The organism is Rhodococcus sp. NPDC059968, from assembly GCF_042738615.1.
Classification (GTDB): domain Bacteria; phylum Actinomycetota; class Actinomycetes; order Mycobacteriales; family Mycobacteriaceae; genus Rhodococcus_F.
Window position 1 is genome coordinate 1 of sequence record NZ_JBHWUE010000009.1, and the last position, 167043, is coordinate 167043.

Genomic DNA, 167043 nt, shown 5'->3' on the forward strand with positions numbered 1-167043 from the left:
CCCCTTCCAGGGTTTGTCGGGGGGGTTGGTTTTTTTTTATACGCCCCGGGGGTGGTGTGGGGGGGGGCGGTCCACTGCTGGCGGCCCCCGCGCGCGGTCGTGCTGCGCGCGGGGCACTCCGAGCAAGTGTGTGGTGCGGATCAGAGGTACTGTCCGCAGACCGGCCAGGCGCCGGGTCCCTGGGTCGCCAGGACACTCTCGGCCACGCGGATCTGCTCTTCGCGCGAGGCATTGGCCGGCGAGCCGGAGCCGCCGTTCGCGGCCCAGGTGCTGTCGGTGAACTGCAGACCGCCCGAGAAGCCGTTGCCGGTGTCGGCGCCCCAGTTGCCGCTGCTCTCACACGCTGCGACGGCGTCCCAGTCTCCGGAAGCAGCCGATGCGGTGCCGGCGCTCAGGCCGAGCGGCACTCCGATGACTGCTCCGGTGAGTGCGATTGCGCCCATGGTCCGCTTGACGATGCTGGAATTGGTCATGTGGTTGATTCCTCTCCGCGCCTGCTGACGAGGTGGTGGTGGTGCGGTAACGGCTGGTGTGCCGACCCGGTGGTCGATCTGTCCTCGTCCCTGCCCCTCGAGGTGTCGGGATTCCGAATTCCGCGGGGGCAGGTCGAGCTGCGGCGGGTCGGCGTTGCCCGGTGGTTTCGGGCTGGCAACGAACGTACGCGGTGATCACGGAATGGTCACGGGTCGATTTTCTGTGACGGGCGTCCAAATACTGGGACGAACGGACGGTGTTTTCCCAGGTCGTCCCGGAAATATCAGGTTTCGGCAGCGTTACAGATTTTCCCTAATATGTGACGAGCGTCATAACTTTTAGGTAACGGATGTGACTCGAGTGGTGCTGAAAAGGTTGCTAGTCGGACTCTTTCCGGGCGATTTGCAATCCGTTCGTTCGCTCGTGTAACTTTGTCCATGCAACGCGGGGTGGAGCAGCTCGGTAGCTCGCTGGGCTCATAACCCAGAGGTCGCAGGTTCAAATCCTGTCCCCGCTACCACTGAAGAACCGGTGTCCTGGAATCCAGGACACCGGTTCTTTTTTGTCTGCCTTGGTCGGTGTGGGCGGTTCTTACGTACGCGTCGTTCGCACCAGCAGTCCTGCCACGTGCGCGCACGCCGCGACGCGCGCTCCCACCGCATCGCCGGACTCGATGGCACCCACGATCCGCTCGTGCGCGGTCCGGCGAGCCTCCGATCGAGATCCGCACTCCACATGTCCGACCGGTACAGGTGCGATTGCCCGTCCAACCGCAGGAGAGCTTCGCTCACGTTGGGGCTGCACCATCCTCTTCAACTGCTGCACCGCCTCATCGGTGGCAGCGGCAGTCGCGTGAAATGAGGCCAGCCCGTCGAGTACCTCGCGGACCTCGAAGACGGCGCGGATCGAGTTCGCGTCGAGAGAATCGACCCTGGCGCCCGCATTGCGGGTGTAGACCGCGATGCCCTCGTAGATGAGTTGCTGCACGGCCTCGGACAGGGGTGCGGCTGACGTTCAGCTTCGCGGCCAGCGCGGAACGCACAGTGGCGTGCCGGGGGGCAGCGGGTCGTGACCTCGCCGCCCGGCCCGGCTCCTGCGTCGACCCAATTCGATCGCCGGCGGGAGGGCGTCCCACCGGCTGATCCCGCTAGCGGGCGGACAGTACCCGTGCGTTATTCACGAAGTGCCGCAGTCGGTTTGACGAATTCCTTCAACCCGGCCACCTTGGCCGCGATGTTCTCCGCGACCGTGATCGGCGGATGTCCTGGCTGGATCCGACACGCCGCGCCGACGGTCCGGCGATCGGCTTCCAGACGGTGACTTCGCAGATCTACGTGGATGATTCGATCGCACTCGGCGGGATCAGCTCTCCGTAACGTCCATCTCGATCAGGACGCGACGCAGCAACTTGCCCGTCGCGTTGCGGGGGAGTTCCTCGATGAAGATGATCTCGCGGGGCACCTTGTACCGCGCCAGGTTCGACTTGACGTGTGCTTTCAACTCGTCGGCGTCCTTCGCGGACTTCGGGCCGGGTACCACGAAAGCCCTGAGGCGATGGCCGAATTCGGAATCCTCGACACCGATCACGGCGGCTTCGAGCACGTCCTCGCGGTCGGCGAGCAGGTTCTCGACCTCGAGGGGGTAGACGTTCTCGCCGCCGGAGACGATCATGTCGTCGTCGCGGCCATCCACGAAGAGGAGGCCGTTGCGGTCGAAGTGGCCGACGTCGCCGGTGGACAGCAGACCGTTGATGCGCTCCTTGTCGCGACCGTCGGTGTATCCGGAGAAGCTGAGTCCGCTGGCGACGAAGATCCGTCCGACGGTCTCGGGTTCGGTGATCCGTTGACCCGACTCGTCGTAGAGTTCCACGTGGCAGGTGACGGGCGCCCGCCCCGCGGTGCCCGGCGCCAGCGCAAGGTCGGCCGGAGTCGCGACGGTGGCGACGGCGACCTCGGTGGAGCCGTACAGGTTGTGGAGCACCTCGCCGAAGGCGGCGGTGGTGCGCTTGCAGAGGTCGGGGGAGAGTGCGGACCCGGCCGCGAAGATGACCTTCAGGCTCGACGTGTCGTACTTGGCCAGGGTCTCCGGCCCGAGGTCGATGATGCGCTGCAGCATGGTGGGAACGACGACGAGTGTGTCGCAGCGGTGCTTCTCGACCAGACGGATCGTGTTCTCCGGATCGAACTTGCGATGCATCACCACGGTCTGGCCCAGTGCCAGCGCGAGTGCGAACTGGGAGACTCCCGTCCCGTGGAAGGCGGGGGCCGCCATCATCATCGTCTGCCCGCGTCGCAGCGGAACCCGGTCGAGGAACTGGGCCGACGCGAGCGGCGACGTGTGTCCGCGAGGAGCGCCCTTCGGTGTGCCCGTGGTGCCGCTGGTGAGGAGGACGAATCCGCCCTGCGTGGACGGCGCGGGAAGCGAACTGCGGTCTCTGCCCTCCATCACGTCGTCGAGTGTGCGGACCTGAGACGTCGAATCGTCCTCCGCCCACGAGCGATAGGCGATGACCTCGTCGGGGAGGGCCTCGGCGACCGCATGGAACTCGTCGTCGTATACGAAGGCCTGAACCTGCTCGCGGGCGGCGACGTCGACGAGCTGGGGCCGCGCGAACCCGGTGTTCATCAGCACCAGCTTGGTGCCGTTCTTGGCGGCGGCGAGCATCGTGAGGACCAGGCCGCGATGATTGCGGCACATACATCCCATGACGGAACCGGGAGTGATGCCGTCCGCCTGCCACGCCCGAACCAGGGCATTGGACAGTTCCTCGATGTCGGCGTAGGTGAGCGGGCCGCGCTCGTCGATCAGGGCCACCGCATCCAGCCCGGCCTCCGCGTTCGCGTGGACGGGCCCGGCGAACGGACCGTACTTCCGCACGGCCAGAATCGATCGGACGCCCTGGTCGACGCGGGGAAAGGGAACGAGGCCTGCGCGGTTCATCACCCGCACCGCTCCCACGGTGTCCGTGATCTTGGTGAGGAAGTGCTGAGCTGGCATGAAGAACCCCTCCGGCCGCAGTGACGGATTTCCCGTTCAGCGTAGAGGAAGAGAGCGGTCCAGCCGCGCCGTCCGGCGAAGCCGGACGCGATCACCCCGATGCTGCGAAGTTGCTGCGAGGTCCCCGGGCTTCGAGCACGAAGAAGCCCCCGCCGCAGATGAGCGCGGCGGGGGCTACACCCCTCGATGAAAGTCCCCCTCGAGCTGCTACTTCAGCTCGGCGGACGACTTTCCGAGCAGACGGCGGGCGACGATCAGCTGCTGGATCTGCTGCGTTCCCTCGAAGATGTCGAGGATCTTGGAATCGCGTGCCCACTTCTCGAGCAGCGGGCGCTCCGAGTAGCCCAAGGTGCCGGCGAGTTCGACGGCCTTGAGGGAGATGGCGGTTCCGGTGCGACCGGCCTTCGCCTTCGACATGGATGCTTCGAGTGAGTTCGGCTTCTTGTTGTCGGCCATCCACGTTGCGCGCAGAGCGAGCAGGTAGGCGGACTCCCAGTCGGCCTCGAGCTGCAGGAACTCGGCGGCGGCCGCGTGCTGGTTGTATGCGGGGGTGTCGTAGGAGATCTCCACACCGGCGTCGGAGAGGATGCTGCGCAGTTCCTCGAGCGCGGCGCGGCCGAGGCCGACCGCCATGCCGGCGACGATCGGACGGGTGTTGTCGAACGTCTGCATGACGCCGGCGAAGCCCTTCTCGACGTTGACCTCCGGCGTGCCGAGCAGGTTGTCCATGGGGATCCGGCAGTCCTGCAGCAGCAGCACTGCGGTGTCGGACGCCTTGATGCCCAGTTTGTGCTCGAGGCGGGCGACGCTCAGGCCCGGGGCGTCGCGCGGTACGACGAACGACTTGATCGCGGCGCGGCCCTTCGTCTTGTCGACGGTGGCCCACACGACGATGTGCGTGGAGCGCTCGCCGGCCGTGACGAAGATCTTCTCGCCGTTGAGCACGTATTCGTCGCCGTCGAGCACCGCGGTGGTGGTGACGGCGGCGGAGTCGGAACCGAAACCGGGTTCGGTGATGGCCATCGACGCCCACACCTTGCCGAAACGCTCGAGCTGCTCGTCGGTGGCGACGGCGGCGATGGCCGAGTTGCCGAGGCCCTGGTACGGGATCGCCAGTGTGAGACCCACGTCGCCCCAGCAGGTTTCGATGACGTTCATCAGCGACGACATGTTGCCGCCGTTGACGTTCCCGATGACCTTCGGCTCGTCGCCGCGGCCGAGGGCGGCGCCCGCCGCGCCCTTGCCGGAGTCGTTGAGTCCCTCCACCATGGCGGCCATGGTGTCGAGTTCCTTGGGGTAGGCGTGCTCGGCGATATCGTACTTGCGGGAGATCGGCCGGAAGATTTCCGCGGCGACCTGGTGCGCCTGGTTCGCGGAGGCTTTGAGCTTCTTGGGAAGTTCGAGGTTGATCATGACAGTTTCCTTAGTTCGAATCCGGCCGCTCAGATCAGGACGATGCCCTCGGCGACGCCGATGGCGCGCAGATCGCGGTACCAGCGCTCCACGGGATGTTCCCTGGTGTAACCGTGGCCACCGAGCAGCTGGACGCCGTCGAGACCGATCTGCATGCCCTTCTCGGACGCCAGCTTTCGGGCGAGGGCCGATTCGCGGGCGAAGGAGAGCCCCTGCTCGGCGCGCGAGGCGCCGCGCAACGTCACCAGACGCAGGCCGTCGAGCTCGATGCCGATGTTCGCGACCATGAACGCGACCGCTTGACGGTTGCTGATCGGTTCGCCGAACGCGACTCGCTCGTTGACATACGGGATCACGTAGTCGAGAACGGCCTGTCCGGTTCCGACCGCGAGCGACGCCCAGCCCAGGCGGGCGAGCCGGATGGCGTCGGCGTACTCGGCCTTCCGCACGTCGGCGTCGGTGTCGCCGAGCAGACCCGACTCGGGCACGGCGACGTCGGTGAGGTTGAGCCGGCCGAGGCCCGCGGCGCGCAGACCCATGCTCGGGTCCGCCTCGACGACGAGTCCCTTGGTGTCGGCCTCGACGATGAAGAAGGAGGGCTTGCCGTCGAGTTCGGCTGCCACGATGAACAGCTCCGACGAGGCGGCGGCGGGAACGAGGCTCTTGACGCCGTTGAGCTTGTAACCGCTGGGGGAGCGAACCGCCTTGGTCTGCAGCGCGAACGGATCGAACAGTGCGCGGGGCTCGTTGACGACCACGGCGGCGTTCGGAATCTGCTCGCCCGTGAACGAGGGCAGGTAGGTCTTCTGCTGGGAGTCGGTGCCCCACTGCGTGAGGGCGACGGCGACACCGCTCGGCGCGAGGATCGGCAACGCGAGTCCCATGTCGCCGTGGGCGAGAGCCTCGGCGACGAGAGAGTTGGTGACTGCCCCGCGCTCGCTGGCGGCCCCGTCGAGTTCCTCGGGAACGTTGATGAGGGTGATGCCGAGTTCGGCGGCGCGCTTCACGAGATCCGCGGGGGCGGCGGCGGCAGCGTCGGCGTCGTGGCCCGCGGGCCGCAGGATCTCGGCCGCGAACTCGCGCACGGTCTCGACGATCATCTGCTGCTCGTCGCTGGGGGTGAGGTCGAAGTAGCCGGCCTTGGCGGTCGGGTTGTCGGGGAGGCGCTTCGGCGCACCGCCGCCGGACACCTTCTGGAAGCCGCGGGTCGCGGCGCCGAGGGTTTTGAAGCCGGTCTTCGTGCCTTCGTAGGTCACCCGGTCGATCGTCTGGCGCAGGTTGTACTTCTCGGCCAAATCGGAACCGGTGATCTTGGTCAGCACGCGCATCGCGGCACCCATGGCGTCGCGCTTGACCGGATTCAGTCCGACGGCGGACGTGTCGCGGGGCTTCCGCTTCGCGCTGTCGTTGGGGGCAACAGTGTCTTGCTTGCTCATGATCACCAGCTGTTTCTCGGTGTTCGGGCGTGGACAGGATCTATCTTACTCAGCAGTAAGGTGGGTGTCTACTATCGAGTAAGTTCGAATGTCTGCGACCGTCCGCGAAAGCGCCCCGGCTCCTACCGTCGTGTCCACGGTCGCGTTCGTCGGACTGCCGCTGCTGCTCGGTCTTTATCTGCGCGCGCAGCGCGATCTCGCCGCGACGTACCGGCTGCGCGCCGCCGAAGCCGAATCACGCCGGCTGGAGTCGCAGTCCCGCGCCGTCGTCGCCAGCGCAACGCACTGGAGCGGGAACTGCACGATCTCGTCGCGCACCACATGGCGTCGATCGTGCTCCGGATCGGGGTGGCGCAGCACGTGCTGACGGAGGTGGACGGCCGCACGAGTTCGGTGCTCGAGGACGTGCACTGCATCGCATCCGATGCCCTCGCCGACATCCGGCGGCTGCTCGTTCGCGCTGCACGATCCCTCGATGGGCGACGTGGCGCTCGTGGAACCCGAGGCGCTGTCGATAGAGATCGCCGCTGCGGTCGACCGCACGCGGGCTGCGGGCTTCCCGGTGTCGGCGGGGATCGGCCCCGGCATCGCCCGGCTCGACGCGATCGGCCGGCTGACGCTCCTGCGTGTGGTGCAGGAATCGCTGACGAACGCGATGAGGCACACGCGGCGGGAATTGGCTCAGGAGAAATTCTTCGTGACGGACACCGGCGTTCCGTCCTCCTCGGGGCCGAGGATGGCGACGCCGGACTCCTCCGTCGGAGTCTTGTCGGGAACCGCTGTCTGTCTTACTGCCGGCGTCAGTTCGAGCGCAGGCGGGACAGCGCCTCGTCGTGGAGCAGCGTGTTGGTGGCCAGTGCGCTGCCTCCGTGCGGGCCGTCGGCGCCGGCGAGGTTGGTGAAGCGGCCGCCGGCCTCGCGCACCAGAACGTCGAGCGGCGCGAGGTCCCACAGCGACACCTCGGGTTCGGCGGCGATGTCGACGGCGCCCTCGGCGAGCAGGCAGTAAGAGAAGAAGTCGCCGAATCCGCGGACCCGCCACACGTCGTCGGTGAGGGAGAGGAACTGTTCGCGGATGCCCAGTTCCTTCCATCCCGACAGGCTCGAGAACGTGAGGCTGGCCGATCCCAGTCGGTCGACGGCGGAGACGGCGAGGCGAGCGGGCGCCGACCCGTCGAACGTCGACCAGGCACCCGCGCCCGAAGCGGCCCACCAGCGGCGTGCGAGTGCCGGGGCGCTCACCACGCCGACGGTGGGGACGCCGTCCTCGAGCAACGCGATCAGGGTGGCCCAGATGGGGACGCCGCGGACGAAGTTCTTGGTGCCGTCGATCGGGTCGACCACCCACTGGCGTCCCGAGAGCTGAGCGTCGCCGCCGAACTCCTCACCCAGCACGGCGTCGGCGGGCCGCTCGGCTTCCAACGACGCGCGCACAGCCCGTTCCACGGCCAGGTCGGCGTCGGTGACCGGCGTGAGGTCGGGCTTGTCGTCGACCGACAGGTCGAGCGCCCCGAATCGGGCCCTGGTGATCGCGTCCGCCTCGTCGGCGATTCGGAGGGCGAGCTGCAGGTCGGCGTGGAGGTCGGTCACGGTCGCACAGATTACTCGTACCGCGTGGTCGTACGGCCCCGCGCGAACTCAGTCGATCTTCACTTCGGCGAGCTTTCCGGTGGCGACGTCGAAGACGAACCCGCGAAGGGACGTGGTAGCCGTGATGAACGGGCTGGACTCGATGCGGCGCAGCGACTGCCGGACGTCCTCGTCGAGGTCGGAGAACGCCTCGGCCGACCAGGCCGGTTTGATGCCGACCTCGTCCTGGATGGATTTCTTGAAGTCGTCGTCCGTGAACGTGAGCATCCCGCAGTCCGTGTGGTGGATGAGGATGATCTCGGTGGTGCCGAGCAGTCGCTGGCTGATCGCGAGCGACCGGATCTCGTCGTCCGTCACCACACCGCCGGCATTGCGGATGACGTGCGATTCACCCTCCTGGATGCCGAGGATCCGGTAGATGTCCAGGCGCGCGTCCATGCAGGCGAGGACCGCGACGTGCTTGCTCGGGGGGAGGGAGAGCGGCCCGGTGAATCCGGCGGCGTACTCCTCGTTGTTCTTCAGGTACTGGTCGGTCACGGTCATCGTCGACTCCGTCCGGAATGGCGGCACAAACATGTGCGTACCCGTGCATGCAACAAGGTGTATCCGAGGTCCGCAAGGGTTTGACTCGATGTGATCGGAAGGGGTGACTTCGCCTGGGAAGCAGGGGTGAGAGGGCCCGCGCGCGGACCCGGTAACCTTGGGAACCGTGCATCCCGACGTATCCGCAGACCTGAGCGAGCTCGACACCACCCTCCGTACCGTCGAAGCGGTGCTGGACGTGGAGGAGTTGCGCCGCCGCATCGACGAGCTCGAACACCAGGCCGCCGATCCGGAGCTGTGGAACGACCAGGAGCACGCCCAGCAGGTCACCAGCCAGCTCTCGCATTCACAGGCCGAACTGCGGCGCGTCGAAGAACTGCGGTCGCGGCTCGACGACATGCCGGTGCTCTACGAACTCGCCGAGGACGAGGGCGCGGAGGCCATCGCGGACGCCGACGCCGAGCGACACGGCCTGCGCGAGGACATCGCCGCGATGGAAGTCAAGACGATGCTCTCCGGCGAATACGACGAGCGTGATGCGCTGGTCAACATCCGCTCCGGCGCCGGTGGCGTCGACGCCGCCGACTGGGCCGAGATGCTGATGCGCATGTACATCCGTTGGGCGGAGAAGCACGGTTACGGCGTCGAGGTCTACGACACGTCCTACGCCGAGGAGGCCGGCATCAAGAGCGCGACGTTCGCGGTCAAGGCGCCGTACAGCTACGGAACCCTGTCCGTCGAGATGGGCACGCACCGGCTGGTCCGGATCAGCCCGTTCGACAACCAGGGTCGTCGGCAGACGTCGTTCGCCGAGGTCGAGGTCCTGCCCGTGGTCGAGACGACCGACCACATCGACGTCAACGAGAACGACGTCCGCGTCGACGTGTACCGCTCGTCGGGCCCCGGTGGGCAGTCCGTCAACACCACCGACTCCGCGGTCCGGTTGACTCACATCCCGACCGGCATCGTCGTGACCTGTCAGAACGAGAAGTCGCAGCTGCAGAACAAGGTGTCGGCGATGCGCGTCCTGCAGGCCAAGCTGCTCGAGGTCAAGCGGAAGGAGGAGCGCGCCGAGATGGACGCGCTCAAGGGCGACGGTGGCAGCTCCTGGGGCAACCAGATGCGGTCGTACGTGCTGCACCCTTACCAGATGGTGAAGGATCTGCGCACCGAGTACGAGGTCAACAACCCGTCGGCGGTGCTCGACGGCGACATCGACGGATTCCTCGAATCGGGCATCCGGTGGCGGATGCGCGAGAATCAGGCGTCCTAATACCTATGGAAGCGACGGCGGCGATGTTCGCTCCCACCCGGAACCTGCTCGACTGGCTCTCGTCGACGGGGCTTGCGGTGTCGCTCACCGTCCTCGGAGCGATTCTGATGGCGCGATTCGTCAATTGGGGCGGCAGCAAGGTCACCGACCGGATCGACAGCAACTACATGCAGGGCGACGCCCTCGTGCGGTCGGAGGCGACCAAGCACCGGCACTCGGTGGCACAGGTGATCACCTGGGTGATCATCACCATCATCTATGTCATCGCGACGATGAAGGTGCTGGACCAGCTGAGCCTGCCGATCGGCAGCCTGGTGGCCCCGGCCACCGTGCTCGGTGCGGCACTCGGCTTCGGCGCGCAGCGCGTGGTGCAGGACATCCTCGCCGGCTTCTTCATCATCACCGAACGGCAGTACGGCTTCGGCGACACGGTGCAGCTCGCGGTGACGGGGTCGTCGGAAGACGCCGAGGGCGTGATCGAGGACGTCACACTCCGGGTCACCCGGATGCGGAACTCGGACGGTGAGGTCATCACCGTTCCCAACGGCCAGATCGTCAAGGCGATCAACCTGTCCAAGGACTGGGCGCGCGCCGTGATCGACGTTCCCGTCCCGGCCACATCGGACATCAACCGGGTCAACGAGGTGCTGCACCAGGTCGGTGTCGAGGCCTTCGCGGATCGCGGACTGAAGAAACTGCTGCTCGACGAACCGACAGTGATGGGAGTGGAGAGTCTGACTGTCGACGAGGTCAGCGTTCGCGTCGTGGCGCGAACCCTGCCGGGTAAGCAGTTCCAGGTGGGTCGCGCACTGCGCGTGCGCATCGCCACCGCGATGAGACGGCAGGGGATCACCGTCGAACCAGACCTCCAGACGGTCCGGGCAGCGGAGGGCGAGGGATGACCGACGAACCCCGGCGCGGACTGGACCGGATTCTGCACTCGTCGTTCCTTCCCGCGAAGATCTTCGGCGGACGGGTGCGGACGTCGACGCTGGTGCTGTGCATCCTCTGGGTGGTGCTGTACACGCTGTACACGTATCTGAACCCCGCTGAGGAGGTGGTCCAGGGGCCCGTCGCTCCGGCAGTCGTTCCCACCCGGGAGGCACCCCTTCAGGAGACCACGCTGCCGACGTCGGAGATCGAGACGACGACCGAGTCGACGTCGGAGACAGTCACGACCACCGAGACGACACCCGAGCCGACCCCGCAGGAGACGGCGCCCACCGGGACCAGTCAGGTGACGTCGACCCCGACGTTGCCGTTCGGGATTCCCAACCCGTTCCCACCTCCGCCGACGGGCACACCGCCGACCACCTCTTCCGTCCCGACGACGTCGGCGACACCGTCGAGTGGGCGATGACGTCCGCGCGTCGCTCCATTTGGTCACTGTTCGATAACGTCTAGACTGGCTCCTCGTGATCAGCGTCGAGAATGTGTCGAAGTCGTACAAGACCTCCACGAGGCCCGCCCTGGACAAGGTGAGCGTCGAGGTGGACAAGGGCGAGTTCGTCTTCCTCATCGGCCCGTCGGGCTCGGGAAAGTCGACCTTCATGCGCCTGCTCCTCAAGGAGGAGTCGCCGACGTCGGGTGACATCCACATCGCGGACTTCCACGTCAACAAGCTTTCCGCCCGGCGCGTGCCGAAGCTGCGGCAGAGCATGGGCGTCGTCTTCCAGGACTTCCGGCTCCTGCAGAAGAAGACCGTGTCCGAGAACGTCGCGTTCGCGCTCGAGGTGATCGGGAAGCCGCGCGCGATGATCTCCCGGACCGTTCCCGAGGTGCTCGAGATGGTCGGGCTGTCCGGGAAGGCGGACCGTCTCCCGACCGAACTGTCGGGCGGTGAGCAGCAGCGTGTCGCCATCGCGAGGGCGTTCGTGAACCGGCCGCTGGTGCTGCTGTGCGACGAGCCCACCGGAAACCTCGACCCGGAGACGAGCCAGGACATCATGCTGCTGCTCGAACGGATCAACCGCACCGGAACGACGGTGGTGATGGCCACCCACGACCACCACATCGTCGACTCGATGCGCCGTCGGGTGGTGGAACTCGACCTCGGCAGAGTGGTGCGCGACGAGGCTCGGGGTGTGTACGGCGTGGGGCGTTAGCCGCCCTCCCTGCACTCCAGCTTCAGTACGGTCCCCAAGTCTCCTACGAAGGACTCTGATTCCCCGATGCGTGCCAGTTTCATTTTCAGTGAGGTCCTGACCGGACTCCGTCGCAACGTCACCATGACCATCGCGATGATCCTCACCACCGCGATCTCGCTCGGCCTGTTCGGCAGCGGGTTGCTGGTGGTGCAGATGGCCGGCAAGACCCAGCAGATCTTCCTGGACCGCGTCGAGGTGCAGATCTTCCTCACCGACGACATCTCCACGTCGGACCCGGGTTGTGAGGGGCAGATCTGCAAGTCGCTGCGCACGGAATTGGAGGAGACGCCGTCGGTGGTGTCGGTGGAGTACCTCAACCGCGACGACGCCGTGAAGGACGCGACGGAGCGGGTGTTCAAGGATCAGCCCGAGCTCGCCGCACTCGTCAGCCCCGACAGTTTCCCGGCCTCGTTCAAGGTCAAGCTCAGCGACCCCGAGCGGTTCGGCGTGATCAACGAGAAGTTCGGCACCCGCCCGGGAGTCGAGAGCGTCCTCAACCAGCGCGAGCTGGTGGAGCGGCTCTTCAGCGTCCTCAACGGTGTGCGCAACGCCGCGTTCGCGATCGCGATCGTGCAGGCGGTGGCGGCAATCCTGCTGATCGCGAACATGGTTCAGATCGCGGCGTTCACCCGGCGCACCGAGGTCGGCATCATGAGGCTGGTCGGTGCCACCCGCTGGTACACGCAGTTGCCTTTCCTGCTCGAGGCGGTGGTCGCCGCGCTGGTGGGTGCCGTCCTCGCCATCGTCGGCCTGTTCACCGCGAAGAACATGTTCATCGACGACGTGCTCGCCGACGTGTACGAGGCCAACATCGTGGCCCGGATCTCCAACAGTGACGTGCTGTTCGTCTCACCGGTGCTGGTGCTCGTCGGCGTCGGAATGGCCGCGGTCACCGCGTACGTGACCCTGCGCCTGTACGTCCGCGAATAATTCGGCTTGCCTCTTCTTCTATGCTGGAGAGTACGAACTGTCCACCTCGGACATCGCGGACTGAAAGGCCCGGAACGTGAAGGAAAAGGGCCGCAAGGTCATTGCGACCAATCGCAAGGCGCGTCACAACTACACCATCCTCGACGTCTACGAGGCGGGGATCGCCCTCGTCGGGACCGAGGTGAAGAGTCTGCGCGAGGGTAAGGCGTCGCTGGTCGACGCGTTCGCCACCGTCGACGACGGTGAGGTCTGGCTGCGTTCCCTGCACATTCCCGAATACACGCAGGGCACGTGGACCAACCACTCGCCGCGCCGCACCCGGAAGTTGCTGCTGCACAAGCGCGAGATCGAGCACCTCGTCGGCAAGACGAGGGAGGGAAACCAGACCCTGGTTCCCCTGTCGATGTACTTCTCCGACGGCAAGGTCAAGGTGGAACTCGCGCTCGCGAAGGGTAAGCAGGACTACGACAAGCGCCAGGACCTGGCCAAGCGGACCGCCGAGCGTGAGGTGACCCGCGAACTCGGCCGCCGAGTCAAGGGCATGCGCTGACGTCCGTCCTGCTCGCGCTCGTGGCCGCGATCGGTTACGGCGTGAGCGATTTCATCGGGGGAGTCGCGTCCCGCAGGGTCGCGGCGCTTCGCGTCGTCATCGTGTCGTACCCGCTGTCGCTGCTGATCGTGCTCGTGATCGCCCCGTTCGCCGGGGGCACCCTCACCTCGTCCTCCCTCGTCTGGGGAGCCCTGGCGGGAGTGGCCGGTGGCGTGGCGGTCTGGTGGTTCTACCTCGCGCTGGCGTCGGGACCGATGTCGGTGGTGTCGCCACTGACGGCCGTGCTGGTCGCGGGTATTCCGGTACTGATCGGGCTCGCGTTCGGTGAGCGGCCCGGGTCCGTCGCGTACATCGGGATCGCAGTGGCCCTCGTTGCCGTCGTCCTCGTCAGCCGGGAGTCTCCCGACGAGACCGCGGGGGAGGTGGCCGGGGGCAGGGTGCTGCGCTTCACCCGGACCGTGGCGCTTCTCACCGTCGGATCCGGCATCGCATTCGCGCTTTCGTTCGTCTCGCTGCACCAGATCGGTGACGACGGCGGGATGTGGGCGCTCGCCGTGTCCCGTGCCGCGGCGACCGCGGTGGTGTGGCTCGTCGCGTTGTCCGCCGGCCACTTCGTGCTGCCGCACGGCGAACCCCTCAAGCTCGCCGTGTACGTGAGTTTCCTCGACGTCCTGGCCAACGCGGCCATGATGTACGCGTTCCAGGGCGGGCTGCTGTCGCTCGTCAGCGTGATCGGGTCGCTGTATCCCGCCGCCACCGTGTTGCTGGCAATGGTGATGCTCGGCGAACGGGTGAGCAGAATGCAGCAGGCGGGCATGCTCCTCGCTCTGGCGGCCGTCGGAATGATCGCCGTGGCCAGCTGAAATACGGCCGCCGGACACTCGGGAGGGAATCCGGGATGAATCCGGACCGGGTTCGCGTTACACTAGGTGGCCCCGCGAGACTCGTGGGGCACGTACGGGGCTGAACGGTTTCGACTGCGTACGTTGAGGTAGGGGAAGCGTGTCGGTGCAGGCAAGAGACCACCGTAAGCGTCGCTGCAAACATATAAGCGCCGATTCCAATCAGCGCGACTACGCACTCGCTGCCTAAGTAGCGACTGCGTGTCTGTCAGTCCGGGTTCGCCCTCGGTCCGGGTACTGGCATCAGCTAGAGGGCTTTACCGTTCGGCTCGGTCGCGGAGTCGAATGGGACAACCAACAGCGACTGGGATCGTCATCCTGGCTTGTTTGCGAGACTGGGAGATCCAAGTAGAGACATAGCAAACTGCACACGGAGAAGCCCTAGCTTTGCTGCGGAGGACCCGGGTTCAATTCCCGGCAGCTCCACCAGATCCGGGCCGGACACCACCAGGTGTCCGGCCCGGATTTTTTGTGCCCGGCGGAGTTCGGACGCCTCGACCGGCCATCGTGACACGATATGTGCCGTGTCCCTGACGAAACCGGTGGCCGTGGTCGCCTTCGGCGGTGCGCTCGGTGCGTCCGCGAGATTTCTGCTGGCCCAGCTGTGGCCGGGCATCTGGACCGTCCTCCTGATCAACGTGGTCGGGTCGCTGCTGCTCGGCTACCTCGCCGAGACGGTCGGACCGGACCGGTTGTGGCGACTGTTCCTGGGAGTCGGCGTTCTCGGCGGTTTCACCACGTTCTCGACGTTCGCCGTCGACGCGGTGCGGGAGGACGCCGTCACCGCGACGCTCTACGTGGTGGCCACCCTGATACCGGCCCTGCTCGCGGCGCGGCTGGGCATGCTCGTCGGTCACCGGCACCGGCTGGCGCGGCAGGCGGCGGCATGACCGTCCTGCTCGTAGCCCTCGGCGGCGCGCTCGGTGCGACGACGCGATACCTCACCGGCCGGTACGTCGACTCGTACCGCAGTTTTCCGGTGGCCACCTTCCTCGTGAACGTTTCCGGGTGCCTGATCCTCGGACTGTTGTCGGGGGCGTCGATGTCCGAGCAGACGTTCGCCTTGCTGGGCACGGGCTTCTGCGGCGGACTGACCACGTACTCGACGTTCGCGGTGGAATCGGTGGGACTGCTGCGGATCCGGCGGGAGCTCACGTCCGTCGTCTACGTGGTCGCGAGTGTCGCGGCCGGACTGGCCGCCGCCTGGCTGGGATTCCGATTGACGTCTTGAGGGCAGACTCCGGTGCGAGGGTGCAGGATGGATGGGTAGTCGAGTTCGATCCCGATGAGTTTCCAGGAGGTCTCGTGGCGCACGACAGAGCGGGTCAGGTGGCACTGCCGGAGGATCTCGTAGACATCGCGCACCTGGTGACCGCGTACTACAGCGGCGTGCCCGACCCCGAGAATCCTTTGCAGCAGGTGGTGTTCGGGACATCCGGGCACCGGGGATCGAGCCTCGACAACGCATTCAACGAGGCACACATCCTGGCCACCACGCAGGCCATCGTCGAGTACCGGGCGTCCCAGGGCATCGACGGACCGCTGTTCGTCGGGCGCGACACGCACGCTCTGTCGGAGCCGGCGTGGACGTCAGCTCTCGAGGTGCTGGCCGCGAACGACGTGACGGTGCTGATCGATTCGCGGAACCGGTACACCCCGACCCCCGCGGTCAGTCACGCGATTCTCCGCTACAACCGCAGCGGTCCGGAGTCGCAGGCCGACGGCATCGTCGTGACGCCGTCGCACAACCCGCCCCGCGACGGCGGCTTCAAGTACAACCCGCCGCACGGAGGCCCCGCCGGCTCCGAGGCGACGACGATCATCGCCGACCGTGCCAACGAGTTACTCCGCCGCGACCTCTCGGGTGTGCGGAGAGTCTCCGCGGACCGGGCGATCCAGCGGGCCGAGCGGTACGACTTCCTCCGCTTCTACATCGACGACCTGCCGAGCGTGCTCGATCTCGACGCCATCCGGAGCGCCGGAGTGCGGATCGGCGCCGATCCGCTGGGCGGCGCGAGCGTCGACTACTGGGGTGCGATCGCCGACACCCATCGGCTCGATCTCGAAGTCGTCAATCCGCTCGTCGATGCGACGTGGCGGTTCATGACCCTCGACACCGACGGCAAGATCCGCATGGACTGCTCGTCGCCGGACGCCATGGCCTCGCTGATCGGAGCCCGGGACCGGTTCGACATCTCCACCGGAAACGACGCGGACGCGGACCGGCACGGGATCGTCACTCCCGATGGGGGACTGATGAATCCCAATCACTACCTCGCGGTGGCCATCGACTACCTGTTCTCGCACCGCACGGGGTGGGGTTCGACGGTGAAGGTGGGCAAGACCCTCGTCAGTTCGTCGATGATCGACCGGGTGGTCGGGAGCCTCGGCCGTGAACTGCTGGAGGTGCCGGTGGGTTTCAAGTGGTTCGTCCCCGGACTTCTCGAGGGCTCGCTCGGTTTCGGCGGCGAGGAGAGTGCCGGTGCGTCGTTCCTGCGCCACGACGGCGGGGTGTGGACCACCGACAAGGACGGGATCATCCTGGCCCTGCTCGCCTCGGAGATGACGGCGGTGACCGGCAAGACACCGTCGGTCCGGTATCGGGAACTGGCGGAGCAGTTCGGCAGCCCCGCCTACGCGCGCATCGATGCCCCCGCCACGCGGGACCAGAAGGCGGTGCTGGCGAAACTGTCGCCCGAACAGGTGTCGGCCACCGAACTGGCGGGGGAGCCGATCACCGCGACGCTGACGAGCGCCCCGGGTAACGGGGCAGCCCTCGGCGGGCTGAAGGTCACCACCGAGTCGGCGTGGTTCGCGGCGCGGCCGTCGGGCACCGAGGACGTCTACAAGATCTACGCCGAATCCTTCAAAGGCCCGGACCATCTCGCGGAGGTGCAGGCGGCGGCCAAGGAACTGGTGGCCGACGTCCTGAAGTAGGTGTTCGGCCGGGGTAGGTGCTGCGGCAGAAGCGGGGGCACCTACCATCGGATTCAACTATGAACACTCGCGCAGCCGGGCTGCCCGCCGGGCTCAGCCCGCGGCTCCCTTCGGAAATCTGGGTGCTGGTCTCGGCCAGCTTCGTCATCGCACTCGGATTCGGGATCGTCGCACCCGCCCTCCCGCAGTTCGCCCGCAGCTTCGACGTCAGCGTGACGGCGGCCACCGTCGTGATCTCGTCGTTCGCGTTCATGCGCCTGATCTTCGCCCCGGTCAGCGGCCGGCTGGTGCAGAAACTGGGGGAGCGGCCGGTCTACATCACCGGACTCCTGATCGTCGCCGCCTCGACCGCCGCCTGCGCGGTCGCGGGGGACTACTGGCAATTGCTCGTCTTCCGCGCACTCGGTGGCATCGGCTCGACAATGTTCACGGTGTCGGCGATGGGGCTGGTGATCCGCATCGCCCCCGTGGACAGGCGCGGCCGAGTGTCCGGGCTCTACGCGACGAGCTTCCTGATGGGATCGATCTCCGGACCCCTCGTCGGCGGGCTGCTCGTCGGATTCGGACTCCGGGTTCCGTTCGTCATCTACGCGATCGCCCTCGTCATCGCGGCCGCGGTCGTCTTCGTGAGCCTGCGGGGTTCGCACCTGACGGCGCCCGACGCCACCGCCGCCGGTGCCACCATGACGCTCCGGGAGGCCCTCGGCCAGCCCGTCTACCGCGCCGCCCTCGGCTCGAATTTCGCGTTCGGCGGGGTGATCTTCGGAGTGCGGGTGGCGATGGTCCCCCTGTTCGTCGTCGAGGCACTGCACCGCGACGCCGCCCTCGCCGGCATCGCCCTCACCGTCTTCGCGGTCGGCAATGCGCTCGTCCTCATCGTGTCCGGGCGATTGTCCGACGTCTACGGCCGAAAGTTGTTCGTCCTGATCGGACTGCTGGTGTGTGGTGCCAGCACCGTCGGGATGGGCCTCAGCGAGAACCTGCTGGTGTTCCTGGTGCTGTCCGGCATCGCAGGCATCGGCTCCGGAGTGATGAGTCCCGCGCAGCAAGCCGCGGTCGCCGACGTCGTGGGCGCGAAGTCCCGTGGTGGTCCCGTGCTGGCCGCCTTCCAGATGGTCGCCGACGTCGGCGGAGTCCTCGGCCCGGTCGGGGCGGGTCTGCTCGCCCAGCACCTGTCGTACGCGGTCGCATTCGGCGTGACCGGCGGGGTCATGCTCCTCGCCGCAGTGGGCTGGCTGCTCGTGCCGAACAAGCCGGCGCCCAAGGTGTCCGTCGAGGCGGTCTGACCGGCGTCTTCGGTACGCTCGTCCGGGTGTGGATCAAGGTCGTCTCCCTTCTCGCCCGGCTGTCTCTCGCCACCGTCTGGCTGGTCTCCGGCGCACTCAAAGTCGCCGACCCCGCCCAGACGATCATCGCGGTCCGCGCCTACCAACTGCTTCCCGAGGACCTCGTCCGGCCGGTCGCGAACACGCTGCCGTTCTTCGAGATCGCCCTCGGGCTGCTCCTGCTGATCGGGCTCGCCGTCCGCGCCACGGCCGCGGTGTCCGCCGCGCTCCTGCTCGTGCTCATCGGCGTGATCGTCTCGGTGTGGGCCCGCGGGCTGTCCATCGACTGCGGATGCTTCGGCGGCGGCGGTACGGCCGATGTGAACGGCTGGGACTACACCAGGGAAATCCTCCGGGATGTGGGCTTCCTCGCACTGGCCGTGTGGCTGATCGTGTTTCCCCGTACCCCGTTCGCGCTGGGGCTCCGCTCCCGCACCACTTTCTCAGTGACCCCTCAGCAGACGGTGGCAGAGTAAGCATTCGGTAAATCGATCCGACGTCGAAGGACTGCATCCACGTGAGCTCGAAGAACAAGTACAACCCGCAGCCGGAATCCAGCCGGTCCACCTACATTCTCGGTGGGCTCGCCGTACTGGTCATCGCCGTACTGGTCATCGGTGGTGTGATCTGGCAGAGCAACCGCAGCAAGCCGCGCAACGACGGGTACGGCGGGGTCCAGAACTCCGAGGTCCAGGTTGCGCTGCAGGACGACGGCGTCGTGCGTCTCGGCCGTCCCGACGCGGCCACCACGGTCGACCTGTTCGAGGACCCCATGTGCCCGTACTGCGCCGAGCTCGAGAACAAGAACGGCCAGGAACTCGCGCAGGCCATCGACGACGGCAAGGTGGCCGTCCGCTACCACATCCTGAACTTCCTCGACCAGCTGTCGGCCAGCGGTGACTACTCCACCCGCGCTGTCGCGGCGTCCGAGTGCATCGCGGAATCCGGTGATGCCCTGGCGTATTCGGCGTTCCATGCGGCGCTGTTCTCCCCGTCGAACCAGCCGAAGGAGAACGGCAGCTCCGATCACACCAACGAGGAGCTCGCGCAGATCGCCGGCGACGCCGGAGCGTCCGACGCGGCCGCCCAGTGCATCACCACCGGTGCGAAGGTCGAGCAGGCCCGCACGCACGCCGAGGCGGGCCGTCAGGCCCTCGCCGCGAGCGGCGCTACCGGCACCCCAGCCGTGGTCGAGGACGGCACCGTCATCGATGCACTCTCCAACGAGAACTGGGTGTCGCAGCTGTAGGCGGCTCCGCCGCCCGTGCGCCTTTTTGGTAGCTGGAACAACCAGAAAGGCGCACGGGCGCGAAGCGCCTCTGACCAGGCGATTTGTTGGCCCGGTCGGCTATGGTGTAACTTTCTTCGAGCACGGAGGAAGTCATTCCGAGTGCGGAGAACAACCGAATACGGGGCTATGGCGCAGCTGGTAGCGCACCACACTGGCAGTGTGGGGGTCAGGGGTTCGAGTCCCCTTAGCTCCACTTTCGAGAGAAGCCTCTCATCCGCAGACAATGCGGGTGGGAGGTTTTCCTCATTCATCCCCCTTGTCCCGGTGGGACACTGGCGTCATGACATTCACTGTGACGCATCGATCATTCGACCAATTGGCGGAGTTCGCCGTCACCGACTTCGGCGACGACGACAGCTACAGCATCCACGAGTCCGGGGCGCTCGTCATCGTCCGTGCCTCCCGGGAGCTGATCTACGCCCCCGGGAGCTGGTTCCTGGTGGAGCGGGAGGACGGGCAGGAGGACGGTTCGCCCGGCAACTACATGTGACCGATCACCGCAGCGAGGGGGCTCGGGGCCGGACTCGCACATATGTTCGAACACCGGTAGGTTCGACGTGTGGCCGCCAGAACCGAAACTGCGCCGGGGCGCTGTCCGAACGGGCACACGCTGGCCGCCAACACGTGCCTGGTGGGGTGGGAGGTGTGCGGGTGCGCGACGTCGAACAACGGTGGGCACCGCACCCACTTCTGCCGGCGATGCGGCGCCACCGTCCGGACTCCGCCGTGCAGTGGCCCGGCTTCCGGCGACGCTCGGTGAGTGGGCGGTTACCGGATCGGTTGCCTCGCGGCCGTGGGGTCGCCCCAGATCGTGTCGGACTCGTCCTGGAGCACGAGGGCAACCAGCCTCTCGGTGCCTGCGGTGAACGTGGACGCCGCTACGCGCACCCAGATCCAGTGGCCTTCCCGGTGGCGGATGCGCAGATGTGCTGTCGCGCTGGGGTTTTCCGTGCTCAGGACCCGGGCGAGCATGGTGCCCCACAGTTCGGCGTCGTCGGGGTGGAACAGTTGCTCGTGTTCAAGGTCTGCGAATTCGTCGGCGCTGTAGCCGATCAGGGCCGCGCAGGCGGAGTTGCTGAACACGAGGTTTCGTTCCCGGTCGTGGACGCTGATCGCGTGGGGGATGGACTCCACCAGTGCAGCGAATCCGTCGCTATCCAGTTGTCTCACTGTCCCCCCTCGGGCATCTTCGATGGCGCCCACATAGTACGCCGCGCCTCGGATCTTCGGGCAGTGTCGCAGTTAATGGAGAGCAACTCCCGGTCGCGAACCTGCTCTGCGGGGATAGGGTGACGGGATGCGGTTCGTCACCATCGTCCAGGCCTCCGCGTTCGTCCCCGTGTGGCTGCGCGTTCTCCTGCTGACGGCGGCGGGCGCGAAAGTGTGGGGAGCCGGCATCTATTCCGGCTGCTATTTCGGCAGCAAGGACGTCACGATGGGGCTGGGGACGTTCGTCAACCGCGGAGTGCTGTTCGACGGTACCGCGCCCATCACGCTCGGCCGGCAGGTCGCTGTCGGGCACCGTGCCCAGTTCATCACGAGCACGCACGAGATCGGTCCGAGCTCCGGCCGGGGCGGGCGGGTGGTCGACCGTCCGATCGTGGTCGGCGACGGGTGCTGGATCGGCGCGGGCGCGATCATCCTGCCCGGAGTGACGGTAGGGGACGGGTGTGTCATCGGGGCGGGCACCGTGGTCACCCGCGACTGCGAGCCGAACGGGCTCTATGCGGGGTCGCCGGCGCGTCGTGTCCGCGACCTCGACTCCGCGCCGTCCGTGCGCTGAGCGGTCCGAAGAACGTCTGACTGAGCTCGACGGCGCGGGGTGTGACGGCGAGCAACGACCTGCGACGGTCGTCGGCGTCCCGGTTGCGGCGGATCAGGCCCGCCTTCTCCATGCGGTCGAGCAGGGCGGTGACCGAGGCGGAGTTGATGCCGAGCTGACTTCCGAGCCATCCGGGTGTGGCGGCGGGGCCCCGCGCGGTCGACGTCGACCGTGTGGATCGCGAACGTCGCGGCGCTCGCCCGCAGTCACCGGGTGCTCGCGGTGGACGTCATGGGCGACGTGGGGCGCAGAATGAACGACGGTGCACCGTTGCGCACGGTCGAGAACCTGTTCGAGTGGCTGGACGCGGTGCTCGACCACCTCGGGGTGAACGCGTCCGCGATGGTCGGTCATTCGTACGGCGCCATGATCGCCCTCGCGTACGCGCTGCACGATTTCCGCCGCTTCGACCGCCTGGAGCTGCTCGACCCGACGTCCTGCTTTGCGCGCATGAGCCCGAGATACCTGCTCCGTGCGGTGCCGGTGCTGATCAAGCCGACGGAGGCGCGGCAGCGGAGTCTGATCGGCTGGGAGACCGCAGGCGCGCCGCCGCGCCCGAAGCCTGACGCGCTGGCGAGGCTCACCGCCCACACCGCGGTGGTGCTGGCAGGAGGCAGCCGGGCGCACGATCCGGCCAAGGTGGCGGCGAACATCCGCCGGTTGCTCCCGTCGGCGACGGTCACGACCATTCCCGGAGCCACGCATCACGCGCTGCCGATGGCGCCCGCTGCCGATGGCGCCCGCTGCCGACGTCGACGCGGCGATCCTCGCCGCCGGGGCGGGGCGCTAGGATGGGCGCCCGGTAGCTCGTCGAGGTCCCATGGAGGTTGCAGCGTTGGCGAAGAAGCGGATTCCCGTCGTCATCGTCGCCGGATTCCTCGGTTCGGGAAAGACCACCCTGCTCAACCACGTGCTGCGTAACAACCGCGGGGTCCGGGTCGGCGTCATCGTCAACGACTTCGGCGCCGTGAACATCGATTCGATGATGGTGGCCGGTCAGGTCGATTCCATGGTGTCGCTGAGCAACGGCTGCATGTGCTGCGCCGTGGACGTCAGCGACATGGACGAGATGCTGGACCGACTCGCCCATCCCACGTCGCAGATCGACGTCATCATCGTCGAGGCGAGCGGACTTGCCGAGCCGCGCAACATGATTCGGCTCGTCCTCGGCAGCACCAACCCGCACGTCGTGTACGGCGGTCTCGTCGTGATGGTCGACGGCGAGCAGTTCGAGGACATGTCGGCGCAGCACCCGGACCTCGGCAAGCACGTCACGCTCGCCGACCTCGTGATTCTGAACAAGACGGACCGCATCGACGACGGCCGCCGCGCCGCCGTGCAGGCGATGGTCCGCGACTACAACGACCGCGCGCCGGTCCTGACGACCGCGCACGGCAGGATCGAGCCCACCCTGCTGTTCGATCGTGAACCCGGGCGCGAACCGGCGGCGGGGGAGCAGCTCACCCTCGACCGGCTCCTGCTGGACCAGCACGACCACTGCGAAGACCACGATCACCTGCACTCGTCCTACGAGGCAGTCGATTTCGCCTCCGACGCGCCGATCGATCCGCGGCGCCTCGTCGAGTTTCTCGAAAAGCGGCCGGTCGGGATCTACCGGATCAAGGGATTCGTGCACTTCGCGGTGCCCGGACAGTCGCGGAAGTTCGAAGTGCAGACGGTCGGTCCGCACATCAGATTCACGTCGACGCGCTGGGAACCCGGCGAGGAGCGGGCGACCCAGCTGGTGCTCATCGGCGCCGACATCGAGGCCGAGCATGTGCGGACCCGGCTCGCGGACTGCGTCGTGGCGGACGGGGAAGAGGCGGACCCCGGCGCGATGCTGGGCGTGCACCGCTATACCGTGACCGCGTGACCGAGTCTGCGTGTAGTCCTGAAACGAATCCCGAGCCCGCGCTGTCCGTGTACGACGCGATCCGTCGTCGCCGCGACGTGCGGGCCGAGTTCACCGGGGAGCCGATCGCGGCCGACGTGCTCGACCGCATCCTGGGCGCGGCGCACTGCGCCCCCAGCGTCGGCAACACGCAGCCATGGGACTTCGTCGTCGTACGCGACACCGGGACGCTGGCCACGTTCGCCGACCACGTGGCCGGCGCCCGCAGGCGTTTCGCGGACTCGTTGCCCGAAGACCGTAAGAAGACGTTCGATCCCATCAAGATCGAAGGGATCTGCGAGAGCGGCATGGGCGTCGTCGTCACCTACGACCGGAGCCGCGGCGGCGAACACATCCTCGGGAGGCATACGGTCGACGACACCGGTCTGTTCTCCGCGGTGCTCGCGATCCAGAATCTGTGGCTCGCCGCGGCCGCCGAGAACGTCGGCGTCGGCTGGGTGTCGTTCTACGACGAGCCCTATCTCACCGAACTGCTGGGCATCCCCGAGCCGGTGCGCCCCATCGCCTGGCTGTGCGTGGGGAAGGTCGCCGAGTTCCAGCAGGTGCCGGATCTCGAGCGCTTCGGGTGGCGGGGGCGCCGGCCACTGGCCGACGCCGTCCACCTCGAGAAGTTCTAGCCCTGACGGCGGCGTGAGCCACCGGCGGACGCCGTGTGAGTTCCGCCGCCCGTGGACGATGCGGCACGCGGGCGTCCGGCTCCCCCCGTGCGGGAGCGACGTGCCCCGCCGCCCTGACCGTGTGCGCGACCGCCCTGACCGCCGCGTCCACCCTGGGCGCCGCCCGGTCGCTGATTGCGTCCGCCGCCGTTCGACGCCGGTGCCGCCGCCTTGGGGGCGGGAGCGACATGCGGTGCGATGTCGCCGACCAGGTCGAGCACGTGTGCGGAATCCGCGGTGCTGCGAACGGGGGTCACCTTGATCGCGGCCTTGCGCATGAGGACGGCGAGGTCCTTGCGCTGCTCGGGCAGCACGACCGTCACGACGTCGCCGGCGCTGCCCGCGCGTGCGGTGCGACCGGAACGGTGCAGGTACGCCTTGTGCTCGGCGGGCGGATCGACGTGGACGACCAACTGCACGTCGTCGACGTGGACGCCGCGCGCTGCGACGTCGGTTGCCACCAGCACGCGTGCCTCACCGGCCGAGAACGACGCGAGGTTACGGTCACGGGCCGCCTGCGACAGGTTGCCGTGCAGGTCGACCGAGGGGATTCCCGCCTCGGTGAGCTGACGGGCCAGCTTGCGGGCCTGGTGCTTGGTGCGCATGAACAGGATCCGGCGGCCGGTTCCGGACGCCAGCCGCTCGACGAGCTTGCGCTTGGCTTCGACACCGTCCACGTCGAACACGTGGTGCGTCATGGCCGCGACGGGCGAGTTCGCCTCGTCGACCGAGTGCAGGACCTCGTTCTTCAGGAACCGCTTCACCAGTTTGTCGACGCCATTGTCCAGGGTGGCGGAGAACAGCAGCCGCTGCCCCTGCTGGGGGGTCGCGGAGAGGATGCGGGTGACGACGGGCAGGAAGCCGAGGTCGGCCATGTGATCGGCCTCGTCGAGCACGGTGATCTCGACGGCGTCGAGGCTCACGAACTTCTGCTTCATCAGGTCTTCGAGCCGTCCGGGGCACGCGACGACGATGTCGACGCCGGCCTTGAGCGCGCTCACCTGACGGTTCTGGGAGACACCACCGAAGATCGTGGTGACCCGCAGGTCGTAGGCGGCGGCGAGGGGCTCGAGGGCGGCGGTGATCTGCGTGGCGAGCTCGCGGGTGGGGGCCAGGATCAGGCCCACCGGGCGACCCGGGCGGCGCTTTCCGCCCGACAGCTCACCCGCGAGGCGGGACACCATCGGGATGGCGAAGGCGAGCGTCTTACCGCTGCCCGTCTTGCCCCGGCCGAGCACGTCGCGGCCCGACAGCGTGTCGGGGAGGGTGTCGACCTGGATGGGGAACGGGGAGGTGATCCCCTTGTCGGCGAGTGCTTTCACCAGCGGTTCGCGAACACCGAGAGCGGCGAACGTCGTGTCGGGAGTATGTGTATCAGACAAGTGGTCAGGCCTTTCGGGCACAGGGTTGTGCCCGGAGGGCCGATACGGAAGGTCTCCGTCGGAGCTCGAGCACAGGTTGGCGGCGTTGCCGGTCGGCAAGCTTCTTCGCCGTAAGAAGAGCGGATGCGGTGGTGCACATCCAACAGGATTCGGGTGACCGAACTGAATGCGTTCTACGACGCTGGATGACCGTCGTGGTCACCTAGTGATCGCCACTCTACCCGGTGGCAGCCGAACGGTCCGACCGAGGAGTCACAAACCGACCCATTCCGACGCCCCGTCGGCGAACTTCTGCCGCTTCCAGATGGGTACCTCGTGCTTGATCCGCTCCACCAGTTCGGCGCACGCGGCGAACGCCTCGGCACGGTGGGGAGCGGCGACCGCGGCGACCACCGCGAGGTCGCCGACGGTGAGGGATCCGACCCGGTGGATGGCCGCCACGGGCAATCCGGTGGACGCCGCGACCTCCTCGCAGACGGTACGGAGGAAGCGCTCTGCTTCCGGGTGCGACTGGTACTCGAGGGCCGAAACGGATTGTCCGCCATCGTGATTGCGGACTACGCCGGTGAAGACCACGACGGCGCCGTGCTCGGGCCCGGCCACGGCGGCGTCGACGACGGCGGGATCGAGGGGTTGATCCGAGATCTGGGCGAGGATGTCACTCATCGTGCGCACCTCCGCCGGCGACCTGAGCGAGAAGGTGGTCGACGATGGGATCGAGGACGGACAATCCGTCCTTGACACCGCCCGGCGAGCCGGGGAGATTCACCACGACTGTGCCGTTCGCCACACCGGCGAGTCCGCGGCTCAGCGAGGCGTGCGGCGTCACCTCCGTCCCGCGGTTCCGGATGGCGTCGGCCACACCGGGGAGTTCTCGGTCGAGCACTGCGCGGGTGGCCTCCGGGGTGGCATCCGTGGGGGAGACGCCGGTGCCGCCGGTACTGATGATCAGCGCCGGATTGCCGGACAGTGCGTCGGCGAGGCCGGCCGCGATGTCGGCGTCCGCATAGACCAGCGGACCCCGGGTGGCGAAACCACGGTCCTCGAGCCACGCGGCGATCACCGGGCCGGTGGTGTCTTCCCGTGTGCCCCTCGCGCCGCCGGTCGAGGCGACCAGGACGGCCGCGGATCGCGGTGTCACCGTGGGAGTTCCGGAATTCTGCTGCTCACGCGTCCAGTGTCCGCGTTTGCCGCCGTCCTTGGTGAGCAACCGGACACCGTCCAGTGTCGCGGCGGGGTCGACGGCTTTCACCATGTCGTGCAACGTCAATCCGGCCACCGCCACGGCGGTGAGGGCCTCCATCTCGACGCCGGTCGGGCCCTTCGTCTTCGCGGTGGCCTCGATCGTGATGGCAACGTCGGTGAACCCGAACTCCAGCTTCACCGACGACAGCGCGAGCTGATGGCACAGCGGAATAAGCTCGGACGTTTTCTTCGCCCCCGAGATCCCGGCGATCCTGGCCGTCGCGAGAACATCGGCCTTGGGCAGATCGTCGGCCCGCACCAGTTCGATCACCGCGGGCGTGGTGACCAATTGCCCGGCGGCCACCGCGATTCGGGTCGTGTCCGCTTTCGCGCTCACGTCGACCATGCGGGCGCGGCCCTCACTGTCGAGGTGCGTCAGGTCGCTCATAGGGGGATCACCTTCACGAGTTGGCCGGCGTCGAGCGCGGTGACGTCGGCGGGAACGTCCAGGAGGACGTCCGCCCATGCCATCGCGGCGACGAGATGGGAACCGGGGCCGGACACGAGTTCGACTCCGGCGTCGGTGCGGCGTGCGCGGAGGAACTGCCGCTTGCCGGGAATGGACGTAACGGCCGCGGCGAGCGGCAGTTCCTCGGGTTCCGTCGGGGGGAGCCCGGCTGCGCGCCGGATCTCGGGACGCGCGAACACCTCGAACGAGACGAGGGTGCTGACCGGGTTCCCGGGAAAGTTGAGGACGGGCGTGCCGTCCACGACGGCGGTGCCCTGCGGCCCACCCGGTTGCATCGCGACGTGACCGAACTGCGCGCCGAGCGGGGAGAGCGTTTCCTTGACCACCTCGAAGTCGCCCATGGACACCCCGCCGGAGGTGAGGACGAGATCGGCGGTGGTGGTCGCCTCCGCGAGCAGGGTGCGGAACTCGGCCGGGTCGTCGCCGCTGCGGGTGATCGAGACGACCTCGGCGCCGTTGGCCCTGGCGCTCGACGCGAGAGCGATTCCGTTGGAGTCGTAGATCTCTCCGGGATGCAGCGTGGTCCCGGCGTCCACCAGTTCGGCGCCCGTGGTGATCACGGCGACGCGGGGACGCGGACGCACCGGGACGCGCTGCAGGCCGACGGCGGCGAGGACGGCGATGTGCCGGGCGGCGAGAACACTGCCGACGGGCAGCAGGAGCGTGCCCTCCCGGACGTCGCTGCCGCGCTCGCGCACGAATTCGCCCGCGATGCGCGAGCGTTCGATGCGGACCTGTCCGTCCGTGGCCTCCGTGTCCTCCACCGGGACGACGGCGTCGGCGCCGTCGGGGATCGGTGCACCGGTCATGATCCGGTATGCGGTCCCGGGTGTGTGGGTGGTGGCGCCGGCCGGTCCCGCGGCGATCACGCCCAGCACCGGCAGCACGGCCGGGACCGACGTGACGGATGCGGCGTCGACCGCATAGCCGTCCATCTGCGAATTGCGGAACAACGGCAGGTCGACGGGGGAGTGGACGTCGGCGGCGAGGGTGCGCCCGAGTGCCTCGCCGAGCGGAATCTCCTCGGCCGGGCGCTCATGGAGCGTCGCGAGGAGTTCGGCGACGTGCTGGGCGTGCTGCTCCACAGAGCGTGCGGTCACGATGTTCCTCCGGCCATGGTCACCAATCCTAGGCATCCCTCCAGTGGAGCGACGAGTGCACCGGGCCGGACAGCGGTCACCCCCTCGCGGCATACTGGACAGATGCAGGGAAAGGCAACTCGATGACAGCGGTGGCGATGGGTATCCCGACCGTCCGGTCGTCGGTCTCGCTCGACGGGCGGCCGGACGTCGAGCAGCTGGTCGACCGGTTCGGCCGGGTCGCGCGTGACCTGAGGGTGTCCATCACCGAGAAGTGTTCGCTGCGCTGCACGTACTGCATGCCCGAGGAAGGCCTGCCCGCCATTCCGGCGGAGAACCTCCTCACCGCGAACGAGATCGTCCGGCTCGTCGACATCGCCGTCCACCGGCTCGGTGTGCGCGAGGTGCGGTTCACCGGGGGCGAGCCGCTGATGCGCGTGGATCTCGAGCAGATGATCGCCGGGTGCGCCGAGCGCGCGCCGGGGATTCCGCTCGCGATGACCACCAACGCGGTCGGTCTCGAGCACCGCGCGGCCGGGCTCGCCCGCGCCGGACTGACGCGGGTCAATGTCTCTCTCGATTCGGTCGATCGTGAGCACTTCGCGAGACTGACGCGGCGCGACCGTCTGCCGTCGGTGATCGCCGGTATCCGCGCCGCCGAACGAGCCGGACTGGCGCCGCTGAAGATCAACGCGGTGCTGATGCCCGAAACGCTCAGTGGAGCGGCCGATCTCCTGGCGTGGTGCCTCGACGAGGGCGTGGCGCTGCGGTTCATCGAGGAGATGCCGCTCGACGCCGATCACGAGTGGGCACGCGAGAACATGGTCGCCGCCGACCAGTTACTGGCCGTCCTCGGCGAGCGGTTCACCCTCACCGAACACGGGAGGGAAGATCCGTCGGCGCCCGCCGAGGAGTGGCTCGTCGACGGCGGACCGGCCACGGTCGGGATCATCGCGTCCGTCACGCGCTCGTTCTGCTCGGACTGCGACCGTACCCGTCTCACCGCCGAGGGAACGGTACGGTCGTGCCTGTTCAGCGATCAGGAGATCGACCTGCGAGCGGCACTGCGGTCGGGTGCGGGCGACGAGGAGCTGGCGCAGTTGTGGCGCGGCGCGATGTGGAACAAGTGGGCAGGCCACGGAATCAACGCGGACGGTTTCGCGCCGCCGCAGCGCAGCATGGGAGCAATCGGTGGTTGACGTGACGGGCATTTCGGTTCGATACTTCGCGGCCGCCGCCGACGCGGCGGGCTGCACCAAGGAAACGTTGGACCTCCCGGCCGGCGCCGACCTCGGCCAGGTGAAAGAACTTCTCCTCGCCAAGTACGGTCCCGCCATGCAGCAGGTGCTGTCGGTCTCCGCCTTCCTGGTGGACTCCGAGTTGACGCGCGATCTGACCCGGACTGCCGGTACCCAGGTGGACGTGCTGCCGCCGTTCGCCGGTGGCTAGCGGGCCGCGTTCACGGAGTCGGCCAGCCACCGGTCGAAGGTAATCGTTCCGAACCGATTGTCGGGCACCAGGTTCGATCCGTCCCGAAAGAACTGACCCATCGCGCCGGGAAGTGGCACGTTCACGACGAACCCGTGCGTCCCGGTGGCCTTCTTCCACGCCGCCGTCAGGTCGCGGGCGGTGCGAACCTCCGGGCCACCGATCGTGATCGGCCCCTCCGGCGCCGGTTCGGCGGCCAGGGCGGCGTCGACCAGCGCGGTCGCGACATCCCTGGTGTCGATGGTCTGGAAGCTCGTCTTGGAGAAGGCGGGGATCAACCCGGTTCGGCTCGCCGGCTTCGCGATCATAGGTATGAAGTCGTGGAACTGGGTCGCTCGCACAATCGACGTCTCCATCGCGGCGCTCTCGTAGACCCGTTCCTGCTTCCGCTTCGCCTGGTAATAGGGGAATTCGCTCCGGTCGACGTTGACGATGGAGAGCAGCACGGCGCGTCCGACTCCCGCGCCGTCCGCGGTTGCGAGGAGATTCTCGGCGCCCTTCTCGAGTACGGCCCGGGTGCCGCGGGTCTTGCCGTCGGTGGTGTCCACCACGACGTCGACACCGTCGAGTGCCTCCGCGAGACTCTCACCGGTGACGAGATCACCGTGGAAATGGGCGATCTCGCTGCCCGGCGCACCGCCGTGCCGGGTCAGGACCCGGACGGAGTGACCGCGCGCGAGGAACTCCTTGACCACCTGCCGGCCTGCAGTGCCGGTACCGCCCGCGACCAGCGCCTGGACCATCGGTCACCGCCACCACGTGTCGAGCGGGGTCACCGGGACCGTGCGCTTGTGGCGGGTGCTGCGGAACATTGTCTCGAGCTTCCGGGCGACGGCGTCCGGCACGTCCTTGCCTTCGAGATAGTCGTCGATCTGCGCGTATGTGACTCCCAGTGCTTCCTCGTCGGGGAGGGCGGGGCGATCGTCCTCGAGGTCGGCGGTGGGGACCTTCTTCCACGTGCTCTCGGGTGCGCCGAGTTCGCGCAGGAGTGCGGCGCCCTGACGCTTCGACAACCCGGTCAGCGGGGTGACGTCCACGCCGCCGTCGCCGAACTTGGTGAAGAAGCCGGTGATCGCCTCGGCGGCATGGTCGGTGCCGACCACGAGGTATCCGAGCTGGCCTGCGATCGAGTACTGGATCACCATGCGTTCGCGGGCCTTGATGTTTCCGCGGACGAAGTCGCGGAGTTCGCCGCCGTCGCCGATGATGTCGCGCAGCGCCTCGGACGACTCCTTCGCGGTGGCGTCCGCGCCGGGCTTCACGTTGACGACCACCGACCGGTCGGGCTTGATGAAGTCGAGGGAGATCTGCGCGTCGGACTCGTCGGCCTGGGTGCCGTAGGGCAGCCGCACGGCGACGAACTCGGCGTCGTGGCCCTCGTCGCGCAGCTCGCTCGCCGCGAGCTGGGCGAGGCGTCCGGTGAGGGTGCTGTCCTGGCCGCCGCTGATGCCCAGGACGAATCCCGTGGCCGGGGTCGACAGCAGGTAGTCCTTCAGGAACTGAACACGTTTGCGGATCTCGTCAGCCGCGTCGATGGTGGGCTGGGCACCGAGTTCCTCGAGGATCTGCGCACGTAGATTCGCCATGACAGAACTCTAGCGAGTGCCCCTGACGAGCGCAGGGTACGGTTCCGCGCATGAGTAGATCGGACGTTCTGGTGGTCAGCGCGACCAAGGCGGAGGCGGTGCACGTCCCGTCCGAGTTCGAGGTCCTGATCACCGGGATCGGCAAGGTGAGCGCCGCCGTGGCCGTGGCGTCCGCGCTCGCCGACTACTCGCGAACGGACAAACCGCTCGTCGTCAACATCGGTACCGCCGGTGCGTTGCACGAGCATCACAGCGGCCTGTTCACGCCGTCGACCGTCCTCAACCACGACATCAGCGGCGACGCCATTCGGGCGCTCGGGCACGAGGTGGCCGATCTCCTCGCCCTGCCGGACGGCGACGGTTCGGTGCTCGCGACCGGTGATCTGTTCGTGTCCGACGCCGGCGTGCGCGATGTGCTCGCCCGCAGAGCCGACCTCGTGGACATGGAGGGTTTCGCCGTCGCCTATGCCAGCGCTCGCGGCGGCGCCCGGTGCCGGCTGGTCAAGCACGTCAGTGACACGGCCGACGACTCTGCACTGGACTGGCCCGCCCGGATCGACGCGAGCGCGCGGGAACTCGGGCGCTGGCTGACGGCTCTCTAGCTCGCCCGCAGTTCCAGCCCGATCCCGTCGGTGTCGACCAGTCGCAGCGAGTCCGAATGGACGCTGTAGCCCGTCTCCCCGGTCAACGCCGCGAGTACGGCACGCTCGACCTCGGACACGTCCGGGGGACACGCCATCCGGGTGGTGGCCCAGGGCCCGAACGAGATCGAACTCCGCTGCACGTCCGCTGTCCCGGTCATGCGGTTGCAGCCGGTGAAGCCGGACGCCGAACCGTCGCCGGCGATCAGCAACTGGGGTGCCGTCCTCTCCAGTGCCGCTGTCGTCGTGACCGCGTCCGGACTGATCAGCGCGGTCACCGTCCAGGTGGTCCCGACGACGGGCCGATCCGGCCGGACGACCTTCTCGTCCGTCAGCGTCACCGAACCGGTGGGCGTGGTGAGGGTGAGCGTGTCGCCGCCGAGGGTCCAGTTCGGCTGCGCGTCCAGCAGTGCCGCCACCCAGGCGTCCGCGCCGGCGGCCTCTCCCGGACACGCCATCAGCGTCATCGCGAGCGGTCCTGCCACGACGTTCCCGCCGGACAGGTCGACGTCGGCGCTGCCCTGATTGCATCCTGCCTCGACGGAGAGGCGTCCGGTGTCGGTGAAGCCGAGCACGAGCGGCCCACCGCCGGGAATGGGATCGCCCTCGACGGAGGTGGAGACGAAGGTGCGGCCCGCCGGATCCGGGGGCGCGATCTGCGCGTCCCCGCCGCACGCGGTGAGCGAGGCGAACGTCAGGAGGCCGAGAACGGTGGCGGTGGTGCGCATTCCCCGAGGTTAGACACATTGTCCCGATTCGGGATCAACATCGGGTGACGCGCCGGATCAGGTCCTCCCAGGCGTTGTCGAGCCGTTCGACGGACATCCCGAGGTCGCGCAATTCGTGCAGTACCAGCGTGGCCTCGAGGGGTGCGAGCAGTGAACAGGCGAGCAGTTCGTGGTCGCCCTGCACCCCGGCCGCGCGGAGCAGGGACACGACGTGACGCACGGACACCGCCCGGGCGGGTGCGGCGAAACGGAACTCGAGGGAATTCTCGGCCGCACGCTGGACCTCGCCCTGCACTTCGACGATCGCGATGCGGGCGTGCCCGAAGGCGATCAGCCGGTCGATCGGGTCGGCGCCCGGCCCGAGAGGAGGTGGACCGAACATGAAGGACTGCTGGAGTTCCCGTTCGGTGTGGTCGAGGAGTGCGTGCATGAGGCCCGACCGGCTGCCGAACCGGCGGAACACTGTGCCCTTGCCCACACCGGCCTTGCATGCGACCGCGTCCATCGTGACGGCGTCGACGCCGCGCTCCGCGACCAGCAGCGCAGCCGCATCGAGCAGAAGACGCCGATTACGTGCGGCGTCTCCGCGTTCCGGGGGATCGACCCCGATCTGGGGCAGGAGGGGACTGGTCACGCCTCGCATCCTACCGTGACGGGAACATAAGTGGACCGCGGTCCGTTTAGTTGCTATACATGTTCACGACTCGCCCTACGCACCATCGAAGGATTATTGACATGTCACAGACCAACGTTCTCGTTCTCGTCGGCAGCCTGCGCGCCGCCTCGGTCAACCGTCAGCTCGCCGAGACCGCGATCGCCGTGGCGCCCGAGGGTGCCGAGGTGACCGTGTTCGACGGCCTCGGAGACGTCCCCTTCTACAACGAGGACATCGACGTCGCCGGTTCCATCCCCGCTGTCGAGGCGCTGCGTGAGGCCGCCGGCCGCGCCGACGCGCTCCTGCTCCTCACCCCCGAGTACAACGGCACCATCCCCGCCGTCCTCAAGAACGCCATCGACTGGATCTCCCGGCCGTACGGCACCGGCGCCGTCCAGGACAAGCCCGTCGCCGTCATCAGCGCCTCGCCCAGCGGCAACGGCGCACAGTGGGCGCACGAGGACACCCGCAAGGCCGTCCGCATCGCAGGCGGCAAGGTCCTCGAGGATGTCACCCTCGCCATCGGCGGCACCATCGACAAGTTCGGTGACCGGCACCCACGCGAGAACGCCGAGGTCGCGCAGCAGGTTGCCGACGTCGTCGCCAGCCTCGTCGACGCCACGAAGCAGCTCGTCGACGCCTGACGATCCGCTCGCGCGCGGCGCCGCCGCTACAGCCCGGTCCGATCCAGGGCTGCGTCGACGGCGTCGCGCACCGCGTCGAAGTCTTCACCGGCCGCCAGGGCAGAGTCCCTGGCGGCTTCTATCTGTTCGCGCACCGTCTCGTACCGCGCGACCCACTCCTCCTTGTTGTCGCGCCAATAACCGATGACGTCGTACCGGTCCGCATGCCAGCCCAGGTCGTGGCGCAACCAGCGCCGCACCACCCGCGACACCGTCGCCTCGCCCGCGAACCACACGTATCCCGGTACACCCGGTCGCGACCAGTCGCGGGCCGCCTCGGCGAGCAGGCTGTCCCCGGCGCCGTTGCCGCTCCCGGTCAGCCAGGTCACGGTCAACGCGGCATCGGTGGCGAACTGCTGCCGGTCCTCGGGGGTCGTGACCTCCGCGATCACGTGCACCCGCGCCGAATCCGGTAGTTCCTCGATGATCCGGCCGACCGCGGGCAGTGCCGTCATGTCGGCGACGAGGAGCTGCCACTCGGCGTCGGCGGGCGGCGCGTACCACCCCGAGGCGGTCGAGAACCCGAGCGTCTCGCCCGGGCGCGCGCCCGCGGCCCAGTGCGCCGCGATACCGCCTGCATGGACAGCGAAATCGATGTCCATCTCCAGGGCGTCCGGGTCCCAGCGGCGCACGGTGTAGCTGCGCTTCTGAGCGCCGTCCGGTGGGAAGGCGAGGAGCAGGCGCTCGTCCGGCCTCCCGCTGGACTCGAATCGACCGAGATCTCCGCCCGCGAGGGTGATCCTCTGCATGTTCGGCGTCACCCGCCTCGTGCGCGCTACGGGCGCCGACCAGACGAGGTCGTCCAGGGGGTCGTCGGACATGGGCTCAAGGTACCGGGGAGGGGGAGTCGGGTCCTGCAGTTACCGGCCGGCAAGCGTGGGAGCGCGCGTCGTACGCGACGCCCGGTGTGCCCGGCCGCGGGCGGTCGGGGAGCGGCGTGTCCGGGCGTTGCGAGTGCGGTGATCGGAGGGGGCCGACATCGTCCCGCGGAGACGTAAGCTCCCGGAGCGTCTACGTAGACCTCATACCATCCGCCACTCGTGTGGCGGGCGTCTGAGATGTACGTGTGTCACGGCTACCCGCATCACCGTGCGGTGGTGTGAGTTGGACCATGTCCCACACCGACGCTTGTGGTGCAGGAACATGCTGTTTCGGAGTCACCCCCAACCGCGGTGTCACGGTGGGCAGGCTGCGGCGGACCCGGCGGTGCCGCGGTCTGCTCGGGGTGGGACCGGTTTTGTCGCGTGATGGCCGGACCGGCGCGTGCTCGACGACCCGGACCGCGGGCATCTGCCCCCGCCGGCGGGTGACGTTGTTCTTGCCGAGAAGCACGCGTTTGGCCAGGTTCACCCCGGCGACGTGGTCGCGGTTGCCGCCGACCGGCAGCGTGAACACCACGCGGTGTGGTAGCCGCCGGGGCGGGCAAGCGGTTCGTCGCAGCCCGGACATAATGCGGACGATCCCCGGGCGGGCACCGAGACCACCGCGATCCCGACGGCTGCGGCGGTGTGGGCGAGGGCGGCGGCCGCTTGGCGGCGGGCGGACTGCGCGGCCCGGTTGTTGTTGACCCGTCCGTGTCCGCGGGTCTCGAGGGTGGTGAGATCCTCCACCGCGATCAGCTGCGCGTGGGCGGCGGTGGCGTAGTCGGTGACCTGGCGGGCGAAGTGGAAGGCCAGTTCCCGGTTGATCTTTCCTCTCTTGGCGCCCACCGCGGCACGGTGGGCGTCGAGGACGGCGATCTTCGCCTCCAGCTCGGCGCGGACCTCCGGTGGGGCGGTGGCGGCCAATTGCGTCAACCGCGCCGCCTTGCGATGCAGCAGTTGGTCTTCGGTCTGTAGGCGCGCCAGTTTGATTCCGAGGCCGCGGTCGTCGTAGGTCCAGCCCCGGTAATCCGAGGACAACCCGCCGGAGCCCTCTGCCACAATGGCGGCGGCACCGAGCGTGGACGGGGACCAATCGACCCCCACCGCGACCGTGCCGGCCACTAGATCGGCTGCCGGGACGAGTTCGGTCGCCGCGCACCGCCACAACAGACCCCGGTGGTCGAGGACCAGGGTCGGCAGATGCCAGTCGATGACAGTTCTGTCATGTAGGTGCGCGGGGATAGTTGCGGTGAGCCGGACCCACCGCCACTGCGCCCGCCCCACCGGGGCGGGGCTGGTGGGCAGCTTCACCGTCAACACCAGCTCACGGTCTGTCGCGGTGATCCGTGCGAGCTGCCGGTCGGCGGCGGAGAGTTGGGCCATCGCGCTCGTCTGCGGTGGCGCCTGCAGGTCGGTGATCCGCAACCGGCCGGCCGGTGCCCCGTCGGTGCGGCGGGCGTGTGCGAGGAGCTGTCGCCGCACGCCTCGCGCGTAACCCGAGGGCACGTAGTCGCCCGGCTCGGTGGGTGCGGTCAGACGACCGGTGGCCGGGTCGAATCGGGCCGACAGTGCCGCGATCGCGGTATCCCGGTAGGCCAGGGTCCGCAGGGTTGCCGTCACCTGCGCGGTCACCACCCGCGTGACCCGCGACGGCACGTAGACCCCGTCCGGATAGATGGGGTTCCAGCCGAGGCGGGCCGCGGCGACATGGCCTTGTGCGGGCAGCCTGCGGTCCTGGCGGTCACGACCGGCGGCGAGCACGTCGAACGTCGCCGGCTGCCACAGTCGTGACACCAACTCGCCACCGGCCGCGGCGACCAGATCGAGGAGCCACCCCACCCGGATATCGACATCGTCGAGGCCGATCGGGTCCCCGGTCGCATCGTCGACCGCCAAGTACGCGCGGGTGGTGAACGCGAACTGCCGCGGCACAGTCGATCCCGGCCCGGTCATACCCGGCACAATTCACGATCGGTCAGCACATTCACGTTCCGACACGCGCGGACCATGATGCACCAGCCGTCCGCGGCACCGCCGGTGACAAGAACCCGCGAACGCCCGAGATGCTCACCGGTTAACCCATTCCCAACCGTGCCGCGGCGTCGTGGCTGCCTGATCGTAAACGAGCGGCCGGCGGGCGCGCGTGCAACGTCGCAAGACTGTCGAGCGGGAGACCCCGTCGTTGATTCTGTTTCGACCACAGCGCCGAGAGGACCGGTCGGACAACGATGCCGGCACCGCCCTGACGTCATCCATCAACCCTCCCACCAGCGATCTGTCGCCCCTGTCTCGCAAGACCTCGACTGTAACGCCGGCCTCCGACAAGTACCGCCCGATCCAGCCCACCGGCGAACTGGGCCAATCGATCTCGCCACACCAGCCGCACCGCCGTGAACCGACCCTCGGCCGCGTCGTCGAGCATCCGGCCCAACCCCGCCCGCTGCCCCCGCTGACCCGAGCCGCGATCCTTTGCGGACCCCTGATGCACCTCAGTAGCGCTATCCCGCACCATCCTTTCGGATTGGCCAGCGACGCCGTTGTCCTGTCGAGCCTGACACCCGGCAAATGCACTGCCTCCGCCCTCTCCGGCGTCGCTCCCGCACACTTCCATCCGGGCGGCCTGCCCTGATAGGAGTCGAGGTCCGCGCGGTCAAAGATTCGGTGACCCGAACCGGTGCGCCCAGAAGGCCACCGGCCCTCCCCTGCCGCCTTGCTCCCAACCACCGACATCCCAAGTCGCCTCACCAATTCACACCGGCAGACAGTGTCAGAACCTATCGATTAGTGTTAGATATATTGGCAACAGTTGAGAGCCTCCAGTGCACGAGCGCGATGCGAGGGGTGTTCCGCGTCACGCCGAAAATGTGATGTGCGACACGCCGGAGCGAGCACGAAATTTATGGTCCGTGGGATGACGACCTGGGAATTTCATCAATGTGACTCACAACATCTCGGGTTAAGTGTTTCTGTCGGCCACTAGGTGTAGTGTCTTGAGCACTGAGAGACCACAACGAGAACCGACTCGGTGAGCATCTCCATCGGGGGTCACCGCCATCTCGATCAGGGGAAGTCTCAGTGCGCTGAACACACACTTCGTCAGCTCCATTCGGCAGTGGAAAGAGGGACTTCATGAGCATCACCGTCTACACCAAGCCCGCTTGCGTTCAGTGCAATGCCACCTACCGGGCCCTCGACAAGGTGGGTATCGATTACTCCGTCGTCGACATCACCGAAGACCCCGAAGCCCGGGACTACGTCATGGCACTGGGATACCTGCAGGCGCCCGTGATCGTGGCCGGTGACGAGCACTGGTCGGGCTTCCGCCCCGACCGCATCAAGACCCTCTCGGCAAACGCTGCTTGAAGCGAGACGATCGCACCGCCCGAGGCGGAGATCGATCCGATTCCCGGACGGCAGTAAACGGTAGTAATAGTCCAGATGGTGGAAACCGATGACATCGCTGGTGTACTTCTCCAGCGCCTCGGAGAACACGCACCGATTCGTCCAGCGGCTCGGGCTGCCTGCGACGCGCATACCCATTCATGACCGCGAGGGCACCTTCGAGGTTCGCGAACCCTACGTGCTGATCGTCCCCACCTATGGCGGGGGAACGACGGCCATGGGCCGCGACACCAGTTATGTCCCGAAGCCGGTCATCCGATTTCTCAACAACACACACAACAGGTCGCTGATCCGAGCAGTGATCGCGGCAGGAAACACCAATTTCGGTGAATCCTATTGCTTTGCAGGAAACATCATTTCTCAGAAATGCCACGTTCCCTACCTCTACCGCTTCGAACTCATGGGCACAGCCGAGGACGTCGAGCGGGTCAGGGCCGGTCTGGGTGAATTCTGGGATCACTTAGACGACGAGGAGCACGAGAAGTGGCGCCGACCATCACAGACACCATCGACGCGGGGAGCGTAGAGCGCGACGCGCGCGGTGGAGACTCGACGAACGGTCTCGATTACCACGCACTCAACGCAATGCTCAACCTGTACGGCCCGAACGGTGAGATCCAGTTCGACAAGGACGTCGCCGCCGCCCGCCAGTACTTCCTGCAGCACGTCAACCAGAACACCGTCTTCTTCCACAACCTGGACGAGAAGCTCGACTACCTCGTGGAGGAGAACTACTACGAGCCCGAGGTCCTCGACCAGTACTCGCGTGCGTTCGTGAAGTCGCTGATCGATCACGCCTACGCCAAGAAGTTCCGCTTTCCGACGTTCCTGGGCGCGTTCAAGTACTACACGTCGTACACGCTGAAGACGTTCGACGGCAAGCGTTACCTGGAGCGGTTCGAGGACCGGGTCTGCATGGTCGCACTCACGCTCGCCGCCGGCGACGAAGAGCTGGCGACTAAGCTCGTCGACGAGATCATCGCCGGCCGGTTCCAGCCCGCCACCCCCACGTTCCTCAACTCCGGCAAGAAGCAGCGCGGCGAGCCCGTGTCCTGCTTCCTGCTGCGCATCGAGGACAACATGGAGTCGATCGGCCGCTCCATCAACTCCGCCCTGCAGCTGTCCAAGCGCGGCGGTGGAGTTGCGTTGCTGCTCAGCAATGTTCGTGAGCACGGTGCCCCGATCAAGAAGATCGAGAACCAGAGCTCCGGTGTCATCCCGATCATGAAGCTGCTCGAGGACTCCTTCTCGTACGCCAACCAGCTCGGCGCGCGTCAGGGCGCGGGCGCGGTGTACCTGCACGCACACCACCCGGACATCTACCGCTTCCTCGACACCAAGCGGGAGAACGCCGACGAGAAGATCCGCATCAAGACGCTGTCGCTGGGTGTGGTCATCCCGGACATCACGTTCGAGCTGGCGAAGAAGAACGAGGACATGTACCTGTTCTCGCCCTACGATGTCGAGCGCATCTACGGTGTCCCGTTCGCGGACGTCAACGTCACCGAGAAGTACTACGAGATGGTCGACGACAAGCGGATCCGCAAGTCGAAGATCAAGGCGCGCGAGTTCTTCCAGACCATCGCCGAGCTGCAGTTCGAGTCGGGCTACCCGTACATCATGTTCGAGGACACGGTGAACCGGGCCAACCCCATCGAGGGCAAGATCACCCACTCGAACCTGTGCTCGGAGATCCTGCAGGTCTCGACGCCGTCGCTGTTCAATGACGACCTCTCCTACAGCGAGGTCGGCAAGGACATCTCCTGCAACCTCGGCTCGCTGAACATCGCGAAGGCCATGGACTCGCCGGACTTCGCCCGCACCATCGAGGTGTCGATCCGCGCCCTCACCGCGGTGTCCGATCAGACGCACATCTACTCGGTGCCGTCGATCGAGCAGGGCAACAACGATTCTCACGCCATCGGCCTCGGACAGATGAACCTGCACGGGTACCTGGCCCGTGAGCGGATCTTCTACGGCTCCGACGAGGGCATCGACTTCACGAACATCTACTTCTACACCGTCGTGTTCCACGCGGTGCGGGCGTCCAACCGGATCGCCATCGAACGGGGCACCCACTTCAAGGGCTTCCCGCAGTCCCAGTACGCGTCCGGCGAGTACTTCGACAAGTACACCGATCAGGTGTGGGAGCCGAAGACGGAACGGGTGCGTCAGCTGTTCGCCGAATCCGGTGTGCACATCCCGACGCAGGACGACTGGCGCGAGCTGAAGGCGTCCGTGCAGAAGTACGGCATCTACAACCAGAACCTGCAGGCCGTCCCGCCCACCGGGTCGATCTCGTACATCAACTACTCCACCAGCTCCATCCACCCGGTGGCGTCGAAGATCGAGATTCGTAAAGAAGGCAAGATCGGCCGCGTCTACTACCCGGCGCCCTACCTGACCAACGACAACCTGGAGTACTACCAGGATGCCTACGAGATCGGGTACGAGAAGATCGTCGACACCTATGCTGCCGCGACGCAGCACGTCGACCAGGGGCTGTCGCTGACGCTGTTCTTCAAGGACACCGCCACCACCCGCGACATCAACAAGGCGCAGATCTACGCGTGGCGCAAGGGCATCAAGACGCTGTACTACATCCGGCTGCGTCAGATGGCACTCGAGGGTACCGAGGTCGAAGGTTGCGTTTCCTGCATGCTGTAGGCGGCTCCGCCGCCCGTGAGTACTTCTTAACCGCCGGCGGTTAACAAGTACTCACAGCCGAACGAAGTGAGGAATCAATGGTCAAGCTGGTGAGTCGCGTATCCGCGATCAACTGGAACCGCGTCCAGGACGAGAAGGACGCCGAGGTGTGGGACCGTCTCGTCGGCAACTTCTGGCTGCCCGAAAAGGTGCCGGTGTCCAACGACATCCCGTCGTGGGGGACGCTCACGCCGCAGGAGAAGCAGCTCACGATGCGGGTGTTCACGGGGCTGACGCTCCTCGACACCATTCAGGGCACCGTGGGCGCCGTCAGCCTCATCCCCGACGCCATCACCCCGCACGAAGAGGCGGTGTACACCAACATCGCGTTCATGGAGTCGGTGCACGCCAAGAGCTACAGCTCGATCTTCTCGACGCTGTGCTCCACCCGGGACATCGACGACGCCTTCCGCTGGTCCGAGGAGAACCCGAACCTGCAGCGCAAGGCCGAGATCGTCATGGACTACTACCAGGGCGACGAGCCGCTCAAGCGCAAGGTGGCATCCACCCTGCTGGAGAGCTTCCTGTTCTACTCGGGCTTCTACCTGCCGATGTACTGGTCGTCGCGGGCGAAGCTCACCAACACCGCCGACCTCATCCGCCTCATCATCCGTGACGAGGCCGTGCACGGGTACTACATCGGCTACAAGTACCAGAAGGGTCTCGAGCAGCTCACCGAGGCCGAGCGCGACGACCTCAAGAATTACACGTTCGAGTTGCTCTTCGAGCTCTACGACAACGAGGTCGACTACACCCAAGACCTCTACGACGAGGTGGGCCTCACCGAGGACGTCAAGAAGTTCCTGCGGTACAACGCCAACAAGGCGCTGATGAACCTCGGCTACGAGGGTCTGTTCCCGAAGGACGAGACGGACGTCAACCCGGCGATCCTGTCGGCGCTCTCACCCAACGCGGACGAGAACCACGACTTCTTCTCCGGCTCGGGTAGCTCCTACGTCATCGGCAAGGCCGTCAACACCGAAGACGAGGACTGGGACTTCTAGAGCGACCCGCTCGCGACTTCTAGAGCGACCCGCTCGCGACTTCTAGAGCGACCCGCTCGCGACTTCTAGAGCGTCGCCCAATGTCACACCGGTTCAGTTCGACTGCACCGGTGTGACATTGGGCGAACTGCGTTCAGCGGCGGAACCACGCCTCGGGCTCGTCCTGCAGCGCCTTGTCGAGCCGGAGCCGCGACGACGGAGTGAGGTCCGGCGGCAGCGCGTCGGGGGAGAACCAAGCCACGTCGTGGTTCTCGTCGTCCGACACGGCCGCGTCACCGCTCACGTACCGCGCGAGGAAGCAAACGTCGAGATACTGCGCGACGTCGCCGTTGGGGTAGGTGATCGGGTCGGTGACGTCGACGCTCGTGATCCGGACCAGTTCCGCGTCCACGCCGGTTTCCTCGCGTACCTCACGCAGCGCCGCGGGCCCGGGTTCCTCCCCGGGTTCGAGGATGCCGGACACGACGGCCCATTTGCCGTTGTCGACGCGCCGGGTCAGCAGCACCCGGCCGTCGGCGTCGCGCACCACGACGCTCACCCCGGACAGCCACAGCGGCGCAGTGCCGACGTGGCCGCGCAGGGCGGTGACGAACTCGGGGACGGGCACCGGGCCTCCTAGCCGACGTAGCCGTTCAGGGTGTTCCGCAGGTCGGTGAGCATCGCGCGCGCGGCGACGACACCGTTTCCGCCCCACACGTCACCCTCCACGGCGAAGACCCGCTTGTCGGAGGCCGCCTCGAGGTCTTCCCATGCCTCACCGGACATGACATCCTCCGCGTGCGCGGTGCCCTCCTCGCCGTCCAGGACGGCGTAGATGAGGTCGCCCTCGGCCTGGTCGATGTCGGATTCGGAGATCGGTTCGGTGACGACGCCGTCGAGGTTCTGATACGCGGGACGCCGCACTCCGGCGTCGGTGAGGACCTGGCCGGCGAACGTGGCCGGACCCTCGACTTCCATGCTGTCGGCGCCGAAGCGGACGACGGACGCCTGCGTCTGCGCGGCATCGATGTCGACGCCGAGTTGCTTCGCGTCCTGCTGGTACTGCTCGAGCGCCGCCGTCGCCGCGTCGGCCCGGCCCAGCGCGTTGCCGGCGAGGACGAACTGCGCCTTCCAGTACACGGGGTCGGAGCCGACGAACACGGTGGGCGCGATGGGGGAGAGTGCGCCGTACAGCTGGTCGGACGCCGGACTCGATCCGAGGATCAGGTCCGGGTCCGCCTGCGCGATCTTGTTCACGTCCGGGGCGTCGACGGATCCGACGCTCGGGATCTCGGAGATGCCCGTGCCGAGGTAGCCGGGCTGAGGTGAGTCCCCGTCGACGGTCGCCGCGCCGACCACGTTCGCCCACAGACCGAGTGCGCACACCGCGTCCAGCGCGGCACTGTCGAGTACCACGATCCGCTGCGGATCGGACGGAACGTCGCTCTCGCCCTTCGTGTGGACCACCCGGTGCGTCGAGCCGGCCGCGAGGGCGGCGTCGACCGGGGCCGGCTCGGCGCAGACGGTCGTGGTGTCCCGCTCGATGCCGACCACACCGGCTCCGGCGATCTGCGTGGTGGTCCGGACGATGGACGCTGCGGGATCGTCGTCGGCCGGTTGAGAGCAGCCGGCGACTGCGAGCGCAGCGACGGCGGCGACGAGACCGGTGGACGCGCGGCGGGCGGAAAACCTACGAGGGGACAATTCGGCGACTTCCTGTGTGTGCGGGCGCGTTCAGGTTAGCCGCTGTGCTTGTCCACCCCGAACGTGTCCGACAGGTCGTCGAGGATGAGGTGCGCGCCCTGGATGCTGACCGGCGACATCCAGCGGGCGTCGTCGACGTCGACCTTGTGTCCCTTCAGCGTCTGCCACAGCGGGCTCTCCAGGAACGGCTTCGCCGCTTCGGCGCTCTTGCCGGCCGGGTCCTGCCAGGTGCTGACGAAGATGGCGTCGCCCTCCGCTTCGCTGATCAGCTCGGGGCTGATGGCTTGCATGATGTTGTCGGGATCGGCCGGATCGGGGCCCTGGCTCTGCGGACGAGCGAGCCCGGCGTCCGAGAGGACGATCCCGCTGAACGAGGTGGTGCGGTAGAGGCGTGCCGTCGGCTCGCCCGCGAACCGGACGACCGAGATCACCGGATTCGACGCCGTGTCGTTGATCTCCGCGCCGACGGCGGCGGCCCGCTCCTCGTAGGCGGCGATCTTCTGCTCCGCGAGTGCTTCCTTGCCCAGTGCCTTGCCGACGAGCCGGATGTTGTCCTTCCACGTGGGCCCGGTCGTCTCGGTGAAGATGGTCGGTGCGATCGCGGACAGTTGCTCGTAGTTCTTTCCGTCGCGCACCTCCGCGGAGATGATCAGATCGGGTTGCAGCGCGGCGATCTGCTCGAGGCTCGCGGTGCTGACCTTGCCCACCGACTCGGCTTCCGCCGCGAACCGGTCCCGCGAGGAGCCGAGGTAGTCGGGCAGGCCGGGTTCGCGGTAGTCGACGTATCCGACGAGTGGCGCCTCGAGGAGGAGGACGGCGTCGGTGAAGCTGTTGTCGAGTGCCACGATGCGCTGCGGTGCGGCCGGGATCTCGGTGCTGCCGCGGAAGTGGTCGACGGTGCGGGGGAACTGCCCGGTCGACGAGGTGGTGCCGGACGCGGCAGCGGAGTCGGCGCTGCTGGAGCAGGACGTGATCCAGAAGGTGGCTGCAGCGGCTAGTGCGACCGCGCCGGCGACTACCCGGCGTCGGGAGAGAACGTTCACATGGAGCTCCTGTTAGAAGTTAGGTGAGCGAAACCTTAGCACCGGGGTTGTGGTGTCTCGGAGCCTCGTGAGTCCGTGTCGACCGGTCACGTCCGACACGCCGGACCGCGTGACAGTGAGCACTCCCCGGCGCGACAAACCGCAGGTCGCATGCGCCACAATTTGCTCTGAGTCCGGGTAAGTACGACAGTGGGTAGGACCCAGTCGGAGGCCGCTCAGGGCACGGTCTACGATTCGATGAGCGCAAGCCAGAGACCGTTCGCCTCGCAGCCCGGGGACGGACGCGCATTCAGGAGGATCAGTGACTGCCGTAGCGCCCCAGCCAGTCCCCGCGATAGCTGCAGCCAGGCCTTACCCGCCGCGGCAGGGACCCAAGGGCTCGTTCATCTTCAAAATGATTACGACCACCGACCCCAAGGTGCTCGGAATCATGTACTTGACGACCTCGATCGCGTTCTTCCTCATCGGTGGTCTCATGGCCCTGATGATGCGCGCCGAGCTCGCTGTGCCCGGTATGCAGTTCTTGTCGAACGAGCAGTTCAACCAGCTGTTCACGATGCACGGCACGATCATGCTGCTGCTGTACGCGACGCCGATCGTGTTCGGGTTCGCCAACTACATCCTGCCGCTGCAGATCGGTGCCCCCGACGTGGCGTTCCCGCGACTCAACGCGTTCAGCTACTGGCTGTACGTGTTCGGCGCGATCATCACGACCGCCGGCTTCATCACCCCCGGCGGTGCCGCGGACTTCGGCTGGACCGCTTACACGCCCCTGACGAGTGCGCTGCACTCCCCGGGCGTCGGCGCCGACCTCTGGGTCATGGGCCTCGCGGTCGCCGGCCTCGGCACCATCCTCGGTGGTGTCAACATGATCACCACCGTCATCTGCCTGCGTGCCCCCGGCATGACCATGTTCCGTATGCCGATCTTCACGTGGAACATCTTCATCACCAGCATCCTGATTCTGCTGGCGTTCCCGCTGCTGACCGCTGCATTCATGGGTCTGTTCGTGGACCGTCACCTCGGTGGCCACATCTTCGACCCGGCCACCGGCGGTGTGCTGCTGTGGCAGCACCTGTTCTGGTTCTTCGGTCACCCCGAGGTGTACATCATCGCGCTGCCGTTCTTCGGCATCGTCTCGGAGATCTTCCCGGTCTTCAGCCGTAAGCCGGTGTTCGGTTACAGCGGCCTGGTCTACGCGACCCTGGCGATCGCCGCCCTCTCCATCGCGGTGTGGGCTCACCACATGTACGCCACCGGCGCCGTGCTGCTCCCGTACTTCTCGTTCATGACGTTCCTGATCGCCGTCCCGACGGGTGTGAAGATCTTCAACTGGATCGGCACCATGTGGAAGGGACAGTTGACGTTCGAGTCGCCGATGCTGTTCTCCATCGGATTCCTCATCACGTTCCTCTTCGGTGGTCTGTCCGGCGTCATCCTCGCGAGCCCGCCCCTCGACTTCCACGTCACGGACACCTACTTCGTGGTCGCCCACTTCCACTACGTGGTCTTCGGCACCGTCGTGTTCGCCACGTACGCCGGCATCTATTTCTGGTTCCCGAAGATGACCGGTCGCATGATGGACGAGCGTCTCGGCAAGTGGCACTTCTGGACCACGTTCATCGGCTTCCACGGCACGTTCCTCGTCCAGCACTGGCTGGGTAACGAAGGCATGCCGCGTCGCTACGCCGACTACCTGCCCTCGGACGGCTTCACGTTCCTGAACTCGTTCTCGACGATCTTCGCTTTCGTTCTCGGTGCGTCGACGCTGCCGTTCATCTGGAACGTATTCAAGAGCTACCGGTACGGCGAGGTGGTGACCGTCGACGATCCGTGGGGTTACGGCAACTCGCTCGAGTGGGCCACCAGCTGCCCGCCGCCGCGGCACAACTTCACCGAGCTGCCGCGTATCCGCTCCGAGCGTCCCGCGTTCGAGCTGCACTACCCGCACATGGTCGAGCGGATGAAGGCCGAGGCGCACGTCGGACCGGGCCACGGTGGCAAGCACGCCAGCACCGTGCTCGAGAAGGAACGCCACGAGCCGCTGACCGTCGGCGAAGAAGGCGACCCCGGAACCGACACCGGCCGCTGACACATCAGTTTGAGAAAGGCCCCGCCCCAGCAACGGGCGGGGCCTTTGACTTGGCACAATGGGTGCCGGACAAGCCGCGCGAGCAACATGATCGGAGTACATCGGTGGGTGCAGCTGACACCACTGTCCTGGTGACCGTGACGGGACCCGACCGACCCGGCGTCACCTCGGTGCTCTTCGGGTCGCTCTCCCGCCACGATGTGAGCCTTCTCGACGTGGAGCAGGTGGTGATTCGTGGGCGACTGACCCTCGGTGTCCTGGTGGCCTGCCCCGAGAACGGGGAAGCGCTGCAGGAGGAACTCGAAGAGGCGATGGCCACCGTCGGGATGTCGGTGGACGTCGAGATCGGTGCCGATCCCGGCAGGCAGTCGCTGTCCACCCACGCCGTGGTCGTCCTCGGTAGTCCGGTGTCGGCTCGCGCACTGCGTTCGGTGGCGCGGGAGATGGCAACCCTCGGGGTCAACATCGACTCGATTCGCGGTGTCGCCGACTACCCGGTGACGGGCCTCGAACTCCTCGTGAGCGCTCCCGGCACGGCGGAGGCGGACAAAAGTCTGCGCACCGTGCTGGCGGAAGTGGCCGTGCGCGAGAACGTCGACATCGCGGTCGAGCGAGGGGGACTGGCCCGGCGCGCCAAGCGGCTCATCGTGTTCGACGTCGACTCGACCCTCGTCCAGGGCGAGGTCATCGAGATGCTCGCCGCCCGCGCGGGCGTCGAGGACGAGGTGCGCGCCGTTACCGAATCGGCGATGCGCGGCGAGATCGACTTCACCGAATCCCTGCACCAGCGGGTCGCGACCCTCGCCGGTCTCGACGCGTCCGTAATCGACGACGTCGCGGAGAATCTGGAACTGACTCCCGGCGCCCGTACCACCATCCGGACGCTGCGCAGGCTCGGCTTCCACTGCGGTGTGGTGTCCGGTGGTTTCCGGCAGGTCATCGAGGGGCTGGCCCACGAATTGGAACTGGACTTCGTGCAGGCCAACACGCTCGAGATCGTGGACGGCAAGCTCACCGGCCGGGTGATCGGCGACATCGTCGACCGCGCCGCGAAGGCGACCGCACTGCGCAAGTTCGCCGCTCAGGTCGGCGTCCCGATGGAACAGACGGTGGCGGTCGGCGACGGCGCCAACGACATCGACATGCTCAACGCAGCCGGGCTGGGAATCGCGTTCAACGCCAAGCCGGCTCTGCGGGAGGTCGCGGACACCGCACTGTCGCACCCTTTCCTCGATGCGGTGCTGTTCATTCTCGGGGTCACCCGCGACGAGGTCGAGGCCGCCGACGCGGTGGACGGCGTGGTGCGACGAGTCCCGCTGTCGTGACGGAATCGTGCCGCGACGCGGTCACCGGGCAGACCGGTGACGACACCGTGTGGGCGGCGCGTCACGCCGTCCTCGCGGCCGGATACGGCGGCCGGCCGGATCCGGACGACCCGGCGCAGGTCCTCGCCATGCCGATCGTGCTGCACATTCCGAAGGCGGACCCCCCGCCGCGGAGTGCGCTGCTCGAGGCTGCCGCGACCGCGGCAGTGGCGTTGTGCCTCGACCCCCGCGTCGGCCCCGACGAGACTGGCACGCCCGGACCGTGGCAGGAGGATTACCTCGCCTGGATCGGGTCCCGGATCCGCAAGGTGTCGCGGCGTGCGCGGGGAGCGGGGTGGCGTGCGGCGCAGGAGGTCGACGGGATCACCCTCGACGTCGGCGGTGCGCAGGCCCGCGCACTCGTGCCCGTCGCCGTGGGCGCGCTCGATCCCCGCATCAGGAAGTTGCAGATCGGCGGGACGGATCTCGACCACGACGACCCCGGGGAGATCCCGGACGGGATTCCGGTGCTGTGGATCAACTCCACCCTGGACATGACGGTGGGCAAGGCTGCGGCGCAGGTCGGGCACGCGTCGATGCTTCTCGCCGGTGCGATGACCACCGAGCAGGCACGCGGATGGGCGGCCATCGGCTACCGCTGCGCCGTGCGGGACGCCGACGTCGGACTGTGGGAAGAGCTGACCATCGAGGTGGTGCGGGGCAGGGCGATCGCGGTGCGCGATGCCGGCTTCACCGAGGTGGCTCCCGGATCGATGACCGTGATCGCCTGCCCCTGAGCGTCGACGCATCGACAGTCCAGTGCGTGCGTCCTGGCTATGGGGTGCGGCAGGATTTCCCGGAACACTGACGGTCATGCTCGCTCGACGCCTGATCGCTCTGTTCGCCGGACTGTGGCTGTACGGCTTCTCGATGGCCATGATGATCACCGCCGGTCTCGGCCTCGACCCGTGGGACGTGTTCCATCAGGGGATCGCCGGTCGCACGCCGCTCAGTTTCGGTGTGGTGACCGCACTGACCGGCGTCGTGGTGCTCGCGCTCTGGATCCCGATCCGTCAGAAACCGGGATTCGGGACGATCGCCAACGTCGTGGTCATCGCCGTCTCGGTGGACACGTCGCTGGCGTTCCTCGAGCCGTCCGACTCCCTTGTCGTGCGGATCGTGGTGATGCTCGGTGGCGTGGTCCTCAACGCGCTCGCCACCGTGCTGTACATCGGTGCGGGGATGGGTCCCGGACCGAGGGACGGTCTCATGACCGGTCTGGTCGCGCGCACCGGGCTGTCGGTGCGTGTGATCCGCACGTCGATCGAGGTGGCGGTGCTGGCCACGGGCTGGTTGCTCGGCGGCACCGTGGGGGTGGGCACCGTCGTCTACGCGCTGGGCATCGGCCCGCTCATCCAGCTGATGATGCGCTTCGGCGGCATCTACCCGACCGCACGGAAGACGAGCAGCGTCGGACCGGACAGTGCGATCGTGGAGTCTCCGGAGATCGGGCCGCCTGGTGCCGGTGCGCCGTCGGGGGACGCCGAGTCGAATTCGGCGAGTACCGTCCCGTAGAACCATTCGGGACAGCCCAGGGTGATCACGGTGGGTCCGCCGGAGTGGAAGACGAGAAGCCAGCTGTCGTCGGTGAGCTGGTGCCCGTCCTCGGTGTGGGATCGGATGTCGGATCCGTCGATCCACGCCTGGAGGGTGCGCCTGGAGTCGTCGTACCACGCCCGGTCGTCCATCTCAGCGCCGTCGGCTCCGAACCACACGAGGTCGGGATGGCCGGTGGGTGTGCGCCTGCCTTCGAAGAATTCCGGCTGGCGCAGGGCGGGGGAGGCGCGCCGGAGGTCGAGGGCGCGCGTGACGAACGCGGTGAGTGCCGTGTCCCCGGTGCTCCAGTCGAGCGGCCAGGAATCTTCACGCGGGGTGTCCTCGGGGACGCAGTACGCGTTGTTGTTGCCGCCGAGGGTGTGACCGAATTCGTCGCCGGCGGTGAACATCGGCGTGCCGGTCGACAGTGCGAGCGAGGCCAGGAGCGCGCGGACGTGCCGGGACCGCGCCTCGGTGATCGACGGATCGTCGGTGGGGCCTTCGACGCCGTGGTCGACGGAGTCGTTGTGATCGGCGCCGTCCCGGTTGTCCTCGCCGTTGGCCTCGTTGTGTTTGCGGACGTACGACACGAGGTCCGCTGCGGTGAACCCGTCGTGAGCGGTCACGAAATTGACGGACGCCCACGGCCGTCGGTTTCCGAACACGTCCTCGGAACCCGCCACCCGGGAGGCGAGATCGCGTACCCCGGTGCCGCCGTTCCAGAACCGCCGAACTGTGTTGCGGTACTTGTCGTTCCATTCCGACCACTGAACGCCGAAGTGCCCGACCCGATATCCGTCCGAAGTGGCGTCCCACGGTTCGGCGATCAGTTTGCACCGGGAGAGAACGGGATCCGCCGTGATCGCGGAGAAGATCGAAGCGCGGGAATCGAATCGGCCGCCACCGGGCCGGCCGAGAGCGGACGCGAGGTCGAACCGGAAGCCGTCGACCCCCATCTCGTGCGCCCAGTAGCGCAGGCTGTCGCCGATCATCCGGACGACGACGGGCGACTGTGCGTCGACGGTGTTTCCGCAACCGGTGAGATCGATGTCCTGGCCGTCGGAGTCGAGGAGGTAGTAGCCGGGGGCGTCGAGGCCGCGCCAGCTGAGGCTGATGCCGTCGACGCTCTGCTCGCAGGTGTGGTTGTACACCACGTCGAGGATGACCTCGATCCCCGCGGCGTGCAGCGCGTCGACCATCGTGTGGAACTCGGTGATCTCCTCACCGGGCACCACCGCATAGCCCGGGTGGGGGGCGAAGAACGCTGCGGTGGAGTATCCCCAGTGGTTGCGCATGCCCCGCGAGCGCACGGTGGCCTCGGAGACATACGCCTGGACGGGAAGCAGTTCGACCGCGGTCACCCCGAGCCGGACGAGATGGCCGACGACGGCGGGTTCGGCGAGACCCAGATACGTTCCGCGGTACTGCGGCGGCACGTCGGGGTGCCGTGCGGTGAACGACCCCACGTGAAGTTCGTAGACAACGGTTTCCTCCCACGGCCTTTCGATACGCGGTCCGCTCGTGCGGGCGTGGTCGGCCGTCACCACCGACAGCGGTGTGTGGCCCAGGCTGTCGACGCTCGACGGGCCGCCGAACGGGTTGCCGTCGTGGGAGACGAGCGCGTCGTGGTCGCCGAGTTTGCCCGTGATGCGGGTCGCCCACGGATCCAGAAGCATCTTGGCCGGATTGAGGCGCACGCCGCGTGCGGGGTCCCAACGTCCGTGCGCACGGTAACCGTAGCGCTGCCCCGCACCGACTTCCTCGACGATGCCGTGCCAGATGCCGTACGTCCGCTGGACCAGATCGATCCGGGTCTCGTCGCCGTCCTCGGAAATCAGGCACACCTGTACCAGTTCGGCGTCGGGGGCGTGAACCGCGAACTGTGTTTCGGTGCCACGCACTTTCGCTCCCAGGGGAAACGGTGATCCGGGCAGCCGCAGACTCGGCGGGAGCGACGACATCTCGCCGGGGTGCGAATCGATGTGAGGCGACACGCAACTGATCCTGCCGTGAATGCTCGGAAGATGTGCGGGAAGATGGGTGCGTGCATGAACCTGATCCTGATCTCCTCATCGAATTCGACGACGTTCTCCTCCGCCGCGGGGGCAACACTCTGGTGGGCCCAGTCACCTGGAAGGTGGAACTCGACGAACGATGGGTCGTCCTCGGACCGAACGGGGCAGGGAAGACGTCGTTGCTCCGGATCGCGGCCGCCGAACTGCATCCCACGAGCGGAAGCGCCTACCTCCTCGGCGAAAGGCTCGGCCGCGTCGACATCAACGAACTGCGACCGCGGATCGGACTGTCCTCCTCGGCACTCGCCAACCGGGTGCCGTCCGAGGAGGTCGTGACCGATCTCGTCGTCTCCGCCGGCTACGCGGTACTCGGACGCTGGCGTGAGCGCTACGACGATATGGACACCGACCGTGCCGTCGAGATGCTCGAGAGCCTCGGCGCCGAGCACCTCGCCAAGCGCACGTACGGCACCCTGTCCGAGGGCGAGCGCAAACGCGTCCTCATCGCCCGTGCGCTGATGACCGACCCGGAACTGCTGCTGCTCGACGAGCCCGCCGCCGGTCTCGACCTCGGTGGGCGCGAGGAACTCGTCGCGCGCCTCACCGACCTCGCCGCCGACCCCGACGCCCCCGCGACGGTCCTCATCACCCACCACGTCGAGGAGATCCCGCCGGGATTCACTCATGCACTGCTCCTCAAGGAGGGGGAGGTGGTCTCGCAGGGGCTCCTGGATCAGGTCATCACGGCCGAGAACCTCAGCGAGGCGTTCAGCCAGTCCATCAGCCTGGACAAGGTCGACGGCCGGTTCTTCGCGCGGCGGACACGCGTCCCCGGCGCGCACCGGCGGGGCTGAGGACCGGCGGTCACACCGGGGGACCGACTGCGACCCGCGTCACCCGGCGGCGTAGGTTCCGAGACATGGTCTCGAAGCAAGAGCAGGCGCCCCGCGACAGTACCGACGTGGCACCCAAGGACGCGTCCACCGTCATCCTCATCCGTGACGCCGCGGCAGACGTCGACGCCGCGGCAGACGTCGCGGCGCCGGGTATCGAGGTGTTCCTCCTCCGCCGGGTGAAGGGGATGGCGTTCGCCGGCGGCATGACCGTGTTCCCCGGCGGCGGCGTCGACCCGTCGGACGCCGACGCAGAGGTCGACTGGGCGGGACCGTCCGTCGACTGGTGGGCCGGGCGGTTCTCGACCGACGCGGCACGCGCGAAGGCCCTGGTGTGCGCGGCGGTGCGCGAGACGTTCGAGGAATGCGGCGTGCTTCTCGCGGGACCGAGCGCGGACACGGTCGTGGCGGACACGTCCCGTTACGCGCAGTCCCGCACACAGCTCGAGAAGCGCGAACTGTCGTTCAGCGACTTCCTGAAGCGTGAGGACCTCGTCCTGCGGGCCGACCTGCTGAGGCCCTGGGCGAACTGGATCACCCCGGTCGGCGAGGGCCGCCGCTACGACACCCGTTTCTTCGTCGCCGCCGCACCGCACGGCCAGATCGCGGACGGCGCGACGTCCGAGGCCGAGGACGTGCAATGGCAGAGTCCGGCCGCGGCGCTCGCGCACTGGCAGGGCGGCGGCAGCATCCTGCTGCCCCCGACGTGGAGTCAGCTCACGGCGCTCAGCGCGTTCGGCTCGGTCGCGGAGGTGCTGGCCGCGGAGCCGGAGATCCCGGTGATCCTGCCGACGCTCATCACGGACGAGGAGCAGCTCCGCGTGGAGTTCCCGGGACAGGACGGCTACTACGAAGCCGGTCCGCATCCGTGGGCGTCCCGCGACTGATCGCGATGCGGCGGGCCGCGAAACCGGGTCGGAGGCAGACAAGTAGCCTTTTGCCTCATGGCTGAGTTTGTCACTCTCGAGGTATCCGAAGGCATCGGCACGATCCGGCTCGCGCGCCCCCCGATGAACGCCCTGAACCGTCAGGTTCAGCAGGAGTTGCGGGCGGCGGCGCGGGAGGCGACCGTCAATTCCGACGTGAAGGCCGTCATCGTCTACGGCGGCGAGAAGGTCTTCGCCGCGGGCGCGGACGTGAAGGAAATGTCCGAGATGAACTTCGGGCAGATGGCCGACGTGATCGGCGACCTGCAGTCGGACCTCGCGGCGGTCTCCGAGATCCCGAAGCCCACCGTCGCCGCCATCACGGGGTACGCGCTCGGCGGCGGCCTGGAGGTCGCGCTGTCGGCGGACCGGCGGATCGCGGGCGACAACGCCAAGCTCGGCGTGCCGGAGATCCTGCTCGGCATCATCCCCGGTGGGGGCGGCACCCAGCGTCTCGCCCGGCTGATCGGACCCTCCAAGGCCAAGGACCTGCTGTTCACCGGCCGGTTCGTCGACGCCGAGGAGGCTCTTGCGATCGGTCTGGTCGACGAGGTGGTGGCGCCGGACGACGTGTACGAGGCGGCCCGCACGTGGGCGTCGCAGTTCACGAAGGGAGCGGGCCGCGCCCTTGCCGCGGCGAAGGCCGCCGTCGACCGTGGGCTGGACGTCGATCTGGGTACGGGGCTCGCGGTGGAGCGTCAGCTGTTCACCTCGCTGTTCGCCACCCAGGACCGCAAGATCGGGATGGAATCGTTCATCGAGAACGGCCCAGGTAAGGCTCGGTTCACGGGCGAGTAGTCTGGAGCCCGAAACTAGAACCTGTTCACTCTTACCAGCGAGTAGGATTTGCCGCATGACTGCAAGCGCCCATGACGACCCAGCTCCTCATCCGCACGCCACCGCCGAAGAGGTAGAGGCAGCGCTGAAGGACACGAAACTCGCCCAGGTGCTCTACCACGACTGGGAAGCCGAGACGTACGACGAGAAGTGGTCGATCTCGTACGACGAGCGGTGCATCGACTACGCGCGCGGGCGTTTCGACGCCGTCGCGGGCGATCAGCCGCTGCCCTACGAGCGGGCACTCGAACTGGGCTGCGGCACCGGGTTCTTCCTCCTCAACCTGATGCAGGGTGGAGTCGCGAAGACCGGTTCGGTCACCGATCTGTCGCCCGGCATGGTGAAGGTGGCCCTCCGCAACGCCGAGGGCCTGGGATTGTCCGTCGACGGCCGCGTCGCCGACGCGGAAACCATCCCGTACGAGGACGACACGTTCGACCTCGTCGTGGGACACGCGGTCCTGCATCACATCCCGGACGTGGAGCAGTCGCTGCGCGAGGTTCTCCGCGTCCTGAAGCCGGGCGGGCGTTTCGTGTTCGCCGGTGAGCCGACCACGATCGGCAACTTCTACGCCCGCTGGCTGGGTCGCGCGACGTGGGAGGTCACCACCCGGGTCACCAAGTTGCCGTTCCTCGCCGACTGGCGGCGCCCGCAGGCGGAATTGGACGAGTCCTCCCGCGCGGCCGCGCTCGAGGCCGTCGTCGACCTTCACACGTTCGATCCGAGCGACCTCGAGAATATCGCGAAATCGGCAGGCGCCGAGCAGGTTCACGCGGCCACCGAGGAATTCGCCGCCGCTCTGCTCGGGTGGCCCGTCCGCACGTTCGAGGCCGCTGTGCCCCCGGAGAAGCTGGGCTGGGGCTGGGGGCGTTTCGCGTTCACCGGATGGAAGACGCTCAGCTGGGTCGACGAGAAGGTTCTCCGGCACGTGGTGCCGCGGGGATTCTTCTACAACGTCATGATCACCGGCGTGAAGCCCGGCAACTGAATTGGGCTATGCGTTCACTGCCGCGGACGTGGAGTTCCTGCAGAGCCCGGACGGGGAAGCCGCTCTCGCGGAAGTGGACGGCTTCGCACTGACCACGTCTACGCGCCTGGCCGACATCGGCCGGGCGCGTACGCGTTTCGGCTCACACGTGGCGTTGCTGGTGGAGACCGTGCTGTTGCGGCGGAAGGCGGCCGCCAAACTTCCCGGCACCGAAACCTGGTTCTTCACGGACGACGCCCTGCAACAGGCGACGCCGCGTGCGGTCGCCGCACATCGTGCGATGCGGCTGAAGGACCGGGACGTCCACGACGTCACATGTTCCATCGGTGCCGAACTGGACGCGGTGGTCGGGACGGCGGCGACCGTGATCGGCAGCGACCTCGACCCGATCCGGCTCCTGATGGCGCAGCACAACGTTCCCGGGGCGGCCGTTCTCCGCGCCGACGCGCTCGTCCCGTGCACGCGCGGCACCGTCGTGCTCGCGGATCCGGCGCGACGGTCCGGTGGCAGGCGCACGCACGACCCCGCCGCGCTGGAACCGCCGCTGCCGGATCTGATCGACGCGTACCGCGGACGGGACCTCGCGGTGAAGTGCGCACCCGGACTCGACTTCGACCGGCTCGGCTGGGACGGCGAGGTGGAGGTGGTGTCGCTCGACGGCGGCGTGCGCGAGGCGTGCCTGTGGTCGCCGGGACTGTCCGGAGGCGGTGTCACCCGGCGGGCGAGCGTCCTCGGCTCGGGCGGAACCGCGTGGACGGTGACGGACGCCGAGGACGACGACATCCCCGAACGCGCGCCGGGGGAATGGATCGTCGACCCGGACGGGGCCGTCGTGCGTGCGGGCCTGGTGCGGCACTACGCCGCCCGGCACGGACTGTGGCAGCTGGATCCCCGGATCGCCTATCTCACCGGCGATTCGGTTCCCGAGGGCGTGCGGGGCTTCCGCATTCTCGAACAGGTGAAGTATTCGGAGAAGTCGCTGCGGCAGGACCTGGCGCGTCACGACTGCGGGGTGGCCGAGATCCTCGTGCGCGGCGTCGACGTCGATCCCGCGGTCCTGCGTCCGAAACTGAAGTTGCGCGGAAGTCGTTCGCTCAGTGTGGTGATCACGCGGATCGGCAGAGCGGGCGTCGCCTTCATCTGCGCTTCGCGCCCGTGAGTACTTGTCAACCGCCGGACGTTAATAAGTACTCACGGGTCAGCGGAGGACGAACAGCTCCCCGAGCAGTGTTGGCGTGAGGACTTCGCCCTTCGGTCCGACGGACGTGCCGACCGTGAATCCCTTCGCCCCGGGCAGGGTGTCCTGGTCGAGGGTTTCGCCGGTCCCGGTGTCGAACGTGAGCATCGCCAGTCCGTCCGTACCCTCGCGGACCACCGCGTAACCGGTGGACCCGGCTGTCTGTGCCGGGACGCCCAGCTGCAGCAGATCCTTTCGCTCCCAGACCGGTTCGGCGTGATCGCCCTTGTCCTGCAACGCCAGGAGGTGGCCGTCGAGTCCGCCCGCGGGGATGATCAGACCGTCCGCGGACGTCGAGGGGCTGCCGGCGGCGGCGTACCCGATGTCGTAACTCCACTTCGGATCGCCGGTCGCAGAATCGATCGCCCACAACGTGCCCCAGTTGTCGTTGGTGTAGACGACGGAGCCGTCGGCCGACAGATCGGGGCTAGACGCGCTGCCGCCCGGCAGAGTGTCGCTGGACCATTCCTGGGTGATCGCGGGGTTGTCGCCGCCGGAGTACTTCATCGCGACGAGTTCCGCCTCGGGAGCACCGGGCGCGAAGAACGTGAAATAGAACTTGCCGGACTCGAGGTCGATGGCCGGCATGTTGGCCACCGGGCAGTCGGGGGAGCCGAAGAAGCAGCCGCTGAGGCCCTTGTCGTCGGGCAGGATGTCGACGTTCGCGCCTTCGGCGACGGACGGCGGCGGGACGAGATCGTACGGTGCCACGACCTTCTGACCGGTCTGCGTGTTCACGACGTTGATCTGGCCGAGCTGGGTGATGAAGAGGAGATTGCCGTCGCCGGTGAACTGCGCCGACAGCGGTGTCCCGACCACCGGTGTGCGCCAACGCAGCTGGCCGTACTCGTTGAACGAGTTGATGGCGCCGTTCTCGCCCACGTACACGTTGGCGGCGCCGTCGACGACGGGCGTGGACGCCACGACACCCGGCGCGAGTTGACGGCACCAGCGTTTGCGGCCGGTGTCCATCTGGTAGGAGAAGAGGTTGCAGCCCTTCTCGGTGCGGGCCGTGATGAAGATCTGGCCGCTGGCGGCCACCGACGCGTAGTTCGCCACCGGGCCGCCGAGTGGGCGCGACCAGGCGAAGGAGAGGTCGCGGGAACCGGTGACGGGGCTGGTGTCGCTATTGCGGGCGTCGGCGTGCATGCCGGGCCACCCGCCTGCGGAGAAGATGTCGTCGACCTGCGGCCCGCTGCTGCAGCCGCTGAGGACGACAGCCGAGATCGTCGCCAGCGCCAGTACTGACGAACGTAGGACCCGCCGCATTACATCTCCTCGTCTTCGATAACGCTCGGCCCAGAGACTATCCCGCCGAGGCTGCGCCGATCGGCACACCCCGATGCGGGTGTCGGAGTCCGGACACACCCGAACGGAGGCGCGAGCCGTGAACGTAGGCTGACAGGCTATGACGAGCATGTGGGGCGCACCGTTGCGTACGAGGTGGCGAGGATCCCGGCGGAGCGACAGCGAGCAGGCCCGCTTCCTGACACGCGACTCGCTGCGATGGGTGCTGGCGAACAAGGCGTACACGCCGTGGTACCTCGTGCGGTACTACCGGCTCGCGAAGTTCAAGCTGGCCAACCCGCACGTGATCCTGCGCGGCATGGTGTTCCTCGGCAAGCGGGTGGAGATCCATTCGACCCCCGACCTGTCGCGGCTCGAGATCGGCCGCTGGGTACACATCGGCGACGGCAATGCGATCCGCTGCCACGAGGGTTCGCTGCGCATCGGCGACAAGGTGGTCTTCGGCAAGGACAACGTCGTCAACGCGTACCTCGACATCGAGATCGGTGCGTCGACGCTCGTGGCCGACTGGTGCTACATCACGGATTTCGATCACCGCATGGACGACGTGAACGTCCCGATCAAGGATCAGGGCATCGTGAAGGGCCCGGTCCGCATCGGACCCGACACGTGGGTGGCGGCCAAGGTCACGGTTCTCCGCAACACGCGGGTGGGGCGAGGCTGCGTCCTCGGCGCGCATGCCGTGGTGAAGGGCGACATCCCGGACTTCAGCATCGCCGTCGGGTCGCCCGCCAAGCCCGTGAAGAACCGCAAGGCCGAGTGGGACGCAGGCGCGTCCGAACGCGCGAAGTACATCGCGGCCCTCGAAGACATCGCCCGGAAGAAGGCGGCGCAGGAGAACTGACCGACGCGGTGGCATAGTCGGCATCATGACGGTGTCGGACAGCGAACTGGAGGAGCGCATCCGGGCGCTCCTCGACACCCGTTCCGAGAGTGCGAGCATCTGCCCGTCGGATGTCGCGCGCGCCGTCGCACCCGATGACTGGCGACCCCTCATGGAACCGGTTCGGGAGGCCGCCCGGCGTCTGGCCGACGCCGGGGAGGTCGAGGTCACTCAGAAGGGCGCCGTGGTGGATCCGGGATCGGCACGGGGTCCGATCCGGATCCGGCGGGCACGCACGGACTGAGGGCCTCGTCAGCGACCGGGCAGCGGACGCTCGGGAATCTCCGGCCTCGCCAACGGGTGCCGCACGCGACGCTTGGCGCCCGCGTAGACGTGGACGGTGTCCTCGGCCACCGTGTGCCAGTCGAAATCGGCGGTGAGACGGTCGCGCGCGGCCACCGCACGCTGCTGGGCCCCGGCCGGGTCGTCGAGGACCTCCCGGACCGCGGACGTGAGCCCGGTGACGTCGCCCGGCTGGAACGACATGCCGGTCTCCCCGTCGACGACCGCTTCACCGAGGCCGCCGGCGGTGGACGCCACGAGCGGGGTTCCGGAGGCGGCGGCCTCGAGTGCGATGATGCCGAACGGCTCGTACCGGCTGGGCAGGACGATCGCGTCGGCGCCGTGCAGCCACCCGTGCAGCTCGATGTGGTCGAGGTTGCCGAGGAAGTTCACGGCACGGGCGACGCGATGGGTGCGGGCCTGCTGGTAGAGCCAGGTGAACTGGGTGCCCTCACCGGCGATCGACAGGGTCGTCCCGGGGTGGCTGCGGCGGATGCGGGGAAGCGCGGCGATGGCGTCCTGCACACCCTTCTCGTATTCGAGGCGGCCGACGAACAGAAGTTTCGGCGGTCCGGACCGCGGCGCGCGCTCGCGGAAGCTCCAGGTGGTGAGGTCGATTCCGTTGCGGATCACCGTGATCGGCGGGAGCTGCGGACCGTAGAGTGTGGTCACTTCGTCCTGCATCGACGCGGAACAGGTGATGAGCGCATCGGATTCGTTGGCCAGCCACCATTCCACCGAATGCACCTGCCGGTTGATCCGGCCGGAGACCCAACCGCTGTGCCGCCCGGCCTCGGTGGCGTGGAGCGTGGAAACCAAAGGGACGTCGTAGAATTCGGCCAACGCGATGGCCGGGTGCGCCACGAGCCAGTCGTGCGCGTGCACCACGTCCGGCTGCCAGCCCTCCCCGACACCCGGCTTGTGCAGGGCGACACCGGCCCGCACCATCGCGTGCCCCATCGCGAGTGTCCACGCCAGCATGTCCTCGCCGAAGACGAAGTGCGCGGGGTCCTCGGCGACGGCGACCACGAGGACGCCGTCCTCGATGTGGGTGACGGTGGGATGGGTGGAGGCGTCGGTGCCCGACGGTCGTCGCGACAGCACCACCACTTCGTGTCCGGCCGCTGCGAGTTCGGTGGCCAGGTGGTGGACGTGGCGGCCGAGACCGCCGACCACGACGGGTGGGTACTCCCACGACACAATCAGGATCTTCACGACGCCCCTCCCTCGGTGCCCGTCAGCCGGTGGTCCCTGCCGGGCAGACGCCGCGCGTCGAGCCCGGGGAACAGGCCGTCGGCGCGGTTCCATCCCTCTGCGAGCCGGTTCGCGGCCACGTCCTTGCCCGCCGAGACCGCGGCGGCGATCTCGCGGGTGGCGTGCGCGTGCTTGTGTGCCCGGTCGCGGGCATACCCGGCCGCCGAATCCTTGCTGACCATGAACGCCCAGTCGCTCGACACCGTCATGAGTGCCTCCCGCAGTATCTGATCGTTCACGCGGCTCCGGAGCGCGGGACGTCCTGGGGCGGTGTCGGCGTCGCGAGTCTTGTCGACGGTGTCGAGGGCGGTCGCGACCACCTCGGAGTTGAGTTGCACCAGGTCCGAGACCTGATCGCCGGCCCATACCCGCCAATCCTTGCCGGATCCCCACGACGAGTTCTCGAGCTGGACGGGTTCGCCCACGTAGCCCTGACTGCGGGCGTCGTCGAGGGTGCCGACCCGAATTCCGGCCTCGGGCAGCGCGCGCAGCACCTTCTCGAGCCACTCGGGGCCCTCGTGCCACCAGTGCCCGAACAGTTCCGTGTCGAACGCCGCGACGACGAGAGCGGGCCGCCTGATGCGCTCGGACTCGGCGCGCAGCCGCTTGCGGACGGTGGCGACGAAGTCGGCCACGTGCCGATCGACCGCGGCCGTCGCGAGGGCGGGGTCGTACGGCGCCTTGTCGGCCGAGTCGACCGTGCGGCCGGTGACCCGGGCCGGTTTGAGACCCGTGTCGTGGTCGTACGTGTGGAAGTCGCGGTAGGCGCCGTGCCCGGGATAGCCCGATTTCGGCGACCACACCCGGTAGCTCACCTGCAGGTCGCGTCCGAACGCGACGACGTCGGACTCACGGACCGGCCTGCCGAGCGACGTGTCGCCGCGCAGGGCGGGACCGTCGACCATGAAATGAGTGACGCCCGCCTCGGCGTATCCGGTCTCCATGCCGGGGGTGTACCCGCATTCGGGCCCCCAGATACCTGTCGGTGTGCAGTTCCACCGCGCGGTGGCGTCGGCGAGCCCCTCGCGAAGGGAGAAGGCGCGCAACCGCGGGTCGAGCAGCGGCTGGAACGGGTGGGCCAGCGGCCCGCCGAGCAGTTCGAACGCCTCGCGGTCGAGAAGGTCGCGCAGTACCGGTGAGCCGCCGTGCAGCCAGCGCAGCTCGAAGTCGGCGAGTGCGGCGGCGGAGGCGCGGTGCTCGCGGGCACCGAGATCGCGGTGCGCCTCGTCGGGCAGGCCTGCCGCCTCGTGCGCGCGGATCTGCCAGTTCCCGAGCCAGTGATGCATTCCCGCGAGAGAGTGCGGATCATCGAGCTGAGCTGCGAGAACGGGGGTGATGCCGAGGGTCAGCAGATGCGAGCGACCCTCGTCGGACAGCCGCCGCAGCATCGCGGTGAGGGGGAGGTACGACGCCGCCCACGACTGGTACAGCCACTCCTCGCCCACCGGCCACCGACCGTGGTTGGCGAGCCAGGGCAGGTGAGAGTGCAGAACCAGGCAGAACATGCCCGGTTCCGTCGCGTCGCCCGCTCCGGTGCGGTTGTCGGTTTCGGTCACCGAACAGGATCCTTCACCGCGACGGCCACCAGGTCGAGGCTGTCGTCGATGTCGCCCTCGTGCAGGGCGAAATCGTCGACGGTGATGCCCTCGACGTCGCGGGTCAGTTCGTCGGGCCACGGTTCACCGGCGAGTGCGCGGTCGATCTGCGCGCCGATGAACGAGCCGCCGTGCTTGGCGTCGAGGGACCTCAGCCGATCGCCGTGATGGACGCCGGTCATGAGGGCGACCGTGAACCCGGCCTCCTCGAGCAGTACGGTCAGCTCGGCCGCGTCGAGTTCGCGGGTGTGGAACGGATTGAGGGGTGTGTCGCGGCCCGGCGAGAACGTGATGCGGTTGGGTGTGCTGACGAGCAGTTCCCCTCCGGGCGTCAGCACCCGGAAGCATTCGCGCAGGAATTGGGCCTGGTCCCACAGGTGTTCGATCACCTGGAAATTGACGACGGTGTCGACGGATTCGTCGTCGAGGGGAAGTTCCGCGAGGTTGCCGTGCAGCATGTCGACGCGGGGGTACCGCGCACGCACGTGTTCGACCGCGGAGATGTCGTAGTCGAGTCCGGTGACACTCTGTGCCACATCGGCAATCATGTTGGCGCCGTAGCCTTCTCCGGATCCGGCCTCGAGCACCCGGCGTCCCGCGCAGCGGGGGAGGAGGTCGCGGTAGACCACCTCGTGACGCCGGAACCAGTAGTTCTCCTCGGGGATCCCGGGCACGGTCCGCTCGCCCGTGAGGGGCAGTTGCTCGTCTCCGGTCGTTGGCAATTGCTCGTGACCGAGCGGGGGCAGCGGTGCGTCCTCGCGGTCGCCGACAAATGATTCGCTCACCGGTGCGAGGTTAGTGCCACCGGCAAGGTCGCTCGTCCAGGTGGTCTACATCACAGGGATGAAATGCGCTTTCGGCCGTTATGGTGAACGAGACTTTCACGTAAGTTACCGACGGGTAACTTAACGTGGGGTAATCTGTCGCAGAGCAATCGTGCGACGAAATATCGAAAACGGGAGCTCGGCCCACGCGGAGCAACTCACGATAACCACGCAAGAACACACAGGAGGTCGACGAAGACCCATGACGAACATCGTTGTTTTGATCAAGCAGGTCCCCGACACGTGGTCCGAGCGCAAGCTGACTGACGGTGACTACACGCTTGACCGCGAGGCCGCCGATGCAGTGCTCGACGAGATCAACGAGCGCGCCGTCGAAGAAGCGCTCCTGATCAAGGAGGCTCAGGGCGGCGAGGTGACCGTCCTCTCCGCAGGTCCGGACCGCGCCACCGACGCCATCCGCAAGGCCCTGTCCATGGGTGCCGACAAGGCAGTGCACATCAACGACCCGGCCCTCCACGGCTCCGACGCGGTGCAGACCGCGTGGACCCTGGCCGCGGCACTCGGGCAGATCACGTTCGAGAACGAAGAGCCTGCCGACCTGATCATCGCCGGTAACGAGGCCACCGACGGCCGCGTCGGCGCTGTTCCGGCCATCATCGCCGAGTACCTGGGCATCCCGCAGCTCACGCAGCTGCGCAAGCTCACGGTCGCCGACGGCACCGCCACCGGCGAGCGCGAGACCGACGAGGGCCTCTTCGGCCTCGAGGCGAGCCTGCCGGTCATCGTCAGCGTCACCGAGAAGATCAACGAGCCCCGCTTCCCCTCCTTCAAGGGCATCATGGCCGCGAAGAAGAAGGAAGTTCTCGTCTACACGCTGGCCGACCTCGGTGTCGACCCGGAGACCGTCGGTGTCGCCAACGCGGGCACCACCGTCACCGCTTCCACCCCCAAGCCCCCGCGTACCGCTGGTGAGCGCATCGTCGACGAGGGCGACGGCGGCAGCAAGATCGCTGCCTACCTCGTGGGCCAGAAGATCATCTGATCGCGCCCCTCTACAGACCAGCAGACACATACAGGGAGAGTTAGACATGGCAGAAGTACTGGTGCTCGTCGAGCACGCAGAGGGTGCGCTGAAGAAGGTCAGCACCGAACTCATCACCGCCGCTCGCGCGCTCGGTGAGCCGGCCGCAGTGGTCACCGGTCCCGCCGGTACCGCCGACAAGCTGGCCGAGGGCCTCGCCGCCGCAGGCGCGGCCAAGATCTACGTCGCCGAGTCCGACGACATCGACGGCTACCTGGTCACCCCGAAGGTCGACGTGCTCGCGTCGCTCGTCGAGTCGGCCGCCCCGGCTGCGGTCATCACCGCCGCCAGCGTCGAGGGCAAGGAGGTCTCCGGACGTCTTGCTGCCCGCATCGGCTCCGGCCTGCTCGTCGACGTCGTCGACGTGAAGTCCGACGGCAGCGCCGTGCACTCCATCTTCGGTGGCGCGTTCACCGTCGAGGCCAAGGCCAACGGCGACGTCCCGGTCATCTCGGTCCGCCCGGGTGCCATCGAGGCGAAGCCCGAAGCAGGCGCAGGCGAGCAGGTCTCCGTCGAGGTTCCGGCCCAGGACGAGGGCGCCGTCAAGATCACCTCGCGTAATCCGATCGTCGGTGGCGACCGCCCCGAGCTGACCGAGGCTACCGTCGTCGTCTCCGGTGGCCGCGGGGTCGGCAGCGCCGACAAGTTCTCCGTCGTCGAGGAACTCGCCGACTCGCTGGGTGCCGCTGTCGGTGCCTCGCGTGCCGCGGTCGACTCGGGCTACTACCCGGGCCAGTTCCAGGTCGGTCAGACCGGTAAGACGGTCTCCCCGCAGCTGTACATCGCGCTCGGCATCTCCGGTGCCATCCAGCACCGCGCAGGTATGCAGACGTCGAAGACCATCGTCGCCGTGAACAAGGACGAGGAAGCCCCGATCTTCGAGATCGCGGACTACGGCATCGTCGGCGACCTGTTCAAGGTCGCTCCGCAGCTCACCGAGGCTGTCAAGGCCCACAAGGGCTGATTCCGGACCGATGGCGGCCCCGTTCCCTTCGAGGGAGCGGGGCCGCCGTCGTATCTTCCGTCGTTCATCCGGGCTGCATCGACACGACACCCGGGCGATGCCCCCGCGCCGCCCCTGCTCGGTAAACCTGCGCCATGACAACTTCGTCAGTTCTCCGCGCACCGAGTGAGACCGCCGATTCTGTTGTAACCACGCCCCGATACTCCCTGGTCGTTTCGTCCGACCGCGAACACCGCGTGGCCGCCCAGCGGCTGCGCTACCGCGTGTTCGCCTCCGAACCCGGATTCTCCGTCCCCGCACACGCGGATGCCCTCGACGCCGACCGGTTCGACGACTTCTGCGACCACCTCCTCGTCCGCCACGAGGAGTCGGGCGAGTTCGTCGGGTGCTACCGCATGCTCCCACCCGACGCCGCTGCCCAGGCCGACGGCTACTACACCGCAACCGAATTCGACATCTCCGCTCTGGACCCCGTCGGCAACCGCATCGTCGAGATGGGCCGGGCGTGCGTCGACCCCGACCACCGCTCCGGTTCGGTCCTGAGCCTGATGTGGGCCGGCATCCTCCACTACCTGCAACTCACCGGATACGAATGGGTCATGGGGTGCGTCTCCGTGCCGATGCGGGAGCATCCGGACGCCGTCGCCGGTTCCAACGTCCGCGGGGTCCGTGATCTGCTGCTCCGCAAGTACGGCAACGACCCGGCCGCGCGGGCCGTGCCCAGGAACCCGGTGCGCGTCGACGGGCGGTCGCTCGACGAGATCGAGCCGCCCGCCCGGCCGACCCTGCCGCCGCTGCTCCGGGGCTACCTGCGCCTCGGGGCCAAGGTGTGTGGTGAGCCCGCGCACGATCCGGAGTTCGGTGTCGCCGACTTCGTCGCCCTGCAGGGACTGCACGGCGCCAACGAGCGGTACCTCGAACGGCTGCGGTCGGCGTCGGCCACTCTCGAGGCGGGGGCACGGGCATGAGCACGGCCGTGTCCGAGTCGACCGAGGTGACCGTGCACTCGTGGATGCCGTCGAGTCCGTGCGGCGCTGGATGTCTGCCCGCCGAGGCGAACGGTGTGTCGACCCCGACCGTGGTCGTTCGGTGGTGCCTCGTGGTGTCGGCCCTGGCGACGGCGCCGCTCCTGACCGCGGGATGGCTGCTGCCCCGGTCGTGGCGGACCGGACTGCAGCGGCGGTACGCGGCGATCCTGTTGCGCTGCGTGGGAATTCGACTCGTCGTCGTAGATCATCGCGGAAAGCGCCGCCACACCGGCGGGATCCTGGTGGTGGCCGGCCACGTGTCGTGGACCGACGTGCTGGTGCTCAGCGCGATCGGACCGGCGAACTTCGTCGCCCGCGGGGATCTGCTGGACTGGCCGGTTCTGGGGTCGCTCGCGCGGCGGATGAGGGTCGTCCCGATCGAGCGGCAGAGCCTGCGGGCGCTCCCGGACACGGTGGCGACGACGGCGGGCAGGCTGCGCGGCGGCGAACGAGTCGTGGCGTTCCCGGAGGGCACCACGTGGTGCGGACGGGCGTACGGCGGCTTCCGGCCCGCGCTGTTTCAGGCGGCGATCGACGCGGAATGCCCCGTCCAGCCGATCTCGCTGCGGTACACCGGCCGGGGCGGGGAGCTGACGACCGGGCCGTGCTTCGTGGGCGAGGAGACGATCGGTCAGTCGATCCGGCGCATCATCCGTCAGAAGGGTGTCACCGCGGAGGTCCGGCTGGCGCCGATCGAGTATCCGGGGGAGTGCCGTCGCGATCTGGCGGCCCGGTGTGAGCGCGCCGCACGAGGCGACGAACGGATCGATCTCGCAGCGCACGACATCGTCGATCCGCTGCAGGGTGCGGTCGGGACGGCGGCCGCGGGCATCGAGGCGGCGGAGCGTCTCGTCGCCTGAGCTATCCTGGTCACGTCATGACCTCTGCCCGCAGTGCCGATCACCCCGTCTACCTGGACCACGCAGCCACCACTCCCATGGTGCCCGCAGCCGTCCGGGCGATGACCGACATCTTCAGGACCGTAGGCAATGCGTCCTCGCTGCACGGTTCCGGGCGCGCCGCCCGCCGTCGCATCGAGGAGGCCCGCGAGTCCATCGCCGCCGACCTCGGTGCCAGGCCGTCCGAGGTCATCTTCACCTCCGGTGGCACCGAGAGCGACAACCTCGCCGTCAAGGGCATCTTCTGGGCCCGGCGCGACGCCGACCCCGGCCGGGTGCGGATTCTCGCCAGTTCCGTCGAGCACCATGCGGTTCTCGACGCGGTGGAGTGGCTCGAGAAGCACGAGGGTGCTCAGGTCACGTGGCTGCCCGTCGACGAACTGGGCCGGGTGTCCCCGCAGACGCTGCGCGACGAACTCGCCGTCCATGCGGGCGAGACGGCCCTGGTCACGATCATGTGGGCCAACAACGAGGTCGGCACGATCATGCCGATCACCGAACTCGCCGCGGTCGCGGCCGAGTTCGGTGTGCCGATGCACAGTGACGCCGTTCAGGCCGTCACGCACATCCCCGTGGACTTCGCTGCGAGCGGGCTGTCCGCGCTGAGCATCGCCGCGCACAAGGTCGGCGGACCGCAGGGCGTCGGTGCACTACTGCTGGGACGGCAGGTGCCGTGTGTGCCGCTGCTGCACGGCGGGGGACACGAACGCGACCTGCGTTCGGGCACCCCGGACACGGCGGGTGTCGTCGGCATGGCGGCGGCGCTGCACGCCGCGACCGCCGACCTCGACTCCCGCGCGGCGGAACTGACCGTCCTGCGCGACCGCCTGATCGAGCGCGTCGGCGAGATCGTTCCCGGCGCCGTGCTGAACGGGCCGGTGGGCAGCGCGCGACTGCCGGGCAACGCGCACTTCACGTTCCCCGGCTGCGAGGGCGATTCGCTGCTGATGCTGCTCGACGCCGCCGGGATCGAGTGTTCGACCGGCTCGGCGTGTACCGCCGGAGTCGCTCGCCCGAGCCACGTCCTGACCGCGATGGGCGTGGATTCCGCGACCGCGCGGGGATCGTTGCGCTTCTCGTTCGGGCACACGTCGACGGTCGCGGACGTGGATGCAGTCATCGCGGCACTGCCGCAAGTTGTGGAGCGGGCCCGCGCCGCCGGGCTCGCAGGTGTCGGAGCGCGTGGAGGGGATCGTTGATGCGAGTACTGGCGGCCATGAGTGGCGGCGTGGATTCCGCTGTGGCGGCGGCACGGGCGGTCGCTGCCGGACACGACGTGGTGGGAGTGCATCTCGCACTGTCCGCCGAGCCAGGCACGCTGCGGACCGGATCCCGGGGCTGCTGCTCCAAGGAGGACGCCGGTGATGCCCGGCGTGCCGCGGACGTGCTCGGAATCCCGTTCTACGTCTGGGATTTCGCCGACCGCTTCAAGGAAGACGTGATCGACGACTTCGTGGCGTCGTACGCCGCGGGGGAGACCCCCAACCCGTGCCTGCGGTGCAACGAGAAGATCAAGTTCGCGGCCCTCGCGGACCGTGCGATCGCCCTCGGGTTCGACGCGGTGGCCACCGGCCACTACGCGCAGCTCGAGAACGGCGTGCTGCGCCGTGCCGTCGACGCGGGCAAGGATCAGTCGTACGTGCTCGGTGTGCTCACCGCCGAGCAGCTGTCGCGGGCGATGTTCCCGGTGGGTGACACCCCGAAGGACCGGATCCGGGAGGAGGCCACCGAACGTGGCCTCGCCGTGGCGAACAAGCCCGACAGCCACGACATCTGCTTCATCCCGTCCGGTGACACCCGCGCATTCCTGGGCGCCCGCATCGGTGTCCGTCCGGGCAGTGTCGTCGACGCCGATTCGGGTGAGGTGCTCGCGGAACACGAAGGCGTGCACGGTTTCACGATCGGCCAGCGGAAGGGCCTCGGCGTCCAGGGTCCCGCAGTCGACGGGCAACCGCGGTACGTGACGTCGATCGAGCCCGACACCGGCACCGTCCGTGTGGGTTCCGCACGCAACCTCGAGGTGCACGCCATCACGGCGGACCGCGCCGTGTGGACATCCGGGAGCACGCCGGCCGGACCGGTCGAATGCACCGTCCAGGTGCGGGCCCACGGCGGACTCGCCGAGGCCGTCGCCGAAGCGGTCGACGGCGGCATCGGTATCTCGCTGCGCGAACCGCTCACCGGCGTCGCGAAGGGGCAGGCGGTCGTGCTGTACCGGACCGACGCGGCAGGCGACATCGTGCTGGGCAGCGGAACCATCTCGGGTACCGACGCGCGTCCGAACACGCAGTGACGCAAGGTATCTCACTGGCCGGAGCCGTCACCGGCGTCGGCTCGTGGCCGGGCACCGATCCGCGTGAAGCCGCCACGGTCGTCCTCGGCGAACTCGGCCGGCTCCCGCACCTGGTCGAACTGCCCGCCCGCGGGCTCGGCGCCGACATGATCGGACGCGCCAGCGCTCTGCTCGTGGATCTGCAACTGGACGTGTCCACGACGGCCTACCGCGTGGTGCAGCGTCGCGGCTCGGTCGCCAAGCGGGCGACCGACCTCCTGAACCAGGATCTCGACGCCCTCGAGGAGGCGTGGGAGAGTGCGGGCCTCGTCGGCGCCGACCACGTGGTGAAGGTGCAGTCGGTCGGCCCTCTCACGCTGGCGGCCGAGGTTGAACTCGGCACCGGCCGGCGCGTGCTCACCGACCCGGGTGCGGTGCGCGACTTCGCCGAATCGCTGGGCGAGGGACTCGCGCGGCACGCCGCGGAAGTCACCCGACGTCTCGGCGCGCAGGTGTTGGTCCAGTTCGACGAGCCGCGACTGCCCGCCGTGCTGGCGGGCACACTGTCCGGTCGATCGCGGCTCGAGACCGTGCGGGCGATGCCGGAACCGGAGGCTCTCGCCGTGCTCGAGGCCGCGCTCGCGGGCTGCGGCGCGGTGACCATGGTGCATTGCTGTTCCGCGGGTCTGCCCACCGACCTCCTGCGGCGCAGCAGTGCCCGCGCGGTGGGTCTGGACGTGTCACAGCTGGCGTCCGCGGACCTGGACGGCATCGGCGAGTTGCTCGACGCGGGCAAGGAGCTGGCACTGGGCCTCGTCCCGACCGACGCTCCCGCCGTGCCTGCCACGTGGCGCGACCTCGCCCGACCTGCGGTGACGCTGATCGACCGGCTCGGATTTGCGCGCACGATGCTGCGGACCCAGGTCGCTGTGACTCCCGCTTGCGGGCTCGCGGGCGCCGATGCGTCCTGGAGCCGGGACGCGCTGAAGTTGTGCGCCGAGGTGAGCAGCGCGTTCACCGACGACCCCGAATCACTCTGAGTCCGGCGTTCGGTGTCGGCCGGACCGGTTAATCTTCGGTAGTGAGTGAATCGACCGAAGCCCCGACACCGGCTCCCGGACACGTCCGGGAGCACTGGAACGAGCTGGCCGAGGATGTGCGGCAGCACCAGTTCCGCTACTACGTCCGCGACGCGCCCATCATCTCCGACGGAGAGTTCGATGTGCTGCTGGGCGAGCTGAACGACCTCGAGAACCAGTACCCCGACCTGCGGACGCCCGATTCGCCGACACAACTCGTCGGCGGCGGTTTCGCCACCGACTTCGCCTCCGCTGATCATCTCGAGCGGATGCTCAGCCTCGACAACGTCTTCGCCACCGACGAACTGCGCACCTGGATCAGCCGGGTGGAGCAGGAGACCGGCCCCGACCTGCACTACCTGTGCGAGGTGAAGATCGACGGGGTGGCGCTGAACCTGGTCTACGAGAACGGCCGGCTCGTCCGGGCCGCCACGCGCGGCGACGGCCGGACCGGCGAAGAAGTGACGCTCAACGCGCGGACCATCGACGATATCCCGGAAAAGCTCACCGGCACAGACGAATACCCGGTCCCGGCGCTCCTCGAGGTGCGCGGCGAGGTGTTCTTCCGGCTCGAGGACTTCGCGGCACTCAACGCGGCGCTCGTCGAGGAAGGCAAGGCGCCGTTCGCGAATCCCCGGAACTCCGCGGCCGGATCGCTGCGGCAGAAGAATCCGGCCGTGACGGCCCGCAGGCGCCTCGGGATGATCTGCCACGGCCTCGGCCGGAGCGAAGGATTCGAGCCGGTCTCCCAGTACGACGCGTACACGGCACTGGCGGCGTGGGGCCTGCCGGTGTCGACCCATACCGCCCGCGTCACGGGCGCGGACGCCGTCGTGGACAGGGTGCAGTACTGGGGCGAGCACCGGCACGACGTCGAGCACGAGATCGACGGTCTGGTGGTGAAGGTCGACGAGACGTCGCTGCAACGCCGGCTGGGGTCCACATCGCGGGCGCCGCGCTGGGCGATCGCCTACAAGTACCCGCCGGAAGAGGCCACCACCAAGCTCCTCGACATCCGGGTCAACGTCGGTCGCACCGGCCGCGTCACCCCGTTCGCGTACATGGAACCGGTCACGGTCGCCGGCTCCACCGTCTCCCTCGCCACCCTGCACAACGGCTCCGAGGTCAAACGCAAGGGCGTGCTCATCGGCGACACGGTCGTGCTGCGCAAGGCCGGTGACGTCATTCCCGAGGTTCTCGGGCCGGTGGTCGACGCCCGGACCGGCGACGAGTACGAGTTCGTGATGCCCACCCACTGCCCGGAGTGCGACACGCCGCTGGCCCCCGCCAAGGAGGGTGACGCGGACATTCGCTGCCCCAACCAGCAGTACTGCCCCGCGCAGCTCCGGGAACGCGTGTTCCACGTCGCGGGACGCGGCGCATTCGACATCGAGGTCCTCGGCTACGAGGCCGCCACGAGCCTGCTCGAAGCGAAGGCGATCGGCGATGAGGGCGACCTGTTCTCGCTCACCGAGGACGATCTGCTCAAGACGTCGCTCTTCCGGACCAAGGCCGGCGGGTTGTCGGCCAACGGCCGCCGGCTGCTCGACAATCTCGATTCCGCCAAGGACAAGCCGCTGTGGCGGGTGCTGGTCGCGCTGTCCATCCGTCATGTCGGTCCCACGGCGGCGCGCGCGTTGGCCGGTGAATTCGGGTCGCTCCAGCGGATCCGGGAGAGCTCCGTCGAGGAACTCGCGGCAGTGGACGGGGTCGGCGGCACCATCGCCGCTGCCGTCGCCGAGTGGTTCGGCGTCGACTGGCACCAGCAGATCGTGGAGAAGTGGTCCGCGGCCGGGGTTCGCATGGAAGACGAACGCGACGAATCGATTCCGCGCAATCTCGAGGGACTGTCGATCGTCGTCACGGGTTCGCTCGAGACGTTCTCGCGCGACCAGGCGAAGGAGGCGATCCTCGTCCGAGGCGGTAAGGCCGCGGGTTCGGTGTCGAAGAAGACGGCATTCGTGGTGGTCGGCGAATCGCCGGGAACGAAGCACGACAAAGCCGTCGAACTCGGAGTGCCGGTCCTCGACGAGGACGGGTTCCGCCGACTGCTGGAGGGCGGACCGGACGCGGTCGCGGATTCCGGAGTGTGATCGGAACCTCACGCTCGCATTTTGGGCGGCGTGAGCCGTCCTGTCATAGTTCTGGACATGATCGAGATTCGGAATGCGACGCCGGACGACTACGAGGCCGTCGGTGACCTCACGGTGATCGCCTACGTGGGCGGCGGATTCGTCGAGGCGCACGATCCGTACACGAACCGGTTGCGCGACACGGCCGAGCGCGCGGAGAAGGCGGATGTCCGGGTGGCCGTGATGGAGGGCCAGATCGTGGGTTCCGTCACGATCGCAGAACCGGCGTCACCGTACGCCGATGTCGCGCAGCCGGGTGAACTCGAATTCCGGATGCTCGCCGTGACACCCGACGCCCGCGGGTCCGGGGTCGGGTCGGCGCTCGTGCGGCACGTGCTGGACACGGCCTACGACCGCGGGGACCGCGCGGTCGTGATGTCCACCCAGCCGGACATGGAAGATGCCCGCCGCATCTACGACCGCAACGGTTTCGTGCCTGTGCCCGAACGCAATTGGGTACCCGTGCCGGGTGTCGAGCTGACGGTCCTGGTTCGCGAACTGGTCTGAGGCGACCACCGCCGGACCTCTCGGCCCGGGACGGCGGTCAGCTCAGGACCGTCGCGATGATGCCGGCGAGGTAACCCAGCCGGGCGATCTCGGACGGACGGAATTCCGGGCCGCCGGGGCGGCCGAGCATCAGCACACGGCCGGTGGTCCCGAGGGGAGCCGCCGCGAGTGTGGTGTTCATGTCGCGCCACACCTGCGGCACCCAGTCGCCCTCGCCGTCGAGCGCAGTGGGCTTCTCCAGCGGCATCCACGGGATCTCGGTGGCGTGGGTCTCGGGAGCTCCCGAGCTGCCGACCACACGGTATGCGCCGTGCGGTCCGAGGTCGGCGACCACGGACCAGCCGACCCGGAGCACGCGCGGCGCCCCGTCGACGAGGACCTGCAACCGATCGTCCGCCGCGGTGGCGACTTGGTCGATGAGCTCGAGCTCGCGGTGGGTGTCGAGGATTCCGGCGTACGGCCGGATGGAGTCGACGGTGACGCCGGGCAGGTTCTCGGCGGCCGTGATGAGGGTGTCGGGGAGCGATCCCGGCTCGACATCGACCACGAGGTCGTCGATGGCGAATCCGGCACCCCGTTCCACCACGTCGAGCGACAGAATGTCAGCACCCACCGAGCCCAGGGCGACGGCGAGAGAGCCGAGGCTACCGGGACGGTCGGGGAGCTGGACGCGAAGCAGATACGACACGTGCGTCCCTTTCGCCACGAGATAGACGCGGGAGTACCTGCGACCCCCGTCGCTCACCATCCTTGCACTTTCGTCCCCGAGTATGCGGTCCCCCCTGCGGCTTCGCCGGGGACGGGACGGGGACTCGCAGGTCGCGCTCGATTCGTGACACTGCCGATACGGATTCGCCTCGTCCGCGAAACACGACAGCCCAAACATGGGTGCATGAACACCACGGCAACGGGAGTGACGACGTCCGTCTCGAGGCGGGTGGCGGCCGGCCGGGAACAGGAATTCCTGCGCTGGACGGACGCCGGGATGGCGATGGCGGGCACATTCCCGGGGTTCCTCGGCGGGGGCTGGCTGCGTGCGGCGTCCGATCCCGAGCAGTACCACGTGGTGTACCGGTTCGCGGACGAGGACACTCTCGAGGCGTGGACGACGTCGCCCGCCAGGAAGGTGTGGGTAGGCAGGGGGACTGGTCTCGCGCAGGACACGGTCACGCACCGGCTGACCGGGGTGGAGGGCTGGTTCGAACCGCAGTCGACGCTCACGCACGCCGTTCGGGTCACGCCGCCACCGCCGCGATGGAAGCAGGCGGTCACCATCTGGCTCGGCTTCTTCCCGATATCACTCCTCATCGCGTTGTTCGTCACCCCCCGGCTCGCGGCACTGGACGTGGTGACCCGCACCGTGGTGGCGTCGGTGGTGACGACTCCGGTGATGGTCTTCGTGGTTCTGCCGTTCCTGACGGGCAGGTTGCGGCGCTGGCTGCACGGCTGATCGAGCCAGGCTCTAGGCTGGGACCCACTTGTGTACGTCCGAACCGAAAGGGGCCCCGCGGTGCCTGCCATCTCCCGTGACGAGGTCGCGCACCTCGCGCGGCTGTCTCGACTCGCCCTGACCGATGCCGAGCTCGACGAGTTCGCCGGTCAGCTGGACTCGATTCTCAGCCACGTGAAGGTGGTCACCGAGGTACCCGCCGAGGATGTTCCGCCGATGGCGAACCCGAACTCGGTCACCAACGTGACCCGTCCCGACGTGATCGTCCCCGGCCTGACTCCCGAGCAGGCGCTGTCCGGCGCCCCGGCTGTCGAGCAGGATCGCTTCGCCGTCCCGCAGATCCTTGGAGAGGGCGAATGAGCGCCGAACTGACCACACTCGACGCCGCAGATCTCGCGTCGAAGATCCACCGCCGTGAGGTGTCGTCCGTCGAGGTCACCCAGGCACATCTCGACCGGATCGCCGCAGTCGACGGCGAACTGAACGCCTTCCTGCACGTGGCAGGCGAGCAGGCCCTCGTGTCGGCGAAGGAAGTGGACAGCAGCCTCGCCGCAGGCAATGCGCCCGCCTCCCCGCTCGCGGGAGTTCCGTTGGCGCTCAAGGACATCTTCACCACCACCGACATGCCCACCACGTGCGCGTCGAAGATTCTCGAAGGCTGGATCGCACCGTACGACGCGACGCTCACGACGAAACTGCGCGAGGCCGGCATCCCGATCCTGGGAAAGACCAACCTCGACGAGTTCGCGATGGGTTCGTCCACCGAGAACTCCGCCTACGGCCCCACCCACAACCCGTGGGACACCACGCGCATCCCGGGCGGCTCGGGCGGCGGCAGTGCCGCGGCCCTCGCGTCCCGGCAGGCCCCCCTCGCGATCGGCACCGACACCGGCGGCTCGATCCGTCAGCCCGCCGCCGTCACGGCGACGGTCGGCACCAAGCCGACGTACGGCACGGTCTCCCGGTTCGGCCTGGTGGCCTGCGCGTCCTCGCTCGACCAGGGTGGCCCGTGCGGCCGCACAGTCCTCGACACGGCACTGTTGCACGAGGTCATCGCCGGGCACGACCCGCGCGACTCGACGTCGATCGACGCGCCCGTGCGTCCCGTGGTGGCGGCTGCGCGTGAGGGTGCCGGCGGCAATCTCAAGGGCGTCAAGGTCGGTGTCGTCAAGGAACTGCACTCCGACAGCTACCAGCCCGGGGTCATCTCCTCGTTCGACGCCGCCGTCGCGCAACTCACCGAACTCGGTGCCGAGGTCGTCGAGGTGTCGTGCCCCAACTTCGAGTACGCGCTCGCGTCGTACTACCTGATCCTGCCGAGCGAGGTGTCGTCGAACCTCGCGCGCTTCGACGCGATGCGGTACGGACTGCGCATCGACGAGGGCGACATGAGCGCCGACCAGGTGATGGCCGCGACGCGTGCCGCCGGCTTCGGCCCGGAGGTCAAGCGCCGCATCATGATCGGCACGTACGCGCTGTCGTCGGGCTACTACGACGCCTACTACGGTCAGGCGCTCAAGGTGCGCACGCTCATCGCCAGGGACTTCGAGAAGGCCTACGAGAAGGTGGACGTCCTGGTGTCGCCCACCAGCCCGTTCACCCCGTGGAAGCTGGGCGAGAAGGTCGGCGACCCGCTCGCGATGTACCTCTCGGACCTGTGCACGCTGCCCACCAACCTGGCCGGGCACTGCGCGATGTCGGTGCCGTCGGGACTGTCCGCGGACGACGGTCTGCCGGTGGGCCTGCAGATCATGGCTCCCGCGCTGGCCGACGAGCGGCTGTACCGCGTCGGTGCCGCCTACGAGGCTGCACGCGGTCCGATCGGCTCGCCGAACTAGGGCCCGGTCTCGCCGAGCTGGGAGCAGTCGGGCAGGGCGGTGCCCTGCTCGCTGCCGTAGCGGTGTCCGTGCCCGGCCGCGAAGTTCAGCGCGGACACCAGATCGACGCTCGTCTGCAGAAACGTGATGCCCGGAATCCATTGGGGTACCGGCGCATCGCGTTCTGCGAGCGAGAGGTCGGGTCGGTGCACGATCAGGTCGGGGGACCACCACACCACCGGGTCGGATGTGTTCGCGAGCACTTTCGCTCCGTCCGTCAGCACGGAGCCGGCGGGCGGGCCTGCCCACAGTGCGCCGCAGACTCGCTCGCGGAGTTGGTCGGCGTCGGTGAAAATTGAACTGCCGCCGACGGATCCGAGGCTCTGGCCGTAGACGTAGAGTGCCGGGCGCAGGAGGTCGGGGAGGTCGGCGATCCGCTCGGCGACGGCATCGAACAATGCCGCGGCCGATTCGTCTGCAGCGGAACGTCCGAACATGAACGTGATCCAGCTCGGCAGGTACGAGTACTGCATGCCGACGATGGCGACGTCGTCAGCGAAGCGTTCCTCGAATCCCTCGGCGGCGTTCTCGTCGATCCACCCCGAGCCGGTGGGTACGGTGACGACGATGGCGGACCGGGTGAATCCGCCGGCCCGCTCGAGCTCCGAGACTGCCAGTGCCGCACGCGATTCGATGTTCGGCGCCGAGTCCATTCCCACATAGGTGCGGATGCCGGCCGACTGCTCGCCCGCTGCTACGAACCGTCGTCCCTGGCGCCCGAGCGACTCCCAGCTGATCGCGGAGTCCGGGCTGCCGGAGAATTCGGCGGACATCGGCCGGTGCAGGGACACGTCGACGAGCGCGTTGGAGTCGCTGTAGGAACGCGACATCATTCCCCACAACGCGGGACCGGCGACCAGTTGCAGTCCGGTCGCGAGAACGACGGCGGTGGTGGCGCTGCCGATCCAGCCGAGACGGCGGGCGACCGTGCCGACGAAGCTGCCGATGCCGACGAACAGCAGGAACGTCAGCGCAGCCCCGATGATCGCCTGCATCCAGTGATCCGGCCCGATGCCCGGCATGCCCATGGCAGCGCGCAGCGAATCCTGCCAGTGGTCGGCGAGCACGATCGCCCAGGCCACCACGATCATGGCGCCGATCAGGACCAGCAGAGGCACCGAGTCCCGCGGAGGGTGATGGCTGCGCGAACGGGTGACGAGGTACCTCACCCGACGGATGAGGACGACGAACCCGAAACCGAATGCGGCGAGGACCCCGGTGAACAAGGCCTGCGTCAGCGCACTCCGGGGGAGCAGTGAAGGAGCGAGAGACGCGAGTGTGACGGCGGTGACGACGATCGTGGACGAGGCGCGGGGGAGAGCAGAGACCGGAATCGTCGTGACCAGTGTCCGGCGCAGGGCATTCGGCTTCGTTCGCGAGCGACCGTGCACCGTGCTCCGTCCGGGATCGGACAGAGCGGCGGTGGTCATGCGACGGCTCCGACCGGATGCGGGCGGCGGCGGATCGACCAGGCCGCGCCGGCGAGGAGCGCGACACCGACACCGCCTGCCAGTACATACGGGAGCCCGGATTCGGTGACCGGTGCCGAATAGCCCTGGCGCCAGCTGTTTCCGGTGACGAAGGTGGTCGCGACATTCGCCATCACGAAGCACTGCGCCCGTGCCTGCTCGTCGGCGCGGGTGTCGCACGCCGCGTGCATGCGCTGATCCAGCTGCGCGTCGAGGCTCTGCCGCGCCCAGGGACCCAGGTCCTCGCCGGACCGTGATGCGTACCGCAGAAGGTCGTACCCGAGGTCGTGTGCCTTGCACGAGGTGTCGAACTCGAGGGGCAGCGGCACGGGGGACGAGCAGTCTCCGCCGGGATTGGCGAGTATCCCGTCGATCGGCACCGGCGTGTACCCCATCACGAAAGCGAAGTCCGCGGGAATGGAGTCCCCGGAGAGCTCTGCCGGTGCGGTGAGGGTGTGCACCGCGGCGGAGGCGGCGACGTTCTCGTGCCGGGGTGTGCTCGCCGCGCCGGTGCCTGCGAATCCTGTCGTGGTCAGTAGTGCGGTTGCGGCGCACGCCACCGCGGCCCAAGTCGTTCTCCGTGTCCCCGTCGTTCGCATGACGAGAACGTTATGAATTCGTGTTGCGCAGCCACATCACCCCGGAGTCCGGTTCGATCTCTGGCTTCGTGGTGCGAGGGGGCACCGATCTCATACTGCGGGGCTACGCCGACCTGGACCCGGGGTATGAGGACACTCCGTGACCAGGGTTTCTAATGTCGACGATGTGAAGACGAAGACGCGCATCCGGAGAGCCGCGGAAGGTCAGTGGCTGAACGTGGCAATCGTCGTGGTCACGGCGATTCTGTTCGCCGTGGCGTGGCCGACCCTGCAGCTGACCCACCAGGTCAGTCCTCCCATTCAACCGTTCGTGGCAGCGCTCGCGACGTTCCCGTTCCTGCTCATCCGATCGAATCCGGCGCTGGCCTGGGCCGTCTCCGCGGTCTCGGCGCTGGTGATTCCGCGCGTCTTCGCACTGCAGGACGGCTACGACTACCCCTGGCAGGTGGTCCACATCCTGGTGATGCTCGCCCTGCTGGCCGCCGTCAGCATGCGCGCCGCAATTCCGGTCGTGGGTGTGGCATGGATCTCCACCGTCCTGCTGTTCCTCGCCGACACCCCGGGCACCAACGGCCGCGGGTGGGCGGTGGGCCTGACCGCGATCGTCGTCTTCGGCCTGCTGATCCGCTGGCTGGTGCTCTCCCGCCGGCAGCTCGCACAGCAGGAGGAGCTGAGCGAGCTCGAGCGCACTCGCCGGACGATCCTCGAGGAGAAGGCGCGCATCGCCCGGGACCTGCACGACGTCGTCGCGCACCACATGTCGATGGTCGTGGTGCAGGCGCAGAGCGCGCCGTACCGCATCGCCGACATGTCGGACGAGACGCGGGCCGAGTTCGAATCGATCGGAGCCGCCGGCCGCGCCGCGTTGAACGAGGTGCGCGGACTGCTCGGAGTGCTGCGCAGCGACGGCCAGCTGGCCGAGCACGCGCCGCAGCCCGGGGTTCAGCAGATCAGCGAGCTGCTCGAGGGCAGCCGCAGAGCCGGCATTCCCGTCTCCTGGCACGTCGACGGCGACCCGACGCTCGTGTCGGAGTCGGTCGGGCTCGTGATGTACCGCATCCTGCAGGAATCCCTCGCCAACACGGCCCGCCACGCGGCGGGCGCCGCGGTCGAGGTGAAGATCGCGTACGAGTCGCCGATCGCGTCCGTGTCGATCGTGAACGGCCAGCCGAGGCGGAGCCTCGTCTCGGCGCTGACCAGACACGAGTCGACCGGCGGCAACGGCATCATCGGTATGCGCGAGCGTGCGCAGGCAGTCGGGGGCGTACTCACCACCCACCTGCACGACAACGGCGGATTCGAGGTCCACGCCGAGTTCCCGGTCGCCTCCGCCTAGGCTGGCTGGGTGGCCATCACCGTATTCATCGCCGACGACCAGGCTATGGTCCGGCAGGGCTTCGGAGCCCTGCTCGCCTCACAGCCCGACATCAGTGTCATCGGTGACGCTCCGGACGGGGCCGTGGCGGTGAGCGAGGTCCGCCGGCTGCGACCCGACGTGGTCCTGATGGACGTCCGCATGCCGGAGATGAACGGACTCGACGCGGCCCGCGTCATCCTGTCGGCCGGTTTCGATCCGCCGGTGCGCGTGCTCATGCTCACCACGTTCGACGTCGACGACTACGTGTACGAGGCGCTGAGCATCGGGGCCAGCGGCTTCATGCTCAAGGACGCGCCCGCGGAGGAACTCATCCGTGCCGTGCGGGTGGTCGCGGACGGCGAGGCGCTTCTCGCGCCGACCGTCACCCGGCGTCTCATCGCCGACGTGACCAGCCGCCGCAGCACGGCGCGCCGCAAACCGGCCGCGCTGTCGGCGCTGACGCCCCGCGAACGCGAGGTGCTCGAACTCATCGCCCGCGGCATGTCCAACACCGAGATCGCGGAGCGCCTGTTCGTCGCCGAGCAGACCGTCAAGACGCACGTCGGCAAGGTGCTGTCCAAACTGGATCTGCGCGACCGCGCACAGGCAGTGGTCCTGGCGTACGAGAGCGGTCTCGTCACACCCGGCTGAGCGAACCGGCCGGTCCGAGGTGCTCGAACACGGTTCGAGCGGCAAGATGTGTAATGAGAACCACCATCACCACACGAGACGACGAGGGGTGCTTGGATGCGGATCGGAATGCTCACCGGAGGCGGAGACTGCCCCGGACTGAATGCGGTGATCAGGGCGGTGGTTCGGACCGCCGCCGGCCGATACGGCAGCTCGGTGGTGGGATTCCGTGACGGCTGGCGCGGCCTGCTCGAGGATCGCAAGGTGGTGCTGTCCAACGACGACCGGATCGATCGAATCCTCACCCGGGGCGGCACCATCCTCGGCACCGCGCGGGTCAACCCCGACAAGTTGAAGGCCGGCCTCGATCAGATCCGGCAGACTCTCGACGACAACGGGATCGACGCGCTCATCCCGATCGGCGGGGAGGGCACACTCACCGCCGCGAGCTGGCTCGCCGAGAGTGGGGTGCCCGTGATCGGGGTTCCGAAGACGATCGACAACGACATCGACTGCACCGACGTGACGTTCGGTTTCGACACCGCTCTGTCCATCGCGACCGATGCGATCGACCGACTGCACACCACCGCCGAATCCCACCAGCGGGTGATGCTCGTCGAGGTGATGGGCCGGCACGCGGGCTGGATCGCGTTGCACTCCGGGCTCGCGACCGGTGCGCATCTCACTCTCGTTCCCGAGGTTCCGTTCGACGTCGGCGAAGTCTGCTCCCTCGTCAAGAAGCGATTCCAGCGCGGCGATTCGCATTTCATCTGCGTCGTCGCCGAGGGCGCCACTCCGACCCCGGAGTCGATGAGTCTGCGCGAGGGCGGCATCGACGAGTTCGGTCACAAACGATTCACCGGCGTCGCGCAGCAGCTCGGCGACGAGATCGTCCGCCGCATCGGCAAGGAAGTGCGGACGACGGTACTCGGGCACGTGCAGCGGGGCGGAACCCCGACGCCGTACGACCGGGTGCTCGCCACCCGCTTCGGGGTGCACGCCACCGACGCCGTCCACCGCGGCGACTTCGGCAACATGGTGGCCCTGCACGGCACGTCGATCGACCTCGTGCCCCTGCAGGAGGCGACCCGGCGCCTCAAGACGGTGCCGAGGGAGCGGTACGACGAGGCGGCCGCATTTTTCGGCTGACCGCGTTTTCCGGCGAACCGCCGGACGCATAAACTCTGTGGCATGACTGCTGTCGACACTCCGGACCTCCTCGACTACGACGAAGTGCTCGCCAAGTACGAGCCTGTTCTCGGCATGGAGGTGCACGTAGAGCTCGGCACCAACACGAAGATGTTCTGCCCGTGCCCCACCGAGTTCGGCGCCGAGCCGAACACGCAGGTCTGCCCGGTGTGCCTCGGTCTGCCCGGCTCGTTGCCCGTCGTGAACGAGGCGGCGGTCGAGTCCGCGATCCGGATCGGACTCGCACTGAACTGTTCCATCACGCCGTGGGGCCGGTTCGCACGGAAGAACTACTTCTACCCGGATCAGCCGAAGAACTACCAGATCTCCCAGTACGACGAGCCGATTGCCACCGACGGCTACCTCGACGTCATCCTCGACGACGGCACCACGTGGCGCGTGGAGATCGAGCGCGCGCACATGGAAGAGGACACCGGAAAGTCGCTGCACGTCGGCGGCGCGACCGGGCGCATCCACGGTGCCAGCCACTCGCTGCTCGACTACAACCGCGCCGGCGTCCCGCTCGTCGAGATCGTCACCAAGACCATCAGCGGCGCCGGTGCCCGCGCCCCCGAGGTGGCCCGCGCGTACGTCACCGCCCTGCGCGACCTGCTGAAGTCGCTGAACGTGTCCGACGTCCGTATGGACCAGGGTTCGATGCGCTGCGACGCCAACGCGTCCCTCATGCCGATCGGGGCGACCGAACTCGGTACCCGCACCGAGACGAAGAACGTCAACTCCCTCAAAAGCGTCGAGGTGGCGGTCCGGTACGAGATGCGCCGCCAGGCCGCGGTGCTGGAGGCCGGCGGTGAGGTGATCCAGGAGACCCGGCACTTCCAGGAGGCCGACGGGACGACGTCGCCGGGCCGCCGCAAGGAGACCGCCGAGGACTACCGCTACTTCCCGGAGCCCGATCTCGAGCCGGTCGCGCCCAGCGCGGAATGGGTCGAGGAACTGCGTGGCACCCTGCCGGAGCTGCCGTGGGTCCGCCGCGGCCGGATCCAGGCCGACTGGGGTGTCTCGGACGAGGTCATGCGTGACCTCGTCAACGCGGGCGCCCTCGACCTCGTCATCGCCACAGTCGAGGCCGGCGCCTCCCCGGAGGCCGCACGGTCCTGGTGGGTGTCGTACCTGGCGCAGCAGGCGAACACCCGCGGGGTGGAACTCGCCGAGCTGCCGATCACGCCGGCTCAGGTCGCGCAGGTGGTCGCGCTGATCGACAGCGGGAAGCTCAACAACAAGGTGGCCCGCCAGGTGGTCGACCACGTCCTCGAGGGTGAGGGCGACCCCGAGCAGGTCGTCGCGAACCACCCCGAGCTGGTCGTCGAACGCGACGACACGAAGCTGAAGGCGGCCGTCGACGAGGCTCTGGCCGCGAACCCCGACATCGCCGAGAAGATTCGCGGCGGCAAGGTCGCGGCCGCGGGCAAGATCGTCGGCGACGTGATGAAGGCCACCCGTGGTCAGGCCGACCCGGCCCGCGTCAAGGAACTGGTCATCGAGGCCTGCGGCTGAGCCCCCTTCTGCACCAACGGGACGCTCGTTCGGATCAACCGAACGAGCGTCCCGTTCGTTTCGACGGGGGCGGGCCGTCAGTCGAATCCGCCGCCACCGGAGGGCAGGGGCATCTTGATCACGCGGTCGTCGTTGGGTCCGGGCTGACCGCCGGTCTTGTTGACGGTGCTCACCCAGATGAGACCGTCGGGTCCGAGTGCGGCGCCGCCGAGTTGGCCGTACCGGTCCTGGACGATGACACCGGGGGCTGTGGTCACGGCTCCCGTGCCGGGGTCGGCAGCGAGTGCGGACATGGCCTTAGCGGTGCTCAGTGACACCGCCACGACGTCACCGGCGGCGACGCAGCCGCCGACGCCGGGCCGCTCCGGCCACGTCCACACCGGAGACGACACCGCCCCGTCGGCGCTGACCCGCAACAGCCGATCCTCCAACGGGGTGCGGTCGGTGACCCACACGGCCACACCCGGGTCGACGCACACCCCTCCCGCGGTCCCGATGCCCGACAACACCACCTGAGGGCGGGGCTGCGCCGGTGCCGGTGCGGGCGACAGGGCGGTGACCTTCAGCAGTTTCCCGGCGAGGGACGCCGGATCGGCAGCCGCGGCGACATTGCCCGCATTGCCGGTCAGGACCATCAGTTCGTCGCCGGAGAATTCGAGCGACCCCGCATTGCCCGCGTCGCCGCGTGGAATCCCGCCGAGAACCTCCTTCGCGGAGTCTCCCGGTGCGATCCGCACCACCCGGTTGTCGGTCGGGGTCGTGACGTAGGCGTAGATGAGGTTGTCCTCGACGAAACTCGGCGACAGCGCGATGTCGAGTAGTCCGCCGTCGGTGGTGCCGTCGACGTCGACGTGCGCGATCTCCGTGGGGGTCTGCCCCTGGGCGACCTGCAGGATGCGTCCGGTCCGCCGCTCCGCGACCAGGGCGGTGGCCCCGTCGGGGAGGACGACGAGTCCGCCGGTGGTGTCGAGGCAGGTGGCGATGACGCTGGGGTCCGGATCCTGGCACGGTCCCAGCGGCCCGCTCGGCGGTGGGGTGGTGGTCGTGGACGGCGGCGGGTTCTCCGGTTCCACCTCGGCGCCCGATGCACCCGTCGGCTCGGGTGTGAAGGGTGAGGACGCGGAGTCGTCGAATTTCGCGCACCCGGCGGCGAGGACCGCCGTGACGCACAATGCGGACATCGCCATCTTGCGGGACGCCGTACGGCGCCGCCCACCCACCATCATGATGGAGACGTTACGGAAGAGTGCGAGGTCGCCGCCACGCCGGTTCCGCCTACCAGCGATGTCCGGCCGGTCGACCTAGGCTTGACGGTGTGACTGACATGCGGAAAGACCCCAGCGAGTCGTCGGACCAGGGTGCTGTGGACCAGGGCGCCTCCCCCGGCTACGGCAAGGTCTCGAGCCCTTACGACCTTCCCACCGAGCGCTTCCAGTCGGCCACGCCGACGTCCGGTTCCGCGGGGCAGGGTCTCCCGCACACCGACGACGAACTCGACTACGGCGATGCGCGCGGCGCGGGCCTTCCCACCGAGCAGATCCCCGCGTACCGGCAGGCGGGGGCGTCCGGCATGCCGGACCAGCCGACACAGGTGATCAGCGCGGGTTCCGGCGCGTCCCTCGGTGCCACGGCGGGTGATCCGTCGATCGACCGGATCGGCGAAGGCGATGTGAAGATCGGCCGCGGCACCCTGGACCTCGGCCTCCTGGCCCTCCGACTCGCGGTCGGCGGTACGGCACTCGTGCACGGTCTGCAGAAGCTGACGGGGATGTGGAACGGTCCGGGACTCGACGGGTTCGAGGAGGTGCTGGTGAACTCGGGGTTCCAGCAGGCGAAACTGCTTGCGATCCTGGGCGCCATCGGTGAGGTCGCGGGTGGTGCGCTGCTGATCCTCGGTCTCGTCACCCCGCTCGCTGCAGCCTCGGTGCTGGCCGTGATGATCAATGCGTGGGCGTTCCGGCAGATCGCGGAACCGGGGCTCGAGTACTTCGCGCCTGCAGGCACCGAATACGAGACGCTGCTGGGTGTGTGCGCCGGCGTGATCATTCTCACCGGGCCGGGACGTATCTCGCTCGACGGCCGACGGGGCTGGGCGACACGCCCGTTCATCGGGTCCTTCGCGGCACTGATCCTTGGCGTTGCCGCCGGTGTCTGCGTGTGGATCTTCCTGAACGGCGCCAACCCCCTCATCTGAACGTCTCGTATATCCGCGACTGCGCCGCACCCCCGGATCGGGAGTGCGGCGCAGTCGTTTTCGTTCGAAATCAGCGCTGGACGAGTTCCGGGATGGTCTCCTCCTCGGGCGGGCCGGCCTGTGCGGCGAGCTTCTGTCCGAGGACCGACTTGCGGCGGCCGTAGGCGAGGTACACGACGACGCCGATGGCCATCCACACGAGGAATCGGATCCAGGTCTCGACCGAGAGGTTCAGCATCAGCCAGCCGCAGGCCAGGACGGCGAGGATGGGGACCAGCGGGACCAGCGGAACGCGGAATCCGCGGGGCAGATCGGGGCGCGTGCGGCGGAGGATGATGACGCCGATGCAGACGAGCACGAACGCGAAGAGGGTGCCGATGTTCACCATCTCCTCGAGCGTGCCCATCGGGAAGAAGGCGGCGAGGAGTGCCACGACGGCGCCGACGAACAGCGTGATGCGGACCGGGGTGCCGTTCTTGCCGGTCTTGGCGAGACTGCGCGGGACGAGTCCGTCGCGGGACATGGCGAACAGGACGCGGGTCTGGCCGAGCATCATCACCATCACGACGGTGGTGAGGCCGGCGAGTCCGCCGAAGTTGATGGCGGTCTGAGCCCAGGTGATGCCGTGTGCCTCGAAGGCGGTGGCGAGGGTGGCGCTGCTGTCGCCGACGAGCGGGCTGCCGGTCTTGAGGTCGGTGTATTTCACCATGCCGGTGATCACGAGGGTGACGGCGACGTAGAGCACGGTGACGATGGCCAGCGAGCCGAGAATGCCGCGGGGGAGCGCCTTCTGCGGGTTCTTGGTCTCTTCGGCGGTGGTGGCTACGACGTCGAATCCGATGAAGGCGAAGAAGACGAGGCTTGCGGCGGCGAGCAGGCCGTACCAGCCGTAGCTGCTGCCGTCGGCTCCGGAGAGGAAGGAGAAGAGGGTCTGGTGCACACCGTGCGCGGCGCTCTCGTTGCCCTCGGCGGGCGGGATGTAGGGGGCGTAGTTCTCCTTCTTGATGTAGAAGACGCCCACGGCGATGACGAGGAGGACGACGGCGATCTTGATGGCCGTGATGACGGCGGACACGCGCGAGGACACCTTGGTCCCGATGGCGAGCACGATCGTGATGCCGCCGACGATGATGAGCGAGCCCCAGTCGAAGTCGATGGGACCGAGGTGGGCGGTGGTGGATCCGCTGAACCCGAGGACGTTACCCAGATACAGCGACCAGCCCTTGGAGACGACGGCCGCCGCGAGGGCGAATTCGAGGATGAGGTCCCAGCCGATGATCCAGGCGACGAACTCGCCGAAGGTGGCGTAGGAGAACGTGTACGCACTGCCCGCGACGGGGACGGTGGAGGCGAACTCGGCGTAGCAGAGGGCGGCCAGGCCGCACGCGATGGCGGCGAGGACGAAGGCGAGCGAGATGGACGGCCCGGCGACGTTGCCTGCAGTCCGGGCGGTGAGCGTGAAGATGCCGGCGCCGATCACGACGGCGACACCGAAGACGGTGAGGTCCTTCGCGGTGAGTTCCCTCCGCAGCCGGGTGTCGGGTTCGTCGGTGTCCGCTATCGATTGCTCAACGGATTTCGTTCGCCAAATGCCGACTCCTGGCATGTGTCGCTCCTAGGTTGTGTTCCCGATGGCCTCGTGGGCCGGAGATGTTCCGGTGGTGCTGCCGGTTGTGATGTAGGTCTCAACGGCCAACTGAGGGAACCACTACTGAGCGCCGTGTGCAAGAAGCGCGGTCTCAACTGATCAAATCGATCAGTAGAACCTGTTCTGGGGTGTTGCCGTTTGAGCGAGTTGATCACCCGTGAGCGCGGTCACATTCGAGGCGGAATCCGTGGGCGCACCGACGACGGAAGCCGGGTGCCGCGGCAGGAAGCTCCTGCTGCGGCACCCGACTTCGTGTTGCTCGGTGCGCCCGGTGCGGGTGCGTCAGGGGACCTGACGGACCGCGCCCTTGTCGGCGGACGTGGCCAGCGCGGCGTACGCGCGCAGGGCTGTGGTGACGGTGCGTTCGCGGTTCACCGGCTGCCACGGACGCTCGGACGAGTCCATCTTCGCCCGGCGCTCGGCGAGCACCGCGTCGTCGACGAGGAGCTTCAGCGTGCGGGTCGCGATGTCGATGAGGATCTGGTCGCCGTCCTCCACCAGGCCGATGGCGCCGCCACTGGCGGCCTCGGGGGAGATGTGGCCGATGGACAGTCCCGAGGAACCGCCGGAGAAGCGGCCGTCGGTGATCAGCGCGCACTTCTTCCCGAGGCCGGAGCCCTTGAGGAATGCGGTGGGGTGCAGCATCTCCTGCATGCCCGGGCCGCCTGCGGGACCCTCGTAGCGCACGACAAGGACCTCACCGGGCTGGATCTTCTTGCCTAGGATCACCGACACCGCCTCTTCCTGCGACTCCACGACGCGCGCGGGTCCCTGGAAGTGGAACAGGTCTTCGTCGATGCCCGCCGTCTTGATGACCGCGCCGTCGAGGGCGATGTTGCCGCGCAGCACGGCCAGGCCGCCCTCGACCGTGTGCTTGTGCTCGAAGTCGCGGATGCAGCCGTTGGCGGCGTCCGTGTCGAGCGACGACCAGCGGTTGTTCGTCGAGAACGGCTCGGTGGTGCGGACACCGCCGGGCGCGGCGTGGAAGAGTTCGACGGCTTCGTCGGATGCCTTGCCGGACCGGATGTCCCACGTGTCGAGCCACTCGTCGAAGCTCTCCGTGTGCACGGTCGAGACGTCGCTCTCGAGCAGTCCGGCCCGGCGGAGTTCGCCGAGGATGGCGGGGATTCCGCCCGCCCGGTGCACGTCCTCCATGTGGTAGTCCGAGTTGGGCGAGACCTTCGACAGGCACGGCACCTTGCGGCTGATCTCGTCGATCTTGTCGAGATCGAAGTCGTAGACCTCACCCTCCTGCGCGGCCGCGAGCGTGTGCAGCACCGTGTTCGTGGAACCGCCCATCGCGACGTCCAGCGCCATCGCGTTGCGGAACGCGGCAGGCGTCGCGATGTTGCGGGGGAGGACGGAGTCGTCCTCGTCCCGGTAGTACCGCAGCGCGGCTTCGACGACGGTTGTTCCCGCGCGGGTGAACAGCGCGCGACGGGCCTCGTGGGTGGCCAGCGTGGAACCGTTGCCCGGCAACGCCAGACCGAGCGCCTCGGTGAGGCAGTTCATGGAGTTCGCGGTGAACATGCCCGAGCACGACCCGCACGTCGGGCAGGCGCTGCGCTCGACCTCGGACAGTCCTTCCTCGTCGACCTCGTCGTTGGCGCTCGCCGAGATCGCCGTGATGAGGTCGGTCGGTGCCTGGGCGACACCGTTCACCACCACCGCCTTGCCGGCCTCCATGGGACCGCCGGACACGAACACGGTCGGGACGTTCAAACGCAGTGCCGCATTGAGCATTCCGGGGGTGATCTTGTCGCAGTTGGAGATGCACACCAGTGCGTCGGCGGTGTGCGCGTTGACCATGTACTCGACGGAGTCGGCGATGATTTCGCGGCTGGGAAGGGAGTACAGCATCCCGCCGTGACCCATCGCGATGCCGTCGTCGACAGCAATCGTGTGGAACTCGCGAGGTACACCACCGGCGGCGCGGACGGCGTCGGCGACGATGTCGCCGACGTTCTTCAGGTGGACGTGCCCGGGAACGAACTGCGTGTACGAGTTCGCGATCGCGACGATCGGCTTCCCGAAGTCGGAGTCGGTCATTCCGGTGGCGCGCCACAGTGCGCGGGCGCCTGCGGCATTTCGTCCTGCGGTGGTGGTTCGAGACCTCAGCGGGGGCATGAGCGTATTCCTTAGTCAGCGTACGGAAGTACTGACAAACGCTACTCGCGCACTATTCCCCGTCTGTGTCCGGCCGGTTCTTCACCGGCTGTTCGCCGTTCGACTCGGCGCCGGCGTGGTGTGCCGCTTCGTCCGCCGCGGCGGCTGCCGCGTAGGGGTCCGTGATGCGGCCGCCGCTGGCGTCGGCGATCTCGGGGAGCCGATCGAACGTGACGACGGGAAGGGTCACCTCGCCCCCGTCGGTCAGCGTCGCCCGGGCCCAGCCGCGCTTGGGGAAGCGGAATCCCGTGATCTCGGACCATGCCAGCGACCGGCCGCCGAACAGCCTGCGCACCTCGAGTCCTTCGGACGTGACCGTGGTGCGCACCCGCGCGACCCAGGCCACCGCGACGATCGGGGCGATCACGAGCCAGCCGAAGGCGGCGGGCCAGCCGAAGATGGGGAACGACACGGCGAACAGGAGGAAGGCGCATCCCAGGTAGGCCAGGGGAGAAATCCGGATGACCTGCTTGGGTGGGTTCGTCGTGTGGGATGATGATTCTGGTGGCACGGGCTGCTGCGGAGTTGACACCTCTACATCTTCGCACCGCAGCCGATGTATCTCATATTCTGGGACGGCCGACTCACCAAGTTGACTGTTCACTATTAGCGCGCCTACCGTCGAGCGCGTGAAACAGAATGAGTTGCTCGTAATCGGCCGGCGCGTCGTCGCCTGAGTCGATTCCTTCAACTCGCCAGATAACGACGCGCCACCCTCGTACAGCATCAGCTGACGGGGGTTTTTTGTTGCCCGGAGCCAGAATCAGAGGATTTCCCAGTGAGCGCACCAACCGCACGGCCTCAACCCACGCCGCGCAAGTCGGGGGCAGCAAGCCCGACGACCGCGGCCGCCGCGACTCAGACCGGTAGCCGCCGCCAACTCGCCCCCGAGCGGGTCAGTGGCGCCCAGTCCGTGGTCCGAGCCCTCGAGGAGCTCGAGGTCGACACGGTATTCGGCATTCCGGGTGGTGCCGTTCTGCCTGTCTACGACCCGCTCTTCGACTCGACGAAGGTCCGGCACGTGCTCGTCCGTCACGAGCAGGGTGCAGGCCACGCCGCCACCGGGTACGCCCAGGCGACCGGCAAGGTCGGAGTCTGCATGGCGACGTCCGGTCCCGGTGCGACCAACCTCGTGACGCCGCTCGCCGACGCGCAGATGGACTCCGTTCCGGTCGTGGCCATCACCGGCCAGGTCGGTCGTGCGCTCATCGGCACGGACGCGTTCCAGGAAGCCGACATTTCCGGCATCACGATGCCGATCACCAAGCACAACTTCCTCATCACCGACGGCGTCGACATCCCCCGGATCATCGCGGAGGCCTTCTACCTCGCCTCCAGCGGGCGTCCCGGCGCGGTGCTCGTCGACATCCCGAAGGACGTTCTCCAGGCGCAGACCACGTTCTCGTGGCCGCCGGAGATGCGGCTGCCCGGATACCGTCCCGTCACCAAGCCGCACGGCAAGCAGGTCCGCGAGGCGGCCCGCCTGATCGCCGACGCGAAGCACCCGGTGCTGTACATCGGTGGTGGCGTCATCAAGTCGGAATCGTCTCCGGAACTGCTCGAACTGGCCGAGCTCACCGGCATTCCCGTGGTCACCACCCTCATGGCGCGCGGCGCGTTCCCGGACAGTCACACGCTGAACTGCGGCATGCCCGGCATGCACGGCACGGTCGCGGCGGTGGCGGCACTGCAGCGCAGCGACCTGCTGATCACGCTCGGCGCACGCTTCGACGACCGCGTCACCGGTCAGCTCGATTCGTTCGCCCCCGATGCCAAGGTCATCCACGCCGACATCGACCCGGCGGAGATCGGCAAGAACCGGTACGCGGACGTCCCGATCGTGGGTGACTGCAAAGAGGTCATCGTCGAACTGATCGAGGCGATCAAGGCCGACCTGGCCACCGGAACCACGCTGGACCTCACCGAGTGGTGGGCGTACCTCGACGGAATCCGTCGCACGTACCCGCTCAGCTACGACCGTCCGTCCGACGGAGCGCTGTCCCCGGAGTACGTGATCCAGGCGGTCGGCAAGCTCGCCGGTCCCGACGCGATCTACTGCGCCGGCGTCGGACAGCACCAGATGTGGGCCGCGCAGTTCGTCAACTACGAGAAGCCGCGCACCTGGCTGAACTCCGGCGGTCTCGGCACGATGGGATACGCCGTGCCCGCCGCGATGGGCGCCAAGATGGGCATGCCCGACACCGAGGTGTGGGCCATCGACGGTGACGGCTGCTTCCAGATGACCAATCAGGAACTCGCCACCTGCGCGCTCGAGGGCATCCCGATCAAGGTTGCGCTCATCAACAACGGAAACCTCGGCATGGTGCGCCAGTGGCAGACGCTGTTCTACGACCAGCGCTACTCCAACACCAACCTCGGCACGCACGGTGCGATTCGCATCCCCGACTTCGTCAAGCTCGCGGAGGCGTTGGGCTGCCACGGCATTCGCGTCGAGCGCGAAGAGGACGTCGAGGCGGCGATCCGTGAGGCGCAGGCCATCAACGACAAGCCTGTGGTGATCGACTTCATCGTCGGTGCCGACGCCCAGGTGTGGCCGATGGTCGCAGCGGGCACGAGCAACGACGAGATCATGGCGGCACGGGGCATCCGTCCGCTGTTCGACGACGACGAAGCGGCTGCCGAGCCGGCCGTCATACACGAAGCCATGGAGCGCGAGCAGCGTTCGGGCACGGCCGCAGCGGCCGGGGAGGAAGATCAGTGAGCACCAGCCACACCCTCAGTGTTCTCGTCGAGGACAAGCCGGGCGTGCTGGCCAGGGTGGCCGCGCTGTTCTCCCGTCGTGGGTTCAACATCGAGTCGCTCGCCGTCGGTGGTACCGAGCTTCCCGAGATCTCACGCATGACCATCGTCGTGACCGTCGACGAGTTCCCGCTCGAGCAGGTGACCAAGCAGCTCAACAAGCTCATCAACGTCATCAAGATCGTCGAGCAGGACGGTGAGGCCTCCGTCGCCCGCGAGCTGGTGCTCATCAAGGTGCGAGCCGACGCCAGCGTGCGCACGCAGGTGATCGAGACCGTGAATCTGTTCCGCGCCAAGGTGATCGACGTCTCCCCGGAGTCGGTCACGATCGAGGCGACTGGAACGCGATCCAAGCTGGATGCACTGCTACGGATGCTCGATCCGTACGGTATCCGGGAGATCGTGCAGTCCGGGGTCGTGGCCGTGGGACGGGGGCCGAAGTCCATCACGGCCACTCGCTAGTACTTTAGATACGCAAATCCAAGAAAGAGGTTGAACTGTGGCAGTCGAGATGTTCTACGACGACGATGCCGATCTGTCGATCATCCAGGGCCGTAAGGTCGCTGTGATCGGTTACGGAAGCCAGGGCCACGCGCACTCGCTGAGCCTGCGCGACTCGGGCGTCGATGTGCGTATCGGCCTCAAGGAAGGCTCGAAGTCCCGCGCGAAGGCCGAGGAGCAGGGCCTGACCGTCGGTACCCCCGCCGAGGTCTCCGAGTGGGCCGACGTGATCATGGTGCTCGCACCCGACACCGCGCAGGCGTCGATCTTCACCAATGACATCGAGCCCAACCTGAAGGACGGCGACGCGCTGTTCTTCGGACACGGCCTCAACATCCACTTCGACCTGATCAAGGCTCCGGAGTTCGTCACCGTCGGCATGGTCGCCCCCAAGGGTCCCGGTCACCTGGTGCGTCGTCAGTTCGTCGACGGCAAGGGTGTTCCCGCGCTCATCGCGATCGACCAGGACCCCAAGGGTGAGGGCCAGGCTCTCGCGCTGTCCTACGCCAAGGGCATCGGCGGCACCCGCGCCGGCGTCATCAAGACCACGTTCAAGGAAGAGACCGAGACGGACCTCTTCGGCGAGCAGGCCGTGCTCTGCGGCGGCACCGAGGAACTGGTCAAGACCGGTTTCGAGGTCATGGTCGAGGCCGGCTACGCGCCCGAGATGGCGTACTTCGAGGTGCTGCACGAGCTCAAGCTCATCGTCGACCTCATGTACGAGGGTGGCATCGCCCGCATGAACTACTCGGTGTCCGACACCGCGGAGTTCGGTGGCTACCTCTCCGGCCCGCGCGTCATCGACGCCGGCACCAAGGAGCGCATGAAGGCGATCCTGGCCGACATCCAGTCGGGTGAGTTCACCCGCCGCCTCGTCGCCAACGTCGAGAACGGCAACACCGAGCTCGAGGGCCTGCGCAAGGCGAACGCCGAGCACCCCATCGAGGTCACCGGCAAGAAGCTGCGCGACCTGATGAGCTGGGTCGACCGCCCGATCACCGAAACCGCCTAGGTTTCACTGTTTTACAGTTCCACCGAACCACCGGCCCGATGTCGCATCGGTCTCGTCAGAGGCCCCCGATGTGACATCGGGCCGGTGTTGTTTCGTGTCCGATTCCGTTGTTACAGGCGTCCACTATGTGGTATCGCAGACCGGGATGCGGTTTTCCTGTGAGGGCGGACTAAGCTGTGTGTGGTTAAAACACCCCCACACCCACCTATTCAGGGAGTTTGCACGTGAGCCAGCCAGGCCGTCCTGTAGTTCTGATCGCCGACAAGCTCGCGCCGTCCACCGTCGAGGCATTGGGCGACGGTGTGGAGGTGCGATGGGTCGACGGACCTGATCGCCCGGCCCTGCTCGCGGCGGTGCCCGAGGCCGACGCGATCCTCGTCCGTTCCGCCACCACCGTGGACGCCGAGGTTCTGGCGGCCGGTACCAAGCTCAAGATCGTCGCCCGTGCCGGTGTCGGCCTCGACAATGTCGACGTGCCCGCCGCCACCGAGCGTGGTGTCATGGTCGTCAACGCCCCGACGTCCAACATCCACACGGCCGCCGAGCACGCCGTCGCGCTGATGCTCGCCACCGCCCGCCAGATCCCCGCGGCCGACGCCACCCTGCGTGACCGCGAATGGAAGCGCAGCAAGTTCAACGGTGTCGAGATCTTCGGCAAGACCGTCGGCGTCGTCGGCCTCGGCCGCATCGGCCAGCTGTTCGCGCAGCGTCTCGCCGCGTTCGAGACGCACGTCATCGCGTACGACCCCTACGTGTCGGCTGCCCGTGCCGCGCAGCTCGGCATCGAGCTCGTCACCCTCGACGAACTTCTCGAGCGCGCCGATCTCATCTCCGTGCACCTCCCCAAGACTCCCGAGACCAAGGGACTGCTCGGCACGGAGAACCTGGCGAAGACCAAGAAGGGCGTCGTCATCGTCAACGCTGCCCGTGGCGGCCTGATCGACGAGGCAGCGCTGGCCGAGGCCATCAAGTCGGGTCACGTGCGCGCCGCGGGCCTCGATGTGTTCGAAACCGAGCCCTGCACCGACAGCCCGTTGTTCGACCTGCCCGAGGTTGTCGTGACGCCGCACCTCGGTGCCTCCACGACCGAGGCTCAGGACCGCGCCGGAACCGACGTCGCGAAGTCCGTACTGCTAGCTCTCGCAGGCGATTTCGTTCCCGACGCCGTCAACGTGTCCGGTGGCGCCGTGGGCGAGGAGGTTGCCCCGTGGCTCGAGATCGTCCGCAAGCAGGGTGTGCTCATCGGCGCCCTGTCGGGTGAACTGCCCGTCAACCTTTCCGTCGACGTGCGCGGCGAGCTCGCCTCCGAGGACGTCGAGGTGCTCGCGCTCTCGGCTCTGCGCGGTGTGTTCTCCGCCGTCATCGAGGACGCGGTCACGTTCGTCAACGCCCCAGCACTCGCGGAGGAGCGCGGCGTCACGGCGGAGGTCACCAAGGCCGCCGAAAGCCCCAACCACCGCAGCGTCGTGGACCTGCGCGCCGTGTTCGGCGACGGCAGCGTCATCAACGTCTCGGGCACGCTGACCGGACCGCAGCAGGTCGAGAAGATCGTCAACATCAACGGCCGCAACTTCGAACTGCGCGCCGAGGGTCTCAACCTGGTGGTCAACTACACCGATCAGCCCGGCGCGCTGGGCAAGATCGGTACGCAGCTCGGCAACGCCGGCATCGACATCCAGGCTGCCCAGCTCAGCCAGGACGCCGAGGGCGAGGGTGCGACCATCCTCCTCCGCGTCGACCGGGAGGTGCCGAGCGAGGTGCGGGACGCGATCTCCACCGCCGTCGGCGCCACCAAGATCGAGCTCGTCAACCTGGCTTAATCCCCACTGTGCGCGTGTCGCGACCTCCGTTGTCGTGGCACGCGCACAGCTCTATGTGAAGTGAGGCGTTCATGAAGCTTGCGGTCATTCCGGGTGACGGCATCGGTGTCGAGGTCACTGCCGAGGCGCTGAAGGTGCTGCGGAAGCTCGTACCCGATCTCGAGACCACCGAGTACGACCTCGGTGCCCGTCGATACAACGCCACCGGGGAGCTGCTCCCGGACGCCGATCTCGCGGCGATCCGCGAGCACGACGCGATCCTGCTGGGCGCCATCGGCGACCCGTCGGTCACGCCAGGCGTGCTCGAGCGGGGTCTGCTGCTGAACATGCGATTCGCGTTGGATCATCACGTGAATCTGCGTCCGTCGCAGCTCTATCCGGGATCGAAGTCGCCGCTCGCGGCGCAGCCGGACATCGACTTCGTGGTCGTGCGCGAGGGCACCGAGGGTCCGTACACCGGCAACGGTGGCGCGATCCGCGTCGGCACCCCGCACGAGATCGCGACCGAGGTGTCGATCAACACGTGGTTCGGTGCCGAGCGGGTGGTGCGCTACGCGTTCGCGCTCGCGCAGACCCGGCGTAAGCACGTCACCCTGATCCACAAGACGAACGTCCTCTCCAACGCCGGTGCGATCTGGACGCGTGCCGTGGAGACGGTGTCCGCCGAATACCCGGACGTCGAGACGGCGTACTGCCACATCGACGCGGCCACCATCTACATGGTCACCGACCCGTCCCGCTTCGACGTGATCGTCACCGACAACCTGTTCGGCGACATCATCACCGACCTCGCGGGTGCGGTCACGGGAGGCATCGGACTGGCGGCATCGGGAAACATCGACGCGTCGGGGACCAACCCGTCTATGTTCGAACCGGTGCACGGCAGCGCCCCGGACATCGCCGGCCAGGGGATCGCGGATCCCACGGCGGCCATTCTGTCCGCGGCGCTGCTGCTGCGTCACCTCGGCCGGGACGGCGATGCCGCGCGCATCGAGTCTGCCGTCGAGGCGGATCTGGCGTCCCGTGGTGACTCGAAGGTCGTCACGTCGGAGGTCGGCGACCGGATCGCCGCCGCCCTCTAGGATCGCGATTCGATCTTGTCTCCCTCGATCCCCGTGGACCGGTCTTCGGACCGGGCCACGGGGATCAGTGATATCGAGGCGGCCGGAAACCCTGCGGCTATGGCGAAAGTCACCGGGAAGCCGACGATTCCGATCAATGCGCCGAACACTGGGGGAACGATCGAGGCTGCGACGAACTGACCGGTGTTCTGGACACCGAGTGCGCGTCCGCCCCAGAACGGACCCGCGAGCTCGGCGACGGCGGTGAAGGCGAGGCCGTTCGGTGCCACCGTCGCGACGGACGCCGCCAGCAGCGCCACGATCGCCAGCGGCGAGTCCATCGCATCCGTCACGGCGAGCGCCGCCATCGACACCCCGCCGGCGACGGCGACCCAGCGAAGCGGACGCATGCGACTGCCGACCACGTCGGACCAGAAACCGACTCCCATCCGGCCGAACGCGCCGAGGATCTGGGCGACTGTCACGATCAGGCCTGCCGCCGTTGCTTCCCAATGCCTTTCGGAGATCAGCCACACGAGCGCGTACGTCCACACCGTGTACTGGGGCACGACGAGCAGCACCGAGACGGCGTGGATGCGCCACAGGATCCCGCTGTCGCGATACGGATTCGCGAGCATGCCGAGATCCGCCGCGGCGCTTCGGCTCGGCCTGGGCGGATCGACCACCCAGAGTGCACAGGCCAGCGCGGCAGCCGCGCACAGGGCGGCGGGCAGCGCGAGCGCCCATCCGATGCCGTGGTCGTGTGCGACCGAGGGGAGCGTCAGCGCAGCGCAGGCAATGCCCAGCGGCAGCGACATCTGCCGGATGCCCATCGCCAGTCCGCGCCGCTCGGGCGGGAACCATCCGACGACGACGCGCCCGCTCGCGGCATTCGCCGAGGCCGCCGCCATGCCGCCGAGCAGCAGGAAGGCTGCGGTGGCCGTGAGTGATCCGGACAGGGCCGCGCCCATTCCCGCGGCCGCCGTGGACGCCATTCCGGCGGCCAGCACTCGGCGTTCGCCGTAGCGGTCGGCCAGGGCGCCCCACGCGATCAGCGTCAGCATGACTCCGAGGGTGGGTGCGGCGACGAGGAGTCCGGTGCGGGCGAGGCTGAGCCCGTGATTCTCCTGGAGTTCGGGGATCAGGAAGGCGACGCCGTTGACGAAGACCGCCTGTGCGGCCTGGGCGAACATCCCGAGTGCGAGCATCCACCATCTGCGGGCGGTTCCGACGGCGGACGGCGTGTCGATCGATGCTGTCATGTCATCTCAATATCTAGGATTGAAGTCTCATATATTGGCGAACATGCGGAGTCTATACCCCGCGTCCCCCGGCGTCCCGGTACGGCGGTGAACCCGGGCCGATAGACTCGGCGCCATGCGTCTTGGTCGAGTGGCAAGTCCCGATGGTGTTGCGTTCGTCAGTATCGAGGGGGACGGGGAGTCCCGGATCGCGAAGGAGATCGCCGAGCACCCGTTCGGCAGTCCCACTTTCACCGGCCGGAGCTGGCCGCTCGCCGATGTGCGACTGCTGGCACCGATCCTCGCCAGCAAGGTCGTGGCGATCGGAAAGAACTACGCCGCCCACGCCGCCGAGATGGGGGGAGTGGCGCCGGCCGATCCTGTGATCTTCCTCAAGCCCAACACCTCGATCGTGGGCCCCGACGCCGCAATCGTCCTGCCGAAGTCCTCCAATGAAGTTCATTACGAAGGAGAACTCGCCGTCGTCATCGGACGCCCCTGCAAGGACGTCCCCGCAGCCAAGGCCCTCGACGTGGTGCTCGGTTACACGGCGGCCAACGACGTGTCGGCCCGTGACCACCAGCGCCACGACGGGCAGTGGACGCGAGCGAAGGGTCATGACACGTTCTGCCCACTGGGACCGTGGATCGAGACCCAGCTCGACGCCTCCGACGTCGACATCACCACCGAGGTGGACGGAGTGGTGAAGCAGCGGAGCAACACTTCGCTTCTCCTGCACGACATTCCGAAGATCATCGAATGGGTGTCGGCCGTCATGACGCTGCTCCCGGGCGACGTCATCCTCACGGGCACCCCGGAGGGCGTCGGTCCGATTGTCGACGGACAGAGCGTGAGCGTGACCATCGGTGGCATCGGCACCCTTACCAACCCGGTGACTGCCAAGCGCTGACGGCTCTCGTGTCGAAATCGGGAGCGGACTAGCCTGTAGGAGTCCGTTTTCCCAGCGTCGACCCAAGTGAGCCATGACCACAAGCGAAGTTCGCGTCCGTTTCTGCCCGTCGCCCACCGGAACCCCGCACGTGGGGCTCGTCCGAACCGCCCTGTTCAACTGGGCGTTCGCCCGTCACAACGGTGGGTCGTTCGTGTTCCGCATCGAGGACACCGATGCTGCCCGTGACAGCGAGGAGTCGTACCAGGCGATCCTGGACGCGCTGCGCTGGCTCGGATTGAACTGGGACGAGGGCCCGGAGGTCGGGGGACCGTACGAGCCCTACCGCCAGTCCCAGCGACGGGACCTGCATCTGGACGTCGTCGCGAAACTGCTCGCGGCGGGCGAGGCGTACGAGTCGTTCTCGACGCCCGAGGAGGTCGAGGAGCGGCACAAGGCGGCCGGCCGCGATCCCAAGCTCGGCTACGACAACTTCGATCGTGATCTGACGCCGGAGCAGCGGCAGGGGTTCCTCGACGAGGGCCGCAAGCCCGTCGTCCGGCTCCGGATGCCGGCCCACGACCTGACGTGGGACGACCTCGTGCGCGGCGAGACGACGTTCAAGGCCGGAACCGTTCCCGACTTCGCCCTCACCCGCGGCAACGGGATTCCGCTGTACACGTTGGTCAACCCCGTCGACGATGCGTTGATGAAGATCACGCACGTCCTGCGCGGCGAGGACCTGCTGTCGTCGACGCCGCGGCAGCTCGCCCTATACGAGGCGATGCAGCGGATCGGTGTGGCCGATTTCACTCCGAAGTTCGGGCATCTACCGTTCGTCATGGGGCAGGGCAACAAGAAACTGTCCAAGCGCGACCCCGAGTCGAACCTCTTCATCCATCGCGACCGCGGTTTCGTCCCCGAGGGATTGTTGAATTACCTGGCGTTGCTGGGCTGGGGTATTTCCGACGACCACGACGTGTTCTCGCTGGACGAGATGGTCGCCGCCTTCGATATCTCCAAGGTCAATTCCAATCCGGCCCGGTTCGACCAGAAAAAGGCCGACGCGATCAACGCCGAACACATCCGGCTGCTCGAGCCCGCTGATTTCGCCGCGCGCCTGCGCGGGTTCCTGACACTCCACGGCCATCTCGGGGAGACCGTGGACGAGTCCGTCTTCGCGACCGCTGCCGAACTGGTTCAGACGCGCATCGTTGTCTTGTCCGACGCCTGGGATCTGCTGAAGTTCCTGTTCGTCGACGAGGCCGACTTCGCGATCGATCCTGCCGCGGCTGCCAAGAACCTGGGCGCCGACTCCGCACCGGTTCTCGAGGCCGCCCTCGCGTCGCTGGACGCAGTCGCGGTGTGGGACGCGGCCTCACTGGAAGAGGCCCTCAAGACCGCTCTCGTGGACGAACTGGGCCTCAAGCCACGTAAGGCGTTCGCTCCGGTGCGGGTGGCCGTCACGGGCTCGCACATCAGCCCGCCGCTCTACGAATCGATGGAACTGCTCGGCCGCGACGTTTCGCTGTCCCGGCTGCGCACGGCGCGGGCCGGCATCGTCGGCTAGAACGCCGCTCTCGGGCCGAAAAGGGTGCAAAAACAGCCTCTGACCATACGATTTGGTAAATCCCGGCAGTAGGCTGGTAATCTCTTCTTCGGCCCGAGGCGGACCGCAGAGCCCAGAAGCTCAGCGGTTCGAGAGCGGCCATTGGGGTATGGTGTAATTGGCAACACAGCGGTTTCTGGTACCGCCATTCTAGGTTCGAGTCCTGGTACCCCAGCGGAAGTTCGGCCGATTTTGACTCCGAACTTCTGGAAGCTATGCTTGCTGAGCTTCCAAAGCAAGACAAAGTTCCTGGCCCCGTCGTCTAGCGGCCTAGGACGCCGCCCTCTCAAGGCGGTAGCGCGGGTTCGAATCCCGTCGGGGCTACAAATAAGAAACACCCTCCAAGAAATTGGAGGGTGTTTCTTTTTACCCGGATGTGTCGTTTATCCGGTCTTGCGGCGGAATTCGCGTTTGTGGTCGGCAGGCCCGTGGGCCTCGTGCGCCTTGGAATGTCCGTCCTTGTGATCGGCGGACAGCCCGGCCTGATGATTCTTCCGCTCGAGTGCTTCGCGGAATTTCTTTTTCGTGTCCTCGTTACTGGCGTCGGTCATGGTGAACTCCCTCGGGTAGTCGGTTCACTCTGTGAAGCTACGCCGCGGGCACCGAGAATGCTTCCGTTTTTTCTGCCCGCGATCAGGCGCGGCGGTCGGCCGTCTCCAGGAACGCGGCCGTGGTCCCGCCCACCGGCATCGCGGGCAGGCCGAGTTTGGCGTGATCCCAGCTTCTGATGCGCTCGGGAACGATCCGCACGACCACCCGCTTGTACAGCAGCTGGTCGATGGCGGGACGCAGATCGTCGGTGTAGGGCCCGGTGTACCGTTCCCACACGCTGACTCCGACCGCGAACATCGCGTCCGGGGCCTCCACGATCTCCGCCCGGCCCTCGATGGAAATTCCGCGCAGGGTGTCGTACGTCTGGCCGTCCTCGATCAGAACGGTGACCCGGTCGTCGCGGCGCAGGTTGACCGCCTTCTGCGATTTCGACTTCGTCTCGAACCAGATCTCGCCGTCGATCACGGCGTACCACATGGCGACCAGATGAGGTCTGCCGTCCGCTGCCACCGTTGCGAGCGTGGCGATCCGGCTCCGGTCCACGAATTCGGCGATCTCCGAATCCGTCATCGTGATCTGCGATCGTTGGTTCTTCCCCATCGGCTTCTCCTGTCGCGGTGAACGTCGGTCGTGAATGGTCAGAGTCTCTTGTGCAACGCCTCCGCGGCGGCGAGAAGGTCGGCCGCCCACCGGGCGCCGGGGCGCCTGCCCATTCTGTCGATGGGTCCGGACACCGAAATCGCTGCGATGACAGCGCCGCCGGAATCCCGCACGGGTGCGGCGACGCTGGCGACACCGGGTTCACGCTCGGCGGCGCTCTGTGCCCAGCCGCGACGGCGGACCTCGAGCAGCACGCGTTCGCCGAACGCCGCGTCGGGAAGGACTGTGCGCTGGGTCTGCGGGTCGGCCCAGGCGAGAAGGACCTTGGCGCCCGAGCCGGCGCTCATCGGCAGTCGTGCCCCGACGAGAACGGTGTCGCGGAGGCCCGTGGGCGGCTCCATCGCCGCCACACAGATGCGCTGGGTGCCTTCCCTGCGGTACAGCTGCACGCTCTCACCGGTGATCTCGCGCAGTCGCGGAAGGACGAGCGCCGCCGCCGAGACGAGCGGATCGTTAGCCGTTGCAGCGAGTTCGGCGAGGCCGGGACCGGGGCACCACAGCCCGTCGGAGTCGCGGGTCAGCAGGCGGTGGACCTCGAGCCCGACGGCCAGCCGGTGGGCGGTGGCGCGGGGGAGTCCGGTGCGCGAGCACAGTTCGGTGAGGCTGCAGGGCTTCTCGGCCACGGCATGCAGCACGCCCACCGCTTTGTCAAGGACTCCGATGCCGCTATGCTGTCTCATAGGTCGATACCACGTTCTCGCATACTGGGATCATAGCGCACCTTCGTCTCACGTCGAGTGCGTGTCCGGGAAGAGGGTAACGACATCAAGCGCACTGCGGACCGGCCCGAAGCCCGCGGTGCGAGAAGACACACAAAGGTGGAGAAGATGGCGGAGAAAGCACGCACCCTGGCAGAGAAGGTGTGGGACGACCACGTCGTGGTCCGGGGTGAGGGAGACAACCCCGACCTCATCTACATCGATCTGCATCTCGTTCACGAAGTGACGAGTCCGCAGGCATTCGACGGACTTCGGCTGGCGGGGCGCCCACTGCGCCGGCCCGACCTGACGATCGCCACCGAGGACCACAACGTCCCCACCGTCGACATCGACAAGCCGATCGCCGACCCTGTTTCCAAGACCCAGGTGGACACGCTGCGGCGTAACTGTGAGGAATTCGGTGTCCGGCTGCACCCGATGGGGAACATCGACCAGGGCATCGTCCACGTCGTCGGCCCCCAGCTGGGTCTCACCCAGCCCGGCATGACCGTGGTGTGCGGCGACAGCCACACGTCCACCCACGGCGCCTTCGGCGCACTCGCGATGGGTATCGGCACCAGTGAGGTCGAACACGTCATGGCGACGCAGACGTTGTCGTTGCGTCCCTTCCGGACGATGGCGATCACCGTCGACGGCGAATTGCCCGAAGACGTGACGAGTAAAGATCTCATTTTGGCCGTCATCGCGAAGATCGGAACGGGCGGTGGCCAGGGCTACGTCCTGGAGTACCGCGGCGAGGCGATCCGGAAGATGTCGATGGAAGCGCGGATGACCATCTGCAACATGTCCATCGAGGCGGGTGCGCGGGCAGGCATGATCGCCCCCGACGAGATCACCTACGAATACATCAAGGGACGTTCCCACGCGCCGAAGGGCGCCGACTGGGACGCCGCGGTGGAGGCCTGGGAGCAGTTGAAGACCGAGGAGGGTGCGGTTTTCGACAACGAGGTCCACATCGACGCGAGCTCCCTGACGCCGTTCGTGACCTGGGGCACCAACCCGGGGCAGGGGCTGCCGCTCGGCGAGGCCGTTCCGAATCCGGCCGAGATCGTGGACGAGAGCGAACGCCAGGCCGCGGAGAAGGCGTTGACCTACATGGGTCTCGAAGCCGGAACTCCGTTGCGTGAGGTGGCGATCGACACAGTTTTCGTGGGTTCGTGCACCAACGGCCGGATCGAGGATCTGCGGGCCGTGGCCGACGTGTTGCGCGGCCGCCACGTCGCAGACGGGGTCCGGATGCTGATCGTGCCGGGTTCGATGCGCGTTCGCGCGCAGGCCGAAAAGGAGGGTCTCGGCGAGATCTTCACCGCCGCGGGCGCCGAATGGCGGCAGGCGGGGTGCTCGATGTGCCTCGGGATGAACCCGGATCAGCTCGCGCCCGGCGAGCGTTCGGCCTCCACGTCCAATCGCAATTTCGAAGGCCGTCAAGGCAAGGGCGGCCGGACTCACCTGGTTTCGCCGCTGGTCGCCGCCGCGACCGCAGTCCGGGGAACACTGTCCGCGCCGACAGATCTGGCCTAGGACCCAAGGAATTTAGGAGATTTTTCGATGGAATCCTTTAGCACACACAAAGGTATCGGCGTTCCGCTGCGGCGATCCAACGTGGACACGGACCAGATCATTCCGGCGGTGTACCTGAAACGAGTGACCCGCACCGGTTTCGAGGACGGTCTGTTCGCCGCGTGGCGGAACGATCCGGACTTCGTTCTGAACGTCGCTCCGTACGACAAGGGCAGCGTTCTGGTGGCCGGGCCCGATTTCGGCACGGGCTCCTCCCGGGAGCACGCCGTGTGGGCGCTATCCGACTTCGGATTTCGGGTCGTGATCGCGTCTCGCTTCGCCGACATCTTCCGGGGCAACGCCGGCAAGGCCGGTCTGCTGGCCGCTCAGGTGGCCCAGTCGGATGTCGAACTGCTCTGGAAGTTGCTCGACGAGCAACCCGGTCTCGAATTGATTGTCGACCTCGAGAACAAGACTGTGACGGCCGGAACCACCGTGGTGCCCTTTGCGATTGATGACTACACGCGGTGGCGTCTGATCGAGGGTCTGGATGACATCGGATTGACATTACGGCAGGTAGAAGCCATTTCCGAGTTTGAAAAGTCAAGGCCTTCTTGGAAACCTGCGACACTTCCGGAGCCCACTCCGGCCGACTGAAAGTTGGAATCGGAGCCCTGTCTCCCAGATAATAAGTTCCTGAGAATGGTGCCGCGTTGTATGAGAATTGGCGTGGCACATAGACTCCTGCGGTATTCAGGTTTACCGTAGTTCGTAGTCGGTCCGATGATGGACCATTAGTTCGCGGAGGAATTTCAATGAATAAGGCAGAGCTCATCGATGTTCTGACCGAGAAACTGGGCACCGACAGGCGCACGGCAACGGAAGCTGTCGAGCATGTCGTGGACACGATCGTCCGGGCAGTGCACCGCGGCGACAGCGTGACCATCACCGGTTTCGGTGTCTTCGAGCAGCGTCGTCGCGCGGCCCGTGTCGCACGTAACCCGCGCACGGGTGAGACCGTCAAGGTCAAGCCGACGTCGGTGCCGGCGTTCCGTCCGGGCGCTCAGTTCAAGGCGGTTATCGCTGGCGGCCAGAAGCTTCCGGCCACCGGTCCGGCAGTCAAGCGCGGCGCAGCGGCGCCCGCCACCAAGGCTGCCGCCAAGAAGGCTGCTGCAAAGAAGACGGCTGCCAAGAAGACCGCAGCCAAGAAGGCAGCTCCCGCCAAGACCGCGGCTGCCAAGAAGACTGCAGCCAAGAAGGTGGCTCCGGCCAAGACCGCGGCCGCGAAGAAGACCGTGGCGAAGAAGGTGGCTCCGGCCAAGACTGCAGCCAAGAAGACTGCAGCCAAGAAGGCTCCGGCCAAGACCACGGCCGCAAAGAAGACCGTGGCGAAGAAGGTGGCTCCGGCCAAGACTGCAGCCAAGAAGACTGCAGCCAAGAAGGCTCCGGCCAAGACCACGGCCGCCAAGAAGACCGCAGCAAAGAAGGCTCCCGCGAAGCGCGCCAAGTAATACAGCGCACACGGGACTGCCCGAACACAGACAGGCGCCGACCCTGGGGGGTTGGCGCCTGTCTGTGTTCTCCTGCCTCCCGGGGAACTCCGGCCGGTGGGGCTCAGTCCTTCCGAGTGGGAGGCAGCGGACTGTCGATGTGGTCCGCGGCGATGAGTTTGCCACCGGACAGCGAGAGCACCCAGGTGCTCGCCTTCCTGTTCCGTGCCGGTGGAAGTGTGATGCCGTCGATCTCCGCCCACCAGTCGAGCAGATCGGGAATGACGCCACCCTGACTGCAGATCACCTGAACTCCGCCGAGAGCGGCGATCTTGCGGACCCGCGTGCGGGTGGCAACCGGGTCGGCGGTGTAACTCTCCTCGGACAGCAGCGGATCCAACCGGACGGTCGTGTCCACCGCGCGTGCCAGCGGCTCGACCGTCTGTGTGCAGCGCGTCCGGTCGGCCGACGTGATGTCGGTGGCCCCGAACGCCGCGAGCTGCGCGACGAGCGCTTCGGCCTGAAGTCGGCCGTTCGCATCCAAGGGCCGGGTGGTGTCGTCGCCCTTGTAGCGTTTCCGGCTTCCAGCCTTGGCGTGACGGACCAGCAGCACGGTCGCGGTGTCGGGCGGCTGGGCCGTGAATCGACGGAGCATCTTGCGATCCATGGGATACGACAGCTGGTCGGCCACCTCGGATACGGGAAGCCACCGCATCTCGTCCACTTCACTGTTGGAGACGAATTCACCGGCGCGGGCTTCCGCTGCCCAGTATTCGACTCGTTTCAATCGGCGGTGGCCCGGAATCGGATATGTCAACGCGCCGAGATGCCTGCCGAGGCGCCCGCGAATACCCGTCTCTTCTTCCACCTCACGCAGTGCGGCCACTACGGCGGTCTCACCGGGGTCGAGCTTTCCCTTGGGAAATGACCAGTCCTCATATTTGGGCCGGTGAATGAGCGCGATCTCGATCTCGTCGGGATTACCGGGAGACTTTCGCCACAGCACTGCCCCGGCAGCGAAGATATTGGCTTTGACCGGTTTGCCGGGTGAACTGCTCACCGATTTCCTTCCTTTTGCCGCGCGCTCGCGCGATCAGGATCCGGTGCCCATTCGTTTGCGCATCATCGCCTCCTGGTGGTCGCGAACCTCCTCGCCGTGGGCCGGCGACGGAACCCACCGGCCGTCAGGCCCGAGCACCCAGCACCGCGTGACGGGATCGAGCGCGGAATCGACGATCTCGCCTATCTGAGCAGTGAGTCGAGGATCTTTCACCTGCGCCATGACCTCGACACGTCGGTCGAGGTTGCGGTGCATCATGTCTGCGCTGCCGATCCAGAACTCGTCGGCCCCGCGAAAATGGAAGAGCCGGGAATGCTCGAGGAATCGTCCGAGAATCGACCGGACGTGGATGTTCTCACTCAAGCCGGGAACTCCGGGCTTGAGGGCGCAGATGCCACGTACGACGATCTCGACGGGGACACCGGCCTTGGATGCGCGATAGAGCGAGTCGATCACCTGTTCGTCGACCAAGGCGTTGGCCTTCAGAAGAATTCCGGCGTTCTCGCCCCGCAGCTTGTGCGCGATCTCACCGTCGATCCGCTCGATGATTCCCCGGCGCACACCGTACGGCGCGACGAGGAGGTTGCGGTACTGCGTCTTCCGCGAGTAGCCGGTAAGGGAATTGAACAGGTCGGTGAGGTCTGCGCCGATCTCAGGTGCAGCGGTGAGCAGGCCGATGTCTTCGTACAGCCGAGCGGTCTTCGGGTTGTAGTTGCCGGTACCGATGTGGCAGTAACGCCGGATGGTGGACCCTTCGCGACGGACGACGAGGCACGTCTTGCAGTGGGTCTTGAGCCCGACCAGCCCGTACACCACGTGCACACCCGCGTGTTCGAGCTTGCGGGCCCACTTGATGTTCGCCTGCTCGTCGAATCGCGCCTTGATCTCGACCAGTGCCACAACCTGTTTGCCCGCCTCGGCGGCGGTGATCAACGCGTCGACGATGGGGGAGTCGCCCGAAGTGCGGTAGAGCGTCTGCTTGATCGCCAGAACCTGGGGGTCGGCCGCAGCCTGTTCGATGAAGCGCTGGACGCTCGTGGAGAACGAGTCGTACGGGTGGTGGACCAGGACGTCGCCGTCGCGGAGGGTGGAGAAGACGCTCTTGGGCGTTTCCCTCTCGCCGAATGCCGGATGCGTTGCCGGCACGAACGGTGCGTCCTTGAGGGCGGGCCGGTCGACCGCGTACACCTGCCAGAGGCACGACAGATCCAGCAGCCCGGGCACCTGGATGACGTCGCCGGGATCGACGTCGAGTTCGCGCAGGAGAAGTTCGAGCATGTGCTCGGTCATGTCGTCCGCGACCTCGAGCCGCACCGGTGAACCGAAGCGGCGGCGGGCCAACTCACGCTCGAGCGCCTGCAGAAGATCTTCGTCGCGGTCTTCCTCGACCTCGAAATCGGCGTTGCGCGTGATCCGGAATGCATGGTGCTCCACGATCTCCATGCCCGGGAACAGCATGTCGAGGTGAGCGGAGATCAGATCTTCCAGGGGCAGGAACGCGTCGATGGAGGAGGGTGTCTCGTTGCGGCGGACGCGGACGAACCGGCCCACGTTGTCCGGAACCTTGACCCTCGCAAAGTGTTCGCCACCCGTGACCGCATCCTTCACCGTCACCGCGAGGTTGAGACTCAGCCCGCTGATGTACGGGAACGGGTGGGCGTGGTCGACGGCGAGCGGAGTGAGCACGGGGAAGATCTGGTCCTGGAAATGCACCGACAGTCGCTCGCGGTCGTCGTCGGTGAGATCGTCCCATCCGATGATGGAGATCCCTTCGGCGGCAAGCGCAGGACGAACGGAGTCGAGGAAGACGCGCGCGGCCTTCTCCGAGATCTCCTGGGTCCGGGTCGCGATCAGCGAGAGCTGTTCGCGGGGGGAGAGGCCGTCGGCGGACCGCACGGACAGCCCGGTCTCGTCGCGGCGCTTGAGCCCGGCGACGCGGACCATGAAGAACTCGTCCAGATTGGACGCGAAAATGGCGAGGAACTTGGCGCGCTCGAGCAACGGCAGCGACGTGTCCTCGGCGAGGGCGAGGACCCGGGCATTGAAATCGAGCCAACTGAGTTCGCGGTTCAGGTAACGATCTTCGGGGAGTCCGTCGGTCAGCGCGCTCGTGAGGGCACTCGTCGCAGCGGGTGGCGCCATCGGAACGCTCGTGGGATTCGCCGTCACGATGTCTTCGCGGGTTCCGTTCTTTCCGTCGACGTCGGTCTGCTGGTCGAGTGCTTCTCGGTTACTCACCCCACGATCATCCCTCGAGAATTCGGCCGCGGACAATCGATGGGGCAAATTCACACGGCGTGCGCGGCCTACTCGTTTCCGCAGCGCGAGGGGACGGTGTGTTCGAGAGCATCGAGTGCGGCACGCGTCGCAGGTCCGACGCCGAGTGCCTGCGCGGCATCGAGATCGTCGGCGGTGTCGACGTCGGTTCGCAGACCCGGCCAGTGCCCGTCGAGGGGACGCGCCCCGGATTCGAGATGCCGCTTCGCCGATCCGGGTCCGAACCGGGGATCGAGCGGAAGTTCCGGGTCGCAGGAGAACAGTGCGGCGGTTCCGGTGCCGTGATGATCGACGACCACCGACCTGCCGCCGGTCCTCGCCGCGGCGAGTGCTTCACCGAATTCGCCTCCGCGAAGAGACGGAAGGTCGGCCTGCAGTGCGACGACGTCGACTCCGCGCTCGTTGCGGCGGACGTGCTCAGCTGCCGCCGACAGCGCCGCATTGAGACTGTGCTCGGTGCCGCCCTCGTCCGGCCGATCCTCGGCCGAAACGGGTGCGGGGTCGGCGTAGACGTGGGCGCCGACACTGCGTGCGAGCCGCGCCACCGCGGGGTCCGGTGTCACCACGGTGACACCGACGACCGTAGCGACGTCGCTGACGACGGCCAGGGTGTCGCGCAGCATCGACAGGACCAGTCCGGTGCGGTCGGCCGTGTCGAAGACACCCGACAGCCGCGTCTTGGCCGCGTGGAGTTCCTTCACCGCGACGAGTACGTGCGCGCGCGGCGCCACGGATCGGGTCGCTGTGCTCATGCGGATATCTTGCCAGTCCGCGCGGGGTGGTGCTCCGGACGCCCGGTCGTGGCTGAGCAGCGAACGAGTTCGGTAGCGGGGCGGCGCTCGACCTCGGCATCGGCAATACTGTGGGCGACGCATCGGGTAACGAACGACGAGGGGGCTGTGTGAGCAAGGCTGCGGTACTGGGAGCGGGTTCATGGGGGACTGCGTTTGCGAAGGTCCTGGCCGACGCCGGGACCGATGTCACCATGTGGGCGCGACGGGGTGAGGTCGCCGAATCGATCGTGTCGCGGCACGAGAACGCGGACTACCTGCCGGGCATCGCCCTGCCTCCGTCGTTGACCGCCACCGACGACGCGCGGGCCGCACTCGACGGCGCCGACATCGTCGTCCTTGCGGTGCCGTCGCAGTCTCTGCGCGACAATTTGCAGGTCTGGAGTCCGATGATCCCCGAGGATGCCACCATGCTGAGCCTCGCCAAGGGCATCGAGACCGGCACCCTGATGCGGATGAGTCAGGTGATCATCCAGGTCACCGGCGCAGACCCGGGGCGTGTCGCCGTCCTGTCCGGGCCCAATCTGGCCCGGGAGATCGCGATCGGTCAGCCGGCCGCGACGGTCGTCGCGTGCACGGATTCGACGCGGGCACTGGCACTGCAGAAGGCCTCGGCCACCGGATACTTCCGTCCGTACACGAATTCGGACGTCATCGGGTGTGAGATCGGCGGCGCCTGCAAGAATGTCATCGCCCTCGCCTGCGGTATGGCATCGGGAATCGGCTTGGGAGAGAACACGATTGCGAGCATCATCACCCGCGGTCTCGCCGAGATCATCCGGCTGGGAGTAGCGCTCGGTGCGAAACCCGCCACCCTCGCGGGTCTCGCGGGAGTGGGCGATCTGGTTGCGACGTGCACGTCGCCCCTGTCGCGCAATCGGTCCTTCGGTGAACGCCTCGGGCAGGGTGGTTCGATCGAGAGTGCCCAGGCGGCCACTCACGGTCAGGTCGCCGAGGGCGTGAAATCGTGCTCCTCCGTGCGGGCTCTCGCCGCCAGTTACGACGTCGAGATGCCGCTGACCGATGCCGTGCACCGGGTGTGCCACGAGGGCCTCGTGGTGCAGGACGCGATCGGCCAGCTGCTCGGCCGCCGCACGAAGCCGGAGTGAGCTCGTGAGTGGTGATTCCACCCGCTGCGTCAAAGCCGTTGCCGCAGAAAATGTTCCCGGCTCGCCGATGCAGAGGGGCCCGGTTTTCGCGGCGCCGTATCAGTTGAGCGCGGACGAGGGAACCGAGTCCGACACCTACGCGCGCGCTTCCAATCCCGGCTGGCGTGATCTCGAATCGGCGCTGGCGACGCTCGAGGGCGCCGCGGGCGCGCTCGTCGTCGGCTCCGGGATGTCGGCGGTCACCGTCGTGCTGAGGAGTCTGCTCACCGCCGGTGACACCGTGATCGTTCCGTCCGACGGTTACTACCAGGTGCGCGCATACGCGCGGGAGCGTCTGGAGCCGATGGGCATCACCGTGCACGAGCTGAGGACCGCCGAAATGGCCGGCGAGGCGGCCGCCGCGCTGCTGGCCTCCGCCGAGGGGACGACGGTGGTGGTGGCCGAGACTCCGGCCAATCCGTCCCTCGACGTGGTGGATCTGCGCGCCGTGTCCGTGCAGTGCGCGAACGCGGGCGCCGTTCTCGTGGTGGACAACACGACCGCCACCCCACTCGGCCAGCAACCGCTCGAACTCGGTGCTGACGTGGTAGTCGCCAGCGGCACAAAGACTTTGAGCGGTCACAGCGATCTCCTCATGGGATACATCGCCGCGTCGGACGCCGACTTCCTGGCCGGGATGGAACGCGAGAGGGCCCTGTCGGGCACGGTGCTGGGCCCGTTCGAGACGTGGCTCGCCCACCGGAGCCTCGGGACGGCCGGTCTGCGATTCGAGCGTCAATGCGCCAACGCCCTGGCCCTCGCGGTCCTGCTCGAGTCGCACCCGGCGGCCCACCGCGTCCGGTACCCGGGTCTGCCCGGTGATCCTGCGCACGCCGTCGCCGCCGGCCAGATGCGTCGATTCGGCGGGCTGGTGAGCTTCGAGGTGGACTCCGCCGAACAGTTCCACCGACTCGTGGCCGGAAGCGAGCTCCTCGTGCCTGCGACGAGCTTCGGCGGCATCCACACCAGCGCCGACCGTCGGGCCAGGTGGGGTGACCCCGTGCCCGACGGGTTCGTGCGGATTTCGTGTGGAATCGAGGACACCGAAGACCTCGTCGCCGATCTCGAGCGAGCCCTGTCCGCATTGTGAATGCGGGGCCCGACGTGTCGTGAGGTCGGCGAAGGAAATATGAGGAGAGGTGGGTGCGGTGAGCGTGTCGAGGCGACGGTACGGTTTGTGTCGTGAGTAAACCGCGTACCCGGGTAGCCGTCATCTTCGGTGGCCGCAGCAACGAGCATTCCGTGTCCTGTGTGTCGGCCGGAAGCGTCCTGAGGAACCTCGACCCGGAACGGTACGAGGTGGTGCCGATCGGCATCACCACCGAGGGCTCGTGGGTCCTCGGCTCCACCGACCCCGAGACGCTGTCCATTCGCGGCCGGGCTCTCCCCAGCGTCGATGCCGACGGGTCCGCACTGGCCCTCACCGCCGACCCGACCCGGTCCGGCGACCTCGTCGCCCTCGACGACGGCGAAGCGGGCAAGATCCTGGCCTCGGTCGACGTCGTCTTCCCCGTCCTGCACGGCGCCTACGGCGAGGACGGCACGATCCAGGGCCTGCTCGAACTCGCGGGTGTCCCGTACGTCGGTCCGGGCGTGCTCGCCAGCGCCGCCGGCATGGACAAGGAATTCACGAAGAAGCTGCTCGCCGCGGAAGGCTTGCCCATCGGGTTCCAGGTCGTCCTGCGTCCGGGCACCGCCACGCTGACCGACGAACAGAAGTCCCGCCTCCACCTCCCGGTGTTCGTGAAGCCGGCCCGCGGCGGATCGTCGATCGGTATCACCCGGGTGGCCGAGTGGGCCGCGCTCGACGACGCCATCGCCCACGCGCGTCTGCACGACCCCAAGGTGATCGTCGAATCGGGGATCGTCGGCCGCGAGGTCGAGTGCGGTGTCCTCGAGTTCCCGGACGGCGACGTGCGGGCCAGCGTCATCGCCGAGATCCGGATGCCGGAAGGCGCAGGCGACGACGAGGCGTTCTACGATTTCGACAGTAAATACCTCGACGACGTGTGCGAGTTCGACGTGCCCGCCAAACTCGACGACTCGGTCAGCGAAGAGATCCGCGAACTCGCGGTGCGCGCGTTCTCCGCACTCGACTGCCAGGGCCTCGCGCGGGTCGATTTCTTCGTGACCGAGGACGGCCCGGTGATCAACGAGATCAACACGATGCCGGGATTCACGTCGATCTCGATGTACCCGCGCATGTGGGGTGCAGTGGGTGTCGACTACGGCACCCTCGTCTCGACCCTGGTCGACACCGCCCTCGCGCGCGGCATCGGCCTGCGCTAGAGAAACTGCCGGCCCGGCGCTCAGGGATTCGCCACTGGCGCCGGATCGAGGGGTTTCTGCGGCAACGCCTGCGACACCGCGCCGGAAATGTCCTGAAGCGGCGTCGGTCCCACCCCGGTGGGAACCGTGAGTCCGATGTACACGCCGCGGTCGACGGCGAAATAGCTGCTCGCGTCGATTCCGGCGCTCGCACCCGAGATCTCGAGCCACTGAACTCCGTCGATCACCTGCAACGGCGAAGCCTGATCGAACTCCGCGGGACGGTCCAGACCGCAACGCAGGACGAGTGGTTCGCCCTCGGCCGGCTGCCACGCGGCGGTCGCCTCGGGTGCGGGTTCGGTGAGTTCGGCGCGCGTGTAGTCGCCCAGCGCGTCGGGGAGGCCCGCCATCAGGGTGGCGCACTCCGCGGAGCCGGATGCGGGCGCGGGCACGGGGCCCAGCGACACGGGTTCCTTCACCGGGTTCCGCCCGGCGAACACCGCCGCGACGACGATGCCGATGACCAGGGCGACGGGAAGCGCCACGGCCGTCGCGATGAGTGCGGGATTCCGTCGCTCCGCGGGAACCGGGTCGGAGGTGCCGGCGGGTGTGCTCTGTTCGGGTTCGAGGTCGGACATGCTCAGTTCTTGTTCGCAGACTTTTCGGGGACGTCACAGGTGAGGGTTCGGGTGATGCCGGAGACCTGACGGATCTCCTTGACGACGGGGGCGACGTCGTCAGCGGACACCCGCACGATGACGTCGTACGGTCCGACCACGTCCTCGGCGGTCCGGACTCCGGTGATCTTCGCGATCTCGGTCGCGATCGCCGCAGCCTTGCCGACTTCGGTCTGGATCAGGATGAACGCTTGCACTCTCGCTCCGGCCCTTCCCTGCTCCGCGCCGCATGGATCTCGGTAGAGTCGCGGGTGCTTCGGCGCGCTGATCGGTCACGTGCCGAGAAGTCCCGGCAACAGCTAGAAGGTACCGCAGTCGTACATTCCGTCGACTGGACGCACAGCCGCTGCGCGGGCCACCCGACACTGGAGGCACACCATCACACCGACGGATTCCCCGGACCCGAACCCGCCCCTCACCGTCGCCGACGTCGGCGAGTTCGCCGTGATCGGCCGGGCGGTGGAGGGCCGGGTGCAGCCCCCGTCCACGCTGATCGGCCCCGGAGACGACGCCGCCCTCGTCCGGGCGGACGACGGACGGGTGGCGGTGTCCGCCGACATGCTGGTGCAGGACAGGCACTTTCGGCTCGACTGGTCGTCTCCGCGCGACGTGGGCCGCAAGGCGGTGGCACAGAATGCGGCCGACGTCGCGGCGATGGGTGCGCGGCCCACGGCCTTCCTGGTCTCCCTCGGCCTGCCGCCGGACACGTCGATCGACGTGGCGGACGGCATCTCGGCGGCAATCGGGGAGAGCGCCGAGGAACTCGGGGCCGGCGTCGTGGGCGGTGATCTCGTGCAGGCCGGGCAGGTCGTGATTTCCGTCACCGTCCTCGGTGATCTGGGTGGCAGGAGCCCGATCCGGCGATCGGGCGCGCGGCCGGGCGACGTCGTCGCGGTGGCCGGGGAACTCGGCCGGTCGGCGGCCGGTCTCGCGCTGCTGCTCGGCGGCTCCTCGGAGTTCCCGGACCTTCTCGCCGCGCATCGTGTCCCGACTCCGCCGTATTCCGCCGCCTGGGCCGCCGCGGACGGGGGCGCCCATGCGATGACCGACATCTCCGACGGGCTCCTCGCCGATCTCGGTCACATCTGCGACGCCTCCGGCGTCGGAATGTCCCTCACCCGATCCGAAATGGCCGTCTCACCCGAACTGGTGTCGGCGGCGAAGGTTCTCGGCGCCGACCACTGGGAATGGGTGCTCACCGGGGGAGAGGACCACGGTTTCGCCGCCACCTTTCCTGCCGACGTCCCGCTCCCGGCGGGGTGGACCGGGATCGGCACGGTGCACGACGGGTCCGGCATCTCGGTCGACGGCGAGACCTGGCCGGGGGCCGGCGGCTGGCAGAGTTTCGCGGTATAGGTTGCACGCATGGCTATCTACGCGCTCGGGGACCGCGAACCCGACATCCATCCGGACGCCTACGTCCATCCCGACGCCGTGGTGATCGGGAACGTGACCCTGGCGGCAGGCACCTCGGTGTGGCCGCAGGCCGTGCTCCGCGCCGACTACGGCACCATCACCGTCGGCGCCGACACGAACATCCAGGACGGCACCGTGATCCATTGCACGATGATCGACCCCACCGTCATCGGCGCGGGGTGCGTCGTCGGTCACGCGGCGCACATCGAGGGATCCACGATCGGCGACCACTGCCTGATCGCGTCCGGTTCGATCGTGCTCAACGGTTCGGTCATCGGTGCCGGTTCGGTCGTCGGAGCCGGCGCCGTCGTTCCGTTCAAGTTCGAGGTTCCGCCGCGGAGCATGGCACTCGGCGTCCCCGCGAAGATCCGGCAGGGCTACGAGGTTCCCGAGGGGCACCTCGAGATGAACGTGAAGATGTACGCCGCGAACGCGGCCTACTACCGCGACTCGCTGCGCAGGCTCGACTGATGGCGGCGCCGCTGTCGGACCTCGTCGAGGCCGGCTGGGCAGACGCACTCGAACCGGTGTCCGGGCGGATCACGGAGATGGGCGAGTTCCTGCGCGCGGAAATCGCCGACGGGCGTGAGTACCTCCCCGCCGGGGAGAACGTCCTGAGGGCGTTCACCCACCCGTTCTCCGAGGTCAAGGTCCTGATCGTGGGTCAGGACCCATACCCCACACCCGGTCACGCGGTCGGTCTCAGTTTCTCGGTCGCTCCCGACGTGCGCCCGGTGCCGCGCAGCCTCGGCAACATCTTTACCGAGTACAGCAAGGATCTCGGCTACGAGACGCCCACCACCGGCGACCTCACCCCGTGGTCACGTCAGGGAGTGCTTCTGCTGAACAGGGTTCTCACCGTGCAGCCCGGACTTCCGGCCTCGCACCGGAAGAAGGGCTGGGAGGCGGTAACCGAGCAGGCGATTCGCGCTCTCGTGGCGCGCCCCGAACCCCTCGTCGCAATTCTGTGGGGCCGGGACGCGTCGACGTTGAAACCGATGCTCGGCGACGTGCCGACGATCGAGTCGGCCCACCCGTCACCGTTGTCCGCGTCGCGCGGATTCTTCGGTTCGCGGCCGTTCAGTCGTGCGAACGAACTCCTCGACAGCCTGGGCGCCGAGCCGGTGAACTGGCAGCTGCCGTAATCGGTGGCCCGAGAAGGCGGCACGCTCCTCTATCGCACAGACGAGAAATCGGCACGCCGCTTCTCGACGAAGGCGTCGACGCCCTCGCGTCCCACCGGGCTATCGGCCGCGGTGGCGATCGACGCGGCCTCCGCGTCGAGTTGCTCGGCGAGCGTGCGATATCGCGAGTCGCGCACGAGCGTCTTGATCCCCGAGAAGGACGGCGTCGGGCCGGCGGCGAGGGTGCGGGCGAGCCGAAGCGCCTCGTCCTGGACGACGTCGTCGCCGACGAGGCGGCTGAGGATGCCCAGGCGGACGGCTTCGTCACCGCTGAGAACGGCATCGGTGATCAGGATCTCGCGCGCGCGGGCGTCGCCGACGATGCGCGGGAGGGTCCAGGACATGCCGCCGTCCGGGGTGAAGCCGATGGAAGGGTAGGCCGGACGCAGCTTGGTGCCCGGGCCGCCGATGGCGACGTCCGTGAGGCACACGAGGCTCATACCGGCGCCCGCCGCCCACCCGTGAACACCGGCGATCACCGGAACGGTCACGGCGTCGAGCGCACGAACGAATTCGTGGAACACGCGCGCCACCTCGGCGACGTATTCGCTTCGCACCGGTGCGGACGCGAAGGCGTGGACGTTGCCGCCCGCACAGAAGTTCGGGCCCTCCCCGACGAGAAGGACGCTGCCGATGCAGTCACCGACCGCTTCGAGTGCCCGGGCACCCTGCACCATGCCCTCGCCGTCCAGCGAGGTGCCGTTCTCCGCCGTCGCGATCGTGATGCGCAGGACGCCGTCTTCGAGCTGTACTTTGCTGAGTCCATCGAGAGAAGTCACCGTTGCACCTTACGTGGGCCGCTGCCGGTGTCCGACGTGCCCCGATGCGCTGCGACGATGCCGAATCGGACAGGTGTGGCGACACAAAAAGAACTGCGCCCCCGACACCGAAGTGTCGGGGGCGCAGTGACATCGCACGCAGCGTCGGGTCAGCCCCGAGCAACCTTTCCAGCCTTCAGGCAGGAGGTGCAGACGTTGACCTTCCGGGTGTTTCCGGGGGCAACCTCGGCACGAACAGTCTGAATGTTCGGGTTCCAGCGACGGTTGGTACGCCGGTGCGAGTGCGAGACCGACTTACCGAAGCCGGGCCCCTTGGCGCATACGTCGCAGACGGCAGCCATAGTCGCGAACTCCTTCAAGATAGTGAACTGTGAAATTTGCTGGCTTCGTGGAGACAGGACACAGCAAGCGCGCCCTTTACGAGGCAACTGTGCAAGAGTAGCCGCTCGCGTGCGGATTGGCCAAACCCGGTCCCGAAGGGCTCGGACCGCGGGCCCGATCATCGTCCCCCGACTAGTCTGACGGCACCTTCCCATTCCCCTGGCCGGAGAGGACGACAGTGGCCCCTGAGCTCCCGATGGACGGTCGAGTCCTCGAATCGTGGGCGCGGACCGCCGTCGCGGGTCTGGAAAAGCGGTGCGAGGAGATCAACAGCCTCAACGTCTTTCCGATCCCCGACTCCGACACGGGCACCAATCTGCTGTTCACGATGCGTGCGGCGCTGGGTGCGATCGACGAGTACGCGGGCAGCGACGGCGGCACCAAGGACGTCCGGCAGGTGGCCATCGCCCTGGCGCGGGGCGCGGTCGCCGGCGCACGCGGGAACTCCGGGGTGATCCTGTCCCAGGTACTGCGAGGGGTCGCGGAAGCCGCGGTCACCTCCGCCGTCGACACCCGGACGGTCCGAACCGGCCTGCTGATGGCCACCAATTTGGTGACGGACGCGGTGAGCTACCTGGTGGAGGGGACCATCGTCACCGTGCTGCGCTGCGCCGCCGACGCGGCGGCGGAGTTTCCGGACGAGGCGCCGATCGCAATCACGGCACGCGCAGCCGCGGATGCGGCGGCGTCCGCGCTGACCAGGACACCGTCGCAACTCGACGTGCTCGGCACTGCGGGCGTCGTCGATGCGGGAGGGCTCGGCCTCGTGGTGATCCTCGACGCTCTCGTCACAGCCGTGACGGGCGCGCCGCCGGATCGCGCACCGATCGCGCTCCACGTTCCACGCCGCACACCGTCCACGCATCGCGCACAGCCCGTCCCCGTTTCCGCGCCGCCCGCGTCGCAGGGCACGCACGCGCATCCGGGGCCCGGACCCGACTGCGAAGACGGCTCGGATCAGGACTTCGAGGTGATGTACCTGGTCGCGCAGTCCGACGACGACCGCATGGCGGAGTTGCGCACCACGCTGAACGCCCTCGGGGACTCGATCGTGATCGTCGGCGACGGTGGCGGAGGCTGGTCGGTGCACGTGCACTGCACGGACGCGGGCGCCGCCGTGGAGGCCGGACTCGCGGCGGGACGCATCCACGGAATCCGGGTCAGCAGCTTCCTCGTGGACGCGCGGGACCAGGGGTGGCTGGTGCCACCGGTCCGGACCCGGCCGGATCAGGGGGAGCGGGGAATCGTCGCCGTCGTGGCCGGAGACGGCGCCGCCGAACTGTTCGCGAGCGAGGGCGCGACAGTCCTCCGGTGCGACGACGCCCCCGTCACCCGCGCCCAGCTCCTCGGCATCATCAGGCAGATGGGACGCACCGAGGTGCTCGTCCTCCCCAACGGCGCGCTGACGGCCCAGGAACTCGTCGCGGTCAGTGCCGCGGCAAGGGACGCCCGGCACGAGGTCCTGCTGCTCGCAACGTCCGCGATGGTGCAGGGACTCGCGTCCCTGGCGGTGCACGACCCCGAGCGTGAGGCGGTGGACGACGCCTTCGCGATGTCGGAGGCCGCGGCCGCCACCCGCTGGGGATCGCTGCGTATCGCCCGGGAACGGGCCCTCACCTACGTGGGTACGTGCGAACCGGGGGACGGCATCGGACTGATGGGTCACGAGGTGATCGTCATCGAACCGGACGCGGTCGCGGCCGGACGGCGGCTCGTGGACCTCGTCCTCGGCGCGGGTGGCGAACTGGTGACGCTCCTGATGGGCTCGGAGGCGCCGGAGGGGCTCGACACGGAACTGGCCGATCACATCTCGCAGCGGCACCCCGGCGTCGAGGTGATGATCTACCACGGTGGACAACCTGGAGATCTGTTGCAACTCGGGGCGGAATGAGGAATTCGATGGCCACACTGTCCGACCGGCTCGATCATCTGCTGGGGAAGAAGACCGCCGACGCGCTCGAGGCGGCGTTCGACATCCGCACGGTCGAGGACCTGCTGCGGCACTACCCGCACCGGTACGCCTCGCAGGGCCGTGAGCTCGCGGAGAAGGACCCGCCGGAGGGCGAGCACATCACGATCATCGCCCGGGTCACGTCTGCGGCCGTCGTGAAGATGAAGAACCGGCCGGGCAGCATGCTCAAGGTGGTCCTGTCGACCGACACCCAGAACGTGGACGTCACCTTCTTCAGCCCGCAGAAGGTCAAGCACGTGATCAAGCCCGGTGTGCGCGCGATGTTCTCGGGAACGGTCAAATACTTCCGCCAGAAGTGGAGCCTCACCCACCCGAGCTACCTCATCCTCCCCGAGCCGCGCGCGGGCAGCGAGGACCCCGTGGTGAACGTCGCCCGGATCCGCGGTGCCGGGGATCTCGCGGGCATCGCCCGGGCGTCGCAGGAAGCCGGTGCGGGGGTCGACATGTCCGTGTTCGACCGGGCGCTGATCCCGCTGTATCCCGCCACGCGGGACGTCGAGAGCTGGACGATCATGAAGTGCGTCCGTCAGATCCTGGATCAGCTCGATCACGTCGACGACCCCCTGCCGGAGAACATCCGGGCCGAACGCGACCTGATCGGTCTCGACGAAGCCCTGCGGTCAGTGCACCTGCCCGACACCCGCGAGGACGTGGAGAGCGCCCACGACCGTCTGCGGTTCGACGAGGCGACCGCGCTGCAACTGGTTCTCGCCCGTCGCCGCCACGACAACGCCGAACGGCTCGCGCCCGAGTGCCCGCCTGTGCCCGGCGGGATCGCCGACGTGTTCGAGAGCATGCTTCCGTTCCAGCTCACCGATGGTCAGCACACGGTCGCCGACGAGATCTCCGCCGATCTGGCGCAGCCGCACCCGATGAGCAGGCTGCTGCAGGGTGAGGTGGGTTCGGGCAAGACGATCGTGGCCCTGCGCGCCATGCTCCAGGTGGTCGACGGCGGCTACCAGTGCGCCCTGCTCGCTCCGACCGAGGTGCTCGCGACGCAGCACGCCCGGTCGCTGCGGGCGATGCTCGGCTCCCTCGCGACCGCCGGGGAACTCGGTGCCCACGAGAAGGCCACGCGGGTGGCGCTGCTGACGGGGTCGATGCCGGTCGCCGCCAAACGCGCGGCTCTGAACGAGGCGATCACCGGCGACGCCGGGATCGTCATCGGCACGCACGCCCTCATCCAGGACAACGTCGAATTCTTCAACCTCGGGATGGTGGTGGTCGACGAGCAGCACCGGTTCGGTGTCGAGCAGCGCGACCGGCTGCGGTCGAGGGCGCGGGAGGGTCTGAGCCCGCATCTGCTGGTGATGACGGCGACGCCGATTCCCCGCACCATCGCGATGACGGTGCTCGGCGATCTCGAGGTGTCGACGCTGCGCCAGCTGCCGAAGGGCCGGTCACCGATCAAGAGCAGTGTGGTACCCGCGTCCCAGAAGCCGCAGTGGGTCGCGCGCGCATGGGAACGGATCCGCGAGGACGTGGCCGAGGGGCGGCAGGCGTACGTCGTGTGCTCGCGCATCGGCGACGGCGAGAACAGCGACGGTGAGGAGGCGTTCGACGAGAAGGCGCCCGAGACGAAATCCGCCGTCGAGGTGTTCGAGGAGTTGAGCGGCAGCATCTTGCCCGACCTGCGGGTGGGGCTGCTGCACGGCCGGCTTCCCTCGGACGAGAAGGACGCGGTGATGCGCGATTTCACGGCCGGCGACATCGACGTCCTCGTGTGCACCACGGTCGTCGAGGTCGGCGTCGACGTCCCGAACGCGACGATCATGGTGATCGTCGACGCGGATCGTTTCGGGGTGAGTCAGCTGCACCAGCTGCGCGGACGCGTCGGCCGTGGCAAGCACCAGGGCCTGTGCATTCTCGTCACGGAGATGAACCCCGGCGGCCCCGCCTACGAGCGATTGTCGAACGTGGCGTCGACCAACGACGGTTTCGAACTCGCTCAACTCGACCTCGCCACCCGCCGCGAGGGCGACATTCTCGGTGCGGCGCAGTCGGGCACGACGTCCACGCTGAGGCTGTTGTCGCTGCTCGGCCACGAGGACGTCATCGCCGCGGCGTCCGAGTTCGCGCGTTCGGTGATCGCGGACGATCCGCGCTTGGAAAACCATCCCGGATTGTCGGCGATGGTGACGTCGGCGCTCGACGCCGACCGCATCGAATACTTGGAGAAAACGTGAGAACTTACTTCGCTTCACGTAAATCTTTGCTCGCCTGTTTCGGGTCTGTTGCAGAATTCGCACACGTCAGGGGGGTCTTTGTGAAGTTTGTGGAGGATCTTGCAATGTGGGATGCCATTTCTCCGCGGCCGTCCGCGGCGGGGTAGTTTGCTCCAATGTTCTCCAAAGTCCTGGTCGCCAACCGTGGCGAAATTGCGATCCGCGCTTTCCGTGCCGCCTACGAACTAGGTGCTGGAACAGTTGCGGTGTTCCCGTATGAGGATCGGAACTCGATCCACCGTCTGAAGGCTGATGAGAGTTATCAGATCGGCGAGGAGGGACACCCGGTTCGGGCGTACCTCTCCGTCGACGAGATCGTCTCCGCGGCCAAGCAGGCAGGCGCCGACGCCATCTACCCCGGCTACGGCTTCCTTTCCGAGAACCCGGATCTCGCCGCCGCGTGCGCCGAGGCGGGCATCACGTTCGTGGGTCCCTCCGCCGAGGTGCTCGAGCTCACCGGCAACAAGGCACGCGCGATTGCCGCGGCGAAGGCCGCCGGTCTGCCGGTGCTGGCGTCGTCGGAGCCGTCTGCCGATGTGGACGAGCTGCTGGCCGCGGCCGAGTCCATGCAGTTCCCGCTGTTCGTGAAGGCCGTCGCCGGTGGTGGTGGCCGCGGCATGCGGCGCGTCGCGGAGCGGGCTCAGCTCAAGGAGTCCATCGAGGCCGCCGCGCGTGAGGCAGAGTCGGCGTTCGGTGACCCGACGGTGTTCCTCGAGCAGGCCGTCGTCGACCCGCGGCACATCGAGGTCCAGATCCTGGCCGACGGTCAGGGCAACGTCATCCACCTGTTCGAGCGGGACTGCTCGCTGCAGCGTCGTCACCAGAAGGTGATCGAGCTCGCGCCTGCACCGAACCTGTCGGAGGAGCTGCGGGCGAAGATCTGCGCGGACGCGGTGGCGTTCGCGAAGGAGATCAACTACTCCTGTGCGGGCACCGTCGAATTCCTCCTCGACACCCGCGGCAACCACGTCTTCATCGAGATGAACCCCCGCATCCAGGTCGAGCACACCGTCACCGAAGAGGTGACGGATGTCGATCTCGTGCAGTCGCAACTGCGGATCGCGTCGGGGGAGACCCTCGCGGATCTGGGTCTGAGCCAGGACAAGATCACGCTGCGCGGTGCGGCGCTGCAGTGCCGCATCACCACCGAGGACCCGGCCAACGGATTCCGTCCGGACACCGGTCGGATCACCGGCTACCGCACCCCGGGTGGTGCCGGTATCCGCCTCGATGGCGGGACGTCGGTCGGGGCGGAGGTTTCCGCGTACTTCGATTCGATGCTCGTCAAGCTCACATGCCGGGGCCGCGACTTCGAGACCGCCGTCGCCCGGGCCCGCCGCGCGGTCACCGAGTTCCGCATCCGCGGGGTCTCGACGAACATCCCGTTCCTGCAGGCAGTGCTCGACGACCCCGATTTCAAGGCCGGCCGGGTCACCACCTCGTTCATCGAGGAGCGCCCCGAGCTGCTCACGCTGCGCAGCTCCGCCGACCGTGGCACGAAGATCCTCACCTACCTCGCCGACGTGACGGTGAACAAGCCGCACGGCGAGCGGCCGTCGGCGGTGTACCCGCGCGACAAGCTGCCCCAGATCGACCTGTCCACCCCGCCGCCGGACGGCAGCCGCCAGAAGCTCCTCGCCCTCGGTCCCGAAGGGTTCGCCAGGGCACTGCGGGAGCAGAAGGCCCTCGCCGTCACCGAGACCACGTTCCGCGACGCCCACCAGTCGCTGCTCGCGACCCGGGTGCGCACCAGCGGTCTGCTCGACGTCGCCGGACACGTCGCCCGGCTGACCCCGGAACTGCTGTCCATCGAGGCGTGGGGCGGTGCCACCTACGACGTGGCGCTGCGGTTCCTGCACGAGGATCCCTGGTACCGGCTGTCGGCGCTGCGGGAGGCCGTGCCGAACATCTGCCTGCAGATGCTGCTGCGTGGTCGGAACACCGTCGGGTACACCCCGTACCCGGAGAAGGTGACGCGGGCGTTCGTCGAGGAAGCCACGAACAGCGGCATCGACATCTTCCGCATCTTCGACGCCCTCAACAACGTCGACCAGATGCGGCCGGCCATCGACGCCGTCCGCGAGACCGGCACCGCCCTCGCCGAGGTCGCCCTGTCCTACACCGGCGACCTGTCGAACCCGAACGAGAAGCTGTACACCCTCGACTACTACCTGCGCCTGGCGGAGGAGATCGTCGACGCCGGTGCGCACATCATCGCGATCAAGGACATGGCCGGACTGCTTCGCGCCCCGGCCGCCACCACCCTGGTGACGGCGCTGCGCAAGAACTTCGACCTGCCCGTGCACGTGCATACCCACGACACCCCGGGTGGTCAGCTCGCGACCTACCTGGCCGCGTGGCACGCAGGCGCGGACGCGGTCGACGGGGCCTCGGCCGCGCTGGCGGGCACGACCAGTCAGCCTGCGTTGTCGGCGATCGTGGCGGCGGCCGCGCACTCCGAGTACGACACCGGCCTGGACTTGCAGGCCGTGTGCGACCTCGAGCCGTACTGGGAGGCGCTGCGCAAGGTCTACAAGCCGTTCGAGTCCGGTCTGCCGGCCCCGACCGGACGCGTCTACACGCACGAGATCCCGGGCGGTCAGCTGTCGAACCTGCGCACCCAGGCCGTCGCTCTCGGTCTCGGCGACAAGTTCGAGGAGGTCGAGGCCAAGTACGCGGCCGCCGACCGCATGCTCGGCCGCCTCGTGAAGGTCACCCCGTCGTCGAAGGTGGTCGGCGACCTCGCCCTGCACCTCGTCGGATCCGGTGCGTCCACCGAGGAATTCAAGGAGAACCCGGCGAAGTTCGACATCCCCGATTCGGTGGTCGGGTTCCTGCGCGGCGAACTGGGCACCCCGCCCGGCGGCTGGCCCGAACCGTTCCGCACCCGGGCACTCGAAGGGCGCGGCGAAGCGAAGCCCGAGGTGGCTCTGTCCGCGGACGACGAGAAAGCCCTCTCCGGCACGTCCACCGAACGCCGCGCGACGCTCAACCGCCTGCTGTTCCCCGGCCCGACGAAGGAATTCCTTGAGCACCGGGACAAGTACGGCGACACCTCGCAGCTCTCGGCGAACCAGTTCTTCTACGGCCTGCGCCGCGGCGACGAGCACCGGGTCCGCCTCGCACAGGGTGTCGAGCTGATCATCGGGCTCGAGGCCATCTCCGAACCCGACGAGCGTGGATACCGCACCGTCATGTGCATCCTCAACGGGCAGCTGCGTCCGGTGTCGGTGCGCGACCGGTCCATCTCCAGTGAGCTCCCGGCCGCGGAGAAGGCCGACAAGAACAACCCCGGCCACGTTCCGGCGCCGTTCGCCGGTGTGGTGACCCTCGCCGTGACCGAGGGCCAGCACATCGCTGCCGGCGACACGATCGCGACCATCGAGGCCATGAAGATGGAAGCGGCCATCACCGCACCCCGCGGTGGCACGGTCTCCCGGCTGGCGATCGGATCGGTCCAGCAGGTGGAGGGCGGCGACCTCCTCGCCGTCGTGTCGACGGGGGAGTCCGCGAGCGAGTGACTCGGATCATCGCGGGACTCGCGGGCGGTCGACGCCTGCGGGTCCCGCCGAGCGGGACCCGGCCCACCTCGGACCGGGTCCGCGAGGCATTGTTCAGCGCCCTGCACAGCCGGATGGACCTCGAGGGCGCGTCCGTCCTCGACCTCTACGCGGGATCGGGGGCGCTCGGCCTGGAGGCGCTCTCCCGGGGTGCGGACCGCGTCGTCCTCGTCGAGTCCGACTCGAAAGCGGCGGGCATCATCAAGCACAACGTGACGACGGTCGGTCTGCCGGGCGCGGAAGTGCGTGGCGCTCCAGTGGCCGCGGTGGTCGCGGGCACCGCCGACCGGCCGTACGACCTGGTGATGGCAGATCCGCCGTACGCCGTCGACGACGCGGCGGTGCAGACGGTGCTCGGCCACCTGCGGGTCAACGGCTGGGTGGGCGACGGCTCGATCGTGGTGCTCGAGCGGTCGTCGAGGTCACCCGAGACGGCCTGGCCCGAAGGCTTCGCGCCCGTCAAGGCGAAGAAGTACGGCGAGGCAAGAATCGAATTGGCGACCTGCTACGGTCTGGACTCATGACTGGCGCTGTCTGCCCCGGATCCTTCGACCCCGTGACCAATGGCCACCTTGACGTGATCGGCAGAGCTGCCGCGCAGTTCGACGAGGTCATCGTGACGGTCATGGTCAACAAGAGCAAGCGTGGCCTGTTCACCGTCGACGAGCGCATCGAGATGCTCGAAGACTCGACCAGTGAGCTGCCCAACGTGCGGGTGTCCTCCTGGCACGGCCTTCTGGTGGATTACGCCAAGCAGCAAGGGATCACAGCGATCGTCAAGGGCCTGCGCGGCGCCAACGACTTCGACTACGAGCTGCAGATGGCGCAGATGAACCAGAAGCTCAGTGGCGTCGACACCCTCTTCATCCCGACCAACCCCACCTACAGCTACCTGTCGAGTTCGCTCGTGAAGGAAGTGGCCACGTTCGGTGGCGACGTTTCCGACATGCTGCCCGAGAAGGTGCACGCCCGTCTTCTCGCGAGGATCGCCGAGCGCGCCGCCGAGAGCAGCTGATACCCGACACACCGGCTGCCACGACACACCCGCGGCGTCCGGTCGGGCAGACTTGCACGAAGACGGCTGCGCCGACCTGCTGAGGGTCATGGATGATTGGGGTTGCTTGTGTACCGGGTATTCGAGGCGCTCGACGAACTTGTCGCGATTGTCGAAGAGGCACGCGGCGTACCGATGACCGCCGGCTGCGTGGTTCCACGCGGTGACGTCCTCGAACTGCTCGACGACGTGCGCGATGCGATTCCCGGTGAACTCGACGACGCCCAGGACGTCCTGGACCACAAGGACAAACTGGTGGGGGACGCGCGGTCCAACGCGGAGAAGACCGTCTCCAGCGCCAACGTCGAGGCGAACTCCACCATCGAGAACGCGCGAGACGACGCCGACCGTATTCTGGCGGACGCGAAGGCGCAGGCCGACCGGATGGTCGCCGAGGCCAGCGCGCACGCCGAGCAGTTGGTCACGGACGCGCGCGCCGAGGCCGAGTCCTCCGTCGCGGAAGGCCAGCGTGAGTACGACGCACTCACGGGTCGTGCGCGGTCCGAGGCCGATCGCATGATCGAGTCGGGCAAGGCGTCCTACGAGAGGTCCGTTGCGGAGGGCACGGCGGAGCAGGCGCGCCTCGTCTCGCAGACGGAGGTCGTCCAGGCGGCGCACGCCGAGTCGGCCCGGGTGATCGACTCCGCGCACGCCGAATCCGATCGTCTCCGCTCGGACTGCGATCTGTACGTCGACACGAAGCTCGCGGAGTTCGAGGACTTCCTGAACGGCACGGTCCGGTCCGTGGGGCGGGGACGTCAGCAGTTGCGGACCGGTTCGGGTGTTCCCGACTACGCCTCGGACTACGACGTCGACGACCGCCGGGCCGAGCGTCGCCGCTGAGCGACCGTCAGGCCGGCGCGCTCCATCGAATTTGGCTCCACCGCGCAGATTGCGTATCGTGGAGTGGTTGCCCTTTGTCGTTTCCCTTTTCTCGAAAGTGAAGTTTGTTGTCATCCCATCGCCACAGCTCATCGCGTTCCCGTCGGGACGCGGACTTCGTGCTGGACACGGTCAAACTCGGCCGTCGTCCCGGTTCGATGCGCACCGTGGAACGGGTGGTGACGGCGCCACGGCGCATCGGTCTCGACCTGATCGCCATCGAGGAAGGATCGGAGATCGATCTCGATCTCCGGTTGGAGGCCGTATCCGAGGGGGTCCTGGTCACGGGTTCGTTGCGAGCCGATGCCGCGGGGGAGTGCTCGAGATGTCTCGAGCCGTTATCCGACACGGTGGACCTGACTCTCACGGAGCTGTTCGCTTACCCGGACAGCGCCACGGAAGAGACCACGGAGGAGGGGGAGGTCTATCACGTCGTGGACGACGAGATCGACCTCGAACCCGTCGTGATCGACGCCGTCGGCCTCGCACTGCCGTTGCAGCCGCTCTGCAGTGACGACTGCCAAGGATTGTGCCCAGAATGTGGCGTTCGCCTGGCGATTGCCGAATCTGGCCATGGGCATGACATACTTGATCCTCGCTGGGCTGGTCTTGCAGCCAAATTTGGCGTGGAATCAGAACCCAGCAAGAATCTTGTGAACACCGAAGCCGAGGAGAAGTAGAAGTGGCTGTCCCCAAGCGCAGAATGTCGCGATCCAACACGAGGTCGCGTCGCAGCCAGTGGAAGACCACTGTGCCTACCCTCGTCACCTGCCCCAACCGTGGCTGCGGCGAGAAGACGCTGCCCCACGTCGCGTGCCCGTCGTGTGGCACATACAAGGGCCGCCAGGTCACTGCCGCCGTTTAGTTCTCCGCGGAGAGGCGTTGTGACGAGCGACATCAGTAATACACCCGCCGGCGGCGAGGAGGATCATGCTTCCCTCCTCGCCGCCCTCGGCGTAGAAATCGAGCCTTCGCTGCTCACCCTGGCGTTGACGCACCGCTCGTATGCGTACGAGAACGGTGGTCTCCCCACCAACGAGCGTCTCGAATTTCTAGGTGACTCCGTGCTCGGAGTCACCGTCACCGAGAAGCTGTACCTTGCGCATCCCGAGAAGTCCGAGGGCGACCTCGCGAAGATTCGGGCGAGCATCGTCAACATGCACGCGCTCGCGGAGGTGGCCCGCGCTCTCGGTGAGGGCGGCCTCGGTGCCCATCTCCTGCTCGGCAAGGGCGAGGAGATGACCGGTGGCCGTGACAAGCCGAGCATCCTGGCCGACGGCATGGAGTCGATTCTCGGCGCCATCCACCTCGAGCACGGCATCGACACGGCGCGACGCGTCGTACTCGACCTCTTCAGCGACCTCCTCCAGCGAGCCCCCCGTCTCGGCGCGGGTCTGGACTGGAAGACGAGTCTGCAGGAGTTGACCGCGGAGCGTGGCGTCGGTGTCCCGGCGTACGAGATCACCGCGACCGGCCCGGACCACGACAAGGAATTCACCGCCACCGTGATCGTCGGAGGCAAGCCCCTCGGCGTCGGTATCGGTCGATCCAAGAAAGAGGCCGAGCAGAAGGCTGCGAGCACGGCGTGGAATGCGTTGTCCGACGCAGGCCCCGACGTAGCGGCCGACGACGTCAGTGCCTGAACTACCCGAAGTCGAGGTAGTCCGGCGCGGACTCGAACGCCACATCGTGGGGGCGTCGATCGATTCCGTCGACATCCTGCACCCGCGGGCGATTCGGCGTCATCTCCCCGGCGCCGCCGACCTCGCCGGACAGCTCACCGGCGAACGCATCGCGAGCGCCGACCGTCGTGGAAAGTATCTGTGGCTTGTCCTCGAACCCAGCACGGTCGCTCTCGTGGTGCATCTCGGCATGAGTGGTCAAATGCTCGTGCAGCCACCGGAATTGCCGACCGAAAAGCATCTGCGCATCCGGGCCCGGCTCGATTCCGGTCTCGACCTCCGGTTCGTCGACCAGCGGACGTTCGGGGGCTGGGCGCTGGCGCCCCTCGTCGACGTCGACGGCTCGCTCGTGCCGGATTCGGTGGCGCACATCGCCCGCGACCCACTGGATCCGCGGTTCGACCTCGCGGCCACCGTGAAGGTCGTGCGCGGCAAGCACACCGAGATCAAGCGTGCGCTTCTGGACCAGACCGTCGTTTCCGGCATCGGCAACATCTACGCCGACGAGGCGCTGTGGCGCGCCCAGATTCACGGAAATCGGCTCACCGACAGGTTGAGTGGGCCCAAGATCCGTGAAGTGCTCACGGCCGCCCAGGAGGTCATGCGTGAGGCACTCACCCAGGGCGGCACGTCCTTCGACGCGCTCTACGTGAACGTCAACGGCGAGTCGGGCTATTTCGACCGTTCGCTGTCCGCCTACGGTCAGGAGGATCGCCCGTGCCCGCGGTGCGGCACCGCGATCCGGCGGGAGAAATTCATGAACCGCTCGTCGTTCAGTTGCCCGAAGTGCCAGCCGGCACCACGGAGAAGCCCGGCGAAATCGTCTGTGTGAGCGCGGCGGTCACGGCCTCCTCGGCGAACTGACCGTCGGTGTCGTGGCGCGGTGTCGCCTTGGCGTCGAAGTAGTCGCCGCCCTTGCGTTTCACGTCGTCGGTGCCCCACTCACGGTGGCGGGGGACCGGTGTCATTCTCGGAATGTGCTTGCGGCAGTGGATGTATGCCTCCTCTACCTCCACGACCACCCAGCGTTCCGGGATCCGGCCGTTCGTGTGGTCCGCAGGCAGATCCACGATGTCGGAGCGCAGGACGGGGTCTTCGACGATCCGTGCCGAACCGTTCACGTGCAGTCCGATGAGGTCCTGCACGAAGTCCACGAGAATGATTCCGACGTGCGGGTTTTCCCGGATGTTGCCGAGGCTCGCCATCACGCCGTTGCCGCGGTACTCCGGGTACGCGAGGGTCTTCGAGTCGATGACGTGCATGAATCCCGGTGTCCCGGCGCGCAGACTGTTGTCGCATTCGCCGGATGCATCGGCGGTGGCGATGAAGGCGATCTCCTGGCGTCCGATGAACTCGATCATCGTCGGATTGAGATGATCCAGCATCTGATCCGAGTAGAACTTGGCGGCACGATCCTCGGTGCCGTACTCGGACTGAAGTTGGCGCTCTCCCGCACTACCGATCTGGCCCATCTGCATTCCCCGCTACGTCTCGGCGTCATTGGTCGGTTCACCCTACGGCCCACCGGTTCCCTCTGCTGAGAATCCTCGTTCACAATTGCGCGGAAACCGCTGCCGCCCACCCACCTACCTGGCGTTGTGCCGATCGGTGGCAGGATTGAGCGCATGGCAGAACAGACTTCCGACACGACGGCGCCCACCTCACTGTGGGTCGAGCGAACGGGCACCCGGCGGTACACCGGCCGCAGCTCGCGCGGCGCCGAGGTCCTGATCGGCTCCGAGGGCGTGGAGGGCGTGTTCACCCCCGGGGAACTCCTGAAGATCGCACTCGCCGCGTGCAGCGGAATGAGCTCGGACTTCCCGCTGTCGCGGCGGCTGGGTGACAACTACGACGCCACCATCCGGGTGTCCGGTGCCGCCGACCGGGAGAACGAGGTATACCCGCAGCTGGACGAGGTGCTGGAGCTGGATCTCAGCGAGCTCGACGCCGACGCGCAGGAGCGTCTGGTGGCGCTCGTGGAACGGTCGGTCGACAAGGTCTGCACGGTCGGGCGGACACTGAAGGCCGGGACGACGGTGACGTTGACCGTCCAAAGGGAAGCATGATGCGGCGTGAGCTGGCGGCGCTCGCGGGCGGGACGGCGCTCTGCGCGGGTCTGCTCGTGGTCGCTCCCGCGGCTGCCGGGCCCGCGTTCTCGCCCCCCGGCGGTGCGTGCACCCCGTGGTCGGTGTCGGAGGTGACGTCCGGGGCGGGTGTTCTCGAGAACCTGGCCTTCGACGGCGCGGGCACCATGCTGGTGTCGCGAACAGGCCTGGTCGGCGGCGGAGCCCTCGACGGGGTCGCCCCTGACGGCACCGTCACCCCGATCGTGCCCGAGATCGAGTCGCCCGGCGGAATCGCTGTCGACGGCGCCGACGCGTACTTCGCCACTGGGAACTCCTTCGCCGCCGGAGTCACGGGCTCGGCGAGCGGCACGGTCGACGTCGTGAACCTCGACACGGGTGACAGACGAACGGTGACCGAGGGGCTGGTCATGCCGAACGGGCTCGTCCGGCTGAGCAACGGAGACATCCTCACCGCGCGGAATCTGGGCTCCGGGGCAGGACTGACCCGTGTTCCGGCCGCGGATCCCCACACACCGGAGGTCGTGCGCACCGATCTGGGAACGGTCGACGGACTCGCCGTGCACGACGGCAACGTCTACACGGTGACGACATTCGACACGACCACCACGCTGCGCATCCTCCGCGAAGACGACCTCGGCGGTCCCGTCGTATCGGTCGAGCTGCCCGGCTCCGGGCCCCTCAACGCGGCCGACGACCTCACTGTCGGACCGGACGGCATCGTCTACGTCGCCTACAACGGCGGCGGCAAGGTGGTGCGGGTCGATCCCACGACGGGTGAGAGCTGCGCCCTGGCGTCCGGGCTGCCGCTCGTGTCCTCGGTGCGGTTCGGCGCCGGACCGGGCTGGGATCCGGACGCGCTCTACGCCACCAGTTTCACCGGGAAGATCTACAAGCTCGAGCAGTCGTGACGGACATGGAGAGGATGACCGCGTGGGTGCACGGTTACGTGCAGGGTGTGGGATTCCGGTGGTGGACCCGCGCCCGCGCCCTGGAACTCGGCCTCGACGGATACGCGGCCAACCAGAAGGACGGCCGCGTGCTCGTCATCGCCGAGGGACCTCGGGACAAGCTGGAGACCCTGCTGACGCTGCTGCGGTCGGGAGACACGCCGGGCGCCGTGGATCTCGTCGTGGAGCAATGGGATTCCGCCCGCGGCGACCTCACCGGGTTCGTGGAACGGTGAACCGCAGGTAAAGTTCTCCGTCATGCATCTGAAGAGTCTGACGCTGAAGGGATTCAAATCCTTTGCGTCCGCAACGACTCTGCGATTCGAGCCGGGAATCACCTGTGTCGTGGGGCCCAACGGGTCGGGTAAGTCCAACGTCGTCGACGCGCTCACGTGGGTGATGGGGGAGCAGGGAGCGAAGGCCCTGCGCGGCGGCAAGATGGAAGACGTCATCTTCGCCGGCACCGCCGGGCGGGCGCCCCTCGGGCGCGCCGAGGTCACACTGACCATCGACAACTCCGACGGCGCCCTGCCGATCGACTACTCCGAGGTGTCGATCACCCGGCGCATGTTCCGCGACGGCGCCGGCGAATACGAGATCAACGGCAGCTCGTGCCGGCTGATGGACGTGCAGGAACTGCTCAGCGACTCCGGCATCGGCCGGGAGATGCACGTGATCGTCGGTCAGGGCCGCCTCGCCGCCATCCTCGAATCACGTCCGGAGGACCGGCGCGCGTTCATCGAGGAAGCGGCCGGCGTCCTCAAGCACCGCAAACGCAAGGAAAAGGCGGTCCGCAAACTCGACGCGATGCAGGCCAACCTGGCACGCCTGAACGACCTCACGGCGGAACTGCGGCGCCAGCTCAAACCACTCGGACGGCAGGCCGAGGTGGCGCGCCGCGCCCAGACCGTGCAGGCCGACCTCCGCGACGCGAAGCTGCGGCTCGCCGCCGACGACCTGGTCACGCGACGCGAGGACCTGGCCAACCAGGCGCAGGACGAGAAGGTCGCGCGCGAGCAGCACGACCAGGTCACCGAGGCCCTCGACGAGTCCAATCTGGAGCTGGGACGGCACGAGCAGGAACTGTCGAGGCTCACACCGGGTGCGGAAGCGGCCGCGCAGACGTGGTTCCAGCTGTCGGCACTCGCGGAGCGCGTCAACGCGACCATCCGCATCGCCCGCGAGCGGGCGCGCCACCTCGACTCCGAGCCCTCCGCGAACCGCGGTCAGGACCCGGACGAGATGGAGGCCCGCGCCGACCGGATCGCGGCGGAGGAAATGGAGCTCGTCGAAGCCGTCGAGATGGCGCGCGCGGCGCTGGACGCGGCCAAGGAGCAGCTGGCACTGGGGGAGGAGACCGCCGCCGAGGCGGAACGGGCTCACATGGCGGCGGTCCGGGCGATCGCCGACCGCCGTGAAGGCCTGGCCCGGCTGTCCGGGCAGGTCGACACGCTGCGCACCCGCGCCGACTCCGTCGACGCCGAAGTGTCCCGGCTGACCGTCGCGATCGAAGAGGCCCGTCAGCGCGGCGACGCGGCGCAGTCCGAGTTCGAGGTCGTCCAGGACGAAATCGGTGACCTCGACGCCGGCGAGCTCGGGCTGGATTCCCACCACGAGCGTGCCGTCGAGGCGCTGCGCCTGATCACCGAACGCGTCACGGAACTCCAGGCCGAGGAGCGCGCCGCCGGGCAGGAAGTGGCATCCCTGCGTGCCCGGATCGACGCGCTGTCGATGGGCCTCGAACGTAAGGACGGCGCCGGCTGGCTCGTCGAGAATCGGGGCGAGCACGGTATCCGGGGACCGATCGGTGGCCTCATCACCGTGGAGAAGGGGTACGAGGGCGCGGTCGCGGCGGCGATGGGCCCCGCCGCGGACGCCGTCGTCGCCGAATCCATCGACGCCGCCCGCAGCGCAGTCGGTGCGCTGAAGGAGACGGACAGCGGACGGGCGTCCCTGTTCATCGGAACCGATCAGGTCGCACCGAACGGCGGGCACCTGGACTCCGGCGCCCGGTGGGCCGTCGACGTCATCGAGTGCCCCGCCGAACTGCGGACCGGGCTCGCGGCGCTCCTGGGCGGAGTGGTCGTGGTCGAGTCCATCGACGACGCCGTCGAGACCGTCCGGCGCAGGCCCGACGTGCGCGCGGTCACCCGCGACGGAGATCTCCTCGGAGCCGGCTGGATGAGTGGCGGGTCGGACCGTCAGCCGAGCACCCTCGAGGTCCAGGCTGCCATCGACAACTCGGTGCAGGATCTGGCCCGCGCCGAACGTCGCGCCGAGGAACTGTCCGCGGCACTGTCCGGCGCGGTCGCGGAACAGGCCGACCGCCAGGAGAACGCCGAGCAGGCATTGGCCGCGCTGAACGAGTCCGACGCCGCGATGTCCGCCATCTACGAGCGCCTCGGCCGCCTCGGCCAGGCCGCGCGGGCCGCACACGCCGAATCCGATCGGCTCATGGCGCAGCGGGAGAAGGCCGAGAGCGGTCGCGAGGACACACTGACCGCGCTCGCCGAACTCGAGGAACGGCTGCGCCTGGCGGAACAGGACGGGTCGCCCGCCGGTGCCGACACGGGTGGATCCGATACGACGAGCTTCGATCGTGAAATGGCGGCCGCGGCGCTGGCCGAAGTGCGGGCCGTGGAAGTGGAAGCCCGGCTGTCCGTGCGCACGGCCGAGGAGCGCGCCGAATCGGTGCGCGGCAAAGCCGACTCCCTGCGCCGCGCCGCCCAGGTGGAACGCGACGCACGCGCCCGGGCCGAACGTGCGATGAAGGCCCGCCAGAACGCGGCCGCCGTCGCGGCGGCGGTCGCCGAGTCCGGACAGCGGGTCGCCGAGCACCTCGGCGACGTCGTCGCCGCCGCGATGGCGCACCGCGACGAACTCGCGCGGGCACGCATCGAGCGCACGACCCAACTCGAACAGGTGAAGGAAAGGGTGCGCCAGCTGACCGGACAGCTGGCGTCGCTCACCGACGCCGTGCACCGCGACGAGGTGGCTCGCGCCCAGGCCGCGCTGCGCATCGAGCAGCTCGAGGAGGCGATCCTCGAACAGCACGGGATCGGCCTGGACGATCTGATCGCCGAATACGGCCCCGATGTCACGCTGCCGCCGTCCGCGCTCGAGATGGAGGAGTACGAGCAGGCGAAGGAGCGCGGCGAGCAGGTCACGATGCCCGCGCCGATCCCGTACGACCGCGCCACGCAGGAACGTCGCGCGAAGCGTGCCGAGAAGGACCTGGCGACGCTCGGCAAGGTCAACCCGTTGGCACTCGAGGAGTTCGCCGCGCTCGAGGAGCGCTACAACTTCCTCTCGACACAGCTCGAGGACGTGAAGACCGCCCGCAAGGATCTCCTCGGGGTGGTGGCCGACGTCGATGCCCGCATCCTGCAGGTGTTCACCGAGGCCTATTCGGACGTCGAACGCGAATTCGTGCAGGTGTTCGCGAAACTGTTCCCCGGTGGTGAGGGCAGGTTGGTGCTCACCGACCCGTCGAACATGCTGACCACCGGCATCGAGGTGGAGGCCCGCCCGCCCGGCAAGAAGGTCAAACGGCTGTCGTTGCTGTCCGGTGGCGAGAAGTCGCTGACGGCGGTGGCGATGCTCGTGGCGATCTTCCGGGCCAGGCCGTCCCCCTTCTACGTGATGGACGAGGTGGAGGCCGCGCTGGACGACACGAACCTGCGTCGTCTCATCGGGTTGTTCGAGCAGTTGCGGGAGAAGTCGCAGCTGATCGTCATCACCCACCAGAAGCCGACGATGGAGGTGGCCGACGCACTCTACGGCGTCAGCATGCGCGGCGACGGCATCACCACCGTCATCTCCCAGCGGCTCCGTGGCCAGGACATGGCGGCCGCGGACGCCTGATTCCGGTCCGGGCCGGGACTGTGCGCGCGGGAAGGCAGTGCGCGACGAAATCCGGAGCCTGAAACAATGGGCGGCGTGACTACCGGAGCTTGGATTGCCATCGCGGCCGCACTGGCCGTACTTCTCGTCGTTCTCGTCGTCGGGTCCCTCCTGTATCGGCGTCGCCGGATCTCCCTGAAGGCGCCGGACACCCCGCAGGTCACCACGGCGGAGAAGGACCGCTCGGGCAGTTACCGGGCGGACGGCGGGTTCAACTTCAGCCAGGGGTCGACGGCGACGGCGCCGCCACGTCCGCCTGCGCCCGAGCCGGTTCTGCCGAAGCCGGCGCCCGAACCCGAGGTGGTAGCGCCCGAACCCGAGGTGGTAGCGCCCGAACCCGAGGTGGTCGCGCCCCCGGCGCCGGAGAAGGCCCCCGAGCCGGAGAAGGCTCCGGAGAAGCCCACGGCCCCGCCGGAGCCGGTCACCTACGAACCGGTCGTCGCGCCCGAGGTCGAACCGGAACCCGAGGTCGCGCCCGCTCCCGAACCCGAACCGGCTCCCGCCGCGCCGGTGCTCGACGTCATCGCTCCCACCGAAGGACGGCTCGACCGTCTGCGTGGGCGGCTGTCCCGTTCACAGTCCGCGGTGGGCAAGAGCCTGCTCGGACTGCTCGGCGGTGGCGACCTCGACGAAGACTCCTGGGAAGAGGTGGAGGACACCCTCCTCATCGCCGACCTCGGCTCGGCGACCACCACGAAGATCGTCACGTCGCTGCGTGAGCAGATGGCGTCGCGCAGCGTCCGCACCGAGGCCGACGCCCGCGCGCTGCTCCGCGAAGTCCTGGTCGCCGAACTCCGGCCGGAACTCGATCGCTCGATCCGTGCCCTGCCGCACGACGACCACCCGGCGGTCCTGTTGGTCGTCGGCGTAAACGGCACCGGCAAGACCACCACCACCGGCAAGCTCGCGCGTGTTCTCGTGGCCGACGGCAGGCGCGTCCTGCTCGGTGCCGCCGACACGTTCCGTGCCGCCGCAGCGGACCAGCTGCAGACGTGGGCCGAGCGGGTGGGCGCCGAGGTGGTGCGCGGGAAGGAGGCCGCAGATCCGGCGGCCGTCGCGTTCGATGCCGTGTCCAAGGGAATCGACAACGGCGTCGACGTAGTACTGATCGATACCGCCGGCCGGCTCCACACGAAGACGGGACTGATGGACGAGCTCGGCAAGGTCAAGCGGGTCCTCGAGAAGAAGGCGTCGGTCGACGACGTCCTTCTGGTTCTCGACGCGACCATCGGTCAGAACGGCCTCGCGCAGGCGCGGGTGTTCGCCGAGGTCGTCGACATCACCGGTGTGGTGCTCACCAAGCTCGACGGCACCGCCAAGGGCGGCATCGTGTTCCAGGTTCAGCACGAACTCGGGGTTCCCGTGAAGCTCGTCGGACTCGGCGAGGGCGCCGACGATCTGGCGCCGTTCGAGCCCGGCGCCTTCGTCGACGCGTTGCTCGGCTGACGAGGCGATCCGACGGCCGTCTCGGGGTTCCGGACGGCTCCGGGGGGATGAAACCGACCGCAAATCGCCTGGCGAAATGTGTACGCAACAAAATAGGCCGATGCGTTCACGCGCGCGAAACAGTGCAGTGGCACAGCCGAAACACCAACTGAGCACCCTTCTTCTCAGGTCGTCAGCCGCAACCGGCTGGGCAGAGAAGGAGGAGGCTCAAGGTGGATTTCCCCACTATCGGTGCACCGGACACCGGGGACACAGCGTGGATGCTGACCAGCGCCGCGCTCGTGTTGCTCATGACTCCGGGTCTTGCGTTCTTCTACGGCGGCATGGTGCGGGCCAAGAGCGTGCTGAACATGCTCATGATGAGCATCAGCGCGATGGGTGTCGTCGGCATCCTGTGGGTTCTCTACGGCTACTCCATGGCCTTCGGCGAGGACAAGGGGAACCTTGTCGGTGATCCGTTCCAGTACTTCGGGCTCAAGGGACTGTTCGGCGGGTCCTACCTGGCCGAGACCGACGACGCCGGTTCGGTCATCGCCGATTCCGCGATCCCGCTCGTCGGCACCATCCCCGCGACGGTATTCGTCGCGTTCCAGGCAATGTTCGCGATCATCACCGTCGCCCTCATCTCGGGTGCCGTGGCGGATCGCCTGCGCTTCGGTCCCTGGCTGCTGTTCGCCGGCCTCTGGGCGACGGTCGTGTACTTCCCCGTGGCGCACTGGGTCTTCGCCTTCGACGGCGTCACCGCCGAGACCGGTGGCTGGATCGCCAACAAGCTCGCCGCGGTCGACTTCGCGGGTGGTACCGCTGTCCACATCAACGCCGGCGCCGCCGGTCTCGTCCTCGCGATCATCCTCGGCAAGCGCAAGGGATGGCCGGGAACCCCGTTCCGGCCGCACAACCTGCCCTTCGTGATGCTCGGCGCCGGCCTCCTCTGGTTCGGCTGGTTCGGTTTCAACGCCGGTTCGGCCGTCGGTTCCAACGGCATTGCCGGAGCAACCTTCATCACGACCGTCATCGGAACGTGCGCAGCCATGCTCGCCTGGCTCCTGGTCGAGCGGATTCGCGACGGCCACGCCACCACACTCGGTGCGGCGTCCGGAATCGTGGCCGGCCTGGTTGCCATCACGCCTTCCTGCTCCTCGGTGAACGTCCTCGGCGCACTCGCCATCGGCGTCGTGGCAGGAGCACTCTGCGCGCTCGCGGTCGGACTCAAGTTCCGCTTCGGATTCGACGACTCGCTGGACGTCGTCGGTGTTCACCTCGTCGGCGGCATCGTCGGAACGCTGATGGTCGGCCTGGTCGCAACAGCTGAGGCGCCCGCGGGTGTTGTCGGACTGTTCTATGGTGGAGGCCTCGACCAACTCTGGCGTCAGGCAGTGGGCGCCGGAGCAGTACTGCTTTACTCGCTCGTCGGTACGGCCGTCGTCGCGTTGATCGTGAAGTTCACGATCGGTCTGCGGCTCAGCGACGAGGGTGAATCACTTGGAGTGGACGAGTCGGAACACGCAGAAACTGGCTACGATTTCGCCGCTCTCGGCGGAAACTCGGCAACTGCTCGTGTATCCGGCAAGGAGGGATGAGGAAATGAAGCTGATCACAGCAATTGTCAAGCCGTTCACTCTGGAGGACGTGAAGACCGGACTCGAGCAGGCGGGCGTCCTCGGGATGACCGTCAGCGAGGTCCAGGGGTACGGCCGGCAGAAGGGCCACACCGAAGTCTACCGAGGTGCCGAGTACTCGGTCGATTTCGTTCCTAAGGTCCGGGTCGAGGTCGTCGTGGACGACGCTGCTGTGGACAAGGTCGTCGAGGTGATCGTCGAGGCGGCACGCACCGGCAAGATCGGTGACGGCAAGGTCTGGGTCTCACCGGTCGAGTCGGTCATCCGGGTGCGTACCGGGGAACGCGGCGCGGATGCGCTCTGACCCCAACGGGTCCGGTAAGACCGGCCCTGGTCCCGTCGCCAAGGCGCCGGAACCAGGGCCGGTTGCGTCAGGCGGATCGGACGAAGCAGCGGACCTGGCCCGCGCACGCAGGCAACTGCTCACCGGGGGTTCCGAGACCGGCCCCGGCGCAAGGAATCCCGCAGGTCACGGGCGCCGGCTCGACGCCGCTGCGCTGCGTCACGCACTCGTCGACCTGCACGAGTTCTGGTTGACCACAAAGGGTGCCGAGCTGGGCATCAAGCCCGACAGCGGTTTCGCGCTCGTCGCGGTCGGTGGGCTCGGCCGGCGGGAACTCCTGCCGTACTCGGATCTCGACCTCCTCCTGCTTCACGACGACATGGATCCGGCGGTCGTCTCGCAGGTGGCCGACCAACTCTGGTATCCGTTGTGGGACGCGCACATCAAGCTCGACCACAGCGTCCGCACCATCCCTCAGGCACTGCAGGTGGCGGACACGGACATCACCGCGGCCCTGGGAATGCTCGAGGCGCGTCACATCGTCGGCGACGTCGAGCTGACAAATCTGCTCATCAGTGGGGTACGCCGGCAGTGGCGCACCGACATCCGCAACCGTTTCGACGGCCTCATCGAGCAGACGCGGTCGCGCTGGGAACGCAGTGGCGAGATCGCCCACCGCGCAGAGCCCGACCTCAAGAGCGGTCGCGGTGGACTGCGGGACGTACAGTTGCTCAACGCGCTGTCTATCGCGCAGCTCACCGACGGCATGCCGGGGCTCGGTCCCGAGTCGCCCGGCGGGGGATTGGCACTCGCACATCGCCGGCTGCTCGACGTCCGCACCGAGCTGCACCGGGTCGCCGGTCGCTCCCGCGATCAGTTGCGGGCGCAGGACGCCGACGAGATCGGCGCCGCACTGCGGATCGGCGATCGATTCGACCTCGCGCGCATGCTCAGCGATGCCGCGCGCACCATCAGCTACTCCGTCGACGTCGGTGTGCGGACGGCCGGGCACGCCCTGCCGCGGCGCGGCCTGGCGCGGTTGCGCCGACCACCGGTGCGGCGGCCGCTCGACGAGGGTGTCGTCGAGCACGCCGGCGAAGTGGTGCTGGCACGCGACGCCCGGCCGGCGAAGGACCCCGGCCTCGTGCTGCGGGTCGCGTCGGCGTCGGCGACGACGGGTATGCCGATGTCGGCGTCCACTCTGAATCGCCTGGCCGACAACGCCCCCGAGCTGCGCGAGCCGTGGCCGAAGGAGGCGCTGAACGATCTGCTGGTGATGCTCGGCGCGGGTAGCCGCGCCGTCGCGGCGATCGAGGCTCTCGATCGGACCGGGCTGTGGGGCAGGCTACTTCCCGAGTGGGGTGCCGTCCGGGACCTGCCGCCGCGGGACGCCGTGCACACGTGGACGGTGGACCGTCATCTCGTCGAGACCGCCGCCTACGCCAGTAGGTTCACCACCCGCGTCGCCCGCCCGGACCTGCTGATGCTCGGTGCGTTGCTGCACGACATCGGCAAGGGTCGCGGCGGCGACCACAGTGTGGTCGGCGCGGAACTGGCCACCCAGATCGGTAAGCGCCTCGGATTGTGGCCCTCGGACGTCGCGCTGCTGACGGCGATCGTGCGCCACCACCTGCTGCTGCCGCACACCGCGACGCGGCGTGACCTCGACGATCCCGAGACGGTCGAGCGGGTCGTGGAGGCGCTCGGCGGCGACGGCGTCCTGCTGGAGTTGCTGCACGCGCTGGCGGAGGCGGATTCACTGGCGACGGGTCCCGGTGTGTGGGGCGACTGGAAGTCGTCACTGATCGGGGAACTCGTGCGGCGCTGCCGCCTCGTCATGGCGGGAGAGGTGCTTCCCGCACCCGATCCGCTCGATCCGGAACACGTCGCGCTGGCGGCGTCGGGTGGCGTGCACGTCGCACTGGTCCCCGCCGACAGTCCCCACACGTATGTGGTGACGGTCATCGCCCCCGACCAGCGGGGGCTGCTGTCGAAGGCGGCGGGCGTGCTCGCGCTGCACTCCCTGCGGGTCTACTCCGCGTCCCTGGGCAGCGCCGAGGGGTCGGCGGTCAACTCGTTCGTCGTGTCCCCGAGGTTCGGGGCCCCCCCGCAGGCGGGTCTGCTGCGGCAGGAGCTGATCCGCGCGCTGGCGGGGGAGCTGAATCTGCTGGAGATGCTCACGGCCAAGGAAGAGGAGGCTCGCGAGAGCCAGCGAGTGGCTGCCGTGGAGGAACGGGGCGAAGCCGCGGTGCCGGTGCAGTACGCACAGGCGCCGCCGCGGGTCATCTGGTTCGACACCGCGTCACCCGGCGAGATCATTCTCGAGCTCAGGGCCGAGGACCGGCTGGGGCTGCTGTCCAGGCTGGCCGACGCGTTCGACACGTGCGGCGCCGACGTCCGCTGGGCGCGCGTGACCACCCTGGGTTCGTCGGTTATCGACTCGTTCTGCCTCGATCTCGGCGGCGGGGACACCCGGGCGAGCCGGGAACAGGTCGAGAGCGCGATCCTCGGCGTCGTTCCGCTCACGAAGCCGAAGAAGCAGGAGGGCAGCGGGGGAGAATGAACGACAGGACGTGAGCGGCTAGGCTGGGGCCCGAGAATATCCACCGCACACTCGCATGACTTCAGGAGCGCACTCGGTGTTCGAATCCCTTTCCGACAGGTTGACCGGAGCCCTCAAGGATCTGCGTGGCAAGGGTCGCCTTTCCGGAGCCGACATCGATGCCACCTGCCGTGAGATCCGGTTGGCCCTGCTCGAGGCAGACGTCGCGCTGCCCGTCGTCCGCTCGTTCATCGCCAAGATCAAGGAACGCGCCAAGGGCGTCGAGGTCTCCGGGGCGCTGAACCCGGCGCAGCAGGTCGTCAAGATCGTCAACGAGGAACTCGTCGGGATCCTCGGTGGCGAGACCCGCCGGCTGGCGTTCGCCAAGACGCCGCCGACGGTCATCATGCTCGCCGGTCTCCAGGGTTCCGGTAAGACGACCCTCGCCGGCAAGCTCGCGAAGTGGCTACGCGACCAGGGGCACACCCCGCTGCTCGTGGCCTGCGACCTGCAGCGTCCCGGCGCCGTCACCCAGCTGCAGATCGTCGGTGAGCGCGCGGGAGCCACGGTGTTCGCACCGCACCCCGGCACGTCCATCGGCGGCGGCGACAACGAGCTGGGCATCACCGCGGCCGACCCGATCGAGGTGGCCCGCGCAGGTGTGGAGGAAGCCCGCAACAAGCAGTTCGACGTGGTCATCGTCGACACCGCGGGTCGCCTGGGTATCGACGCCGACCTGATGGCGCAGGCGGCGGGTATCCGCGACGCCGTGAACCCGGACGAGACGATCTTCGTTCTCGACGCGATGATCGGTCAGGACGCGGTCAGCACGGCCGAGGCGTTCCGTGAGGGTGTCGGATTCACCGGCGTCGTGCTCACGAAGCTCGACGGTGACGCCCGCGGTGGTGCGGCGCTCAGCGTCCGCGAGGTCACCGGGCAGCCCATCCTGTTCGCGTCCACGGGTGAGAAGCTCGACGACTTCGACGTCTTCCACCCCGACCGCATGGCAAGCCGCATTCTCGGCATGGGTGACGTCCTCAGCCTGATCGAGGCTGCCGAGCAGCACTTCGACGCCGAGCAGGCCGAGGCCACAGCACAGAAGATAGGCTCCGGCCAGCTCACGCTGGAAGACTTCCTCGAGCAGATGATGGCCGTTCGCAAGATGGGCCCCATCGGCAATCTCCTGGGCATGCTCCCGGGTGCGGGGCAGATGAAGGACGCTCTCGCGAACGTCGACGAGAAGCAGCTCGACCGTGTGCAGGCCATCATCCGCGGTATGACCCGCGCCGAGCGCGACGATCCCAAGATCATCAACGCGTCCCGCAGGCTGCGGATCGCCAACGGATCGGGTGTCAAGGTCTCCGACGTCAACCAGCTCGTCGACCGTTTCTTCGAGGCCCGCAAGATGATGGCCGCGATGGCCGGGCGTATGGGCATGCCCGGTTCGCGTAAGCCGCAGCGCAGCAAGAAGGGCAAGAAGGGCAAGAAAGGTGGCAAAGGACCGACGCCGCCGAAGGTGCGCGGAGGATTCCCCGGCGGCCTGCCCGGAGGGTTTCCGGGTATGCCGCCAGGAGGTCTCCCCGCGGGGATGCCCGACCTGTCGAACATGCCGAAGGGCCTGGACGAATTGCCTCCTGGACTCGAGGGCATCGACCTGTCCCAGCTGAAGCTGCCGAAGAAGTAGCCGATGGGCGCGCTGCATTTCCGGGGCACCGGTCTGCCCGACGAACAGCCGGTCGAATTCTGGGTCGACAACGGTGTGATCTCGACGGAACCGGTTCCCGGCGCCGAGACCGTGTGTGAATCCGGGTGGATCGTTCCCGGTCTCGTCGACGCCCACTGCCACGTCGGCATCAGGTTCGGCGGCGGCGGTGGCGAGAGCGCCGAGGGGTTGATCGCGCAGGCGGAGACCGAGCGCGACTGCGGGGTCCTGCTGATTCGTGACGCGGGTTCGCCGGTCGACACCCGGTTCGTCGACGACCGCCCCGACCTGCCGAGGATCATCCGCGCCGGGCAGCACATCGCGGCCCCCAAGCGCTATATCCGCGGACTGCCGGTCGATCTCGAGGACGAGTCGCAGTTGCCCGACGAGGTGGTGCGCCAGGCCAGGGCCGGTGACGGGTGGGTCAAGCTCGTCGGCGACTGGATCGACCGCTCCGCGGGCGACCTGGCGCCGTTGTGGAGCGACGACATCCTCGTCGAGGCGATCGCGGCCGCGCACCGCGAAGGGGCTCGCGTCACCGCGCACGTCTTCGCCGAGGATGCGCTTCCGGGCCTGATCAACGCCGGAATCGACTGCATCGAGCACGGCACCGGGCTCACCGACGAGACGATCGAGCTGATGGTCTCGCACGGAACCTCGCTCGTCCCGACGCTGATCAACATCGCGACGTTCCCGGACATCGCCGAGTCCGCCTCGCGGTTCCCGCTCTACGCCGCGCACATGCGTGACCTGCACTCGCGGGTGAAGGACACGATCGGTGCCGCTCACGACGCGGGGATCCCGATCTACGCCGGCACCGACGCGGGCGGATCGATCGTCCACGGACGCATCGCCGACGAGGTCGAGGAACTGAAGGCGGTCGGACTGACCCCGTCCGAGGCGCTCGGCGCCGCGTGCTGGGACGCGCGGACCTGGCTCGGACATCCGGGGGTGGAAGCGGGTGCGTCCGCGGATCTGCTGGTCTTCCGCAGCGACCCGCGCGCGAGCAGCGACGCCCTCGCCGCGCCCGATGTCGTGGTGCTGCGGGGCAACGTCGTCAAGACCCGATGACCTGGTTTCCCCCTGACGGTGTTCGTCTGGCAGAATGAACCGCTGTTCGTCGCATCCGGTCACGCACCGCGCGGCGGTCACAGATTAGAGGCAAAACCGGGCGCGCTATTCCTGCGCGTCGCCGAATTGCACGTGACATGTGGGCACACTCGTGTGCGCACTGAAGGAGAAGTACAGCAGTGGCTGTCAAGATCAAGCTCACCCGGCTCGGCAAGATCCGGAACCCGCAGTACCGCATCGTCGTCGCCGACTCCCGCACCCGCCGCAACGGCCGTGCGATCGAGACCATCGGCAAGTACCACCCCAAGGAAGAGCCCTCGCTGATCGAGGTCGACTCCGAGCGCGCCCAGTACTGGCTCGGCGTCGGCGCCCAGCCCACCGAGCCCGTCGAGGCCATCCTCAAGATCACCGGTGACTGGCAGAAGTTCAAGGGCCTTCCGGGCGCCGAGGGCACCCTCCGCGTCAAGGAAGCCAAGCCCACCAAGCTGGAGCTGTTCCAGGCTGCGCTCGCGCAGGCCGAGAACGAGCCCGTCGGCGAGGCCATCACGCCCAAGAAGAAGAAGGCGAAGGCCGAGGACGCCGAGGCTGCTGCCGAAGCTCCCGCCGAGGCTGCTGCAGAGTCCGAGGCTGCTGACAAGTGAGTGCCGTCGTCGCCGATGCCGTGGAGCACCTCGTTCGTGGCATCGTCGCCAACCCCGACGACGTTCGTGTCGAGCTGATCACCGGGCGTCGGGGGCGCACTGTCGAGGTGCACGTCAACCCTGACGATCTCGGCAAGGTCATCGGCCGCGGTGGTCGCACCGCGACCGCTCTGCGCACGCTGGTCTCCGGTATCGGTGGCCGCGGGATCCGTGTCGACGTCGTCGACACCGATCAGTAGAGGCTTTACAACAGTGGAGCTCGTCGTCGGCCGTGTCGCCAAGTCGCATGGCATCAAGGGTGAGATCGTGGTCGAGGTTCGTACCGACGAACCCCAGGATCGATTCGCCGTCGGTGCCGTGCTGCGGGGGCACAAGCCGCGCGAGCAGACTGTGAGCACGTACACCGTGGAAGCCGCCCGGGACCATTCCGGGCGGCTTCTGCTGCGCCTCGAGGGTGTGTCGGATCGCACCGCGTCGGATGCCTTGCGGGGCACGTTGTTCGTCATCGACAGTGCCGAACTCGAGCCCTCCGACGACCCCGACGAGTTCTACGATCACGAACTCGAAGGACTGTCGGTGCGCCTCGCGGACGGCACCGAGGTGGGCACCGTCATCGAGGTATTGCATTCCGCGGCAGGCGAATTGCTCTCGATCCGCCGGGCGGGCGAACAGTCCGGCGAACTCCTCGTCCCGTTCGTGGCCGCGATCGTCACGTCGGTGTCCGTCGCCGACGGTGTCGCCCTGATCGATCCGCCGGAAGGGCTGCTCGATCCCGACTTCGGTGAATCCACCGACGGGAAGTGAGTCGGTAGCCATGCGTCTCGACGTGGTCACCATCTTCCCCGAATACCTCGAACCGCTTCGAGCGGCGTTGCTCGGCAAGGCCATCGACAAGGGCCTCATCTCCGTCGACGTGCACGATCTGCGGGACTGGACGCACGACGTCCACAAGGCCGTCGACGATTCGCCGTACGGCGGCGGGCCGGGGATGGTCATGAAACCCACCGTGTGGGGGCCCGCGCTCGACGACGTCCTCGCCGCGGGTGACGGCGACTCGGAGACTCTGCTGGTCGTCCCCACACCGGCCGGTGTCCCTTTCACGCAGGCCACCGCCGAGCGCTGGGCAGGGGAGAAGCACATCGTCTTCGCCTGCGGACGTTACGAAGGCATCGATCAGCGCGTGTTCGACGACGCCGCCCGCCGTGTGCGCGTCGAAGAAGTGAGCATCGGCGACTACGTCCTCATCGGGGGTGAGGCGGCCGTGCTGGTGATGACCGAGGCGTTCGTGCGCCTGATTCCCGGCGTGCTTGGCAATCAGCAGTCGCACCAAGAGGATTCGTTCTCCGACGGCCTCCTCGAAGGGCCCAGCTACACGCGGCCGGCGACGTGGCGCGGACTCGACGTCCCGCCCGTCCTGCTGTCGGGTGATCACGCGAAGGTGGCTGCGTGGCGACACGAGCAGTCACTGCAACGCACCGCCGAACGCCGCCCGGACCTGCTGCCCTGAAACGATTTCCGGGCCCGCCCGGGCACTAACCCTGGGGCTGCGCCCAGTCGTCGACGACACCGGTCGGGAACAGGGACTTCACGAACCCGGTTATCGTGTCTCGTGCATGCCGGGCGCTGGAATCGTCGGTGACGTCCGTGATCGCGGTGTCCGGGTACGACTCCTCGTCGTCCTCGTACCGGATGTCCTCCCGCGACGCGACGGCCACGATGTAACGGTTGTCCTCGCCGATCAGCCCCGTCGACACGTGGATCCACCGATCGCCCACACAGCACATCCAACCCTGCTTCACCCCGACGACGCTCTCGCCGGGCAACCCGTCGGGGATGCCGAACCGCTGGTCGTAACCGTCGATCGCCTCGGGTGTCGCCGAGCGCAGATAGCCGACGAACTCGGCGATGCGACCCGGGCCCAGCCCGTCGCGGTCGTCGAGAAGCCCGGCATAGAACGTCACGAGGTCGGCGGCGGTCGTCTCGGTGTTCCACCACAACCCGTCCCAGGGCGGTGTGGTCGCCGCGAGTCCGTACCGCCCGGCGACGTCGACGACGAGATCCGAGCCGCCGAGATCGTCCCAGAGGGTGTTGGCCGCGTCGTCGTCGGAGGATTGGAGCATCCGCGTCACGAGGAGACGGTCGTAGTCGGACAGCGGCCGCTCACCGAGCGCGTCGAGATGATACATCTGGGCGGCGATGAACAGCTTGGCCAGCGACGCCGTTTCGACTGGTTCGGCGGCGGCGCCCTCCAGGTAGCTGCCGGTGGCGTGGTCCAGAACGGCGATCGACACGTCGGCGCCGCGCTCGGCGGCCGCCATCGCGACCGCCGCCGAGATGCGTTCGGCGAGGGGTGCGGAGACGGGGACCCGCGCGGAGGGGAACGGCTCGGGGCTCACGGTCACGGCGTCACCCGCCGGCGGGTCGTCGGCCGGGAGGAGATCGGGGGTCGCGACGGCCGGTGACGTCGCCGGGATGTCGACCACCGAGTTGGTCTCGGTGGGGATGGTGCAGGCCAGCGGCGCACCCAGCAGGAAGATCATGACCGTCAGGCACCGGATCAGCCTGGACATGAAATTCTCCCGAGATTTCCGTGACGGCCTCACCGCCGGCGATATTGTCTCAGAGTAGCGGTAGGGTCCATTTCCGTGACTCTCAAGACCGTGAACCAGCGCATTGCCGAGGAGCTCGACGTCCGGGAGGGACAGGTCGCGGCCGCCGTGGACCTCCTCGACGGTGGAGCCACCGTGCCCTTCATCGCCCGGTACCGCAAGGAAGTCACCGGAACGCTCGACGACGCTCAGCTCCGCCAGCTCGAGGAACGCCTGAGGTACCTGCGGGAACTGGACGAGCGCCGGGTTGCCGTGCTCGAGTCGATCGACTCGCAGGGCAAGCTCGACGACCAGCTGCGCGGGCAGATCATGACGGCCGACACGAAGGCGCGCCTCGAGGACATCTACCTGCCGTTCAAGCCGAAGCGTCGCACCAAGGCGCAGATCGCCCGCGAGGCCGGTCACGAACCCGTCGCTGACGCACTGATCACCGACCCTTCCACCGATCCGGCGTCCTACACGGCCGAAGAGCTTGAGGGTGCGCGCGCGATCCTCGTCGAGCGCTTCGCCGAAGACGCCGACCTGGTGGGTGAGCTCCGCGAGCTGATGTGGACCCGCGGGCAGCTGGTGTCCGCGGTCCGCAAGGGTAAGGAGACCGACGGCGCGAAGTTCGCCGACTACTTCGAGTTCTCCGAGCCGTTCGGCAAGCTCCCGTCCCACCGGATCCTGGCGGTGCTGCGCGGCGAGAAGGAAGAGGTGCTCACGCTCACCCTGGCGTCCGACACGGAGGAGCCCGTCCCCGGCGAGCCCACCGTCTACGAGGGCCGGATCGCCGGCCGGTTCGGCATCGCCGACCGCGGCAGGCCCGCCGACCGGTGGCTGCTCGACACCGTGCGGTGGGCGTGGCGCACCAAGATGATCGTCACGCTGGGCATCGACACTCGGATGCGCCTGCGACAGTCGGCGGAGAAGGACGCCGTCGACGTGTTCGCCAACAACCTGCGCGACCTGCTGCTGGCAGCGCCTGCCGGTACCCGCGCCACGATGGGCCTCGACCCCGGTTTCCGGACCGGCACGAAAGTCGCGGTCGTGGACGCCACCGGCAAGGTGGTGGCCCACGACACGATCTATCCGCATCAGCCGCAGAACAAGTGGGACGCCTCCCTGGCCACCCTCGCCGGTCTCGTCGCCAAGTACGGCGTGGAGCTCGTCGCCATCGGGAACGGCACCGCCTCCCGCGAGACGGATGCGCTTGCGACCGAGCTGATCGCCAAGTCGGGCGCCACCAACCTGACGAAGATCGTGGTGTCCGAGGCCGGCGCGTCCGTGTACTCGGCGTCCGCGTACGCCTCGGCGGAGCTGCCCGACCTCGACGTGTCGATCCGTGGAGCAGTCTCCATCGCGCGCCGCCTGCAGGATCCCCTCGCCGAACTGGTGAAGATCGACCCGAAGTCGATCGGCGTCGGTCAGTACCAGCACGACGTGTCGGAGACGCTGCTCGCACGGTCGCTCGGTGCCGTCGTCGAGGACGCGGTGAACGCGGTCGGCGTCGACGTGAATACCGCGTCGGTGCCGCTGCTGTCCCGCGTGTCCGGAATCGCCGGTTCGCTGGCCGAGAGCATCGTCGCGCACCGGGACCAGAACGGCCCGTTCCGCAGCCGCAAGGGACTCAAGGACGTCGCGAGACTCGGTCCGAAGGCGTTCGAGCAGTGCGCCGGCTTCCTGCGCATCCCCAACGGGGACGACCCGCTCGACGCGTCCAGCGTCCACCCCGAGGCCTACCCGGTGGTGCGCAAGATCGTCGGCGCCAGCGGCACCGGCGTGCGCGAGATCATCGGCAACACGTCCGCGCTCCGCAGCCTGAACCCGGCAGATTTCGTCGACGACCGGTTCGGTCTCCCCACGGTCACCGACATCATCGGTGAGCTCGAGAAGCCCGGTCGCGACCCCCGCCCCGAGTTCAAGACGGCCACGTTCGCGGCCGGCATCGAGAAGGTGTCGCACCTGAAGCCGGGGATGACCCTCGAGGGTGTCGTCACCAACGTGGCGGCGTTCGGCGCGTTCGTCGACATCGGCGTTCACCAGGACGGCCTCGTGCACGTGTCCGCGATGTCCCACAACTTCATCAAGGACCCGCGGGACGTCGTGAAGTCGGGCGACGTCGTGAAGGTGAAGGTCCTCGAGGTCGACGAGGCCCGTCAGCGCATCGGGCTGTCGCTGCGGCTCGACGACGAGGTCGGGACCGGCCGCAAGAACGACGGTCCCCGCGGCGGCGGACAGCGGCAGGATCGGCGGGGAGGCGGGCAACCGCAGGATAAGCGCGGCGGCAAGCCGCCGCAGCAGGGTGGACGCGATCGTGGGCGTGACTCCCGCCCGGCGCCCGGCGGTTCGATGGCCGACGCGCTGCGGAAGGCGGGGTTCGGCAAGTAAAGAGGTCACCATCCCGACACGAGCCTCCACTTTTCGATGGAGTGACTAGTTCTTTACTGGGATAGTGGATGCCGATGTACGAATGGCTGGATCGGGAAATCGTCGGGCACGGGCGCCTGCCTCTGCTCTTTTTCCTGCTCGGGTTTCTCGCGGCTTTCCTGTTCATCCGGCTGAGCGTGCGGATGATCCGCGCGGAGGTGTCGTGGTGGCCGGGCAACGTGAAACCCGGCGGGCACCACGTCCACCACGTGGTGTTCGGCGTCGTCACGATGCTCATGTCGGGAGTCGCCCTCATCGCCGTGTACGAGGACGGCACCCAGACCACCGGCGCCGTCCTCGCCACGTTCTTCGGGATCGGCGCCGCGCTGGTGCTGGACGAGTTCGCGCTGATCTTCTACCTGCAGGACGTGTACTGGGCGGATGAGGGCCGGACGTCGGTCGATGCCGTGTTCGTGGCGATCGCGGTGACGGGGCTGCTGCTCCTCGGACTCCGGCCGCTCGAACTGATCAACGTCACCGACTTCCGGGATTCGCCGGATCCCTGGGTGCGGGTCGCGATCGCGTTGTCGTCCGTGATCAACCTGCTCATCGCGGCGGTGGTGCTGCTGAAGGGGAAGATCTGGACCGGGCTGCTCGGCCTGTTCATCTTCCCGATCCTGCTGATCGGGGCGCTCCGATTGAGCCGGCCCAGCGCACCGTGGGCCCGGTGGCGCTACACCGCAAAGCCGAAGCGGATGCTCCGGGCACTCGAACGGGAGCGGAAGTGGCGTCGGCCGGTCATCCGGGCCAAGATCTTCGTGCAGGACTTCATCGCGGGGACTCCTAGCGCGGAGCACGTGAAAGAAGCCGCGGAACATGCCAGGGTGGCGGCCGAGGTCGAACTCGACCATGTGGTGCATGCGGCGCCACCGCCGATTTCTCTTCACCCGGTGGCGTCTGGCACAATGGACGGGTTGCCTGGACCAGGCAGCAATACTTGATCTGGGCACGAACCAGACGAGCACCGGTGTTCTCCGAACGTCCAGGTGCCGCTCGGTTCCTCTGCTCCTGCGAAAACGCAAGGATGGAACACCGATGAACACTCTCGATTTCCTGGACAAGAAGTCCCTCCGCGACGACATTCCCGAGTTCCGTCCCGGCGACACCCTCAACGTGCACGTCAAGGTCATCGAAGGCTCGAAGGAGCGTGTGCAGGTCTTCAAGGGCGTCGTGATCCGCCGTCAGGGCGGCGGCGTCCGCGAGACCTTCACCGTCCGCAAGGTCTCCTTCGGTGTCGGCGTCGAGCGCACCTTCCCGGTCCACAGCCCGAACCTGGCGCAGATCGAGGTCGTCACCCGCGGTGACGTCCGTCGTGCCAAGCTGTACTACCTCCGCGATCTGCGTGGCAAGGCCGCCAAGATCAAGGAAAAGCGCTGACCTTTCCGATGAGCCCGGCACTGCGTACTCGCAGTGCCGGGCTAATCTGATTTCGTGACAGATTCTTCGAAGGAGCGGGCATTGTCGTCGGAATCCGAGACCACCGGCGATTCGGCCGCCACCTCCGCCGTGAACGGCGGTGCGGCGGAGCCCGAGAAGAAGCCCCGCTCCTTCCTCCGCGAGTTGCCGATCCTGATTCTGGTCGCGCTCGTTCTGAGCTTCTTGTTGCAGACGTTCGTCGCCCGGGTGTATCTCATTCCGTCGGAATCGATGGAACCGACGCTGCACGGGTGCGCGGGCTGCACCGGCGACCGCATCGTGGTCGAGAAGATCGGTTACCGCTTCGGTGAACCGCAACCGGGTGACGTCATCGTGTTTCGCGGTCCCGATTCGTGGTCGCAGGATTTCGTCTCCACCCGGTCCTCCAACGTGGTGATCCGCGGTGCGCAGGAACTCGGTTCCCTCGTCGGACTCGTCCCCCCGGACGAGAACGACCTCGTCAAGCGTGTGATCGCCACCGGCGGTCAGACCGTCGAATGCTGCGACGACCAGGGCCGCATCCTGGTCGACGGCAAACCGCTCGACGAGCCCTATGTCGTCATGGACTTCCCGTTCGTCCCCGGCTCCCAGGCCTGCGACACGGCGCTGAAGTCGGCGCGCTGCTTCGGCCCGGTCACCGTCCCCGACGGCCACCTCTGGGTGATGGGCGACAACCGCAGCAACTCCGCGGACTCGCGGTACCACGTGGGCGACGACATGCAAGGCACCATCCCGCTCGACAACGTGATCGGTAGGGCGGTCTTCATCGCGTTGCCGCCGTCGCGGATGGGCACGATCAGTTCACCCGATATTCAGGGCAAGTGACTTCCTGGCCTCCACGCATCGTCATTCGCAGGTCGTCCGGTCTGCGGACGATGGAGTCGGCCCTGGTCCGCAGCGGCCTCGGGCCGGTGGCCGGTGTCGACGAGGCAGGCCGGGGTGCGTGTGCGGGCCCGCTCGTCGTGGCGGCCTGCGTGCTCGCGCCGAAGCCGTATCCGGCGCTGGCGCGCCTCGACGATTCGAAGAAGCTCACCGAACGCACGCGTGAAGAGCTGTTCCCGGCCATCACCCGGCTGGCAGTGGCGTGGAGCGTCGTGTCTTTCCCGGCCGAGGAAGTCGACCGCATGGGTGTGCACGTAGCCAACATCGAGGGCATGCGACGTGCCGTCGCGGGCCTCTCGACCACCCCGGGTTACGTTCTCACCGACGGCTTCCGAGTCCCGGGGCTCCCGGCCCCGTCGCTGCCGGTGATCGGCGGCGACGCCGCGGCGGCATGCATCGCGGCGGCGAGCGTGCTGGCCAAGGTGTCTCGTGACCGGGTGATGGTCGCGATGGACGAGACACATCCCGGTTACGGTTTCGCGATCCACAAGGGTTACAACACCCCCGCGCACTTGACGGCGCTCGAGAAGCTGGGCCCGTGCCCGGAGCACCGCCGCTCGTGGTCGAACGTCGCGGCGCTGCTACACCGAGTGGATAACAGTTCCGGAAGTGCGAGATGATGACAATTCACACCAGAGCAGGAGGACTCCGAGACCGATGAGTGCCGAGGATCTCGAGAAGTACGAAACCGAGATGGAGCTGTCGCTCTACCGCGAATATCGGGACATCGTCGGTCAGTTCTCCTATGTCGTGGAGACCGAGCGCCGGTTCTATCTGGCCAACTCGGTGGAGTTGCTGCCGCACAACGCGGACGGAGAGATCTACTTCGAGCTGCGGATGTCCGATGCGTGGGTGTGGGACATGTACCGTCCCGCGCGCTTCGTGAAGTATGTCCGGGTTATCACGTTCAAGGACGTGAACATCGAGGAGCTCGACAAGCCGGACCTGCGGCTCCCCGACAACGGTCTGTCCTGACGGTCCGAAGTTCTCGTCCGCGTACGATCATCCGATGACCGGACCGAGGCGCGTTGCGCTGGCTCTGGGTAGCGGCGGTGCACGGGGGTACGCCCACATCGGAGCGATCCAGGTACTCGAGGAGCGCGGGTTCGAGATCGTCGGCGTCGCAGGATCGTCGATGGGTGCCCTGGTGGGTGGACTCCACGCCGCGGGCAAGCTCGACGACTTCACCCGGTGGGCGATCGGCCTGACCCAGCTCGACGTCGTGCGGCTTCTCGACCTGTCGGTGTCCGCACCCGGAGCTATCCACGCCGAGAAGATCCTGCAACGGGTCAGAGAAATGCTCGGCGAGATCCGCATCGAAGATCTTCCCATTCCCTACACAGCCGTGGCCACCGATCTCGCCGCGGGGCGGTCGGTGTGGTTCCAGCGAGGACCCGTCGACGCGGCCATCCGTGCGTCGATCGCGATCCCCGGTGTCATCACGCCGTATGTGCTCAACGGCCGGGTGCTCGCCGACGGTGGGGTGCTCGACCCTCTGCCGATGGCGCCGCTCGTCTCCGTGAGCGCCGACCTGACCGTCGGGATCAGCCTGAGTGCCGAGGATCGGGACGGTCGCTCCCTGGCCCCGGAGAACGTCAGTGCGGACTCGCGACCGGTGGACGAATGGGTGGCCCGCTTCCGCCGGAGCGCCGCACAGCTGCGTGACCTGGACATCGTGCGGTCGGTCGTCGGGCGGTTCGGCGCCGCGCACACTGACCCGGATCCGTCGGATGAGCAGGTCGGCCAGGTGATCGGCGATCAAACCGTGGTCGAGGGCGACGCGGTGGCAGTCCCGAAGTTCAGCCGGTTCGCGGTGATGAACCGTTCGCTCGACGTGATGCAGGCGACGTTGGCGCGCTACCAACTCGCCGCGTACCCACCGGACGTGCATGTTCGGGTGCCCCGGAACGCGTGCCGCAGTCTCGACTTCCACCGTGCCGCCGAGATGATCGAACTGGGTCGGGTGCTCACCGGGCGTGCGCTCGACGAGGCCGGACTCGTTTCGCCGGCAGCCGTCGCGTCTTCCGCAGAGTCGAACGTCGAGCCCACCTGACAGGTGGAAGGGCCGGGGCTGCGCACGCAGCACCGGCCCTTCCCGTCACGTAATTTCAGCTCGAGGCCGGAGCCCGGGCGGCGCCCAGGTCACCCACCGATTCGCCGGACTCGCCGTCGACGTGATCGACGTGCTGCGGCGCCACGAGCAGGCAGAGAATACTGACTGCGCACATTCCGATCAGGAGGCCGATCACCGGCCACACGCTGCCGGTGGCCCGGTACATGAGCGTGGACACCAACGGTGACAGCCCGCCGAAGATCGCGCCCGCGCCCTGGTAGGCGAGGGAAATGCTGGTGTACCGGGCCTGCGGACGGAACATCTGCGACAGCACCGCCGCGATCGGACCGTAGGTCGCGGCCAAGACGAGCCGCACGACGGCGAAGGTCAGGAAGATCAGGACTACCGAACCGGACTTCAGGACCAGGAACTGTGGTGCGGCGAGCACCGCGACGGCCAGCAGTCCGTAGATCACCACGCGGATCCGGCCGACCTTGTCACCGAGCCAGGCGACCCCGAGAGTGGCGATCAGCTCCACCACCGCGGCGACGCTGAGCGCGTTGAGGATGAGTGTTTCGGACAGCCCGACGTCCGGGTCGGTGGCGTACGCCGTGATGAACGTCGTCACCAGGTAATAGCCACCCACCGCGACGGGCAGGATGCCCATGCCGAGCAGGATCGGGCGCCAATTGGTGACGATGGCGTACTTCAGTGGCAGCGCTTCGGGTTCGGACGCCGCCTGCACCTCGGACTCGAAGACGGGGGATTCCTCCACCTTCAGTCGCACCAGCAGCCCCAGGCCGATCAGCAGCGCCGAGCACAGGAAGGGCAGCCGCCAGGCCCAGTCCCGCAGGGCGTCGTCGCCGAAGGTCGAGAGGACACTGAAGAACCCGGTGGCGAGCAGCGCGCCGGCGGGGTTACCCAGCTGTGCGAATCCGCCGTAGAACGTCTTCTTGTCCTCGGGCGCGTGTTCGACGGCCATCAGCACGGCGCCACCCCACTCGCCGCCCACCGCGAAGCCCTGCACGAAGCGCAGCACCACCAGCAGGAGCGGCGCCCAGAATCCGATCTGCGCGTACGTCGGGAGGGCACCGATCAGGAACGTGCCCGCGCCCATCAGGGTGAGGGTCACGACGAGCGCCGTCCGCCGGCCCACCCGGTCGCCGACGTGTCCGAAGACGACGCCACCGAGTGGACGGGCGAAGAAGCCCACCGCGTAGGTGGCGAACGCGGCGGCGATGCCGGTCAGACGGTCGGTGTCGGAGGGGAAGAAGATCTCACCGAACACCAGGGCCGCCGCCGTGGCGTACACGTAGAAGTCGTACCACTCGATAGTGGTGCCGACGAAAGCCGCGAAACCCGCCTTGCGGGCCTTCGCGATCTGAGTGTCGTGACTCATGACTGATCCTCGGTGGTTGCAGTGGTCGAGAATAGGTCGCTGCGGGTGGAATGCGCCAGTTCGCCGTCGATCCAGGTTTCACGGACCTCGATGTCGGCAATGGTGTGCGGGTCGACGGTGAGAGGGTCGGCGCCGAGGACCACGAAATCGGCGCGCTTGCCGGGGGAGATGCTGCCGAGTTCGGATTCCCGTCCGAGCGCGTGGGCCCCGTTCAGCGTGTGCGCGGTGAGGGCTTGGGCGGCGGTCAGTCGCAACGCGTTCGAGCCGAGTTGATGTCCCTGCCGGGTGATGCGGGTGACGGCGGCCTGGATGGCCTCGAGAGGTTTGGGCTCGGCGACCGGCGCGTCGGAACTGATCGTGACCGGCACGTCGGCTTCGACGAATTCACCCAGGGGATTGAAACGCTCACCCGGGGTGCCGATGGCCGCGGTCACGCCCTCGCCCCAGTTGTAGTAGTGCTGCGGCTGGTTGACCGGGTACACACCGAGCGCGTGCATCCGCGTGATCTGCTCGGGGGTCGGCAACCCGCAGTGCTCGATGCGGTGGCGGGCATCGGCGTCGGGATGCGCCTTCTGCGCGGCCTCGATCGCGTCGAGGACCATGTCGATCGCGGTCGGCGACTGCGCATGCGTCGCAGTCTGCAGGCCGACGGCGTGTGCCTTCGCGATCAGAGCTGCGTAGTCGGCGGGCTCGTGATACAGCTGCCCGGTCCGGCACGGGTCGCCCACGTACCCGTCCGGGAAGTACGCGGTCCAACCGCCGAGAGTGCCGTCGGCGTAGAACTTGATCCCGCCGAACGCGAGACGTGAGTTGCCGAACGCACCGTGCAATCCGGTGTCGAGCGCGTGATCGAGCAGGTGGCTGAGCAGGTACATGCTCACGCGGGTCTCGAGCCGGCCCTGCTCCGCCAGGCGCAGGTACATGTCGAATTCGCGCCGCGTCACCTGGCAGTCGCCGATCGTGGTGACGCCGCCCTCGAGGAACTTCTCCTGCGCTACCGAGAGCTGCCGCAGATGCTCCTCGGGTTCGTCCTCGAGGTGGAAGTTCGGGCCGTGATGACCGACCTTGACGCCGTTGACGCCGGTGAGGATGTTGCAGGCGGCGTCGGACAGTTCGCCGGTCAATTCGCCGTCCGCGTCGCGGAAGAACTCGCCGCCGGGCGGATTCGGGGTGTCGCGGGTGACGCCGTGGAGTTCGAGGGTGAACGTGTTGACGACGCCGCCGTGGCCGCTCGCGTTCATCAGGTAGACCTCGCGGTCGGTACCGACCTGATCGAGTTCTTCCTTCGTGGGATGACGGCCCTCGACGAGGTTGCGGTGCTCGTAGCCGTACCCACGCACCGGGATCCCGGCAGGCTGGTTCCGGGCGGCTTCCTGCAGCAGCGCGACGATCTCGGGGATGGTGCGCGCCTTTTCGGGGCCGCAGTCCACCCAGCTGAGCATCTGGCCGTACATCAGGGGGTGGGCGTGCGGATCGACGAACCCGGGTACGACGGTCGCTCCGGCGAGATCGATGACGTCCGTCGTCCGGGTGCCGATCCTCCGCGCCTCCTCGCGACACTCCGCGACGGTGCCGACCGCGGCGAACCGATTGCCGAAGACGAGGAAGGCCTCGGCCCCCTCGGTGTCTGCGTCCACGGTGCGGAGCGTGCCACCGGTGAAGACGGTGGCGGTGGCGTCGAGGGGGGACGCCTCGTTGTGAAACAGCTTGCGCATGGGGGGTCCTTCGAGATGGTGGTGTGGGTCACGTTCCGGCTGGGAGGGAAAATTACGCCCTGACCAGGGGCTGCGCAATACATCAAAGTTTCGGTCCGGGCGGTCTACGGTGAATGTGTTCAGCTTTTGGCGCAAATTCGCACGAATTCGCAGAATCTGGCGATGTGTGCGATTCTTCTTCCCTGTCGGGAGTGCAGAAAGAAATCGAGAAATCTCGGGGCATCATGAGTGTCGAACTGGATTCCAAGCTCATCGCGGCGTTGCAGTCGAATGGTCGCGCGACGTATAGGGAGCTCGCCGCGACCGTGGGCGCACCTCGCGCCGCGGTGTCCACGCGTGTGCAGACGCTGCTCGACACCGGCACGGTGCAGGTCGTTGCCGTCGCCCATCCCGGGTTGCTGGGCCTCGAGGCGATGGCACACGTGTCCGTCGCCGTGTCGGGGCCGGTGAGTCCCGTGGCCGAGGCGCTCTGCGCGTCGGACGCGGCCGTCTACATTTCCGCGGTGAGCGGGCAGTACAACATCATCGCCGAACTGCGCGTCCCCAGCCAGCAGGACCTCTACGACGCCATCGCCGCGATCCGTGCGGAACCCGGTGTCCGCACCGTCAACACGCTGTTCTACGCCGATGTCATCAAGGGAATCTTCATGCCCAAGAGCGCATTACGGGCAGACGTTCGGCTGGACGAGAAAGACGTCGCGCTCATCGAGTTGCTGGAGGGGAACGGGCGTATGCCGTTTCTGGAACTGGCCGAGCGCACCGGGCTCTCGCCCAGTGCGGCGCGGAATCGAGTGAACCATCTGATCGACAGCACCGCGTTGCGCGTCGGAGCCGTCGTGAAGCGCCGCGGTGGCGCCAGGACACTCGCCATGGGCATCGGTGTCAGCCTCGGATCGCGGGACCGGGAGGCGTGCGCGCAGATCGAAGCCCTGCCGGGTATCGAGTTCCTGGCGCGGACACTCGGCAGATTCGACCTGATCGGCACGGTCGCCGCCGATTCGTCAGGTGACCTCTACTCCCTCGCCGAGCACATCCGGACGATCGACGGCGTGATGGCCTTGGAGACCTGGACGCACCTCGAGGTGTTCAAGGAGCACTACGCCCGCAGCCTCGACGTCCGCGGATAGGAGCGTCCCGGAAGTGCGCCGCTTCGGCCGGCAACTGTGAGACGATCGGCCGATGCGCCTCGGGTTGCATGCACTCGGGATCGGTACCGGCGCTCGTCGCGCGGTGATCGATTCTGTCGCAGTTGCCGCCGAGAACAGCGGATTCGCCACGCTGTGGGCCGGCGAGCACGTCGTGATGGTGGACCGGTCGGCATCGCGGTATCCGTACGCGGACGACGGCCGGATCGCGGTCCCCGCCGTCGCGGATTGGCTCGACCCGATGATCGGGCTGAGCTTCGCTGCCGCTGCCACCCACACGATCGGCGTCGCCACCGGTGTGTTGCTGCTGCCCGAACACAATCCCGTCCTCATGGCCAAGCAGGCGGCGACGTTGGATTTGATGAGTGGTGGCCGGCTGACGCTCGGCGTCGGCATCGGCTGGTCCAGGGAAGAATTCGCTGCGCTCGGCATTCCGTTCGAGGGTCGTGGCGAGCGTGCCGCCGAATACGTCGCGGCGATGCGCACGCTGTGGCGTGACGACGTCGCGACGTTCGCGGGCGAATACGTCCGCGTCGATTCGGTACGGGTCAATCCGAAACCCGTGCGCGATCGCCGGATTCCGGTCGTGGTCGGCGGTAACAGCGACGCGGCGCTCCGCCGGGTCGCGGCGTGGGGGGACGGCTGGTACGGGTTCAACCTGGACGGCATCGACGCCGTCACCGAACGGATCCGGACGATCCACGCACTGTGCCGGGACGCAGGGCACGACGCCGAAGAGCTGCACCTTGCCGTCGCCCTGCGGGAAGTGGCCCCCTCCGACGTCGAGGCGCTGGTCGATGCGGGTGTCGACGAACTCGTCCTCGTCGAATCGCCACCCGAGGATCCCGGTGAGGCCGCCGACTGGGTGGGGGCTCTCGCACGCCGCTGGATGCCCGCTGTCGGTTGATCGTTCGATTACAGGCTTGACAGCCTTGGCCTGGGTTTTTGGGGTGAATACTTGCCGCGGAGTGCCGAGTTGTCCACAACGTGCAGTTCATACACAGCCCAATTCGTTCGCCCAGTTCGAGCGCATCTTCCCGGAATCCGGGTCGGGCACAGTGGTGCAAGAGGCGCGGTTCGCATCGGTGGGCCGCCGGGGGACGGGGTGGAGGCTGCTGTGGCGCAGAATCTCGCGCTTGGAGCACATGGGGAGGATCTGGCCGCCCGGTATCTCACCGAGGCGGGCATGGAGATCGTCGACCGAAACTGGCGATCCCGATACGGCGAAGTCGATCTCATTGCGGCAGAGGGAGACTGGCTCGTCTTCGTCGAGGTGAAGACACGGCGCGGCCTGGGGTACGGCAGTCCCGCCGAGGCGGTGACGTTCTCGAAACAGCGCAGGATCCGCTTGCTGGCCGTCGAGTGGCTGCGCGACTCGGGCCGGCACTGGTCGCGGGTGCGGTTCGACGTGGTCGCGATCATGATCGGGCACGGTCCGCAGCCCCAGATCGAGCACGTCCGGGATGCGTTCTGATGGCACTGGGGCGAGCACATTCGGTGGCGGTGACCGGGGTCGACGGTCAACTGGTCGAGATCGAGGCCGACATCGGCCGCGGGCTCCCCGCGGTGCATCTGGTCGGGCTCCCGGACACCGCGCTGCAGGAAGCTCGGGACCAGATCAGGGCCGCGGTGGCGAATTCGGGCGAGGAGTGGCCGGATTCGAAGGTGATCCTCGCGTTGTCGCCGGCGACGCTGCCGAAAGTCGGGTCGGTCTACGACCTTGCGCTCGTCGCTGCCGTGCTGGACGCGGCCAAGCAGGTGAAGCGGCAGCGGCTGCGCGAGACCGTTCTGCTCGGAGAACTGGCGCTGGACGGGCGGCTGCGGTCGGTGCGCGGGATCCTGCCCGCGGTGCTGGCCGCGAAGAATGCGGGCTGGGCCACGGTGGTGGTCCCGGCGCAGTCGTTGCCCGAGGCGGGGCTCGTGGGCGGTGTGGAGGTGCTCGGCGCGCACGATCTGAAGGCGGCGATCGCGTGGATGCGGGAGGAGCGTGATCTCGAGTACCCGGAGCCTGCGCAGTGGGTCGCGCAGCCGCTGCGTGCCGATCTGAGCGAGGTGGTGGGCCAGGCCGAGGCGCGCTGGGCCATCGAGGTGGCGGCGGCAGGAGCGCACCACCTGATGCTCACCGGCCCACCCGGCGTGGGGAAGACGATGCTGGCGCAACGACTTCCCGGGGTTCTGCCCCCACTCACCGAGAGTGAATCGCTCAAGGTGACGGCAATCCACTCCGTGGCCGGGCTCCTGCCGCCCGAGCGTCCCCTCATCGACGTGCCACCGTTCATCGCACCCCACCACACCGCGTCCGTGAGCGCGCTCGTCGGCGGTGGAAGCGGTGTCGCGAAGCCCGGCGCCGTCAGTCGCGCCCACCGAGGGGTGCTGTTTCTCGACGAGTGCGCCGAGATCGGAACCAAGGTGCTCGAAGCCCTGCGGACCCCGCTCGAGGACGGGGAGGTGCGGATCGCGCGACGGGACGGGGTGGCCCGCTATCCGGCGCGCTTCCAGCTGATCCTCGCGGCCAATCCGTGCCCGTGCGCGCCCGCGCGCGAGGCCGACTGCGTGTGCGCACCGACTGCCCGGCGACGCTACCTCGGGAAACTGTCGGGACCGCTGATGGATCGGGTGGATCTGCGGGTGCGGATGCACGCCGTCGCGACCGGGGCGTTCATCGACGAGGTCGGGGAGAGCACCGAGGACGTCCGGCAGCGGGTGGCCGAGGCGCGGGCTGCCGCCGGCGAGCGGTGGAGTTACTACGGGTGGCGCACCAATGCGGAGGTGCCCGGACCGGCCCTGCGGCAGAAGTTCCGGTTGGCGCGGCCCGCGCTGGCGCCGGTGGAGCGCGCGCTGCACCGCGCTGGCGCCGGTGGAGCGCGCGCTGCGGAAGGGGCTGATCACGGCCCGGGGTGCCGATCGTGCGTTGCGGGTGGCCTGGACGGTGAGTGATCTGGCGGGGCTCGACATGCCGGGCCCGGAGCAGGTGGTCACCGCGTTGGGGTTTCGTGATCGGAGCTTTCAGTGATGGTGGAAAGTCGGAGTGGTGCAGGCGATCTGAGTGGTGTTCGGGATCCGCGGCGGTTGGCGTGGGCGTATCTGTCGAAGGTGGTGCAGGGGCCGTGCCCGGCGCTGTCGCGGCTCGTGGAGGAGGTGGGTCCGGAGGAGGCTGCGCGGGCCGTGCGGGAGCGGGATCTGTCGGAGATGCTGGGGAGCGCACGGTTGCGCGGGCGCATGTGGATACCGCCACGCACGATCTCGAACTGGTGGCGGGGATGGGTGGCCGGCTCGTGACGCCGGACGACGACGAGTGGCCGCAGTGGCGGCTCCTCGGTTTCGGGAATCTGTCCCGGTCGCGGGACGAGGGGCCGCCGTTGGCGTTGTGGGTGCTCGGTTCGCGGCCGGTGGCCGAACTGACCGATCGGGCGATCTCGATCGTGGGGACGCGGGCGGCGAGTGGTTACGGCGAGCACGTGACTGCGGAGATTTCGGGTGATCTCGCCGTCGACGGGTGGACGATCGTGTCGGGTGCGGCGTTCGGGGTCGATGGTGCTGCGCATCGTGCGGCGTTGGGTGTCGGGGGTCTGACGGTGGCGGTGCTGGCGTGTGGTGTGGATCGCGCGTATCCGGCGGGGCATGCGCGGATGTTGCGGCAGATCGCGCAGAACGGTGCGGTGATCAGTGAGTACGCGCCGGGCACGACACCGGCGAAGCATCGGTTTCTAGCGCGGAATCGTTTGGTTGCGAGCCTGTCCGACGGGGTGGTCGTGGTGGAGGCGGGGTGGCGCAGTGGTGCGCGGAACACGGCGAGTTGGGCGCGCAAGCTGGGGCGTCCGGTGATGGCGGTGCCGGGTCCGGTGACGTCGGCGTCGTCGACGGGGTGCAATCGGATGATTCGGGAGGGTGAGGCGCGGTTGGTCGCGAATGCCGGTGACGTGGTGGAGGAGGCCGGGCCGATCGGGCTGCGGGAAGGCCTCGACGTGGTCCGCGATCTCGATGCGCTGTCGGGTGATGCCCTGCTGGTGTACGAGGCATTGCCGGCTGTCGGGCCGCGTGGGGTCCGGGAGTTGTCCGAACTGTCCGGGGTCGCGGTGGAGCAGGTTCGGGCCGTGTTGCCGTTGCTGGAGATGGAGGGCTTCGTCGGATCCGACGACACCGGATGGTCGCGGCAGAGGTGAGAGGAACCGGGACCTGCGGACCGCGGCGGGTTGCAGACGTTCTCGTCGCCCTTCTGGATGCGGCCAAGCATGGGAAGCGGAAGCGGCTACGCGAGGCCGTCCTGATCGAACTCACCGGAGGCGGTTGGTGACGTCGAGGGCGATCGATGGAACCGGGAGTCCAGCCGATGCTTACCCAGTAATCTGATATCGGCATCGACCTCGTCGAGAGGGCTGGGAAGGCTATGGCCGCGGACTGTCAGGCGTGCATCAAGGGCGTTCCCATGATCTCACCTACCGCCGGCAAGACACGTGAACCGATCGGCGCATGTAAGAAGTGCGGCTCACTGACGTGTGGGCACCACGGCGTACGCAACAAGCAGGCTGAGTTTCTGTGTATCGAGTGCGATACTGCGCTGCAGGGTTCCAGCGCTGGTTGGAATGCGTGGCGTCTCAATCAAGGTGACCCATCTGAACTCGCGTACCAGCTTCGTCGATTGTTTCCCTCCGAGGTGGACGGTCTGCCTCCCGCTTCGATTGTCCGGTCCTTCGACGAGTGGGTAGCTACTCGCGGCTACGGCCTGGACATGACGGAGAACATTGTCAATCGCATCCCGATCATCGTCGGGCGCATTGGCGATGCGCTCGACAGAGCGAGGACGGCCGAAGAATTCAATGCCCGGAGTGCTTCAGGCAGTCCGGGACTAACCCACGATTTGGAACGAATGTGGGGATCGATGGACGACGACGGTCGTACCTTGCTTGCGGCTGCAATCGCGACTTCAGGAAGTTTCTTGATGCCGTCGTCGGTTCCCGAGCCACTCGAAGTGATCGCCACGTTCATCGACTACCCACCCCGTCGGGGCCTGACGGAGTAATCGAACCAATTCTGAGAGGTGCATGTGGACTCGTCCTCGTCAGTAAATTCGGTGTCGATCTCACCGGAACGCGTGTGGCCGGTGATGGTCGACGATGATCTGGATCGCTGGGAGGTTCAGGTTCCAGGTCAAACGATGCGTGATATTCAACTGCAGAAGTATCACGACGTCACGGGCAGAGTTCCAGTTGCCGACTGGGAAGGCGAACGCCTCGAGAAGTACGTTCGTGTCGAGCGACACGATCGTGGTAATCCGCCACATGTGGTTTTGAAGGTCAACTGTAGTTCGGCCAGCGCGGAGGAATTCGTCCGAGTGTCCCCACATGCATTTGGTCGAGCCATTGACGGCCGGGTTGTGACCCTGCACCCGAGTACGAGAAGGCGCTTTCGCGGGCAACGGATACTTTCAAGCGAAAGCCGGCGGACCAAGTTGATTGGTGTCGTTGTCGCGATCGTAGGCGTTGTTGTCACGGCGGTCAGCGGGATGAGCAAGTCTCTGAGTTGGAATTGGAGTCCGTTGTTGACTGGGACTCTGATCGTGTTGGGGGCAATCGTTGCGATCATCGCCGTCGTGCTGACTTTCTTTGCAACGGAGTGGTTCGGAGACGAAGTACCCGATAGTTGAGGGAGGGATGATTGTCTCAGTCCGGGCATTGGTAGGCGCCGGTCGTCAATGTGTTTGACGTCGTACGTCAACAGGCTGAAGATCGTTCCGATTTCTGGCGCCCAAAATTCAACTTTTCGGCACGCACGAGTCAAAGACCCGCTGTCCAGACGGAATGATCGACTGGACGAAGCGAGAGCACGCATTGGGAACTGATACGCGTGGTCGACTATTTCTGATCCCGCTCACACTCATTTCGTCGTGCTCGGTCGCCCGAAAGTGCGAGTCGAAGCGACCGATCGGCGACAAGTTGGGGTAGAAACTTCCCTATAACGCACCTCACAACCGCATGCGATACCCACTGGTGGATCAGCGTCACGTTAGGAGTGAGATATGGGGTCAGCCGAGGACTTGTGGCGGAACTTCGTCGCGCAGGTGTTGAGCCTGTTGATCGCCTCCGGCTCGTAGGGGAGTTACCGGCCGGCATTTCATCCGCCCGCGTCACCCCGATCTCGACGTTCCCCGCGTGATGCCCGTTGCCACGTGTGAGACTCCAGAATGGTCGGTGGACCACTCGGCCGTGTTGTGAGGACGGAGGTGTTATGGACGACCTCAGCCTGTGGGGAATCCCCGAGTGGGCTCGGCCTGGCATCCTCGCGATCGCATCGAGCCTTGCGCAGATCGCGTACTTTTGGTTCAGCATTACCTGAGAGGCAAGCCACGGACCGGCATCGCGTCCTGGGCGACAGTCCCATCCCCCAGCGTTGTGCCGGAGGGGTAGTTGCGCCCGTCGTGGGTATTTAGCCTCAATACCGTTCAGTTAGTGAACGAGGATGGCGCATTTCGGCGGCTGGGTGGGTTGTGGATGGTGTTGGTGGTGCGCGCGTTTGGCCGCCCATTTGAGGACCTTACGTTTGACGACCCGGGGGTTGGATCGGGGTCGGCGTGCAGGGTTGACGCGGCGCAGAAGTTTGGCGATGCCCTGATTCCACAATCGGGTGGCGGCGTGGTGGTTATGAGGGGGAAAAAGAGCTGTGGGACAGGGATCGTCGGGCGATCCGCAGGGCGGCGACGAAGGACATCCGGTCCGGGTCGTGACTGCCGGCGGTCGCGGCATCGAGCATCAGGGTGCGGATGGCGTAGTGGCAGCACAGGTGCCCCCAGATTTCCTGCTGGACCAACGGTGGGGATTTCGACCGCAGCACGGCGCGTGGTCCGCGCTGGTGGGTCTTGAGTTCGTCGAAGGTGTTCTCGATTTCCCAGCGCTGGGCGTAGGCCAGCGCCAACTCTTCGGCAGGTGCATCGGAGGGGTCGAGGATCGTGGTCAGCAGCCGGTACTGCTCGGGGTTCTCCCGCCCGTCGTCGAGGGTGTAGTCGATCACGCGCACCGTGAGCGGTGTGCGCTGCTGCCGATTTTTTCCGGAGGTGGGGAGGATCTGCGCCAGCCAGGATCCGTCGTCGAGGGTCTCGAGGTGTCGAGGTGAGAGAGTTGATTTGACCCTCCACAGCAGGTCGGCGCCGGTGGCGGCGGCCCGGGTCCACATGTCGAATCCGTAGATGCCGCGGTCGGCGAGCAGCAGCATCCCGGGTTCGAGTCTGTCGATCAGATCATGCGCCAGCTCCCGCTCGGAGGTGCGGCACGGTCCGATCGCGGCGTCGAATACCGCGTGGGTGCCGCATTCGGCGACCGCAACCAACCGTGCCTGCGGGAACGCGGACCTCTCGCCGCGGCTCGATGCCGGCCGCCCGAAATGCTCGGCGTTGGCCGGTGTGTCGGGCAGGTCGAGGCAGGTCCCGTCGAGGGCTACCAACCGGCGCCCCGCGAGCCAGGATCCAGGTGTATCCGTGTCGGCGAGAGGTCGTGCGACACGGCGGAACAGCTCCCGCACCGGCTCGTATCCCAGACGTGAACGGGCCTGGAAGATGGCCGATTTCGTCGGCGGCGACCAGGACTGCGACCATCCCGACGACCACGACAAACCGTCGGTGAGCTGCTCGAAGACCTCCTCGTAGGAGCCTTGCGAATTCAATGCCATCCCGATCGAGAAATACGCCGTCACGCGAGCGGTCAACGACCTACTGCGCTGCTCGGTCCGCCCGCATTCCGCGATCACCTCATCGACCAAGGACGCGGGAAACACCCTGGTCAGCAACCCCACCGACACCACATCCGACAACCGCCGATCCGAGACCGGCTTCACCCATCCACTCCGAGGCACACCTCATCGTAACGCAAACCCCACTAACTGAACGGTATTGTATTTAGCCTAAATCCACCGATCGACTGATGTGTCCGTGGTGAGTTTCGTTGTGCGTCAGCGAGTTGGTTACGGGCGTGGGTGATCGTCCGACCTGCGTGTCGGGTTGTTCCACTGGCTCTTTCGCGTCGATGGCGGGCAGGTGTCGCGGGTGTTAGACGATGATCGGGTGATTGCGGCCGAAGGTTCTGTCGAACAGGTTGTGCCATGGTGTTTCCCACGGCCAGTCGGTCGGTAGGTGCAGCGTCAGCCGTCGGGCGGAGGAGGCGATGCGGGCAGGGACCGAGACGAGGGTGCGGCGGAGGGTGCCGGTGGTCGCTTTCGTCAGCTTCGGGTCAGCCGTGAGGGTGCCGGCGGCACGGGTCAGGTTGAAGGCCATGACCGCGCAGACCAGCCAGGCGGCGTTCGCCGAAAACGAGTTCGACGGAAGATGGGCGAGTGCGGAGTTCTTCAGGTCCGCGTGCACCTGCTCGATGACGGCGTGTTGGCGGTGGGTCTTGTCGGCGTCGACGGTGTCGAGGTCGTCGGGGTCGGTGGTGGTGAAGAAGGCGTGGAACCGCCAGATGTCGAACAACGTGCCCTGGCCCTGGTCCTTGGGTGGTCGCAGGTCGGGGATGCGGCGCACCACCAGCCGCCCGGGGATCTGGTGGGCCTTCTTCTGCGAGGCGAACGCGGTGAACGGGATCTCGGCGACCTCCGCCCGCGAGATCCAGGTGTCGGTGGCCTCGTCGTAGAGGGCGTCGGTGTATTCGATCGGCGTCCACGCGGACTCGTCGGTGTCGATGGATGCGATCGCTCGCTTGATGGTGGAGGTCAGGCGCACGGTGACCGACACATCGGCGCCGGCACGAATCGCGGCACCGATCGTGGGATGGCCATAGAACGCCGAATCGGCTCGAAACAGAACCTTCGGCGCGCCGTTACCGCTGGTTCCTGCAGCCTGGGTGCGCAGCCGGTCTACGGTGACCAGGGCGTCGGAGACCATCCGGGCGGCGCCGCGTGCGGAGCCGCATGCTCCGCGGCGTAGGCGTTGACCGATGATCACCGGCGCGCAGGTGTCGGTGGTGACCGTGGTGAGCAGGGCGTTCAGCCCGCGTACCCCGGAGTAGCCGTATCCGGAGCCCTGTTTGCCGTGGCCGTGGACCTCGATGATCGTATCGTCGATATCGACCAGTACCCGCCCGGTGTCGATGCCGGTGACCAGCGGGGTCTTCGCGGC

Annotated in this window: 154 protein-coding genes, 4 tRNA genes, 1 other RNA gene and 7 pseudogenes; 115 read left to right on the forward strand and 51 right to left on the reverse strand. The window is 67.6% G+C overall.

All coding sequences use genetic code 11. The features are described 5' to 3' along the window. Window positions 1–143: 143 nt before the first annotated feature. Window positions 144–473 (reverse strand): annotated as a pseudogene (locus ACFWAY_RS10970) (transglycosylase family protein); the annotation flags it as partial. A 444-nt stretch (window positions 474–917) separates the two neighbouring features. Between ACFWAY_RS10970 and ACFWAY_RS10975 the strand changes: the two are divergent. Continuing rightward, a tRNA-Met gene (locus tag ACFWAY_RS10975) sits at window positions 918–994 on the forward strand. A 71-nt stretch (window positions 995–1065) separates the two neighbouring features. Here ACFWAY_RS10975 and ACFWAY_RS10980 read toward each other — a convergent pair. The 4 genes and pseudogenes from ACFWAY_RS10980 to ACFWAY_RS10995 all read right to left on the reverse strand — a co-directional run bounded on the left by ACFWAY_RS10980 (window position 1066) and on the right by ACFWAY_RS10995 (window position 6326). Then, window positions 1066–1587: pseudogene (locus tag ACFWAY_RS10980) on the reverse strand (GntR family transcriptional regulator). A gap of 249 nt (window positions 1588–1836) precedes the next feature. After that, window positions 1837–3471 (reverse strand): acyl-CoA synthetase, encoded by a 1635-nt coding sequence (locus ACFWAY_RS10985; RefSeq protein WP_378510663.1) that lies wholly within the window; start codon window positions 3469–3471, stop codon window positions 1837–1839. 207 nt (window positions 3472–3678) lie between these two features. Next, entirely contained in the window at window positions 3679–4884 is a 1206-nt protein-coding gene (locus tag ACFWAY_RS10990; protein ID WP_378450123.1) for an acyl-CoA dehydrogenase family protein, read from the reverse strand. 29 nt (window positions 4885–4913) lie between these two features. Further along, the gene (locus ACFWAY_RS10995) at window positions 4914–6326 is read right to left on the reverse strand and encodes an acyl-CoA dehydrogenase family protein (protein WP_378510664.1); all 1413 of its coding nucleotides are present in this window, start codon (window positions 6324–6326) and stop codon (window positions 4914–4916) included. A 315-nt stretch (window positions 6327–6641) separates the two neighbouring features. Here ACFWAY_RS10995 and ACFWAY_RS11000 point away from each other — a divergent pair. After that, window positions 6642–6716 (forward strand): annotated as a pseudogene (locus tag ACFWAY_RS11000) (hypothetical protein); the annotation flags it as partial. A 404-nt stretch (window positions 6717–7120) separates the two neighbouring features. On the opposite strand, the gene hisN reads toward ACFWAY_RS11000, so the two are convergent. Together hisN and ACFWAY_RS11010 are read right to left on the reverse strand one after the other, a co-directional pair. Next, window positions 7121–7909: a histidinol-phosphatase gene (hisN, locus tag ACFWAY_RS11005; RefSeq protein WP_378510665.1), complete on the reverse strand. Its 789-nt coding sequence runs from the start codon at window positions 7907–7909 to the stop codon at window positions 7121–7123. 48 nt (window positions 7910–7957) lie between these two features. Then, window positions 7958–8452, reverse strand: coding sequence for a beta-class carbonic anhydrase (locus tag ACFWAY_RS11010; RefSeq protein ID WP_378510666.1), 495 nt, complete (start codon window positions 8450–8452; stop codon window positions 7958–7960). A gap of 166 nt (window positions 8453–8618) precedes the next feature. On the opposite strand from ACFWAY_RS11010, the gene prfB reads away from it, so the two are divergent. The 16 genes from prfB (at window position 8619) to ACFWAY_RS11090 (ending at window position 20297) form a co-directional block, all read left to right on the forward strand. Then, a complete protein-coding gene (gene prfB / locus ACFWAY_RS11015) occupies window positions 8619–9725 on the forward strand; it encodes a peptide chain release factor 2 (RefSeq protein WP_378450127.1) in 1107 nt (368 codons plus the stop codon). A 5-nt stretch (window positions 9726–9730) separates the two neighbouring features. Next, a complete protein-coding gene (locus ACFWAY_RS11020; RefSeq protein ID WP_378450128.1) occupies window positions 9731–10627 on the forward strand; it encodes a mechanosensitive ion channel family protein in 897 nt (298 codons plus the stop codon). After that, window positions 10624–11085: a hypothetical protein gene (locus ACFWAY_RS11025; protein WP_378450129.1), complete on the forward strand. Its 462-nt coding sequence runs from the start codon at window positions 10624–10626 to the stop codon at window positions 11083–11085. Before ACFWAY_RS11020 ends, ACFWAY_RS11025 begins: the two co-directional genes overlap by 4 nt. Window positions 11086–11140: 55 nt before the next feature. Further along, on the forward strand, window positions 11141–11830 hold the full coding sequence (ftsE, locus tag ACFWAY_RS11030; protein WP_005240222.1) for a cell division ATP-binding protein FtsE: 690 nt from the start codon (window positions 11141–11143) through the stop codon (window positions 11828–11830). Window positions 11831–11896: 66 nt separating this feature from the next. Beyond that, entirely contained in the window at window positions 11897–12802 is a 906-nt protein-coding gene (gene ftsX, locus ACFWAY_RS11035) for a permease-like cell division protein FtsX (protein WP_378510667.1), read from the forward strand. A 76-nt stretch (window positions 12803–12878) separates the two neighbouring features. Beyond that, the gene (gene smpB / locus ACFWAY_RS11040; RefSeq protein WP_378450131.1) at window positions 12879–13352 is read left to right on the forward strand and encodes an SsrA-binding protein SmpB; all 474 of its coding nucleotides are present in this window, start codon (window positions 12879–12881) and stop codon (window positions 13350–13352) included. 8 nt (window positions 13353–13360) lie between these two features. Continuing rightward, the gene (locus ACFWAY_RS11045) at window positions 13361–14215 is read left to right on the forward strand and encodes an EamA family transporter (protein ID WP_378510726.1); all 855 of its coding nucleotides are present in this window, start codon (window positions 13361–13363) and stop codon (window positions 14213–14215) included. A gap of 96 nt (window positions 14216–14311) precedes the next feature. After that, window positions 14312–14683, forward strand: a transfer-messenger RNA (tmRNA) gene (gene ssrA, locus ACFWAY_RS11050). An 86-nt stretch (window positions 14684–14769) separates the two neighbouring features. After that, window positions 14770–15144: a fluoride efflux transporter FluC gene (locus ACFWAY_RS11055; protein ID WP_378510727.1), complete on the forward strand. Its 375-nt coding sequence runs from the start codon at window positions 14770–14772 to the stop codon at window positions 15142–15144. Continuing rightward, window positions 15141–15485: a fluoride efflux transporter CrcB gene (gene crcB, locus ACFWAY_RS11060; protein WP_378450132.1), complete on the forward strand. Its 345-nt coding sequence runs from the start codon at window positions 15141–15143 to the stop codon at window positions 15483–15485. The genes ACFWAY_RS11055 and crcB overlap by 4 nt, the downstream gene beginning before the upstream one ends. A 74-nt stretch (window positions 15486–15559) precedes the next feature. Then, window positions 15560–17191 (forward strand): phosphoglucomutase (alpha-D-glucose-1,6-bisphosphate-dependent), encoded by a 1632-nt coding sequence (pgm, locus tag ACFWAY_RS11065; RefSeq protein WP_378450133.1) that lies wholly within the window; start codon window positions 15560–15562, stop codon window positions 17189–17191. A gap of 59 nt (window positions 17192–17250) precedes the next feature. Next, on the forward strand, window positions 17251–18477 hold the full coding sequence (locus tag ACFWAY_RS11070; RefSeq protein ID WP_378450134.1) for an MFS transporter: 1227 nt from the start codon (window positions 17251–17253) through the stop codon (window positions 18475–18477). 26 nt (window positions 18478–18503) lie between these two features. Continuing rightward, complete coding sequence (locus ACFWAY_RS11075) at window positions 18504–18992, forward strand: MauE/DoxX family redox-associated membrane protein (protein WP_378510668.1); 489 nt, start codon at window positions 18504–18506, stop codon at window positions 18990–18992. A gap of 41 nt (window positions 18993–19033) precedes the next feature. Further along, a complete protein-coding gene (locus tag ACFWAY_RS11080; protein ID WP_378510669.1) occupies window positions 19034–19765 on the forward strand; it encodes a DsbA family protein in 732 nt (243 codons plus the stop codon). 162 nt (window positions 19766–19927) lie between these two features. Continuing rightward, window positions 19928–20000, forward strand: a tRNA-Ala gene (locus tag ACFWAY_RS11085). Between the two features lie 87 nt (window positions 20001–20087). Beyond that, window positions 20088–20297 carry a hypothetical protein gene (locus tag ACFWAY_RS11090; RefSeq protein WP_378510670.1) on the forward strand — a complete coding sequence of 70 codons (210 nt, stop codon included), beginning with the start codon at window positions 20088–20090 and terminating at the stop codon, window positions 20295–20297. A 278-nt stretch (window positions 20298–20575) separates the two neighbouring features. Here ACFWAY_RS11090 and ACFWAY_RS11095 read toward each other — a convergent pair whose 3' ends face one another. Next, a complete protein-coding gene (locus ACFWAY_RS11095) occupies window positions 20576–20977 on the reverse strand; it encodes a PAS domain S-box protein (protein WP_378510671.1) in 402 nt (133 codons plus the stop codon). Between the two features lie 127 nt (window positions 20978–21104). On the opposite strand from ACFWAY_RS11095, the gene ACFWAY_RS11100 reads away from it, so the two are divergent. Next, window positions 21105–21590 carry an acyltransferase gene (locus ACFWAY_RS11100; protein WP_378510672.1) on the forward strand — a complete coding sequence of 162 codons (486 nt, stop codon included), beginning with the start codon at window positions 21105–21107 and terminating at the stop codon, window positions 21588–21590. Here ACFWAY_RS11100 and ACFWAY_RS11105 read toward each other — a convergent pair. Beyond that, complete coding sequence (locus ACFWAY_RS11105) at window positions 21502–21738, reverse strand: MarR family transcriptional regulator (protein WP_378510728.1); 237 nt, start codon at window positions 21736–21738, stop codon at window positions 21502–21504. The two genes, ACFWAY_RS11100 and ACFWAY_RS11105, sit on opposite strands and share 89 nt — an antisense overlap. A 62-nt stretch (window positions 21739–21800) precedes the next feature. Between ACFWAY_RS11105 and ACFWAY_RS11110 the strand changes: the two genes are divergently transcribed. From ACFWAY_RS11110 to bluB, 3 genes are read left to right on the forward strand one after another with little or no spacing between them, the layout of a single operon-like run. Continuing rightward, window positions 21801–22550, forward strand: coding sequence for an alpha/beta fold hydrolase (locus ACFWAY_RS11110; protein WP_378510673.1), 750 nt, complete (start codon window positions 21801–21803; stop codon window positions 22548–22550). After that, window positions 22465–23502, forward strand: a complete 1038-nt coding sequence (locus tag ACFWAY_RS11115; protein WP_378510729.1) for a CobW family GTP-binding protein — start codon at window positions 22465–22467, stop codon at window positions 23500–23502. The genes ACFWAY_RS11110 and ACFWAY_RS11115 overlap by 86 nt, the downstream gene beginning before the upstream one ends. Next, window positions 23499–24158, forward strand: coding sequence for a 5,6-dimethylbenzimidazole synthase (gene bluB / locus ACFWAY_RS11120; protein ID WP_378510674.1), 660 nt, complete (start codon window positions 23499–23501; stop codon window positions 24156–24158). The genes ACFWAY_RS11115 and bluB overlap by 4 nt, the downstream gene beginning before the upstream one ends. Here bluB and ACFWAY_RS11125 read toward each other — a convergent pair. From ACFWAY_RS11125 to glp, 4 genes are all read right to left on the reverse strand, one after another. Beyond that, a complete protein-coding gene (locus tag ACFWAY_RS11125) occupies window positions 24155–25579 on the reverse strand; it encodes a DEAD/DEAH box helicase (RefSeq protein WP_378510675.1) in 1425 nt (474 codons plus the stop codon). The two genes, bluB and ACFWAY_RS11125, sit on opposite strands and share 4 nt — an antisense overlap. A gap of 252 nt (window positions 25580–25831) precedes the next feature. Next, complete coding sequence (locus tag ACFWAY_RS11130) at window positions 25832–26245, reverse strand: molybdenum cofactor biosynthesis protein MoaE (RefSeq protein WP_378510676.1); 414 nt, start codon at window positions 26243–26245, stop codon at window positions 25832–25834. Next, window positions 26238–27212, reverse strand: coding sequence for a bifunctional molybdenum cofactor biosynthesis protein MoaC/MoaB (moaCB, locus tag ACFWAY_RS11135; RefSeq protein WP_378510677.1), 975 nt, complete (start codon window positions 27210–27212; stop codon window positions 26238–26240). The genes ACFWAY_RS11130 and moaCB overlap by 8 nt, the downstream gene beginning before the upstream one ends. Beyond that, entirely contained in the window at window positions 27209–28393 is a 1185-nt protein-coding gene (gene glp, locus ACFWAY_RS11140; RefSeq protein ID WP_378450144.1) for a gephyrin-like molybdotransferase Glp, read from the reverse strand. The genes moaCB and glp overlap by 4 nt, the downstream gene beginning before the upstream one ends. Before the next feature lie 122 nt (window positions 28394–28515). Between glp and moaA the strand changes: the two genes are divergently transcribed. Together moaA and ACFWAY_RS11150 are read left to right on the forward strand one after the other, a co-directional pair. Continuing rightward, entirely contained in the window at window positions 28516–29571 is a 1056-nt protein-coding gene (gene moaA, locus ACFWAY_RS11145) for a GTP 3',8-cyclase MoaA (protein WP_378510678.1), read from the forward strand. Beyond that, window positions 29564–29821, forward strand: a complete 258-nt coding sequence (locus ACFWAY_RS11150) for a MoaD/ThiS family protein (RefSeq protein ID WP_378450146.1) — start codon at window positions 29564–29566, stop codon at window positions 29819–29821. Before moaA ends, ACFWAY_RS11150 begins: the two co-directional genes overlap by 8 nt. On the opposite strand, the gene ACFWAY_RS11155 is transcribed toward ACFWAY_RS11150, so the two are convergent. Together ACFWAY_RS11155 and nadE are read right to left on the reverse strand one after the other, a co-directional pair. Beyond that, the gene (locus ACFWAY_RS11155) at window positions 29818–30603 is read right to left on the reverse strand and encodes an SDR family oxidoreductase (protein WP_378450147.1); all 786 of its coding nucleotides are present in this window, start codon (window positions 30601–30603) and stop codon (window positions 29818–29820) included. The two genes, ACFWAY_RS11150 and ACFWAY_RS11155, sit on opposite strands and share 4 nt — an antisense overlap. A 3-nt stretch (window positions 30604–30606) precedes the next feature. Continuing rightward, window positions 30607–31446, reverse strand: a complete 840-nt coding sequence (nadE, locus tag ACFWAY_RS11160) for an ammonia-dependent NAD(+) synthetase (RefSeq protein ID WP_378450148.1) — start codon at window positions 31444–31446, stop codon at window positions 30607–30609. Window positions 31447–31496: 50 nt separating this feature from the next. Between nadE and ACFWAY_RS11165 the strand changes: the two genes are divergently transcribed. Next, window positions 31497–32048 carry a nucleosidase gene (locus ACFWAY_RS11165; RefSeq protein ID WP_378450149.1) on the forward strand — a complete coding sequence of 184 codons (552 nt, stop codon included), beginning with the start codon at window positions 31497–31499 and terminating at the stop codon, window positions 32046–32048. Here ACFWAY_RS11165 and ACFWAY_RS11170 read toward each other — a convergent pair. Together ACFWAY_RS11170 and ACFWAY_RS11175 are read right to left on the reverse strand one after the other, a co-directional pair. Beyond that, window positions 32045–32815: an META domain-containing protein gene (locus tag ACFWAY_RS11170; RefSeq protein ID WP_378510679.1), complete on the reverse strand. Its 771-nt coding sequence runs from the start codon at window positions 32813–32815 to the stop codon at window positions 32045–32047. The genes ACFWAY_RS11165 and ACFWAY_RS11170 overlap by 4 nt on opposite strands. Window positions 32816–32849: 34 nt before the next feature. Next, window positions 32850–33449, reverse strand: a complete 600-nt coding sequence (locus tag ACFWAY_RS11175) for a TetR/AcrR family transcriptional regulator (protein ID WP_378510680.1) — start codon at window positions 33447–33449, stop codon at window positions 32850–32852. 101 nt (window positions 33450–33550) lie between these two features. On the opposite strand from ACFWAY_RS11175, the gene ACFWAY_RS11180 reads away from it, so the two are divergent. Then, on the forward strand, window positions 33551–34114 hold the full coding sequence (locus ACFWAY_RS11180; protein ID WP_378510681.1) for an NAD(P)H-dependent oxidoreductase: 564 nt from the start codon (window positions 33551–33553) through the stop codon (window positions 34112–34114). Between the two features lie 26 nt (window positions 34115–34140). Here ACFWAY_RS11180 and ACFWAY_RS11185 read toward each other — a convergent pair whose 3' ends face one another. Together ACFWAY_RS11185 and ACFWAY_RS11190 are read right to left on the reverse strand one after the other, a co-directional pair. After that, window positions 34141–34974: a siderophore-interacting protein gene (locus ACFWAY_RS11185; RefSeq protein WP_378510682.1), complete on the reverse strand. Its 834-nt coding sequence runs from the start codon at window positions 34972–34974 to the stop codon at window positions 34141–34143. Window positions 34975–35164: 190 nt separating this feature from the next. Next, window positions 35165–36969, reverse strand: a pseudogene (locus ACFWAY_RS11190) (zinc ribbon domain-containing protein). A gap of 229 nt (window positions 36970–37198) precedes the next feature. On the opposite strand from ACFWAY_RS11190, the gene ACFWAY_RS11195 reads away from it, so the two are divergent. The 5 genes from ACFWAY_RS11195 to nrdF all read left to right on the forward strand — a co-directional run bounded on the left by ACFWAY_RS11195 (window position 37199) and on the right by nrdF (window position 42128). Beyond that, entirely contained in the window at window positions 37199–37645 is a 447-nt protein-coding gene (locus tag ACFWAY_RS11195) for a hypothetical protein (protein WP_378510683.1), read from the forward strand. A gap of 500 nt (window positions 37646–38145) precedes the next feature. Continuing rightward, window positions 38146–38379, forward strand: a complete 234-nt coding sequence (locus tag ACFWAY_RS11200) for a redoxin NrdH (protein WP_378510684.1) — start codon at window positions 38146–38148, stop codon at window positions 38377–38379. 88 nt (window positions 38380–38467) lie between these two features. After that, complete coding sequence (nrdI, locus tag ACFWAY_RS11205; protein WP_005259574.1) at window positions 38468–38944, forward strand: class Ib ribonucleoside-diphosphate reductase assembly flavoprotein NrdI; 477 nt, start codon at window positions 38468–38470, stop codon at window positions 38942–38944. After that, window positions 38902–41085: a class 1b ribonucleoside-diphosphate reductase subunit alpha gene (gene nrdE / locus ACFWAY_RS11210; protein ID WP_378450154.1), complete on the forward strand. Its 2184-nt coding sequence runs from the start codon at window positions 38902–38904 to the stop codon at window positions 41083–41085. The genes nrdI and nrdE overlap by 43 nt, the downstream gene beginning before the upstream one ends. Window positions 41086–41162: 77 nt before the next feature. Continuing rightward, window positions 41163–42128 carry a class 1b ribonucleoside-diphosphate reductase subunit beta gene (gene nrdF / locus ACFWAY_RS11215; protein WP_005240291.1) on the forward strand — a complete coding sequence of 322 codons (966 nt, stop codon included), beginning with the start codon at window positions 41163–41165 and terminating at the stop codon, window positions 42126–42128. A gap of 133 nt (window positions 42129–42261) precedes the next feature. On the opposite strand, the gene ACFWAY_RS11220 is transcribed toward nrdF, so the two are convergent. From ACFWAY_RS11220 to ACFWAY_RS11230, 3 genes are read right to left on the reverse strand one after another with little or no spacing between them, the layout of a single operon-like run. Continuing rightward, window positions 42262–42735 carry an NUDIX domain-containing protein gene (locus ACFWAY_RS11220; RefSeq protein WP_378450155.1) on the reverse strand — a complete coding sequence of 158 codons (474 nt, stop codon included), beginning with the start codon at window positions 42733–42735 and terminating at the stop codon, window positions 42262–42264. An 8-nt stretch (window positions 42736–42743) separates the two neighbouring features. Further along, the gene (locus ACFWAY_RS11225) at window positions 42744–43811 is read right to left on the reverse strand and encodes an iron-siderophore ABC transporter substrate-binding protein (RefSeq protein ID WP_378510685.1); all 1068 of its coding nucleotides are present in this window, start codon (window positions 43809–43811) and stop codon (window positions 42744–42746) included. A 35-nt stretch (window positions 43812–43846) separates the two neighbouring features. Beyond that, window positions 43847–44854: an ABC transporter substrate-binding protein gene (locus ACFWAY_RS11230; protein WP_378510686.1), complete on the reverse strand. Its 1008-nt coding sequence runs from the start codon at window positions 44852–44854 to the stop codon at window positions 43847–43849. 301 nt (window positions 44855–45155) lie between these two features. Between ACFWAY_RS11230 and ctaD the strand changes: the two genes are divergently transcribed. From ctaD to ACFWAY_RS11250, 4 genes are all read left to right on the forward strand, one after another. Beyond that, window positions 45156–46946 (forward strand): cytochrome c oxidase subunit I, encoded by a 1791-nt coding sequence (gene ctaD / locus ACFWAY_RS11235; RefSeq protein WP_378450158.1) that lies wholly within the window; start codon window positions 45156–45158, stop codon window positions 46944–46946. 104 nt (window positions 46947–47050) lie between these two features. Next, entirely contained in the window at window positions 47051–48271 is a 1221-nt protein-coding gene (serB, locus tag ACFWAY_RS11240) for a phosphoserine phosphatase SerB (protein WP_005240300.1), read from the forward strand. Continuing rightward, window positions 48268–49047 carry an aminoacyl-tRNA hydrolase gene (locus tag ACFWAY_RS11245; RefSeq protein WP_378510687.1) on the forward strand — a complete coding sequence of 260 codons (780 nt, stop codon included), beginning with the start codon at window positions 48268–48270 and terminating at the stop codon, window positions 49045–49047. The genes serB and ACFWAY_RS11245 overlap by 4 nt, the downstream gene beginning before the upstream one ends. 76 nt (window positions 49048–49123) lie before the next feature. Continuing rightward, complete coding sequence (locus tag ACFWAY_RS11250) at window positions 49124–49825, forward strand: YitT family protein (RefSeq protein ID WP_378450160.1); 702 nt, start codon at window positions 49124–49126, stop codon at window positions 49823–49825. 62 nt (window positions 49826–49887) lie between these two features. On the opposite strand, the pseudogene glgX reads toward ACFWAY_RS11250, so the two are convergent. Beyond that, window positions 49888–51807: pseudogene (glgX, locus tag ACFWAY_RS11255) on the reverse strand (glycogen debranching protein GlgX); the annotation flags it as partial. 83 nt (window positions 51808–51890) lie between these two features. On the opposite strand from glgX, the gene ACFWAY_RS11260 reads away from it, so the two are divergent. The 5 genes from ACFWAY_RS11260 (at window position 51891) to ACFWAY_RS11280 (ending at window position 56664) form a co-directional block, all read left to right on the forward strand. Then, the gene (locus tag ACFWAY_RS11260; RefSeq protein ID WP_052033815.1) at window positions 51891–52715 is read left to right on the forward strand and encodes an ABC transporter ATP-binding protein; all 825 of its coding nucleotides are present in this window, start codon (window positions 51891–51893) and stop codon (window positions 52713–52715) included. A gap of 65 nt (window positions 52716–52780) precedes the next feature. Next, window positions 52781–53641 (forward strand): NUDIX hydrolase, encoded by an 861-nt coding sequence (locus tag ACFWAY_RS11265; protein ID WP_378450161.1) that lies wholly within the window; start codon window positions 52781–52783, stop codon window positions 53639–53641. A 57-nt stretch (window positions 53642–53698) separates the two neighbouring features. Then, window positions 53699–54478: an enoyl-CoA hydratase/isomerase family protein gene (locus ACFWAY_RS11270; RefSeq protein WP_378510688.1), complete on the forward strand. Its 780-nt coding sequence runs from the start codon at window positions 53699–53701 to the stop codon at window positions 54476–54478. A gap of 55 nt (window positions 54479–54533) precedes the next feature. Beyond that, window positions 54534–55505 (forward strand): class I SAM-dependent methyltransferase, encoded by a 972-nt coding sequence (locus ACFWAY_RS11275; RefSeq protein ID WP_378450163.1) that lies wholly within the window; start codon window positions 54534–54536, stop codon window positions 55503–55505. Window position 55506: 1 nt separating this feature from the next. Next, complete coding sequence (locus ACFWAY_RS11280; RefSeq protein WP_378510689.1) at window positions 55507–56664, forward strand: class I SAM-dependent methyltransferase; 1158 nt, start codon at window positions 55507–55509, stop codon at window positions 56662–56664. 39 nt (window positions 56665–56703) lie between these two features. Here ACFWAY_RS11280 and ACFWAY_RS11285 read toward each other — a convergent pair whose 3' ends face one another. Beyond that, on the reverse strand, window positions 56704–58011 hold the full coding sequence (locus ACFWAY_RS11285; protein WP_378510690.1) for a PQQ-binding-like beta-propeller repeat protein: 1308 nt from the start codon (window positions 58009–58011) through the stop codon (window positions 56704–56706). A 139-nt stretch (window positions 58012–58150) separates the two neighbouring features. Here ACFWAY_RS11285 and ACFWAY_RS11290 point away from each other — a divergent pair, with 139 nt between their 5' ends. Both ACFWAY_RS11290 and ACFWAY_RS11295 read left to right on the forward strand, forming a co-directional pair. After that, complete coding sequence (locus ACFWAY_RS11290) at window positions 58151–58894, forward strand: acyltransferase (RefSeq protein WP_378450166.1); 744 nt, start codon at window positions 58151–58153, stop codon at window positions 58892–58894. Between the two features lie 25 nt (window positions 58895–58919). Beyond that, window positions 58920–59177 carry a DUF3253 domain-containing protein gene (locus ACFWAY_RS11295; RefSeq protein WP_378510691.1) on the forward strand — a complete coding sequence of 86 codons (258 nt, stop codon included), beginning with the start codon at window positions 58920–58922 and terminating at the stop codon, window positions 59175–59177. 8 nt (window positions 59178–59185) lie between these two features. On the opposite strand, the gene ACFWAY_RS11300 is transcribed toward ACFWAY_RS11295, so the two are convergent. Genes ACFWAY_RS11300 through ACFWAY_RS11310 form a run of 3 tightly spaced genes read right to left on the reverse strand, consistent with a single transcriptional unit; the run spans window position 59186 to window position 62849 of the window. Next, the gene (locus ACFWAY_RS11300) at window positions 59186–60430 is read right to left on the reverse strand and encodes a glycosyltransferase family 4 protein (RefSeq protein WP_378450168.1); all 1245 of its coding nucleotides are present in this window, start codon (window positions 60428–60430) and stop codon (window positions 59186–59188) included. Further along, entirely contained in the window at window positions 60427–62025 is a 1599-nt protein-coding gene (locus tag ACFWAY_RS11305; protein ID WP_378510692.1) for a 1,4-alpha-glucan branching protein domain-containing protein, read from the reverse strand. Before ACFWAY_RS11305 ends, ACFWAY_RS11300 begins: the two co-directional genes overlap by 4 nt. Then, window positions 62022–62849: a class I SAM-dependent methyltransferase gene (locus ACFWAY_RS11310; RefSeq protein WP_378510693.1), complete on the reverse strand. Its 828-nt coding sequence runs from the start codon at window positions 62847–62849 to the stop codon at window positions 62022–62024. Before ACFWAY_RS11310 ends, ACFWAY_RS11305 begins: the two co-directional genes overlap by 4 nt. A 241-nt stretch (window positions 62850–63090) precedes the next feature. Between ACFWAY_RS11310 and ACFWAY_RS11315 the strand changes: the two genes are divergently transcribed. The 9 genes from ACFWAY_RS11315 to ACFWAY_RS11355 all read left to right on the forward strand — a co-directional run bounded on the left by ACFWAY_RS11315 (window position 63091) and on the right by ACFWAY_RS11355 (window position 72811). Beyond that, window positions 63091–63891 carry an electron transfer flavoprotein subunit beta/FixA family protein gene (locus ACFWAY_RS11315; protein ID WP_378450171.1) on the forward strand — a complete coding sequence of 267 codons (801 nt, stop codon included), beginning with the start codon at window positions 63091–63093 and terminating at the stop codon, window positions 63889–63891. A 46-nt stretch (window positions 63892–63937) separates the two neighbouring features. Continuing rightward, complete coding sequence (locus tag ACFWAY_RS11320; protein WP_378450172.1) at window positions 63938–64894, forward strand: electron transfer flavoprotein subunit alpha/FixB family protein; 957 nt, start codon at window positions 63938–63940, stop codon at window positions 64892–64894. Window positions 64895–65028: 134 nt separating this feature from the next. Continuing rightward, window positions 65029–65862, forward strand: a complete 834-nt coding sequence (locus ACFWAY_RS11325; RefSeq protein WP_378510694.1) for a GNAT family N-acetyltransferase — start codon at window positions 65029–65031, stop codon at window positions 65860–65862. Further along, window positions 65859–66782, forward strand: a complete 924-nt coding sequence (locus ACFWAY_RS11330) for a lysophospholipid acyltransferase family protein (protein ID WP_378510695.1) — start codon at window positions 65859–65861, stop codon at window positions 66780–66782. The genes ACFWAY_RS11325 and ACFWAY_RS11330 overlap by 4 nt, the downstream gene beginning before the upstream one ends. A 17-nt stretch (window positions 66783–66799) precedes the next feature. Further along, window positions 66800–68020: a cysteine desulfurase family protein gene (locus tag ACFWAY_RS11335; protein ID WP_378510696.1), complete on the forward strand. Its 1221-nt coding sequence runs from the start codon at window positions 66800–66802 to the stop codon at window positions 68018–68020. Then, window positions 68020–69114, forward strand: coding sequence for a tRNA 2-thiouridine(34) synthase MnmA (gene mnmA / locus ACFWAY_RS11340; RefSeq protein ID WP_378510730.1), 1095 nt, complete (start codon window positions 68020–68022; stop codon window positions 69112–69114). Before ACFWAY_RS11335 ends, mnmA begins: the two co-directional genes overlap by 1 nt. After that, window positions 69111–70133 (forward strand): methionine synthase, encoded by a 1023-nt coding sequence (locus tag ACFWAY_RS11345; protein ID WP_378510697.1) that lies wholly within the window; start codon window positions 69111–69113, stop codon window positions 70131–70133. Before mnmA ends, ACFWAY_RS11345 begins: the two co-directional genes overlap by 4 nt. Before the next feature lie 41 nt (window positions 70134–70174). Next, entirely contained in the window at window positions 70175–72265 is a 2091-nt protein-coding gene (ligA, locus tag ACFWAY_RS11350) for an NAD-dependent DNA ligase LigA (RefSeq protein WP_378450178.1), read from the forward strand. A gap of 57 nt (window positions 72266–72322) precedes the next feature. Continuing rightward, window positions 72323–72811 (forward strand): GNAT family N-acetyltransferase, encoded by a 489-nt coding sequence (locus ACFWAY_RS11355; RefSeq protein WP_378450179.1) that lies wholly within the window; start codon window positions 72323–72325, stop codon window positions 72809–72811. A 37-nt stretch (window positions 72812–72848) separates the two neighbouring features. Here the strand turns inward: ACFWAY_RS11355 and ACFWAY_RS11360 are convergent, their stop codons facing one another. Next, entirely contained in the window at window positions 72849–73499 is a 651-nt protein-coding gene (locus ACFWAY_RS11360) for an amino acid-binding protein (protein WP_025432327.1), read from the reverse strand. Between the two features lie 204 nt (window positions 73500–73703). On the opposite strand from ACFWAY_RS11360, the gene ACFWAY_RS11365 reads away from it, so the two are divergent. From ACFWAY_RS11365 to gatA, 3 genes are read left to right on the forward strand one after another with little or no spacing between them, the layout of a single operon-like run. Next, window positions 73704–74261 (forward strand): antibiotic biosynthesis monooxygenase, encoded by a 558-nt coding sequence (locus ACFWAY_RS11365; protein ID WP_378450180.1) that lies wholly within the window; start codon window positions 73704–73706, stop codon window positions 74259–74261. A 60-nt stretch (window positions 74262–74321) separates the two neighbouring features. Beyond that, window positions 74322–74621, forward strand: a complete 300-nt coding sequence (gene gatC / locus ACFWAY_RS11370; RefSeq protein WP_378450181.1) for an Asp-tRNA(Asn)/Glu-tRNA(Gln) amidotransferase subunit GatC — start codon at window positions 74322–74324, stop codon at window positions 74619–74621. Continuing rightward, window positions 74618–76099 carry an Asp-tRNA(Asn)/Glu-tRNA(Gln) amidotransferase subunit GatA gene (gene gatA, locus ACFWAY_RS11375; RefSeq protein ID WP_378510698.1) on the forward strand — a complete coding sequence of 494 codons (1482 nt, stop codon included), beginning with the start codon at window positions 74618–74620 and terminating at the stop codon, window positions 76097–76099. Before gatC ends, gatA begins: the two co-directional genes overlap by 4 nt. On the opposite strand, the gene ACFWAY_RS11380 is transcribed toward gatA, so the two are convergent. After that, window positions 76096–77568, reverse strand: coding sequence for an alpha/beta-hydrolase family protein (locus ACFWAY_RS11380; protein ID WP_378510699.1), 1473 nt, complete (start codon window positions 77566–77568; stop codon window positions 76096–76098). The genes gatA and ACFWAY_RS11380 overlap by 4 nt on opposite strands. After that, complete coding sequence (locus tag ACFWAY_RS11385) at window positions 77565–78206, reverse strand: hypothetical protein (protein WP_378510700.1); 642 nt, start codon at window positions 78204–78206, stop codon at window positions 77565–77567. Before ACFWAY_RS11385 ends, ACFWAY_RS11380 begins: the two co-directional genes overlap by 4 nt. A gap of 139 nt (window positions 78207–78345) precedes the next feature. Here ACFWAY_RS11385 and ACFWAY_RS11390 point away from each other — a divergent pair, with 139 nt between their 5' ends. The 4 genes from ACFWAY_RS11390 to gatB all read left to right on the forward strand — a co-directional run bounded on the left by ACFWAY_RS11390 (window position 78346) and on the right by gatB (window position 82896). Then, window positions 78346–79542, forward strand: coding sequence for a sensor histidine kinase (locus ACFWAY_RS11390; protein ID WP_378450185.1), 1197 nt, complete (start codon window positions 78346–78348; stop codon window positions 79540–79542). A gap of 9 nt (window positions 79543–79551) precedes the next feature. After that, window positions 79552–80214 (forward strand): response regulator transcription factor, encoded by a 663-nt coding sequence (locus tag ACFWAY_RS11395; protein WP_005240363.1) that lies wholly within the window; start codon window positions 79552–79554, stop codon window positions 80212–80214. Between the two features lie 96 nt (window positions 80215–80310). Beyond that, on the forward strand, window positions 80311–81342 hold the full coding sequence (locus tag ACFWAY_RS11400; protein WP_072937743.1) for an ATP-dependent 6-phosphofructokinase: 1032 nt from the start codon (window positions 80311–80313) through the stop codon (window positions 81340–81342). Between the two features lie 42 nt (window positions 81343–81384). After that, complete coding sequence (gatB, locus tag ACFWAY_RS11405) at window positions 81385–82896, forward strand: Asp-tRNA(Asn)/Glu-tRNA(Gln) amidotransferase subunit GatB (protein WP_378450186.1); 1512 nt, start codon at window positions 81385–81387, stop codon at window positions 82894–82896. 77 nt (window positions 82897–82973) lie between these two features. On the opposite strand, the gene ACFWAY_RS11410 is transcribed toward gatB, so the two are convergent. Continuing rightward, a complete protein-coding gene (locus ACFWAY_RS11410) occupies window positions 82974–84122 on the reverse strand; it encodes a PQQ-dependent sugar dehydrogenase (protein ID WP_378510701.1) in 1149 nt (382 codons plus the stop codon). A 98-nt stretch (window positions 84123–84220) separates the two neighbouring features. Between ACFWAY_RS11410 and ACFWAY_RS11415 the strand changes: the two genes are divergently transcribed. Next, the gene (locus tag ACFWAY_RS11415; RefSeq protein ID WP_378450396.1) at window positions 84221–85090 is read left to right on the forward strand and encodes a DoxX family protein; all 870 of its coding nucleotides are present in this window, start codon (window positions 84221–84223) and stop codon (window positions 85088–85090) included. 70 nt (window positions 85091–85160) lie between these two features. Here the strand turns inward: ACFWAY_RS11415 and ACFWAY_RS11420 are convergent, their stop codons facing one another. The 3 genes from ACFWAY_RS11420 to ACFWAY_RS11430 all read right to left on the reverse strand — a co-directional run bounded on the left by ACFWAY_RS11420 (window position 85161) and on the right by ACFWAY_RS11430 (window position 89415). After that, entirely contained in the window at window positions 85161–86696 is a 1536-nt protein-coding gene (locus tag ACFWAY_RS11420; protein ID WP_378450188.1) for an amino acid permease, read from the reverse strand. Between the two features lie 324 nt (window positions 86697–87020). Then, window positions 87021–88865 (reverse strand): dihydroxy-acid dehydratase, encoded by a 1845-nt coding sequence (gene ilvD, locus ACFWAY_RS11425; RefSeq protein WP_378450189.1) that lies wholly within the window; start codon window positions 88863–88865, stop codon window positions 87021–87023. Window positions 88866–88917: 52 nt separating this feature from the next. After that, window positions 88918–89415, reverse strand: coding sequence for a PH domain-containing protein (locus ACFWAY_RS11430; RefSeq protein WP_378450397.1), 498 nt, complete (start codon window positions 89413–89415; stop codon window positions 88918–88920). Window positions 89416–89682: 267 nt separating this feature from the next. Between ACFWAY_RS11430 and ACFWAY_RS11435 the strand changes: the two genes are divergently transcribed. The 5 genes from ACFWAY_RS11435 to ACFWAY_RS11455 all read left to right on the forward strand — a co-directional run bounded on the left by ACFWAY_RS11435 (window position 89683) and on the right by ACFWAY_RS11455 (window position 96079). Then, entirely contained in the window at window positions 89683–91626 is a 1944-nt protein-coding gene (locus tag ACFWAY_RS11435; protein ID WP_378450190.1) for an acetolactate synthase large subunit, read from the forward strand. After that, the gene (gene ilvN / locus ACFWAY_RS11440) at window positions 91623–92126 is read left to right on the forward strand and encodes an acetolactate synthase small subunit (protein WP_005240383.1); all 504 of its coding nucleotides are present in this window, start codon (window positions 91623–91625) and stop codon (window positions 92124–92126) included. The genes ACFWAY_RS11435 and ilvN overlap by 4 nt, the downstream gene beginning before the upstream one ends. Before the next feature lie 49 nt (window positions 92127–92175). Further along, complete coding sequence (ilvC, locus tag ACFWAY_RS11445) at window positions 92176–93177, forward strand: ketol-acid reductoisomerase (RefSeq protein WP_061700158.1); 1002 nt, start codon at window positions 92176–92178, stop codon at window positions 93175–93177. A 224-nt stretch (window positions 93178–93401) separates the two neighbouring features. Then, a complete protein-coding gene (gene serA, locus ACFWAY_RS11450; RefSeq protein ID WP_378510702.1) occupies window positions 93402–94997 on the forward strand; it encodes a phosphoglycerate dehydrogenase in 1596 nt (531 codons plus the stop codon). Between the two features lie 71 nt (window positions 94998–95068). Continuing rightward, the gene (locus ACFWAY_RS11455; RefSeq protein ID WP_378450192.1) at window positions 95069–96079 is read left to right on the forward strand and encodes a 3-isopropylmalate dehydrogenase; all 1011 of its coding nucleotides are present in this window, start codon (window positions 95069–95071) and stop codon (window positions 96077–96079) included. Here ACFWAY_RS11455 and ACFWAY_RS11460 read toward each other — a convergent pair. Continuing rightward, the gene (locus tag ACFWAY_RS11460) at window positions 96076–97320 is read right to left on the reverse strand and encodes an MFS transporter (protein ID WP_378450193.1); all 1245 of its coding nucleotides are present in this window, start codon (window positions 97318–97320) and stop codon (window positions 96076–96078) included. The two genes, ACFWAY_RS11455 and ACFWAY_RS11460, sit on opposite strands and share 4 nt — an antisense overlap. Window positions 97321–97435: 115 nt before the next feature. Here ACFWAY_RS11460 and ACFWAY_RS11465 point away from each other — a divergent pair, with 115 nt between their 5' ends. From ACFWAY_RS11465 to ACFWAY_RS11480, 4 genes are all read left to right on the forward strand, one after another. Next, window positions 97436–98209, forward strand: coding sequence for a fumarylacetoacetate hydrolase family protein (locus tag ACFWAY_RS11465; RefSeq protein ID WP_378450194.1), 774 nt, complete (start codon window positions 97436–97438; stop codon window positions 98207–98209). 73 nt (window positions 98210–98282) lie between these two features. Continuing rightward, complete coding sequence (gltX, locus tag ACFWAY_RS11470) at window positions 98283–99758, forward strand: glutamate--tRNA ligase (RefSeq protein ID WP_378450195.1); 1476 nt, start codon at window positions 98283–98285, stop codon at window positions 99756–99758. A gap of 142 nt (window positions 99759–99900) precedes the next feature. Then, window positions 99901–99972: transfer RNA gene (locus tag ACFWAY_RS11475), tRNA-Gln, on the forward strand. Between the two features lie 76 nt (window positions 99973–100048). Further along, window positions 100049–100121, forward strand: a tRNA-Glu gene (locus ACFWAY_RS11480). Window positions 100122–100180: 59 nt separating this feature from the next. Here ACFWAY_RS11480 and ACFWAY_RS11485 read toward each other — a convergent pair. From ACFWAY_RS11485 to ACFWAY_RS11495, 3 genes are all read right to left on the reverse strand, one after another. Next, window positions 100181–100348 (reverse strand): DUF5302 domain-containing protein, encoded by a 168-nt coding sequence (locus ACFWAY_RS11485; RefSeq protein ID WP_378450196.1) that lies wholly within the window; start codon window positions 100346–100348, stop codon window positions 100181–100183. A gap of 82 nt (window positions 100349–100430) precedes the next feature. After that, the gene (locus ACFWAY_RS11490) at window positions 100431–100949 is read right to left on the reverse strand and encodes a pyridoxamine 5'-phosphate oxidase family protein (protein WP_378450197.1); all 519 of its coding nucleotides are present in this window, start codon (window positions 100947–100949) and stop codon (window positions 100431–100433) included. A 38-nt stretch (window positions 100950–100987) separates the two neighbouring features. Continuing rightward, window positions 100988–101689 carry an IclR family transcriptional regulator gene (locus ACFWAY_RS11495; protein WP_378450198.1) on the reverse strand — a complete coding sequence of 234 codons (702 nt, stop codon included), beginning with the start codon at window positions 101687–101689 and terminating at the stop codon, window positions 100988–100990. 138 nt (window positions 101690–101827) lie between these two features. On the opposite strand from ACFWAY_RS11495, the gene leuC reads away from it, so the two are divergent. The 3 genes from leuC to ACFWAY_RS11510 all read left to right on the forward strand — a co-directional run bounded on the left by leuC (window position 101828) and on the right by ACFWAY_RS11510 (window position 104739). Continuing rightward, on the forward strand, window positions 101828–103249 hold the full coding sequence (gene leuC, locus ACFWAY_RS11500) for a 3-isopropylmalate dehydratase large subunit (protein ID WP_378450199.1): 1422 nt from the start codon (window positions 101828–101830) through the stop codon (window positions 103247–103249). A 27-nt stretch (window positions 103250–103276) separates the two neighbouring features. Next, a complete protein-coding gene (gene leuD, locus ACFWAY_RS11505) occupies window positions 103277–103885 on the forward strand; it encodes a 3-isopropylmalate dehydratase small subunit (RefSeq protein WP_037245463.1) in 609 nt (202 codons plus the stop codon). A 158-nt stretch (window positions 103886–104043) separates the two neighbouring features. Next, window positions 104044–104739, forward strand: a complete 696-nt coding sequence (locus tag ACFWAY_RS11510) for an HU family DNA-binding protein (protein WP_378510703.1) — start codon at window positions 104044–104046, stop codon at window positions 104737–104739. 103 nt (window positions 104740–104842) lie between these two features. On the opposite strand, the gene ACFWAY_RS11515 is transcribed toward ACFWAY_RS11510, so the two are convergent. The 3 genes from ACFWAY_RS11515 to cofC all read right to left on the reverse strand — a co-directional run bounded on the left by ACFWAY_RS11515 (window position 104843) and on the right by cofC (window position 108807). Next, window positions 104843–105778 (reverse strand): NUDIX domain-containing protein, encoded by a 936-nt coding sequence (locus ACFWAY_RS11515; protein ID WP_378450201.1) that lies wholly within the window; start codon window positions 105776–105778, stop codon window positions 104843–104845. A 33-nt stretch (window positions 105779–105811) separates the two neighbouring features. Then, window positions 105812–108016 carry an RNA degradosome polyphosphate kinase gene (locus ACFWAY_RS11520; protein WP_378450202.1) on the reverse strand — a complete coding sequence of 735 codons (2205 nt, stop codon included), beginning with the start codon at window positions 108014–108016 and terminating at the stop codon, window positions 105812–105814. A gap of 68 nt (window positions 108017–108084) precedes the next feature. Then, on the reverse strand, window positions 108085–108807 hold the full coding sequence (gene cofC / locus ACFWAY_RS11525) for a 2-phospho-L-lactate guanylyltransferase (protein ID WP_378450203.1): 723 nt from the start codon (window positions 108805–108807) through the stop codon (window positions 108085–108087). 149 nt (window positions 108808–108956) lie between these two features. On the opposite strand from cofC, the gene ACFWAY_RS11530 reads away from it, so the two are divergent. From ACFWAY_RS11530 to ACFWAY_RS11540, 3 genes are all read left to right on the forward strand, one after another. Beyond that, window positions 108957–109955: an NAD(P)H-dependent glycerol-3-phosphate dehydrogenase gene (locus tag ACFWAY_RS11530; protein ID WP_378450204.1), complete on the forward strand. Its 999-nt coding sequence runs from the start codon at window positions 108957–108959 to the stop codon at window positions 109953–109955. 4 nt (window positions 109956–109959) lie between these two features. Then, window positions 109960–111084, forward strand: coding sequence for a cystathionine gamma-lyase (locus ACFWAY_RS11535; RefSeq protein ID WP_378450205.1), 1125 nt, complete (start codon window positions 109960–109962; stop codon window positions 111082–111084). Window positions 111085–111176: 92 nt separating this feature from the next. Beyond that, window positions 111177–112283 carry a D-alanine--D-alanine ligase family protein gene (locus ACFWAY_RS11540; RefSeq protein ID WP_378510704.1) on the forward strand — a complete coding sequence of 369 codons (1107 nt, stop codon included), beginning with the start codon at window positions 111177–111179 and terminating at the stop codon, window positions 112281–112283. Window positions 112284–112303: 20 nt separating this feature from the next. Here ACFWAY_RS11540 and ACFWAY_RS11545 read toward each other — a convergent pair whose 3' ends face one another. Together ACFWAY_RS11545 and ACFWAY_RS11550 are read right to left on the reverse strand one after the other, a co-directional pair. After that, window positions 112304–112900 (reverse strand): DUF3515 domain-containing protein, encoded by a 597-nt coding sequence (locus ACFWAY_RS11545; RefSeq protein WP_378450207.1) that lies wholly within the window; start codon window positions 112898–112900, stop codon window positions 112304–112306. Window positions 112901–112902: 2 nt separating this feature from the next. Further along, entirely contained in the window at window positions 112903–113136 is a 234-nt protein-coding gene (locus ACFWAY_RS11550; protein WP_005240420.1) for an Lrp/AsnC ligand binding domain-containing protein, read from the reverse strand. Between the two features lie 247 nt (window positions 113137–113383). On the opposite strand from ACFWAY_RS11550, the gene ACFWAY_RS11555 reads away from it, so the two are divergent. The 3 genes from ACFWAY_RS11555 to ACFWAY_RS11565 are packed head-to-tail and all read left to right on the forward strand — an operon-like array spanning window position 113384 to window position 115500. After that, window positions 113384–114295: a thiamine-phosphate kinase gene (locus tag ACFWAY_RS11555; RefSeq protein ID WP_378510705.1), complete on the forward strand. Its 912-nt coding sequence runs from the start codon at window positions 113384–113386 to the stop codon at window positions 114293–114295. Between the two features lie 9 nt (window positions 114296–114304). Next, complete coding sequence (locus ACFWAY_RS11560) at window positions 114305–114826, forward strand: gamma carbonic anhydrase family protein (RefSeq protein WP_073359150.1); 522 nt, start codon at window positions 114305–114307, stop codon at window positions 114824–114826. Then, window positions 114823–115500: a uracil-DNA glycosylase gene (locus ACFWAY_RS11565; RefSeq protein WP_378450398.1), complete on the forward strand. Its 678-nt coding sequence runs from the start codon at window positions 114823–114825 to the stop codon at window positions 115498–115500. Before ACFWAY_RS11560 ends, ACFWAY_RS11565 begins: the two co-directional genes overlap by 4 nt. Before the next feature lie 29 nt (window positions 115501–115529). Here ACFWAY_RS11565 and ACFWAY_RS11570 read toward each other — a convergent pair whose 3' ends face one another. Together ACFWAY_RS11570 and rpmB are read right to left on the reverse strand one after the other, a co-directional pair. Then, window positions 115530–116318, reverse strand: a complete 789-nt coding sequence (locus ACFWAY_RS11570; protein WP_378510706.1) for an enoyl-CoA hydratase/isomerase family protein — start codon at window positions 116316–116318, stop codon at window positions 115530–115532. 149 nt (window positions 116319–116467) lie between these two features. Then, a complete protein-coding gene (rpmB, locus tag ACFWAY_RS11575; RefSeq protein WP_005240429.1) occupies window positions 116468–116659 on the reverse strand; it encodes a 50S ribosomal protein L28 in 192 nt (63 codons plus the stop codon). A 236-nt stretch (window positions 116660–116895) separates the two neighbouring features. On the opposite strand from rpmB, the gene ACFWAY_RS11580 reads away from it, so the two are divergent. The 10 genes from ACFWAY_RS11580 to mutM all read left to right on the forward strand — a co-directional run bounded on the left by ACFWAY_RS11580 (window position 116896) and on the right by mutM (window position 128906). After that, a complete protein-coding gene (locus ACFWAY_RS11580) occupies window positions 116896–118590 on the forward strand; it encodes a DAK2 domain-containing protein (protein ID WP_378510731.1) in 1695 nt (564 codons plus the stop codon). Between the two features lie 8 nt (window positions 118591–118598). Further along, on the forward strand, window positions 118599–120857 hold the full coding sequence (gene recG, locus ACFWAY_RS11585; RefSeq protein WP_378510707.1) for an ATP-dependent DNA helicase RecG: 2259 nt from the start codon (window positions 118599–118601) through the stop codon (window positions 120855–120857). Between the two features lie 155 nt (window positions 120858–121012). Then, a complete protein-coding gene (locus ACFWAY_RS11590; RefSeq protein WP_378450211.1) occupies window positions 121013–124417 on the forward strand; it encodes a pyruvate carboxylase in 3405 nt (1134 codons plus the stop codon). Continuing rightward, a complete protein-coding gene (rsmD, locus tag ACFWAY_RS11595) occupies window positions 124414–124980 on the forward strand; it encodes a 16S rRNA (guanine(966)-N(2))-methyltransferase RsmD (protein WP_378510708.1) in 567 nt (188 codons plus the stop codon). Before ACFWAY_RS11590 ends, rsmD begins: the two co-directional genes overlap by 4 nt. Further along, window positions 124977–125471: a pantetheine-phosphate adenylyltransferase gene (gene coaD, locus ACFWAY_RS11600; protein WP_073359143.1), complete on the forward strand. Its 495-nt coding sequence runs from the start codon at window positions 124977–124979 to the stop codon at window positions 125469–125471. Before rsmD ends, coaD begins: the two co-directional genes overlap by 4 nt. Window positions 125472–125579: 108 nt before the next feature. Next, window positions 125580–126353 carry a DivIVA domain-containing protein gene (locus tag ACFWAY_RS11605; protein ID WP_378510732.1) on the forward strand — a complete coding sequence of 258 codons (774 nt, stop codon included), beginning with the start codon at window positions 125580–125582 and terminating at the stop codon, window positions 126351–126353. 158 nt (window positions 126354–126511) lie between these two features. Next, window positions 126512–127072, forward strand: a complete 561-nt coding sequence (locus tag ACFWAY_RS11610) for a YceD family protein (protein ID WP_378450213.1) — start codon at window positions 126512–126514, stop codon at window positions 127070–127072. A 2-nt stretch (window positions 127073–127074) separates the two neighbouring features. Continuing rightward, complete coding sequence (gene rpmF / locus ACFWAY_RS11615) at window positions 127075–127257, forward strand: 50S ribosomal protein L32 (protein WP_005240446.1); 183 nt, start codon at window positions 127075–127077, stop codon at window positions 127255–127257. A 19-nt stretch (window positions 127258–127276) separates the two neighbouring features. Continuing rightward, window positions 127277–128035, forward strand: a complete 759-nt coding sequence (gene rnc / locus ACFWAY_RS11620; protein ID WP_378450214.1) for a ribonuclease III — start codon at window positions 127277–127279, stop codon at window positions 128033–128035. Further along, entirely contained in the window at window positions 128028–128906 is an 879-nt protein-coding gene (gene mutM, locus ACFWAY_RS11625; RefSeq protein ID WP_378510709.1) for a bifunctional DNA-formamidopyrimidine glycosylase/DNA-(apurinic or apyrimidinic site) lyase, read from the forward strand. The genes rnc and mutM overlap by 8 nt, the downstream gene beginning before the upstream one ends. Here mutM and ACFWAY_RS11630 read toward each other — a convergent pair. Beyond that, the gene (locus tag ACFWAY_RS11630) at window positions 128848–129552 is read right to left on the reverse strand and encodes a pyridoxamine 5'-phosphate oxidase family protein (RefSeq protein WP_378450216.1); all 705 of its coding nucleotides are present in this window, start codon (window positions 129550–129552) and stop codon (window positions 128848–128850) included. The two genes, mutM and ACFWAY_RS11630, sit on opposite strands and share 59 nt — an antisense overlap. Window positions 129553–129699: 147 nt before the next feature. Between ACFWAY_RS11630 and ACFWAY_RS11635 the strand changes: the two genes are divergently transcribed. The 14 genes from ACFWAY_RS11635 to trmD all read left to right on the forward strand — a co-directional run bounded on the left by ACFWAY_RS11635 (window position 129700) and on the right by trmD (window position 145822). Then, window positions 129700–130140: an OsmC family protein gene (locus tag ACFWAY_RS11635; protein ID WP_009479711.1), complete on the forward strand. Its 441-nt coding sequence runs from the start codon at window positions 129700–129702 to the stop codon at window positions 130138–130140. Continuing rightward, a complete protein-coding gene (locus ACFWAY_RS11640) occupies window positions 130140–131069 on the forward strand; it encodes a hypothetical protein (protein WP_378510733.1) in 930 nt (309 codons plus the stop codon). Before ACFWAY_RS11635 ends, ACFWAY_RS11640 begins: the two co-directional genes overlap by 1 nt. 5 nt (window positions 131070–131074) lie before the next feature. Continuing rightward, on the forward strand, window positions 131075–131344 hold the full coding sequence (locus tag ACFWAY_RS11645) for an acylphosphatase (protein ID WP_378450218.1): 270 nt from the start codon (window positions 131075–131077) through the stop codon (window positions 131342–131344). A 22-nt stretch (window positions 131345–131366) separates the two neighbouring features. Beyond that, window positions 131367–134972, forward strand: a complete 3606-nt coding sequence (gene smc, locus ACFWAY_RS11650) for a chromosome segregation protein SMC (RefSeq protein ID WP_378510710.1) — start codon at window positions 131367–131369, stop codon at window positions 134970–134972. A 66-nt stretch (window positions 134973–135038) separates the two neighbouring features. Continuing rightward, entirely contained in the window at window positions 135039–136457 is a 1419-nt protein-coding gene (ftsY, locus tag ACFWAY_RS11655) for a signal recognition particle-docking protein FtsY (protein WP_378510711.1), read from the forward strand. A 260-nt stretch (window positions 136458–136717) separates the two neighbouring features. Continuing rightward, the gene (locus ACFWAY_RS11660) at window positions 136718–138037 is read left to right on the forward strand and encodes an ammonium transporter (protein WP_210752954.1); all 1320 of its coding nucleotides are present in this window, start codon (window positions 136718–136720) and stop codon (window positions 138035–138037) included. Window positions 138038–138041: 4 nt separating this feature from the next. Further along, complete coding sequence (locus ACFWAY_RS11665; RefSeq protein WP_005240467.1) at window positions 138042–138380, forward strand: P-II family nitrogen regulator; 339 nt, start codon at window positions 138042–138044, stop codon at window positions 138378–138380. Beyond that, window positions 138370–140922, forward strand: coding sequence for a [protein-PII] uridylyltransferase (locus tag ACFWAY_RS11670; protein ID WP_378510712.1), 2553 nt, complete (start codon window positions 138370–138372; stop codon window positions 140920–140922). The genes ACFWAY_RS11665 and ACFWAY_RS11670 overlap by 11 nt, the downstream gene beginning before the upstream one ends. 76 nt (window positions 140923–140998) lie before the next feature. Further along, on the forward strand, window positions 140999–142585 hold the full coding sequence (gene ffh, locus ACFWAY_RS11675; RefSeq protein ID WP_378450222.1) for a signal recognition particle protein: 1587 nt from the start codon (window positions 140999–141001) through the stop codon (window positions 142583–142585). A 3-nt stretch (window positions 142586–142588) separates the two neighbouring features. Further along, the gene (locus ACFWAY_RS11680; protein ID WP_378510713.1) at window positions 142589–143674 is read left to right on the forward strand and encodes an amidohydrolase family protein; all 1086 of its coding nucleotides are present in this window, start codon (window positions 142589–142591) and stop codon (window positions 143672–143674) included. Between the two features lie 179 nt (window positions 143675–143853). Next, entirely contained in the window at window positions 143854–144315 is a 462-nt protein-coding gene (gene rpsP, locus ACFWAY_RS11685; protein WP_378450224.1) for a 30S ribosomal protein S16, read from the forward strand. Next, entirely contained in the window at window positions 144312–144554 is a 243-nt protein-coding gene (locus tag ACFWAY_RS11690; RefSeq protein WP_005240479.1) for an RNA-binding protein, read from the forward strand. The genes rpsP and ACFWAY_RS11690 overlap by 4 nt, the downstream gene beginning before the upstream one ends. Before the next feature lie 13 nt (window positions 144555–144567). After that, a complete protein-coding gene (rimM, locus tag ACFWAY_RS11695; RefSeq protein WP_378510714.1) occupies window positions 144568–145119 on the forward strand; it encodes a ribosome maturation factor RimM in 552 nt (183 codons plus the stop codon). 10 nt (window positions 145120–145129) lie between these two features. Then, on the forward strand, window positions 145130–145822 hold the full coding sequence (gene trmD, locus ACFWAY_RS11700) for a tRNA (guanosine(37)-N1)-methyltransferase TrmD (RefSeq protein ID WP_378510715.1): 693 nt from the start codon (window positions 145130–145132) through the stop codon (window positions 145820–145822). A 25-nt stretch (window positions 145823–145847) separates the two neighbouring features. Here trmD and ACFWAY_RS11705 read toward each other — a convergent pair whose 3' ends face one another. Continuing rightward, a complete protein-coding gene (locus ACFWAY_RS11705) occupies window positions 145848–146885 on the reverse strand; it encodes a serine hydrolase (protein WP_378510716.1) in 1038 nt (345 codons plus the stop codon). A 75-nt stretch (window positions 146886–146960) separates the two neighbouring features. Here ACFWAY_RS11705 and ACFWAY_RS11710 point away from each other — a divergent pair, with 75 nt between their 5' ends. From ACFWAY_RS11710 to ACFWAY_RS11740, 7 genes are all read left to right on the forward strand, one after another. Continuing rightward, window positions 146961–149294 carry a Tex family protein gene (locus tag ACFWAY_RS11710; RefSeq protein WP_378510717.1) on the forward strand — a complete coding sequence of 778 codons (2334 nt, stop codon included), beginning with the start codon at window positions 146961–146963 and terminating at the stop codon, window positions 149292–149294. Between the two features lie 74 nt (window positions 149295–149368). After that, entirely contained in the window at window positions 149369–150274 is a 906-nt protein-coding gene (locus tag ACFWAY_RS11715) for a hypothetical protein (protein ID WP_378450402.1), read from the forward strand. Between the two features lie 94 nt (window positions 150275–150368). Beyond that, window positions 150369–150710 carry a 50S ribosomal protein L19 gene (gene rplS / locus ACFWAY_RS11720; protein ID WP_005240490.1) on the forward strand — a complete coding sequence of 114 codons (342 nt, stop codon included), beginning with the start codon at window positions 150369–150371 and terminating at the stop codon, window positions 150708–150710. 81 nt (window positions 150711–150791) lie between these two features. Further along, window positions 150792–151574, forward strand: coding sequence for a signal peptidase I (lepB, locus tag ACFWAY_RS11725; protein WP_378450403.1), 783 nt, complete (start codon window positions 150792–150794; stop codon window positions 151572–151574). Beyond that, window positions 151571–152251, forward strand: coding sequence for a ribonuclease HII (locus tag ACFWAY_RS11730; RefSeq protein WP_378450229.1), 681 nt, complete (start codon window positions 151571–151573; stop codon window positions 152249–152251). Before lepB ends, ACFWAY_RS11730 begins: the two co-directional genes overlap by 4 nt. Before the next feature lie 37 nt (window positions 152252–152288). After that, the gene (locus ACFWAY_RS11735; protein ID WP_005240496.1) at window positions 152289–152606 is read left to right on the forward strand and encodes a DUF2469 domain-containing protein; all 318 of its coding nucleotides are present in this window, start codon (window positions 152289–152291) and stop codon (window positions 152604–152606) included. Between the two features lie 34 nt (window positions 152607–152640). After that, entirely contained in the window at window positions 152641–153684 is a 1044-nt protein-coding gene (locus ACFWAY_RS11740) for a patatin-like phospholipase family protein (protein ID WP_378510718.1), read from the forward strand. Between the two features lie 55 nt (window positions 153685–153739). Here ACFWAY_RS11740 and ACFWAY_RS11745 read toward each other — a convergent pair whose 3' ends face one another. Together ACFWAY_RS11745 and ACFWAY_RS11750 are read right to left on the reverse strand one after the other, a co-directional pair. Further along, the gene (locus ACFWAY_RS11745; RefSeq protein WP_378510719.1) at window positions 153740–155083 is read right to left on the reverse strand and encodes an MFS transporter; all 1344 of its coding nucleotides are present in this window, start codon (window positions 155081–155083) and stop codon (window positions 153740–153742) included. Further along, entirely contained in the window at window positions 155080–156798 is a 1719-nt protein-coding gene (locus tag ACFWAY_RS11750; protein ID WP_378450232.1) for an amidohydrolase, read from the reverse strand. Before ACFWAY_RS11750 ends, ACFWAY_RS11745 begins: the two co-directional genes overlap by 4 nt. Before the next feature lie 224 nt (window positions 156799–157022). Here ACFWAY_RS11750 and ACFWAY_RS11755 point away from each other — a divergent pair, with 224 nt between their 5' ends. The 7 genes and pseudogenes from ACFWAY_RS11755 (at window position 157023) to ACFWAY_RS11785 (ending at window position 163587) form a co-directional block, all read left to right on the forward strand. After that, window positions 157023–157925, forward strand: a complete 903-nt coding sequence (locus ACFWAY_RS11755) for an Lrp/AsnC family transcriptional regulator (protein WP_378510720.1) — start codon at window positions 157023–157025, stop codon at window positions 157923–157925. Between the two features lie 52 nt (window positions 157926–157977). After that, on the forward strand, window positions 157978–158850 hold the full coding sequence (locus ACFWAY_RS11760) for an LLM class F420-dependent oxidoreductase (protein WP_378510721.1): 873 nt from the start codon (window positions 157978–157980) through the stop codon (window positions 158848–158850). Window positions 158851–159060: 210 nt separating this feature from the next. Further along, the gene (locus tag ACFWAY_RS11765; protein WP_378510722.1) at window positions 159061–159417 is read left to right on the forward strand and encodes a YraN family protein; all 357 of its coding nucleotides are present in this window, start codon (window positions 159061–159063) and stop codon (window positions 159415–159417) included. Further along, window positions 159417–160956 (forward strand): annotated as a pseudogene (locus ACFWAY_RS11770) (YifB family Mg chelatase-like AAA ATPase). The gene ACFWAY_RS11765 and the pseudogene ACFWAY_RS11770 overlap by 1 nt, the downstream one beginning before the upstream one ends. Further along, window positions 160956–162106 (forward strand): annotated as a pseudogene (gene dprA / locus ACFWAY_RS11775) (DNA-processing protein DprA). The pseudogenes ACFWAY_RS11770 and dprA overlap by 1 nt, the downstream one beginning before the upstream one ends. Before the next feature lie 263 nt (window positions 162107–162369). Then, window positions 162370–162963: a hypothetical protein gene (locus ACFWAY_RS11780; protein WP_378510723.1), complete on the forward strand. Its 594-nt coding sequence runs from the start codon at window positions 162370–162372 to the stop codon at window positions 162961–162963. Between the two features lie 51 nt (window positions 162964–163014). After that, the gene (locus tag ACFWAY_RS11785) at window positions 163015–163587 is read left to right on the forward strand and encodes a hypothetical protein (RefSeq protein ID WP_378450238.1); all 573 of its coding nucleotides are present in this window, start codon (window positions 163015–163017) and stop codon (window positions 163585–163587) included. A 992-nt stretch (window positions 163588–164579) separates the two neighbouring features. On the opposite strand, the gene ACFWAY_RS11790 is transcribed toward ACFWAY_RS11785, so the two are convergent. Together ACFWAY_RS11790 and ACFWAY_RS11795 are read right to left on the reverse strand one after the other, a co-directional pair. Next, window positions 164580–165785, reverse strand: coding sequence for an IS4 family transposase (locus ACFWAY_RS11790; RefSeq protein WP_378510724.1), 1206 nt, complete (start codon window positions 165783–165785; stop codon window positions 164580–164582). Between the two features lie 193 nt (window positions 165786–165978). After that, the coding region (locus tag ACFWAY_RS11795) for an IS1380-like element ISRjo1 family transposase (protein ID WP_378510725.1) at window positions 165979–167043 on the reverse strand (1065 nt) is incomplete at its 5' end.

Excerpts from the sequence above, each read along its gene's own strand:
- ACFWAY_RS10985 (WP_378510663.1), bottom strand. The coding sequence starts at position 3,471 with ATGCCAGCTCAGCACTTCCTCACCAAGATCACGGACACCGTGGGAGCG.
- ACFWAY_RS10990 (WP_378450123.1), bottom strand. The coding sequence starts at position 4,884 with ATGATCAACCTCGAACTTCCCAAGAAGCTCAAAGCCTCCGCGAACCAG.
- ACFWAY_RS11010 (WP_378510666.1), bottom strand. The coding sequence starts at position 8,452 with ATGACCGTGACCGACCAGTACCTGAAGAACAACGAGGAGTACGCCGCC.
- ACFWAY_RS11020 (WP_378450128.1), top strand. The coding sequence starts at position 9,731 with ATGGAAGCGACGGCGGCGATGTTCGCTCCCACCCGGAACCTGCTCGAC.
- ACFWAY_RS11025 (WP_378450129.1), top strand. The coding sequence starts at position 10,624 with ATGACCGACGAACCCCGGCGCGGACTGGACCGGATTCTGCACTCGTCG.
- ftsX (WP_378510667.1), top strand. The coding sequence starts at position 11,897 with ATGCGTGCCAGTTTCATTTTCAGTGAGGTCCTGACCGGACTCCGTCGC.
- crcB (WP_378450132.1), top strand. The coding sequence starts at position 15,141 with ATGACCGTCCTGCTCGTAGCCCTCGGCGGCGCGCTCGGTGCGACGACG.
- ACFWAY_RS11070 (WP_378450134.1), top strand. The coding sequence starts at position 17,251 with ATGAACACTCGCGCAGCCGGGCTGCCCGCCGGGCTCAGCCCGCGGCTC.
- ACFWAY_RS11090 (WP_378510670.1), top strand. The coding sequence starts at position 20,088 with ATGACATTCACTGTGACGCATCGATCATTCGACCAATTGGCGGAGTTC.
- ACFWAY_RS11100 (WP_378510672.1), top strand. The coding sequence starts at position 21,105 with ATGCGGTTCGTCACCATCGTCCAGGCCTCCGCGTTCGTCCCCGTGTGG.
- ACFWAY_RS11130 (WP_378510676.1), bottom strand. The coding sequence starts at position 26,245 with ATGAGTGACATCCTCGCCCAGATCTCGGATCAACCCCTCGATCCCGCC.
- moaCB (WP_378510677.1), bottom strand. The coding sequence starts at position 27,212 with ATGAGCGACCTGACGCACCTCGACAGTGAGGGCCGCGCCCGCATGGTC.
- moaA (WP_378510678.1), top strand. The coding sequence starts at position 28,516 with ATGACAGCGGTGGCGATGGGTATCCCGACCGTCCGGTCGTCGGTCTCG.
- ACFWAY_RS11155 (WP_378450147.1), bottom strand. The coding sequence starts at position 30,603 with ATGGTCCAGGCGCTGGTCGCGGGCGGTACCGGCACTGCAGGCCGGCAG.
- nadE (WP_378450148.1), bottom strand. The coding sequence starts at position 31,446 with ATGGCGAATCTACGTGCGCAGATCCTCGAGGAACTCGGTGCCCAGCCC.
- ACFWAY_RS11165 (WP_378450149.1), top strand. The coding sequence starts at position 31,497 with ATGAGTAGATCGGACGTTCTGGTGGTCAGCGCGACCAAGGCGGAGGCG.
- ACFWAY_RS11170 (WP_378510679.1), bottom strand. The coding sequence starts at position 32,815 with ATGCGCACCACCGCCACCGTTCTCGGCCTCCTGACGTTCGCCTCGCTC.
- ACFWAY_RS11180 (WP_378510681.1), top strand. The coding sequence starts at position 33,551 with ATGTCACAGACCAACGTTCTCGTTCTCGTCGGCAGCCTGCGCGCCGCC.
- ACFWAY_RS11185 (WP_378510682.1), bottom strand. The coding sequence starts at position 34,974 with ATGTCCGACGACCCCCTGGACGACCTCGTCTGGTCGGCGCCCGTAGCG.
- ACFWAY_RS11200 (WP_378510684.1), top strand. The coding sequence starts at position 38,146 with ATGAGCATCACCGTCTACACCAAGCCCGCTTGCGTTCAGTGCAATGCC.
- nrdI (WP_005259574.1), top strand. The coding sequence starts at position 38,468 with ATGACATCGCTGGTGTACTTCTCCAGCGCCTCGGAGAACACGCACCGA.
- nrdF (WP_005240291.1), top strand. The coding sequence starts at position 41,163 with ATGGTCAAGCTGGTGAGTCGCGTATCCGCGATCAACTGGAACCGCGTC.
- ACFWAY_RS11250 (WP_378450160.1), top strand. The coding sequence starts at position 49,124 with ATGCTCGCTCGACGCCTGATCGCTCTGTTCGCCGGACTGTGGCTGTAC.
- ACFWAY_RS11265 (WP_378450161.1), top strand. The coding sequence starts at position 52,781 with ATGGTCTCGAAGCAAGAGCAGGCGCCCCGCGACAGTACCGACGTGGCA.
- ACFWAY_RS11270 (WP_378510688.1), top strand. The coding sequence starts at position 53,699 with ATGGCTGAGTTTGTCACTCTCGAGGTATCCGAAGGCATCGGCACGATC.
- ACFWAY_RS11275 (WP_378450163.1), top strand. The coding sequence starts at position 54,534 with ATGACTGCAAGCGCCCATGACGACCCAGCTCCTCATCCGCACGCCACC.
- ACFWAY_RS11285 (WP_378510690.1), bottom strand. The coding sequence starts at position 58,011 with ATGCGGCGGGTCCTACGTTCGTCAGTACTGGCGCTGGCGACGATCTCG.
- ACFWAY_RS11290 (WP_378450166.1), top strand. The coding sequence starts at position 58,151 with ATGACGAGCATGTGGGGCGCACCGTTGCGTACGAGGTGGCGAGGATCC.
- ACFWAY_RS11295 (WP_378510691.1), top strand. The coding sequence starts at position 58,920 with ATGACGGTGTCGGACAGCGAACTGGAGGAGCGCATCCGGGCGCTCCTC.
- ACFWAY_RS11315 (WP_378450171.1), top strand. The coding sequence starts at position 63,091 with ATGACGAACATCGTTGTTTTGATCAAGCAGGTCCCCGACACGTGGTCC.
- ACFWAY_RS11320 (WP_378450172.1), top strand. The coding sequence starts at position 63,938 with ATGGCAGAAGTACTGGTGCTCGTCGAGCACGCAGAGGGTGCGCTGAAG.
- ACFWAY_RS11325 (WP_378510694.1), top strand. The coding sequence starts at position 65,029 with ATGACAACTTCGTCAGTTCTCCGCGCACCGAGTGAGACCGCCGATTCT.
- ACFWAY_RS11330 (WP_378510695.1), top strand. The coding sequence starts at position 65,859 with ATGAGCACGGCCGTGTCCGAGTCGACCGAGGTGACCGTGCACTCGTGG.
- ACFWAY_RS11335 (WP_378510696.1), top strand. The coding sequence starts at position 66,800 with ATGACCTCTGCCCGCAGTGCCGATCACCCCGTCTACCTGGACCACGCA.
- mnmA (WP_378510730.1), top strand. The coding sequence starts at position 68,020 with ATGCGAGTACTGGCGGCCATGAGTGGCGGCGTGGATTCCGCTGTGGCG.
- ACFWAY_RS11355 (WP_378450179.1), top strand. The coding sequence starts at position 72,323 with ATGATCGAGATTCGGAATGCGACGCCGGACGACTACGAGGCCGTCGGT.
- ACFWAY_RS11365 (WP_378450180.1), top strand. The coding sequence starts at position 73,704 with ATGAACACCACGGCAACGGGAGTGACGACGTCCGTCTCGAGGCGGGTG.
- gatA (WP_378510698.1), top strand. The coding sequence starts at position 74,618 with ATGAGCGCCGAACTGACCACACTCGACGCCGCAGATCTCGCGTCGAAG.
- ACFWAY_RS11380 (WP_378510699.1), bottom strand. The coding sequence starts at position 77,568 with ATGACCACCGCCGCTCTGTCCGATCCCGGACGGAGCACGGTGCACGGT.
- ACFWAY_RS11385 (WP_378510700.1), bottom strand. The coding sequence starts at position 78,206 with ATGCGAACGACGGGGACACGGAGAACGACTTGGGCCGCGGTGGCGTGC.
- ACFWAY_RS11400 (WP_072937743.1), top strand. The coding sequence starts at position 80,311 with ATGCGGATCGGAATGCTCACCGGAGGCGGAGACTGCCCCGGACTGAAT.
- gatB (WP_378450186.1), top strand. The coding sequence starts at position 81,385 with ATGACTGCTGTCGACACTCCGGACCTCCTCGACTACGACGAAGTGCTC.
- ACFWAY_RS11410 (WP_378510701.1), bottom strand. The coding sequence starts at position 84,122 with ATGATGGTGGGTGGGCGGCGCCGTACGGCGTCCCGCAAGATGGCGATG.
- ACFWAY_RS11415 (WP_378450396.1), top strand. The coding sequence starts at position 84,221 with ATGCGGAAAGACCCCAGCGAGTCGTCGGACCAGGGTGCTGTGGACCAG.
- ACFWAY_RS11420 (WP_378450188.1), bottom strand. The coding sequence starts at position 86,696 with ATGCCAGGAGTCGGCATTTGGCGAACGAAATCCGTTGAGCAATCGATA.
- ilvD (WP_378450189.1), bottom strand. The coding sequence starts at position 88,865 with ATGCCCCCGCTGAGGTCTCGAACCACCACCGCAGGACGAAATGCCGCA.
- ilvC (WP_061700158.1), top strand. The coding sequence starts at position 92,176 with ATGTTCTACGACGACGATGCCGATCTGTCGATCATCCAGGGCCGTAAG.
- ACFWAY_RS11455 (WP_378450192.1), top strand. The coding sequence starts at position 95,069 with ATGAAGCTTGCGGTCATTCCGGGTGACGGCATCGGTGTCGAGGTCACT.
- ACFWAY_RS11460 (WP_378450193.1), bottom strand. The coding sequence starts at position 97,320 with ATGACAGCATCGATCGACACGCCGTCCGCCGTCGGAACCGCCCGCAGA.
- ACFWAY_RS11465 (WP_378450194.1), top strand. The coding sequence starts at position 97,436 with ATGCGTCTTGGTCGAGTGGCAAGTCCCGATGGTGTTGCGTTCGTCAGT.
- gltX (WP_378450195.1), top strand. The coding sequence starts at position 98,283 with ATGACCACAAGCGAAGTTCGCGTCCGTTTCTGCCCGTCGCCCACCGGA.
- ACFWAY_RS11485 (WP_378450196.1), bottom strand. The coding sequence starts at position 100,348 with ATGACCGACGCCAGTAACGAGGACACGAAAAAGAAATTCCGCGAAGCA.
- ACFWAY_RS11490 (WP_378450197.1), bottom strand. The coding sequence starts at position 100,949 with ATGGGGAAGAACCAACGATCGCAGATCACGATGACGGATTCGGAGATC.
- ACFWAY_RS11495 (WP_378450198.1), bottom strand. The coding sequence starts at position 101,689 with ATGAGACAGCATAGCGGCATCGGAGTCCTTGACAAAGCGGTGGGCGTG.
- leuD (WP_037245463.1), top strand. The coding sequence starts at position 103,277 with ATGGAATCCTTTAGCACACACAAAGGTATCGGCGTTCCGCTGCGGCGA.
- ACFWAY_RS11510 (WP_378510703.1), top strand. The coding sequence starts at position 104,044 with ATGAATAAGGCAGAGCTCATCGATGTTCTGACCGAGAAACTGGGCACC.
- cofC (WP_378450203.1), bottom strand. The coding sequence starts at position 108,807 with ATGAGCACAGCGACCCGATCCGTGGCGCCGCGCGCGCACGTACTCGTC.
- ACFWAY_RS11545 (WP_378450207.1), bottom strand. The coding sequence starts at position 112,900 with ATGTCCGACCTCGAACCCGAACAGAGCACACCCGCCGGCACCTCCGAC.
- ACFWAY_RS11560 (WP_073359150.1), top strand. The coding sequence starts at position 114,305 with ATGGCTATCTACGCGCTCGGGGACCGCGAACCCGACATCCATCCGGAC.
- rpmB (WP_005240429.1), bottom strand. The coding sequence starts at position 116,659 with ATGGCTGCCGTCTGCGACGTATGCGCCAAGGGGCCCGGCTTCGGTAAG.
- ACFWAY_RS11580 (WP_378510731.1), top strand. The coding sequence starts at position 116,896 with ATGGACGGTCGAGTCCTCGAATCGTGGGCGCGGACCGCCGTCGCGGGT.
- recG (WP_378510707.1), top strand. The coding sequence starts at position 118,599 with ATGGCCACACTGTCCGACCGGCTCGATCATCTGCTGGGGAAGAAGACC.
- ACFWAY_RS11590 (WP_378450211.1), top strand. The coding sequence starts at position 121,013 with ATGTTCTCCAAAGTCCTGGTCGCCAACCGTGGCGAAATTGCGATCCGC.
- coaD (WP_073359143.1), top strand. The coding sequence starts at position 124,977 with ATGACTGGCGCTGTCTGCCCCGGATCCTTCGACCCCGTGACCAATGGC.
- ACFWAY_RS11630 (WP_378450216.1), bottom strand. The coding sequence starts at position 129,552 with ATGCAGATGGGCCAGATCGGTAGTGCGGGAGAGCGCCAACTTCAGTCC.
- ACFWAY_RS11635 (WP_009479711.1), top strand. The coding sequence starts at position 129,700 with ATGGCAGAACAGACTTCCGACACGACGGCGCCCACCTCACTGTGGGTC.
- ACFWAY_RS11640 (WP_378510733.1), top strand. The coding sequence starts at position 130,140 with ATGCGGCGTGAGCTGGCGGCGCTCGCGGGCGGGACGGCGCTCTGCGCG.
- ACFWAY_RS11645 (WP_378450218.1), top strand. The coding sequence starts at position 131,075 with ATGGAGAGGATGACCGCGTGGGTGCACGGTTACGTGCAGGGTGTGGGA.
- smc (WP_378510710.1), top strand. The coding sequence starts at position 131,367 with ATGCATCTGAAGAGTCTGACGCTGAAGGGATTCAAATCCTTTGCGTCC.
- ftsY (WP_378510711.1), top strand. The coding sequence starts at position 135,039 with ATGGGCGGCGTGACTACCGGAGCTTGGATTGCCATCGCGGCCGCACTG.
- ACFWAY_RS11660 (WP_210752954.1), top strand. The coding sequence starts at position 136,718 with ATGCTGACCAGCGCCGCGCTCGTGTTGCTCATGACTCCGGGTCTTGCG.
- ACFWAY_RS11665 (WP_005240467.1), top strand. The coding sequence starts at position 138,042 with ATGAAGCTGATCACAGCAATTGTCAAGCCGTTCACTCTGGAGGACGTG.
- ACFWAY_RS11670 (WP_378510712.1), top strand. The coding sequence starts at position 138,370 with ATGCGCTCTGACCCCAACGGGTCCGGTAAGACCGGCCCTGGTCCCGTC.
- ACFWAY_RS11680 (WP_378510713.1), top strand. The coding sequence starts at position 142,589 with ATGGGCGCGCTGCATTTCCGGGGCACCGGTCTGCCCGACGAACAGCCG.
- trmD (WP_378510715.1), top strand. The coding sequence starts at position 145,130 with ATGCGTCTCGACGTGGTCACCATCTTCCCCGAATACCTCGAACCGCTT.
- ACFWAY_RS11705 (WP_378510716.1), bottom strand. The coding sequence starts at position 146,885 with ATGTCCAGGCTGATCCGGTGCCTGACGGTCATGATCTTCCTGCTGGGT.
- ACFWAY_RS11715 (WP_378450402.1), top strand. The coding sequence starts at position 149,369 with ATGTACGAATGGCTGGATCGGGAAATCGTCGGGCACGGGCGCCTGCCT.
- rplS (WP_005240490.1), top strand. The coding sequence starts at position 150,369 with ATGAACACTCTCGATTTCCTGGACAAGAAGTCCCTCCGCGACGACATT.
- ACFWAY_RS11735 (WP_005240496.1), top strand. The coding sequence starts at position 152,289 with ATGAGTGCCGAGGATCTCGAGAAGTACGAAACCGAGATGGAGCTGTCG.
- ACFWAY_RS11740 (WP_378510718.1), top strand. The coding sequence starts at position 152,641 with ATGACCGGACCGAGGCGCGTTGCGCTGGCTCTGGGTAGCGGCGGTGCA.
- ACFWAY_RS11745 (WP_378510719.1), bottom strand. The coding sequence starts at position 155,083 with ATGAGTCACGACACTCAGATCGCGAAGGCCCGCAAGGCGGGTTTCGCG.
- ACFWAY_RS11750 (WP_378450232.1), bottom strand. The coding sequence starts at position 156,798 with ATGCGCAAGCTGTTTCACAACGAGGCGTCCCCCCTCGACGCCACCGCC.
- ACFWAY_RS11755 (WP_378510720.1), top strand. The coding sequence starts at position 157,023 with ATGAGTGTCGAACTGGATTCCAAGCTCATCGCGGCGTTGCAGTCGAAT.
- ACFWAY_RS11760 (WP_378510721.1), top strand. The coding sequence starts at position 157,978 with ATGCGCCTCGGGTTGCATGCACTCGGGATCGGTACCGGCGCTCGTCGC.
- ACFWAY_RS11780 (WP_378510723.1), top strand. The coding sequence starts at position 162,370 with ATGATCTCACCTACCGCCGGCAAGACACGTGAACCGATCGGCGCATGT.